Origin of the sequence: Agromyces sp. NPDC058104 (assembly GCF_042884835.1) — a bacterium.
GTDB lineage: Bacteria > Actinomycetota > Actinomycetes > Actinomycetales > Microbacteriaceae > Agromyces.
In genome coordinates, this window is the sequence record NZ_JBHVTD010000003.1 from 346,486 (window position 1) to 574,292 (window position 227,807).

Annotated in this window: 203 protein-coding genes, 9 tRNA genes and 1 riboswitch (2 of these 213 only partly in view); of the genes, 68 read left to right on the forward strand and 144 right to left on the reverse strand. The window is 71.5% G+C overall.

Features of this window, described 5'->3' with window-relative positions:
• On the reverse strand, positions 1 to 408 hold the beginning of the coding sequence (locus tag ACFVTH_RS15515; RefSeq protein WP_387092745.1) for an Rne/Rng family ribonuclease. 2,190 nt of this gene lie to the left of the window's left edge; only the first 408 of its 2,598 coding nucleotides appear in the window; it begins with the start codon at positions 406 to 408; the stop codon falls past the left edge of the window.
• 271 nt (positions 409 to 679) lie between these two features.
• On the opposite strand from ACFVTH_RS15515, the gene ACFVTH_RS15520 reads away from it, so the two are divergent.
• Positions 680 to 1,306 (forward strand): vitamin K epoxide reductase family protein, encoded by a 627-nt coding sequence (locus tag ACFVTH_RS15520; protein ID WP_387092748.1) that lies wholly within the window; start codon positions 680 to 682, stop codon positions 1,304 to 1,306.
• Positions 1,307 to 1,366: 60 nt separating this feature from the next.
• On the opposite strand, the gene ndk is transcribed toward ACFVTH_RS15520, so the two are convergent.
• From ndk to ACFVTH_RS15545, 5 genes are all read right to left on the reverse strand, one after another.
• A complete protein-coding gene (ndk, locus tag ACFVTH_RS15525) occupies positions 1,367 to 1,789 on the reverse strand; it encodes a nucleoside-diphosphate kinase (RefSeq protein WP_386902211.1) in 423 nt (140 codons plus the stop codon).
• Positions 1,786 to 2,229, reverse strand: a complete 444-nt coding sequence (locus tag ACFVTH_RS15530; RefSeq protein ID WP_387092751.1) for a DUF4233 domain-containing protein — start codon at positions 2,227 to 2,229, stop codon at positions 1,786 to 1,788. The genes ndk and ACFVTH_RS15530 overlap by 4 nt, the downstream gene beginning before the upstream one ends.
• Positions 2,226 to 3,599, reverse strand: coding sequence for a bifunctional folylpolyglutamate synthase/dihydrofolate synthase (locus ACFVTH_RS15535; protein ID WP_387092754.1), 1,374 nt, complete (start codon positions 3,597 to 3,599; stop codon positions 2,226 to 2,228). The genes ACFVTH_RS15530 and ACFVTH_RS15535 overlap by 4 nt, the downstream gene beginning before the upstream one ends.
• Positions 3,596 to 6,907 (reverse strand): isoleucine--tRNA ligase, encoded by a 3,312-nt coding sequence (ileS, locus tag ACFVTH_RS15540; RefSeq protein ID WP_387092757.1) that lies wholly within the window; start codon positions 6,905 to 6,907, stop codon positions 3,596 to 3,598. The genes ACFVTH_RS15535 and ileS overlap by 4 nt, the downstream gene beginning before the upstream one ends.
• Positions 6,908 to 7,126: 219 nt before the next feature.
• Positions 7,127 to 7,528, reverse strand: coding sequence for a GntR family transcriptional regulator (locus tag ACFVTH_RS15545; protein WP_387092760.1), 402 nt, complete (start codon positions 7,526 to 7,528; stop codon positions 7,127 to 7,129).
• Between the two features lie 123 nt (positions 7,529 to 7,651).
• On the opposite strand from ACFVTH_RS15545, the gene ACFVTH_RS15550 reads away from it, so the two are divergent.
• The 7 genes from ACFVTH_RS15550 (at position 7,652) to ACFVTH_RS15580 (ending at position 16,309) form a co-directional block, all read left to right on the forward strand.
• Positions 7,652 to 9,310 carry an ABC transporter substrate-binding protein gene (locus ACFVTH_RS15550; protein ID WP_387092763.1) on the forward strand — a complete coding sequence of 553 codons (1,659 nt, stop codon included), beginning with the start codon at positions 7,652 to 7,654 and terminating at the stop codon, positions 9,308 to 9,310.
• 10 nt (positions 9,311 to 9,320) lie between these two features.
• Complete coding sequence (locus ACFVTH_RS15555; protein ID WP_387092766.1) at positions 9,321 to 10,316, forward strand: ABC transporter permease; 996 nt, start codon at positions 9,321 to 9,323, stop codon at positions 10,314 to 10,316.
• Entirely contained in the window at positions 10,313 to 11,188 is an 876-nt protein-coding gene (locus ACFVTH_RS15560; RefSeq protein WP_387092769.1) for an ABC transporter permease, read from the forward strand. Before ACFVTH_RS15555 ends, ACFVTH_RS15560 begins: the two co-directional genes overlap by 4 nt.
• Positions 11,185 to 12,894: a nickel ABC transporter ATP-binding protein NikE gene (gene nikE, locus ACFVTH_RS15565; protein WP_387092772.1), complete on the forward strand. Its 1,710-nt coding sequence runs from the start codon at positions 11,185 to 11,187 to the stop codon at positions 12,892 to 12,894. Before ACFVTH_RS15560 ends, nikE begins: the two co-directional genes overlap by 4 nt.
• A 156-nt stretch (positions 12,895 to 13,050) precedes the next feature.
• Positions 13,051 to 15,630 carry a valine--tRNA ligase gene (valS, locus tag ACFVTH_RS15570; RefSeq protein WP_387092774.1) on the forward strand — a complete coding sequence of 860 codons (2,580 nt, stop codon included), beginning with the start codon at positions 13,051 to 13,053 and terminating at the stop codon, positions 15,628 to 15,630.
• 8 nt (positions 15,631 to 15,638) lie between these two features.
• Complete coding sequence (locus ACFVTH_RS15575) at positions 15,639 to 16,085, forward strand: GNAT family N-acetyltransferase (protein ID WP_387092777.1); 447 nt, start codon at positions 15,639 to 15,641, stop codon at positions 16,083 to 16,085.
• Positions 16,085 to 16,309 carry a hypothetical protein gene (locus ACFVTH_RS15580; protein ID WP_387092779.1) on the forward strand — a complete coding sequence of 75 codons (225 nt, stop codon included), beginning with the start codon at positions 16,085 to 16,087 and terminating at the stop codon, positions 16,307 to 16,309. Before ACFVTH_RS15575 ends, ACFVTH_RS15580 begins: the two co-directional genes overlap by 1 nt.
• Positions 16,310 to 16,330: 21 nt before the next feature.
• Here the strand turns inward: ACFVTH_RS15580 and ACFVTH_RS15585 are convergent, their stop codons facing one another.
• Positions 16,331 to 17,149 (reverse strand): methyltransferase domain-containing protein, encoded by an 819-nt coding sequence (locus ACFVTH_RS15585; RefSeq protein ID WP_387092782.1) that lies wholly within the window; start codon positions 17,147 to 17,149, stop codon positions 16,331 to 16,333.
• A 59-nt stretch (positions 17,150 to 17,208) separates the two neighbouring features.
• On the opposite strand from ACFVTH_RS15585, the gene ACFVTH_RS15590 reads away from it, so the two are divergent.
• Positions 17,209 to 19,338, forward strand: coding sequence for a M3 family metallopeptidase (locus ACFVTH_RS15590; RefSeq protein WP_387092785.1), 2,130 nt, complete (start codon positions 17,209 to 17,211; stop codon positions 19,336 to 19,338).
• Positions 19,339 to 19,462: 124 nt separating this feature from the next.
• On the opposite strand, the gene ACFVTH_RS15595 is transcribed toward ACFVTH_RS15590, so the two are convergent.
• The 5 genes from ACFVTH_RS15595 to sufB are packed head-to-tail and all read right to left on the reverse strand — an operon-like array spanning position 19,463 to position 23,579.
• Positions 19,463 to 19,792 (reverse strand): metal-sulfur cluster assembly factor, encoded by a 330-nt coding sequence (locus ACFVTH_RS15595; RefSeq protein ID WP_157424200.1) that lies wholly within the window; start codon positions 19,790 to 19,792, stop codon positions 19,463 to 19,465.
• Between the two features lie 20 nt (positions 19,793 to 19,812).
• Positions 19,813 to 20,598 carry a Fe-S cluster assembly ATPase SufC gene (sufC, locus tag ACFVTH_RS15600; protein ID WP_387092788.1) on the reverse strand — a complete coding sequence of 262 codons (786 nt, stop codon included), beginning with the start codon at positions 20,596 to 20,598 and terminating at the stop codon, positions 19,813 to 19,815.
• Between the two features lie 50 nt (positions 20,599 to 20,648).
• Positions 20,649 to 20,975 carry a non-heme iron oxygenase ferredoxin subunit gene (locus ACFVTH_RS15605; RefSeq protein ID WP_387092791.1) on the reverse strand — a complete coding sequence of 109 codons (327 nt, stop codon included), beginning with the start codon at positions 20,973 to 20,975 and terminating at the stop codon, positions 20,649 to 20,651.
• A 1-nt stretch (position 20,976) separates the two neighbouring features.
• Entirely contained in the window at positions 20,977 to 22,146 is a 1,170-nt protein-coding gene (gene sufD / locus ACFVTH_RS15610; protein WP_387092794.1) for a Fe-S cluster assembly protein SufD, read from the reverse strand.
• A 14-nt stretch (positions 22,147 to 22,160) separates the two neighbouring features.
• Positions 22,161 to 23,579, reverse strand: coding sequence for a Fe-S cluster assembly protein SufB (gene sufB, locus ACFVTH_RS15615; RefSeq protein WP_387092797.1), 1,419 nt, complete (start codon positions 23,577 to 23,579; stop codon positions 22,161 to 22,163).
• 250 nt (positions 23,580 to 23,829) lie between these two features.
• Between sufB and ACFVTH_RS15620 the strand changes: the two genes are divergently transcribed.
• Complete coding sequence (locus ACFVTH_RS15620) at positions 23,830 to 24,732, forward strand: heme A synthase (protein WP_387092799.1); 903 nt, start codon at positions 23,830 to 23,832, stop codon at positions 24,730 to 24,732.
• A 335-nt stretch (positions 24,733 to 25,067) separates the two neighbouring features.
• Here ACFVTH_RS15620 and ACFVTH_RS15625 read toward each other — a convergent pair whose 3' ends face one another.
• Entirely contained in the window at positions 25,068 to 25,988 is a 921-nt protein-coding gene (locus tag ACFVTH_RS15625) for a heme o synthase (protein WP_387092802.1), read from the reverse strand.
• A gap of 317 nt (positions 25,989 to 26,305) precedes the next feature.
• Here ACFVTH_RS15625 and tkt point away from each other — a divergent pair, with 317 nt between their 5' ends.
• Genes tkt through pgl form a run of 6 tightly spaced genes read left to right on the forward strand, consistent with a single transcriptional unit; the run spans position 26,306 to position 34,415 of the window.
• On the forward strand, positions 26,306 to 28,399 hold the full coding sequence (gene tkt, locus ACFVTH_RS15630; protein WP_387092806.1) for a transketolase: 2,094 nt from the start codon (positions 26,306 to 26,308) through the stop codon (positions 28,397 to 28,399).
• Positions 28,400 to 28,423: 24 nt separating this feature from the next.
• On the forward strand, positions 28,424 to 29,533 hold the full coding sequence (gene tal / locus ACFVTH_RS15635) for a transaldolase (protein WP_387092808.1): 1,110 nt from the start codon (positions 28,424 to 28,426) through the stop codon (positions 29,531 to 29,533).
• The gene (locus tag ACFVTH_RS15640; protein WP_387092811.1) at positions 29,530 to 31,134 is read left to right on the forward strand and encodes a glucose-6-phosphate isomerase; all 1,605 of its coding nucleotides are present in this window, start codon (positions 29,530 to 29,532) and stop codon (positions 31,132 to 31,134) included. Before tal ends, ACFVTH_RS15640 begins: the two co-directional genes overlap by 4 nt.
• A 19-nt stretch (positions 31,135 to 31,153) precedes the next feature.
• The gene (gene zwf / locus ACFVTH_RS15645) at positions 31,154 to 32,695 is read left to right on the forward strand and encodes a glucose-6-phosphate dehydrogenase (protein WP_387092814.1); all 1,542 of its coding nucleotides are present in this window, start codon (positions 31,154 to 31,156) and stop codon (positions 32,693 to 32,695) included.
• A complete protein-coding gene (locus tag ACFVTH_RS15650) occupies positions 32,692 to 33,648 on the forward strand; it encodes a glucose-6-phosphate dehydrogenase assembly protein OpcA (RefSeq protein ID WP_387092817.1) in 957 nt (318 codons plus the stop codon). Before zwf ends, ACFVTH_RS15650 begins: the two co-directional genes overlap by 4 nt.
• Positions 33,645 to 34,415 carry a 6-phosphogluconolactonase gene (gene pgl, locus ACFVTH_RS15655; protein ID WP_387092820.1) on the forward strand — a complete coding sequence of 257 codons (771 nt, stop codon included), beginning with the start codon at positions 33,645 to 33,647 and terminating at the stop codon, positions 34,413 to 34,415. Before ACFVTH_RS15650 ends, pgl begins: the two co-directional genes overlap by 4 nt.
• 83 nt (positions 34,416 to 34,498) lie before the next feature.
• Here the strand turns inward: pgl and ACFVTH_RS15660 are convergent, their stop codons facing one another.
• From ACFVTH_RS15660 to coaE, 12 genes are all read right to left on the reverse strand, one after another.
• Positions 34,499 to 34,864 (reverse strand): RNA polymerase-binding protein RbpA, encoded by a 366-nt coding sequence (locus ACFVTH_RS15660; RefSeq protein WP_386941071.1) that lies wholly within the window; start codon positions 34,862 to 34,864, stop codon positions 34,499 to 34,501.
• A gap of 12 nt (positions 34,865 to 34,876) precedes the next feature.
• Positions 34,877 to 35,128 (reverse strand): preprotein translocase subunit SecG, encoded by a 252-nt coding sequence (secG, locus tag ACFVTH_RS15665; RefSeq protein WP_386941070.1) that lies wholly within the window; start codon positions 35,126 to 35,128, stop codon positions 34,877 to 34,879.
• A gap of 116 nt (positions 35,129 to 35,244) precedes the next feature.
• Positions 35,245 to 36,033 (reverse strand): triose-phosphate isomerase, encoded by a 789-nt coding sequence (gene tpiA, locus ACFVTH_RS15670; RefSeq protein WP_387092823.1) that lies wholly within the window; start codon positions 36,031 to 36,033, stop codon positions 35,245 to 35,247.
• On the reverse strand, positions 36,024 to 37,238 hold the full coding sequence (locus ACFVTH_RS15675; protein WP_387092825.1) for a phosphoglycerate kinase: 1,215 nt from the start codon (positions 37,236 to 37,238) through the stop codon (positions 36,024 to 36,026). The genes tpiA and ACFVTH_RS15675 overlap by 10 nt, the downstream gene beginning before the upstream one ends.
• An 11-nt stretch (positions 37,239 to 37,249) precedes the next feature.
• A complete protein-coding gene (gap, locus tag ACFVTH_RS15680; protein WP_387092828.1) occupies positions 37,250 to 38,254 on the reverse strand; it encodes a type I glyceraldehyde-3-phosphate dehydrogenase in 1,005 nt (334 codons plus the stop codon).
• Positions 38,255 to 38,350: 96 nt separating this feature from the next.
• The gene (locus ACFVTH_RS15685; protein ID WP_387092831.1) at positions 38,351 to 38,977 is read right to left on the reverse strand and encodes a superoxide dismutase; all 627 of its coding nucleotides are present in this window, start codon (positions 38,975 to 38,977) and stop codon (positions 38,351 to 38,353) included.
• 271 nt (positions 38,978 to 39,248) lie between these two features.
• On the reverse strand, positions 39,249 to 40,229 hold the full coding sequence (gene whiA / locus ACFVTH_RS15690; RefSeq protein ID WP_386941065.1) for a DNA-binding protein WhiA: 981 nt from the start codon (positions 40,227 to 40,229) through the stop codon (positions 39,249 to 39,251).
• 34 nt (positions 40,230 to 40,263) lie between these two features.
• Positions 40,264 to 41,160, reverse strand: coding sequence for an RNase adapter RapZ (rapZ, locus tag ACFVTH_RS15695; RefSeq protein ID WP_387092834.1), 897 nt, complete (start codon positions 41,158 to 41,160; stop codon positions 40,264 to 40,266).
• Between the two features lie 14 nt (positions 41,161 to 41,174).
• A complete protein-coding gene (gene uvrC / locus ACFVTH_RS15700) occupies positions 41,175 to 43,139 on the reverse strand; it encodes an excinuclease ABC subunit UvrC (protein ID WP_387092837.1) in 1,965 nt (654 codons plus the stop codon).
• A 4-nt stretch (positions 43,140 to 43,143) separates the two neighbouring features.
• Complete coding sequence (gene uvrA / locus ACFVTH_RS15705; RefSeq protein ID WP_387092839.1) at positions 43,144 to 46,035, reverse strand: excinuclease ABC subunit UvrA; 2,892 nt, start codon at positions 46,033 to 46,035, stop codon at positions 43,144 to 43,146.
• A 119-nt stretch (positions 46,036 to 46,154) separates the two neighbouring features.
• Positions 46,155 to 48,221, reverse strand: coding sequence for an excinuclease ABC subunit UvrB (uvrB, locus tag ACFVTH_RS15710; RefSeq protein WP_386941061.1), 2,067 nt, complete (start codon positions 48,219 to 48,221; stop codon positions 46,155 to 46,157).
• Positions 48,222 to 48,344: 123 nt separating this feature from the next.
• The gene (gene coaE, locus ACFVTH_RS15715; RefSeq protein WP_387092842.1) at positions 48,345 to 48,959 is read right to left on the reverse strand and encodes a dephospho-CoA kinase; all 615 of its coding nucleotides are present in this window, start codon (positions 48,957 to 48,959) and stop codon (positions 48,345 to 48,347) included.
• Between the two features lie 49 nt (positions 48,960 to 49,008).
• Here coaE and ACFVTH_RS15720 point away from each other — a divergent pair, with 49 nt between their 5' ends.
• Entirely contained in the window at positions 49,009 to 49,617 is a 609-nt protein-coding gene (locus tag ACFVTH_RS15720) for a DUF4126 domain-containing protein (protein ID WP_387092845.1), read from the forward strand.
• A gap of 53 nt (positions 49,618 to 49,670) precedes the next feature.
• On the opposite strand, the gene rpsA is transcribed toward ACFVTH_RS15720, so the two are convergent.
• The 4 genes from rpsA to ACFVTH_RS15740 all read right to left on the reverse strand — a co-directional run bounded on the left by rpsA (position 49,671) and on the right by ACFVTH_RS15740 (position 56,454).
• The gene (gene rpsA / locus ACFVTH_RS15725; protein ID WP_244853900.1) at positions 49,671 to 51,122 is read right to left on the reverse strand and encodes a 30S ribosomal protein S1; all 1,452 of its coding nucleotides are present in this window, start codon (positions 51,120 to 51,122) and stop codon (positions 49,671 to 49,673) included.
• Between the two features lie 179 nt (positions 51,123 to 51,301).
• Positions 51,302 to 52,975 carry a DUF885 domain-containing protein gene (locus ACFVTH_RS15730; RefSeq protein ID WP_387092848.1) on the reverse strand — a complete coding sequence of 558 codons (1,674 nt, stop codon included), beginning with the start codon at positions 52,973 to 52,975 and terminating at the stop codon, positions 51,302 to 51,304.
• 53 nt (positions 52,976 to 53,028) lie between these two features.
• Entirely contained in the window at positions 53,029 to 55,725 is a 2,697-nt protein-coding gene (gene polA, locus ACFVTH_RS15735; protein WP_387092851.1) for a DNA polymerase I, read from the reverse strand.
• A 120-nt stretch (positions 55,726 to 55,845) separates the two neighbouring features.
• Positions 55,846 to 56,454 (reverse strand): ANTAR domain-containing response regulator, encoded by a 609-nt coding sequence (locus tag ACFVTH_RS15740; protein WP_022888030.1) that lies wholly within the window; start codon positions 56,452 to 56,454, stop codon positions 55,846 to 55,848.
• A 36-nt stretch (positions 56,455 to 56,490) separates the two neighbouring features.
• Here ACFVTH_RS15740 and ACFVTH_RS15745 point away from each other — a divergent pair.
• Positions 56,491 to 56,573: transfer RNA gene (locus tag ACFVTH_RS15745), tRNA-Leu, on the forward strand.
• A 22-nt stretch (positions 56,574 to 56,595) separates the two neighbouring features.
• Here the strand turns inward: ACFVTH_RS15745 and ACFVTH_RS15750 are convergent.
• The 32 genes from ACFVTH_RS15750 to pyrR all read right to left on the reverse strand — a co-directional run bounded on the left by ACFVTH_RS15750 (position 56,596) and on the right by pyrR (position 93,343).
• Entirely contained in the window at positions 56,596 to 57,012 is a 417-nt protein-coding gene (locus tag ACFVTH_RS15750) for an SRPBCC family protein (RefSeq protein WP_387092854.1), read from the reverse strand.
• 132 nt (positions 57,013 to 57,144) lie between these two features.
• Entirely contained in the window at positions 57,145 to 58,560 is a 1,416-nt protein-coding gene (pyk, locus tag ACFVTH_RS15755; RefSeq protein ID WP_387092855.1) for a pyruvate kinase, read from the reverse strand.
• A 76-nt stretch (positions 58,561 to 58,636) separates the two neighbouring features.
• Positions 58,637 to 60,094: a glutamate synthase subunit beta gene (locus ACFVTH_RS15760; RefSeq protein ID WP_387092858.1), complete on the reverse strand. Its 1,458-nt coding sequence runs from the start codon at positions 60,092 to 60,094 to the stop codon at positions 58,637 to 58,639.
• A gap of 297 nt (positions 60,095 to 60,391) precedes the next feature.
• On the reverse strand, positions 60,392 to 64,915 hold the full coding sequence (gene gltB, locus ACFVTH_RS15765) for a glutamate synthase large subunit (RefSeq protein WP_387092861.1): 4,524 nt from the start codon (positions 64,913 to 64,915) through the stop codon (positions 60,392 to 60,394).
• 164 nt (positions 64,916 to 65,079) lie between these two features.
• Entirely contained in the window at positions 65,080 to 66,090 is a 1,011-nt protein-coding gene (gene lgt, locus ACFVTH_RS15770) for a prolipoprotein diacylglyceryl transferase (protein ID WP_387092863.1), read from the reverse strand.
• 59 nt (positions 66,091 to 66,149) lie between these two features.
• The gene (gene trpA, locus ACFVTH_RS15775) at positions 66,150 to 66,944 is read right to left on the reverse strand and encodes a tryptophan synthase subunit alpha (RefSeq protein WP_387092866.1); all 795 of its coding nucleotides are present in this window, start codon (positions 66,942 to 66,944) and stop codon (positions 66,150 to 66,152) included.
• Positions 66,941 to 68,149 (reverse strand): tryptophan synthase subunit beta, encoded by a 1,209-nt coding sequence (trpB, locus tag ACFVTH_RS15780; protein WP_386941049.1) that lies wholly within the window; start codon positions 68,147 to 68,149, stop codon positions 66,941 to 66,943. The genes trpA and trpB overlap by 4 nt, the downstream gene beginning before the upstream one ends.
• Before the next feature lies 1 nt (position 68,150).
• Positions 68,151 to 68,921 (reverse strand): indole-3-glycerol phosphate synthase TrpC, encoded by a 771-nt coding sequence (gene trpC / locus ACFVTH_RS15785; protein WP_387092869.1) that lies wholly within the window; start codon positions 68,919 to 68,921, stop codon positions 68,151 to 68,153.
• Positions 68,922 to 69,152, reverse strand: a complete 231-nt coding sequence (locus ACFVTH_RS15790; protein WP_387092871.1) for a DUF6704 family protein — start codon at positions 69,150 to 69,152, stop codon at positions 68,922 to 68,924.
• Between the two features lie 34 nt (positions 69,153 to 69,186).
• Entirely contained in the window at positions 69,187 to 69,855 is a 669-nt protein-coding gene (locus tag ACFVTH_RS15795) for a Trp biosynthesis-associated membrane protein (RefSeq protein ID WP_387092874.1), read from the reverse strand.
• Positions 69,852 to 71,378: an anthranilate synthase component I gene (locus ACFVTH_RS15800; RefSeq protein WP_387092876.1), complete on the reverse strand. Its 1,527-nt coding sequence runs from the start codon at positions 71,376 to 71,378 to the stop codon at positions 69,852 to 69,854. The genes ACFVTH_RS15795 and ACFVTH_RS15800 overlap by 4 nt, the downstream gene beginning before the upstream one ends.
• 61 nt (positions 71,379 to 71,439) lie before the next feature.
• On the reverse strand, positions 71,440 to 71,811 hold the full coding sequence (gene hisI / locus ACFVTH_RS15805) for a phosphoribosyl-AMP cyclohydrolase (protein ID WP_387092878.1): 372 nt from the start codon (positions 71,809 to 71,811) through the stop codon (positions 71,440 to 71,442).
• Positions 71,808 to 72,569 carry an imidazole glycerol phosphate synthase subunit HisF gene (hisF, locus tag ACFVTH_RS15810; RefSeq protein ID WP_387092881.1) on the reverse strand — a complete coding sequence of 254 codons (762 nt, stop codon included), beginning with the start codon at positions 72,567 to 72,569 and terminating at the stop codon, positions 71,808 to 71,810. Before hisF ends, hisI begins: the two co-directional genes overlap by 4 nt.
• 10 nt (positions 72,570 to 72,579) lie before the next feature.
• Positions 72,580 to 73,422 (reverse strand): ATP phosphoribosyltransferase, encoded by an 843-nt coding sequence (gene hisG, locus ACFVTH_RS15815; protein ID WP_387092884.1) that lies wholly within the window; start codon positions 73,420 to 73,422, stop codon positions 72,580 to 72,582.
• A 44-nt stretch (positions 73,423 to 73,466) separates the two neighbouring features.
• Positions 73,467 to 73,730, reverse strand: coding sequence for a phosphoribosyl-ATP diphosphatase (locus ACFVTH_RS15820; RefSeq protein WP_157424159.1), 264 nt, complete (start codon positions 73,728 to 73,730; stop codon positions 73,467 to 73,469).
• Positions 73,731 to 73,740: 10 nt separating this feature from the next.
• Complete coding sequence (gene rpe / locus ACFVTH_RS15825; protein WP_387092887.1) at positions 73,741 to 74,409, reverse strand: ribulose-phosphate 3-epimerase; 669 nt, start codon at positions 74,407 to 74,409, stop codon at positions 73,741 to 73,743.
• Positions 74,410 to 74,457: 48 nt separating this feature from the next.
• On the reverse strand, positions 74,458 to 75,819 hold the full coding sequence (locus ACFVTH_RS15830; protein WP_387093655.1) for an RsmB/NOP family class I SAM-dependent RNA methyltransferase: 1,362 nt from the start codon (positions 75,817 to 75,819) through the stop codon (positions 74,458 to 74,460).
• Between the two features lie 91 nt (positions 75,820 to 75,910).
• Positions 75,911 to 76,849, reverse strand: a complete 939-nt coding sequence (gene fmt, locus ACFVTH_RS15835; protein ID WP_387092889.1) for a methionyl-tRNA formyltransferase — start codon at positions 76,847 to 76,849, stop codon at positions 75,911 to 75,913.
• A gap of 23 nt (positions 76,850 to 76,872) precedes the next feature.
• Positions 76,873 to 77,502, reverse strand: coding sequence for a response regulator (locus tag ACFVTH_RS15840; RefSeq protein ID WP_387092892.1), 630 nt, complete (start codon positions 77,500 to 77,502; stop codon positions 76,873 to 76,875).
• 8 nt (positions 77,503 to 77,510) lie between these two features.
• Entirely contained in the window at positions 77,511 to 78,785 is a 1,275-nt protein-coding gene (locus tag ACFVTH_RS15845; protein ID WP_387092895.1) for a sensor histidine kinase, read from the reverse strand.
• Positions 78,786 to 78,887: 102 nt separating this feature from the next.
• On the reverse strand, positions 78,888 to 80,843 hold the full coding sequence (locus tag ACFVTH_RS15850; RefSeq protein WP_387092898.1) for a primosomal protein N': 1,956 nt from the start codon (positions 80,841 to 80,843) through the stop codon (positions 78,888 to 78,890).
• Position 80,844: 1 nt separating this feature from the next.
• Positions 80,845 to 82,038 (reverse strand): methionine adenosyltransferase, encoded by a 1,194-nt coding sequence (gene metK / locus ACFVTH_RS15855; RefSeq protein ID WP_387092900.1) that lies wholly within the window; start codon positions 82,036 to 82,038, stop codon positions 80,845 to 80,847.
• Positions 82,035 to 83,288, reverse strand: a complete 1,254-nt coding sequence (gene coaBC, locus ACFVTH_RS15860; protein WP_387092903.1) for a bifunctional phosphopantothenoylcysteine decarboxylase/phosphopantothenate--cysteine ligase CoaBC — start codon at positions 83,286 to 83,288, stop codon at positions 82,035 to 82,037. Before coaBC ends, metK begins: the two co-directional genes overlap by 4 nt.
• Before the next feature lie 13 nt (positions 83,289 to 83,301).
• Positions 83,302 to 83,559 (reverse strand): DNA-directed RNA polymerase subunit omega, encoded by a 258-nt coding sequence (gene rpoZ, locus ACFVTH_RS15865; RefSeq protein WP_376945441.1) that lies wholly within the window; start codon positions 83,557 to 83,559, stop codon positions 83,302 to 83,304.
• 74 nt (positions 83,560 to 83,633) lie between these two features.
• Entirely contained in the window at positions 83,634 to 84,554 is a 921-nt protein-coding gene (gene gmk / locus ACFVTH_RS15870; RefSeq protein WP_387092906.1) for a guanylate kinase, read from the reverse strand.
• Positions 84,547 to 85,428 carry an orotidine-5'-phosphate decarboxylase gene (gene pyrF / locus ACFVTH_RS15875; RefSeq protein ID WP_387092909.1) on the reverse strand — a complete coding sequence of 294 codons (882 nt, stop codon included), beginning with the start codon at positions 85,426 to 85,428 and terminating at the stop codon, positions 84,547 to 84,549. Before pyrF ends, gmk begins: the two co-directional genes overlap by 8 nt.
• On the reverse strand, positions 85,425 to 88,715 hold the full coding sequence (gene carB / locus ACFVTH_RS15880) for a carbamoyl-phosphate synthase large subunit (RefSeq protein WP_387092911.1): 3,291 nt from the start codon (positions 88,713 to 88,715) through the stop codon (positions 85,425 to 85,427). The genes pyrF and carB overlap by 4 nt, the downstream gene beginning before the upstream one ends.
• Positions 88,715 to 89,851: a glutamine-hydrolyzing carbamoyl-phosphate synthase small subunit gene (carA, locus tag ACFVTH_RS15885; RefSeq protein ID WP_387093658.1), complete on the reverse strand. Its 1,137-nt coding sequence runs from the start codon at positions 89,849 to 89,851 to the stop codon at positions 88,715 to 88,717. Before carA ends, carB begins: the two co-directional genes overlap by 1 nt.
• 94 nt (positions 89,852 to 89,945) lie before the next feature.
• Positions 89,946 to 90,503 (reverse strand): hypothetical protein, encoded by a 558-nt coding sequence (locus ACFVTH_RS15890; RefSeq protein ID WP_387092914.1) that lies wholly within the window; start codon positions 90,501 to 90,503, stop codon positions 89,946 to 89,948.
• Entirely contained in the window at positions 90,496 to 91,839 is a 1,344-nt protein-coding gene (locus ACFVTH_RS15895) for a dihydroorotase (RefSeq protein ID WP_387092917.1), read from the reverse strand. The genes ACFVTH_RS15890 and ACFVTH_RS15895 overlap by 8 nt, the downstream gene beginning before the upstream one ends.
• Positions 91,839 to 92,789, reverse strand: a complete 951-nt coding sequence (locus ACFVTH_RS15900) for an aspartate carbamoyltransferase catalytic subunit (protein WP_387092920.1) — start codon at positions 92,787 to 92,789, stop codon at positions 91,839 to 91,841. Before ACFVTH_RS15900 ends, ACFVTH_RS15895 begins: the two co-directional genes overlap by 1 nt.
• Positions 92,786 to 93,343 carry a bifunctional pyr operon transcriptional regulator/uracil phosphoribosyltransferase PyrR gene (pyrR, locus tag ACFVTH_RS15905; RefSeq protein WP_387092923.1) on the reverse strand — a complete coding sequence of 186 codons (558 nt, stop codon included), beginning with the start codon at positions 93,341 to 93,343 and terminating at the stop codon, positions 92,786 to 92,788. Before pyrR ends, ACFVTH_RS15900 begins: the two co-directional genes overlap by 4 nt.
• A gap of 154 nt (positions 93,344 to 93,497) precedes the next feature.
• Between pyrR and ACFVTH_RS15910 the strand changes: the two genes are divergently transcribed.
• Positions 93,498 to 94,109, forward strand: coding sequence for a hypothetical protein (locus tag ACFVTH_RS15910; protein ID WP_387092926.1), 612 nt, complete (start codon positions 93,498 to 93,500; stop codon positions 94,107 to 94,109).
• A 60-nt stretch (positions 94,110 to 94,169) separates the two neighbouring features.
• On the opposite strand, the gene ACFVTH_RS15915 is transcribed toward ACFVTH_RS15910, so the two are convergent.
• Complete coding sequence (locus ACFVTH_RS15915) at positions 94,170 to 94,685, reverse strand: DoxX family membrane protein (RefSeq protein WP_387092929.1); 516 nt, start codon at positions 94,683 to 94,685, stop codon at positions 94,170 to 94,172.
• A gap of 204 nt (positions 94,686 to 94,889) precedes the next feature.
• Here ACFVTH_RS15915 and ACFVTH_RS15920 point away from each other — a divergent pair, with 204 nt between their 5' ends.
• Positions 94,890 to 96,194, forward strand: coding sequence for a nucleotide disphospho-sugar-binding domain-containing protein (locus ACFVTH_RS15920; RefSeq protein WP_387092932.1), 1,305 nt, complete (start codon positions 94,890 to 94,892; stop codon positions 96,192 to 96,194).
• Between the two features lie 34 nt (positions 96,195 to 96,228).
• Here the strand turns inward: ACFVTH_RS15920 and nusB are convergent, their stop codons facing one another.
• Entirely contained in the window at positions 96,229 to 96,642 is a 414-nt protein-coding gene (nusB, locus tag ACFVTH_RS15925) for a transcription antitermination factor NusB (RefSeq protein WP_022887995.1), read from the reverse strand.
• Positions 96,642 to 97,205, reverse strand: coding sequence for an elongation factor P (gene efp, locus ACFVTH_RS15930; protein ID WP_157424144.1), 564 nt, complete (start codon positions 97,203 to 97,205; stop codon positions 96,642 to 96,644). The genes nusB and efp overlap by 1 nt, the downstream gene beginning before the upstream one ends.
• A gap of 394 nt (positions 97,206 to 97,599) precedes the next feature.
• On the opposite strand from efp, the gene ACFVTH_RS15935 reads away from it, so the two are divergent.
• The gene (locus ACFVTH_RS15935) at positions 97,600 to 97,809 is read left to right on the forward strand and encodes a luciferase family protein (protein WP_387092934.1); all 210 of its coding nucleotides are present in this window, start codon (positions 97,600 to 97,602) and stop codon (positions 97,807 to 97,809) included.
• Positions 97,810 to 97,832: 23 nt separating this feature from the next.
• On the opposite strand, the gene aroQ is transcribed toward ACFVTH_RS15935, so the two are convergent.
• From aroQ to ACFVTH_RS15990, 11 genes are all read right to left on the reverse strand, one after another.
• Positions 97,833 to 98,288, reverse strand: a complete 456-nt coding sequence (aroQ, locus tag ACFVTH_RS15940; RefSeq protein ID WP_387092937.1) for a type II 3-dehydroquinate dehydratase — start codon at positions 98,286 to 98,288, stop codon at positions 97,833 to 97,835.
• Positions 98,285 to 99,370: a 3-dehydroquinate synthase gene (aroB, locus tag ACFVTH_RS15945; protein ID WP_387092940.1), complete on the reverse strand. Its 1,086-nt coding sequence runs from the start codon at positions 99,368 to 99,370 to the stop codon at positions 98,285 to 98,287. Before aroB ends, aroQ begins: the two co-directional genes overlap by 4 nt.
• Positions 99,367 to 99,885, reverse strand: a complete 519-nt coding sequence (locus tag ACFVTH_RS15950) for a shikimate kinase (protein ID WP_387092943.1) — start codon at positions 99,883 to 99,885, stop codon at positions 99,367 to 99,369. The genes aroB and ACFVTH_RS15950 overlap by 4 nt, the downstream gene beginning before the upstream one ends.
• Positions 99,878 to 101,095 (reverse strand): chorismate synthase, encoded by a 1,218-nt coding sequence (gene aroC, locus ACFVTH_RS15955; protein ID WP_387092946.1) that lies wholly within the window; start codon positions 101,093 to 101,095, stop codon positions 99,878 to 99,880. Before aroC ends, ACFVTH_RS15950 begins: the two co-directional genes overlap by 8 nt.
• 21 nt (positions 101,096 to 101,116) lie before the next feature.
• Entirely contained in the window at positions 101,117 to 102,031 is a 915-nt protein-coding gene (locus ACFVTH_RS15960) for a shikimate dehydrogenase (RefSeq protein WP_387092949.1), read from the reverse strand.
• Positions 102,024 to 103,784 carry an endolytic transglycosylase MltG gene (gene mltG, locus ACFVTH_RS15965; RefSeq protein WP_387092951.1) on the reverse strand — a complete coding sequence of 587 codons (1,761 nt, stop codon included), beginning with the start codon at positions 103,782 to 103,784 and terminating at the stop codon, positions 102,024 to 102,026. Before mltG ends, ACFVTH_RS15960 begins: the two co-directional genes overlap by 8 nt.
• Positions 103,781 to 104,263, reverse strand: coding sequence for a Holliday junction resolvase RuvX (ruvX, locus tag ACFVTH_RS15970; RefSeq protein WP_386941009.1), 483 nt, complete (start codon positions 104,261 to 104,263; stop codon positions 103,781 to 103,783). Before ruvX ends, mltG begins: the two co-directional genes overlap by 4 nt.
• Positions 104,264 to 104,270: 7 nt before the next feature.
• Complete coding sequence (gene alaS / locus ACFVTH_RS15975) at positions 104,271 to 106,928, reverse strand: alanine--tRNA ligase (RefSeq protein WP_387092954.1); 2,658 nt, start codon at positions 106,926 to 106,928, stop codon at positions 104,271 to 104,273.
• A gap of 56 nt (positions 106,929 to 106,984) precedes the next feature.
• Positions 106,985 to 107,185, reverse strand: coding sequence for a hypothetical protein (locus tag ACFVTH_RS15980; RefSeq protein WP_386941006.1), 201 nt, complete (start codon positions 107,183 to 107,185; stop codon positions 106,985 to 106,987).
• Between the two features lie 142 nt (positions 107,186 to 107,327).
• Positions 107,328 to 107,951 (reverse strand): 30S ribosomal protein S4, encoded by a 624-nt coding sequence (rpsD, locus tag ACFVTH_RS15985; protein WP_022887983.1) that lies wholly within the window; start codon positions 107,949 to 107,951, stop codon positions 107,328 to 107,330.
• 187 nt (positions 107,952 to 108,138) lie between these two features.
• On the reverse strand, positions 108,139 to 109,569 hold the full coding sequence (locus ACFVTH_RS15990) for a replication-associated recombination protein A (RefSeq protein ID WP_387092957.1): 1,431 nt from the start codon (positions 109,567 to 109,569) through the stop codon (positions 108,139 to 108,141).
• Positions 109,570 to 109,692: 123 nt separating this feature from the next.
• Here ACFVTH_RS15990 and ACFVTH_RS15995 point away from each other — a divergent pair, with 123 nt between their 5' ends.
• From ACFVTH_RS15995 to ACFVTH_RS16005, 3 genes are all read left to right on the forward strand, one after another.
• On the forward strand, positions 109,693 to 110,472 hold the full coding sequence (locus ACFVTH_RS15995; RefSeq protein ID WP_387092960.1) for a peptidylprolyl isomerase: 780 nt from the start codon (positions 109,693 to 109,695) through the stop codon (positions 110,470 to 110,472).
• Between the two features lie 239 nt (positions 110,473 to 110,711).
• Positions 110,712 to 111,944, forward strand: a complete 1,233-nt coding sequence (locus ACFVTH_RS16000; RefSeq protein WP_386941000.1) for a DUF349 domain-containing protein — start codon at positions 110,712 to 110,714, stop codon at positions 111,942 to 111,944.
• 97 nt (positions 111,945 to 112,041) lie between these two features.
• The gene (locus ACFVTH_RS16005; RefSeq protein WP_387092963.1) at positions 112,042 to 112,632 is read left to right on the forward strand and encodes a hypothetical protein; all 591 of its coding nucleotides are present in this window, start codon (positions 112,042 to 112,044) and stop codon (positions 112,630 to 112,632) included.
• On the opposite strand, the gene ACFVTH_RS16010 is transcribed toward ACFVTH_RS16005, so the two are convergent.
• From ACFVTH_RS16010 to pdxS, 12 genes are all read right to left on the reverse strand, one after another.
• A complete protein-coding gene (locus ACFVTH_RS16010) occupies positions 112,611 to 114,863 on the reverse strand; it encodes a bifunctional (p)ppGpp synthetase/guanosine-3',5'-bis(diphosphate) 3'-pyrophosphohydrolase (RefSeq protein ID WP_157424133.1) in 2,253 nt (750 codons plus the stop codon). The genes ACFVTH_RS16005 and ACFVTH_RS16010 overlap by 22 nt on opposite strands.
• Positions 114,864 to 114,938: 75 nt before the next feature.
• Entirely contained in the window at positions 114,939 to 115,958 is a 1,020-nt protein-coding gene (gene secF, locus ACFVTH_RS16015) for a protein translocase subunit SecF (RefSeq protein ID WP_387092966.1), read from the reverse strand.
• The gene (gene secD / locus ACFVTH_RS16020) at positions 115,958 to 117,697 is read right to left on the reverse strand and encodes a protein translocase subunit SecD (RefSeq protein WP_387092969.1); all 1,740 of its coding nucleotides are present in this window, start codon (positions 117,695 to 117,697) and stop codon (positions 115,958 to 115,960) included. Before secD ends, secF begins: the two co-directional genes overlap by 1 nt.
• 63 nt (positions 117,698 to 117,760) lie before the next feature.
• On the reverse strand, positions 117,761 to 118,153 hold the full coding sequence (gene yajC, locus ACFVTH_RS16025) for a preprotein translocase subunit YajC (RefSeq protein WP_387092971.1): 393 nt from the start codon (positions 118,151 to 118,153) through the stop codon (positions 117,761 to 117,763).
• 70 nt (positions 118,154 to 118,223) lie between these two features.
• On the reverse strand, positions 118,224 to 119,264 hold the full coding sequence (gene ruvB, locus ACFVTH_RS16030) for a Holliday junction branch migration DNA helicase RuvB (protein WP_387092974.1): 1,041 nt from the start codon (positions 119,262 to 119,264) through the stop codon (positions 118,224 to 118,226).
• Entirely contained in the window at positions 119,261 to 119,881 is a 621-nt protein-coding gene (ruvA, locus tag ACFVTH_RS16035) for a Holliday junction branch migration protein RuvA (protein ID WP_387092977.1), read from the reverse strand. Before ruvA ends, ruvB begins: the two co-directional genes overlap by 4 nt.
• Positions 119,878 to 120,507 (reverse strand): crossover junction endodeoxyribonuclease RuvC, encoded by a 630-nt coding sequence (ruvC, locus tag ACFVTH_RS16040; protein ID WP_387092980.1) that lies wholly within the window; start codon positions 120,505 to 120,507, stop codon positions 119,878 to 119,880. The genes ruvA and ruvC overlap by 4 nt, the downstream gene beginning before the upstream one ends.
• Before the next feature lie 10 nt (positions 120,508 to 120,517).
• On the reverse strand, positions 120,518 to 121,273 hold the full coding sequence (locus ACFVTH_RS16045; protein WP_376945508.1) for a YebC/PmpR family DNA-binding transcriptional regulator: 756 nt from the start codon (positions 121,271 to 121,273) through the stop codon (positions 120,518 to 120,520).
• A gap of 106 nt (positions 121,274 to 121,379) precedes the next feature.
• Positions 121,380 to 121,919: a DUF1697 domain-containing protein gene (locus ACFVTH_RS16050; RefSeq protein ID WP_387092983.1), complete on the reverse strand. Its 540-nt coding sequence runs from the start codon at positions 121,917 to 121,919 to the stop codon at positions 121,380 to 121,382.
• A 41-nt stretch (positions 121,920 to 121,960) separates the two neighbouring features.
• Complete coding sequence (locus ACFVTH_RS16055; RefSeq protein ID WP_387092986.1) at positions 121,961 to 122,674, reverse strand: hemerythrin domain-containing protein; 714 nt, start codon at positions 122,672 to 122,674, stop codon at positions 121,961 to 121,963.
• A gap of 102 nt (positions 122,675 to 122,776) precedes the next feature.
• Entirely contained in the window at positions 122,777 to 123,418 is a 642-nt protein-coding gene (gene pdxT / locus ACFVTH_RS16060) for a pyridoxal 5'-phosphate synthase glutaminase subunit PdxT (protein ID WP_387092988.1), read from the reverse strand.
• Positions 123,415 to 124,305 (reverse strand): pyridoxal 5'-phosphate synthase lyase subunit PdxS, encoded by an 891-nt coding sequence (pdxS, locus tag ACFVTH_RS16065; protein ID WP_387092990.1) that lies wholly within the window; start codon positions 124,303 to 124,305, stop codon positions 123,415 to 123,417. Before pdxS ends, pdxT begins: the two co-directional genes overlap by 4 nt.
• A 111-nt stretch (positions 124,306 to 124,416) precedes the next feature.
• On the opposite strand from pdxS, the gene ACFVTH_RS16070 reads away from it, so the two are divergent.
• Positions 124,417 to 125,757 (forward strand): aminotransferase class I/II-fold pyridoxal phosphate-dependent enzyme, encoded by a 1,341-nt coding sequence (locus tag ACFVTH_RS16070; protein ID WP_387092992.1) that lies wholly within the window; start codon positions 124,417 to 124,419, stop codon positions 125,755 to 125,757.
• Positions 125,754 to 126,605, forward strand: coding sequence for a pyridoxal kinase PdxY (gene pdxY / locus ACFVTH_RS16075; RefSeq protein WP_387092995.1), 852 nt, complete (start codon positions 125,754 to 125,756; stop codon positions 126,603 to 126,605). Before ACFVTH_RS16070 ends, pdxY begins: the two co-directional genes overlap by 4 nt.
• A 67-nt stretch (positions 126,606 to 126,672) precedes the next feature.
• Here the strand turns inward: pdxY and ACFVTH_RS16080 are convergent, their stop codons facing one another.
• Positions 126,673 to 127,257 carry an HIT family protein gene (locus ACFVTH_RS16080; RefSeq protein WP_387092998.1) on the reverse strand — a complete coding sequence of 195 codons (585 nt, stop codon included), beginning with the start codon at positions 127,255 to 127,257 and terminating at the stop codon, positions 126,673 to 126,675.
• Positions 127,254 to 129,188 carry a threonine--tRNA ligase gene (gene thrS, locus ACFVTH_RS16085; RefSeq protein ID WP_387093661.1) on the reverse strand — a complete coding sequence of 645 codons (1,935 nt, stop codon included), beginning with the start codon at positions 129,186 to 129,188 and terminating at the stop codon, positions 127,254 to 127,256. Before thrS ends, ACFVTH_RS16080 begins: the two co-directional genes overlap by 4 nt.
• 342 nt (positions 129,189 to 129,530) lie before the next feature.
• Here thrS and ACFVTH_RS16090 point away from each other — a divergent pair, with 342 nt between their 5' ends.
• Positions 129,531 to 130,124 carry a hypothetical protein gene (locus ACFVTH_RS16090; protein WP_387093000.1) on the forward strand — a complete coding sequence of 198 codons (594 nt, stop codon included), beginning with the start codon at positions 129,531 to 129,533 and terminating at the stop codon, positions 130,122 to 130,124.
• Positions 130,125 to 130,192: 68 nt separating this feature from the next.
• Here ACFVTH_RS16090 and ACFVTH_RS16095 read toward each other — a convergent pair.
• From ACFVTH_RS16095 to ACFVTH_RS16105, 3 genes are all read right to left on the reverse strand, one after another.
• Positions 130,193 to 130,267: transfer RNA gene (locus tag ACFVTH_RS16095), tRNA-Val, on the reverse strand.
• Between the two features lie 25 nt (positions 130,268 to 130,292).
• A tRNA-Cys gene (locus tag ACFVTH_RS16100) sits at positions 130,293 to 130,366 on the reverse strand.
• Positions 130,367 to 130,423: 57 nt separating this feature from the next.
• Positions 130,424 to 130,495 (reverse strand) — tRNA-Gly (locus ACFVTH_RS16105).
• A gap of 239 nt (positions 130,496 to 130,734) precedes the next feature.
• On the opposite strand from ACFVTH_RS16105, the gene ACFVTH_RS16110 reads away from it, so the two are divergent.
• Positions 130,735 to 130,807, forward strand: a tRNA-Val gene (locus ACFVTH_RS16110).
• 110 nt (positions 130,808 to 130,917) lie between these two features.
• Here the strand turns inward: ACFVTH_RS16110 and ACFVTH_RS16115 are convergent.
• The 3 genes from ACFVTH_RS16115 to zapE all read right to left on the reverse strand — a co-directional run bounded on the left by ACFVTH_RS16115 (position 130,918) and on the right by zapE (position 134,086).
• The gene (locus ACFVTH_RS16115; protein ID WP_387093003.1) at positions 130,918 to 131,496 is read right to left on the reverse strand and encodes a type II toxin-antitoxin system PemK/MazF family toxin; all 579 of its coding nucleotides are present in this window, start codon (positions 131,494 to 131,496) and stop codon (positions 130,918 to 130,920) included.
• A 43-nt stretch (positions 131,497 to 131,539) separates the two neighbouring features.
• The gene (locus ACFVTH_RS16120) at positions 131,540 to 132,802 is read right to left on the reverse strand and encodes an ammonium transporter (RefSeq protein ID WP_387093006.1); all 1,263 of its coding nucleotides are present in this window, start codon (positions 132,800 to 132,802) and stop codon (positions 131,540 to 131,542) included.
• A gap of 228 nt (positions 132,803 to 133,030) precedes the next feature.
• Positions 133,031 to 134,086 carry a cell division protein ZapE gene (gene zapE, locus ACFVTH_RS16125; protein ID WP_387093008.1) on the reverse strand — a complete coding sequence of 352 codons (1,056 nt, stop codon included), beginning with the start codon at positions 134,084 to 134,086 and terminating at the stop codon, positions 133,031 to 133,033.
• A 141-nt stretch (positions 134,087 to 134,227) separates the two neighbouring features.
• Here zapE and ACFVTH_RS16130 point away from each other — a divergent pair, with 141 nt between their 5' ends.
• Positions 134,228 to 135,127 carry a sulfurtransferase gene (locus tag ACFVTH_RS16130; RefSeq protein ID WP_387093011.1) on the forward strand — a complete coding sequence of 300 codons (900 nt, stop codon included), beginning with the start codon at positions 134,228 to 134,230 and terminating at the stop codon, positions 135,125 to 135,127.
• Between the two features lie 69 nt (positions 135,128 to 135,196).
• The gene (locus ACFVTH_RS16135) at positions 135,197 to 135,637 is read left to right on the forward strand and encodes a SufE family protein (protein ID WP_387093014.1); all 441 of its coding nucleotides are present in this window, start codon (positions 135,197 to 135,199) and stop codon (positions 135,635 to 135,637) included.
• 26 nt (positions 135,638 to 135,663) lie between these two features.
• Here the strand turns inward: ACFVTH_RS16135 and ACFVTH_RS16140 are convergent, their stop codons facing one another.
• The gene (locus tag ACFVTH_RS16140) at positions 135,664 to 136,887 is read right to left on the reverse strand and encodes an alpha/beta hydrolase family protein (RefSeq protein ID WP_387093017.1); all 1,224 of its coding nucleotides are present in this window, start codon (positions 136,885 to 136,887) and stop codon (positions 135,664 to 135,666) included.
• Positions 136,888 to 136,974: 87 nt separating this feature from the next.
• Between ACFVTH_RS16140 and ACFVTH_RS16145 the strand changes: the two genes are divergently transcribed.
• From ACFVTH_RS16145 to ACFVTH_RS16160, 4 genes are all read left to right on the forward strand, one after another.
• Entirely contained in the window at positions 136,975 to 137,565 is a 591-nt protein-coding gene (locus tag ACFVTH_RS16145) for a DUF3000 domain-containing protein (protein ID WP_386940962.1), read from the forward strand.
• A complete protein-coding gene (locus ACFVTH_RS16150; protein WP_387093020.1) occupies positions 137,558 to 138,754 on the forward strand; it encodes an HRDC domain-containing protein in 1,197 nt (398 codons plus the stop codon). The genes ACFVTH_RS16145 and ACFVTH_RS16150 overlap by 8 nt, the downstream gene beginning before the upstream one ends.
• A 76-nt stretch (positions 138,755 to 138,830) precedes the next feature.
• Entirely contained in the window at positions 138,831 to 140,039 is a 1,209-nt protein-coding gene (locus ACFVTH_RS16155) for a thiolase family protein (protein ID WP_157424114.1), read from the forward strand.
• The gene (locus tag ACFVTH_RS16160; RefSeq protein ID WP_387093023.1) at positions 140,036 to 142,177 is read left to right on the forward strand and encodes a 3-hydroxyacyl-CoA dehydrogenase NAD-binding domain-containing protein; all 2,142 of its coding nucleotides are present in this window, start codon (positions 140,036 to 140,038) and stop codon (positions 142,175 to 142,177) included. Before ACFVTH_RS16155 ends, ACFVTH_RS16160 begins: the two co-directional genes overlap by 4 nt.
• A gap of 234 nt (positions 142,178 to 142,411) precedes the next feature.
• On the opposite strand, the gene dxs is transcribed toward ACFVTH_RS16160, so the two are convergent.
• The 5 genes from dxs to dut form a co-directional block, all read right to left on the reverse strand.
• Positions 142,412 to 144,361, reverse strand: coding sequence for a 1-deoxy-D-xylulose-5-phosphate synthase (dxs, locus tag ACFVTH_RS16165; RefSeq protein ID WP_387093026.1), 1,950 nt, complete (start codon positions 144,359 to 144,361; stop codon positions 142,412 to 142,414).
• Between the two features lie 133 nt (positions 144,362 to 144,494).
• Positions 144,495 to 147,326, reverse strand: coding sequence for an aconitate hydratase (locus tag ACFVTH_RS16170; protein ID WP_387093664.1), 2,832 nt, complete (start codon positions 147,324 to 147,326; stop codon positions 144,495 to 144,497).
• Between the two features lie 153 nt (positions 147,327 to 147,479).
• Positions 147,480 to 148,265, reverse strand: a complete 786-nt coding sequence (locus ACFVTH_RS16175) for a DUF3159 domain-containing protein (protein WP_387093028.1) — start codon at positions 148,263 to 148,265, stop codon at positions 147,480 to 147,482.
• A gap of 2 nt (positions 148,266 to 148,267) precedes the next feature.
• Entirely contained in the window at positions 148,268 to 148,888 is a 621-nt protein-coding gene (locus ACFVTH_RS16180; RefSeq protein WP_386940948.1) for a DUF3710 domain-containing protein, read from the reverse strand.
• Positions 148,885 to 149,343 (reverse strand): dUTP diphosphatase, encoded by a 459-nt coding sequence (dut, locus tag ACFVTH_RS16185; protein WP_387093031.1) that lies wholly within the window; start codon positions 149,341 to 149,343, stop codon positions 148,885 to 148,887. The genes ACFVTH_RS16180 and dut overlap by 4 nt, the downstream gene beginning before the upstream one ends.
• 96 nt (positions 149,344 to 149,439) lie before the next feature.
• Here dut and ACFVTH_RS16190 point away from each other — a divergent pair, with 96 nt between their 5' ends.
• Positions 149,440 to 149,904: a DUF3093 domain-containing protein gene (locus tag ACFVTH_RS16190; RefSeq protein ID WP_387093033.1), complete on the forward strand. Its 465-nt coding sequence runs from the start codon at positions 149,440 to 149,442 to the stop codon at positions 149,902 to 149,904.
• Here the strand turns inward: ACFVTH_RS16190 and ACFVTH_RS16195 are convergent.
• Positions 149,901 to 150,194: a DUF4193 domain-containing protein gene (locus tag ACFVTH_RS16195; RefSeq protein ID WP_026378289.1), complete on the reverse strand. Its 294-nt coding sequence runs from the start codon at positions 150,192 to 150,194 to the stop codon at positions 149,901 to 149,903. The genes ACFVTH_RS16190 and ACFVTH_RS16195 overlap by 4 nt on opposite strands.
• Before the next feature lie 48 nt (positions 150,195 to 150,242).
• Positions 150,243 to 150,521 carry a hypothetical protein gene (locus ACFVTH_RS16200; RefSeq protein ID WP_387093682.1) on the reverse strand — a complete coding sequence of 93 codons (279 nt, stop codon included), beginning with the start codon at positions 150,519 to 150,521 and terminating at the stop codon, positions 150,243 to 150,245.
• On the opposite strand from ACFVTH_RS16200, the gene sepH reads away from it, so the two are divergent.
• Entirely contained in the window at positions 150,429 to 151,478 is a 1,050-nt protein-coding gene (gene sepH / locus ACFVTH_RS16205) for a septation protein SepH (protein ID WP_387093667.1), read from the forward strand. The genes ACFVTH_RS16200 and sepH overlap by 93 nt on opposite strands.
• A 205-nt stretch (positions 151,479 to 151,683) precedes the next feature.
• The gene (locus ACFVTH_RS16210; protein ID WP_387093036.1) at positions 151,684 to 151,977 is read left to right on the forward strand and encodes a hypothetical protein; all 294 of its coding nucleotides are present in this window, start codon (positions 151,684 to 151,686) and stop codon (positions 151,975 to 151,977) included.
• On the opposite strand, the gene ACFVTH_RS16215 is transcribed toward ACFVTH_RS16210, so the two are convergent.
• From ACFVTH_RS16215 to ACFVTH_RS16250, 8 genes are all read right to left on the reverse strand, one after another.
• A complete protein-coding gene (locus ACFVTH_RS16215; RefSeq protein WP_387093670.1) occupies positions 151,974 to 153,158 on the reverse strand; it encodes a benzoate/H(+) symporter BenE family transporter in 1,185 nt (394 codons plus the stop codon). The two genes, ACFVTH_RS16210 and ACFVTH_RS16215, sit on opposite strands and share 4 nt — an antisense overlap.
• 51 nt (positions 153,159 to 153,209) lie before the next feature.
• Positions 153,210 to 154,487 carry an ATP-dependent Clp protease ATP-binding subunit ClpX gene (clpX, locus tag ACFVTH_RS16220; protein ID WP_386940940.1) on the reverse strand — a complete coding sequence of 426 codons (1,278 nt, stop codon included), beginning with the start codon at positions 154,485 to 154,487 and terminating at the stop codon, positions 153,210 to 153,212.
• A 113-nt stretch (positions 154,488 to 154,600) separates the two neighbouring features.
• Positions 154,601 to 155,359, reverse strand: coding sequence for an AAA family ATPase (locus tag ACFVTH_RS16225; RefSeq protein WP_387093038.1), 759 nt, complete (start codon positions 155,357 to 155,359; stop codon positions 154,601 to 154,603).
• A 9-nt stretch (positions 155,360 to 155,368) separates the two neighbouring features.
• The gene (locus tag ACFVTH_RS16230; protein ID WP_387093041.1) at positions 155,369 to 156,037 is read right to left on the reverse strand and encodes an ATP-dependent Clp protease proteolytic subunit; all 669 of its coding nucleotides are present in this window, start codon (positions 156,035 to 156,037) and stop codon (positions 155,369 to 155,371) included.
• A gap of 26 nt (positions 156,038 to 156,063) precedes the next feature.
• Positions 156,064 to 156,648 carry an ATP-dependent Clp protease proteolytic subunit gene (locus ACFVTH_RS16235; RefSeq protein WP_387093043.1) on the reverse strand — a complete coding sequence of 195 codons (585 nt, stop codon included), beginning with the start codon at positions 156,646 to 156,648 and terminating at the stop codon, positions 156,064 to 156,066.
• A 73-nt stretch (positions 156,649 to 156,721) separates the two neighbouring features.
• Complete coding sequence (locus ACFVTH_RS16240) at positions 156,722 to 157,213, reverse strand: tetratricopeptide repeat protein (RefSeq protein WP_387093046.1); 492 nt, start codon at positions 157,211 to 157,213, stop codon at positions 156,722 to 156,724.
• A 93-nt stretch (positions 157,214 to 157,306) separates the two neighbouring features.
• Positions 157,307 to 158,764, reverse strand: a complete 1,458-nt coding sequence (tig, locus tag ACFVTH_RS16245; protein WP_387093049.1) for a trigger factor — start codon at positions 158,762 to 158,764, stop codon at positions 157,307 to 157,309.
• Between the two features lie 49 nt (positions 158,765 to 158,813).
• Positions 158,814 to 158,887, reverse strand: a tRNA-Pro gene (locus ACFVTH_RS16250).
• Between the two features lie 181 nt (positions 158,888 to 159,068).
• Here ACFVTH_RS16250 and ACFVTH_RS16255 point away from each other — a divergent pair.
• The 3 genes from ACFVTH_RS16255 to ACFVTH_RS16265 all read left to right on the forward strand — a co-directional run bounded on the left by ACFVTH_RS16255 (position 159,069) and on the right by ACFVTH_RS16265 (position 163,776).
• On the forward strand, positions 159,069 to 162,851 hold the full coding sequence (locus ACFVTH_RS16255; RefSeq protein ID WP_387093052.1) for an SCO7613 C-terminal domain-containing membrane protein: 3,783 nt from the start codon (positions 159,069 to 159,071) through the stop codon (positions 162,849 to 162,851).
• Positions 162,852 to 162,958: 107 nt separating this feature from the next.
• Positions 162,959 to 163,029: transfer RNA gene (locus ACFVTH_RS16260), tRNA-Gly, on the forward strand.
• Between the two features lie 393 nt (positions 163,030 to 163,422).
• Entirely contained in the window at positions 163,423 to 163,776 is a 354-nt protein-coding gene (locus tag ACFVTH_RS16265; protein ID WP_387093055.1) for a hypothetical protein, read from the forward strand.
• A 37-nt stretch (positions 163,777 to 163,813) separates the two neighbouring features.
• On the opposite strand, the gene ACFVTH_RS16270 is transcribed toward ACFVTH_RS16265, so the two are convergent.
• Both ACFVTH_RS16270 and ACFVTH_RS16275 read right to left on the reverse strand, forming a co-directional pair.
• Positions 163,814 to 164,344, reverse strand: coding sequence for a hypothetical protein (locus ACFVTH_RS16270; RefSeq protein WP_387093058.1), 531 nt, complete (start codon positions 164,342 to 164,344; stop codon positions 163,814 to 163,816).
• 418 nt (positions 164,345 to 164,762) lie between these two features.
• A complete protein-coding gene (locus ACFVTH_RS16275; protein ID WP_387093061.1) occupies positions 164,763 to 165,158 on the reverse strand; it encodes an SHOCT domain-containing protein in 396 nt (131 codons plus the stop codon).
• Positions 165,159 to 165,328: 170 nt separating this feature from the next.
• Between ACFVTH_RS16275 and ACFVTH_RS16280 the strand changes: the two genes are divergently transcribed.
• The 3 genes from ACFVTH_RS16280 to ACFVTH_RS16290 are packed head-to-tail and all read left to right on the forward strand — an operon-like array spanning position 165,329 to position 167,555.
• The gene (locus tag ACFVTH_RS16280) at positions 165,329 to 165,817 is read left to right on the forward strand and encodes a Dps family protein (protein ID WP_387093064.1); all 489 of its coding nucleotides are present in this window, start codon (positions 165,329 to 165,331) and stop codon (positions 165,815 to 165,817) included.
• A gap of 45 nt (positions 165,818 to 165,862) precedes the next feature.
• Positions 165,863 to 166,804 carry an alpha/beta fold hydrolase gene (locus ACFVTH_RS16285; protein WP_387093067.1) on the forward strand — a complete coding sequence of 314 codons (942 nt, stop codon included), beginning with the start codon at positions 165,863 to 165,865 and terminating at the stop codon, positions 166,802 to 166,804.
• A 52-nt stretch (positions 166,805 to 166,856) separates the two neighbouring features.
• Positions 166,857 to 167,555, forward strand: a complete 699-nt coding sequence (locus ACFVTH_RS16290; RefSeq protein ID WP_387093070.1) for a hypothetical protein — start codon at positions 166,857 to 166,859, stop codon at positions 167,553 to 167,555.
• Positions 167,556 to 167,595: 40 nt separating this feature from the next.
• On the opposite strand, the gene ACFVTH_RS16295 is transcribed toward ACFVTH_RS16290, so the two are convergent.
• The 8 genes from ACFVTH_RS16295 to ACFVTH_RS16330 form a co-directional block, all read right to left on the reverse strand.
• The gene (locus ACFVTH_RS16295) at positions 167,596 to 168,255 is read right to left on the reverse strand and encodes a response regulator (RefSeq protein ID WP_387093073.1); all 660 of its coding nucleotides are present in this window, start codon (positions 168,253 to 168,255) and stop codon (positions 167,596 to 167,598) included.
• A gap of 47 nt (positions 168,256 to 168,302) precedes the next feature.
• On the reverse strand, positions 168,303 to 169,763 hold the full coding sequence (locus ACFVTH_RS16300; protein ID WP_387093076.1) for a sensor histidine kinase: 1,461 nt from the start codon (positions 169,761 to 169,763) through the stop codon (positions 168,303 to 168,305).
• Positions 169,753 to 171,285 carry a multicopper oxidase family protein gene (locus tag ACFVTH_RS16305; RefSeq protein ID WP_387093078.1) on the reverse strand — a complete coding sequence of 511 codons (1,533 nt, stop codon included), beginning with the start codon at positions 171,283 to 171,285 and terminating at the stop codon, positions 169,753 to 169,755. Before ACFVTH_RS16305 ends, ACFVTH_RS16300 begins: the two co-directional genes overlap by 11 nt.
• A 79-nt stretch (positions 171,286 to 171,364) precedes the next feature.
• The gene (locus ACFVTH_RS16310) at positions 171,365 to 172,912 is read right to left on the reverse strand and encodes an amidohydrolase (protein WP_387093081.1); all 1,548 of its coding nucleotides are present in this window, start codon (positions 172,910 to 172,912) and stop codon (positions 171,365 to 171,367) included.
• On the reverse strand, positions 172,891 to 173,901 hold the full coding sequence (locus tag ACFVTH_RS16315; protein ID WP_387093084.1) for an Fpg/Nei family DNA glycosylase: 1,011 nt from the start codon (positions 173,899 to 173,901) through the stop codon (positions 172,891 to 172,893). Before ACFVTH_RS16315 ends, ACFVTH_RS16310 begins: the two co-directional genes overlap by 22 nt.
• Before the next feature lie 4 nt (positions 173,902 to 173,905).
• Positions 173,906 to 174,421: a ribose-5-phosphate isomerase gene (locus tag ACFVTH_RS16320; RefSeq protein WP_387093087.1), complete on the reverse strand. Its 516-nt coding sequence runs from the start codon at positions 174,419 to 174,421 to the stop codon at positions 173,906 to 173,908.
• A 9-nt stretch (positions 174,422 to 174,430) separates the two neighbouring features.
• Positions 174,431 to 175,432: a DUF2332 family protein gene (locus ACFVTH_RS16325; RefSeq protein ID WP_387093090.1), complete on the reverse strand. Its 1,002-nt coding sequence runs from the start codon at positions 175,430 to 175,432 to the stop codon at positions 174,431 to 174,433.
• Positions 175,433 to 175,486: 54 nt separating this feature from the next.
• Positions 175,487 to 176,407, reverse strand: coding sequence for a LuxR C-terminal-related transcriptional regulator (locus ACFVTH_RS16330; protein WP_387093093.1), 921 nt, complete (start codon positions 176,405 to 176,407; stop codon positions 175,487 to 175,489).
• A gap of 185 nt (positions 176,408 to 176,592) precedes the next feature.
• Here ACFVTH_RS16330 and pepN (ACFVTH_RS16335) point away from each other — a divergent pair, with 185 nt between their 5' ends.
• The 9 genes from pepN (ACFVTH_RS16335) to ACFVTH_RS16375 all read left to right on the forward strand — a co-directional run bounded on the left by pepN (ACFVTH_RS16335) (position 176,593) and on the right by ACFVTH_RS16375 (position 189,061).
• Complete coding sequence (gene pepN, locus ACFVTH_RS16335) at positions 176,593 to 179,163, forward strand: aminopeptidase N (protein WP_387093096.1); 2,571 nt, start codon at positions 176,593 to 176,595, stop codon at positions 179,161 to 179,163.
• A 117-nt stretch (positions 179,164 to 179,280) separates the two neighbouring features.
• Entirely contained in the window at positions 179,281 to 180,192 is a 912-nt protein-coding gene (locus tag ACFVTH_RS16340) for an ABC transporter ATP-binding protein (RefSeq protein ID WP_387093099.1), read from the forward strand.
• The gene (locus ACFVTH_RS16345) at positions 180,189 to 181,055 is read left to right on the forward strand and encodes an ABC transporter permease (RefSeq protein ID WP_387093101.1); all 867 of its coding nucleotides are present in this window, start codon (positions 180,189 to 180,191) and stop codon (positions 181,053 to 181,055) included. The genes ACFVTH_RS16340 and ACFVTH_RS16345 overlap by 4 nt, the downstream gene beginning before the upstream one ends.
• A gap of 10 nt (positions 181,056 to 181,065) precedes the next feature.
• Entirely contained in the window at positions 181,066 to 182,421 is a 1,356-nt protein-coding gene (locus tag ACFVTH_RS16350) for a sensor histidine kinase (protein ID WP_387093104.1), read from the forward strand.
• Positions 182,418 to 183,164, forward strand: coding sequence for a response regulator (locus tag ACFVTH_RS16355; RefSeq protein WP_387093107.1), 747 nt, complete (start codon positions 182,418 to 182,420; stop codon positions 183,162 to 183,164). Before ACFVTH_RS16350 ends, ACFVTH_RS16355 begins: the two co-directional genes overlap by 4 nt.
• A gap of 46 nt (positions 183,165 to 183,210) precedes the next feature.
• Positions 183,211 to 185,826, forward strand: coding sequence for an aminopeptidase N (gene pepN / locus ACFVTH_RS16360; RefSeq protein WP_387093110.1), 2,616 nt, complete (start codon positions 183,211 to 183,213; stop codon positions 185,824 to 185,826).
• Between the two features lie 11 nt (positions 185,827 to 185,837).
• A complete protein-coding gene (locus ACFVTH_RS16365) occupies positions 185,838 to 186,968 on the forward strand; it encodes a mechanosensitive ion channel family protein (RefSeq protein ID WP_387093112.1) in 1,131 nt (376 codons plus the stop codon).
• Entirely contained in the window at positions 186,965 to 187,351 is a 387-nt protein-coding gene (locus tag ACFVTH_RS16370; protein ID WP_387093115.1) for a globin, read from the forward strand. Before ACFVTH_RS16365 ends, ACFVTH_RS16370 begins: the two co-directional genes overlap by 4 nt.
• A 39-nt stretch (positions 187,352 to 187,390) precedes the next feature.
• The gene (locus tag ACFVTH_RS16375) at positions 187,391 to 189,061 is read left to right on the forward strand and encodes an FAD-binding dehydrogenase (RefSeq protein WP_387093118.1); all 1,671 of its coding nucleotides are present in this window, start codon (positions 187,391 to 187,393) and stop codon (positions 189,059 to 189,061) included.
• 84 nt (positions 189,062 to 189,145) lie between these two features.
• On the opposite strand, the gene ACFVTH_RS16380 is transcribed toward ACFVTH_RS16375, so the two are convergent.
• Entirely contained in the window at positions 189,146 to 189,826 is a 681-nt protein-coding gene (locus tag ACFVTH_RS16380) for a hypothetical protein (protein ID WP_387093121.1), read from the reverse strand.
• A gap of 91 nt (positions 189,827 to 189,917) precedes the next feature.
• On the opposite strand from ACFVTH_RS16380, the gene ACFVTH_RS16385 reads away from it, so the two are divergent.
• From ACFVTH_RS16385 to ACFVTH_RS16395, 3 genes are all read left to right on the forward strand, one after another.
• Positions 189,918 to 190,793, forward strand: a complete 876-nt coding sequence (locus ACFVTH_RS16385) for an acyl-CoA thioesterase (protein ID WP_387093124.1) — start codon at positions 189,918 to 189,920, stop codon at positions 190,791 to 190,793.
• Between the two features lie 99 nt (positions 190,794 to 190,892).
• Complete coding sequence (locus tag ACFVTH_RS16390) at positions 190,893 to 191,378, forward strand: Rieske (2Fe-2S) protein (RefSeq protein WP_387093127.1); 486 nt, start codon at positions 190,893 to 190,895, stop codon at positions 191,376 to 191,378.
• Between the two features lie 15 nt (positions 191,379 to 191,393).
• On the forward strand, positions 191,394 to 191,903 hold the full coding sequence (locus ACFVTH_RS16395; RefSeq protein ID WP_387093130.1) for a hypothetical protein: 510 nt from the start codon (positions 191,394 to 191,396) through the stop codon (positions 191,901 to 191,903).
• A gap of 78 nt (positions 191,904 to 191,981) precedes the next feature.
• Here the strand turns inward: ACFVTH_RS16395 and ACFVTH_RS16400 are convergent, their stop codons facing one another.
• From ACFVTH_RS16400 to ACFVTH_RS16415, 4 genes are all read right to left on the reverse strand, one after another.
• The gene (locus tag ACFVTH_RS16400) at positions 191,982 to 192,461 is read right to left on the reverse strand and encodes an acyl-CoA thioesterase (RefSeq protein WP_387093133.1); all 480 of its coding nucleotides are present in this window, start codon (positions 192,459 to 192,461) and stop codon (positions 191,982 to 191,984) included.
• Between the two features lies 1 nt (position 192,462).
• Complete coding sequence (gene ettA, locus ACFVTH_RS16405) at positions 192,463 to 194,145, reverse strand: energy-dependent translational throttle protein EttA (protein WP_387093136.1); 1,683 nt, start codon at positions 194,143 to 194,145, stop codon at positions 192,463 to 192,465.
• Between the two features lie 53 nt (positions 194,146 to 194,198).
• On the reverse strand, positions 194,199 to 194,684 hold the full coding sequence (locus ACFVTH_RS16410; protein WP_387093139.1) for a DUF6993 domain-containing protein: 486 nt from the start codon (positions 194,682 to 194,684) through the stop codon (positions 194,199 to 194,201).
• A gap of 84 nt (positions 194,685 to 194,768) precedes the next feature.
• Entirely contained in the window at positions 194,769 to 195,314 is a 546-nt protein-coding gene (locus ACFVTH_RS16415) for a single-stranded DNA-binding protein (protein ID WP_387093142.1), read from the reverse strand.
• A 234-nt stretch (positions 195,315 to 195,548) separates the two neighbouring features.
• On the opposite strand from ACFVTH_RS16415, the gene ACFVTH_RS16420 reads away from it, so the two are divergent.
• From ACFVTH_RS16420 to ACFVTH_RS16430, 3 genes are all read left to right on the forward strand, one after another.
• A complete protein-coding gene (locus ACFVTH_RS16420) occupies positions 195,549 to 196,556 on the forward strand; it encodes an aldo/keto reductase (RefSeq protein WP_387093145.1) in 1,008 nt (335 codons plus the stop codon).
• 70 nt (positions 196,557 to 196,626) lie between these two features.
• A complete protein-coding gene (locus tag ACFVTH_RS16425) occupies positions 196,627 to 196,881 on the forward strand; it encodes a hypothetical protein (RefSeq protein WP_387093148.1) in 255 nt (84 codons plus the stop codon).
• A 77-nt stretch (positions 196,882 to 196,958) separates the two neighbouring features.
• Positions 196,959 to 197,642: a hypothetical protein gene (locus ACFVTH_RS16430; protein WP_387093151.1), complete on the forward strand. Its 684-nt coding sequence runs from the start codon at positions 196,959 to 196,961 to the stop codon at positions 197,640 to 197,642.
• Between the two features lie 6 nt (positions 197,643 to 197,648).
• Here ACFVTH_RS16430 and nadE read toward each other — a convergent pair whose 3' ends face one another.
• Positions 197,649 to 198,470, reverse strand: coding sequence for an ammonia-dependent NAD(+) synthetase (gene nadE / locus ACFVTH_RS16435; RefSeq protein ID WP_387093154.1), 822 nt, complete (start codon positions 198,468 to 198,470; stop codon positions 197,649 to 197,651).
• 133 nt (positions 198,471 to 198,603) lie between these two features.
• On the opposite strand from nadE, the gene ACFVTH_RS16440 reads away from it, so the two are divergent.
• From ACFVTH_RS16440 to ACFVTH_RS16465, 6 genes are all read left to right on the forward strand, one after another.
• On the forward strand, positions 198,604 to 199,821 hold the full coding sequence (locus ACFVTH_RS16440) for a cation:proton antiporter (protein ID WP_387093157.1): 1,218 nt from the start codon (positions 198,604 to 198,606) through the stop codon (positions 199,819 to 199,821).
• Between the two features lie 30 nt (positions 199,822 to 199,851).
• Positions 199,852 to 199,924: transfer RNA gene (locus ACFVTH_RS16445), tRNA-Arg, on the forward strand.
• 42 nt (positions 199,925 to 199,966) lie between these two features.
• Complete coding sequence (orn, locus tag ACFVTH_RS16450; RefSeq protein WP_386940873.1) at positions 199,967 to 200,593, forward strand: oligoribonuclease; 627 nt, start codon at positions 199,967 to 199,969, stop codon at positions 200,591 to 200,593.
• 44 nt (positions 200,594 to 200,637) lie between these two features.
• Positions 200,638 to 200,713 (forward strand) — tRNA-His (locus ACFVTH_RS16455).
• A gap of 100 nt (positions 200,714 to 200,813) precedes the next feature.
• Positions 200,814 to 201,161: a metallopeptidase family protein gene (locus tag ACFVTH_RS16460; protein ID WP_387093159.1), complete on the forward strand. Its 348-nt coding sequence runs from the start codon at positions 200,814 to 200,816 to the stop codon at positions 201,159 to 201,161.
• Positions 201,162 to 201,186: 25 nt separating this feature from the next.
• Positions 201,187 to 202,443 carry a hypothetical protein gene (locus ACFVTH_RS16465; RefSeq protein WP_387093162.1) on the forward strand — a complete coding sequence of 419 codons (1,257 nt, stop codon included), beginning with the start codon at positions 201,187 to 201,189 and terminating at the stop codon, positions 202,441 to 202,443.
• Positions 202,444 to 202,452: 9 nt separating this feature from the next.
• Here ACFVTH_RS16465 and ACFVTH_RS16470 read toward each other — a convergent pair whose 3' ends face one another.
• The 16 genes from ACFVTH_RS16470 to ACFVTH_RS16545 all read right to left on the reverse strand — a co-directional run bounded on the left by ACFVTH_RS16470 (position 202,453) and on the right by ACFVTH_RS16545 (position 219,775).
• A complete protein-coding gene (locus tag ACFVTH_RS16470) occupies positions 202,453 to 202,710 on the reverse strand; it encodes a hypothetical protein (RefSeq protein WP_386940867.1) in 258 nt (85 codons plus the stop codon).
• A gap of 55 nt (positions 202,711 to 202,765) precedes the next feature.
• Entirely contained in the window at positions 202,766 to 203,350 is a 585-nt protein-coding gene (locus ACFVTH_RS16475; RefSeq protein WP_387093165.1) for an ATP-binding protein, read from the reverse strand.
• Complete coding sequence (locus tag ACFVTH_RS16480; RefSeq protein ID WP_387093168.1) at positions 203,347 to 204,144, reverse strand: energy-coupling factor transporter transmembrane component T family protein; 798 nt, start codon at positions 204,142 to 204,144, stop codon at positions 203,347 to 203,349. Before ACFVTH_RS16480 ends, ACFVTH_RS16475 begins: the two co-directional genes overlap by 4 nt.
• A complete protein-coding gene (locus tag ACFVTH_RS16485; RefSeq protein ID WP_387093171.1) occupies positions 204,141 to 205,679 on the reverse strand; it encodes an ABC transporter ATP-binding protein in 1,539 nt (512 codons plus the stop codon). The genes ACFVTH_RS16480 and ACFVTH_RS16485 overlap by 4 nt, the downstream gene beginning before the upstream one ends.
• Positions 205,680 to 205,681: 2 nt before the next feature.
• Positions 205,682 to 206,317, reverse strand: a complete 636-nt coding sequence (locus ACFVTH_RS16490; RefSeq protein ID WP_387093174.1) for an ECF transporter S component — start codon at positions 206,315 to 206,317, stop codon at positions 205,682 to 205,684.
• A gap of 38 nt (positions 206,318 to 206,355) precedes the next feature.
• Positions 206,356 to 206,465, reverse strand: a riboswitch (TPP riboswitch).
• A 34-nt stretch (positions 206,466 to 206,499) separates the two neighbouring features.
• On the reverse strand, positions 206,500 to 206,835 hold the full coding sequence (locus tag ACFVTH_RS16495; protein ID WP_387093177.1) for a hypothetical protein: 336 nt from the start codon (positions 206,833 to 206,835) through the stop codon (positions 206,500 to 206,502).
• Positions 206,836 to 206,844: 9 nt separating this feature from the next.
• A complete protein-coding gene (locus tag ACFVTH_RS16500) occupies positions 206,845 to 208,194 on the reverse strand; it encodes a DNA polymerase IV (protein WP_387093180.1) in 1,350 nt (449 codons plus the stop codon).
• Between the two features lie 127 nt (positions 208,195 to 208,321).
• Positions 208,322 to 208,951, reverse strand: a complete 630-nt coding sequence (locus ACFVTH_RS16505; RefSeq protein WP_387093183.1) for a hypothetical protein — start codon at positions 208,949 to 208,951, stop codon at positions 208,322 to 208,324.
• A 109-nt stretch (positions 208,952 to 209,060) separates the two neighbouring features.
• The gene (gene gatB, locus ACFVTH_RS16510) at positions 209,061 to 210,581 is read right to left on the reverse strand and encodes an Asp-tRNA(Asn)/Glu-tRNA(Gln) amidotransferase subunit GatB (protein ID WP_387093186.1); all 1,521 of its coding nucleotides are present in this window, start codon (positions 210,579 to 210,581) and stop codon (positions 209,061 to 209,063) included.
• On the reverse strand, positions 210,581 to 212,116 hold the full coding sequence (gatA, locus tag ACFVTH_RS16515; RefSeq protein WP_387093189.1) for an Asp-tRNA(Asn)/Glu-tRNA(Gln) amidotransferase subunit GatA: 1,536 nt from the start codon (positions 212,114 to 212,116) through the stop codon (positions 210,581 to 210,583). Before gatA ends, gatB begins: the two co-directional genes overlap by 1 nt.
• Positions 212,113 to 212,412 (reverse strand): Asp-tRNA(Asn)/Glu-tRNA(Gln) amidotransferase subunit GatC, encoded by a 300-nt coding sequence (gatC, locus tag ACFVTH_RS16520; protein WP_022887882.1) that lies wholly within the window; start codon positions 212,410 to 212,412, stop codon positions 212,113 to 212,115. Before gatC ends, gatA begins: the two co-directional genes overlap by 4 nt.
• Before the next feature lie 36 nt (positions 212,413 to 212,448).
• Positions 212,449 to 214,221, reverse strand: a complete 1,773-nt coding sequence (locus tag ACFVTH_RS16525) for an alkaline phosphatase family protein (protein ID WP_387093192.1) — start codon at positions 214,219 to 214,221, stop codon at positions 212,449 to 212,451.
• A gap of 38 nt (positions 214,222 to 214,259) precedes the next feature.
• A complete protein-coding gene (ligA, locus tag ACFVTH_RS16530; RefSeq protein WP_387093194.1) occupies positions 214,260 to 216,608 on the reverse strand; it encodes an NAD-dependent DNA ligase LigA in 2,349 nt (782 codons plus the stop codon).
• Between the two features lie 47 nt (positions 216,609 to 216,655).
• Positions 216,656 to 217,780: a tRNA 2-thiouridine(34) synthase MnmA gene (gene mnmA, locus ACFVTH_RS16535; RefSeq protein ID WP_387093197.1), complete on the reverse strand. Its 1,125-nt coding sequence runs from the start codon at positions 217,778 to 217,780 to the stop codon at positions 216,656 to 216,658.
• Between the two features lie 43 nt (positions 217,781 to 217,823).
• Entirely contained in the window at positions 217,824 to 218,351 is a 528-nt protein-coding gene (locus tag ACFVTH_RS16540; RefSeq protein ID WP_387093200.1) for a DUF1269 domain-containing protein, read from the reverse strand.
• Between the two features lie 170 nt (positions 218,352 to 218,521).
• Positions 218,522 to 219,775 (reverse strand): cysteine desulfurase family protein, encoded by a 1,254-nt coding sequence (locus ACFVTH_RS16545; RefSeq protein WP_387093202.1) that lies wholly within the window; start codon positions 219,773 to 219,775, stop codon positions 218,522 to 218,524.
• 98 nt (positions 219,776 to 219,873) lie between these two features.
• Here ACFVTH_RS16545 and glgX point away from each other — a divergent pair, with 98 nt between their 5' ends.
• Together glgX and ybaK are read left to right on the forward strand one after the other, a co-directional pair.
• Positions 219,874 to 221,964 (forward strand): glycogen debranching protein GlgX, encoded by a 2,091-nt coding sequence (glgX, locus tag ACFVTH_RS16550; RefSeq protein WP_387093205.1) that lies wholly within the window; start codon positions 219,874 to 219,876, stop codon positions 221,962 to 221,964.
• Positions 221,964 to 222,464 (forward strand): Cys-tRNA(Pro) deacylase, encoded by a 501-nt coding sequence (gene ybaK / locus ACFVTH_RS16555; RefSeq protein WP_387093208.1) that lies wholly within the window; start codon positions 221,964 to 221,966, stop codon positions 222,462 to 222,464. The genes glgX and ybaK overlap by 1 nt, the downstream gene beginning before the upstream one ends.
• Positions 222,465 to 222,482: 18 nt before the next feature.
• On the opposite strand, the gene glgP is transcribed toward ybaK, so the two are convergent.
• Positions 222,483 to 225,065 (reverse strand): alpha-glucan family phosphorylase, encoded by a 2,583-nt coding sequence (gene glgP, locus ACFVTH_RS16560; protein WP_387093211.1) that lies wholly within the window; start codon positions 225,063 to 225,065, stop codon positions 222,483 to 222,485.
• A gap of 86 nt (positions 225,066 to 225,151) precedes the next feature.
• On the opposite strand from glgP, the gene ACFVTH_RS16565 reads away from it, so the two are divergent.
• Positions 225,152 to 227,173, forward strand: a complete 2,022-nt coding sequence (locus ACFVTH_RS16565; protein ID WP_387093213.1) for an alpha-1,4-glucan--maltose-1-phosphate maltosyltransferase — start codon at positions 225,152 to 225,154, stop codon at positions 227,171 to 227,173.
• A protein-coding gene (gene glgB / locus ACFVTH_RS16570) for a 1,4-alpha-glucan branching protein GlgB (RefSeq protein WP_387093216.1) crosses the window boundary here: on the forward strand, positions 227,166 to 227,807 show its 5' portion. Its footprint extends 1,557 nt past the window's final position; 642 of the gene's 2,199 nt are visible here — the first part of the coding sequence; the start codon lies at positions 227,166 to 227,168; its stop codon lies off the right edge, out of view. Before ACFVTH_RS16565 ends, glgB begins: the two co-directional genes overlap by 8 nt.

Below are 227,807 nucleotides of genomic sequence, written 5' to 3' on the forward strand. Positions count from 1 at the left end.
GGCGCGGTCGTCGCGCTCGGGCACCGCGAACACGGGCGGCGCGTGGAAGATCAGGGAGGTCGTCGTGAGCGCGGTCGGGATCGGCGAGATCGCCGGCTCGGCCGGAGCCTCGGCCTCGACCTTGGCCTCGGCCTCGGCCTGCTCGGCGTCGACCTCGGCGGTCTCGGTCGCGTCGGCCGGCGGCGTCGTCTCGTCGACGGATGCCTCGGGCCGCGCAGCGGGCGCCGCGCCGCCCGGTTCGGGCTCGGCCACGGGCTGAGCGCCCGCTGCCTCGTCGGCGGGCGTCACCGCGTCGGGAACGGGCTGCGCCGCCTTGCCGCGGCCCCTGCGGGAGCCGAACAGGCCGCCGCGTCGCTTCGCGCCCCTCGAATCGGGTTCGTTCGTGTTCTTCTCGTTGCCTTCCACCATCTCTGGTGCACTCCTACGCCGGTCCCGACGGCCGCGCCGTCGTTCCGTTACTCATCTGGAGCGGTTCCACCGTGTGCGGAACCGCCGAACCTTCACTGCTGCGATCGGCGGGTGCCTGGATCGCCACGTCTTGCGGGTGTCTCCCGCCCACTCGGATGCGGTGCATCCTCAAAGCCTTCGTTGGCGCCGCGCCGGGCGCGGCCCGGGCGACTCCCTCGATTATCGCATGGTCTCACAGCGCAGTGGGGAACCGGCGTGCCATAATCCGAGCATGCCCGACTCCCCTCGCGGATCCCGACCAGTCGCGTCGGCGATCTTCCTCATCATCGCGGGGGCGCTCGGCCTCCTCGCCGCGTTCGAGCTCTCGCTCGAGAAGGTCCTCACCCTGATGGACCCGACGCACGTGCCGAACTGCAACGTGGGCGTGCTCGTCGGCTGCAGCACGAACCTCGCCTCGTGGCAGGGCTCGGTGTTCGGCTTCCCGAACCCGTTCGTCGGACTCATGGCGTGGCCGGTCGTGATCACGATCGGCGTGGCGATCCTCGCGGGTGCGACCTTCTCGCGCTGGTTCTGGATCGGCTTCAACGTCGGCGTGGCGGGCGCGCTGGTCTTCGTCGGCTGGCTGATCTACCAGAGCATCTACGTGCTCGACGTGCTCTGCCCCTGGTGCATGCTGACGTGGGCGGTCACGATCCCGACCTTCTGGGTGGTGACGCTCCACAACCTGCGCTCCGGAAGCATTCCCGCCTCGGCACGCGTCCGCCGGCTCGCGGCGGGCTGGTTCGCGTGGATCCCGCTCATCACGCTCGTCTGCTACGGCGTCGTCATCCTGCTCGCGCAGCTGCAGATGAACGCCATCCCCCGCGTCATGCTCGACCTGCAGGGCCTCTTCGGCTGAGCCCGGATCGCGAACGCCCCGGCCGGGATCCCGGCCGGGGCGTTCTGCGTTCGGGGTAGCTCAGGCGAACCAGAGTGCGAGCTCGCGCTCGGCCGACTCGACCGAGTCGGAGCCGTGCACCAGGTTCTGCTGCACCTTGAGGCCCCAGTCGCGACCGAAGTCGCCGCGAATGGTGCCGGGAGCGGCGGTCGTCGGGTCGGTGGTGCCGGCGAGCACGCGGAACCCCTCGATGACACGATTGCCCGCGACGCGCATGGCGACGACCGGCCCGGACTGCATGAACTCGACGAGCGGCTCGTAGAAGGGCTTGCCCTCGTGCTCGGCGTAGTGCTTCGCGAGGAGTTCGCGGTCGGCCTGCACGAGACGGATGTCGACGAGCGAGTAGCCCTTCGCCTCGATGCGTCGGAGGATCTCGCCGGTGAGGTTGCGGGCGACCCCGTCGGGCTTCACGATCACGAGGGTCTCTTCGATCGCAGTGCTCATTGCTGTTCCTTTCCTGACGCGGCGAAGGCCGCGCGCTGTCGGTCGATTCGGCTGCCGACGACCATGCAGTACCACCACATGCCGCCGAACAGGGCCCCGACGACGAACATCGCCGGGTTGAGGAAGCCGGACGCGACGATGAGCGCCTGCAGGATCCAGCCGAGCACGTAGGCCCACTCGAATCGCAGCAGGCCCATCGTCGCGATCAGGCCGAGGATGATGACGCCGCCCGCGGCGAGGGCGACCCACGACGGCAGCGCCTGGTCGGAACCGCCCTGCGCGAGACCCCAGATCACGAGTGCGGCGAGGAAGACGACGATGGTCTCGAAGGCGAGGACGATCGAGGCGAGGCTCCGCCGGATCGACCGGGGGGCCGCTGCCGGCGCCGCCGTCTCGGGCTCGGGCACGGGTTCTCCGCCGCCCTGCAACGCGTCGCTCATGCCGCGCCCCACTCCCGGTCGTCGGCGATCGCCATGGCCTCGCCCACGAGGACGATGGAACCGGTCACGAGCACCGCGCGCCTCGGCGCCTCGGCGGCCCAGGTGCGGGCCTCCTCGAGCGCGTCGTCGAGCCGCTCGACCACGAGCGTGCGCTTCATGCCCACGCGCTCGGTGACGATCGCCTCGAGCGCGGCGGCGGGCAGGGCCCGCTCGGTGTCGGGCGCGGTGACGAGCATCGGCCCGTCGAGCTCGGCGAGCGTGTCGACGATGCCGGCCGCGTCCTTGTCGTCGACGACGCCGACCACGATCGCCCACTCGTCGAAGTCGAAGAACTCGCCGAGCGCGGTCACGAGGGCGCGGGCGCCGTGCGGGTTGTGGGCGGCGTCGACGAGGATCGTCGGCTCGATGCCGACGAGCTGCAGCCGGCCGGGCGAGGTCGCCTCGGCGAGGCCCCGCTCGACGACCTCGTCGGCGAGGCGGACGGAGCCGCCCCCGATGAAGGCCTCGACCGCCGCGATCGCGACGGCGGCGTTCTCGGCCTGGTGCGCCCCGAAGAGCGGCAGGAAGATCTCGCGGTACTCCCCCGCGAGCCCGCGGATCGAGACGAGCTGCCCGCCCACGGCGACCTTGCGCTCGAGCACGGCGAAGGCGTCGTCCTCGACGGCGAGCGTCGACTCGGTGAGCTCGGCGGCCTCCTCGAGCACCGCGAGCGCCGCATCGGGCTGGCGCGCCGACACGACCGCAGCGGCCGGCTTGATGATTCCCGACTTGGTGCGCGCGATCGCCTCCACGGTCGAGCCGAGACGCGCCTGGTGGTCGAGCGCGATCGGGGTGAAGACGGCGACCTGCCCGTCGGCGACGTTCGTGGAGTCCCACTCGCCGCCCATGCCGACCTCGAGCACGACGACGTCGACGGGGGCGTCGGCGAAGCACGCGAACGCGAGCACGGTCAGCACCTCGAAGAAGGTGAGCGGCGACTCGCCGGCCTGCTCGAGCTCGGCGTCGACGATCGCGATGAACGGGAGGATCTCCTCCCAGTTGCGGGCGACCGCCTCGTCGGTGACCGACTCGCCGTCGATGCGGATGCGCTCGGTGAACCGGACGAGGTGCGGGCTCGTGAGGAGCCCCGTGCGCAGGCCGGAGGCGCGCAGCAGGCTCTCGATCATGCGACTCGTCGAGGTCTTGCCGTTCGTGCCGGTGAGGTGGATCACCGGCGCGGCGCGGTGCGGGTCGCCGAGCAGCTCGACGGCGCGACGGGTGGGCTCGAGACGCGGGCGCGGCGCCCCCTCGCCCACGCGGGCGATGAGCGAGGCGTAGACGGCGTCGGCCGCGTCGGCGGCCTCGGCGTCGTGGTCGTGGGCGTCGCTCATGCGCGCTCCAATCCGATCAGGAGTCGTGAATCGTCGCCGACGGGCTTCGCCTCGGCGGACTCGGCTGCGGCCGGCGACGCGACGACGTCGAGCGTCGTCGCGAGCGTCTCGCCCGCGATGAGGGCGCGGTGCGTCTCGGCGGCGGCCGCTCCGGCCGGGTCGAGCGCCAGGTTGAGCACGATGCGGTCGCCGACCTCGAGGCCGGCCGCCTTGCGCGCCTCCTGCACCGCGCGGACGACGTCGCGCGCGAGGCCCTCGGCCTCGAGCTCGGGGGTCGTCGCGGTGTCGAGCAGCACGAATCCGCCGTCCGCCAGCAGCGCGAGCGCGTTCTCGCCGTCGCCCGATGCGCCGGCCTCGAGCACGAGCTCGTACTCGCCCGCCTCGAGTGCGATGCCGCCCGCGACGACCGCGTCGCCCGTGACCGACCAGTCACCGCTGCGCGCGCCCTGGATCGCCTGCTGCACCTGCTTGCCGAGGCGCGGGCCCGCGGCACGTGCGTTCACGGTGAGGCGCTTGGTCACGCCGTAGCGCTCGGCGCTGTGCTCGTCGAGCGCGACGAGCTCGACCTGCTTGACGTTGAGCTCGTCGCGGAGGATCGCCTCGAACGGGGCGAGCGCGGAGGCATCCGCGCTCACGACCGTGAGCTTCGCGAGCGGCAGGCGCACCCGGCGACCCGACTGCTTGCGGAGCGACAGCGCCGAGGAGCCGATCTCGCGGACGGCGTCCATCGCGGCGACGAGGGCGGGGTCGGCCGGGAACTCGGCGGCGTCGGGCCAGTCGGTCAGGTGCACGCTCCGGCCGCCGGTGAGCCCGCGCCAGACCTTCTCGCTGACGAGCGGCAGCAGCGGTGCGGCGAGACGGGTGAGCGTCTCGAGCACGGTGTAGAGGGTGTCGAACGCCTCCCGGCCCGAGCCGTCCTCGGCGACCCCGCCCCAGAACCGGTCGCGCGAGCGGCGCACGTACCAGTTCGTGAGCACGTCGCCGAAGTCGCGCAGCTTCTGCGCCGCGAGCGGCGAGTCGAAGTCGTCGAGGTCGGCGGTGACCGCCTCGACGAGGTCGCGCAGCTTCGCGAGCAGGTAGCGGTCGAGCACGTCGGTCGAGGTCGTCGAGCGGGATGCCTCGTAGCCGCCCTCCTTCGCCGTGTTGGCGTAGAGGGAGAAGAAGTACCAGGTGCTCCACAGCGGCAGCATGAGCTGGCGCACGCCCTCGCGGATGCCCTCCTCGGTGACGACGAGGTTGCCGCCGCGCAGCACCGAGCTCGACATGAGGAACCAGCGCATCGCGTCGGAGCCGTCGCGCTCGAACACCTCGGACACGTCGGGGTAGTTGCGCAGCGACTTCGACATCTTCTGCCCGTCGCTGCCGAGCACGATGCCGTGGCTCACGACGTTCGAGAACGCACGCCGGTCGAACAGCGCCGTCGAGAGCACGTGCATGACGTAGAACCAGCCGCGCGTCTGCCCGATGTACTCGACGATGAAGTCGGCCGGGTTGTGCGAGTCGAACCACTCGCGGTTCTCGAACGGGTAGTGCACCTGGGCGAAGGGCATCGAGCCCGAGTCGAACCAGACGTCGAAGATGTCGGGGATGCGGCGCATCGTCGAACGGCCCGTGGGGTCGTCGGGGTTCGGCCGCGTGAGGTCGTCGATGTACGGCCGGTGCAGGTCGGGCTCGCCCGACGGGCCGACGGGCAGTCGGCCGAAGTCGCGCTCGAGCTCCTCGAGCGAGCCGTACACGTCGATGCGGGGGTGCTCGGGGTCGTCGCTCTTCCACACCGGGATGGGCGAGCCCCAGTAGCGGTTGCGGCTGATCGACCAGTCGCGGGCGCCGGCGACCCACTTGCCGAACTGGCCGTCCTTGACGTTGTCGGGCACCCAGTTGATGTCCTGGTTGAGCTCGCCCATGCGGCCCTTGAACTCGGGCACCTTGATGAACCAGCTCGAGACGGCGCGGTAGATGAGCGGGTTGCGGCAGCGCCAGCAGTGCGGGTACGAGTGCTCGTAGCTCGCCTGGCGGAGGAGCCGGCCCTCGGCCTTGAGGATCTGCGTGAGCGGCTTGTTCGCGTCGCTCCAGAGCAGCCCCGCGACATCCGTGACCGCCGGGAGGAACCGGCCGCCCTCGTCGAGCGAGATCACCACCGGGATGCCGGCGGCTTCGCCGACCTTCTGGTCCTCCTCGCCGTAGGCGGGCGCCTGGTGCACGATGCCGGTGCCGTCTTCGGTGGTGACGTAGTCGGCGACGAGGATGCGCCAGGCGTTCTCGAGCCCGTACGCCTCGACGTCGGCGTAGTAGTCGAAGAGGCGGTCGTAGGTGACGCCGTCGAGCTCGGCGCCGCGCACCGTGCGCGACACCGCGGCGCGCGCCTCGTCGGCGGAGTCGTAGCCGAGCTCCTTCGCGTAGTTGCCGACGAGGTCGATCGCGAGCAGGTACTCGGCGCCGAGCACCTCGGTGTCGCTCGCGACGCCCTCGGCGCCCTCGCGGAGCACCGTGGCGTCGGGGGTGCCGTTCGGCCCGCCCGGGACGACCGCGTACTCGATCTCGGGGCCGACGGCGAGCGCGAAGTTCGTCGGGAGGGTCCACGGCGTCGTCGTCCAGGCGAGCGCGCGCACGGCGGTGAGCCCGAGCGACTCGGCCTTCGCGCCCGTGAGCGGGAAGGTGACCGTGACCGTCTGGTCCTGGCGCATCTTGTAGACGTCGTCGTCCATGCGAAGCTCGTGGTTCGAGAGCGGCGTCTGGTCGCGCCAGCAGTATGGCAGGACGCGGTAGCCCTCGTAGGCGAGGCCCTTGTCGTACAGCGTCTTGAACGCCCAGATCACGCTCTCCATGAAGGTGACGTCGAGCGTCTTGTAGTCGTGCTCGAAGTCGACCCAGCGCGCCTGGCGCGTGACGTACTCCTCCCACTCCTTCGTGTAGCGGAGCACCGACTCGCGGGCGGCCTGGTTGAAGGCCGCGATGCCCATCTCCTCGATCTGGCTCTTGTCGGTGATGCCGAGCTGCCGCTCGGCCTCGAGCTCGGCCGGCAGGCCGTGCGTGTCCCAGCCGAAGCGGCGGTGCACCTGGTGGCCGCGCATGGTCTGGTAGCGCGGGAACAGGTCCTTCGCGTAGCCGGTGAGGAGGTGCCCGTAGTGCGGCAGGCCGTTCGCGAACGGGGGCCCGTCGTAGAAGACCCACTCGGGGGCGCCCTCGCGCTGGTCGATCGAGGCCTGGAAGGTCTCGTCGTTCAGCCAGAACTCGAGGACCTCGCGCTCGACGGCGGGGAAGTCGGGTGAGGGGGCGACACCGTGGTCGTCTGGGGTACGGGGGTACACGCTCGCTCCTTGTGGGACGGATGCTCTCACGAGGACGCCGGCCGCTCGATCGAGCCTCCGCCGCGGTACCACCTCGCTTGCCCTCCTGCTCGAAGGGCCCCTCATTGCCGGCTGTGACGGGCCGCCCCGTCCGGTTCTACTGGCGATCGGATGCCACGTGGCCGCCGTTCGCGTTCTTCCGAAGACTCCCCGGTGATGGCCGGATCGATGTCGTTGCCGTCAAGAATACCGTGTCGGCGCTGGGCGGACGACGCCGGCGGGGCTCGGCGCCGAGCGGTACGCCTCGCGGATGAGCTCGAGCAGCGCGGCCTCGGGCAGGCCGTGCCCCTTCGCCTCGTCGACGAGGTCGTGGATGGCGCCGGCGAGCGCGGCGTGGCCGCCGATGCGGACCGCGACGACCGCGCCGCGCCCCCGGTGGAGCTCGATGAGGTGCTCGTCGCGCAGGCGATGGTAGGCGCGGAGCACCGTGTGGACGTTCACCCCGAGGTCGGCGGCGAGCTCGCGGGCGGCCGGCAGGCGCTCGCCGCCGGAGAGCCGCCCGTCGATGATCGAGGCGCGGAGCCCGGCCGCGAGCTGCTCGGCGAGCGGTCTCGGAAGAGTCGGATCGAGGCGGATGAGCACTCTCAAAATCTATTGTTCTATGGCTAATAGAACAACTTGCTTGTCGCAGCCCTCGGCCGGTGTCAGGATGAGTCCGGCCGACGTCGTCCGACCAACTCCCCCACGCCTCCTGCAAGGATTCCGATGCGCACTGCCCCGCCCACCGCCCGCCGATCACGCACGGTCGGCCTCCTCGCCCTCGCGCTCGCGGGCGGCGTCCTGCTCGCCGGCTGCCAGGCCGGCGAGGCGCCCGTCTCCGACGAGCCGGTCGCGGGCGGGACCCTGCGCTACGCGAGCGGCGACGCCGAGCCGAGCTGCCTCGACCCCCACGTCGGCGGCAACTACCCGCAGGCGCTGCTCGCGAGCCAGTTCCTCGAGTCGCTCGTCTCCCGCGACGAGTCGGGCGAGATCATCCCGTGGCTCGCCGAGTCGTGGGAGTCCTCCGACGACGGGCTCGCGTGGGAGTTCACGCTCCGCGACGACGTCGAGTTCACCGACGGCACGCCGTTCGACGCCGAGGCCGTCAAGGTGAACATGGAGCACCTGAAGGACCCCGCGACGCAGTCCTCGACCGGCTACCTCGCCCTCGGCAAGGTCGACCGCGTCGAGGTCGTCGCACCCGACGTGGCGCGCTTCGTGCTCACCGCACCCGACAGCGCCCTCCTCGAGTCGCTCTCGCAGCCCTGGCTCGCGATCGAGTCGCCCGCCGGCCTCGCCCGCGGCATGGAGGAGAACTGCCAGGCGCCGATCGGCACCGGCGCGTTCGTCGTCGACGGCTGGGTCAAGCAGGAGCGGGTCTCGCTCGTGCGCAACGACGACTACGTCTCGCCGCCCGCCGACGCCGCGCACGAGGGCCCCGCCCACCTCGAGGCGATCGACTGGCGCTTCGTGCCCGATGCGGCGTCGCGCTACGCCGCGCTGCAGGGCGGCCAGGTCGACGTGATCGACAACCCGCAGCCCGACACCATCGCCGCCGCCGACGAGAGCGGCGCGTTCGAGTGGATCGACGCGCCGCGGCCGGGCGCCTCGAACCGCATCGAGCTGAACTCGTCCCAGGCGCCGTTCGATGACGAGCGCGTGCGCGAGGCGTTCCTCGCCGCGGTCGACGTCAACGACGGCATCGACGCGCTCTACTTCGGCACCGCGGGGCGCTCGTACTCGGCGCTCTCCTCGGTCGAGGCGCTCGCGTACTCGGAGCCCGAGCTCTTCGCGACCGACCTCGATCGCGCGAACGAGCTGCTCGACGAGGCCGGGTGGACCGAGCGCGACGACGACGGCACCCGCATGAAGGACGGCGCCCGCCTCGTCCTGCGCTTCCCGGTCAGCACGAACCAGTCGGTGCCGGCCGAGCAGTCGCTCTTCGAGCAGGTGCAGGCCACCGCCAAGGAGGCGGGCTTCGACGTGCAGATCTCGCTCCTCGACCTCTCGAGCTGGTACGGGGCGCTGTTCGCCCACGAGTACGAGATCGTGAGCGCCCCCTACACGAAGGTCGGCCCCGACGTGCTGCGGATCCTGTACCACTCCGACAGCATCACGCCGGCGCCGAGCGGCTACTTCGCGAACCTCGCCCAGGTCAACGACCCCGAGATCGATGCGCTGCTCACGGCCGCCGCCTCGACGAGCGACCCAACCGAGCGCGCCGAGCAGTACGAGGAGGCGCAGCGGCTGATCCTCGGCGGGCACTACCTGCTGCCGCTCTACGACCAGCAGAACAGCTTCCTGCTCAGCCCGAAGGTGCAGGGCGCCCGTGCGCTGCCCACCGTGTCGACGCCGAGCTTCGCCGACGCTTGGCTCGCCGAGTGAGGCCCCGCCCGTGACCGGCCGCACGGCCGGCACGGGCGTCGCGGCGCCCGGACGCACGCGCCGGGCCCTGGCGGGCCGGCACCTCGCGCTGCTCCTCGGTGGTGCGCTCTTCGTGCTCTGGGCGGTGGCGACGCTCACCTTCTTCGCGATCCGCCTCATCCCGGGCGACCCCGCGCAGGCGATCCTCGGCGGGCCGGGGTCGCAGGCGTCGCAGGAGGCGCTCGACCAGGTGCGCAGCGACTACGGGCTCGACCAGCCCCTCGTCGTGCAGTACTTCGCGATGCTCGGCCGACTGCTCACCGGCGACCTCGGCACCTCGTACACGCTCAAGGTGCCCGTCGCCGAGCTCCTCGGCGCGCAGATCGGAGGCACGCTCCTCCTGGCCGTGTGCTCGCTCGCCGCGGCCTGGGTACTCGCCCTCGGCCTCTCGCTCTGGTCGACCGGGCGCGGTCGCATCGCCTCCGCGCTGGGCCAGGGCATCGAGCTCGTCGCCGCCGCCCTCCCCCACTTCTGGCTCGCGGCGGTGCTGATCGCCGTCTTCAGCACGGGCCTCGGCTGGTTCCCGCCCGTCGCGACCGGCACGCCGACCGGGCTCGTGCTCCCCGTGACGACGCTCGCGATCCCGCTCGCGGGGTTCCTCGCCCAGGTCATGCGCGAGAGCCTCATCGACGCCATGCGGCAGCCGTTCGTCGTGTCGGCGCGAGCGCGCGGCGAGAGCGCCCTCGGCATCCGGTTCCGCCATACGGTCCGCCACGCGGCGCTGCCCGGCATCAGCCTGTCGGGCTGGGCGCTGGGGTGGCTCCTCTCCGGCGCGGTCGTCGTGGAGACGATCTTCGCGATGCCGGGGCTCGGGCGCACGCTGCTGCAGGCCGTCACGCTCCGCGACATCCCCGTCGTCACCGGCGTCGTGCTCCTCGTCGCCGTCGTCTACGTCCTCATGACCGTGCTGACCGACCTCGTCGCCCGCGTCGCCGATCCGCGCCTCGCACAGGAGGACGACCGATGAGCGAGCTCGAGCTCCGTCAGACGACGGTCGACGCCGAGGCGGTCCACGACCGCGAGGCTCCGCGGCGTGGCCGGCCTCGGGTCGGCACGCTCGTCGCCGGCGCCTTCGTCGTCTTCCTCCTCGTCGCCGCGGCAGTCCCCTCGCTCGTCGCGACGCAGGACCCGAACGCGATCTCGGCGGCCGAGGCGTTCCAGCCGCCGTCGGCCGCGCACTGGTTCGGCACCGACGAGTCGGGCCGCGACGTGTACAGCCGCATCATCGCCGGCACGGGCACCTCACTCCTCATCGGCGTCACGGCGACGGCCATCGGACTCGCCATCGGCCTGCTGCTCGGAGTCCTCGCGAGCTTCGGCGGCCGGGTCTTCGACTTCGGGGTCGGCCGGCTCGTGGAGGTGCTGTTCGCGTTCCCCGGCCTGCTGCTCGCGCTGCTCGTCATCGTCGTCGTGGGCCCCGGCCCGGTGACCGCGACGATCGCCGTCGGCCTCTCGACGGCGCCGGGCTACGCCCGCATCATCCGCGGCCAGCTCGTCGCGATCCGCTCGTCGCAGTACGTCGAGGCGGCGCGCGTGCTCGGGCGACCGCCCCGTCGCATCCTCACCGCTCACCTGCTGCCGAACGCCCTCCTGCCGCTCGTGGTGCTCGCGACCCTCGGCATCGGCCAGGCGATCGTGTGGGCGGCGGCGCTCAGCTACCTCGGGCTCGGCGCGCAGCCGCCCGCCGCAGAATGGGGCGCGATGCTCTCGGCGGGGCGCACCTACCTCCAGACGGCGTGGTGGATGACGGTGTTCCCCGGCCTCGCGATCGTCGGCACGACCATCGCGACGACGGTGCTCGGCCGTGCGCTCGCCCGACGCGAGCGGGGCGCGCGATGACGGCGAACGGCACGGCACCCGTGCTCGAGCTCGAAGAGCTCCGGGTCGCCTTCGGGCGCGACGAGGTCGTGCGCGGGGTCTCGCTCGCGATCGCCGCGGGCGAGTGCGTCGCGATCGTCGGCGAGTCGGGGTCGGGCAAGTCGGTCACGGCGCGCAGCCTCCTCGGCATGGCGGGCGACGGCGCGCGCGTCGAGGCGCAGACGCTCCGGCTCGCGGGACGCGATCTCCGCGGCGCCGGCGAACGCGAGTGGCGCGAGGTGCGCGGCCGCCAGGCCGGGCTCGTCCTGCAGGACGCGCTCGTCGCGCTCGATCCGCTGCGACCGATCGGTCGCGAGATCGGCGACGCGCTGCGCATCCACGATCGGATGCCCCGCGCAGAACGCCGCACGCGCACCCTCGAGGTCCTCGCGGACGTCGGCATGCCCGACCCGACCGCCGCCGTGCGCCGCCGCTCGGGCGAGCTCTCGGGCGGCCTCCGACAGCGCGCGCTCATCGCCTCGGCGCTCGCGCTCGACCCGCCGCTCCTCATCGCCGACGAGCCGACCACGGCACTCGACGCGACGGTCCAGGCGCGCGTGCTCGAGCTGCTCGCCGAGATCCGCGGCCGCGGCACCGCGATCCTGCTGATCAGCCACGACCTCGCCGTCGTGTCGCGGCTCGCCGATCGCGTGCTGGTGATGCGCGAGGGCCGGGTGGTCGAGCAGGGCCCGGTCGACGAGGTGCTCGGTGCACCCCGCGAACCGTACACGCGCGCCCTCATCGCCGCGGTGCCCGCAGACGTGCCGCGCGGGGCCCCGCTGAGCAGGCCCGAGGGCGAGGCCGCGCCCGTGCGCACCCCGCCGATTGCGCTCGCCGCGCCGCCCGCGCACGACGCGGCGCGGGCCCGGGCACCTCGGCCGGTCCCGCTCCTCGCGCTCGACGGCGTCGTGAAGACCTTCCCCGTGCGCGGCGCTGGGCGCTTCACCGCGGTCGACGACGTCTCGCTCGACGTGCACGCCGGCGAGACCGTCGGCCTCGTCGGCGAGTCGGGGTCGGGCAAGACGACCGTGGCCAGGCTCGCCCTCGCGCTCACCGCCCCCGACCGCGGCGTCGTCACGGTCGACGGCGAGCCGTGGTCGGCGCTCGACGAGCGGGCGCGACGACCCCGCCGTCCCGGCATCGGCGCGATCTACCAGGACGCGCTGAGTTCCTTCGATCCCCGTTGGACGGTCGGTCGTATCCTCGCGGACGCCGCCGGCAGCGCCGCGGGCGGCGCGGGCGGCGCGAGCGGCGCGGACGCGGAGCACCCGGGCCGTGCGACCGTCGCCCGTCGCGTCGCCGAACTCCTCGACCAGGTCGGCCTCGCCGCCGCCGTCGCCGGCCGCGAGCCGCTCACCCTCTCGGGCGGGCAGCGGCAGCGCGTGGCGATCGCCCGCGCCCTCGCCGCCTCCCCCGAGCTCCTGATCTGCGACGAACCGGTCTCGGCGCTCGACGTCACGATCCAGGCGCAGATCCTCGACCTGCTCGACGAGCTCCAGCGCGAGCGCGGCCTGGCCATGCTCTTCATCTCGCACGACCTCGGCGTGGTGCGGCACATGGCCGACCGGGTCGCCGTCATGCAGGCGGGCCGGATCGTCGAGACCGGGCCCGCCGAGCAGGTGTTCGCCGCACCCGCCCACGCCTACACCGCCCGGCTCGTCGCGGACGCCCCGCGCCTCGTGCGCTGACCCGCAGAACCACCGCGGTTCCGCCCTGGCTGCGACCGCCGCCGCGCCGCGCACCGGCCTGCGCGGGCGATTCCCGGCCGCCCTCCGCTAGGCTTGAGCGTCACATTCAGGCACCTCATCACGGACTCGGTGCCGCAGATATCGAACCGGAGCATCATGACCGACACCGCGCGCATCCCCGACAAGCCCGCTCTCGAAGGCCTCGAATCCGTCTGGGGAGGCGCGTGGGAGCGCGAGGGCACCTACCGGTTCGACCGTGACTCGGCGACGCGCGAGTGCATCTACTCGATCGACACCCCGCCGCCGACGGCCTCGGGCTCGCTCCACATCGGCCACGTGTTCTCGTACACCCACACCGACGTCGTCGCCCGCTTCCAGCGCATGCGCGGCAAGCACGTCTTCTACCCGATGGGCTGGGACGACAACGGCCTGCCCACCGAGCGACGCGTCCAGAACTACTACGGCGTGCGCTGCGACCCGACGCTCCCCTACACCGAGGGCTTCGTGCCGCCGTTCGAGGGCGGCGACGGCAAGTCGACGAAGGCGGCCGACCAGGTGCCGATCTCGCGCCGCAACTTCATCGAGCTCTGCGAGCGCCTCACCGTCGAGGACGAGCAGCAGTTCGAGGCGCTCTGGCGCATGCTCGGCCTCTCGGTCGACTGGACCCAGAGCTACCGCACCATCGCCGACGAGGCGCTCTTCACCTCGCAGCTCGCCTTCATCCGCAACGTCGAGCGCGGCGAGGCGTACCAGGCGCTCGCGCCGACGCTGTGGGACGTCACCTTCCGCACCGCGGTCGCCCAGGCCGAGCTCGAGGACCGCGACCAGCCCGGCCACTACCACCGCGTCGCGTTCCACAAGGCCGACGGCGGCACGATCGAGATCGAGACGAGCCGCCCCGAGCTGCTTCCCGCGTGCGTGGCCCTCGTCGCCCACCCCGACGACGAGCGTTACCAGCCCCTCTTCGGCACGACGGTGACGACCCCCGTCTTCGGCGTCGAGGTGCCCGTCGTCGCGCACCACCTCGCCCAGAAGGACAAGGGCACCGGCATCGCCATGATCTGCACCTTCGGCGACGTGACCGACGTCGTCTGGTGGCGCGAGCTCGACCTGCCGAACCGCGCCATCATCGGCTTCGACGGTCGCGTGATCGCCGAGGCGCCCGAGGCGATCACCTCCGAGGCCGGCCGCGCCGCCTACGCGGAGCTCGCGGGCAAGACGACCTTCTCGGCCAAGCAGGCCGTCGTGCAGCAGCTGCGCGACTCGGGCGAGCTGCTCGCCGACCCGAAGTCGATCACGCACCCCGTGAAGTTCTTCGAGAAGGGCGACAAGCCGCTCGAGATCGTCTCGACCCGCCAGTGGTACATCACGAACGGCGCCCGCGACGAGGCGCTGCGCGAGCGCCTCCTCGCGCACGGTCGCGAGATGGACTGGCACCCCGACTTCATGCGGGTGCGCTACGAGAACTGGGTCGGCGGCCTGTCGGGCGATTGGCTCGTCTCCCGCCAGCGCTTCTTCGGCGTTCCGATCCCCGTCTGGTACCCGCTCGACGCGCAGGGCGACCCCGTGTTCGACCAGCCGATCGTCGCCACGCAGGAGCTGCTGCCCGTCGACCCGTCGTCGGCGCCCGCCCCCGGCTACGACGAGTCGCAGCGCGGCCAGGCCGGCGGCTTCATCGGCGAGCACGACGTCATGGACACCTGGGCGACCTCGTCGCTCACCCCGCAGCTCGCCGGCGGCTGGGAGCGCGACCCCGAGCTCTGGAACCTCGTGTTCCCGTACTCGCTGCGCCCGCAGGGCCAGGACATCATCCGCACCTGGCTCTTCTCGACGACGCTGCGCGCCGAGCTCGAGCACGGCGTCGCACCGTGGGCGAACGCCTCGATCTCGGGCTTCATCGTCGACCCCGATCGCAAGAAGATGTCGAAGTCGAAGGGCAACGTGGTGACGCCGTCCGGCCTGCTCGAGCAGCACGGCTCCGACGCGGTGCGCTACTGGGCGGCCTCGTCCCGGCTCGGCACCGACGCGGCCTTCGACCCGCAGAACCCGACGCAGGTGAAGATCGGCCGTCGCCTCGCGATCAAGGTCCTCAACGCGGCGAAGTTCATCCTCGGATTCGACGGCTCCGCCGATGCCGCCGTCACCGTGCCCGTCGACCGCAGCATGCTGGCCGAGCTCGCCACGGTCGTCGAGCGCGCCACCCGCGCGCTCGAGGGCTACGACCACGCCCGTGCGCTCGAGCTCTCCGAGACCTTCTTCTGGACCTTCTGCGACGACTACCTCGAGCTCGTCAAGGAGCGCGCCTACGGCGAGGCCAGCCCCGAGCAGGCCTCGGCGGTCGCTGCGCTGAAGACGGCGCTCGGCGTGATGCTGCGGCTCTTCGCGCCGGTGATCCCGTTCGCGACCGAAGAGGCCTGGCGCTGGTCGCACGAGGGCTCGGTGCACCGCGCCGCGTGGCCGACCGCCGACGAGCTCGCCGCACGCGGTGACGCCGACGGCGAACTCCTCGAGATCGCGAGCCTCGCCCTCACCGGCATCCGCCGTGCGAAGACCGACGCGAAGGCCTCGCAGAAGACCCCGGTCGCCCAGGCGGCGATCCACGCCTCGGCGGCGACGATCGCCCTGCTCGAGTCCGTGGCATCCGACCTGCGCGCCGTGGGGCGCATCACCGAGCTCGTCTTCGCCGAGGCGGAGGAGTTCGCAGTCAGCGACGTCGTCTTCGAGGCGGCCGAATAGGGGGAACCATGACCAACGAGATCCGGCTCGCCGGTGACGACGACTTCTTCGGCTGGCTGCCGTTGTTCGAGGCGTACTGCACGTTCTACGAGACCGAGCTCGACGACGCCAAGGCGCTCATCGTGTGGAACTGGCTGCGCGACGAGCACAACCCGCTGCAGGCGGCGCTCGCCGTCGACGAGGAGGGCACGCCCGTCGGGCTCGCCCACTTCCGACAGGTGCCCGAGACGCTGAGCGCGACCTTCGGCATGTACCTCGACGACCTCTACGTCGTCGACGCGCACCGGGGCACGGGCACCGGCAAGGCCCTCATCGAGTTCGTGCACGCTCGAGCCGCCGAGGTCGGGCACGGCGGCGTCGCGTGGATCACCGCCGACGACAACGCCACGGCCCAGCAGCTCTACGACCGCATCGCCAAGCGCACCAGCTGGGTGACGTACGAGATGGACGCCTGATGCGGCTCGGCACCCGCTGGGCGTTCGGCACCGAGCCGCCCGTCTCGGTGCCGATCGAGCTGCGCCCGCGCATCGCCGCGGCGGAGGCGGCCTTCGAGGGCGACGGCAGCGACCGCCACTGGACGCTGACCTGGCTCGAGGGGCGCCCCATCGCCGAGCTCGACGACGGCACCGTCGTGAGCGAGGTCATCGTCGACGTCCGCGACGACGACGAGGACTGGTGACCTGCACGCACGATCTCGGCGTCAGGCGCGCGCGAGGATCTCGCTGTGCGGCATGAGGAACCAGCCGTCGTCGTCGGCGGCCCAGTCGCGCCACGCCTGGGCGATCGAGCGCAACTCGTCGGGGTGCGAGTGGCCCGACTCGATCGCATGCGCGGCGAACTGCGACTCGGTGGCGCGCTCGGCCCATGAGCCGCCCCACCACTCGCGTTCGAGGGTCGAGGAGAAGACCCAGGTCGTGCCGCTCGCGGTGATCTCGCCGAAGCCGGCCTCGCGCGCCCAGTGCTTGAGGTGGCGGCCGGCGTGCGGGTCGCCGCCGTTCCACTCGTGCACGTCGTGGTAGAGCTCGAGCCATCGGGTGAGCCCCGCCGACGCCGGGCTCCAGATCACGCCGCCGTAGTCGACGTCGCGCACCGCGAGCAGGCCGCCGGGCTTCAGCACGCGACGGAACTCGCGCAGCGCGTCGACCGGGCGGGCTAGGTGCTGCAGCACCTGGTGCGCGTGCACGACGTCGTAGCTGTCGTCGGCCGCCTCGATCGCGTAGGCGTCGCCGACGCCGAACTCGACGTTGTGCACGCCCTCGCTCTCGGCGAGGCCCGTCGCCTGGGCGACGACCTCGGCCGAGGCGTCGATCCCCCACACGCGGCCCGGGCGGACCCGCCGGGCGAGGTCGATCGTGATGGTGCCCGGCCCGCTGCCGACGTCGAGGACCGCGGCGCCGGCCTGCAGGTGCGGCGCGAGGTAGGCGGCGGAGTTCTCGACCGTCCGCCAGGCATGGATGCGCAGCACGCTCGCATGGTGGCCGTGGGTGTAGGTGTCGCGGGCGGGAGTTTCACTGGCCATGTGCCGAGCCTACGCGCGGGAGGCCCTGCGGCGCTCGTCGCCCGTCATAGGGTGATCGAATGAGCGACTCGACGCGCAATCCGCTGCTGGAACCGAGCCCACTGCCGTTCCGGCTCCCCCTGTTCGAACTCCTCGCCCCCGAGCACTTCCGCGAGGCGCTGACGCTCGGGATCGCCGAGCAGGAGGCCGAACTCGCGGAGATCGCCGAGAATCCCGAGGCGCCGACCTACGCGAACACGATCGTCGCGCTCGAACGGTCGGGCGTCCTCCTGCGCCGTGCGCTCCCCGTGTTCGAGAACCGCAGCGCGGCCGACGCCGACGATGCGATCGACGCGCTCGAGGCCGAGTTCGCCCCGAAGCTCGCCGCCCTCCGCGATGCCGTCCTCCTCGACCAACGGCTCTTCGCCCGCCTCGAGGCGCTCGTCACCGCCCTGGACGCGGGCGAGCTCGACCTCGGCGCCGACGGCGAGGGCGACGACGGTGCCGACGACGCGGAACCCGCCGCCGCGCCCGCCGCCGACCGCATTGCCGCGCGCGAGTACCTCCTGCGCCGCCGCCACCGTACCGCGGTGCTCGCCGGCGCCCGGCTCCCGGCCGACGGCCGAGCGCGACTCTCCGAGCTCAACGAGCGCATCGCCGCGCTCACGACCGCGTTCCAGCGCGAACTGCTGGCCGACGGCAACACCCGCGCGCTGCACCTCCGCGACGCCGACGAGCTCGCCGGGCTCGACGAGGAGCGCCGCGCCACCGCCCGCGCCGCCGCCGAGGCGCGCGGCCTCGAGGGCTGGGTGATCCCGCTGGTGCTGCCGACCCAGCAGCCCGCACTCGCCGCGCTCGACTCCGCGGAGGTGCGCGATCGGCTCCTCACCGCCGCACGAGGACGCGGCACCTCCGGCGGTGCCCACGACACCCGCGAGATCCTGCTCGAGCTCGTGCGGGTCCGCGCCGAGCGCGCGGCGCTGCTCGGCCATGCCGACCACGCCGGCGCGGTCACCGCCGACGAGACCGCCGGCTCCCCCCGCGCCGTCGCCGCGCTCATCGGCGAGCTGGCGCCGCGCGCGATGGCGAACGCCCGCCGCGAAGCCGCCGACCTCGCCGAGCTCGCGGAGCGCGACGGAGACCGGCCGCTCGAGGCGTCCGACTGGATGCACCTCGCCGAGCGGGAGCGCGCAGAACGCCACTCGGTCGACCTCGGCGCGATGCGCCCCTACCTCGAGGCCGACCGGGTGCTCCGCGACGGCGTCTTCCACGCCGCCACGCTGCTCTACGGGCTGCGCTTCGAGGAACGGCGCGACCTCGTCGCGCATCACCCCGACGCCCGCGTCTACGAGGTCTCCGAGCACGACGGCGCGCCCGTCGGGCTGTACCTGCTCGATCTCTACGCGCGCGACTCGAAGCGGGGCGGCGCCTGGATGAGCTCCCTCGTCGACCAGTCCGATCTCACGGGCGAGCTCCCGGTCGTCGTCAATCACCTCAACGTGCCGAAACCCCCGGCGGGCGAGCCGACGCTGCTCAGCTTCGACGAGACCGAGACGCTCTTCCACGAGTTCGGCCACGCGCTGCACGGTCTCCTCGCACGCGTCGAGTTCCCGAGCGCGGCCGGCACCAACGTGTTCCGCGACTTCGTCGAGCTGCCGAGCCAGGTCAACGAGCTCTGGGCGCTGCGGCCCGAGATCCTCGGCCGCTACGCCGTGCATCACGAGACCGGCGCACCCATCCCCGCCGGGCTCGTCGAGCGACTCATCGCCTCGCGCACCTTCGGCGAGGGTTTCGCGACCACCGAGTACCTCGCCGCGGCCGCACTCGACCAGGCGTGGCACCGGCTCGACGTCGACGCGGCATCCGCCCTCGGCGTCGACGCCGTCGCGGACTTCGAGCAGCGCGCGCTCGATGCGGCGGGCCTCGCCGATCCGCGCATCCCGCCGCGCTACTCGAGCGGCTACTTCGCGCACGTCTTCGCCGGAGGCTACGACGCGGGCTACTACTCGTACGTCTGGAGCGAGGTGCCCGGCGCCGACATCATGGCCTGGTTCGAGGCGAACGGCGGTGCGCGACGCGAGCTCGGCGAGCGGTTCCGCGCCGAGATCCTCGAGCCGGGCGGCTCGCGCGATCCGCGCGAGTCCATCCGCCGACTGCTCGGGCGCGAGCCAGTGATCGACGCGCTGCTCGCACGCCGCGGGCTCGCCTGAGTCGGGGCAGGGCCGGCTCCGGCCGACCCCGGCGGGGCTCCGGTTCGCTCAGACGGCGGATGCCCCGTGCAGGCGTGCTGCACGGGGCATCCGTTCCGTCGCGGTTCGACGGTTCGGCGTCGCCTCAGATGGCGAAGCCGAGCGCCCGCATCATGTCGCGGCCGTCGTCGGTGATGCGCTCGGGGCCCCACGGCGGCATCCACACCCAGTTGATGCGGAACGCCTCGACGGTGCCGTCGAGCGCCTCGGCCGTCTGCTCCTCGATGACGTCGGTCAGCGGACAGCCGGCACTCGTGAGGGTCATGTGGATGACGAGCGCGTCGTTCTCGTCGTCCCAGCCGAGGTCGTAGATGAGGCCGAGGTCGACGATGTTCACCCCGAGCTCGGGGTCCATCACGTCCTTCAGCGCTTCTTCGACCTGCTCGTAGCGCTCGGGTGCGAGTGAGGAGACCATGGTGGGAGTCTACCCGCGCCCTACTCGGCCGCGGCCGGCTCGACCGCGGCCGACTCGGCGACCTGGTAGCGGTCGTAGCCCTCTTCCTCGAGACGGTCGGCGAGCTCGGGGCCGCCCTGCTCGGCGATGCGACCGGCGACGAAGACGTGCACGAAGTCGGGCTTGATGTAGCGGAGGATGCGCGTGTAGTGCGTGATCAGCAGCACGCCGAGGCCGGTGCTGGCCTTGGCACGGTTGACGCCCTCGGAGACGATCTTCAGCGCGTCGACGTCGAGACCCGAGTCGGTCTCGTCGAGCACCGCGAACTTCGGCTTCAGCAGCTCGAGCTGGAGGATCTCGTTGCGCTTCTTCTCGCCGCCCGAGAAGCCCTCGTTGACGTTGCGCTCGGCGAACGCCTTGTCCATCTTGAGGTTCGCCATCGACTCGCGGACGTCCTTCACCCACGTGCGCACCGACGGCGCCTCGCCGTCGATCGCGGTCTTCGCGGTGCGGAGGAAGTTCGTGACGGTGACGCCGGGGATCTCGACCGGGTACTGCATCGCGAGGAAGAGGCCCGCGCGAGCGCGCTCGTCGACCGACATCTCGAGGACGTCCTCGCCGTCGAGGAGGATCTCGCCCTCGACGACGGTGTACTTCGGGTGACCGGCGATCGTGTAGGCGAGGGTCGACTTGCCCGACCCGTTCGGGCCCATGATCGCGTGGATCTCGCCCTCGTTGATCGTGAGGTCGACGCCGCGGAGGATCTCGCGGGTGCCCTGTTCGGTCTCGACGTTGACGTGCAGGTTCTTGATCTCGAGCACTGACATGTTCTGGGGTATCTCTTTCGGTTGCCGGCCGCGGGCCGGAGAAGCGTGGGTCAGACGGTCAGCGTGACCGCGGGGTCGATGTGGACGTCGCCGCCCTGGATCTCGACCTGGTAGACGGGGACCGGCTCGTACGCCGGGAGGGTGAGGGGCTTGCCGGTCTTCAGCGAGAACTGCGAGCCGTGCGCCCAGCACTCGAGCGTGTCCTCCTCGACGAACCCCTCGGAGAGCGAGATGTCGCCGTGGGTGCAGGTGTCGCCGATCGCGAAGACGTCGCCGGCCGCATCCTTCACGACGGCGATGGGCACGCCCTCGAGCACGAATCGGGACGCCTGGTTCTCGACGAGCTCGTCGAGCGCGCAGACACGAACGGATGCCACGTCAGGCCCCCTGCAGTTCGGACTCGAGCGCCGTGGTGAGGCGCTCCTCCAGCTCGGGCGAACCGATCTTCTGCACGATCTCGGTGAGGAAGCCGCGGACGACGAGACGGCGCGCCTCGTCTTCGCGGATGCCGCGGGCCATGAGGTAGAAGAGCTGCTCGTCGTCGAAGCGACCGGTCGCGCTCGCGTGTCCGGCGCCCTCGATGTCGCCGGTCTCGATCTCGAGGTTCGGCACCGAGTCGGCGCGGGTGCCGTCGGTGAGCACGAGGTTGCGGTTCTGCTCGTAGCTGTCGGTGCCGGTGGCCTTCTGGCCGATCAGCACGTCGCCGACCCAGACCGTGCGCGCGCCCGAGCCCTGCAGCGCACCCTTGTAGGTCACGCGGCTCTTGGTGTGCGGGGCGTCGTGGTGCACGTAGACCTGCTGCTCGAGGTGCTGCCCCGCGTCGGCGAAGTAGAGGCCGAGCGCCTCGATGTCGGCGCCCTGCTCGGCGAGGTGCGTCGACGGGTTCACCCGCACGACCTTGCCGCCGAGGGAGACCACGATGTGCTTCAGGAACGAGTCGCGGCCGAGGCGGGCGAACTGGCTCGAGAGGTGCACCGCCTCGTCGTCCCATTCCTGCAGCGAGACGACGGTCAGGGATGCCCCGTCGCCGACGATGATCTCGACGTTCTCGCTGAGCCGGGCCGAGCCCGCCCCGGCGAGCACGATGAGCGCGCGGCTGTTGGGAGCCGCCTCGATCACGGTGTGTGCAGCGCGCGGCGCGTCGCCGAGGCCCGAGCGGGTCACGAACACGGTCTTCTGGTCTTCGCCGGTGACGGAGACGAGGAGCGCCTCGCCGAAGCTCGACCACGCGTTCGCGCTCGCGCGCTCCTCGGGGATTCCGGCGGAGCCGATGCGGGCGTCGTCGCGCGAGAGGTACGAAGTGGAGACCCCGGGGGCATCCGTCGTCTCGATCGGGAGGCGGGCGCCGTCGAGCTCGCCGCTCGTCAGGTCGGCGAAGGTCGCGACGGGCGAGAGCTTCCACTCGTGCTCGCGGCCGGTGACGGGCTCGAAGTCGGCGACGTTCGTCGAGCGGAAGCGCTCGGAGCGCGTCTGCACGGGCACGAAGGCGCCGTCGGAGTGCGCGACGAGGCCGTGCTGCTCGGCCGTGGGCATGGCTGTGCTGGTCATCTGGGCGGTCACTACTAGCCCACCGATCCTTCCATGCCCATCTCGATGAGCTTGTTGAGTTCCATCGCGTATTCCATCGGGAGCTCGCGCGCGATCGGCTCGATGAAGCCGCGCACGATCATCGACATGGCCTCGGTCTCGTCGATGCCGCGGCTCATCAGGTAGAAGAGCTGCTCCTCGCTGACCTTCGAGACCGTGGCCTCGTGACCGAGCTTGACGTCGTCGACCCGGATGTCGATCGCGGGGTACGTGTCGGAGCGGGAGATCGTGTCGACCAGCAGCGCGTCGCAGACGACGCTGTTCGCCGAGTGGTGCGCGTTCGCGTCGACGCGGACCTCGCCGCGGTAGCCGGCGCGTCCGCCGCCGCGGGCGATCGACTTCGAGACGATCGACGACTGCGTGTACGGCGCCATGTGGATCATCTTCGCGCCCGCGTCCTGGTGCTGGCCGGGGCCGGCGAAGGCGACCGAGAGGGTCTCGCCCTTGGCGTGCTCGCCCATGAGGAAGATCGACGGGTACTTCATCGTGACCTTCGAGCCGATGTTGCCGTCGACCCACTCCATGGTGGCGCCCTCGGCGGCCGTGGCGCGCTTCGTGACGAGGTTGTAGACGTTGTTCGACCAGTTCTGGATCGTCGTGTACCGAACGCGGGCGTTCTTCTTCACGATGATCTCGACGACGGCCGAGTGCAGCGAGTCGCTCTTGTAGATCGGCGCCGTGCAGCCCTCGATGTAGTGCACGTACGAGCCCTCGTCGGCGATGATGAGCGTGCGCTCGAACTGGCCCATGTTCTCGGTGTTGATGCGGAAGTACGCCTGCAGCGGGATCTCGACGTGCACGCCCTTCGGGACGTAGACGAACGAGCCGCCCGACCAGACCGCCGTGTTGAGCGCGGCGAACTTGTTGTCGCCCGCCGGGATCACGGTGCCGAAGTACTCCTCGAAGAACTCGGGGTGCTCCTTCAGCGCGGTGTCGGTGTCCATGAAGATGACGCCCTGGCGCTCGAGCTCTTCGTTGATCTGGTGGTAGACCACCTCGGACTCGTACTGGGCCGCCACGCCGGCGACGAGGCGCTGGCGCTCGGCCTCGGGGATGCCGAGCCGCTCGTAGGTGTTCTTGATGTCGTCGGGCAGGTCCTCCCAGGTCTGGGCCTGCTTCTCGGTCGAGCGGACGAAGTACTTGATGTTGTCGAAGTCGATCTCCGACAGATCGGCGCCCCACGTCGGCATGGGCTTGCGCTCGAAGAGCTGCAGGCCGCGCTGGCGGCGCTGGAGCATCCATTCGGGCTCGTCCTTCAGCCGCGAGATGTCGGCCACCACCTCAGCCGACAGGCCGCGTCGGGCCGAGGCCCCCGCGACGTCGGAGTCGGCCCAGCCGAACTCGTAGTTGCCGAGCCCTTCGAGCTCGGGGCGGTCGATCAGTACGTCCGTCATACTCTTCCTCTTCTCCTCCCGTGCAACCGGCTATCAGTCCGGCTCATCCCCCGCGCCTGGTCGAGGATCTCGGTGAGGGGGTGTGATGTGCGGGTGGCTCCAGTGCGAACCTAAGATGGCTGGTGCCCGCTTGCCGCGCGAACGCGCGTCGCAGCAGGTGCGCCAACCACTCAAGTCTATAGGGTCGCAGTGACACCCGGGCCGGACTCCCAGCCCCGTCTCAGAGCGATCCGGATCAGGAACGACCCGCGTGCCCCGCTCTCTCCGCTTCTTCGCCTGGGCCTCCTTCGTCGCGCAGGTGACGATCATCGCGACCGGCGGCGCGGTGCGCCTCACCGGTTCGGGCCTCGGATGCCCCACCTGGCCCACCTGCACGCCCGAGTCGCTCGTGCCGACGGAGGAGCTCACCTACCACTCCCTCATCGAGTTCGGGAACCGGCTCATGACGGGCGTCGTGGGCATCATCGCGCTCATCGTCTTCCTGCTCGTGTGGCGCATCCGGCGCGAGCGCCGCGACCTCTTCGTGCTCTCGTTCATCGTCGGCCTCGGCATCGTCGCGCAGGCGATCGTCGGCGGCATCACCGTCTGGACGGGCCTGAACCCGTTCATCGTCGGCTTCCACTACGTGTCCTCGCTCGCGCTGGTCTGCGTGACGGCCGCGTTCCTCGGCCGGCTGGACGAGCCTGCCGGCCCCCGCGAACGGGCGGTGCCCGGCTGGTACGCGGGCCTCACGCACGCCACGAGCGCAGTGCTGCTCATCTCGATCGTCTTCGGCGTGCTCACCACCGGATCGGGCCCGCACTCGGGCGACGCCGAGGCCGGCCGCAACGGCTTCGACTCCGAGATCCTCGAGCACGTGCACGCCTGGCCCGGCTACGCGCTCCTCGTCATGACGATCGTGCTCGTGATCGCGGCGTGGCGCGGCGGGCTGCCGACCCTGCGGTGGTCGATCGCTCTGCTCGTCGTCGAGCTCGTGCAGGTCGCGGTCGGCCTCTACCAGGCGCGCAACGGCCTGCCCGTGCTCGCGGTCGGCGTGCACATGGTGCTCGCGGCGCTCACTGCGGCGGCGATGACGCTCGTGATCCTGCGCCTGAAGCGCCCCGTCGCGGCGCCGGCCTCGGTGCAGACGCCGGTCGAGGCCACGGCAGCCTGACCCGGCGCGCCGCTGCGGTGGAGCCGACGCTCGAGTGCCCTCATCCCGCCAGTGTGACGGGCTCCGCGCGCGGGACCCGGCTCGGGGCACCCATGCCGAGAACTCGAGTCGCTGCCGCGGGGTGGGAAGGACAGACCGCGCCCGCCAGCGCTTCGGAGATCACTGGAGACTCGGCCGGGGTTCGGGGTGTTCGCCCGAAGTTGCGCTGATCTCCGAAACTGTGGCGCGCGCAACAGGCCGCGCAGCTCCACCGCACCACCGCATGCACGCGCGGCACGGCGACCCGCTGGGGCGCTCGACGCGCGCGCCGCGGGGCCCGGCCCCGGCGCGCCTCCCTAGAAGGGCAGCAGCGGGTCGATGCCGACGGCGAGGAACAGCAGCGAGAGGTACGCGATCGAGCCGTGGAAGACCCGCATCGGCGAGACCTGCTCGTGCCGGATCGCCAGGTTGTAGAGGCGGTGCGTCTCGTACACGAACCAGACGCCCGTGACGACCGCGACCGTCGAGTAGACCAGCCCCATGTCGGCGATCGGGATGAGCAGCAGCGAGCACGCGACGGTCGCCCACGCGTAGAGGATGACCTGCAGTCCGACCTGGGCGCGGCCGCGCACGACCGCGAGCATCGGCACGCCGGCCGCGGCGTAGTCGTCCTTGTACTTCATCGAGAGCGGCCAGTAGTGCGGCGGCGTCCAGAGGAAGATGATGAGGAACAGGATGAACGGCGGCCAGCTGAGGTCGCCGGTGACCGCGGCCCAGCCGATGAGCACCGGCATGCAGCCGGCGACGCCGCCCCACACGATGTTCTGGGCGGTGCGGCGCTTGAGGATGAGGCTGTAGAAGACGACGTAGAGCAGGATCGCGCCGAGCGAGAGGGCGGCGGCGAGCCAGTTGGTGAACACGCCGAGCCACACGATGGATGCCACGCCGAGCCCGTAGGCGAAGACGAGCGCCTCGCGTTCGCTGAGCTCGCCGGTCACGAGCGGGCGCCCCTGGGTGCGCTTCATCACCCGGTCGATGTCGCGGTCGATGTAGCAGTTGAACGCGCCGGCCGATCCCGCGCTCATGGCGCCGCCGATGAGGGTCGCGATCATGAGCCAGAGGCTCGGCAGCCCCTGCTGCGCGAGGATCATGGTGGGGGCGGTGACGACGAGCAGCAGCTCGATCACGCGCGGCTTGGTGAGCGCGAGGTAGGCGGCGAGCTTGCGCCGAACGGTCATCGCCGGTCGGGCTTCACGGGTTTCTACGGCTGCCTGCATCGTTCCTCTTCTAGAGTGCGCGCGCCAACCATCGCCGGACCCCGCGCCGCCTCCCCTCGATTCTAGGCCATCGGGCGGGATGCCCCGACGTGGGCATACCGGGCCTCACAAAGGGCATGGGCGAGTGTGAGTCATACCCCGTCATCGCGGGTCATGAACTCCATATACTGAGGATTGCGCGCTTGACGTCGCGATCCTCGATTCCCCCACCGGCATCCACCAGGACCGCACGCCCGGCGATACCGCGCCGCAACGTCCTCGGCGGGTCGGGGCCGATCGGTTCCCGTCGCCGTCACGAACGGAAGGAACTGCACCTCGTGGCAACTCTGCACTGGGATCCCATCGACGATCGCGCGGTGGACACCGCACGGGTGCTCGCGGCTGACGCCGTCGAGAAGGTCGGCAACGGCCACCCCGGAACGGCGATGAGCCTCGCCCCGGCCGCCTATCTCCTCTTCCAGAAGGTGATGCGCCGCGACCCCGCCGACCACGCCTGGCTCGGCCGCGACCGCTTCATCCTCTCGGCCGGCCACTCGTCGCTCACCCAGTACGTGCAGCTCTACCTCGCCGGCGACGGACTCGAGCTCTCCGACCTCGAGTCGCTGCGCACGTGGGGCTCCAAGACCCCCGGCCACCCCGAGTACGGCCACACCGACGGCGTCGAGATCACGACCGGCCCGCTCGGCCAGGGTCTCGCCTCCGCGGTCGGCTTCGCCTACGCGGCCCGCTACGAGCGCGGCCTCTTCGACCCCGAGGCCCCCGCGGGCGAGAGCCCCTTCGACCACTTCGTCTACGTCATCGCGGGCGACGGCGACCTGCAGGAGGGCGTGACCAGCGAGGCGTCGAGCCTCGCAGGCCACCAGCAGCTCGGCAACCTCGTCGTCATCTACGACTCGAACCAGATCTCCATCGAGGACGACACCAACATCGCCTTCACGGAGGACGTGGCGAAGCGCTACGAGTCCTACGGCTGGCACGTGCAGACCGTCGACTGGAAGAAGACGGGCGAGTACGTCGAGGACGTCGCCGAGCTGAACGAGGCGATCGAGGCGGCCAAGGGCGAGCAGTCCAAGCCCTCGATCATCATCCTCAAGACCATCATCGGCTGGCCCAGCCCCGGCAAGCAGAACTCGGGCAAGATCCACGGTTCGGCCCTCGGCGCGGCCGAGCTCGCCGCGACGAAGGAGGTGCTCGGCTTCGACCCCGAGCAGCACTTCGTCGTCGCCGACGACGTGATCGCCCACACCCGCGCGGCCAGTGAGCGCGGTGCGGCCGCGCACGCCGAGTGGCAGCTCGCCTTCGACGCCTGGGCGGCGGCGAACCCCGAGCGCAAGGCGCTCCTCGACCGCCTCGAGGCGGGCGAGCTGCCGGCCGACGTCGAGCAGGCCCTGCCCGTCTTCGAAGGCGGCACCGAGCTGTCCACCCGCGCGGCCTCCGGCAAGGTCATCAACGCCCTCGCGGGGGTGCTCCCCGAGCTCTGGGGCGGATCGGCCGACCTCGCCGAGTCGAACCTCACGACGATCAACGGCGCGCCGTCGTTCATCCCGGCCGAGTGGTCCACGCACGAGTTCTCGGGCAACCCCTACGGCCGGGTGCTCCACTTCGGCATCCGCGAGCACGCCATGGGTGCGATCGTCAACGGCATCGTGCTGCACGGGCCGACCCGCGCGTTCGGCGGCACCTTCCTCATCTTCAGCGACTACATGCGGCCCGCGGTCCGCCTCGCAGCCCTCATGAAGGTGCCCTCGATCTTCGTCTGGACGCACGACTCCGTCGCGCTCGGCGAGGACGGCCCGACGCACCAGCCGGTCGAGCAGCTCGCGACGCTCCGCGCCATCCCCGGGCTCGCGGTCGTGCGCCCCGCCGACGCGAACGAGGTCGCCTACGCCTGGCTCGAGATCCTGAAGCAGCAGGATGCCCCGGCGGGCATCGCGCTGACCCGCCAGAACATCCCGGTGTTCGAGCGGGGCGACGGCGAGGCATCCGGCGACACCCTCGCGAGCGCCGCGAACGTCGCGAAGGGCGCCTACGTGCTCGCCGAGGCCGCCTCGGGCACGCCCGACGTGATCCTCATCGCGACCGGCTCGGAGGTGCAGCTCGCGCTCGCAGCCCGCGAGACGCTCGCCGCCGAGGGCATCGGCGCGCGCGTCGTGTCGGCGCCGAGCCTCGAGTGGTTCGAGGCGCAGCCGGCCGAGTACCGCGCGCAGGTGCTGCCCGCCGCGGTCACCGCACGCGTCTCGGTCGAGGCCGGGCTCGCGCTGTCGTGGCACCGCTACCTCGGCGACCGCGGCCGTGCCGTCTCGATCGAGCACTTCGGCGCGTCCGCCGACTACAAGACCCTGTTCCGCGAGTTCGGCATCACGGCCGAGGCCGTCGTCGCCGCCGCGAAGGAATCGCTCGCGTCGGCCTGACGCGCGCACGAAGGAGACATCCCAATGACCACCTCCCCCACCGCCGCCCTCTCCGAGGCCGGCGTCAGCATCTGGCTCGACGACCTCTCGCGCGCGCGCATCGCGTCGGGCGACCTCGCCCGCCTCATCGCCGAGCGCGACGTCGTCGGCGTCACCACCAACCCGACGATCTTCGCCGGCGCGCTCGCCAAGGGCGACGGCTACGCCGAGCAGGTCGCCGAGCTCGCCGCGGCGGGCGCCGACGTCGACACCGCGGTCTTCGAGATCACGACCGACGACGTGCGCGCGGCCGCCGACGTGTTCCGCCCGGTCTACGACCGCTCGAACGGCTACGACGGCCGCGTCTCGATCGAGGTCGCCCCCGGACTCGCCCGCGACACCGACGGCACGATCGCCGAGGCGAAGGCGCTCTGGGCGAAGGTCGACCGCCCGAACGCGATGATCAAGATCCCCGCGACCGTCGAGGGCCTCGACGCGATCACGGCGGCGATCGGCGCGGGCATCAGCGTCAACGTCACGCTCATCTTCAGCCTCGACCGCTACCGCCAGGTCATCGACGCCTACCTCGCCGGCCTCGAGCAGGCGAAGGCGGCCGGCCTCGACCTCTCGACGATCCACTCGGTCGCCTCGTTCTTCGTGTCGCGCGTCGACACCGAGATCGACAAGCGACTGACCGCGATCGGCACCGACGCGGCGCTCGCACTGAAGAGCAAGGCCGGCGTCGCGAACGCGCGCCTCGCGTACGAGCTCTTCGAGCAGCAGTTCGCGAGCGAGCGGGCCGCGGCGCTCCTCGCCGCCGGCGCGAACAAGCAGCGCCCGCTGTGGGCCTCGACCGGAGTGAAGGACCCGGCCCTGCCCGACACCCTCTACGTGACCGAACTCGTCGCGCAGGGCGTCGTGAACACGATGCCCGAGAAGACGCTCGAGGCGACCGCCGACCACGGCGTCATCACCGGCGACACCGTGACCGGCGCGTACGCGGAGGCGGGCGAGGTGCTCGACGCCCTCGCCGCCGCCGGCGTCGACTACGACGACGTCACGCTCCTCCTCGAGAACGAGGGCGTCGACAAGTTCATCGTGTCGTGGGGCGAGCTGCTCGACAGCGTCCGCACCGCACTGGAGGCCGCACGATGAGCTTCCGCATCTCGGTCGGCGGCGCGGCGGCCGACGCCGTGCGCCGCGCGGTCCCCGCGCTGGTCGCCGACCTCGTCGCGAGCGGCATCACCGCGCAGGACCCGGCGCTCTGGGGCGCCGCCGCGGAGGACGAGGCATCGAAGCGCCTCGGCTGGACCGAGGCCGTCGCGATCTCGCGCCCCCTCGTCGCCGAGATCGAGGCCCTCCGAGTCGAACTCGAGTCGGCCGGCGTCGACCACATCGTGCTCGGCGGCATGGGCGGCTCCTCGCTCGCGCCCGAGGTCATCACCCGCACGGCGCGGGTCGACCTCACCGTGCTCGACTCGACCGAGCCCGGCCAGGTGCGTGCGGCACTCGCCGACCGCCTCGCGACGACCGCGCTCGTGATCTCCTCGAAGTCGGGCTCGACGGTCGAGACCGACAGTCAGCGCCGGGCGTACGAGCAGGCGTTCCGCGACGCGGGCATCGACCCGGTCTCGCGCATCGTCATCGTCACCGACCCCGGTTCGCCGCTCGACGAGTCCGCCCGTGCCGCGGGCTACCGAGTCTTCAACGCCGACCCGAACGTCGGCGGCCGGTACTCCGCGCTCACCGCGTTCGGCCTCGTGCCGTCGGGCCTCGCCGGCGTCGACATCTCGGAGATCCTCGACGAGGCCGAGACGATCGAGCTCTCGCTCGCGATCGACACCGCCGAGAACTCGGGCCTCGTGCTGGGCGCCGCGATCGCCGCGACCGCGCCGCTCCGCGACAAGCTCGGCATCGTCGCCGACGGCACCCACATCGTGGGCTTCCCCGACTGGGCCGAGCAGCTCATCGCGGAGTCGACCGGCAAGGAGGGCACCGGCCTCCTCCCGGTCGTGCTCGAGACGACCGCGCCCGAACTCGGCGCCGACCTGCCCGACCTGCAGATCGTCCGCCTCGTCGACGACGCGGGCGACGAGATCTTCCGCGACGACGACTCGGGCGACATCCTCGTCTCGGGCACCCTGGGCGCGCAGCTGCTCGTCTGGGAGTACGCGACCGCGGTCGCGGGGCGCCTCCTCGGCATCAACCCCTTCGACCAGCCCGACGTCGAGTCGGCGAAGATCGCCGCGCGCGGCCTGCTCGACGCCCGCCCCGCACCCCAGCCCGCCGCGTTCGTAGCCGACGGCATCGAGGTCCGCGGCACACCCGAGGTCATCGGCGCCTCGAGCGACCTGGAGTCGGCGATCGAGGTGCTGCTCGAGGAGCTGCCCGCGAACGGGTACCTCTCGATCCAGGCCTACGTCGACCGGGTCGCCCACCCCGAGCTCGCGCAGCTGCGCGATCTCCTCGCGGCGCGCGCCGGACGACCCGTCACCTTCGGCTGGGGCCCCCGCTTCCTCCACTCGACCGGACAGTTCCACAAGGGCGGCCCCGCCGTCGGCGCGTTCCTCCAGATCACGCAGGCGCCCGGCGCCGACCTGGCCATCCCCGAGCGGCCGTTCAGCTTCGGCGAGCTCATCGCCGCCCAGGCCTCCGGCGATGCGAGCGTCCTCGCCGAGCACGGTCGTCCCGTGCTCACGCTGACGCTCACCGACCCGGCCGCGAACATCCCGGCGCTCGTCGACGCCGTCGGCTGAACCGACGAAAGGACCCGAATTGACTTCGGCAGAGATCTCGGCGCAGCACAACCCGCTCCGGTCACCGAAGGACTATCGCCTCAATCGCATCGCGGGGCCCTCGAGCCTCATCATCTTCGGCGTCACGGGCGACCTGTCGCGCAAGAAGCTGATGCCCGCGGTCTACGATCTCGCGAACCGGGGGCTGCTGCCCCCGGGCTTCGCGCTCGTGGGCTTCGCGCGCCGCGACTGGGCCGATCAGGACTTCGCGCAGGTCGTGCACGACTCGGTGAAGCAGTACGCGCGCACCGAGTTCCGCGAGGACGTCTGGCAGCAGCTCGCCCGCGGCATCCGATTCGTCACCGGCACCTTCGACGACGACGACGCGTTCGACCGCCTGCGCGCCGTCGTCGAGGACCTCGACGCGCAGCGCGGCACGATGGGCAACCACGCGTTCTACCTGTCGATCCCCCCGAAGTCGTTCCCGCTCGTCACCGAGCAGCTCAAGCGCTCGGGGCTCACCGAGCAGCGCGACGGGCAGTGGCGACGCGTCGTGATCGAGAAGCCGTTCGGGTCCGACCTCCAGACGGCCCGCGAGCTCAACGACGTCGTGGCGAGCGTGTTCCCGCCCGACTCGGTGTTCCGCATCGATCACTACCTCGGCAAAGAGACCGTGCAGAACATCCTCGCGCTGCGCTTCGCCAACCAGCTGTACGAGCCCATCTGGAACGCGAACTACGTCGACCACGTGCAGATCACGATGGCCGAGGACATCGGCGTCGGCGGCCGTGCCGGCTACTACGACGGCATCGGCGCGGCGCGCGACGTGATCCAGAACCACCTGCTGCAGCTGCTCGCCCTCACCGCCATGGAGGAGCCGATCTCCTTCGACGCGTCGGACCTGCGCGCCGAGAAGGAGAAGATCCTCGCGGCGGTCCGCCTTCCCGACGACCTCGCCACGGGCACCGCGCGCGGGCAGTACGCGGGCGGCTGGCAGGGCGGCGAGAAGGTCATCGGCTTCCTCGACGAGGACGGCATGAACCCCGACTCGACGACCGAGACCTACGCGGCGATGAAGCTCCTCATCGGCACCCGCCGCTGGGCCGGCGTGCCGTTCTACCTCCGTGCGGGCAAGCGGCTCGGGCGCCGGGTCACCGAGATCGCGGTGGTCTTCAAGCGCGCGCCGCAGCAAGTCTTCGCCGACAGCCAAACGTCTGAGCTCGGCCAGAACGCGCTCGTGATCCGCGTGCAGCCCGATGAGGGCGTCACGATCCGGTTCGGTTCGAAGGTGCCGGGCGCGGGCATGCAGGTGCGCGACGTCACGATGGACTTCGGCTACGGTCATGCCTTCACCGAGGCGAGCCCCGAGGCCTACGAGCGACTCATCCTCGACGTGCTGCTCGGCGATCCGCCGCTCTTCCCCCGGCAGGAGGAGGTCGAGCTCAGCTGGAAGATCCTCGACCCGATCGAGGAGTTCTGGGCGACGCAGGGCCAGCCCGAGCAGTACCGCCCCGGCACCTGGGGCCCGAGCTCGGCCGACGAGCTCCTCGCGCGAGACGGACGGAGCTGGAGGCGCCCATGATCGTCGAACTTCCCGACACGACCACGAGCCAGGTCTCGAAGACCCTCGTGAAGATCCGCGAGGACGGCGGCGTCGTCGCCCTCGGCCGCGTGCTCACCCTCGTCATCGCCACCTCCCCCGGCCAGGAGGAGGAGGCCATCGAGGCGGCGAACGACGCGTCGCGCGAGCACCCGATGCGCGTCATCGTGGTCTCGACCGAACCGGGCACCGAGTCCACGGCCGTCGCGCCGCGCCTCGACGCCGAGATCAGGGTGGGCGGCGACGCCGGCGCGAGCGAGGTCATCGTGCTCCGCGCGAGCGGCGACGCCGCGCGCGACGAGGAGAGCCTCGTCATGGGCCTGCTCCTCCCCGATGCACCGGTCGTCACCTGGTGGCCCGGCGCCGCGCCGGCGGTGCCCGGGCGTTCGCCGCTCGGCCGCATCGCGCAGCGACGCATCACCGACGCCTCGGCGCAGCCCGATCCGCAGGCGGCGCTGCACGCCCTCGCCGGCAGCTACACCCCCGGCGACGCGGACTTCGCCTGGACGCGGCTCACGCTGTGGCGCGCCCAGCTCGCCGCCGTGCTCGACCAGCCGCCGTACGAGCCCATCACGAACGTGCACGTGAGCGGCGCGATCGACTCGCCGTCCACGACGCTCCTCGGCGCGTGGCTCCGCCTGCAGCTGCGCTGCGCGACCGGCGTCGAGCTCACCTCCGTCGATGACGGGTCGCACGGCATCCACGGCGTCCGCCTCGAGCGCGCGAGCGGCGTCATCGAGCTCGTCCGCGACGTGCCGGGCATCGCGACGCTCCGCCAGCCCGACCAGCCTCTGCACGACGTCGCGCTCCCCCGTCGCAGCCTCCGCGACTGCCTCGCCGACGAGCTGCGCCGCCTCGACCCCGACGAGCTGTACGGTGAAGTGATCGCGAAGGGGCTGGCGCTCCTCGACGGAGCCCAGGAGGTCACTGCGTGACGAACGAACGGCGGGTGCTCGTGCACCCCGACAAGGCCACGCTGGCTGGGGCGGTCGCCGCCCGATTCATCACGAAGACGCTCGACCTGCTCGACGCGCAGCCGATCGTGCACATCGTCCTGACGGGCGGCTCGATGGGCTCGGCGGTGCTCGAGGCGGTCGCCTCCTCCCCCGCGCGGATGTCGCTCGACTGGTCGCGCGTGCACTTCTGGTGGGGCGACGAGCGCTGGGTCCCCGCCGGTGACGCCGACCGCAACGACCGGCAGTCGCACGAGGCCCTGCTCGACGATCTCGACCTGCCCGCCGAGAACCTGCACCCGTTCCCGGCCTCCGACTCGGGCCTGACCCTCGACGAGGCGGCGGCGGCCTACGCGGCGGAGCTCGCCGAGCACGCCGCTGAGGGGCTCGAACACCCCGTCTTCGACATCACCTTCCTCGGCGTCGGCCCCGACGGGCACATCGCCTCGCTGTTCCCGCACCGCTCGGGAATCGCGGTCACCGACCAGACCGTCATCGCGGTCCGCGAGTCGCCGAAGCCACCGCCCGAGCGACTGAGCCTCACCCGCCCGGTGATCAACAGCTCGCAGCGGGTGTGGATGGTGCTCGCCGGCGCCGACAAGGCCTCCGCGCTGGGCCTCGCCCTCGCCGGTGCCAGCCGCGACGAGGTGCCCGTCGCCGGCATCAAGGGGCGTCGCCGCACCGTGTTCTTCGTCGACGGCGATGCCGCGGCCGAAGTGCCCGAGGCGCTCATCGCGCGCGACTACTGACTCGATCCGCCATCGGCGGAACGACGAGAGCGGGGCGGGCCTTTCGGCCCGCCCCGCTCTCGTTCCGGTCGAATGACCGGTGATCAGTCCTTCGGCGCCTGCCCGCGCCGCGCGCGGAGCTGCGTCAGCGCGTCGTCGAGGAGCTGTGCGGCCTCGTCTTCGGTGCGGCGCTCCTTCACGTAGGCGAGGTGCGTCTTGTAGGGCTCGAGCTTCGACACCGACGGCGGGTTCTCGCGGTCGCGGCCGGCGGGGAGGCCGGTCGACGGGCTGTCGATGACCGCGGGGATCTCCTCGTCGGGGAGGCTCGCGGCGAAATAGCGCACCGTCTCGTTGCCCTGGGCGTCCCAGTAGCTGATGGCGACGCGATCGGCGTGGAAGCCGCGGTCCTGCTCGCCCATGGGGCCTGCGCCGACGCGGGAGCCGCGAATGGCGCTGTTACCTGATGCCATCTCGGCTCCTCGTCAGATTCCGGTGTCGAACTTGGTGATCAGCCCGAGCACCACGATGCAGGTGACCCAGATGAGCCCGAGGATCACCGTGATGCGGTTCAGATTGCGCTCGGCCACGCCGGAGGCGCCGAGGCTCGAGGTGACGCCGCCGCCGAACATGTCGGACAGACCGCCACCACGGCCCTTGTGCAGCAGGATGAGCAGCGTCAGCAGGAGGCTCGTGAGACCGAGCAGCACCTGCAGGACGACCTGGAGAATCTCCACGGTGAACCTTTCCGGGCACGACGCAGGGGGTCGATGCCGCCAATCAGACTATCAGCACAGCCGAGTTTAGCCGGGTGACACCTCGGGGCGGGGCGTCGCGCCCCGCCCCGAGAAGGTCACGCTCCGACGTGCTTCTTGAAGCGGACGATGCTCGAGAACTCGTCGATGTCGAGGCTCGCACCGCCGACGAGCGCTCCGTCGACGTTCGGCTCGCGGAGGAAGGAGGCGATGTTCGCCGCCTTCACCGAGCCGCCGTAGAGGATGCGCGTCGCGGCTGCGACCTCGTCGCCCGCGATCTCCGCGAGGACGGCACGGAGTGCTGCGGCCACCTGCTCGGCCTGGGCCGGCGTCGCCGCCTGGCCGGAGCCGATCGCCCACACGGGCTCGTACGCGACGACGAGCCCCTTGGAGGCGTCGACACCCTCGAGCGCGGCGCGCAGCTGGGCGACGGGCACCGCGCTCGCGCCGTGCTGCTCGAGGTCCTCCGCGGTCTCGCCGACGCACAGCACCGGAACGAGACCGTGGCGGTGCGCTGCGACCACCTTCGCGTTGACGTCGGCGTCGGTCTCGGCGTGCAGCGTGCGACGCTCGGAGTGCCCGATGATCACGTAGCCGCAGTCGAGCTGCTTCAGGAACGCACCCGAGATCTCGCCCGTGTAGGCGCCCGAGTCGTGCTTCGAGAGATCCTGCGCACCGTAGCCGATCGGCAGCGAGTCGGCCGCGACGAGCGTCTGGACGCTGCGGAGGTCGGTGAACGGCGGGAACACCGCGACCTCGGCGTCGGCGAAGTCGTGCTTCGCGTCGGACAGCGCCCAGGCGAGCTTCTGCACGAACGCGATCGACTGCAGGTGGTCGAGGTTCATCTTCCAGTTGCCCGCGATGAACGGGGTGCGCTTCACTGCCATCCGAGGACCTCCAGTCCGGGGAGCTTCTTTCCTTCGAGGAACTCGAGGCTCGCGCCCCCGCCCGTCGAGATGTGTCCGAATCGATCGTCGGCGAATCCGAGCTGGCGCACGGCCGCAGCCGAGTCGCCGCCGCCGACGACGCTGAGGCCGTCGACCTCGGTGAGCGCCTCCGCGACCGCGCGGGTTCCTGCGGCGAACGGGGCGAGTTCGAAGACGCCCATCGGCCCGTTCCAGAACACGGTCTTCGAGTCGCGCACGTGCGCGGCGAAGGCCGCCGCCGTGTCGGGCCCGATGTCGAGTCCGAGGCCGGATGCCCCGAACGGCGTGTCCTCGATCGCATCCGCCGGGGCGACCACGTGCTCGGCGTCCGCCGAGAAGGCCGCCGCCACGACGACGTCGCTCGGCAGGACGAGCTCGACGCCCCGCTCCTCGGCCTCGGCGAGGTAGCCCTTCACCGTGTCGATCTGGTCGGCCTCGAGCAGGCTCGAGGCGACCTTGTGCCCCTGGGCCGCGAGGAAGGTGAAGAGCATGCCGCCGCCGATGAGGAGACGGTCGACGCGCGGCAGCAGGTGGGCGATGACGCCGAGCTTGTCGGACACCTTCGAGCCGCCGAGCACGACCGTGTAGGGGCGCTCGGGGTTCTCGGTGAGGCGGTCGAGCACGTCGAGCTCGGCCGCGATGAGGAGGCCGGCCGCGCTCGGGCGCAGCTCGGCGAGCTCGTAGACGCTCGCCTGCTTGCGGTGCACGACGCCGAAGCCGTCGGAGACGACCGCATCGGCGAACGCGGCGAGCTCGCCTGCGAAGGCGGTGCGCTCCGCCTCGTCCTTCGAGGTCTCCCCCGGGTTGAACCGCAGGTTCTCGAGCACGAGCACCTCGCCGTCGGCGAGGGCGGCGGCCTTGGCCGTGGCATCCGCACCGACGGTGTCGGTCGCGAAGGTGACGGGCGCCTCGAGCAGCTCGCCGAGTCGCGCCGCGACGGGGGCGAGGCTGTACCTCGGATCGGGCGCGCCCTCGGGGCGCCCGAGGTGGGAGACCACGATCACGCGGGCGCCCTGGCCGAGGAGGGCCTGGATGGTGGGGACCGACGCCCGCACGCGGCCGTCGTCCGTGATGACCCCGTCCCGCAGGGGGACATTGAGGTCGCAACGGACGACGACGCGCTTGCCGGCGAGCGGACCGAGTGAATCGATCGTTCGCAGGGTCATTCAGTGCTCTTTCAGAGACGGTCGGCGACGTACTCGGTCAGGTCGACGAGACGGTTGGAGTAGCCCCACTCGTTGTCGTACCAGCTCGAGAGCTTCACCTGATCGCCGATGACGCGGACGAGGCCGGCGTCGAAGATCGACGAGTGCGGGTCGGAGACGATGTCGCTGGAGACGATCTCGTCTTCGGTGTACTTGAGGATGCCCTTCAGGGGCCCCTCGGCGGCTGCCTTGTAGGCGGCCTTGACCTCGTCGACCGTGACCGGTCGCGAGGAAGTCACGGTCAGGTCGGTGATCGACCCGGTGGGGACCGGCACGCGGAGCGCGAAGCCGTCGAGCTTGCCGACGAGCTCGGGCAGCACGAGGCCGATGGCCTTGGCCGCACCGGTCGACGTCGGCACGATGTTGAGCGCGGCGGCACGGGCGCGACGGAGGTCGCGGTGGGGGCCGTCCTGCAGGTTCTGGTCGGCCGTGTAGGCGTGCACCGTGGTCATGAGGCCCCGCTCGATGCCGAAGGCGTCGTTGAACACCTTCGCCAGCGGCGCCAGGCAGTTCGTCGTGCACGAGGCGTTCGAGATGATGTGGTGGCGGTCGGGGTCGTAGTCCTGCTCGTTGACGCCGATCACGAACGTCGCGTCCTCGTCGGTGGCGGGTGCCGAGATCAGCACCTTCTTCGCACCGGCCTCGAGGTGCTTTCGCGCATCGGCGGCCTTCGTGAAGAAGCCCGTGGACTCGATGACGATGTCGACGCCGAGCTCGCCCCAGGGCAGGTTCGCGGGGTCGCGCTCCGAGAAGGCCTTGATCGCGGTGCCGTCGACGATGATGTGGTCGTCGTCGTAGTCGACCGTCGCGTCGAGCCGGCCCGTGATCGAGTCGTACTTCAGGAGGTGCGCGAGGGTCTTGTTGTCGGTGAGGTCGTTCACCGCGACGATCTCGAGGTCGGCCCCCTGGGCGAGCGCCGCGCGGAAGTAGTTGCGGCCGATGCGGCCGAATCCGTTGATACCGATCTTCACTGACACAGATGTCTCCTGGATGACGTGGCGCGCACAGCGCCGTTGCACGGGTGGACTGATCGGACGGCGGTGTCCCCGGACGAGTCCGAGGACACCATCCGTTTACGACAGTAGCAGCAGCCCTGAGGTCTTCTCACCAGCTGCGGTGAAGCGCTGCTGGACGTTCTCCCAGTTCACGATCGACCAGAACGCCTTGACGTAATCGGCCCGGACGTTCTTGTAGTCGAGGTAGTACGCGTGCTCCCAGACGTCGAGCATGAGGAGCGGCACGAGGCCTGCCGGCAGGTTGCCCTGCTGGTCGAAGAACTGCACGATGATCGGGCGCTGGCCGAGCGAGTCCCACGCGAGCACCGCCCAGCCCGAGCCCTGCACGCCGAGGGCCGTGGCCGTGAAGTGGGCCTGGAACTTGTCGAACGAGCCGAAGTGGTCGTCGATCGCCGCGGCGAGCTCGCCGGTCGGCTTGTCGCCGCCCTCGGGCGAGAGGTTCGTCCAGAAGATCGAGTGGTTGACGTGACCGCCGAGGTTGAAGGCGAGGTCCTTCTCGAGCTTGTTCACGTTCGCGAGATTGCCCGAGTCGCGCGCCTCGGCGAGCTGCGCGAGGGCGGTGTTCGCGCCGGTCACGTACGCCTGGTGGTGCTTCGAGTGGTGCAGCTCCATGATCGTGCCGCTGATCGCCGGCTCGAGCGCCGCGTAGTCGTAGGCGAGATCGGGGAGGGTGTAGTCAGCCATTGCTTCTCCTTGTCAGGTGCGCCGGGGCACCCGGGCGTCTCCCCGGATCTCCGCGGCGGCATTTCCGAGTCTATGCCCGTGCGGCCGAGCCGCGCCGGGGCGCCGTCGGGATGGCGTCGTCGTATGACGGGCGGACGCCCCGGCGCAGGACGGACGCCCGGGGCGCAGGACGGATGCCCGGAGGTACGACGGACGCCCGGAGCGGGAGGCATCTCCTGCTCCGGGTTCCGGGGCGACCGCGCAGCGGCTCGGGGAACGGACGGCCGCCCGCTCAGACCTCGTCGAGATCGGCGGGGAGGCTCGCCTCGGTTCCCGGCACCCCGAGGTCGGCGGCGCGCTTGTCGGCCATCGCGAGCAGGCGCCGGATGCGGCCGGCGACCGCGTCCTTCGTCATGGGCGGGTCGGCGTGGTGGCCGAGCTCGTCGAGACTCGCCTCGCGGTGGGCGAGGCGCAGCTCGCCCGCGTACTTCAGGTGGTCGGGGATGTCGTCGCCGAGGAGCTCCATCGCACGCTCGACACGGGCGCAGGCCGCGACCGCCGCCTGCGCGGAGCGACGGAGGTTCGCATCGTCGAAGTTGACGAGGCGGTTCGCGGTGGCACGCACCTCACGACGCTGGCGCAGTTCCTCCCAGTTGCGCACCGTCGTGCTCGCCCCCATGGCGGCGAGCATGGCGCTGATCGCCTCGCCGTCGCGGATGACCACCCGGTGGACGCCGCGCACCTCGCGGGCCTTCGCGGCGATGCCGAGGCGGCCGGCGGCGCCGACGAGGGCCATCGCGGTCTCATTGCCGGGGCAGGTCACCTCGAGCGCCGCGGAGCGGCCGGGATCGGTGAGGCTCCCCTGCGCGAGGAATGCGCCGCGCCAGATCGCCGCGACCTCGTCGCGCGAGCCCGTGGTCAGCTTGTTCGGAAGGCCCCGGACCGGGCGGCGACGCGCGTCGAGGAGGCCGGTCTGGCGGGCGAGGGTCTCGCCGCCCTCGAGGATGCGCACGAGGTAGTTGTTCGTGCGTCGCACGCCGGTCGGCGACACGACCGAGACATCGGGTCGGACTCCGTAGATCTCGCCGAGATCGCGCGTCACCCGACGCGCGACGTTCTTGGAGTCGAGCTCGGCCTCGATCGCGATGCGATTCGAGATGATGTGGAGCCCACCTGCGAACCGCAGCACCGAGGCGAGCTCGGCGATGCGCACGCTCGTCTTGGAGACCTCGACCCGGGCGAGCTCTTCTTTCACATCAGCGGTCAATGCCACCTCGTCATCCAATCTGTGTTGCGGGGACCCGGCGTCATTCGCGACCGAGGTCGCGATGCTTGACGCTCACGACGACGCCGGGCATCTTCGAGACACGCTCGGCGAGTTCTCGGACCATGGCCACCGAGCGGTGCTTGCCGCCCGTGCAGCCGATCGCGATCGTCGCGTGTCGCTTGTTCTCTCGCTGGTAGCCGGCCAGCACGGGTTCGAGCGCGCGAGCATACGCGTCGAGGAACTCCATCGCCCCGGGCTGGCCGAGCACGAACTCGCTCACGGCGGCGTCTTCGCCGGTGAGGTGTCGGAGCTCGGGGTTCCAGAACGGGTTTGGCAGGAACCTGGCGTCGGCGATCAGGTCGGCGTCGGTCGGCGCACCGTACTTGAAGCCGAAGCTCTGCATCGTGACCCTGAGGCCCGCGTGGTCGGCGCCCGCGAAGGTCTCGGTCACGAGGTTGGCGAGCTGGTGGATGTTGAGGTCGGAGGTGTCGACCACGATGTCGCTCGCCTCGCGGAGGGTCGCGAGCCGCGCCCGCTCGGCCCCGATGCCGTCGAGCAGCGTGCCGTTGCCCTGCAACGGGTGCGGGCGCCGCACCGACTCGAACCGGCGCACCAGCACCGCGTCGTTCGCGTCGAGGAAGACCACACGGACGTTCACGCCCGCGCGAAGGGCCTGGATGATGTCCTGCAGCTCGGAGAAGAAGTCGCGCCCGCGGATGTCGACGACCGCGGCGATGCGCGGCAGCGAGGTACCGGCGCGCTCGACCAGCTCGACGAGCGGACGCAGCATCTGCGGCGGCAGGTTGTCGACGACGTACCAGCCCAGGTCCTCGAGTGCGTTGCCCACCGTCGATCGCCCGGCACCGCTCATCCCCGTGACGATGAGCATCTCCTGCTCCTCGGGCTCCCCCGCCGTCATCCCGACCCCCTTCTGCATACCGACATCCCAGCCTATCGGGGCACGGGGGCCTCGTCGGCGTGCAGTCGGGCGTGCACCGTCGCGGCGAGCGTCGGCCCGACGCCCTTCACCTCGGCGATCGCGGTCTCGTCGGCGGCCCGCAGGCGGGCGACGGAGCCGAAGTGCCGCAGCAGCTCCTTCACCCGGGACGGGCCGAGTCCGGGGATCTCGGACAGCACCGAGCCGATGTCGCGCTTGCGGCGCTGCCGCTGATGCGTGATCGCGAAGCGGTGCGCCTCATCGCGGACGCGCTGGAAGAGGAAGAGCGCGTCGCTGTTGCGCGGGAGGATCACCGGGAAGTCGGCCTCCGGGGTCCAGATCTCCTCGAGGCGCTTCGCGATGCCGCAGAGGTAGATGCCCTCGACGCCGGATTCGCGGAGCGCCCGCGCCGCCGCGGCGACCTGCGGCTGTCCGCCGTCGACGACGAGGAGGTTCGGCCGGTAGGCGAACTTCTTGCGGCGCTCGGACACCTCGGGCGCGTCGGAGGCCTCCGCCTCGGACGATTCGCCGTCGTCGGCCCCGGCGTCGGCCCCTGCGGTCGCCGCCTCGGCGTCGGCGGGCGCCGCGAGGTACGCGAGCCGGCGGGTCAGCACCTGATGGATGGAGTCGGTGTCGTCGGTCGAGCTCGGGATCGTGAACCTGCGGTACTCGTCTTTGCGCGCGAGGCCGTCTTCGAAGACCACCATCGACGCGACGATGTTCGTGCCGCTCAGGTGCGAGACGTCGTAGCACTCGATGCGGAGCGGGGCATCCGCCATACCGAGCGCCTCCTGGATGTCCTCCAGGGCGCGGGACCTCGTCGTGAAGTCGGCACTGCGCCGCGTCTTGTAGAGCATGAGCGTCTGCTTGGCGTTCTGCGTCGCCGTCTGGAGGAGCGAGGCCTTGTCGCCACGCTGCGCGACCTTCAGCCGCACCTTGCGACCCGCCTGCTCGCCGAGCCACGCCTCGAGGGCGACGGCGTCGTCGGGGAGCTCGGGGACGACGACCTCGCCCGGCGGGCGGAGCCCGTCGCCGTACGCGTTCTGCACGACGGAGTCGACCAGTTCGCCGAGCGGGACGTCGAGCTCCTTGTCGACCGTCCACGAGTGGATGCCGCGCACGCGCCCGCCGCGCACGATGAAGAGCTGGACGGCCGCCGACAGCTCGTCGTGGTCGATGCCGAAGACGTCGAGGTCGACCGAGTCGCCGAGCACCATCGCGCTCTTCTCGAAGAACGCGTTCGCCGCGACGAGACGGTCGCGGTACCGGGCCGCGGCCTCGTACTCCTGGGCCGCGGCGGCTGACCGCATGCGCTGCTCGAGCTCACCAAGGATACGGCGATCCTGGTTCTGCATGAACGCGACGAATCGCTCGACGTTCTCGCGGTGCTCGGCGATCGTGACCTTGCCCGAGCAGGGCCCGAAGCAACGCCCGATCTGCCCGGCGAAGCAGGGCTTGCCGCTCGCCATCGCCCGCCGGTAGTCGCTGTCTTTGCAGGTGCGGATGGGGAACAGCTTGAGCAGGATCTCGAGCGTCTCGTTGATCGCCCACACCTTCGGGTACGGACCGAAGTAGCGCGCGCCGCGCAGCTTGCGATTGCGCGTGACGAACGCCCGTGGCGCCTCGTCGGCGAGCGTCACGGCCAGGTACGGGTAGGACTTGTCGTCCTTGAACCGCACGTTGAACGGCGGGTGGAACTCGTTGATCCACGTGATCTCGAGCTGGAGGGCCTCGACCTCGCTGCCGACCACCGTCCACTCGACCGAGGCGGCGCTCGTCACCATGCGCCGGGTTCGCTCGTGGAGGCTGCGGAGCGGGGCGAAGTAGTTCGAGAGCCGCGCCCGCAGGTTCTTCGCCTTGCCGACGTAGAGCACGCGCCGCTCGGCGTCGCGGAAGCGGTACACCCCGGGTTCGGTCGGGATCTCGCCCGACTTCGGCCGGTACGGGACGCTCCGGTCGTACGACGCTGCGCTGCTCATCGCCTCAGCTGGCGACGTCGGCGCGGTCGGCCGCGGCGTCGAAGATCTCGCGGAGGAAGTACCCGGTGTGGCTCTCGGACACCGAGGCCACCTGCTCGGGAGTGCCGGTCGCGACGATCTGGCCGCCGCCCGACCCGCCCTCGGGGCCGAGGTCGATGATCCAGTCGGCCGACTTGATCACGTCGAGCGAGTGCTCGATCACGATCACCGAGTTGCCCTTGTCGACGAGCTTGCCGAGCACCTTCAGGAGCTTCTGCACATCTTCGAAGTGGAGGCCGGTCGTCGGCTCGTCGAGCACGTAGACGCTGCGGCCGTTCGAGCGGCGCTGCAGTTCGGTCGCGAGCTTCACGCGCTGCGCCTCGCCGCCCGAGAGGGTGGTCGCGCTCTGACCGAGCTGCACGTAGCCGAGACCGACGTCGACCAGGGTCTTCAGGTAGCGATGGATCGCCGAGATCGGCTCGAAGAACTCGGCCGCCTCGCTGATCGGCATCTCGAGCACCTCGGCGATGTTCTTGCCCTTGTAGTGCACCTGGAGGGTCTCGCGGTTGTAGCGCTGGCCCCCGCAGACCTCGCACGCGACGTAGACGTCGGGCAGGAAGTTCATCTCGATCTTGATCGTGCCGTCGCCCGAGCACGCCTCGCAGCGGCCGCCCTTGACGTTGAAGCTGAACCGGCCCGGCAGGTAGCCGCGCGCCTTGGCCTCGTTCGTCTCGGAGAAGAGCGTGCGGATGCGGTCGAACACGCCCGTGTAGGTCGCGGGGTTCGACCGCGGCGTGCGGCCGATCGGCGCCTGGTCGACGTGGACGACCTTGTCGAGGTGCTCGAGCCCGGTCACGCGGCGGTGCTTGCCCGGTACCTTGCGGGCACCGTTCAGCCGGTTGGCGAGCACCCGGTAGAGGATGTCGTTGACGAGCGAGGACTTGCCCGAGCCGCTGACGCCCGTGACGGCCGTCAGCACGCCGAGCGGGAACTCGACGTCGACGCCGCGGAGGTTGTTCGCCTCGGCGCCCTGCACCGAGATCATGCGCTCGCGATCGATCGCCCGACGGCGAGCCGGGACGGCGATCTCACGACGGCCCGAGAGGTAGTCGCCGGTAAGCGAACGCGTGTTCTTCAGGAGATCGGCGTAGCTGCCCGAGTGCACGACGGTGCCGCCGTTGACCCCCGCGCCCGGCCCGATGTCGACGATCCAGTCGGCCGTGCGGATGGTGTCTTCGTCGTGCTCGACGACGATGAGCGTGTTGCCCAGGTCGCGGAGCGCGATCAGCGTGTCGATCAACCGGCGGTTGTCGCGCTGATGCAGGCCGATGCTGGGCTCGTCGAGCACGTAGAGCACCCCGGTGAGGCCCGAGCCGATCTGCGTCGCGAGACGGATGCGCTGCGCCTCGCCGCCCGAGAGCGTGCCTGCCGCGCGGGCCAGGTCGAGGTAGCTGAGGCCGACCCTGATGAGGAAGTCGAGCCGGAGCTTGATCTCGCGCAGCACCTGCGCCCCGATCTTCTGCTCGCGCTCGGTGAGCTCGAGGCGGTCCATGAATGCGCGGGCGTCGGTCAGGCTCAGCAGGCCGACGTCGGCGATGCTGTGGTCGTGGATGAGCACCGAGAGCACCTCGGGCTTCAGCCGCTTGCCGTCGCAGACCGGGCACGGCACCTCGCGCAGGTACTCGGACCACCGGGCTCGCTGCACGTCGGTCTCGGCCTGCAGGTACTGGCGCTCGATGTACGGCACGACGCCCTCGAAGCCCGAGCTGTAGCTCATCTCGCGGCCGTAGCGGTTGCGCCAGCGCACCTTGACCTCGAAGTTGTCGCCGCGGAGCACGGCGTTTCGAGCACCCTCGTCGAGCTGCTCCCACGGGGTGTCGAGCGAGAAGCCGAGATCGCGGGCGAGGCCGTCGAGCAGCTTCTCGTAGTAGTTGTAGAGGCTCTTGCCCTGCGAGGTCCACGGGAGGATGACGCCCTCGGCGATGCTCAGCTCGGGATCGCCGAGCAGCAACGCCTCGTCGACCGACATGCGGGTGCCGAGGCCCGAGCACTCGGGGCAGGCGCCGAACGGCGCGTTGAACGAGAACGTGCGCGGCTCGATCTCGGTGAGCTGGATGGGGTGCTGGTTCGGGCAGGAGAGCTTCTCGGAGAAGGTGGCCCACGCCTCGGGGCCCTCCTCGTCGACGTAGTTGACCTGGACGAGCCCGTCGGTCAGCCGCAGCGCGGTCTCGAGCGAGTCGGTGAGCCGACCGAGCACGTCGGGCCCGGCGACGAGGCGGTCGACGACGACGGAGATGTCGTGCTTGACCTGCTTCTTCAGCTTCGGCGGCTCGTCGAGCCGGATGACCTCGCCGTCGACCACGGCGCGCGAGTAGCCCTGCGCCGCGAGCTCGCGGAAGAGGTCGACGAACTCGCCCTTCTTCTTCGAGACGACCGGGCTCAGCACCTGGAACCGAGTGCCGGCCTCGAGCTCCATCAGCCGGTCGGCGATCTGCTGCACGGTCTGCCGCTGGATCTTCTCGCCGCAGACGGGGCAGTGCGGCACGCCGATGCGCGCCCACAGCAGTCGCATGTAGTCGTAGATCTCGGTGATGGTGCCGACCGTCGAGCGCGGGTTGCGGTTCGTCGACTTCTGGTCGATCGAGACGGCGGGGCTCAGCCCCTCGATGAAGTCGACGTCGGGTCGATCGACCTGCCCGAGGAACTGCCGCGCGTAGGCCGAGAGCGATTCGACGTAGCGGCGCTGCCCTTCGGCGAAGATCGTGTCGAAGGCGAGCGACGACTTGCCCGACCCCGAGAGCCCCGTGAACACCACCATCGCGTCGCGAGGAATCTCGACGTCGACGTTGTGCAGGTTGTGCACGCGGGCTCCGCGGACACTCAGGCGCGAATGGGCATCGAGACGTGAAACTGGCACCCTACGAGTCTAAGGAGGACCACCGACACGGACGGCTCGGCGGCACGCGCTCTGAGCGAACATATGTTCGATCGACGCGAACACGCGGGCGGTGGAGCGCCGCCGGGCGCCCCCGGGTGCTACCCGAGGTGCCCCGCCTTCTCCATCTGGCGGAGCTCGCGCTTGAGCTCGGACACCTCGTCGCGGAGCCGCGCGGCCAACTCGAACTTCAGCTCGCCCGCCGCCTCGAGCATCTGCTCGTTGAGATCGCGGATGAGCTCCTCGAGGTCGTTCGCGCCCTCGGCGGCGATGCCCTCGCGACGGAGGTTCGGCACCGGCGACTTCTTGCGACCGTCGCGGCCGGCGAGGAGCGCCGCGGTGTCGGCCTCCTCGCGCGCGAGGACCTCGGTGATGTCGGCGATGCGCTTGCGGAGCGGCTGGGGATCGATGCCGTTCGCCCGGTTGTACTCGAGCTGCATCTCGCGTCGGCGCGTCGTCTCCTCGATGGCCTGGTTCATCGAGTCGGTGAGCACGTCGGCGTACATGTGCACCTCGCCCGAGACGTTTCGCGCCGCACGGCCGATCGTCTGGATGAGCGAGGTCGCCGAACGCAGGAACCCCTCTTTGTCGGCATCGAGGATCGCGACGAGCGAGACCTCTGGCAGGTCGAGTCCCTCTCGGAGCAGGTTGATGCCGACGAGCACGTCGTAGACGCCCGCGCGCAGCTCGGTGAGGAGCTCGACGCGGCGGAGGGTGTCGACGTCGGAGTGCAGGTAGCGCACGCGGACTCCGGCCTCGGTGAGGAAGTCGGTGAGCTCCTCGGCCATCTTCTTCGTGAGCGTGGTGACGAGCACGCGCTCGTCGCGCTCGGCGCGCGTGCGGATCTCCTCCAGCAGGTCGTCGATCTGGCCCTTCGACGGCTTCACCACGATCTGCGGGTCGACGAGGCCGGTGGGGCGGATGATCTGCTCGACGACGCCGTCGGCGACGCCCATCTCGTACCGGCCCGGGGTGGCCGAGAGGTAGACGGTCTGCCCGACGCGGTTCTTGAACTCGTTCCACTTGAGCGGGCGGTTGTCGAGCGCGCTCGGCAGCCGGAAGCCGTGTTCGACGAGGGTGCGCTTGCGCGACGAGTCGCCCTCGTACATCGCGCCGATCTGCGGCACGGTGACGTGCGACTCGTCGATCACGACGAGGAAGTCGTCGGCGAAGTAGTCGAGCAGACAGTGCGGCGCCTCGCCGGGCTCGCGCCCGTCGATGTGCCGCGAGTAGTTCTCGATGCCGGAGCAGAAGCCGATCTGCTCCATCATCTCGAGGTCGAAGGTGGTGCGCATGCGCAGTCGCTGCGCCTCGAGCAGCTTGCCCTCGCGCTCGAGCTCTGCGAGCCGTTCGTCGAGCTCGGTGCGGATCGTGCCGATCGCCCGCTGCATCACCTCGGTGGACGCGACGTAGTGGGAGCCGGGGAACACCGGCACCGCGTCGAGCTTCGCGACGACCTGCCCGGTGAGCGGGTGCAGGCTGTAGAGCGCCTCGATCTCGTCGCCGAACATCTCGATCCGGATCGCCAGTTCTTCGTAGATCGGGATGATCTCGATCGTGTCGCCGCGCACGCGGAAGTTGCCACGCGAGAAGTCGACGTCGTTTCGCTGGTACTGCATCGAGACGAACTTGCGGATGAGCCAGTCGCGGTCGACCCGCTGCCCCACCTGCAACGGCATCATCGCGCCGAGGTACTCCTCGGGAGTGCCGAGGCCGTAGATGCACGAGACCGTCGAGACGACGACGACGTCGCGCCGGCTGAGCAGCGAGTTCGTCGTCGAGTGGCGCAGGCGCTCGACCTCGGCGTTGATCGACGAGTCCTTCTCGATGAAGGTGTCGGTCTGCGGCACGTAGGCCTCGGGCTGGTAGTAGTCGTAGTACGACACGAAGTACTCGACCGCGTTGTTGGGCAGGAGTTCGCGGAACTCGGTGGCGAGCTGCGCCGCGAGGGTCTTGTTGTGCGCGAGCACGAGCGTCGGCCGCTGCACCTGCTCGATGAGCCAGGCGGTGGTCGCCGACTTGCCCGTGCCGGTCGCGCCGAGCAGCACCACGTCGGTCTCGCCGGCGTTGATGCGACCGGCCAGCTCGGCGATCGCCTGCGGCTGATCACCGCTCGGACGGTACTCGCTGACGACCTCGAACGGACGAACTGAACGCGTGGCCTGCATCCTGCAAGTCTAGGTTCGCCCACCGACACGGCGGCCGGCGTTCGCCCGCGGCGCACGCGCCCGCCACGGGGCACGCCGACGCGTGGCGCTCACCGGCGCGCCGTCGACGCGGACGACGTGCCGTCAGGCGCGGGCGGCCCGGCGCGAGACGATGTCGGCCCAGAGGGCGTCGGTCTGACTCATCGTGTGGGCGAGGGTGCCGTCGGTGTCGATCACGACGTCGGCGATCTCGAGTCGACGCGTGTTGTCGACCTGGGCGTCGACGCGCGCCTCCGCCTGGTTGAAGTCGAGGCCGCGCTCCTCGACGAGGCGCTTCACCTGGGTCTTGCGCGGCGCGTTCGTCACGACGATGAGGTCGAAGGGGTGATCGACGGATGCCTCGACGAGCAGCGGCACGTCGTACACGACCACTGCGTCGGGGTTCTCGGCCTCGGCCTTCGCGATCAGCCTGCCCGAGAGCTCGCGGACGGCGGGATGCACGATCGCGTTGAGACGGGCGCGGGCCGCGTCGTCGGCGAAGACGAGCTCGCCGAGCCTCACCCGGTCGAGCGAGCCGTCGGCGCGCAGCACGCCGTCGCCGAACTCGGCGACGATCGCGGCCAGCCCGGGGGTGCCGGGCTCGACGACTCGACGCGCGAGCTCATCCGCGTCGAGGTGCACGGCGCCGTGCTCGTAGAGACGCCGCGCGACGGTGGACTTTCCTGAGGCGATGCCGCCCGTGAGGCCGATCAGATACACGTGACCACTCTAATCGTGCGACACTCGACACGTTCGAAGAGGAGGCGGCATGCTCGAACTGCTGACCGGCACGGGGCTCGCACTCGCCGCCGGCCTGAACGCGTGGATCCCCCTCGTGATCCTCGGGGCGCTCGACCGGTTCACCGGGCTCGTGGAGCTGCCGCCCGCCTGGGCCTGGCTCGCGAACGAATGGGTGCTGCTCATCCTCGTCGTGCTGCTCGTCGTCGAGTTCGTCGCCGACAAGATCCCGGGCCTCGACTCGGTGAACGACCTCGTGCAGACGGTCGTGCGCCCGACCGCGGGCGGGCTCGCCTTCGCCTCCGGCATCGGCTCCGAGACGGTGGCCGTCACCGACCCCGAGGCCTTCTTCACCTCGTCGCAGTGGGTGCCGCTCGCCGTCGGCGTGGGGCTCGCACTGCTCGTGCACCTCGGCAAGGCGGCCGCGCGGCCCGTCATCAACACGGCCACGGCCGGCGTCGGCGCCCCCGTCGCGAGCGCCGTCGAGGATGCCGGAAGCTTCGCCCTCGCCTTCGCCGCGATCCTCGCCCCGGTGCTCGTCGTGCTCGGCGCGGTGCTCCTCACGATCGCCGTCGTCCTCCTGGTGCGACGCCGCCGCACGCAGCGCGGGCGGAGCGCGGAGCATCCCTCGACACCCTGAAACGCCGGAAGGCCGGCCCCCGAGGGGACCGGCCTTCCGTCTCGCGAATGCGATCAGTTGTTGCTCGAGAGCTTCTCGCGCAGCGCCGCGAGCGACGCGTCGTCGGCAAGGGTGCCCGCGCCGGCCGAGTCGCTCGAGTACGAGGCACCGCCGGCCGAGAACGAGTCGTCGGCAGCCTGGGCGGCGAGCGAAGCAGCGACCTGCTTCTTGTGCGCCTCCCAGCGAGCCTGAGCGGCAGCGTAGTCCTGCTCCCACTTCTCGCGCTGGGCCTCGAAGCCCTCGCGCCACTCGTTGGTCTCGGGGTCGAAGCCCTCGGGGTACTTGTAGTTGCCCTGCTCGTCGTACTCGGTGAGCATGCCGTAGAGCGCCGGGTCGAACTCGGTGCCCTCGGGGTCGACACCCTCGTTCGCCTGCTTCAGCGAGAGCGAGATGCGGCGACGCTCGAGGTCGATGTCGATGACCTTGACGAAGACCTCTTCGCCGACCGACACGACCTGCTCGGCGAGCTCGACGTGCTTGCCCGACAGCTCGGAGATGTGGACGAGGCCCTCGATGCCGTCGGCGACGCGGACGAACGCACCGAACGGAACGAGCTTCGTGACCTTACCCGGGGCGACCTGGCCGATCGCGTGGGTACGGGCGAAGACCTGCCACGGGTCCTCCTGCGTCGCCTTGAGCGACAGCGAGACGCGCTCGCGGTCGAGCTCGACGGAGAGCACCTCGACGGTGACCTCCTGGCCGACCTCGACGACCTCGCTGGCGTGCTCGATGTGCTTCCACGAGAGCTCGGAGACGTGGACGAGACCGTCGACGCCACCGAGGTCGACGAACGCACCGAAGTTGACGATCGACGAGATGACGCCCTTGCGGATCTGGCCCGGGTGGAGGTTCGCGAGGAACGTCGAACGCGACTCGGACTGCGTCTGCTCGAGGAGCGCGCGGCGCGAGAGCACGACGTTGTTGCGGTTCTTGTCGAGCTCGAGGATCTTCGCCTCGATCTCCTGGCCGAGGTACGGCGTGAGGTCGCGCACGCGGCGGAGCTCGATGAGCGACGCCGGGAGGAAGCCGCGGAGGCCGATGTCGACGATCAGGCCGCCCTTGACGACCTCGATGACCGAACCGGTCACGACGCCGTCGGCTTCCTTGATCTTCTCCACGTCGCCCCATGCGCGCTCGTACTGAGCACGCTTCTTCGACAGGATGAGGCGGCCTTCCTTGTCCTCCTTCTGGAGAACGAGTGCCTCGACGGTGTCGCCGACGCCGACGACCTCGCTGGGGTCGACGTCGTGCTTGATCGAAAGCTCGCGCGAGGGGATGACGCCCTCGGTCTTGTAGCCGACGTCGAGGAGGACCTCGTCGCGGTCGATCTTCACGACGGTGCCCTCGATGAGGTCGCCGTCGTTGAAGAACTTCAGAGTCTTCTCGACCGCGGCGAGGAAATCGTCAGCAGATCCGATGTCGTTGATCGCGACCTGCTTGGGCGCCTTGGTCGTTGCGGTTGTCATGTAGTGAATGCTCCGTAAAGGACAATATCGAGCCCATCGCGCGGTAGAGCGTAAGTTGGTTCCGCGATGGGCATGCGGACAGGGATGTCACAAGAGTGACGTTCGATCCTAACGGATTCACGCGGCCCGCGGCAACCGGGCCGTCGGGCCGCGCTCCCGCGCCGCTGCGCTCCGTCCGCTCAGCCGAGGAGCGCCGAGCGCAGGGTGTCGAGACCGACGCCGCCGAGCGCGAGCGCGTCGTGATGGAAGTCGCGGATGTCGAACGCCGCCCGCTCGCGCCGCGCGACCTCGTCGCGGAGCTGCTCCCAGATGCGCTGGCCGACCTTGTACGACGGCGCCTGCCCGGGCCAGCCGAGGTAGCGGTTCACCTCGAATCGCACGAAGCCCTCGTTCATGTTCACGTTCCGCGAGAGGAACTCGTGGGCGTACTCCCCCGTCCACGCGCCCTGGCCGTCGGGGCGCTGCTTGCCGAGGTGCACGCCGATGTCGAGCACGACCCGGGCGGCGCGCATCCGCTGGCCGTCGAGCATGCCGAGGCGGTCGGCGGGGTCGTCGAGGTAGCCGAGGCCCTGCATGAGCCGCTCGGCGTAGAGCGCCCAGCCCTCGGCGTGCCCCGAGGTGCCGGCGAGCTGCCGGCGCCACGTGTTCAGCTGCCCGCGGTTCACGACCGCCTGGCCGATCTGGAGGTGATGGCCAGGAACGCCCTCGTGATAGACGGTGGTGAGTTCGCGCCACGTGTCGAACTCCGTCACGCCCTCGGGGACCGACCACCACATGCGACCCGGCCGCGAGAAGTCGTCGCTCGGCCCCGTGTAGTAGATGCCGCCCTCCTGCGTCGGGGCGATCATGCACTCCAGGGCGCGGATCTCGTCGGGGATGACGAACTGGGTGCCCGCGAGCTCCGCCACCGCGCGGTCGCTCGTCTCCTGCATCCAGCGCTGGAGCGCGTCGGTGCCGTGGAGCTTGCGCGCGGGGTCGGCGTCGAGGAACGCGATCGCCTCGGCGACGGATGCCCCGGGCACGATCTCGTTCGCGATCGACTCCTGCTCGTCGACCATGCGGGCGAGCTCTTCGATGCCCCACTCGTAGGTCTCGTCGAGGTCGATCACGGCGCCGAGGAAGCGCCGGGACTCGAGGGCGTAGACGTCTCGGCCGACGGCGTCGGCGTCGCCGGCGACGGGGGCGAGCTCGGTCTCGAGGAACTCGGCCAGCCGCCCGTAGGCCTCGCTCGCGGTGCCCGCGCCCGACTCGAGGTCGCGCCGGAGCGACTCGGGGAGCTCGGACTCCCCCGCCCTCGCCTCCGCGGCGAAGGTCGTGAAGAACCCGTCGGCCTTCGCGATGCGGCGTGCCTGTGCGGCGACCTCGCGCACCTGGCGGACGGCGGGGACGGTTCCCGCCGCGATGCCGGCGCGGAGCGTCTCGATGTAGCCGTCGAGCGCGCCGGGCACGGCGCCGAGGCGGGCGGCGACGCGCGACCAGTCGTCGACCTCAGCGGTCGGCATGAGGTCGAACACGTCGCGGATCTCCTGCGCGGGGCTCGCGATCACGTTGAGGTCGCGCAGGTGGAGACCTGCGTCGTGGCGCTCGAGCGCGAGTGCGAGCTCGGACCCGAGGTCGGCGACCGTGATCCGGTCGACGTCGTCGGCCGGCGTCGCGGCGCGCAGCGCCGCCGCGGTCTCGCGGATCGCGGCGATGTGCTGCTCGTGGCCGGCCGGCGAGTAGTCGGCGAGCCGGTCGTCGTGGCTCGTGCGGCCGATGTAGGTGCCGATGCTCGGGTCGAGGGCGACGAGGGTGTCGACCCAGCCCTCCGCGATTCGGTCGACGTCGGACGGGATGCGCTCACTCGATGCCATCCTTCGAACCTAGGACAGCCGAGACATCCCTGTCGACGTCGAGGATCTCTCGATCAGTGCCCCGCGTCCTCCCAGTTCGCGCCGCGCCCGACCTGGACGTCGAGCGGGACGAGGAGCTCGGCCGCGTTCGCCATCTTGTCGCGCACGAGCGCCTCGAGCGCCTCGCTCTCACCGGCCGCGACCTCGAAGATGAGCTCGTCGTGCACGGTCATGAGCATGCGGCTCGCGAGCCCCTGTTCGGCGATCTCGCGCTCGACGCTCACCATCGCGATCTTCATGATGTCGGCCGCGGAGCCCTGGATGGGCGAGTTGAGCGCAGCGCGCTCGGCGTTCTCGCGGTGCACGCGGTTGGGGCTGTTCAGGTCGGGGAACGGGCGACGTCGGCCGAAGATCGTCTCGGTGTAGCCGTCGATCTTCGCCTGCTCGACGACGCCCCGCAGGTAGTCGCGCACCGCGCCGAAGCGCTCGAAGTACTCCTTCATGAGCTGGGTCGCCTCGGCGCGGTCGATACGGAGCTGCTTCGAGAGGCCGAACGCGCTGAGACCGTAGGCGAGGCCGTACGACATCGCCTTCACCTTGGTGCGCATGAGCGGGGTCACGTCGGCGGGGTCGACCGAGAACACGCGGGCGCCGACGAACCGGTGCAGGTCCTCCCCTGCGTTGAACGCCTCGATGAGCCCCGGGTCGCCCGAGAGGTGCGCCATGATCCGCATCTCGATCTGCGAGTAGTCGGCGGTGAGCAGCTCGGCGAAGTCGGAGCCGTGGCGGAACGCCTTGCGGATCCGGCGGCCGTCCTCGGTGCGGATCGGGATGTTCTGGAGGTTCGGGTCGTTCGACGACATGCGCCCGGTGGCCGCGCCGATCTGGCCGTACGTCGTGTGGATGCGGCCGTCGGCGGCGATCGACTTGTCGAGCGACTCGACGATCTGGCGCAGCTTGGTCGCGTCGCGGTGCTCGAGGAGGTACCCGAGGAACGGGTGCGGGTTCGACTCCTGCAGGTCGGCGAGCGCGTTCGCGTCGGTCGTGTAGCCGGTCTTCGTCGCTCGCGTCTTCGGCATCGCGAGCTGGTCGAACAGCACCTCCTGCAGCTGCTTGGGCGAACCGAGGTTCACCTCGCGGCCGATCTCGGCGAAGGCGAGCTGGGCGAGGCCGGCCGCACGGTCGCCGAGCTCGCCCGACAGCGCCGCCAGCTCGGCGTGGTCGACGGCGACGCCGCGCAGCTGCATCGCGGCGAGCACCGGCACGAGCGGCATCTCGACCTCGGCGAGGAGCTTGCGCGAGGCCTCGGGCAGCGCGCGGAGCACCACCGGGGCGACGCGAAGGGTGAACCAGGCGTACTCGGGAGCGCCGGCATCGGCGCCCTCCTCGGGCACGAGCTGCGAGGGATCGGCCTGCGGGACGGTTTCGCCGAGATAGCGCTCGACGAGGTCGGCGAGGCTCTTCTCGGCGAGGATCGGGCGTGCGAGCCAGCCCGCGACGAGCGTGTCGAGCACGAGCCCGTCGATCTCGAGACCCGAACGCTCGAGCGCTTCGAGCTGCGGCTTCGCGTCGGTCATGATCTTGGGCGAATCGCTCGCGAGCCAGGCCTCGAACGGCGCGTAGTCGCTGCGACCGGCCTGCCACGGCAGGCGCACCGTCTCGGCGGCGGTGGCGATGCCCGCGCCGATCACCCGCCCGTCGACCACCTCGAGGCTCAGCCCGAGACCGGCAGGCTCGGCGGCCACCGCCTTCGCGAGCCAGGCCTCCAGCTCTTCGTCGAGCAGCAGCCTCGGCGTCGGGATGGGCGGGGCGGCCTGCTCGGGCGCGACGGCCGCCGCCGGGGCGCTCGCCCCGTTGCCGCTGCCGTTGCCGTTCGTCTCGCCCGAGGCGAGCTTGCGGAGCCGCTCGAACAGCGTGCGGAACTCGAGCCGCTCGAACACGGGGCGGACGGCCTCGATGTCGATCGGCTTCGCCGCGAGCTCGTCGATGCCGAGATCGAGCTCGACGTCGGTGACCAGCCGGTTGAGCCGGCGGTTGCGGATCGCGTTCTCGCGCTGGTCGCGCAGGTTCTGCCCGACGACGCCCTTGATCTCGTCGGCGTGCTCCAGGATGCCGTCGAGGTCGCCGTAGAGGCCGAGCCACTTCACCGCGGTCTTCTCGCCGACCTTCGTGATGCCGATGAGGTTGTCGCTCGTCTCGCCGACGAGGGCCGCGATGTCGGGGTACTGCTCGGGGCGCACGCCGTAGCGCTCGAGCACGGCCTCGGTGTCGTAGCGCTTGAGCTGCGACACGCCCTGGGTGTTCGGGTACAGGAGCGTGACGTCGTCGTTGACGAGCTGGATGGTGTCGCGGTCGCCCGAGACGAGCAGCACGCGGTAGCCCTCGGCGCTGCCGCGCGCGGCGAGCGTCGCGAGGATGTCGTCGGCCTCGAAGTCCTCTTTCTCGAGGGTGCGCACGCCCATCGCCTTCAGCGCGTCTTGCAGCAGGGGCACCTGGCCCTTGAACTCGACCGGCGTCTCGCCGCGGGTGCCCTTGTACTCGGGGTACTCGCGGGTGCGGAACGAGTGCCGCGAGATGTCGAACGCCACCGCGAGGTGCGTGGGCTTCTCGTTCTGCAGCAGCAGGAGCAGCATCGACAGGAAGCCGTGGATGGCGTTCGTGTGCTGCCCGTCGCGAGTGGTGAAGCTGTCGACCGGGAGGGCGTAGAAGGCTCGGAAGGCCAGCGAGTGGCCATCGACGACGAGGAGGGTGGGCTTGTCTGCGTCCGTCACCGCACCAGCCTACAAGCGGCCGCCGACACTCCCCGACGCGCCTGGCGCCCCTCGAATGCGAACGACGGATGCCTCGACGACACGTGTCGTCGAGGCATCCGTCGTTCGGGGCTCGAGGCCCTACTTCTTGGCGGCGAGCTGCTCGATGATCGCCTGGGAGACGTCCTTCATGGTGAGGCGGCGATCCATCGACGCCTTCTGGATCCACCGGAAGGCCTCGGGCTCGGAGAGGCCCATCTTCTCGTTCAGGAGGCCCTTCGCCCGGTCGACGAGCTTGCGGGTCTCGAAGCGCTCGACGAGGTCGCCGACCTCGGCCTCGAGCGCGATGATCTGGGCGTGCCGGGCCAGCGCGATCTCGATCGCGGGCAGCAGGTCGTTCGGCGTGAACGGCTTCACGACGTAGGCCAGGGCCCCGGCCTCGCTGGCGCGCTCGACGAGCTCCTTCTGGCTGAACGCCGTGAGGAGGACGACCGGGGCGATGTGGCCCTTCGAGAGCCGCTCTGCGGCGGAGATGCCGTCGAGCTGGGGCATCTTGACGTCCATGATGACGAGATCGGGTCGGAGCTCGGTCGCGAGCGCCACGGCCGTCTCGCCGTCACCCGCCTCGCCGACGACCTCGAAGCCGTTGTCGCGCAGGATCTCGACGATGTCGAGGCGGATGAGCGACTCATCCTCCGCCACGACCACGCGGCGCGGAGCTGCCGGCTGAGTTGATTCGGTGTCTGTCACGCAGGAAAGCCTACGGTATTCTGGGCGAGGCCTCAGGCCGGTGTGGCGGAATGGCAGACGCGGAGCACTCAAAATGCTTTGCCCGAAAGGGCGTGTGGGTTCGACCCCCACCACCGGCACCGACTCGATCGACTGCCCCGATCATGCCTCGTCGGAGGCGGCGAGGTGCACGTTCCGCCGCTCGATGAGGCGTCTGACATACGGCCCGAGCACCGGTTCGACCATGCGGCCGAGCGGCCCGAGGGGCGCCGCGAAGGCGACCTCGTCGATCATGACCGTCTCGCCCGCCGCGCCCGGCTCGAAACGGTGCACGTGCCGGAACCACCGGAACGGGCCGCGCACCTGCTCGTCGACGAAGCGGTGCGGGCGGTCGGACTCGGTGATCCGGCTCGTCATGCGCCAGCGCAGGCCGAAGTGGCGGGCCCGCCACGTGACCTCCTCGCCGAGGCCGATCGCCCCCGACGTCACGCCCCCGACCGCCCGTTCGTCCGTGTGGGCCAGGGAGGCGACGTGCAGGTCGATGGAGCGCGACCGGTCGAACGCGGCCTCACGGGGCATCGCCAGGACCGTCCTGCATTCGAATCGCACGACCACCCCAGCAGTGTCGCAGGCCGAGGCATCCGCCGCTGCCCGAACGGACGGGAACGACGAAGGAGCCGGCCCTCGCGGGCCGGCTCCTTCGCGGATGCGCTAGAGCACCTCGCCGACGACGTGCACGCGCACGTCGTTCGTGGTGCCCGGGATTCCGGGAGGGGAACCCGAGATGATGACGACCTTCTCGCCGTTGACGGCCTTGCCGGTCTTCGCGAGCGCCTCGTCGACCTGCCCGACCATCTGGTCGGTGTGGGTGACGCGCGAGACGACGAACGACTCGACGCCCCAGTTGAGCGCCATGCGGCGACGGATGGCGGGGTCGGGCGTGAAGGCGAGGATGGGGATCTTCGAGCGCAGACGCGTCATGCGGCGCACCGTCTCGCCCGACTCGGTGAAGACGCAGAGGTACTTCGCCTCGACGAAGTCGGCGACCTCGACGGCGGCCGCGGTGATCGCGCCCGACTGCGTCCGGGGCTTCGTGCCGAGCGGCGCGATGCGGTCGAGACCGTGCTGCTCGGTCGACTCGACGATGCGCGCCATGGTCTGCACGGTGATGACCGGATACTCGCCGACGCTCGTCTCGCCCGAGAGCATGACGGCGTCGGCGCCGTCGAGCACCGCGTTGGCGACGTCGGAGGTCTCGGCGCGCGTCGGGACGGGGCTGTGGATCATCGACTCGAGCATCTGGGTCGCGACGATGACGGGCTTGGCGAGACGGCGGGCGATCTCGACCGCGCGCTTCTGCACGATCGGCACGGCCTCGAGCGGCAGCTCGACGCCGAGGTCGCCACGGGCGACCATGACGGCGTCGAAGGCCTCGGTGATCTCCTCGAGGGCGTCGACGGCCTGCGGCTTCTCGACCTTGGCGACCACCGGCACGCGGCGGCCGACCTCGTCCATGATCTCGTGCACGCGGGTGATGTCGGCCGCGTTCCGCACGAACGAGAGCGCGATGAGGTCGGCGCCGAGCTCGAGGCCCCAGCGGAGGTCGGCCTCGTCCTTCTCGGAGAGCGCGGGCACGTTGACCGCGACGCCGGGCAGGTTGATGCCCTTGTTGTTCGAGACGGGGCCGGCGACGACGACCTTGGTCGTGACGACCGTGCCGTCGGTCTCGACGACCTCGACGCGCACCTTGCCGTCGTCGATGAGGAGGAAGTCGCCAGGCTTGACGTCCTGCGGGAGGCCCTTGAAGGTCGTGCCGACGATCTCCTTCGTGCCGAGGATGTCTTCTGTGGTGATCTTGAAGATGTCGCCCTCGGCGAGCTCGTGCGGGCCGTCGGCGAACTTGCCGAGGCGGATCTTCGGGCCCTGCAGGTCGACGAGCACGGCGACCGCGCGGCCCGAGTCGCTCGCGGCCTTGCGCACGTTCTGGTAGACGCCCTCGTGGACGTCGTACGTGCCGTGGCTGAGGTTCATTCGTGCGACGTCGACGCCCGCATCGATGATCGCCCGGATCTGCTCGTAGCTCGACGTCGCCGGCCCGAGGGTGGCGACGATCTTCGCTCGTCTCATGTGTATGTGCTCCCGGTGTTCCGCGCCGAAGCGCTGGTGTTGGTACGAAAGACGCGCCGCCGGCGGCGCGCCGGGTTCAGATGGCGAACGCGCGCGCGTTCGCCGGGATCGGGCTCGGCAGCGAGGTCTCGCCTTCAAGGTACCGGTCGACGGCTGCGGCCGCAGCCCGGCCCTCCGCGATCGCCCAGACGATGAGCGACTGCCCGCGTCCGGCGTCGCCGGCGACGAACACGCCGGGCTGCGCGGTCGCGTAGGCCGCGTCGCGCTCGAGGTTGCCCCGGTCGGTGACCGTCAGCGCGAGCTGCTCGTCGAGCTCGCGGCTCTCGGGCCCGGTGAAGCCGAGCGCCAGCAGCACGAGGTCGGCGGGTATCTCGCGCTCCGTGCCCGCCTTCGGCACGCGTCGGCCGTCGAGGTACTCGGTCTCGGCGACCCGGATGGCCCGGAGCTCGCCCGAGTCGTTCGCGACGAACTCGACCGTCGAGACGAGGTACTCGCGGCGGCCGCCCTCCTCGTGGGCGCTCTGCACCTCGAACAGCGTCGGATGCATCGGCCAGGGCTGGTGCTCGGGGCGCGACTCCCCCGGCTGCTTGCCGATCGCGAGGTTCGTCACCGACAGCGCGCCCTGGCGGTGCGCCGTGCCGATGCAGTCGGCCCCGGTGTCGCCGCCGCCGAGGACGACGACGTGCTTGCCCTCGGCCGAGATCTGGTCGAAGACCTCGTCGCCCGCGACGTGGCGGTTCGACTGCACGAGGTACTCCATCGCGAAGTGCACGCCCGGCAGGTCGCGCCCCGGGATCGGCAGGTCGCGCGGAACCATCGCGCCGGTCGCGACCACGACGGCGTCGTAGCGCTCGCGCAGCTGGTCCCAGGTGATGTCGACGCCGATGTTCATGCCGGCCCGGAAGCGGGTGCCCTCGGCGGTCATCTGCGCGAGACGCTGCTCGAGGTGCCTCTTCTCCATCTTGAAGTCGGGGATGCCGTAGCGCAGCAGGCCGCCGATGCGGTCGTCGCGCTCGAACACCGCGACCGTGTGGCCGGCGCGGGTCAGCTGCTGCGCCGCCGCGAGGCCGGCGGGCCCGGAGCCGACGACGGCGACCGTCTTGCCGGTGAGGCGCCCGGGCGGCTGCGGCTGCACCCATCCGCTGCCGAACGCCTGGTCGATGATCGAGACCTCGACCTGCTTGATCGTGACGGCCGGCTGGTTGATGCCGAGCACGCACGCCGATTCGCACGGCGCGGGGCACAGCCGCCCCGTGAACTCGGGGAAGTTGTTCGTCGCGTGCAGGCGCTCGATCGCCGCCCGGCCCTCGCCCCGGTACATGAGGTCGTTCCACTCGGGGATGAGGTTGCCGAGCGGGCAGCCCTGGTGGCAGAACGGGATGCCGCAGTCCATGCAACGGCCGGCCTGCCTGCGCAGCTGCGCGGGGTCGCCCTGCTCGTAGACCTCCTTGAAGTCCATGATCCGGACCGGCACGGGCCGCCGCTTCGGCAGCTCGCGCTCGGTGACCTTCAGAAAGCCCTTGGGGTCAGCCATTCGTCACCTCCATGATGTTCGTCGATACTGCGCGAGACCGGACCGTCGTCCTGTCAGCCATTGGTGACCTCCAGGATGTTCATCGGTACCGCGCGAGACCAGACCGTCGTCCTGTCAGCCATTGGTGACCTCCAGGATGTTCATCGGTACCGCGCGAGACCAGACCGTCGTCCTGTCAGCCATTGGTGACCTCCAGGATGTTCATCGGTACCGCGCGCGACCAGACCTTCGTCCTGTCAGCCATTGGTGACCTCCAGGATGTTCATCGGTACCGCGCGCGACCAGACCTTCGTCCTGTCAGCCATTGGTGACCTCCAGGATGCGCGACCAGACGACGTCGCCGTCGGGGTCGAGCCCCTCGTCGACCGCGCTCTGGCGGGTGCGGAGCACGGCCGCGTAGTCGCGCGGCAGGACCTTGGTGAAGCGGTCGAGCCCGGCGTCGCCGTCGGCGAGCAGCGCGGCGGCGACCGCGGAGTCGGTCTCGGCGACGTGCTGCTCGAGCAGGTCGCGGACGATCTCGCGATCGGCGCTGCCGAGCGGGAGGAGCTCGAGCTCGCCGCTCGTGAGCGACTCGCGGTTGACGCGCTCCTCGCGGAGGCCGAGCACGTACGCGGTGCCGCCCGACATGCCGGCGCCCAGGTTGCGACCGGTCTCGCCGAGGATCACCGCGAGGCCGCCCGTCATGTACTCGAGCGCGTGGTCGCCGACGCCCTCGACGACGGCGGTGGCACCGGAGTTGCGCACCAGGAAGCGCTCGCCCACGATGCCGCGGATGAACATGCTGCCGCGGGTGGCGCCGTAGCCGATGACGTTGCCCGCAATGACGTTGCGCTCGGCGACGAAGCCGCTGTCGCGCGACGGCCGGACGACGATGCGCCCGCCCGAGAGCCCCTTGCCGACGTAGTCGTTCGAGTCGCCCTCGAGCCGCAGCGTGATGCCGCTCGGCATGAAGGCGCCGAGCGACTGGCCGGCCGAGCCCGTCAGGGTCACGTCGATCGAGCCGGCCGGGAGGCCCTGTTCGCCGTGGCGGACGGTGACCTCGTGGCCGAGCATGGTGCCGACCGCGCGCTCGGTGTTCTTGATCGGCAGCGCGATCTCGATCGCACCGCCCTCGTCGAGCACGATGCCGCTGCGACGGATGAGCTCGTTGTCGAAGTGCTCGTCGAGCTCGTGGTCCTGCTCGCGGGCGTTGCGTCGCGGCTCGGACTCCGAGAAGTCGGGGCCGACGAGCACCGGGGTCAGGTCGAGGCCCGAGGCCTTCCAGTGGTCGAGCGCGCGGTCGACGTCGAGCAGTTCGCGGCGCCCGATGATCTCGTCGAGCGAGCGGTAGCCGAGCTCGGCGAGGTACTCGCGCACCTCCTGGGCGATGAACTCGAAGAAGTTCACGACGAACTCGGGCTTGCCCGTGAAGCGCTTGCGCAGTTCGGGGTTCTGCGTCGCCACGCCGACCGGGCAGGTGTCGAGGTGGCAGACGCGCATCATGACGCAACCCTCGACGACGAGCGGCGCGGTCGCGAAGCCGAACTCCTCGGCCCCGAGCAGCGCACCGATGACCACGTCGCGGCCGGTCTTCAGCTGCCCGTCGACCTGCACCACGACGCGGTCGCGCATGCCGTTCAGCATGAGCGTCTGCTGCGTCTCGGCGAGGCCGAGCTCCCACGGGGTGCCCGCGTGCTTCAGCGAGTTCAGGGGGCTCGCACCGGTGCCGCCGTCGTGCCCCGAGACGAGGATCACGTCGGAGAGCGCCTTCGCGACACCCGCGGCGACCGCGCCGATGCCCGACTGGCTGACGAGCTTCACGTGGATGCGCGCCTTCGGGTTCGCCCGCTTGAGGTCGAAGATCAGCTGCTTGAGGTCTTCGATGGAGTAGATGTCGTGGTGCGGCGGCGGCGAGATGAGGCCGACGCCCGCGGTCGCGTGACGGGTGCGCGCGACCCACGGGTACACCTTGGTCGGCGGCAGCTGGCCGCCCTCGCCCGGCTTGGCGCCCTGCGCGAGCTTGATCTGGATGTCGTCGGCGTGCGTGAGGTACATGCTCGTCACACCGAAGCGGCCCGAGGCGACCTGCTTGATCGCGCTGCGGCGCTCGGGGTCGAGGAGACGATCGAGGTCCTCGCCGCCCTCGCCGGTGTTCGACTTCGCGCCGAGCCGGTTCATGGCGATCGCGAGGGTCTCGTGCGCCTCCTTCGAGATCGAGCCGTAGCTCATCGCACCGGTGGAGAAGCGCTTGACGATGGACGCCACCGACTCGACCTCGTCGATCGGCACCGCCGGACGCGTGCCCGTGCGCAGCGCGAACATGCCGCGGAGCGTCGCGAGCTCCTCAGCCTGCGAGTCGACGAGCGAGGTGTACTCGCGGAACACGTCGTAGCGCCGGTTGCGCGTCGAGTGCTGCAGGCGGAACACCGTCTCGGGGTTGAACAGGTGCGGCGAGCCGTCGCGGCGCCACTGGTACTCGCCGCCGGTCGCGAGACGCTCGTGCGCGCGCACCGCCGCGTCCTGCGGGTAGGCCCTGGAATGCCGGTCGAGGTTCTCGGCGGCGATGACGTCGAGGCCGACGCCGCCGAGCTTCGACGTCGTGCCGGTGAAGTACTCCTCGATGAACTCCTGCGAGAGGCCGACCGCCTCGAACGCCTGGGCCCCTGCGTACGACGAGATCGTCGAGACGCCCATCTTCGACATGATCTTGAGGACGCCCTTGCCGAGCGCCTTGATCACGTTGTGGACCGCGTCCTCGGGGGTGATCCCGCTGATGACGCCGGCGCGCACCAGGTCCTCGCAGCTCTCCATGGCGAGGTAGGGGTTGACCGCGGAGGCGCCGTAGCCGACGAGCAGGGCGATGTGATGCACCTCGCGCACGTCGCCCGCCTCGACGACGAGTCCGACCTTCATGCGGTTCTCGGAGCGGATGAGGTGGTGGTGCACGGCCGAGAGCATGAGGAGCGACGGGATCGGCGCGAGGTCCTTGTTCGAGTCGCGGTCGGAGAGCACGATGAACTTCGCACCCTGCTCGATGGCCTCGTCGACCTCGCCGCACATCGCGGCGATGCGGTCGCGCAGCGCGTCGGGGCCCTCGTCGAAGCGGTAGAGGCCGCGGACGGTCACCGTCGTGCGCCGGCCCGGCATGGGATCGATGTGCACGATCTTCGCGAGCTCGTCGTTGTCGATCACCGGGAAGGTGAGCGAGACCTGGCGCGCGTGCTCGGGACCCGCGTCGAGCAGGTTGCGCTCGGGCCCGAGCGAGGTGCCGAGCGAGGTGACGACCGCCTCGCGGATCGAGTCGAGCGGCGGGTTCGTGACCTGCGCGAACTGCTGCGTGAAGTAGTCGAAGAGCAGCCGCGGGCGCTTGGACAGCACGGCGATCGGGGTGTCGGAGCCCATGGCGCCGAGCGGCTCCTGCCCGGTGCGCGCCATCGGCGCGAGCAGGATCTTCACCTCTTCCTCGGTGTAGCCGAAGGTGCGCTGGCGGCGGTTGACCGAGGCCGGCGGGTGCACGATGTGCTCGCGTTCGGGCAGGTCGGCGAGCCGGATCCGGCCCTCCTCGAGCCACTCGCCCCACGGCGCGGACGACTCGAGCTGCGACTTGATCTCGTCGTCCTCGATGAGTCGCCCGGCCTCGGTGTCGACGAGGAACATGCGGCCCGGCTGCAGCCGGCCCTTGCGGACGATGCGGGACTGCTCGAGGTCGAGCACGCCGATCTCGCTCGCGAGCACCACCAGCCCGTCGTCGGTGACGACGTACCGCCCGGGGCGGAGGCCGTTGCGGTCGAGCGTCGCGCCGACGAGCGAGCCGTCGGTGAAGACGATGGCCGCCGGGCCGTCCCACGGCTCCATGAGCATGGAGTGGTACTCGTAGAACGCGCGTCGCTCGGGGCTCAGCTCGGCCTGGTTCTCCCACGCCTCGGGCACCATCATCATGATGGCGTGCGGGAGGCTGCGACCCGCGAGCGTGAGCAGCTCGACGACCTCGTCGAATGAGGCCGAGTCGCTCGCCCCGGGGGTCACGATCGGGAGGATCGGGCCGAGGTCGCCGAGCAGCTCGGACTCGAGCTGGGACTGGCGGGCCCGCATCCAGTTGCGGTTGCCCTGGATCGTGTTGATCTCCCCGTTGTGCGCGATCATGCGGAACGGCTGCGCCAGCGGCCACGACGGGAAGGTGTTCGTCGAGTACCGCGAGTGCACGAGGGCGAGCTTCGAGGCGAAGCGCTCGTCGGAGAGGTCGGGGTAGAACGGCTCGAGCTGGAGCGTCGTGACCATGCCCTTGTAGACCATCGTGCGGCACGACAGCGAGGCGAAGTACAGCTCGAGCTCGCGCTCCGCGCGCTTGCGGAACCGGAAGGCGAGCACGTCGAGGGCGATGCCCTCGAGCCGCGCACCGCTGGAGTTCGTCGCGCTCGACTGCAGGAACAGCTGCTGCACCGCCGGCATGGCGGCGCGCGCGAGCGTGCCGAGTTCCTCGGGCCTGACGGGCACCTCGCGCCAGCCGAGCACCTCGAGGCCCTCGGATGCCGCGAGCTCGCCGAGCTGCCGCTTGACCGAGCTGCGCGTGGTCGGGTCGACGGGCAGGAATGCGTTGCCCACGATGTAGGACCCGGCCGCCGGCAGCGGGAAGGTGGCCACCGCACGCAGGAACTCGTCGGGGATCTGGGTCACGATGCCCGCGCCGTCGCCCGTGCCCGCGTCGGAGCCGACGGCTCCGCGGTGCTCGAGGTGGCGCAGGGCGTCGAGCGCCGCGGTGATGATGTCGTGCCCCGCGGTGCCGCGGAGCGTGGCGACCATCGCCAGCCCGCAGGCGTCTTTCTCGTCGGCGGGGTCGTACATGCCTTGCGCGGCGGGGACTGATCCGAACCGCGAGAAGGGTTGGCTGAGCGACACAGGGACCGTCCTCATCAACTAGTGGGAAGCGGGGACGCCATCGGCCCTACACGGGGATGTCCGACGCATGGTGCGGCGCCGGTTCGGAGAACGTGGTGTGGGGCGGCTGCCTAAGAGGTGGAACGGCTCGGGCTTGTGGCCGCCGTCTCGCCCAGGGATTCGTTCTCGCCCTCGACGCCGTCGTCGAGAGAGTCTGAGTCGGACTCGATTTCGTCTGAGTCTACCTCAGCGTCGGGGCCCTTCCATTCACGTCCGGGCACGTACGGGCTCGGCTCGGTTCCGGTGTGCCGACGGCGCTGCACGAGGAGGATGACGATACCGAGGACGACGGCGGCGAACGACGCCCAGACGTTGACGCGGATGCCGAGGAACATCTCGCTCGGGTCGACGCGGATCGACTCGAAGAACGAGCGGCCGAGGCCGTACCAGATCAGGTAGACGGCGAAGGCCTTGCCCCAGCGCAGGTTGATCCGGCGCTCGAGGAGCACGATGAGCGCCGCGCCCGCGAGGTTCCAGACCAGCTCGTAGAGGAAGGTCGGGTGGAAGAGCGTGCCCTCCGCGAGTCCCTGCGGCCAGGCCGCGTTGTCGACCTCGATCTCGAGGCCCCACGGCAGGTCGGTGGGTGCGCCGAACAGCTCGTGGTTGAACCAGTTGCCGAGCCGGCCGATCGCCTGCGCGACGAGGAGTCCGGGCGCGAGCGCATCGGCGAACGAGAGGAACCGGATGCCGGTGAAGCGGCAGCCGATGAGGACACCGATCGCGCCGCCGATGAGGGCGCCGTAGATCGCGTTGCCGCCCTCCCAGATGTTCCAGACGGCGCCGGGCTGGAACGGGTTCCAGACGTTCGCGCCCTCGTAGAAGTAGTCGTCGGGGTGCGTCAGCACGTGGTAGAGGCGCGCGCCGATGATGCCGAGCGGCACCGCCCAGAGCGCGATGTCGAGCACGATGCCGGGCTCGGCGCCGCGCTTGGTCAGGCGGCGGGAGGTGATCACGACGGCGAGGATGATGCCGACGAGGATGCAGAGCGCGTAGGTGTTGATGTTGAGCTGCAACCCGAACAGGTTGATCTCCCAAGCCTGCCACTCGTAGTCGGGACTCGGAATGCTGAGCGGTGCAATCACTCGGGCTGCTGCCTTTCCTCGGGAGAAACGTCGGCCGCGTGGGCCTCAGTCAGCGTACTTCACTCGGCGCGCGTGCCGCGCGCGAGCTCCGCGGCGAGCTCGCCCGCCGCCCGGACCCCGCCGTCGGCGAGGGCCTTCACGAGCGCCGACCCCACGATCGCGCCCTCGGCGTAGTCGAGCACCTCGCGCACCTGCGCGGCCGTCGAGATGCCGAGCCCGACGCAGCTCGCCGGGGCGCCGGCCTGCTGGAGCCGGGCGACGAGGGTGCGGGCGGCCTCGTCGACATCGCTGCGGGCGCCCGTGATGCCCATCGTCGACACGGCGTACACGAACCCGCGGCTCGCCTCGACGGCCTGCGCGATGCGCGCGTCGCTCGAGGTCGGAGCGGCGAGGAAGACGCGGTCGAGCCCGGCGCGCTCGGAGGCGGCGATCCACTCGGCGCCCTCGTCGGGGATGAGGTCGGGGGTGATGAGCCCCGCTCCCCCTGCGGCGGCCAGGTCGGCGGCGAAGCGCTCGACGCCGTACTGCACCACGGGGTTCCAGTAGGTCATGATCAGCACCGGGGCATCCACCCGCTCGGTGACGCGGCGCACCGCCTCGAAGCCGTCGGCGAGGCGGAAGCCGTTCGCGAGCGCCTGCTGCGTGGCGGCCTGGATGACCGGGCCGTCCATGACGGGATCGGAGTACGGGAGCCCCAGCTCGAGCACGTCGACGCCGTTCTCGACGAGCGCGACCGCGGCATCGACGCTCTCGTCGAGGGTCGGGAAGCCCACGGGCAGGTAGCCGATGAGCGCACCGGATGCCTCGGCGTTGCGCCGCGCGATGACCGGGCCGACCGTGTTGCGAGCGGTCATGCGCCGGCCTCCTCGTCGTACAGCTCGAAGTACCGGGCTGCGGTGTCCATGTCCTTGTCGCCGCGACCCGAGAGGTTCACGAGGATCGTGGCGTCGGGGCCGAGCTCGCGGCCGAGCTCGAGCGTGCCGGCGAGTGCGTGCGACGACTCGATGGCCGGGATGATGCCCTCGGTGCGGGTGAGCAGGCGCAGCGCCTGCATGGCGGCGTCGTCGGTGACCGGGCGGTACTGCGCCCGGCCGATCGCGGAGAGCCACGAGTGCTCGGGGCCGACGCCCGGGTAGTCGAGCCCGGCCGAGATCGAGTGCGACTCGATCGTCTGGCCGTCGTCGTCCTGCAGCATGTAGCTGCGAGCGCCGTGGAGCACGCCGGGGCGGCCCTTCGTGATGGTCGCCGCGTGACGAGGCGTGTCGACGCCCTCGCCGCCGGCCTCGAAGCCGTAGAGCCCGACGCCCTCGTCGTCGAGGAAGGCGTGGAAGATGCCGATCGCGTTCGATCCGCCGCCGACGCACGCCGTCACGGCGGTCGGGAGCGCGCCGGTGAGGTCGAGCACCTGCTGGCGCGCCTCTTCGCCGATGATCTTCTGGAAGTCGCGCACCATCTCGGGGAACGGGTGCGGACCGGCGACCGTGCCGAAGATGTAGTTGGTCGTCGCGACGTTCGTGACCCAGTCGCGCATCGCCTCGTTGATCGCGTCCTTCAGGGTGCGCGAGCCGGCCGTGACGGCGATGACCTCGGCCCCGAGCAGCCGCATGCGCGCCACGTTCAGCGCCTGCCGCTCGGTGTCGACCTCGCCCATGTAGATCGTGCAGTCGAGGCCGAAGAGCGCCGCCGCCGTCGCGGTCGCGACGCCGTGCTGGCCCGCGCCCGTCTCGGCGATGACGCGCTGCTTGCCGATGCGCTTCGTGAGCAGCGCCTGGCCGAGCACGTTGTTGATCTTGTGCGACCCCGTGTGGTTGAGGTCTTCGCGCTTCAGGATGACGCGGGCGCCGCCCGCGTGCTTCGCGAAACGCGGCACCTCGGTGATGATCGACGGACGCCCCGTGTAGCTGCGACCGAGTTCGGCGAGCTCGGCGCCGAAGGCCGGGTCGAGCTTCGCGAGATCGTACGCCTCGCCGAGCTCGTCGAGGGCGGCGACGAGGGATTCGGGCACGAAGCGCCCGCCGAAGTCGCCGAAGTACGGACCGGTCTGCGCGCGAAGCGCCATGTCACACCGCCAGGAAAGCTGAGAGGTTGGCAATCGGGTCGCCCGTGACGAGGGCCTCGCCGACGAGCACGACGTCGGCACCCGACGCCCGGTAGTGCGCGACGTCGGCGGGCGAGAGCACCGCCGACTCGGCCACCTTGATCGCACCCTCGGGGAAGCGATCGGCGAGGCGGCCGAAGAGGTCGCGGTCGAGCTCGAAGCTCGAGAGGTCGCGGGCGTTCACGCCGATCAGGCGTGCGCCGAGCGCGGCCGCCCGGTCGAGCTCCTCGGCCGAGTGCGTCTCGACGAGCGGCGTCATGCCGAGCGAGACGATGAGGTCGAAGAGCTCGCGGAGCGTCGCGTCGTCGAGCGCGGCGACGATGAGGAGCACGAGGTCGGCGCCTGCGGCGCGCGCCTCGAACACCTGGTACGGCGTCGCGATGAAGTCCTTGCGCAGCACCGGCAGCGCGACCGCGGCGCGCACGGACTCGAGGTCGGCGAGCGAGCCGCCGAACTTGCGCCCCTCGGTGAGCACGCTGATCGCGCTCGCGCCGCCGAGCTCGTAGCTGCGGGCGAGAGCCGCCGGGTCGGCGATCGTCGCGAGCGGGCCGCGAGAGGGGCTCGAGCGCTTGATCTCGGCGATCACCTTGACGTGCGCGGCGGGGCGCAGCGCCTCGAGGGCGTCGAGCGCCGCCGGGCGGGCGAGCGCCGCGGCCTCGACGTCGGCGAGCGGACGGCTCTCACGGCGTGCGACCGCATCGGCGACCGCGTTCGCCGTCAGTTCGGCCAGCACCTAGTGCGCCTTTTCAGCGACCTTCGAGCCGCCGACGCCGTAGCCGGCACGGGCGAGCACCCAGCCGACGAGCAGGCCGACGACGAGGAGACCGGCCGACGCCCAGACGAGCCACTGCGCATCGAAGAAGAAGGCGACCGTGCCGACCACGAACGCGACGAGCATGATGGTGACGGCGGTCCACGCCGCGGGCGAGTGTCCGTGGCCGGGGTCTGCGGTCTCGATGCTCATGTTGCTCCTTCGTGCGGGGGTATCGCCCGCCAGTCTAGCGGTTCGGTTCGGGGTGGTTCGTGTCATCGGTCGGGTCGTCGCCGCGGCTCAGCTCGTCCCAGTCGTCGATCGCGCGATCGGACGCCGCACGCTCGGGCGCGTCGACGGAGCCGCCAGGCGCCGCACCGTCGCCGTCCGCGCGTTCGAGGCCGCTGCGGTACCGGCGGGTCGAGGCGGGCCAGCGCGTGCCCGTGACGAGCACGACGAGGCCCGCAGCGACGACGAGAACGCCGGCGACGATCGCGACGATCGGCCAGGCGGTCGCGACCGCGGTGCCGACGAGCTCGGCCGTGGGCTCGCGGCCGGCGACGCCGGTCGCCTCGGTCACCGAGGGCGACACGGCGCCGACGGGGTCGCCGAGCGAGAGGGATGCGGCGAGGACGAGACATCCGCCGAGCACCACCTCGAGCAGGCCGAGGACGACCCTGATGCCCGGGCCGGCCAGTGCGAGCGCCGCGGCGAGGGCGAGCCCGGCGAGCGAGAGCGCGGCGATCGCCGGCGAGGCGACGCTGCCAGGCACCGCGATCACCTCGGCGGTGACGTGCGCGCCCGCCCCGCTCGCGAGGACGAGCTCGAACCAGGTCTGGCTCCAGGCGAGCAGTCCGAGCCCCGCACCGAGGATCGTGAGGACGATGGCGGGCAGCTTCATGCGTGCACGGCTCACGAGCGGGCCCTCCGCATGGCGTTCGCGACGGCGACGGCGCGCAACGGCGCCGCGGCCTTGTTGCGCGACTCCTCGAACTCGCTCACGGGGTCGGAGTCGGCGACGAGCCCGGCCCCGGCCTGCACCCGGGCGACGCCGCCCGAGATCGTGGCGGTGCGGATGGCGATGGCGAGATCGGCATCGCCGCCGAAGCCGAAGTAGCCGACCACTCCCCCGTAGAGCCCGCGCTGGGCGGGCTCGAGCTCGTCGATGATCTCGAGCGCCCGGGGTTTCGGCGCGCCGGAGAGCGTGCCGGCCGGGAAGGTCGCCCGGAACACCTCGATGGCGTTGGCACCGGGCACGAGGTCGCCCTCGACCGAGGAGACGAGGTGCATGATGTGGCTGAAGCGCTCGACCCGCATGAACTCGGTCACCTCGACCGAGCCGGCCTCGCACACCTTCGCGAGGTCGTTGCGGGCGAGGTCGACCAGCATGAGGTGCTCGGCCTGCTCCTTCGGGTCGGCGACGAGCTCCGACTCGAGGTCGGCGTCCTCCTCGGGGGTCGCGCCCCGCGGCTTCGAGCCGGCGATGGGATGGGTGAACACGCGCCCGTCCTGCACCTTGACGAGCGCCTCGGGCGAGGAGCCGACGATCCAGTACGGCTCGCCGTCGGCGTCGTCGAGGTGCACGAAGTACATATACGGGCTCGGGTTGAGGCTGCGCAGCACCCGGTAGACGTCGATCGCGGGCGCCGTCGCCTCGTGCTCGAAGCGCTGCGAGATGACGACCTGGAACACGTCGCCGTCGCGGATGAAGTCCTTCGAGCGCTCGACCGCCGCGAGGAAGTCGGCCTCCTCGGTGCGGTGGGTCGCCTCGGCACGACGGCCGAGGTCGATCTCGGCGAGCCACGCCTCCGCCGGTTCGGCGAGCCCGCGCTGCATGCGGTCGAGGCGCTCCTGCGCCTCGCGCCAGAGCTCGTCGGAGGTGGCGTCGGCGTCGTTGAGGGCGGAGGCGATGAGCTGCACCGTGCCGGTGCGGTGATCGATCACGACGAGCTCGGCGACGAACGAGAACGCCTGGCCCGGCATCGACGACTCGGCCGGCGGCCGGTTCGGCAGGTGTTCGATCTGGCGCACGGCCTCCCAGCCGATGAAGCCGACGAGGCCGCCGGTGAGCGGCGGCGCGCCGGGGACGTCCTCGGTCTGCCAGCGCTCGAACAGCGCCTCGAGCGCCGCGAGAGGGGGCAGCGCGGATGCCTCGCCGAGCGCCCGCTCGGCCGAGAGCCCGTAGTCCTGCCAGACGACGGCGTCGTCGTGCTCGGTGAGCACGCCGTACGACGAGACCCCGACGAACGAGTAGCGCGACCAGATGCCGCCCTGCTCGGCCGACTCGAGGAGGAAGGTGCCCGGGCGCCCCTGGGCGAGCTTGCGATAGATGCCGACGGGGGTCTCGCCGTCGGCGAAGAGCTCGCGGACGACGGGGACGACCCGTCGACCGGCCAGGAGCGCGCTGAACTCCTCGAACGTCGTCGTGGCGGCGGTCATCATGTCTCCTCGTCGCGTCGTCGGTGGGCGGTCGGCTCGTGCATGCGGTCGGCGTGCCGGGTCAGTCGACGGGCGGGCTGCCCGCGACGACCTCGATCGGGTCGCCGTCGAAGCAGGTGCGGGTGCCGGTGTGGCACGCGGCGCCGATCTGCTCGACCTTCACCAGCAGGGTATCGGCGTCGCAGTCGAGCGCGGCCTCGCGCACGTACTGGGCGTGCCCCGAGGTGTCACCCTTGCGCCAGTACTCCTGGCGCGAGCGCGACCAGAACGTGACGCGGCCCTCCGTCAGGGTGCGGCGCAGCGCCTCCCGGTCCATCCAACCGAGCATGAGCATCTCGCCCGTGTCCCATTGCTGGATGACCGCCGGAAGAAGCCCCTGCTCGTTGAAGACGGCGCGGTCGAGCGCCTGCTCGGCCGTCGAGAACCCGCTCATCGCACGACCCTCCCGTCGTCGGCGAGGGCTCGCTTGACCTCGCCGATCGTCACCTCGCCGTTGTGGAAGACGCTCGCCGCGAGCACCGCGTCGGCGCCGGCGGCGATCGCCGGTGCGAAGTCGGCGACCTGGCCCGCGCCGCCCGAGGCGATCACCGGCACGGACGAGAGCTCGTGCATGAGACCCGTGAGCTCGAGGTCGAACCCGGCCTTCGTGCCGTCGGCGTCGATCGAGTTCACGAGCAGCTCGCCCGCGCCGAGTTCGATCGCACGTCGCGCCCAGGCGAGCGCGTCGAGCTCGGTCTCGGTGCGCCCGCCGTGGGTCGTCACGACGAAGCCGGACTCGGTGCGACCCGAGCGCTTCACGTCGAGCGAGAGCACGCAGACCTGCGCGCCGAAGCGGTCGGCGATCTCGGCGATGAGCTCTGGGCGCGCGATCGCGGCGCTGTTCACCCCGATCTTGTCGGCGCCGTGGCCCAGCAGGCGCGCGACGTCGTCGGTGGAGCGCACCCCTCCGCCGACCGTCAGCGGGATGAAGACCTGCTCGGCGACCCGCTGCACCATGTCGTAGGTCGTCGAACGGTCGTCGACGGTCGCCGTCACGTCGAGGAAGGTGAGCTCGTCGGCGCCCTGCGCCGCGTAGCGGGCCGCGAGCTCGACGGGGTCGCCGGCGTCGCGGAGGTTCTGGAAGTTGACCCCCTTGACGACGCGGCCGGCGGCCACGTCCAGGCACGGGATGACACGCACTGCGAGGCTCATGCGCGGAGCCTCACAACCGGGCGGCGTGGATCGCGGACACGAGGATCGCCCGTGCGCCGATCGCGTAGAGCTCGTCCATCACGTGGTTCATGTCGACCCGCGGGATCATGACCCGCACGGCCACCCACTCGGGGTCGTGCAGCGGCGAGACCGTCGGCGACTCGAACCCGGGGGCCGCGGCGGTCGCACGCTCGAGGTGCTCGACGGGCACGTCGTAGTCGAGCAGCACGTACTGGCGCGCGACGAGCACGCCCTGGAGGCGCCGCAGCAGGGTCGCCGCGCCGGGCTTGTCGACGCCCGAGCCGATCAGCACGGCGGTCGAGTCGAGGATGACCGGGCCGAAGATCTCGAGCCCCGCCGCGCGCAGCGTGGCACCGGTCGACACGACGTCGGCGACGGCGTCGGCGACGCCGAGCCGCACGGCCGACTCGACGGCGCCGTCGAGCTTCACGAGCTTCGCCGGGGTGACGCCCTGCCGCTCGAGGAAGGCGCCGACGAGACCCGGGTAGCTCGTCGCGACGCGCACGCCCTCGAGGTCGGCGAGCTCGGAGAACGCCTCGGCGGGCCCGGCGAAGCGGAAGGTCGAGTCGCCGAAGCCGAGCGGGGCGATCTCGGCGGCCTCGGAACCGGAGTCGAGCAGCAGGTCGCGACCCGTGATGCCGACATCGAGCGCGCCGGAGCCCACGTAGGTGGCGATGTCACGGGGGCGGAGGTAGAAGAACTCGACCCCGTTGCGCGGGTCGGCGGTGTGCAGGTCGCGCGGGTCGCGGCGACCGGTGTACCCGGCCTCCCACAGCATCTGCGCGGCGGTCTCGGACAGCGAGCCCTTGTTGGGCACGGCGATTCTGAGCATTTCGGTACTTTCGTGTCGACGGTTCTGATCGGCCATGGGCGTGATCAGAGATGTCGGTACACGTCAGCCGGCGAGAGCCCCTTCGCGAGCATGAGCACCTGCAGGTGGTACAGCAGCTGCGAGATCTCTTCAGCGGTCTCGGCGTCGCTCTGGTACTCGGCGGCCATCCAGACCTCGGCCGCCTCCTCGACGATCTTCTTGCCGATGGCGTGCACGCCGGCGTCGAGCTCGCGCACGGTGCCGGAACCCTCAGGACGGGTGCGGGCCTTGTCGCTCAGCTCGACGAAGAGTTCGTCGAAGGTCTTCACGCTCTCTAGGCTACCCGTGCGCGTGGGGGTGCGCGGACGCGGCCGCCCGCAGCGCCGCGATCTGCTGCTCGGGGACGCCCCGGAACACGGCCGATCCGGCGACGAAGGTATCGGCGCCGGCCTCGGCCGCGATGCTGATCGTGTCGACCGTGACCCCGCCGTCGACCTGCAGCCACACGTCGAGCCCCGCCGAGCGCACCGCGTCGGCGACGCGCCGCAGCTTCGGCATGGTCTCGGGCATGAACGACTGCCCGCCGAAGCCCGGCTCGACCGTCATCACGAGCACCTGGTCGAACTCGTGCAGCACCTCGAGGAACGGCTCGGCGTCGGTGCCCGGCTTCAGCGCGATGCCCGCGCGGGAGCCGATCTCGCGCAACCGCCGGGCGAGCGCCACGGGGTCGGCGGCGGCTTCGACATGGAACGTCACACTCTCGGCGCCGAGCTCGGCGTATCCGGGCGCCCAGCGGTCGGGGTCGTCGATCATGAGGTGCACGTCGAGCGGGATCGGGCTCGTCGCCCGGATGCGCTCGACCATCTGCGGCCCGAAGGTGAGGTTCGGCACGAAGTGGTTGTCCATGACGTCGACGTGCACGAGGTCGGCCGTCGCGATGCGGGCGAGCTCGTGCTCGATGTTCGCGAAGTCGGCGGCGAGGATGCTCGGGTTGATGCGCGTCGTCATGGCTCGAAGCCTATCGAGCGCGGATGCCGCGGGGCTTCCCTGCCGCGATCAGGCCGTGCGACGCACGAGGGCGATGAACATCGCATCGGTGCCGTGGCGGTGCGGCCAGAGCTGCACCGTCTCGGGCGGGCCCGCGAGGTCGAGCGGTTCGCGCCCCACCGACTGCACGACGGCCCGCGTGTCGAGCTGCTCGAGCTCGCCCTCCCAGCGGCGGAGCGCTGCCGCGAGGGTGCCGTGCGTCTCGGCCGTGTGCGGCGAGCACGTGACGTACGCGAGCACGCCGCCCGGTGCGAGCAGCCGCACCGCCTGGTCGAACAGCTCGCCCTGGAGCTGCGTGAGCTCGGGCACGTCGGCGGGCTGCTTGCGCCAGCGCGCCTCCGGCCGCCTGCGGAGGGCACCGAGCCCGGTGCACGGCGCGTCGAGCAGGATGCGGTCGAATCCGCCCGCCGAGCCCAGCGCCGAGGCATCCGTCTCGCGACCGTCGCCGACGGCGACCTCCACCTCGAGCGGGACACCGGCGATCGCCCGGCGCACGAGCTCGGCGCGGGCGGGGACGAGTTCGTTCGCCACGAGGGTCGCGTCGTTCGCGAGCGCCTCGGCGGCCAGCACCGCGGTCTTGCCGCCCGGGCCGGCGCAGAGGTCGAGCCACCGCTCGCCGGGCACGACGGCCGAGGCGCGCGACAGCGCGAGCGCAGCGAGCTGGGATCCCTCGTCCTGCACGCGGACGCGACCCTCGTGCGCGGCGACGAGCGCGATCGGGTTCGGCGCGGTGGCCCCGATGGGCGAGAAGCGATTCGGCTCGCCGAGCTCCTCGGGCGACTCGTCGCCGAGCCCGGGCAGCACCGCGAGGTTCACGCGCGGTGCGACGTTGTCGGCGTCGAGGAGCGCCTCGAGCTCCTCGGCGCGCCCCTCCTTGACGAGTGCCGAGCGGAACGCCCGGACGACCCACTCGGGGTGCGAGGCGAGCACCGCGAGCCGGGCGTCGTCGTTCGGCAGCTCGGCGGCGAGCTCCTCGCGCCACGACTCGAGGCTCGACCTGGAGACCGTGCGGAGCACGCCGTTCACGAACCCGCTCGCGGCGGGGGCGATGCGCTTCGCGAGCACGACCTGCTCGTTGACCGCGGCGTGCGTCGGCACCCGGGTGGAGAGCAGCTGGTGCACGCCGAGCCGGAGGATGTCGAGCACCGGCGGATCGATGCGGTCGGCGGGGCGCCCTGCGGCCAGTTCGATGACCGCGTCGTAGAAGCCCTGCATGCGCAGCGTGCCGTAGGTCAGCTCGGTCGCGAGCGCCGCGTCGGCCTCGCCGAGCTTCGACCGCTCGATGCGCTTGGGCAGCAGGAGGTTCGCGTACGCCTCGTCGGTGCGCACCGCCTCGAGCACCTCGTAGGCGACGATCCGGGGCGGCGACACGCGCACCTGGCGGGGTCGACGGGCGTCGCGGTCGCGGTCGGGGCGTCGGGCGGGGCGTTGCTGCTGCACCCGTCAACTGTACGCGGGGCGGCTAGCCGAGCGTGCGGACGAGCTCGCCGAGGCCGCGGCCCCAGTCCGCGGCGGCCATCGCGCCCTTGCCAGCGGGCTGCACGCGGACGAGCTCGATCGGCGCGTCGGCGGTGCCGACGAGCACGCGACGACGCTCGGGGCGGAGTTCGCCGGGAGCGAGCGGCTCGGCCTGGTCCGCATCCTCGACGGCGCGCGCCTCGAGCACCTTCAGCCGCTCGCCGCCGACGGTCGTCCACGCACCCGGCTCCGGGGTGGTGCCGCGGTACCGCGCGAGCACCGCACGCGCGTCGAGGCGCCAGTCCAGCCGGCCGTCGTCGATCGTCAGCTTCGGCGCGAGACTCGGCTCGCCCGACTGCGGCTCCGCATGGGCCGTGCCGTCCGCGAGGCCGTCGACCACCTCGGCGAGGAGCCCGGCGCCGCGCTCCGCGAGGAGCTCGAGGGCGGCGCCCGCCGTCAGCCCTCCGTCGTTCGGCCAGCTGCGCGCCGCGAAGACGTCGCCGGCGTCGAGCTCGGGCACGAGCTGGAACACGGATGACCCAAGCTCGGCGTCGTCCGCGATGATCGCGTGCTGCACGGGCGCGGCACCACGCCAGGCCGGCAGCACCGAGAAATGCAGGTTGATCCAGCCGAGTCGCGGCAGTGAGAGCAGCGGTTCGCGCACGAGCCCGCCGTACGCGACGATCACGCCGAGGTCAGGGCGGAGCGCCTCGATCCCCGCCGTGGCCTCGTCGCCCAGTCGGGCCGCCTTGACGACCGGCAGCCCGTGCGCCTTCGCCGCGGCGGCGACCGGCGACGGCGTCATCACCCGCTTGCGCCCGAGCGGCGCATCGGGGCGCGTCACGACGCCGACCACCTCGTGCCGTCCGTCGCGGACGAGCCGTTCGAGGCTCGGGACGGCGGGAGCGGGCGTTCCGGCGAAGACGAGGCGTAGGGAGTTCACCCGCCCATTCTCCCGGATACGGGTCAGCCGAGCAGTCCGTGCTCCCACGCGTGCGCCACGATCTGCAGGCGTGAAGCGAGGCCGAGCTTGGCGAGCACCGACGAAACGTGGCTCTTCACGGTGGTCTCGGAGATGAACGCTTCCGCCGCGATTTCGGCATTCGAACGCCCCCGCGCCGCGAGCAGGTAGACGTCCCGTTCCCGCCGCGAAAGTGCCGCGATCGAAGCGTCGTCGCGCGGGCGATCGGGAATGTCGCGCACGAGGCTGCCCGGCTCGGCCGGAGCGACTACCGTGCCGCCGTCGTGCACCGTGCGAATCGCCGCGAGCAGCAACTCGGGTGTCCCATCCTTCATGAGGAACCCGCGTGCGCCGGCGCGCAACGCCCGCTGCACCGCGATCTCCCCACGGTGCGTCGTCAGCACGATGACCCGCGGTCGGTCGACACCCTCGCCGAGGAGTGCCTCAGTCGCCGAGACGCCGTCCAGCCCGGGCATGCGCACGTCCATCAGCAGCACGTCGGGCCGTGCGTCGTCGACGAGGCCGCGCACCTCGTCGCCCCGATGCACGGCACCGACGAACTCGAGATCGGATTGCGAGCCGACGAGCATGCCGATGCCCGAGCAGAAGAGCCGTTCGTCGTCGGCGATCGCCACCCGCACGTTCACGCCTCGGCCTCGCTGCTCGTCGCCGCGTCGGCCTCGGGCGACGCGTGGCCGCCCTCCGACGCCCCTCCGGCACGCACGGCGGGCAGGAACCCGGCGACGACGAAGCCTCGTTCGTCATCGGCGTCGACGCCGAGCCATCCGCCCGCGAGCCTCGCCCGTTCGCGCATGCCGACGGTGCCGCGCCCCTGCACACCCCCGTCGCGCTCGGCCCGTCGCGGCGACACGATCTCGAAGCCTGTGCCGTCGCGGCGACGGTCGAGCACCACCGTCGTCGACGCGGTGCGGCCGCCGTGCCGGACGGCATTCGTCAGACTCTCCTGGATGATCCGGTACAGCGCGCGCGACTGCGGGGATGCGAGTTCGAACGCCTCGCCACGCTCCTCGACTTCTACGTCGAGCCCGGCCGAACGAGCGCCGGCGACGAGTTCGTCGAGCCGGTCGATGCCCGGGCTCTCGAACTCCCCCGCGTCGTCGAGCCCGTCGAGCAGCCGTCGCACCTCGACGAGCGCTCCTCGTCCGCGTTCGGCGATCGCGTCGAGCGCATCGTTCGCCGCTCCCCGCTCGTCTCCCGCGTAGCGGGCGCCGTCGGCCTGCGCGACGATCCCCGCGAGCGAGTGCGCGACCACGTCGTGGATCTCCCGTGCGAAGCGCTCGTGCTCGAGTGCGGCGGCGAGTTCGAGCTCTGCCTCGCGCAGTTCGGCCGCCTGCCGGGCGGCCGCGAGGCGCTCGGCGTACCGGGTTCGCACCGTCCCGAGCGCCCACCCGATCGCCCACGCCGCCGCCATCACGAGGGCAGTCGCGATCGCGAAAGGATTCAGCAGGGTGTACAGCGCCGCCGCCCAGAAATCGGCGGCCGGGATGAGGAACCCCTCCTGCATTCCGGCGAGCACCAGCCAGATGTCGACGAGCACGACGACGACCACGGCATAGGCGGCGGCCCAGATGCGGCGGCGATGCGCCGAAGCGACGGCCACGCCCACGATCGGGACCGCCAGCAGCGCCGCCCAGACGGAACCCTCGAGGCGCATCACCGGCACGAACGTCATCATCGCGAGCGTCGTCACCGCGATCAACGAGGCGGCTCGTGGAAATCGCCCTGCGAGCCCGATCGCCGTGCCGAACCCGGCGAACACCGCCCACTCGGGCGGCGGCATCATCGCTGGCGACTGACCACGCCCCGCCTCGGCGATGCACCACAGCACGAAGTACACGATGCCGCCGGCGGGGAAGGCGAGTTGCAGGAGCAGGCTCATGAGTCGGTCGCGGGTCATGTCGTCACGCTAACGAGGTCGGACGCTCCGATCGAGGCTCCGCGCGGACTCCCCGTCGCGAGGAGGACGGATTCCCTCCTCAGGAAGGAGACGCCTCCAGGCCTACGGCACCTCGGGGTCGTCGAAGCGCACGCGCAGCACGCGCGGACGCTGCGGTCGCCGCCCGGCGACCGGACGCCGCCGTTCGGTGGCGACCCGGATCATCTCCGCCCGCAACGCGCGCGCCACCGCGGCGCCCGCGCCGTAGTCGAACCGCACGATCGCCCGCTCGAGCTCGTCGTCGGCGGGCGTCGGCCCGAGCACGTCGACCCCGGGCGCCACCGCCGTCGCCGCGTCGATGGCGCGTTCGACCCCCGCGTGCGGCGCCGTGACGCTCGCGACGCGCACCGCGGGAGGGAACCGCAGCGCGCGGCGGGCCGCAAGCTCGGTGCCCGCCCACTCGAGCTGCCGCCAACCTGCGAGCGCCTGCGCGAGCGCGCCCGCCACGCCGACGAGGAACACCGGCGCACCCGGTGCGGCCAGCGCCGCGGCATTCGACCACCACCGGAGGCAGTCCTCGGCGACGCGCAGGGACTCGCGCAGCAGCATCCGCTCGCCGTCGAGGAGCAGCACCGCCCGGTAGCCGCCCTCCGCGACGGGCTCCGCACCGCGGGTCGCGACGACGAGCGCCGGCTCGGCGCCGACCCGCAGCACCGGGCGCTCGCCGTCGGAGAGGATCACCCGTGCCCGCGGGAACGCCCGGCCGAGCTCTTCGGCGGTGCGGCTCGCGCCGACCGTCACGGCGCGCAGCTTCGTCGACTCGCACACGGGGCACTGCCAACTCGCGGCACTCGTGCCGCAGAGCGTGCAGCGAGGCGCGCCGCCGGCGCGCGGCACCGCGAGCACACCGCCGCAGGCGGCGCAGCGGGCGGGTTCGCGGCAGCGATCGCACGAGAGCATCGGCGTGTGCCCGGGGCGGGCCACCTGCACGAGGACCGGGCCGGCCCGGACCGCCTCCTGCGCCTGGCGCCATGCTGCCGACGGGATGCGCGCCGAGCCCGGCTCGGGCGTCGCCTGCTGCTCGGTCGGGATGACGCGCGGACGCGTATGACGGTGCGCCGCGACCGATCGCACCCAGCCGATCTCGACGAGTCGCTCGACCTCGACGCTGCGGGTGTGCCCGAGGAGGAGGAGGGCGGCGCCCGACTGCTCCTGGCGGATCAGCGCGACGTCGCGCGGGTGCACGCCGGGGCTCAGCGGCTCGTTCATGAGTGCGTCGCCGTCGTCCCACAGCGCGATGAGGCCGAGCCTCGCCGCCGGCGCGTAGACGGTCGACCGGTTGCCGACGATGATGCGGGCGTGGTCGCCGTGGGCGTCGAGGAACGCCCGGAATCGTGCGCCGCCCGTCTGCCGCGCATCGGTGCGCAGCACCCGGCGGGGGTCCACGATCTCGGCGAGGGCCGCCTGCAGCTGCTCCTGGTCTCGGTAGTCGGGCACGACGAGGAGGCTCGAGCGGTCGGCGGCGAGCGTCGCCGCGGCCGCCTCGGCGAGGGTGACCGCCCAAGCGCCGACCCACTCCCCCGACGGCAGCCTCACCGGACGCGGGTCGGCGGCGAGGGCCATCCGTTCGCCGCCCGCGATGCCGGCCTCGACGACGCCGGCCTCGTAGCCCGTGACGGCGGTGGCCGGCGGCAGCTCGCCCGGGTCGGGCTCGGCCCCCCGCCAGGCCCGTTCGACGCGCACGTAGCGGCTCGGGATCGCGAGCCGCAGCACGTCGCTCGCGTTGCCCGCGGCCCGGTCGGCGACTGCGCGTGCGAGCGCCCACACCTCGGGCGTGAGCAGGGGCACCTCCGAGACGACGAGGTCGAGCTCGGCGAGACGGCCCTCGTACTCGCTCGACTCGGCGAGCTCGACGAGCCAGCCGTCGGCGATGCGCCCGCCCGAGCGCAGCGGGACCCGCACTCGGACGCCCGGCCTCGCCTCGTCGACGAGCCGGTCGGGCACGCGGTAGTCGAAGAGCTGGTCGAGTTGCGGCAGCGGCGAGTCGACGAGCACCCTGGCGACCGGGCCGGCCGTCACCTCAGAGCCCGGCGGCGGAGCGGAGCTCGGCGACGCGGTCGAGGCGCTCCCAGGTGAAGTCGGGGAGCTCGCGTCCGAAGTGGCCGTAGGCGGCGGTCTGCGCGTAGATCGGGCGGAGCAGGTCGAGGTCGCGGATGATCGCCGCGGGGCGGAGGTCGAACACCTCGCGGATCGCGCCGATGATCTGCTCGTCGGGCAGCGTGCCGGTGCCGAACGTCTCGACGTAGAGCCCGACCGGTGAGGCCTTGCCGATGGCATAGGCGACCTGCAGCTCGAGCCGGTCGGCGAGGCCGGCCGCGACGGCGTTCTTCGCGACCCAGCGCATCGCGTACGCGGCCGAGCGGTCGACCTTCGACGGGTCCTTGCCGCTGAACGCCCCGCCGCCGTGACGGCTCGCCCCGCCGTAGGTGTCGATGATGATCTTGCGGCCCGTGAGGCCCGCGTCGCCCTGGGGGCCGCCGATCTCGAAGCGACCGGTCGGGTTGATGAGCACCGACAGCTCGGGGCGCGCGAGCTCGACCGTGTCGAGCACCGGGCGGATGACGAGCTCTTCGACCTCGGCGCGGAGCTGCTCGTTCGAGACCGCTGGCGAGTGCTGCGTCGAGAGCACGACCGTCTCGATCGTCTTCGGCGTCTGCCCGTCGTAGCCGACGGTGACCTGGGTCTTGCCGTCGGGGCGCAGGTAGTCGAGCTCGCCGGCCTTGCGCACGTGCGCGAGGCGCTCGGCGAGGCGGTGCGCGAGCCAGATCGGCACGGGCATGAGCGCGGGCGTCTCGCGCGTGGCGTAGCCGAACATGATGCCCTGGTCGCCCGCGCCCTGGCGGTCGAGCTCGTCGTCGCTCGCGCGCTCGCGCGCCTCGAACGCGTGGTCGACGCCCTGGGCGATGTCGGGCGACTGGCCGCCGATCGACACCGAGACGCCGCACGAGCGGCCGTCGAACCACACGTCGGAGGAGTCGTAGCCGATCGAGGTGACGCGCTCGCGGACGATCGCCGGGATCTCGACGTAGCCCGAGGTCGTGACCTCGCCGGCGACGTGCACGAGTCCCGTCGTCACGAGGGTCTCGACCGCCACCCGGCTGTTCGGGTCGACGGCGAGCAGCGCGTCGAGGATCGAGTCCGAGATCTGGTCGCAGATCTTGTCGGGGTGGCCTTCGGTCACGGACTCGGAGGTGAAGAGGCGGAGGGCGCTCATACGGGGTCGGCTTCTTTCGTGGTGCGGTCTTCTGCGGTGTGCGCGAGCTTCGAGACAACCACGTCGAGGATGGCACCGGCCACCGACCGTTTCGTTCCGTGAAGCCGTGTGACGATCTCGTCGTCGCCGCCGAGGATGACGACGGAGTTCTCGTCGCTCGCGAAGCCCTCGTTCCAGCCGACCCGGTTCACGACGAGCACATCGGCGCCCTTGGCGCGGCGCTTGGCCCGCCCGAGCTCGAGCAGGCGCCCGTCGTCGGGCTCGGTCTCTGCGGCGAAGCCGACGAGCAGGGTGCCGTCGTGGGGCGCGTGCCCGAGACCGGCGAGGATGTCGGGGTTGCGGACGAGCTCGATCGTCATCCCGTCGCCGGAGCCGTCCTTCTTGATCTTCTGCTCGCTGACGTTCGCGGGCCGGTAGTCGGCGACGGCTGCGGCCATGACGACCGCGTCGGCGCCGCGAGCGGCCTCGGTGACGGCGGCCTGCAGCTCGAGCGCGCTCGACACGCGACGGAGGTCGCAGCCCGCGGGATCGGCGATCTCGAGGTTCGCGGCGACGAGGGTGACCTCGGCGCCGCGGGCATGGGCGGCCTCGGCGATCGCGACGCCCTGCTTGCCGCTGGAGCGGTTGCCGAGGAAGCGCACGGGGTCGAGCGGCTCGCGCGTGCCGCCGGCGGTCACGACGATGCGGCGACCCGCGAGGTCGCGGCCGGCCGTCTCGGCGGATGCCGCGACCGCGAGTGCGGCCTCGACGATGACGTCGGGCTCCTCCATGCGACCAGGGCCGCTGTCGGCGCCCGTCAGCTGGCCGACGGCGGGGCCGACGACGGTGACGCCGCGGCCCTCGAGCGTCGCGATGTTCGCCTGCGTCGCCGGGTGCCGCCACATCTCGGTGTGCATCGCGGGGGCGATGACGACGGGCGCCTCGCTCGCGAGCACGCTGTTGCCGAGCAGGTCGTCGGCGAGGCCTGCCGCGAGCTTCGCGATCGTGTTCGCCGTCGCCGGGGCGATGACGATGAGGTCGGCGGCCTGGCCCATCGCGACGTGGCGCACCTCGGCGACGCCCTCGTACAGCTCGGTGTGCACCGGGTTGCGCGAGATCGCCTCGAGGGTCGGCCTGCCGACGAAGCGCAGCGCCCCCTCGGTGGGGATGACGTGCACGTCGTGGCCGGCGAGGACGAGGGCTCGGACGACGCCGACGGCCTTGTACGCCGCGATGCCGCCGGTGATGCCGACGACGATGTTGAGGGTCACGCGGCCCCCGGGGTCACTCGCCCAGCGGGCGGAGCCGGAGCTTGTCCTCGTTGATCTCGTGCATGGCCACCGACAGCGGCTTGTCGTCGATCGACGAGTCGACGAGCGGGCCGACGTTGTCGAACAGGCTGCCCTCGTGCAGGTCGGCGTAGTAGTCGTTGATCTGGCGGGCGCGCTTCGAGGCGAAGATGACCAGCTGGTACTTCGAGTCGACCTTCGAGAGCAGGTCGTCGATGGGCGGGTCGATGATGCCGGACAGCTTCTCAGCCATGGAAGGACTCCTTGTTTCGTGGTGCGCGCCGAGCGCGCGAAAGCTCGTGGCGAGGGTGCCCGAACCGCGACGGCTCAACGACGACCCTTGCGAGGTCTCATCAAGTCTACGACCTTCTGGGCGGCCTCGCCGACTTCGTGGTTCACGACCTGGTGGTCGAACTCGTCGACCGCGGCCAGTTCGACCTTGGCGGTCTCGAGCCGGCGCTGCTGCTCGGCGGCCGTCTCGGTGCCCCGCCCGACGAGCCGGCGGACCAGTTCGTCCCACGTGGGCGGGAGCAGGAAGACCAGCGTCGCGTCGGGCATCGCACGGCGCACCGAGCGGGCGCCCTGGATGTCGATCTCGAGCAGCACGCTCTGGCCCGCGGCGATCGCGTCCTCGACGGGGCCGCGCGGGGTGCCGTAGCGGGAGGCGTTGTGGACGGTCGCCCACTCGAGCAGCTCGCCCGCCTCGATCATCCGGTCGAACTCGGCGTCGTCGACGAAGAAGTAGCTCTCGCCCTCGACCTCGCCGGGTCGCGGTGCCCGCGTCGTCGCCGAGACCGAGAGCTTCACGTCGGGGTGGTGCTGGCGGATGTGGTTCGCGACCGTGCCCTTGCCGACGGCCGTCGGACCGGCGAGCACGACGAGCCGGTCGCCCGTGCCGCCGTGCGCGGCGACCCATTCGGCGAGGAACTCGCGGAGGCGCCGGCGCTGCAGACGGCCGAGGCCGCCGAGGCGCTTCGAGGTCGAGATCTCGAGCTCCTGCATGATGCGGGTCGACTTCGTCGCGCCGATGGCGGGGATCGAGGTGAGGAACTCGGTGACGCGCAGGCGACCCTCGACGCCCTCGGGCTCCTCGAACGCGACGCGCAGCACGTCGAGCGGGCTGCGACGGCCCGAGGCCACCTCGGCCTTCACGCTCGCTCGGGCGCGCCGCGCGGCGACGGCGGCACGCGACGCGGCGACGCGGTCGACGTCGGGCGGGGTCGATGCGGCGGGCCGGGACTCAGACATCGACGCTCCCGACCTCGTCGACGCGACGGGCGACGGCATCGGCGAGGCCGTCGGGTCCTGCGGCGAGCAGCGACCGCGACTCGCTCACGATGACGCCCGAGCTGTACGCGCCGTAGATCGACCGGAGCTCGCGAAGCTCGCCGCCCTGGTGGCCGAAGCCCGGCGCGAGCACCGGCAGGCCCGGGCGGGGCGGCTCGCCGTCGCGGTCGAGGCCTGCTGCGCGAAGGTCGACCGTCGCGCCGATGACGACGCCGACGGAGCCGAGGGAGCGCGCGGAGGCATCCGCCCGACCCTGGTTCCACGCGACGACGCCCGCAGTGATCGCACCCGCGACGGTCGAGCCTGCGCGGCTCGACTGCTGCAGGACGGCGCGCTGCACGGCGGCGGCCTCGGGGTTCGAGGTCGCCGCGAGCACGAAGAGCCCCTTGCCCGCGCGCTCGGCCGCCACCATGACCTGCTCGACGGAGCCAAGCCCTTGGTAGGCGCTGATCGTCATGGCGTCGGCCTCGAGGGAGGAGCCGGGCCGGAGCCACGCCTCTCCGTAGGCGTCGACGCTCGAGCCGATGTCGCCGCGCTTCGCGTCGGCGATCACGAGGAGGCCGGCGTCGCGGGCCTCGGCGAGCACGCGCTCGAGCGCCGCATAGCCGGCGGCCCCGTGCCGCTCGAAGAACGCCACCTGCGGCTTGACGATGCCGGCGCGGCCGGCCGCCGCGTCGACGGTGCGCAGCCCGAACTCGCGCACGCCGGCGGCGGAGTCGTCGTAGCCCCACGAGGCGAGCAGCGACGCGTGCGGGTCGATCCCGACGCAGAGCCGGCCGTACGCGGCGAAGACGGCCTCGAGCCGTTCGCCGAACGGCAGGGGTTCGTCGCTCACGCCGACACCTCCCGCTTGGCCTGGTAGTCCTGCAGGCTCGTGACCTCGAAGCCGTCGCCGTTCACGTCGAGCGACGCGACGGCGGCCGACAGCTCGGCGATCGTCGTGAAGAGCGGGATGTCGGCGGCGACCGCGGCGGCGCGGATCTCGTAGCCGTCGGCGCGCGCCGAGCGGCCGCTCGGGGTGTTCACCACGATGTCGACCTCGCCGCGGTTGATGAGCTCGACCACCGAGGTGGCGTCGTCGTTCGGCTTCTCGCTGAACTTCGTCACCTCGCGGGCGCCGATGCCGTTGCGGCGCAGCACCTCGGCGGTGCCCTCGGTCGCCGTGATCTCGTAGCCGAGCTGCTGCAGGCGCAGCACAGGGAGGATGATCGCGCGCTTGTCGCGGTCGGAGACCGAGACGAAGACCGTGCCGGTCTCGGGCATGCCGCCGTACGCGGCGAGCTGGCTCTTCGCGAACGCCCGCGGGAAGTCGCGGTCGATGCCCATGACCTCGCCGGTCGAGCGCATCTCGGGGCCGAGCACGGAGTCGACCATGATGCCCTCGCGGGTGCGGAAGCGGTGGAACGGCAGCACGGCCTCCTTCACCGCGACGGGCGCGTCGAGCGGCACGCGCGAGCCGTCGGCGGCGGGAAGCAGACCCTCGGCGATGAGCTCGGCGACGGTCGCGCCCACCATGATGCGGCTGGCGGCCTTCGCGAGCGGGATGCCGAGCGCCTTCGAGACGAACGGCACCGTGCGGCTGGCGCGCGGGTTCGCCTCGAGCACGTAGAGCACGCCGGCCCCGATCGCGAACTGCACGTTGAGGAGGCCGCGGACGCCGATGCCCTCGGCGATGGCGCGCGTCGCCTCGCGCACGCGGTCGACCTCGGCGCGGCCGAGCGTCACGGGCGGGAGGGTGCAGCTCGAGTCGCCCGAGTGGACGCCGGCCTCCTCGATGTGCTCCATGACACCGCCGATGTAGAGGTCGGTGCCGTCGTAGAGGGCGTCGACGTCGATCTCGATCGCGTCGTCGAGGAAGCGGTCGACGAGCAGCGGGTGGCTCGGGCCGACGATGCCCTGGCCCTCGATACGCGCGAAGTAGTCGGCGAGCGAGGTGGTGTCGTAGATGATCTCCATGCCGCGGCCGCCGAGCACGTAGCTGGGGCGCACGAGCACCGGGTACCCGATGCCCTCGGCGACCTGCACGGCGCCGGCGAGGTCGATCGCGGTGCCGTTGCGCGGCGCGAGCAGCCCCGCGTTCTCGAGGATGCCGGCGAAGAGGCCGCGCTCCTCGGCGAGGTCGATCGCCTCGGGCGTGGTGCCGAGGATCGGCACGCCCGCCGCTTCGAGGCCCTTGGCGAGCCCGAGGGCGGTCTGCCCGCCGAGCTGCACCACGACGCCCACGAGCTCGCCCGACTGGGACTCGGCGTGGATCACCTCGAGGACGTCCTCGAGGGTGAGCGGCTCGAAGTAGAGGCGGTCGCTCGTGTCGTAGTCGGTCGAGACCGTCTCGGGGTTGCAGTTGATCATGATCGTCTCGAACCCGGCGGCCGAGAGTGCGAACGACGCGTGCACGCACGAGTAGTCGAACTCGACGCCCTGGCCGATGCGGTTCGGGCCCGAGCCGAGGATGACGACCTTGCGGCGGTCGCTCGGGGCGACCTCGGTCTCGTGGTCGTAGCTCGAGTAGTGGTACGGCGTGAGGGCGGGGAACTCCCCCGCGCAGGTGTCGACGGTCTTGTACACCGGGCGGATGCCGAGGATGTGACGCACCTCGCGGGCGTCGGCCTCGCTCCCGAAGCCGCGGAGCTCGGCGATCTGCGCGTCGGAGAAGCCGTGGTCCTTGGCGAGCAGCAGGGTGTCGTGGTCGAGCGCCTCGGCGGCGGCGACGTGCGAGGCGACCTCGTTGATCAGCACGATCTGGTCGAGGAACCAGGGGTCGATCTTCGTCGACTCGAAGGCCTGCTCGATCGTCGCGCCCTTGCGGAGCGCCTGCTGCACGAGCACGATGCGGCCGTCGGTCGGCACCTTCGCCTGCTCGAGGAGCTCCTCGACCGAGCGCGACTCCTCGCCCCAGTGGAACGACGAGCCCCGCTTCTCGAGCGAACGCAGCGCCTTCTGCAGCGCGGTCGCGTAGTTGCGGCCGATCGCCATGGCCTCGCCGACCGACTTCATGGTCGTCGTGAGGGTCGGGTCGGCGGCGGGGAACTTCTCGAACGCGAAGCGGGGCACCTTGACGACGACGTAGTCGAGCGTCGGCTCGAAGCTCGCCGGGGTCACCCGCGTGATGTCGTTCGGGATCTCGTCGAGGCGGTAGCCGATCGCGAGCTTGGCGGCGATCTTCGCGATCGGGAAGCCCGTCGCCTTCGAGGCGAGCGCGCTCGAACGGGAGACGCGCGGGTTCATCTCGATGACGATGATGCGGCCGTCGGCCGGGTCGATCGCGAACTGGATGTTGCAGCCGCCGGTGTCGACGCCGACCGCGCGGATGATGTCGATGCCGATGTCGCGGAGCTTCTGGAACTCGCGGTCGGTCAGGGTGAGCGCCGGCGCGACGGTGATCGAGTCGCCGGTGTGCACGCCGACCGGGTCGACGTTCTCGATCGAGCACACGACCACGGTGTTGTCGTGGGTGTCGCGCATGAGCTCGAGCTCGTACTCCTTCCAGCCGAGGATGGACTCCTCGAGGAGGACCTCGGTGGTCGGCGAGTCGTGGAGGCCTGCGCCGGCGATGCGGCGGAGCTCGGCCTCGTCGTAGGCGAAGCCCGAGCCCAGGCCGCCCATCGTGAACGAGGGGCGCACCACGAGCGGGTAGCCGAGGTCCTCGGCCGCGGCGAGCACCTCGTCCATCGTGTGGGCGATGTGCGAGCGGGCGACATCGGCGCCGCACTCGACGACCAGCTCCTTGAAGAGCTGGCGGTCCTCGCCCTTGCGGATCGCGTCGACCTTCGCGCCGATGAGCTCGACGCCGTGCTTGGCGAGGATGCCCGCCTCCTCGAGTGCGATCGCCGCGTTGAGCGCCGTCTGCCCGCCGAGGGTCGGCAGCACCGCGTCGGGGCGCTCCTTCTCGATGATCTTCTCGATGATCTCGGGCGTGATCGGCTCGATGTAGGTCGCGTCCGCGAAGTCGGGGTCGGTCATGATCGTGGCCGGGTTCGGGTTCACGAGGATGACGCGAACGCCCTCGGCGCGGAGCACCCGGCAGGCCTGGGTGCCCGAGTAGTCGAACTCGGCCGCCTGGCCGATGACGATCGGCCCTGAGCCGATGACGAGGACGGAGTTGATGTCGTCGCGCTTGGGCATTAGTTGCCGGCCTCCTGGGTCGGGGTGGACTTCGTCGCGATGACCATGTCGCGGAACCGGTCGAAGAGGTAGTTGGCGTCGTGCGGGCCGGCCGCCGACTCGGGGTGGTACTGCACGCTGAACGCGGGGATGTCGAGGCAGTTCAGTCCCTCGACGACGTTGTCGTTGAGGCCGACGTGGCTGACCTCGACGCGGCCGAAGCCCTCGCTCGACTCGCTGACCCGGTCGGTCGGCGCGTCGACCGCGAAGCCGTGGTTGTGCGCGGTGATCTCGACGCGGCCGGTCGCGCGGTCGAGCACCGGCTGGTTGATGCCGCGGTGGCCGAACGGCAGCTTGTAGGTGCCGAAGCCGAGGGCGCGACCGAGCAGCTGGTTGCCGAAGCAGATGCCGAAGTACGGCACGCCGGCGCGGAGCGCCGTGCGGAGGATCTCGACGTGCTGGTCGGATGCCGCGGGGTCGCCCGGTCCGTTCGAGAAGAACAGCGCGTCGGGATGCAGCGCGAGCACCTCCTCGGCGGTCGTCGTCTGCGGGAGCACGTGCACGTCGAAGCCGCGCTCGGCGAGGTAGTTCAGCGTCGAGGTCTTCACCCCGAGGTCGAGCACGGCGACGGAGCCGACCCGCTCACCCGTCGCGGGCAGCGAGTAGGGCTCGACCGTCGAGACGGCGCCCGAGAGGTTCTGCCCGGCCATCTGCGCGCCCGACTGCACGACGGCGAGCTGCTCGCCCGCGCTCAGTGCGGCGTCGTCGCCCGAGAAGATGCCGGCCCGCATGGAGCCCGCAGAGCGGAGGTGGCGGGTGAGGGCACGGGTGTCGATGCCCGAGATGCCGACGACGCCCGAGGCGACGAGGTCGTCGTCGAGGCTGCGCTGGGCGCGGAAGTTCGAGACCACGCGGGAGGGGTCGCGCACGATGAAGCCGGCCACCCAGATGCGGTTCGACTCCTCGTCGGCGTCGTTCATGCCCGTGTTGCCGATGTGCGGCGCCGTCATCATGACGATCTGGCCGGCGTACGACGGGTCGGTGAGGGTCTCCTGGTAGCCGGTCATGCCGGTCGCGAAGACGGCCTCGCCGACCGTGCGACCGCGGGCGCCGTAGGCGCGCCCCTCGTAGCGCGTGCCGTCCTCCAGCACGAGCACGGCGGGCTCTCCCGTGCGCCCGAAGGCGGTCGTCGTCGCGGCGGTCGCCTCGGCGGTCTCGGGCGTGCCGGTCGGCTCGCCCGCGTTGGTGGTCTCAGTCATCCGAGGCCTCGCTCTCGTGTTGTTCCGGCCGCGGTGCGGCGGGCGCCGCGGCGATGTCTTCGATGGCCCGGAGGATTCGGGCCTGGTCGCCCGGATACCGGGCTCGGAGGTAGCTGTCGACCCGGGGCTCGACGCCCTCGGTCTCATCGTCCGTCGCGGCGATCCAGCTGAGGGCGATGAGCCCCTCGGGCTCGACGCCGCGGTCGATCGCGTAGCTCGCGGTCGCGGCTCCGACGACCCGGTCGGCTGGGATGAAGCTCACCGGCTCGCCGGCGATGCGGAGGGCGACGCCCTCGGGCATCACCTCGACGCGCCCGGCGCCTCGGAACGCGAGGCCCTGGACGGCGAGCCGTTCGAGCGGCTCACCGGCCGGCGTGGTCGCGACGTAGAGCACCTCGGCCTCGAGCTCGGCCTCGCCGCGCACGGCGGGCACCGGGTAGGCCGACAGCACCGAGTCGCGCGCCGCGCGCCGGCGCCACGAACGCACCATGAGCCAGGCGATCACCGCGAGCACGGCGACCGCGACGAGTGCGCCGATCCACTTATCCATGCGCACCCCCGTTCGCGACGGCCGCGAGCTCGGCGATCTCCTCGGCGGGGCGCACGCGCCCGTCGAGCGCCGTGGCGTAGCCCGCGTGGAAGGTCGCGACGACCCGCCCGGGCAGGGTGCGGCCGAGGTAGGGCGAGTTGGTGCTGCGTCCGGCGAGCCGATCGAGGTCGAACACCGCGGAGGCGTTCGGGTCGTAGAGCGTCAGCTCGGGCGCCGCGCCGACGGCGACGGACTCGCCCTGACCCCGCAGTCGGCCGATCCTCGCGGGCGCCTGCGAGAGCACCCGTGCGACGTCGTTCCAGTCGAGCAGGCCGTTCTCGACGACGGCGGCATGCACCACGGAGAGCGCCGACTCGAGGCCCACCATGCCGTTCGCCGCGGCATCCCACTCGCTCTCCTTCGCCTCGACCGGGTGCGGTGCGTGGTCGGTGGCGACGATGTCGATGGTGCCGTCGGCGAGCGCCGCGCGCAGCGCGAGCGTGTCCTCCGTGCGGCGCAGCGGCGGGTTGACCTTGAACCGCGGGTCGTAGCCCCTGATCAGGTCTTCGGTGAGCAGCAGGTGGTGCGGGGTGACCTCGGCGGTGACGTCGATGCCGCGGGCCTTCGCCCAGCGGATCACCTCGACGGAGCCCGCCGTCGAGACGTGGCACACGTGCAGCCGGCTGCCGACGTGCTCGGCGAGCAGCACGTCGCGCGCGATGATCGACTCCTCGGCGACCGCGGGCCATCCGGCGAGGCCGAGCTCGCCCGAGAGCGCGCCCTCGTTCATCTGCGCGCCCTCGGTGAGCCGCGGCTCCTGGGCGTGCTGGGCGATGACGCCGTCGAAGGCCTTCACGTACTCGAGCGCGCGGCGCATGAGCAGCGGGTCCGAGACGCAGAAGCCGTCGTCGCTGAAGACCCGCACGTTCGCGCGCGAGCGCGCCATCGCGCCGAGCTCGGCGAGCTCGGCGCCCTTGAGGCCCACGGTGACCGCGCCGATCGGCTGCACGGTGGCGAAGCCGGCGGAGCTGCCGAGGCTCGCCTCCTGCTCGACGACGCCGGCGGTGTCGGCCACGGGGAAGGTGTTCGCCATCGCGAAGACCGCGGTGAATCCGCCCGCGGCCGCGGCCTGCGTGCCGGTCAGCACCGTCTCGCTCTGCTCGTAGCCGGGCTCGCGGAGGTGGGTGTGCAGGTCGACGAGGCCGGGCAGCGCGATGAGGCCGTCGGCGTCGTGCACCGTGGCGCCCGCGGCGCCCGGGATGCTGCCGACCTCGGCGATGACGCCGCCGTCGATGAGGATGTCGGCGCGCTCGCCGCTCGGGAGGGTCGCACCGGTGATGAGGTGACGCATCGACATCAGCTCTCACCCCGTTCGCCCGACAGCAGCATGTAGAGGGCGGCCATTCTCACTGATACTCCGTTCGCGACCTGTTCTCGCACCGTGGACCGCGGCGAATCCGCCGCACGGGCCGAGATCTCGAGCCCGCGGTTCATGGGCCCGGGGTGCATGACCATCGTAGTCGGGGGCAGGCGGTCGAACCTGGCGTCGTCGAGGCCCCAGGTGCGGGCGTACTCGCGGCTGTTCGGGAAGAAGGCCGCGTGCATGCGCTCCGCCTGGATGCGGAGCATCATGACGACGTCGGGGCCGCCGGCGAGCGCCGCGTCGAGGTCGTAGCCGACCGCGGCGGGCCAGGCGCCGGTCGCGACCGGGACGAGGGTCGGCGGTGCCACGAGCTCGACCTCGGCGCCGAGGGTCGAGAGCAGCCACACGTTCGACCTGGCCACGCGGGAGTGCAGGATGTCGCCGACGATGACGACGCGCGCCCCGTCGAGACCCCGCCCCCGCGAGGACGCCCCGTGCAGTCGCCGACGGATCGTGAAGGCATCGAGCAGGGCCTGGGTGGGGTGCTCGTGCGTGCCGTCGCCCGCGTTGACGACGCCCGCGTCGATCCAGCCGCTCGTCGCGAGCGTGAGCGGAGCGCCGGAGGCGTGGTGCCGGATGACGACGCCGTCGGCGCCCATCGCCTGCAGGGTCTGGGCCGTGTCCTTCAGGCTCTCGCCCTTCGAGACGCTCGAACCCTTCGCGCTGAAGTTGATGACGTCGGCGCTCAGGCGCTTCGCGGCGGCCTCGAACGAGATGCGGGTCCGGGTCGAGTCCTCGAAGAAGAGGTTCACGACGGTCTTGCCGCGGAGCGTCGGGAGCTTCTTGACCTCGCGCTCCTGCACGGCGGCCATGTCCTCCGCGATGTCGAGCAGCGCGACGGCCGCGTCGCGGCCCAGCTCGCGGGTGCCGAGGAGGTGCTTCATCGTGCGCCTCCCTCGGACGGGGCGTCCTCGATGGAGACGGCGTCGTCGTCGTCGATCTCCTCGAGCCGCACGTTGATGCGTTCGCGCGTCGAGCTCGGGAGGTTCTTGCCGACGAAGTCGGCCCGGATCGGGAACTCCCGGTGGCCGCGGTCGACGAGCACCGCGAGGCGCACGGCGCGGGCTCGACCGAGGTCGGCGAGCGCGTCGAACGCGGCGCGGATGGTGCGACCCGAGTACAGGACGTCGTCGACGAGCACGACGGTCTTGCCGTCGATGCCGCCAGCCGGCAGCTCGGTCGGCGACGGCGTGCGCATTCGGGTGTGCGCGAGGTCGTCGCGGTACATCGTGACGTCGAGCGCCCCCGCGAGCGCGGCGGGCGCATCGGGCTCGATGCGGGCGATGGTCTCGGCGATCCGGCGGGCGAGGATCACGCCGCGCGTCGGGATGCCGAGGAGGACGAGATCGTCCGATCCGCGATTGGACTCGAGGATCTCGTGCGAGATGCGGGTCAACGCCCGCTGGATGTCAGCCTGATTGAGCACAGCACGTGCCATGGACCGACTCCCTTCTCCGCCTCACAGGACGGCCTTAAAGGTTGCCAACTCGGACGAGTCTACCAGCGGCCCCGGACCCGGCGGGGCGCCCGCATCACGGGAGGTCGCCTCCCGCGCGTCGCGCACCGGCCCTTCTCGCGGGTACGGTTCGTGCATGCGCACGATCCCCTCCCGGCCCTGGGCCGTCGTCTCGGCGTTCGCCGCCGCCGCGTGGGCGTTCTTCCTGCTGCCGCCGCAGCAGGCGGTCTGGTCGGGCGCGGGCTCCCCCGCCTGGCTCAGGACCCTCGACGGCTCCCCCGTGTACGACGGCCTGCGCGGCGGGTTGCACGCCGCCGGCCTCCGCGACGACTACCTGGTGTTCGGTTCGGCCGCCGCGCTGTCGTTCGTGCTGATCTGGTTCGCGACCGGCCCGTCGTTCGCGCAGCTCGGCTGGAGCGGCCGGGTGCTCGGTTGGATCGTGCTCGCGAGCGCCCCGATCACGGTGCTCTCCTACGCCAACCACCCGATCGACGCCCCGCTGCACGCCCTCTGGGGCGCCGAGGCGTTCGCGCTCCTCCTCATCGGCGTGTGGGCGCTGATCGTCGCCGCGGTCGCGCCGCGCGGCCGCGTGCCGCTCTGGGAGCGCCTGCTGCTCACCGCCACCCTGCCCGTGATCGTCGTCGCGACGGTCGTGCTCGGCTACTGGCCGCACGGCAGCCTCGTCGGGCTCGGCCTCGTGGCCGCGGCCTTCGCGGCATGGGGCCGGCGGGCCGACGAGGTCGCCTGACACGACGGATGCCCCGGGCCCGGCGTTCGAACGACGCCGGGCCCGGGGCATCCGCCGGTCTCAGCGACGGCCGATCGGGCGGGTGAGCGCCTTGGCCGCGATGACCATCGCGGCGGCGACGAGCACGACGTCCTTGAGGATGTACTGCGCGGTCAGCGTGGGACCTGCGCTCGTGAAGAGCTCGCCGGTGAAGAACACGAGCGGCGAGAAGATGCCGACGAAGGTGCCGGCGAGGGCCAGGAGGCCGATGCGCAGCAGGAAGCCCGTGACGAAGGCGAGCCCGACGAAGACCTCGAGCGAGGCGGTGAGCGCCATCGCCGCGTAGCCGTCGACGAGGCCGAACGAGAGCGAGTTCCAGGTGCGCATGACGAGGTCCTCGACGGGGCTCGCCCCGGGGAGGAACTTCAGCGCGCCGAACACGAGGAAGACGAGGCCGAGCGAGACGCGGAGCGCCGGGACGGCGATGCGGGCGAGGAAGCGCTGGACGACGGCCTGCGCGGCGTTGGCACGTTCGAGGACGGAGTCGAGACCCGTCGCGGTCGAGACGCGTCCGGTGCCGAGTGCGGTGCTGGACATGGTGATGCCTTTCTGACGGAGTGATGAGGGAGTGGCAGCCGGATGCGGCAGCACATCCATCACATCGGCGCGGCGTCCCGTGGTCGCCATGGCGACCGCTGAATCCTGCTCGTGGCCTCCCCCGAACGCCCCCTCAGGGACACCACCGCCGGACCCCCCGAGTGCGGGGCGCGCCGCCGAGGCGCCCCGTGGTGCAATGACGGCATGGCCGAGGTGATGCTCGCGGTGACGCCGTTCCACGGTCACGTGGCGCCGATGGCGGTCGTGGCGGGGGCCTTCGCGGCCGCCGGCCACCGCGTGCGCGTCTACACGGGCGCCGCCCATGCCGCGGCGTTCGAGGCCGCCGGCGCCGAGGTCGTGCGCTGGCGGGAGGCCCCCGACTTCGACGAGCACGAGCTCGCGGCGACCTTCCCCGAGCTCGGCTCGGGCACGGGCCTCGCCCAGTTGATGCGCAACATCGAGCAGCTGTTCATCCGCACCGGCGCCGCCCAGTGCCGCGATCTCCTCGCCGCGTACGAGGCGCGTCCCTGGGATGTGCTCGTCGCCGAGTCGACGAGCCTCGGCGCGGCGTTCGCCGCGGATCGCACGGCGACGCCCTGGGTCACCGTGTGCCTCACCCCGCTCACGCTCCTCGACCCGGGGACCCCGCCGCCCGGGTTCGGCATCCCGCCGGCCCGCGGCGTGCTCGGGCGCGCTCGCGACCGCCTGCTGATCGGCGTGCTGCGCGTGCTGACGCGCCGGCTCCAGCGGGCGCACGAGTCGGAGCGCGCCCTCGCGGGACTCCCGCCCGACGGCCGCACCTTCGACGAAGCGTGCTACTCCCCCGAACTCGTCTGCGCCAGCGGCATCGCCGAGCTCGACGTGCCGCGCCCCGACAGCGGGCGCGTCCGATACGTGGGCGCGCTCTCGGCGCCACCGCCGGATGCCTCGCCGACGCGCCCCACGCGAGCGCTCCCAGAGTGGTGGCCCGAGCTGCTCGCCCACGAGCGGCCGGTGGTGCACGTCACCCAGGGCACGCAGCACCTCGCGCCCCGCGATCTCGTCGCCCCGTCATTCGGCGCGCTCGGAAGGCAGGAGGTGCTGCTCGTCGCGACGACGGGCCGGGCCGACGCACCCGGCTTCCCGTTCCCCGCTCCGCCCAACGCGCGCATCGCGGGGTTCGTGCCGCACGCCGAGCTGCTGCCGCACGTCGACGTCATGATCACGAACGGCGGCTGGGGCGGCATCCTCGCGGCGCTGTCCGCGGGCGTGCCGCTCATCGTCGCGGGCGGCGACGCCGACAAGCCCGAGGCGGCCGCGCGGGTCGGACGGTCGGGTGCCGGCATCGATCTCCGCACCGGCCGGCCGTCGCCGCGGGCCGTGCTGCGCGCGTACCGCACGATCGCCGCCGACCCCGCCTACACGGCGAACGCCCGGCGGCTCGCGCGGCTCCTGCGCGACCACGACGGCCCGCGCGAGGTCGTCGAGCTCACGACCGCGCTCATGACGAACGCGGCCGACCCCGCGTGAGCAGGGTCGGCCGCGTCGGACGTGGTCGAGCCGGTCAGGCCTTCGCGTGCGAGATCGCCGCGAGCAGGCCGTTCACGAAGCCGGCGGAGTCGTCGGTCGACAGCACGGTCGCCGCCTCCACGGCCTCGGAGATCGCGACGGGATCGGGCACCTCGTCGTTGTAGACGATCTCCCACACGCCGATGCGCAGCAGGGCGCGGTCGACCGCGGGCATCCGTTCGAGCGTCCACCCGCGGGAGTTCGTCTCGATGAGCTCGTCGATCTCGGCGCGGTGGTCGACGATGCCGTCGACGATCTCGCGCGCGTACAGCCACGACGCGGCGCGCTCGGGCTCGTTCGCCGCCTTCTGCGCCTCGACGACCAGCATCTGCTCGACGGGCACCTGGCGCATGTCGGCCGAGTACAGCATGTCGAGCGCGCGCTTGCGCGCCTTGGTACGGGCGCTCACTAGTCGTTCACGCGGCCGAGGTAGTCGCCCGTGCGGGTGTCGACCTTGACCTTGGTGCCCGTCTCGAGGAAGAGCGGCACCTGGATCTCGTAGCCGGTCTCGACGGTGGCGGGCTTGGTGCCGCCGGTCGAGCGGTCGCCCTGGAGGCCGGGCTCGGTGTACGTGATCTCGAGCACGACCGAGGCCGGCAGGTCGATGTACAGCGGGTTGCCGTTGTTCAGGGCGATGGTGACGGCCTGGTTCTCGAGCATGAAGTTCGCGGCGTCGCCGACGACGGTCGACGAGACGGTGATCTGGTCGTAGTCGGTCGCGTCCATGAAGACGAAGCCGTCGCCGTCGTTGTACAGGTAGGTGAAGTCGCGGCGGTCGACGTTCTCGATCTCGATCTTCGCGCCGGCGTTGTAGGTGCGGTCGACGGTCTTGCCGCTGACGACGTTCTTCAGCTTGGTGCGCACGAACGCACCGCCCTTGCCGGGCTTGACGTGCTGGAACTCGATGACGCTCCAGAGCTGGCCGTCGATCGAGAGGACGACGCCGTTCTTGATGTCAGCGGTGCTTGCCATGCGAATACGATCCATTCAGTTGCGAAGAGGCTCGGCCGGAGTCGGCCAGAGAAAGTTCAGTCGATCGAGTGTAGTCGCTGCGCTCCGGGCGCGCCAATGCAGCCGGATGCCCCGCGCCGCCGCCGGCCGCGATGCCCTACCCTGTCGTGGTGATCGACACCCCGCGCCCCGGCACCCGCCCGACCGTCTCGACCGAGGGGCCGCAGTGCCAGCTCGACCAGCGGGCGAGCCCCGAGCTGTGGGGTCGGCTGGTGGCGGGCGTCTTCGGCCTCGACGGGGTCGTCGAGGGCCACAGTCAGGTCTCGCCCACGTCGTCCCGTGCGGTCTTCCTCGTCGGGCAGGAGCTCGGCGTGCGCCCGAGACCTCGCTCTTCCCCGACGGGCGGCTCGAGCCCGTGCACCTGCACGGCGTCGACGACACCAGCGTGCACCTCGTGCTGCCGGCCGAACGCGGCGCCCGTCTCACCGAGCTCGGCTGGGCCGAGCCCCACCAGTACGAGGACTTCGGCACCGAGTTCATGGTCTACGGCCCGCGCGACCCAGACGAGCTCGAGGTCGTCGTGTCGATCGTCGAGGAGAGCCTGGCGTACGCCCGCGGCGCCTGAACGCGCGCGGCGCGCCGGCGGCCTCAGCCCTCGGCTCGCCCCGTGACGACGTCGAGGAGCAGCCGCACCGCCGTCGCGTAGCCGGCGACGCCCTCGCCCGCGACGTGCACCACCGCGACGTCCGCGACATACGAGTGGTGACGGAACGGCTCGCGCTGCGAGACGTCGGAGATGTGCACCTCGGCGACGGGCAGGTCGACGCCCGCGAGGGCATCGCGCAGCACGACCGAGGTGTGGGTCAGTCCGCCCGGGTTGATGACGATGCCCGCGCAGTCGAGTCGCGCCGCGTGGATCGCGTCGAGGAGCACGCCCTCGTGGTTGGACTGCACGGCCCGCACCTCGAAGCCGCGCGCGGCTGCGGTGTCCGCGACGATGCGCTCGACGTCGTGGAGCGTCTGCGAGCCGTAGATCTCGGGCTCCCGGGTGCCGAGCAGGTTCAGGTTCGGGCCGTTGACGAGCAGCAGCCGTCGCTCGGTCACGAGCCGATCTCCTGGTACGCGGCGAAGAGCAGCGATTGGTCGGGCGCCTGCATGACCGTCGGCTTCGCGAGGTCGTCGAGCACGATGAACCGCAGCTGGCCGGCCCGCGACTTCTTGTCGCGCTGCATGGTCGCGAGGAGGGTGTTCCAGCGACCGGCGGGGTAACTCGTCGGCAGGCTCAGGAGGTCGAGCACCCGGCGGTGCCGGTCGGCCACCTCGTCGGAGAGGCGCCCCGAGAGCCGGCCCAGCTCGGCGGCGAACATCATGCCGACGGCGACCGCCGCACCGTGCCGCCACTGGTACCGCTCGGCGTGCTCGACGGCGTGGCCGAGGGTGTGCCCGTAGTTGAGGATCTCGCGGAGCCCCTGCTCGGTGAGGTCCTCGGACACGACGTCGGCCTTCATCTGGATCGCGAGCTCGACGACGCGGCGGAACTCGGGCGTCGCGGGATCGGTCGCGACCTCGGGGTCGGCCTCGACGATGTCGAGGATCTCGGGGTAGCGGATGAACCCGGCCTTTACGATCTCGGCGAAGCCGGCGAGGATCTCGTTCTTCGGCAGGGTGTCGAGCAGGTCGAGGTCGCAGAGCACGGCGGCCGGCGGGTGGAAGACCCCCACGAGGTTCTTGCCCTCGTTCGTGTTGATGCCCGTCTTGCCGCCGACCGCGGCGTCGACCATGCCGAGCACCGTCGTCGGCACCTGCACGACGCGGACCCCGCGCAGCCAGGTGGCCGCCACGAACCCGGCGAGGTCGGTGATCGCTCCCCCGCCGAAGCCGACGATGGCGTCGCTGCGGGTGAAGTCGGCCTGGCCGAGCACCTGCCAGCAGAACGCAGCGACCTCGATGCGCTTGCCCGCCTCGGCGTCGGGCACCTCGGCGAGCAGCACCTCGAAGCGGTCGGAGAGCGCCTCGCGCAGCGCCGCGGCGCGGGCGCCGAGGGTCGCGGGATGCACGACCAGCACCTTCTTCACCGCGCCGCCGAGTGCGTCGCCGAGCTCGGCGAGGACGCCGCGCCCGACGACCACGTCGTAGCCCGACTCGCCGCCGACCCGGATCGCCGTGCGCTCGTCGTCTGCCGTCATCGTTCTCCTCCGAAGTGCCCGGTGATGTCGTCGACGATCCGCCCGACCGAGCGCCGGGAGGTGTCGATGGCGAGGTCGGCGACGGCCGCGTAGAGCGGGCGCCGGGCCTCCAGGATGGCCGTCCAGCGGTCGAGGCCGCCGTCGGCGATGAGCGGGCGGTTGCCGCCCGCGAGCCGCGGGGCGACGGCCTCGCGCGAGACCTGCAGCCACACGACCGCGAGCCGGGCGAGGTCGTCTCGGGTGTCCTCGTGCAGCACGGCGCCGCCGCCGAGCGAGACGACGGCCTCCTCGCGGAGCGCCTCGGCGACGACCTCGCGCTCGATGACGCGGAAGTACTCCTCGCCCTCGCGGGCGAAGATCTCGTCGATCGCGCCGTAGCGCTCGGCGATGCGCGCGTCGGTGTCGATGAACGGCGCCCCGGCGGTCGCGGCGAGCCGCTGGCCGACGCGCGACTTGCCGGCCCCCATCGGGCCGACGAGCACGATGGGAAGCCCGAGACGGGTGTCGTCAGACACCGGCGTCGACCACGCCCTCCGCCCCGGCGGTGCGCAGGCTCTCGGGGATGGCGGCGAGGTAGGCCTCGAGGTTGCGCCGGGTCTCGGCGACCGAGTCGCCGCCGAACTTCTCGAGCACGGAGTTGGCCAGCACGAGCGCGACCATCGCCTCGGCGACGACGCCCGCCGCGGGGACGGCGCACACGTCGGAGCGCTGGTGGTGCGCGGCCGCCGGATCGCCGGTCGTGACGTCGATCGTCGGCAGCGCGTGCGGCACGGTCGCGATGGGCTTCATGCCGGCGCGGACGCGCAGCACCGTGCCGGTCGACATGCCACCCTCGGTGCCGCCCGCGCGATCGCTGGCACGCACGATGCGGCCGTCGGCGGCGTGCAGCTCGTCGTGCGCGACCGAGCCGCGGCGACGGGTCGTCTCGAAGCCGTCGCCGACCTCGACGCCCTTGATCGCCTGGATGCCCATGAGCGCGGCGGCGAGCTGCGCGTCGAGACGGCGGTCCCAGTGCACGTGCGAACCGAGGCCCGGGGGCACGCCGTACGCGAGCACCTCGACGACGCCGCCGAGGGTGTCGCCCGACTTGTGGGCGTCGTCGACCTCGGCGACCATGCGGGCGCTCGTCTCGGCGTCGAAGCACCGGAGCGGATCGGCGTCGACCGCGTCGACGTCGGAGGGCAACGGCAGGGCGGCGCCCTCGGGCACGCGAACCGGGCCGATCGAGAGCGTGTGGGCGATCGTCAGGATGCCGAGCTCGGCGAGGAACGACTTCGCCACGGCGCCGAGCGCGACCCGCGCCGCCGTCTCCCGGGCGCTCGCCCGTTCGAGCACCGGGCGCGCCTCGTCGAAGCCGTACTTCTGCATGCCGACGAGGTCGGCGTGGCCCGGACGGGGCCGGGTGAGCGGGGCGCCGCGCCCGCGGCCGAGGCGCTCGGCGTCGATCGGTTCGGGGCTCATGACCTCCTGCCACTTCGGCCACTCGGTGTTGCCGACGCGCACGGCGATCGGGCTGCCGAGGCTCAGGCCGTGGCGGACCCCGCCCGAGATCGCCAGTTCGTCCTGTTCGAACTTCATGCGCGCGCCACGGCCGTAGCCGAGCTTGCGGCGCGCCAGATCGGCGCGGATCGAATCGAGCGAGACGGGGATACCGGCGGGAAGACCCTCGAGGATCGCGACGAGCTCAGGCCCGTGCGACTCTCCGGCAGTGAGCCAACGGAGCATGCCTCCTATCCTTCCACAGCGTCAGGCGACCGACTCGCGCATGACGGCGAGCACGTCATCCTCGTCGGGCAGCTCCGAGAAGGGGTCGCCGTTCACGAAGATGCGGATCTGCAGCAGCGCCTGGTGCAGCAGCATTCCGAGGCCGTGCACGACCGTGCCGTCGGCGTCGAGCCAGGACCGGCCGAGGGCGCTCGGCCATGGGTCGTAGGCGACGTCGAGGAGGGGGGCGTGCGCCACGAGCGCGGCCGAGGGCGCGACGCCGAGATCGACGCCGCCGGGGACGGTGCTGATGACGAGGTCGGCGGCGGCTTCGTGGCGGCGACCCTCGGGCGCCACTGCGGCGTCGGCGTCGGCGTCGGCGTCGGCGTCGGCGAGCGAGGCGATCGGATGCTCCGTGACGACGAGTCCGGCGCGATGCCCGAGCGCTTCGAGCTCGGCGGCGGCGCCGGGCCTGCGCACGAGGACCCGCACCTCCTCGGCCCCGAGTTCGGCCATCGCGACGAGGGCCGACGCGGCGGTCGCCCCGGCGCCGATGAGCGCGCCGCGACGGATCGTCGTGATCTCGGCCTCCGCGAGCGTGCGCACGATGCCGCCGACATCGGTGTTGAAGCCGAGGCGGCGCCCGCCGTCGAGGAGCACGGTGTTCGCGGCACCGGTCAGCGCGGCGAGCTCGTCGACCTCGTCGAGCAGGGGCAGCACGTCCTGCTTGAGCGGCATCGTCAGCGAGAGGCCCCGCCACCCGGCATCCAGCCCGTCGACGAACGCCGGGAGGCGGTCCCCGGTCATCTCGATCGCGGAGTACCTCCAGTCGAGGCCGAGCCGCGCGTACGCGGCGCGGTGCAGCGACGGGCTCTTGGAGTGCGAGATGGGCGAGCCGAGCACCGCGAGGCGGGCCGACGGCGCGGCCCCCGGCATCGCGGACGGCGACTCAGCCATACTCGGGGTGCTCCTCCATCCAGGCGAGCCACTTCGCGACCGCGGCGTCGTGCTCCTCGACGGTCGACGAGAAGATCGTCTCGCCCGTGTCGAGGTTCCAGGTGACGAAGAACAGCCACGGGCCGTCGGCGGGGTGCAGCGCCGCGTCGATCGCGAGGTCGCCCGGGTTCGAGATGGGCCCGACCGGCAGCCCCGGGTGCACGTAGGTGTTGTAGCGGTTCGACGCGTCGGCGCGCTCGGCGTCGGTCGTCGTCACGAGATGCGTGTTGCCGGTGCCGTAGGCGACGGTCGCGTCGGACTGCAGCAGCCCGCTCTCCCACTTCGCCGGGTCGAGCCGGTTGAGGAACACCCGCGACACCTTGTAGAAGTCGTCCTTGAGACCGGCCTCGCGCTGGACGAGGGCCGCGAGCACGATCGTCTTCCACCGGTCCTCGGGAGCGACCCCCGCTTCGTCGAGCGCCTGGAACTGGCGGTCGACGAGGGTCTGCAGGACGGCGTGCGCGTCGAGGTTCGGGTCAAGCGTGTACGTCGCCGGGAACAGGAAGCCCTCGAGGCTCGTCGCCTCGGGCGGGAGGCCGTAGCTCGCGGGCGGCTCGGCCGCGGCCGCCTGCAACTCCTCGAGCGGGATGCCCGTGCCCTCCGAGATGGGCGTGAGGGCATCGACGGTCGCGGTGCCCTCGGGGATGACGAAGGTGTTCTCGAGCTTGTTCGCCGGGTCGAGGAGCGCATCGAGCGCGGCCTGCGCACTCATCTGCTCGGCGAGCTGATAGGCACCCGGGTAGAACACGGGCGAGGGGTCCGCCTCGGCCACCGCCTCGATGAAGGCGTCGGTCGAGGCCACGACGTCGGCGTCGACGAGGTTCGACGCGATCGACTCCCCGGTGTCGCCCTCGTGGATCATGAAGACGAGCTCGCCGGTGCCGGCGCCCTCGTAGTCGGCGGCGGGTTGGAACCGCTCGATCACGGCGTTGATCGGCCCCTGCAGGAAGAAGAAGGCGCCGGCGCCGAGGGCCGCGACGACGAGCAGGCCGATGAGGCAGCCCCATGCGCCGCGACGGCGCGGCTTCTCGTCGGGGTGCTGGTCGTAGGGGTCGGATGCCGCGGCCCGGCGCTCGGCGCGCGAGGGCTTGCGCCGCCCGAGCTCGTCCGCCATCGGGTCGACCGACTGGTGCGGGTCGCCGAGGAGGTCGGCGAACGGGGATGCGGACGTCGGCTGCGGAGGTTCCGACCCCGGCTCGGCGGCCGGACGCGGCACGATGGGCGGGGCCTCGCCGGCGAGATGCGCGTCGAAGGCGGAGCGCGGCTGCGCCGGCGCCGGGGCAGCCGGCGCCGGATGCTGCGCACCGGCGAGCTCCTCGAACGACGGCCCCGTCTGCGGCCGCCGCAAGGGCTGCAACTGCTGCAGCGGCTCCTGCTGCGGCTGCACCGGCGCGGCCGGATGCGGGGAGGGAGACGTGCCGGCCGCAGCCGCGGCCGCAGCGCTCTCGGCCTCGGCTTGCGCGGCGGCGCGCTGCTCGGCCTCACGGATCTCGCGGCGCGTCATGGGCTGCGCAGCAGCGGGAGCGGGACTCGCCCCGGTCGACGGAGCGTGACCGCGGGCCGGGGTCGCCCCGGTCGACGGTGCGGGAGCCGGAGTCGCCCCGGTCGACGGCGCGGGGATCGACCCCGTCGTCGGTGCGTCGGTGCCGAGCAACGCCCGCCAGTCGGCGGCGAGGGCGTCGGCGTCGGAGCGCTCTGGGGGGAGCTGGGTCACAAGGGTGAGGGCCCTTCGTCGAGGTCGAGCACGCGCCCGGGTGCGTGGCCGGCGGCCCGCTCGGCGTCGATCGCGTGTTGCAGAATGATAACGGCTGCGACTTGGTCGACGATGGGACGCTGCTTCTTCGAGGACTTGCCGCTCGCGCGCAGCGCCTGCTGGGCGCTGACGGTCGAGAGTCGCTCGTCGACGAGCCGCACCGGCAGGCCGCCACCCGAACGGCCGAGGCGCTCGGCGAACTCGAGCGCGTCATCGGTCGAGGGCGTCGACCCGCCCGAGAGCGAGAGCGGCAGCCCGACGACGAACTCGATCGCCTCGTACTCCCCCGCGAGCTCGACGATGCGACGCACGTCGGCGTCGCCGTCGGCCGCGCGGGCGACCGTCTCGATCGGCACGGCGAGCAGCCCGCCCGCATCGCACCGCGAGACGCCGATGCGCGCGCGACCGACGTCGATGCCGAGCCTCGCTCCGGAGCGCATGGCGCGACTACCCGCCGAGACCGCGGCGCACGGCCTCGAGCGCGGCGGGGATCGCCGCGACGTCGGTGCCGCCGCCCTGGGCGAGGTCGGGCTTGCCGCCGCCGCCGCCGCCCAGCACGCCGGCCGCGGTCTTCGCCAGGGCCCCGGCGTTCGCGCCGTGGTCGCGCGCCGCGGGCGAGGTCGCCACGATCGCGAGCGGCTTGCCGCCGACCTCGCCGGCGAGTGCCACGACGCTCGCCGCGTCGCCCAGCTGGCCGCGAACGGAGAGGGCGAGCGACCGCAGTTCGTCGCCTGAGCCGAGCTGCCCCACCGACTCGGCCACGAGAAGCACCTCGCCGACCCGACCGGCCTTCGACGCGAGGGCGGGCACGCGGTCGTTCAGTGCCTTCGCCTCGAAGGCCTGGATCTTCTTCTCGGCGCTCTTCAGGTTCGCGACGAGTTCGCCGACGCGGTCGACGAGCTGCTCGGGGCGGGTCTTCAGCGAGGAGGTGAGCTCGTTCACGAGCGCACGCTCGGCGGCGAAGCGGCGGAACGCCTCGAGGCCGACGAGCGACTCGACACGACGGTTCGACGCGCCCACGGAGGATTCTCCGACGATGTTGATCATGCCGATCTCGGCGCTCGTCGACACGTGCGTGCCGGCGCAGAGCTCGCGCGACCAGGGGCCGCCGATGTCGACGACGCGCACGACGTCGCCGTACTTCTCGCCGAAGAGCGCCATCGCGCCGAGCGACTTCGCCTCGTCGAGCGGCATCTCGCGGGTGACGACCTGGAGGTTGTCGCGTACCGCGCTGTTCGAGATCTCCTCGAGCTCGCTGCGGGTCTCGGCCGACAGCGCCGAGTTCCAGCCGTAGTCGAGGCGCAGGTAGCCGGCCTTGTTGAACGAGCCGGACTGGTGGGCGTTCGGGCCGAGCACCTGGCGCAGCGCGGCGTGCACGATGTGCGTGCCCGAATGCGCCTGGGTCGCCCCGCGGCGGTAGTCCTCGTCGACGAGGCTCGTCGCCCGCTCGCCCACGCCGACCTCGCCCGAGGTCACCTTGACCGTGTGGCTGATGAGCCCCTTCACGGGCTTCTGCACGTCGAGCACCTCGAGCTCGAAGCCGTCGCCAACGATGCGCCCCTGGTCGGGCGCCTGTCCGCCGGATTCGGCGTAGAGCGCGGTCTCGGCGAGGATGACCTCGGCCGTCTGACCGGCGACCGCACGCTGCGCGGGCCGGCCGTCGACGAGGAGGCCGAGCACGCTCGACTCGGTCGCGAGCTCGGTGTACCCGGTGAAGACGGTCTCGCCCTTCGCGCGGAAGTCGGCGTACACCGAGAGGTCGGCGAGCACCTTCTTCTTCGACTTCGCGTCGGCCTTCGCCCGGGTGCGCTGCGCGGTCATGAGCTCGTCGAACGCGGTGCGGTCCACGGCGAGGCCCGCCTCCTCCGCCATCTCGAGCGTCAGCTCGATCGGGAAGCCGTAGGTGTCGTGCAGCAGGAACGCCGTGTCGCCCGCGAGCTCCTCGCGCCCGGCGTCCTTCGTCTTCGCGACCGCGAGGTCGAGGATGGAGGTGCCGGCCGAGAGCGTGCGGAGGAAGGTCTCCTCCTCGCCGAGTGCGAGCTGCTCGATGTGCGCGTAGTCGCGCGCGACCTCGGGGTACGCCGCCTTCATCGCGTCGCGCGACGCCGCGAACAGCTCGCGGAACGTCGGACCCTCCACGCCGAGCAGGCGCATCGCGCGGATGCTGCGACGGAGGAGCCTGCGGAGGATGTACCCGCGGCCCTCGTTCGACGGGCTCACCCCGTCGCTCATGAGCATGAGCGCGGAGCGGACGTGGTCGGCGATGACGCGCATGCGCACGTCGTCCTCGTGGTCGGCGCCGTAGCGGCGGCCCGAGATCTCGGCGGCGCGGTCGAGCACCGGGCGCACCTGGTCGATCTCGTACATGTTGTCGACGCCCTGCTTGAGGAACGCGACGCGCTCGAGGCCCATGCCGGTGTCGATGTTCTTCTTCGGCAGCTCCTTCACGACCGTGAAGTCGGTCTTCGACTTCACGTCGGTGATGAGGTACTGCATGAACACGAGGTTCCAGATCTCGACGTAGCGGTCGTCGTCGGTCGCAGGGCCGCCGTCGATGCCGTAGGCGGGGCCGCGGTCGAAGAAGATCTCGGAGCAGGGGCCCGCGGGGCCCGGCTGCCCGGTGTGCCAGTAGTTCGTCTCCTTGCCGAGCCGTTGGATGCGCTCGTCGGGCAGGCCCGCGACGCGCTTCCAGATCTCGATCGCCTCATCGTCGTCCTCGTAGACGGTGACCCAGAGGTCGTCGGGCGCGAAGCCGTAGCCGCCGGCCGACTCGGCCGAGGTCAGCAGCTCCCACGCCATCGAGATGGCGCCCTCCTTGAAGTAGTCGCCGAAGGAGAAGTTGCCGTTCATCTGGAAGAACGTGCCGTGGCGCGGCGTCTTGCCGACCTCTTCGATGTCGTTGGTGCGGATGCACTTCTGCACGCTCGTGGCCCGCGGGTACGGGGCGGGCACGATGCCGGTGAGGTACGGCACGAAGGGCACCATGCCGGCCACGGTGAAGAGCAGCGTCGGGTCGTCGGAGACGAGCGAGGCCGAGGGGACGACGGTGTGACCGCGGTCGGCGAAGAAGTCGAGCCAACGCTGGCGGATGTCGGCAGTCTGCATGGTTCCGTTCTGGGGTCGAGCCCGGTGCGACCGGGCCGGAGGTGAAGGGTGAGGGCTCAGCGAGCGGCCGAGGCGTCGCCGTCGGCGCGCAGTTCGGCGTCGCGGGCGTGATAGCCCTCGGCGATGGCGTTGCCGAACTCGCGCGCCTTCGCGTCGATCGACGAGAAGAAGTCGCGACCCTGCTTGGTCTGGTTGACCTGGTGCGCGACCACGAAACCGGCCGCGACGCCGACGGTGAACCACAGAATGCTCTTCACGTGTGCTCCCTCTTCGATCTCTCACCGGCGCGATGGCGCCCGGCACGCCTCGAATCAGTCTAGTGGCGAGGTGACGGCCCTCGCCCGGAGACGCAACAGGGGCCGCGGGAAACCCCGCGACCCCTGTTCGAGACGACTCGCGTCAGCGAGCGGCGTAGTACTCGACGACGAGCTGGACGTCGCAGGTCACGGGGACCTCGGCGCGCTTCGGGCGACGCACGAGACGCGCCTGGAGCTTGTCGAGCTCGACCTCGAGGTAGCCCGGAACCTTGGGGAGCACGTCGACGTGACCGCCGGCCGCGGCGACCTGGAAGGGCTCGGTGCCCTCGCTGCGCGACTTGACGTGCACGAGCTGGCCCGGCTTCACGCGGAACGAGGGGCGGTCGACGAGCTGGCCGTCGACGAGGATGTGGCGGTGCACGACGAACTGGCGGGCCTGCGTGATGGTGCGGGCGAAGCCGGCGCGGAGCACGAGGGCGTCGAGACGCATCTCGAGCAGCTCGACGAGGTTCTCACCGGTCTGGCCGGCGGTGCGCTTGGCCTCGACGTAGGCGATCTTCAGCTGCTTCTCGCGGATGCCGTACTGGGCGCGGAGACGCTGCTTCTCGCGCAGACGCACGGCGTAGTCGCTGTCCTGCTTGCGCTTGGTGCGGCCGTGCTCACCGGGAGCGTAGGGGCGCTTCTCCATGTAGCGGGCGGCCTTCGGGGTGAGGGCGACGCCGAGCGCGCGGGAGAGGCGGGTCTTGCTGCGTGACTGGTTCGACACGAATGTCCTTTCGGAAGAATCTCAAGTGAATCGCCGGCGCGATCGTGCGCCGGAAATCTGTGTCAGAGGGATTCGCCAGGGGTGGATCGGCTACAGATCGCACCCGCTCGCCGGTGACCCTCTCGCAGCCGCGCTCGAGGATCTGGCTTCAGGCCAGCGTCAATCGTACCACGACGGGCATGGCCGCTCAGCGGCCGCCCCGGACGATCCGGCGGAGCTTCGCGAGCCTCGCCGAGACCTCGCGCTCGTTGCCGTGCTCGGTGGGCTCGTAGTAGACCGCCCCGCGGAGCGTGTCGGGCAGGTACTCCTGGGCGACCACGCCGATCGCGTCGTCGTGGGGGTAGCGGTAGCCCTTGCCGTGCCCGAGCCGCTTCGCGCCGGGGTAGTGCGCGTCGCGGAGGTGCTTCGGCACGCGCCCCGCCTTGCCGGCGCGCACGTCGGCGATGGCCTTGTCGATGCCGAGGTACGCCGCGTTCGACTTCGGTGCGGTCGCGAGGTGCACGACGGCCTGGGCGAGCGGGATGCGCCCCTCGGGCATGCCGATGAACTGCACGGCGTCGGCCGCGGCCACGGCCACGCCGAGCGCCTGCGGGTCGGCGAGCCCGATGTCCTCCGACGCGAGCACGATGATGCGACGGGCGATGAAGCGCGGGTCCTCGCCGGCCTCGATCATGCGCGCGAGGTAGTGCAGGGCGGCGTCGACGTCGCTGCCGCGCACCGACTTGATGAAAGCGCTGATGACGTCGTAGTGCTCGTCGCCGTTGCGGTCGTACCTGAGCAGCGCGCGGTCGACCGCCCGCGCGACGATGTCGGCGGTGATGAGGGGTGGCGCGGATGCCCCGGCGTCGCCGTCGGACTCCGGCTCCCCCGCTTCGTCGTCGCCCGAGGCGTCACCGTCTGGCGCGGCGTCGGCGGCCCCGTCGGCCGGCTCGACCGGCATCGCCGCAGCCGAGACCGCTGCGGCCTCGAGCGCGGTCAGCGCACGCCGCGCATCGCCCGAGGCGAGGCGAACGATCGCCGCCCGCGCCTCGGGATCGAGCGTCACCCTGCCCGCGAGGCCCCGGGCGTCGGCGACGGCACGGTCGACGAGCACACCGAGGTCGTCGTCGCTCAGCAGCTCGAGCGTGAGGAGGAGTGAACGCGACAGCAGCGGTGAGATCACCGAGAACGACGGGTTCTCGGTCGTCGCGGCGACCAGGATCACCCAGCCGTTCTCGACCCCGGGCAGCAACGCGTCCTGCTGGGCCTTCGTGAAGCGGTGGATCTCGTCGAGGAAGAGCACCGTGGAGAGCCCGTACAGATCGCGGCTGGCGCGGGCCTCCTCCATCACCTGACGCACGTCGCGCACGCCGGCGGTCACGGCGGAGAGCTCAACGAACTTGCGGCCCGACGAGCGCGCGATCGCCTGGGCCAGTGTCGTCTTACCTGTGCCGGGCGGCCCCCAGAGGATCACCGACACCGACCCGGACTCACCCGATCGGTCGCCCGCGAGGGCGACGAGCGGCGAGCCCGGGGTCAGCAGGTGACGCTGCCCGGCGACCTCGTCGAGACTCGTCGGACGCATGCGCACCGCGAGCGGCGTCGCGCCCGAGCGCAGCCCCGGACCGGATTCCACCATGGATTCAAGCGTAGTCGCGGCATCCGACACCGATTCTCCGTGGAGCGCTCCCGGTGCGGCGATTGGTGCGGTCACGCGGGCTTAAGTAGAGTCGGCTCGCAGGATTCCGGAGAAGGAGCAGGCGTGGCATCGAACGACCGACAGGCGCGCGAAGAGCGCGCGCGCCTGCGCACCTACCAGGCACGGCAAGAGGTCCACGCCGGCAAGCAGCGGCGACGCAGTCGCGACAACCTGATCGCGGTCCTCGCGCTGGTGGTCGTGCTGGCCCTCGCGGTCGGCGCGCAGCTGTTCTTCTTCAGCGGCGGCCCCGGCGCCCCCGAGCCGACTGCGAGCGAGACCCCGTCGCCCACCGAGGCGGCGGGCGAGAACGACGGCGAGGTGCCGAGCCCAGACCTCGCCGAGGGGCGCACCTGGACGGGCACGCTGACCCTCAACGACATCCCGCTCGGCATCGAGCTCGACGGCGCCGCAGCGCCGCAGGCGGTCTCGAGCGAGATCAGCCTGATCCAGTCGGGCTTCTACGACGGCGTGGCCTGCCACCGCCTCACCAAGGACACGATCTGGGTGCTGCAGTGCGGCGACCCCGACGGCGACGGCTCGGGCGGCCCCGGCTACAGCTACGGCCCCATCGAGAACGCCCCGGCCGACGGCGTCTACCCGGCGGGCACGATCGCCATGGCCCGTGTGCCCAACGACGCCAGCAGCCAGGGCAGCCAGTTCTTCATCGTCTACGAGGACACGACGCTCCCGGCCGACAGCGCGGGCGGCTACACCGTCATCGGCACCGTCACGAGCGGGCTCGACGAGCTGCGGGCGGGCATCACCGACGCCGGCGCCGAGGGCGGCGTCAGCGACGGCGCACCCGCCGTGCCCACGACGATCACCGGCTTCACGATCGAGTGATCACGGCACCGCCGCCGGGCGGTGCAATAGGCTGGACAGCACACGCCGCCGATGGCGGCACCCGACCTACGACGCGGCGGCGCAGCCCGCGACCGCCGCCAATTAGGCTGGACCGCAAGATCGCCGCCGATGGCGGCACCCGACCTACGACGCGGCGGCGCAGCCCGTGACCGCCGCCAATAGGCTTGACCGCAACATCGCCGCCGCCCGCGGCGTCCGACCTACGACAGGGTGAGGCCGTGACCGAATCAGATCAGCAACCGTGGGGCCGCGTCGACGAGACGGGCACCGTCTTCGTTCGCACGAGCGACGGCGAGCGGGAGGTCGGTCAGTACCCCGACGCAACCCCTGAAGAGGCACTCGCCTACTTCGAGCGCAAGTACGCCGACCTCGCGGGCCAGGTCGGCCTGCTCGAGCAGCGCGTGCGCCGCGGCGCCCCCGCGGCCGACGTCGCGAAGGCCGTCTCGACGCTCACCGAGTCGGTCGCCGGCGCGCACGCGGTCGGCGACCTCGAGTCGCTCTCCCGCCGCCTCGAGGCGCTGTCGGGCACCACGAAGGAGCTCACCGAGCAGCAGCAGGCCGAGGCGAAGGCGGCGCTCGCCGGCGCCATCGCCGAGCGCACCGCCATCGTCGAGCAGGCCGAGGCGCTCGCCGCGCAGGACCCGGCGAAGACGCAGTGGAAGCAGGCGACCGCCGAGCTCGACGCCCTCTTCGCGAGCTGGCAGCGCCACCAGCAGGACGGCCCCCGCCTGCCGAAGAACGAGGCGAACGAGCTGTGGAAGCGGTTCCGCGCCGCGCGCTCGACGATCGAGCAGCACCGCAAGGCGTTCTTCGCCGAGCTCGACGCCGCACACCGCGACGTACGCACCCGCAAGCAGCGCCTCATCGAGCGCGCCGAGGCGCTCGCCCCGCGCGGCGCCGACGCGGTCGGCGACTACCGCAGCCTCCTCGATGAGTGGAAGCAGGCCGGCCGTGCCGGCAAGAAGCTCGACGACCAGCTGTGGGCGAAGTTCAAGGCCGCCGGCGACGTGCTCTTCAACGCGAAGGCCGAGATCGACGCGAAGGACGACGAAGAGTACCGGGCCAACCTCGAGGAGAAGCTCGCGCTGCTCACGGAGGCCGAGGCGCTCCTGACCGAGACCGACGCCAAGAAGGCGCGCTCCGAGCTGAACCGCGTCCAGCGCAAGTGGGACGAGATCGGCAAGGTGCCCCGCGACCAGGTGCGCGCGGTCGAGGACCGGCTCCGCAAGGTCGAGAACCACGTCCGCTCCCTCGAGGACGAGCGCTGGCAGCGCGAGGACCCGGAGAAGAAGGCGCGCTCCGAGGGCATGCTCGGCCAGCTCAACGACGCGATCGAGAAACTCGAGGCCGAGGTCGCGGCCGCCGAGGCCGCCGGCGACGCGAAGGCCGCCGCCGCCGCGCGCGAGGCCCTCGACGCCCGTCGTGCCTGGCTCAAGGCCGTCGGCGGCTGACCCGCCGACTGCTCCGAACCGCTCCGAGGGAGGCGGGATTCTCCACAGGATCCCGCCTCCTTCGTCATTCGCCCATCGGATGCTCCAGCATGGGCGCATGGCACGACTCCCCCGGGTGCTCGGCACCGACGACCTTCCGCTCGCCGAGCTCTGCGCCGCACGCATCGACGGCGAGCTGTTCGTGATCGACGAGGGCTGGGCTCCCGTCGACGAACCCGATCTTCCGGCCTTCCGCGCCGAAGCGGTGGCGCTCCGCGTGCCGCGCCGTCTCATCATCGAGCGGCTCTCGGCGGCGTGGGTGCACGGCGCGATCGACGCACCGCCCCGAACTGCGCAGTTCTGCGTCCCGCTGCACGAACGCGTGGCGGTGGTCACCGGTCCGGGCACCTGCGTGCGCGAAGTCGTCATCGACGCCGGCGACGTGCTCGCACTCGGGAGTGCGCGCTGCACCACGCCGGCGCGCACCGCGGTCGACGTCCTGCGCGACCCGGGGCTCGACGACGGAGTCGCCGAGCTCGCCGTCGCGCGACTCGTCGAGGCGCACGCGGGCGTTGCCGAACTGGTGCGGGCGCGGATCGCGACGGCGCACCGGCTGCCGCACCTCGCGCTGGCCCGCAGGCGATTCGCACGGGCAGAGGGGGTCGACCGTGTCGGAGCACTCCCGGGTCAGCCGTCGCTGACGCGGTAGACGTCGTAGACGGCGTCGATCCGGCGAACCGCGTTGAGCACGCGGTCGAGGTGCGTCGTGTCGCCCATCTCGAAGACGAAACGGCTGAGCGCGAGGCGGTCGGTCGAGGTCGAGACGTTCGCCGAGAGGATGTTGACGTGGTGCTCGGAGAGCACGCGCGTCACGTCCGAGAGGAGTCCGGCCCGGTCGAGCGCCTCGATCTGGATCTGCACGAGGAACACGCTCTTCGAGCTCGGCGCCCACTCGACGTCGATCATGCGCTCGGGTTCGCGGAGGAGCGACTGGACGTTGTGGCAGTTCGCCTGGTGCACCGACACGCCGGCGCCACGGGTCACGAAGCCGACGATCTCGTCGCCGGGTACCGGGGTGCAGCAGCGTGCGAGCTTCACGAGGATGTCGGGCGCTCCGCGCACGAGCACCCCCGACTCGGCGTGCCGGGGCAACGGGCGGGTGCGCACCGGCAGCGGCAGGTCGGGCTCGTCGACGTCGTCGACGTCGCGCACGAGCGCGACCACCTTCTCGAGCACGGATTGCGTCGAGACATGCCCCTCGCCGACCGCGGCGTAGAGCGAGGACACATCGTCGTAGCGCAGCAGCGCCGCGACCTCGGCGAACGACTCCTGGCTCATGAGCTTCTGCAGCGGCAGGTTCTGCTTGCGCATCGCGCGGGCGATCGAGTCGCGCCCCTGCTCGATCGCCTCGTCGCGGCGTTCCTTCGTGAACCACTGGCGGATCTTGTTGCGCGCGCGGGGGCTCTTGACGAAGTTGAGCCAGTCCTTGCTCGGGCCCGAGTCGGGGTTCTTCGAAGTGAAGACCTCGACGACGTCGCCGCTCGACAACTCGCTCTCGAGCGGCACGAGCCGGCCGTTCACCTTGGCGCCCATCGTGCGATGGCCGACCTCGGTGTGAACGGCATAGGCGAAGTCGACCGGCGTCGCACCGGCGGGCAGCCCGATGACCCGTCCCTTCGGCGTGAAGACGTAGACCTCCTTCGCGCCGATCTCGAAGCGGAGGGAGTCGAGGAACTCGCCCGGGTCGGCGGTCTCGGCCTGCCAGTCGGAGATGTGGGCGAGCCAGGCCATGTCGGTCTCGCTCTGCATCGCCGGGCCGCCCGACGACTTGCCGGTCGTCTGCTCCTTGTACTTCCAGTGTGCGGCGACACCGTACTCGGCCCGCTGGTGCATGTCATGCGTGCGGATCTGGAGCTCGACGGCGCGGCCCTTCGGCCCGAGGACGGTCGTGTGCAGCGACTGGTAGAGGTTGAACTTCGGCGTGGCGATGTAGTCCTTGAAGCGGCCGGGCAGCGGCGTCCACCTGGCGTGGATCGCGCCGAGCACGGCGTAGCAGTCGCGGACCGAGTTGACGAGCACGCGGATGCCGACGAGGTCGTAGATCTCGTCGAAGTCGCGGCCCCTGACGATCATCTTCTGGTAGATCGAGTAGTACTGCTTCGGCCGGCCGACGACCTTGCCGCGGATCTTCGCCGCCTTGAGGTCGTCGTTGACCAGGTCGATGACGTTCTGGACGAACTCCTCGCGCTGCGGGGTGCGCTGCTTGACGAGGCTCTCGATCTCGGCGTAGAGCTTCGGATAGAGCACCGCGAAGGAGAGGTCCTCGAGCTCCCACTTGATCGCCTGGATGCCGAGCCGATGCGCGAGCGGCGCGTAGATCTCGAGCGTCTCAGTCGCCTTCCGGCTCGCCGACGCGGCGGGCACGAAGCCCCAGGTGCGCGCGTTGTGCAGGCGGTCGGCGAGCTTGATGATGAGCACCCGGATGTCCTTCGACATCGCGACGATCATCTTGCGGACGGTCTCGGCCTGGGTCGAGTCGCCGTACTTGACCTTGTCGAGCTTCGTGACGCCGTCGACGAGCATCGCGATCTCGTCGCCGAAGTCGGCCCGCACCTCATCGAGGGTGTACGCGGTGTCTTCGACCGTGTCGTGCAGCAGGGCGGCGGCGACCGTCTTCGAGCCGATGCCGAGGTCGGCGAGGATCTGCGCGACCGCGATCGGATGCGTGATGTACGGCTCGCCGCTCTTGCGCTTCTGGCCCTCGTGCGCACGGTCCGCGACCGTGTAGGCACGCTCGACGAGCGCGAGGTCGGCCTTCGGGTGATGCATCCGCACCGTCCGCAGCAGCGTGTCGACCGCACCCGATGGCTGGGCCTTCGAGAAGATCCGCGGCACCAGGCGGCGCAGCGAAGCGGTTGAGTTGACCCCGGTCTCCGTCACGCCTCACCTCCAGAACTCAATTATCACCGCTCCGGAGGGTGAGGCGTGCACGGCGAAGCACGCCGGGGGCGAACGTCATGCGGTCGGCAGGGCCTCAGCCGAGGTCGAGGCGCCGCCGGCGCGCTCACGCTCCTTCAGGACCTTGAGGTCGTGGCGATGGATCGCGGGCTCCCGTTCGCGCAGCTGCGAATACAGCGGCGCGGCGAGGAACACGGTCGACCACGTGCCCACGAGGATGCCGATGAGCAGTGCCAGCGAGATGTCGCGGAGCGTGTCGGCACCGAGCACCCCGGCGCCGATGAAGAGGATCGCCGCGACCGGCAGGGCCGCGACCACGCTGGTGTTGATGGACCGGACGAGGGTCTGGTTCACCGCGAGGTTCACCGACTCCGCGAACGTCCGACGGGACTGCTCGCCGTCCTCGGCGGTGTTCTCGCGGATCTTGTCGAAGACCACGACGGTGTCGTACAGCGAGTAGCTGAGGATCGTGAGGATACCGATCATCGCGGCGGGGCTGATCTCAAAGCCGACGGCGGCGTAGATGCCGGTGGTGACCACGAGGTCGACCATGAGCGCGATGATCGCGGCGGCCGACATCTTCCAGGTGCGGAAGTAGAGCGCCATGATGACGGCGGCGAGCAGCACGAAGGCGATCAGGCCGACCACGGCCTGGCGGGTGACGTCGGCACCCCAGCTCGGGCCGATGAACGAGCTCGTCACCTCGGACTCGGGCACGTCGTACGCCTCGGCGAGTGCCGAGGTCACCTCGTGCGACTCGTCCTGCGAGAGCTGGTCGGTCTGCACGCGCACGCCGGTGCCGCCGACGATGGTGACCTTCGTGGTCGCCTCGGGCACCACCGACTCGACGGCCTCGATCGCGGGCTCGGCGGTGGCGTTCTCGACGTCGGAGATCTGGAACTGCGATCCGCCGCGGAACTCGATGCTGAAGTTCACCCCGGTGAAGAGGGGAACGACCACCGAGAGCAGCACGAACACGCCGATGATCGCGTACCACTTCTTGCGGCCGCCGACGAAGTTGAACGAGCGCTTGCCGGTGTAGAGGTCATTGCCGAAGGTGGTCAGACGGTTCGCCATCAGGACTCCTTCCCTTCGTTCGAGGTATCGCCGGCACCGACCGCCGCGGCCTTGCGCTCGGCGATCGTCTGACGCCGCTGCGCCTCCTTGGCGCTCGAGGCCGCCTTCTTGCCCGCCACCTCGGCGGTGGGCTTGCGGAACTCGGCACGGCCGCGGTAGACGGCACCGAGCGCGTTCGGGTCGAGACCCGACCAGGGGTTGCCGCTGGAGAAGAACCGTGTCTGCGCGAGCAGTTGTAGCATCGGGTGGGTGAACAGGATCACGACGATGACGTCGATGATCGTGGTGATTCCGAGCGTGTAGGCGAAGCCCTTGACGCTGCCGACCGCGAGGATGAACAGCACGATCGCGGCGAGGAGGTTGACGCCCTTCGAGGCGAGGATCGTGCGGAACGCTCGCTTCCATCCGGCCTCGACGGCGCCGACCAGCGGCCGGCCGTCTCGGAGTTCGTCTCGGACTCGCTCGAAGTACACGATGAACGAGTCGGCGGTGAAGCCGATCGCCACGATGAGGCCGGCGATGCCCGCGAGCGAGAGTCGGTAGCCCTCGCGCCACGACAGGATCGTGATCGTGAGGTACGTGATGATCGCCGCGATGACGAGCGAGGCGATCGTCACCGAACCGAGCGCCCGGTACTGGAACAGCGTGTAGATCACGACCAGGATGAGGCCGATGAGGCCGGCGAGCAGGCCCGACTGGAGCTGCGAGGTGCCGAGCGTCGGCGAGATGGTCTCGGTCGACTGCACCGTGAAGCTGATGGGGAGCGCGCCGAACTTCAGCTGGTCGGCGAGGGCCTTCGAGCTCTCCTGCGTGAAGTTGCCGGTGATCTGCGGGCGCCCGTCGGTGATCGCCCCGTTCATGGCGGGGGCGGTGAGCACCGCGCCGTCGAGCACGAACGCGAACTGATCGCGGGGCGTCTGGCCCTGGAGGCCGAACAGTCGGGTCGAGACCTTCGCGAAGTCCTCGGTGCCCTCGTCGTCGAAGACGATGTTGACGGCCCACTGGCCCGTGGAGGCGCCGGTCTGGGTCTGGACCATGCCGTTGGTGGCGTCGACGATGTTCTCGCCGCTCGCCTCGACCGGGCCCAGGAGGTACTTCGCCGTGCGGCTCACGTCGCAGGTGACGAGCGGCTCGTCGGCCGGGGCGACCTCGGTGGTCTCGTCCATCTGCGCGCAGTCGTACGAGTCGAACTCGGCCTGGAGCGCCGGCGTGACCCATGCCGGGTCGCTGCCGTCGGTCGGCACCGCGGTCGGCGTCGACTCGAGCTCCTCTTCGGGTGCGTCGCTCGGCGACGGGCTCGCACTCGGCTCGATCGTCTGGTTCGTGGCCGCATCGGCGAGCAGGACCGCCCGCAGCTCGAGCTTCGCCGACTGCTCGATGCGCGCGCGGGTCTGGTCGTCGAGCTCACCGGGAATCCGGACGACGACGTTGTCGCCCTCGGTGTTGATCTCGGCCTCGGCCACGCCGGAGGCGTCGACGCGCTGGCGGATGATCGCCACCGCCTGGTCGAGCTGCTCCTGCGAGACGTCGGCGCCCGACTCGACCTTCGGCGCGAGGATGATCTGCGTGCCGCCCTCGAGGTCGAGGGCGAGCTTCGGGGTCCAGGAGCCTTCGCCCCAGATCACCCCCGCCGCGTTGATACCGAACAGGAGCGCGATGATGACACCCAGCCAGGTGAGGGAACGCCATGCCTTGCGGACGGGCGTCGGCCGGGATGACCGCTTCGATGGTGCAGCCACGTGTTCTGCTTTCTCTGCAGGAGCCCGCGCAGCATCGCGCGGGCCGAGCCTCGGGGGTGAGTCTTAGTCGTCCGACTTCTTGGTGTCGGGCGTCTCGTCGGTGGTCGGGGCGTCGTCGGCGGCGTCGGAGACGCGCTCACCGAACTCGGGCTCGCCCTCGACGGCCGTCGGCGCCTCGTCGGAGCCCTCGACGGGCTCGACCACGCGCGCGATCGTCTGACGGTGCACGGTCAGGATCGTGCCGGGCGAGGTCTCGAGGAGCACCTGGTTCTCCTCCTCGTCCATCGAGAGGATGGTGCCGAAGACGCCGAAGTTGGTCATGACCTTCGCGCCCACCTGGACCTTCGACTGCAGTTCACGAGCCTCGGCCTGACGCTTGCGCGAGTTGCGGAACATGAAGAAGATCAGCACCGCGAGCACGGCGAGCATGATGAGAGTGAACGGGTCGAACGTCATGAGGGAGAAGTACCTTCCGGTGTGCGCGGGCGCACGAAGTCAGTGGCGTTGAGGGACGAGCCTCAATGGATTATAGGTCATCGATCGGAAGCGCCGCTGCCGCGTCGGGAGCGGCCTCGGCGAGACCGAAATGCCGCCACGCTGCGGGCGTCGCGACCCGCCCGCGCGGGGTGCGCGTGACGAGTCCGATGCGCACGAGGAAGGGTTCGACGACCGCCTCGATCGTCTCGGCCTCCTCGCCGACGGAGACGGCGAGCGTGTTGAGCCCGACCGGGCCGCCGCCGAACCGGGTGAGGATCGTCTCCATCACGGCCCGGTCGAGCCGGTCGAGGCCGAGCGCGTCGACGTCGTAGAGCTCGAGCGCCGCGCGCACGGCATCGAGGTCGGCGCGGCCGGAATGCACGAGCGCGTAGTCGCGCACGCGTCGCAGCAGCCGGTTGGCGATGCGCGGAGTGCCGCGGCAGCGGCCCGCGATCTCGGCCAGTGCGGCCCGGTCGGTGTCGAGGCCGAGCATCGCCGCCGCCCGCACGAGCACTTGCTCGAGCTCGGACTCGGCGTAGAACTCGAGGTGGGCGGTGAAGCCGAAGCGATCGCGCAGCGGGTTGGGCAGCAGACCCGCGCGCGTCGTCGCGCCGACGAGGGTGAAGGGCGCGAGATCGAGCGGCACCGAGGTCGCGCCGGCGCCCTTGCCGACCATGATGTCGATGCGGAAGTCCTCCATGGCGAGATACAGCATCTCCTCCGCTGAGCGCGCCATGCGGTGGATCTCGTCGATGAAGAGCACCTCGCCGGGCACGAGCGAGGAGAGGATCGCGGCGAGATCGCCCGCGTGCTGGATCGCCGGCCCGCTCGACATGCGAAGCGGACGCCCGCCCTCGTGGGCGACGATCATCGCGAGCGTGGTCTTGCCGAGGCCGGGCGGGCCGGCCAGCAGGATGTGGTCGGGCGTGCGCTGCTGGATGGCGGCCGCGGTCAGAAGGAGCTGCAGCTGGCCGCGCACGCGCGTCTGCCCCACGAACTCTCCGAGGCTGCGGGGGCGCAGCGCACCTTCGAACGCGAGCTCGGCCTCGGAGGCGAGTTCGGGGTCGGTCAGGTCGTCGGCGCCGTTCACCGGCCCCTCCCGCCCTGCTGGGCGGGCCCGAGCCGGGCCAGCGTCAGGCGCAGCATCGTCGGCACGGAGGCCGACTCGACCTCGCTCGCCCCGGCGAGCGTCTCGTCGAGCGCCTCGGCGGCGACCCGCTCGGTCCACCCGAGACCCGTGAGCGCCGCGAGCACGCTGTCGGCGACGCCGCCCGAGGCGATGGGCGTCGCGGTGCTGCGCGCCGCCGGCGGCGCGAGCTTGCCGGTGAGGGACACGGTGATGAGCTTCGCCGTCTTCGGGCCGATGCCGCTGACCTTGCGGAACACGGCGTCGTCCTCGGTGTGCACGGCCTCGGCGACCTGCTCGGGCGAGAGCGACGACAGCACGCCGAGCGCCGACTTGGGGCCGACCCCGGTGACCCCGATCAGGAGCTCGAAGACCTCGAGCTCGTCGCGGGTCGCGAAGCCGAAGATCGTGAGCGAGTCTTCACGCACGATCAGCGAGGTGTGCACCGCGAGCTCGTGGCCCTCACGGCTCGCGAGCACGAGCGCCGGGGTGGTGTTGACCTGGAAGCCGACGCCGCCGACGTCGATGACGAGCGAACTGCCGGCTGCGGCGAGGACGCGCCCGCGGAGGGAGGAGATCACTCCTTCAGCCTACGGGCCGCCCCCGACACCGCCGCGGAGCGCTCCGCGGCGAGCCATGCGCGTTGCGCCGGCGTCAGCCCCGAGGCATCCGTCGACGGTGCCGCGCCGGACGCCCCACTGACCGCGGCCTCGCGGATCGCGGCCCCGGCGACCCCGCCGGTGCGCCATGCGTGGCAGATCGCGAGCGCCAGCGCGTCAGCGGCGTCGGCGGGCTTCGGCACCGACTCGAGCCCGAGGATGCGAGCGACCATCGCGCCGACCTGCTTCTTGTCGGCGCGACCGTACCCGGTGATGGCGGCCTTCACCTCGGAGGGCGTGTGCAGCGCGACCGGCAGCTCGCGTCGAGCGGCGACGAGCATCGCGACGCCCGAGATCTGCGCCGTGCCCATGATCGTCGACACGTCCGAGCGCGCGAACACGCGCTCGAGGGCGACCGCCTGCGGGCGGTGCTCGTCGAAGATCGCCTCGAGCCCGTCGGCGATCCTGGCGAGCCGCCGCTCGATCGGCGCATCGGTCGGCGATCGCAGCACGACGACGTCGACGAGCTTCGCCGTGCGGTTCGGCGAGACGTCGACGACGCCGACGCCGCAGCGGGTGAGCCCGGGGTCGATGCCGAGCACCCGCACGGCGATCGGCCTACTCCGCCTCGAGCTCGGCCTGCACCTCGGGGGTGAGGTCGAAGTTGCTGTAGACGTTCTGCACGTCGTCGCTGTCTTCGAGGGCGTCGATGAGGCGGAACACCTTGCGCGCCGTCTCGGCGTCGATCTCGACCTTGAGGTTCGGCACGAACTCGATGTCGGCCGACTCGTAGTCGAGGCCGGCCTCTTGGAGCGCCTTGCGGACTTCGACCATGTCGGAGGGGTCGGTGATGACCTCGAAGCCCTGGGCGTGCGGCTCGATCTCCTCGGCGCCGGCCTCGAGCGCCGCCATCATGACGTCGTCTTCGGTGGTGCCCTCGCCCGAGACGACGATGACGCCCTTGCGGGTGAAGTTGTAGGCCACCGAGCCCGGGTCGGCGAGCGTGCCGCCGTTGCGGTTCAGGCCCGTGCGCACCTCGGCGGCCGCGCGGTTCTTGTTGTCGGTCAGCACCTCGACCATGAGGGCGACGCCCGAGGGGCCGTACGCCTCGTAGGTGATGCTCAGGTACTCGACGGCCTCGCCGCCGATGCCGGCGCCGCGCTTGATCGCGCGATCGATGTTGTCGTTCGGCACCGAGGTCTTCTTGGCCTTCTGCACCGCGTCGTACAGCGTCGGGTTGCCGTTCAGGTCGGCACCGCCGAGCTTGGCCGCGACCTCGATGTTCTTGATGAGCTTCGCGAACGACTTCGCGCGGCGCGCGTCGATGACGGCCTTCTTGTGCTTGGTCGTCGCCCACTTGGAATGCCCGGACATGACTCTCCTGTATCCGCTTCTCGACGGGTCCGCCCGCCGAGAGCCCATTCTAGACGAGCGCGGCGCGCGCGCTCGGGTGGCGGCGGGATGTCTCGCGCCCCGGCCGCTAGCCGAGCACCTTGTGCAGCGTGCGCAGGTTGCGGTTCGTGGTGGTCGGCTTGTAGCGCGCCTTCGCGAGGAGCTTCGCGAACGGCGTGTCGACCGTCGTGCCCTTGACCGGATTCCAGTACACGACGCCGTCGCCGCGCACCACCGGGTCGACCGACGCGTCGAGCCCGAGCTCCCCTGCTGCGGCGACGAGCTCGTCGAGCACCTCGCTCGACGAGCCGAAGATCACCCACGGCTGACGTGACCCGTCGTCGGCGTCGAACGGGAACGCGGCGACCGCGCGCTCGAGCTCGCGGCGGGTGACGAGCACGATCCACGCCTCGTAGCCGAACCGCTCGCCGAGCGCCCGCTCGATGCGCGACTTCAGCGCCGGCGCGTCGGCCGTGCGGTCGTCGCTCGCGAACACGACGTTGCCGCTCGCGAGCACCGTGCGCACGCCGTCGAGGCCGAGCTCCCGGAAGAGCGCGGCGAGCTCGGCGGAGCGCACGGTGATGCCGCCCACGTTGACCCCGCGCAGCAGGGCGATCCACTCGGTCATGAGCGGAGCGTAGCGCGGCCCGGCGACACGCGGGCCAGGATTCAGACGAGGGCCGGCATCCCCTCGGGGAAGAGGGCGCGATGCCAGGCGGTGTACTTCCGGCGCATGAGCAGCGCCCAGAGCAGCCGGACCGGCGCAGGCAGGTTCGCGCGGAGCCACTCCTCACGCTCGCCCTCGGGCACCGCGTCGATCATGAGCCCGAGCTGCACCGGCATCGCCTCCTTCGGCAGCGCCCCTCGGCCGTGCTCGCCGAGCTCCTCCCACTCGGCCTGGCTGAGCACGCGTGCCGCGACGGGCACGATGTCGGCCTCCTCGCGTCCGAGGTGCACGCCGAGCGTCGTGCCGACGTCGTCGAGCGCTGCCGCCAGCCGCTCCCCCGTCGCCGGGTCGGCCGTCGTCCGCCACTCGGCGAGGAGCCCGTCGGCGACGTCGAGCAGCTCGGACACCCGCGCATGCTGGGCCTTCATCACGTCGACGTGCATCGCACAGCCGGGCTCGCGCCGTTCGAGACGGTCCCAGAGCAGCTCGTCCTCGCCCTCGTGGTGCACATGCAGGCCCCGGTCGACGAGCTCGACGGCGTTGCCGACGGTCGTCGCGCGTTCGAGGTCGCCCGCGGGCACGGCCCGCACGAGTCGCGGCAGCTCGCGGTACCCCCAGCGGAAGATGCGGTGGATGATGAAGATGTCGCTGGTGTCGCATCCGGTCTCGTCGACGACGCGGTCGTCGCCGCCGGTGCTCGGCAGTCGTCTGGTCATCCCGCGACGGTAGGTCCGCCGCGTGGCGGCGGAATCGGTGCTCGCACTGAGCGGGCGCCCCCACTTCGCGGGGCGGAGGGGCCGCCCCGGACCGGGCCCCGCTCAGGCGCGGGCGCGCACCTTCGAGAGGAAGTACTGGTGGAACCGGTGCTCGCCCGTGATCTCGGGGTGGAAGCTCGTGCCGAGCAGGTTGCCCTGCTCGACGGCGACGACGCGGCCGTCGGCGAGTCGCGCGAGCGGCGTCGCGGCGGGGCCGACCGATTCGACCACCGGCCCGCGGATGAACACGGCGCGCACCGGCACGACGCCGAACGCGGGCACCTCGAGCTCGGTCTCGAACGACTGGTTCTGCGAGCCGAAGGCGTTGCGTCGCACGACGACGTCGAGACCGCCGAGCGACTGCTGCCCGTCGATCGCGTCAAGCAGCGTGTCGGCGAGCATGATCAGGCCGGCGCAGGTGCCGTACACCGGGAGGCCGTCGGCGATCGCCTGGCGCAGCGGGCCCGCGAGGCCGAAGGTGCGTGAGAGCTTGTCGATCACGCTCGACTCGCCGCCGGGGATCACCAGCCCGTCGACGGCGGCGAGCTCCTCGGGCCGGCGCACGAGCGAGACGTCCGCGCCGAGCGAGGCGAGCACCCGGGCGTGCTCGCGGAAGTCGCCCTGGAGGGCGAGCACGCCGACGCGGGGGCCGGCCGCGGCCGACTCCCCCGCGCCGACGGACTCCTCGCGGAGTGTCGTCGTCACCAGCCGCGCTCGGCGAGCCGGTGCGGTGCCGCGAGGTCGGCGACGTTGATGCCGACCATGGCCTCGCCGAGGCCGCGCGAGACATCGGCGATGACCGAGGGGTCGTCGTAGAAGGTGGTCGCCTTGACGACGGCCGCGGCGCGCGCCTCGGGGTTGCCCGACTTGAAGATGCCCGAGCCCACGAACACGCCGTCGGCGCCGAGCTGCATCATCATCGCGGCGTCCGCCGGAGTGGCCACGCCGCCCGCGACGAAGAGCACGACGGGGAGCTTGCCGGTCTCGGCGACCTCGAGCACGAGCTCGTACGGGGCCTGCAGCTCCTTCGCGGCGACGTAGAGCTCGTCGCGCGTCATCGACTTCAGGTGGTTGATCTCGGACGAGATCTTGCGGATGTGCTTCGTCGCCTCGGAGACGTCGCCGGTGCCGGCCTCGCCCTTCGAGCGGATCATCGCCGCGCCCTCGTTGATGCGGCGGAGGGCCTCGCCGAGGTTCGTGGCACCGCAGACGAAGGGCGTGTTGAAGCCCCACTTGTCGATGTGGTTGACGTAGTCGGCGGGCGAGAGCACCTCGGACTCGTCGATGTAGTCGACGTCGAGCGCCTCGAGCACCTGCGCCTCGACGAAGTGGCCGATGCGGGCCTTCGCCATGACGGGGATCGAGACCTCGGCCTTGATCGCGTCGATGAGGTCGGGATCGCTCATGCGGGCGACGCCGCCCTGCGAGCGGATGTCGGCCGGAACGCGCTCGAGCGCCATGACGGCGACGGCGCCGGCGTCCTCGGCGATGCGAGCCTGCTCGGGGGTGACGACGTCCATGATGACGCCGCCCTTCAGCATCTCGGCGAGGCCGCGCTTCACGCGGTTGGAGCCCGTCTCGGATACGGTCACAGGGGAATCCTTTCGGCGGTGCGCTGGGACGTGCGCGCAACTTGCAGACAAAGGGAGAGTTTGTCCTAGGCCAAAAGATAGCATGGCCTGAGACATGGAGAAGGGCGAACTGTGATCACCGACATCGAGGGGCGCTCGGCGGCCGAGATCGCCGAGAGCCTGCGCACCCTCATCGAGCGCGGCGAGCTGCGCCCCGGCGACGCGCTGCCCCCCGTCCGTGCGCTCGCCGAGCAGCTCGGCGTCAACCGCAACACCGCCGTCTCGGCGTACCGGCAGCTGACCAACGCCGGCGTCGTCGTCACACTGGGCCGCGGCGGCACCCGCGTCGCCGGCGCCGCGCCCGTCGCTCAGGAGGGCTTCGCCGCCGACACGGCGCTCAGGGACCTCGGCACCGGGAACCCCGACGCCGCGTTCATCCCCGACCCGTCCGGCGTCCTGCCCGGGATCGCCCGGCGGCCCGTGCTCTACGGCGAGCCCGTCATCGACCCCGATCTCGAACGCTCGGCGCTCGCATGGATGGGCGCCGACCTGCCCGACGGCACGGCCCTGCGGCTCACGGTGACGAGCGGAGCAGCCGACGCCGTCGAACGCCTGCTCGCCCAGGCGCTCACCCGTGACGACGCCGTCGCCCTGGAGGACCCGTGCTTCCTCACGAGCATCCACACGGTGCGCGTCGCGGGCTACCGCCCGGTACCCGTGCCTGTCGACGAGGAGGGCATGACCGTCGAGGGACTCCGGGCCGCACTCGAGCAGGGCGTGCGCGCCGTGATCTGCACCCCGCGCGCCCAGAACCCGACGGGCGCGAGCCTCACGGCCCGCCGGGCCGCGGCACTGCGGGCCGTGCTCGCGGAGCACCCCTACGTGCTCGTCATCGAGGACGACCACTACTCGCTCCTCTCGCAGCAGCCGCATCACACGCTCATCAGCGCCGACCACCGGCGCTGGGCGCTCGTCCGCTCCGTCTCGAAGTTCCTCGGGCCCGACATGTGCCTCGCGGTGACGGCCTCCGACCCCGAGACCGCCGACCGTCTCGCGATGCGCCTCACGCCCGGCACGACCTGGGTGAGCCACCTGCTGCAGCGCCTCGTGCACGCCCTCGCGACCGACCCCGACGTCGCCGCGCGCATCCGCGCGGCGGGCGAGCACTACGCGGCGCGCAACGCCGCCTTCGCCGCGCTGCTCACCGCAGAGGGCCTGCCCACCACCCCCGGCGACGGACTCAACGTCTGGGTCCCGCTCGCCGCACCCGCACGCTCGGTCTCCGAGCAGCTCATGCGACGCGGCTGGCTCGTGCGACCGGGCGACGAGTTCGCACTCGGCGACCACGGGGCATCCGAGCGCCTGCGCCTCACCGTGCACGAGCTCGACGACGACGAGCAACGGCGGCTGGCCGCCGACCTCGGCGCCTCGGTGCGCGCCGTGCGCGAGCGAAGTGCGATGATCGACCGGTGAAGATTCTCTCCATCCAGTCGGCGGTGGCGTACGGCCACGTCGGCAACTCCGCCGCCGTCTTCCCCCTGCAGCGCATCGGCGTCGAGGTGCTGCCCGTGTACACGGTCAACTTCTCGAACCACACGGGCTACGGCGCGTGGCGCGGGCCGCTCATCGCCCCCGACGACGTGCGCGAGGTCATCGCCGGCATCGAGGACCGCGGAGTCCTCGGGCAGATCGACGTGGTGCTCTCGGGCTACCAGGGCGGCGAGGGCATCGCCGACGTGATCCTCGAGGCCGTCGCGAAGGTGAAGGCCGCGAACCCGAGCTCGATCTACGCGTGCGACCCGGTCATGGGCAATGCGAAGTCCGGATGCTTCGTGGCCCCCGCCATTCCCGTCCTGCTGCGCGAGCGCGTGGTGCCCGCCGCCGACCTCATCACGCCGAACCAGTTCGAGCTCGGCTACCTGACCGGCACCGAGCCCGACACGCTCGAGTCGACGCTCGCCTCGGTCGACCTCGCCCGCGCCGGCGGCCCGGGCACGGTGCTCGTCACGAGCGTCGAACGCCCCGACCGCGAGGACGGCACGATCGAGATGCTCGCCGTCGACGAGCGCGGCGCCTGGATCGTGCAGACCCCGCGCCTGCCGATGAAGGCGAACGGCTCCGGGGATGTCACGGCCGCCCTCTTCACCGCGCACTACCGTCGCACCGGCGACGCGGCCGAGGCGCTCGCGCGCACCACCTCGAGCGTGTTCGACCTGCTCACCCGCACCCACGAGTCGGGCGAGCGCGAGCTGCAGCTCGTCGAGTCGCAGGAGTTCTACGCCCACCCCCGCATGCAGTTCGAGGTGCGCCAGGTGCGCTGACCGCGCCCCCGCCGACGACGAAGGGGGCGTCGCGAGATCGGATCTCGCGGCGCCCCCTTCGTGCGAACTACTCGCCCGACGCGGGCCAGGCCTCGGCGATCTCCTGGCGCACCTCGCCGAGCAGGCGCGGCAGCGCCTTCGTGCCGGCGATGATCGGGAAGAAGTTCGAGTCGAGCGCCCACCGCGGCACGATGTGCTGGTGCAGGTGCTCGGCGATGCCGGCTCCCGCGATGCGGCCCTGGTTCATGCCGATGTTGAAGCCGTCGCAGTGCGAGACCTCCTTCACGACCCGCATCGCGATCTGCGTGAGCAGGCCGATCTCGGCGACCTCCTCGGGGCTCGCCTCGTCGTACGTCGCGATGTGGCGGTACGGGCAGACGAGCAGGTGCCCGCTGTTGTACGGGTAGAGGTTCAGCAGCACGTAGGCGTGCTCGCCCCGCGCGACGATGAGGGACTGCTCGTCGCTCATCTCTGGGGCGCGGCAGAACGGGCACGAGTGCTCGTCGGGCTGCTGGCCGTGCTGGATGTAGACGAGCCGGTGCGGGGTCCAGAGGCGCTGGAACGCGTCGGGCACCCCGGCGAGGTCGGCCGAGGAATCCGTCGGGACGCCCTCGAACTCGCCGGCCCCGTAGCTCGCCCCGTCGCCGCTCATACGAACAGGTCGTCCCGGGTGTTGACCTGGAGGCGTTCGGCGATCGCGCCGCGCACCTTCTCGATCGCCGACTGGATCGGCACGCCGTTCTCCTGCGTGCCGTCGCGGAACCGGAAGCTGACGGTCTCGGCCGAGCGGTCGTTCTCCCCCGCGATGAGCTGGAACGGCACCTTCTGCGTGGTGTGCGTGCGGATCTTCTTCTGCATGCGGTCGTCGCTCACGTCGAGGTCGGCGCGGACGCCGAAGCCCTTCAGCTGCTCGATGATCGCACCGAGGTACGGCGCGTACTCGTCGGCGACCGGGATGCCGACCACCTGCACGGGGGCGAGCCACACCGGGAACGCGCCCGCGTAGTGCTCGAGCAGGATCGCGAAGAACCGCTCGATCGAGCCGAACAGCGCGCGGTGGATCATGATCGGGCGCTTCTTCTGCCCGTCGCGGTCGGTGAACTCGAGTTCGAAGCGCTCGGGCAGGTTGGGGTCGACCTGCACGGTCGACAGCTGCCAGGTGCGTCCGATCGCGTCGCGGGTCTTGAGGTCGATCTTCGGGCCGTAGAACGCCGCCTCGCCGGGCATCTCGGTGAGCTTCAGCCCGCTCGCACGAGCGACGTTGCGCAGCGCGTTCGTGGAGTACTCCCAGAACTCGTCGGAGCCGATCCACTTGTCCTTCTCGTCGTCGCGCATCGAGAGCTCGAGCTCGAAGTCGTCGAGGCCGAAGTCGCGCAGCATCGAGATGACGAAGTCGATGACCTTGGTCGCCTCCTCCTCGAGCTGCTCGGGGGTGACGAAGAGGTGCGAGTCGTCCTGGGTGAAGCCGCGCACCCGGGTGAGGCCGTGAAGCGCGCCCGAGAGCTCGTTGCGGTACACGGTGCCGTTCTCGGCGAGCCGCATCGGCAGGTCGCGGTAGCTGCGCCCGCGCTCCTTGTAGATGAGGATGTGCATCGGGCAGTTCATGGGCTTCAGGTAGTAGTCCTGGCCCTGCTTGGTGATGTTGCCCTCGGCGTCGCGCTCCTCGTCCATCACGATGGGCGGGAACATGCCCTCCTTGTAGGTGACGAGGTGGTTCGAGGTGAGGAACAGGTCCTCCTTCGAGATGTGCGGCGTGTACACGTAGGTGTAGCCGCCCTCGATGTGCCGGCGACGGGCGTGCTGCTCCATCTCCATGCGGACGACGCCGCCCCGGGGGTGCCAGACCGAGAGGCCCGAGCCGATCTCCTCGGGGAAGCTGAACAGGTCGAGGTCGCGGCCGAGCTTGCGGTGGTCGCGCTTCGCGGCCTCCTCCAGACGGTGCTGGTAGGCGCGCAGCTCGTCCTTCGTGGGCCAGGCGGTGCCGTAGATGCGCTGCAGCTGCGGGTTCTTCTCGGACCCCCGCCAGTACGCGGCCGCGATGCGGGTGAGCGACCAGCCGTTGCCGATCATGCGCGTGTTGGGCAGGTGCGGGCCCCGGCAGAGGTCCTTCCAGACCGTCTCCCCGGTCTTCGGGTCGACGTTGTCGTAGATCGTGAGTTCGCCGCCGCCGACCTCGACGCTTTCGTTGTCGTCCCCCGTCGAGGCCGAGCCCTTGAGCCCGATGAGCTCGAGCTTGTACGGCTCGCTCGCGAGCTCCGCACGGGCCTCGTCGTCGGTCACGACACGGCGCATGAAGCGCTGACCGGCGCGGATGATCCGCGCCATCTCCTTGTCGAGCGCCTTGAGGTCGTCGGGGGTGAACGGCGCCGCGACGTCGAAGTCGTAGTAGAAGCCGTCGGTGACGGGCGGGCCGATGCCGAGCTTCGCCTCGGGGTTGATCGACTGCACGGCCTGCGCGAGCACGTGCGCCGCCGAGTGCCGCAGGATGTTCAGCCCGTCGGGCGAGTCGATGGTGACGGGCTCGACGACGTCGGCGTCCGTCACCGTCGTCGCGAGGTCCTTGAGCTCGCCGTTGACGCGCATCGCGACAACGGAACGGTCGGTGAAGAGCTCGAAGCCGTCAGCCACCTGGATCCACTCCTTGGAATTCTCGAAACGAACCCTTCAACTGTAGTCGTGCGCGAGCACCGCCCGTCGCCGGTGCCGAGCCGGCCGGATCGACGTCCGGGCGCCGCGGCCCACCCGAACGGGGGTGTACCCCATCAACCCCGATTCGGGGGACAATCCCTGTGGACCGGTCGCTGGCCGGACCACCGGGTTCCGGTGAAAGCGAAAGCCGGTCACCGGGATCCGGCCCATCTCCTCCGCAGTTCCTCGGTGCTGCCCCTGAGACGGCCCGACACCCGAAGTTCTAGAGTTTCGCTCATGTATGAGTCATCCGAAGAACTGGGCTCCCGCACCGAGTTCGACGAGCGCGTCGTCGAACTCGCCGACTTCGAGCCCGACGTCCGCCTCGAGGAGTGGATCGAGAAGTACCGGATCGGCGAGCTCGCGCTCGGGCCGATCTTCTGGGCCCCGATCGACTTCCTCTCGCCCGTGCACACCGTCGGCAAGGGCAGAACCAACCTCACCCTCATCCGCCCGACGATCATGCAGACCGACGCCGTCACGCCCTACGCCGGCTTCGACCGGCGCGAGTCGCCCACGCGCAATCCCGCCGTCTCGATCCATTTCGAGCCCGCCGCCTACGGCATCACCGGCGTGGGAACCTACGTGTGCACCTTCACCGTCGAGTCGGGCGCCCCGGTGACGCTCGCCGCGAGCGGCTACGCCGCCTCCGGCACGGTCGTCGGGGCCGGGCCCAGGAGCGTGAACGGGAAGCAGACCGTGAGCCTCACCCTGAAGAACCTCCCCGCGTACGGAGGCTGGGCCGCGATCGAGCAGACCGCGGGCGACTCGTGGGCGTGGTACTCGACCCGCATCGCCTATCCCCCGCTCGTCTTCGAGCAGTTCGGATGACGACGCGGTGGAACGAACCGCACGCGTCGGGAAACGAGAAAAGCCCCGGCTGATGCCGGGGCTTTCCGTGGTGGGCGATACTGGGATCGAACCAGTGACCTCTTCCGTGTCAGGGAAGCGCGCTACCGCTGCGCCAATCGCCCAGAATCGAGTGCGAGGCTCTCGATCTGGAGGTGGATACGGGATTCGAACCCGTGTATACGGCTTTGCAGGCCGCTGCCTCGCCTCTCGGCCAATCCACCGCGTATGGGTTCTCCACCAAAAGAACAGGAGTCAAGCATGTGCTTGATCCTGATCAGAGCGGATGACGAGATTCGAACTCGCGACCCTCACCTTGGCAAGGTGATGCGCTACCACTGCGCCACATCCGCGTTGCTTTCGCATTTCTGCGTGCAGAGAAGACTTTATACACACTTCGGGCGATTCACAAACCGAGCGACCGCCGAACGCCGTTCCGGCCGGTCAACGGGCGATTCCGACGTCGATTCCCGGGCGTGTCGAGCCTTCGCGGACAGCCGAGCACCCCTCAGCTGGCGCTCGATGTGCAAACGTCCCCGATCGTCGGCTAGTATCGAGTCCGCGGTCACCGAGAGGTTCCGCGAATCCCTCAGGGCGATTGGCGCAGCTGGTAGCGCGCTTCCTTCACACGGAAGAGGTCGTCGGTTCGAGCCCGGCATCGCCCACTGAGACCAGAACGCCCCCGACCGAGGTCGGGGGCGTTCTGCGTTCCCGGCGGATGCGGCGCCACGACCTCGGAGATCGCCACGATTCCGGTGCCGACGGCTGAGCGGCCTCAGCGCCACCCGTAGCGCTGCGAAAGGGCCCCGGCCACGAGGTCGAAGCGGCGCTCGTCGAGCGACGCGGCCTCGCGGCGCATGCCGCCGGGGCGAACCCGGAACACGCGGTCGGTCTTCGCCCAGCTGGGGCGCCCCGAGGCATCCCATGGGCCCTCGCCGAGCGCGACGTAGTCGCGGTCGCCGTCGTGCGCCTTGCTTGTGAGCTGCACCGCCAGGTAGTCGCCGGCCTTGGAGGCGGCCACGATGACGACCGGGCGGTCCTTGCCGCGCCCGTCGCGCTCCTCGTAGGGCACCCAGGTCCAGACGACCTCCCCCGGGTCGGGGTCGCCGTCGGGAGTCGGTGCGTAGCTCAGCTCGACGCCCCGCAGCCGGTCGGGGTCGACCTCGATCGTCGCGTCGTCGCCGAACCGCCCCGGCGAGGGCTCGCCATCGGCGAACGGCGCGCGCCGCGAGGCATCCGCCCCCGAAGCCGAGGCGCCGGCCGGCGGGCCCGCCGACGGGCGGGTGGAGGCGGGAGAGACGATCGCCCGCAGGACGCGCCCGAGGGCGGTGAGGAAGCGGCTGGTGTATGACACACCGGGCACACTACCCCACCGCCCTCGGGCGGCCGGGGACCGATCAGACGGTCTCGAGCTTGTAGGCGTCCTCGCCGTGCACGACGGTGTCGATGCCGGCGATCTCGTCCTCGTTCTTGACCCGGAAGCCCATGGTCTTCTGGATGAGCGTGCCGATCCCGTAGGTCAGCGCGAACGAGTACGCGAGCACCGAGACTGCGGCGATCGCCTGCACCGCGAGCTGCGTGAAGTCGCCGCTGTAGATGAGGCCGGTGCCGTTCGCGAAGAAGCCGAGGTAGAGCGTGCCGATGAGGCCGCCGACGAGGTGGATGCCCACGACGTCGAGCGAGTCGTCGAAGCCGAACTTGAACTTGAGGTCGATCGCGAGGGCGCACACGGCGCCGGCGACGAGACCGAGCACGATCGCCCAGACGGGCGTCAGCGAGGCGCAGGCCGGGGTGATGGCCACGAGGCCCGCCACGGCGCCCGATGCGGCGCCCACCGAGGTCGGCTTGCCGTCCTTGATCTTCTCGACGAGGAGCCAGGCGAGCAGCGCGGCGGCCGGGGCGGCGATGGTGTTCACGAACGCGAGGGCCGCGGTGCCGTCGGCGGCGAGTTCGGAGCCCGCGTTGAAGCCGAACCACCCGAACCACAGGAGGCCCGCGCCCAGCAGCACGAACGGCGGGTTGTGGGGCACGTGGGCGCCCTTCGAGAAGCCGACCCGCTTGCCGAGCACGAGCGCGAGCGCGAGGGCCGCTGCGCCCGCGTTGATGTGCACCGCCGTGCCGCCCGCGAAGTCGATCGCGCCGACGCCGAAGAGCTCCTGCATGCCGTAGGTGATCCAGCCGCCGTAAGCGAAGCTGCCGTCGTCGGCGAGGCCGAAGTTGAAGACCCAGCTCGCGACCGGGAAGTAGACGATCGTCGCCCAGATGCCGGCGAAGACCATCCAGGCGCCGAACTTCGCGCGGTCCGCGATCGCACCCGAGATGAGCGCGACCGTGAGGATGGCGAAGGTGGCCTGGAAGGCGACGAAGGCGAGCGGCGGGTACGCGGCGCCCTCCGGCGTCTCGAGGAGGCTCTCGAGGCCGATCGCCGACCAGTCGATCGACCAGGGCGCGACGAGGCCCTCGGAGCCGGGGAACGCGACGGCGTAGCCGAAGAGGACCCAGAGCACGCCGATGAGGCCCATCGCACCGAAGCTCATCATCATCATGCTGATGACGCTCTTCGCCTTGACGAGGCCGCCGTAGAAGAACGCGAGCCCTGGGGTCATCAGCAGCACCAGGGCTGCGGCGATCAACAGGAACGCGGTGTTGCCTTGATCCATCTCTCGAACCTCTCTCGGATTGCAGGGCGGGGGACCCTGTGCGCCCAAGTTTCACGAGGGGACGTTTCGAGAGGGATCGTGCGATGTTTCCGGCCCGTTACGGGTCGCGGCGTCGTGTGAACAGCGCGTTTCGGGATGCTGCCGAAACGCGAGGAGAACGCCGTGCGCGGGCTGCGACCCGGCGTCGCAGCGCGCGGCGCGCGTCGCGCGGCGTGCGGCGTGCACCGCTCAGTCGTGCGGAGGAAGCTCGCCCGAGGTCAGCGCGATCATGCGCGAGATCGCGCGCAGGTACTTCTTGCGGTAGCCGCCCGACATCATGTCGCCGCCGAAGACCCGGTCGAGTGCCAGCCCGCTCGTGATGATCGGCACCTCGGCGTCGTAGGCGCGGTCGATGAAGGCGACGAGCCGGAGGGCCGCGTTCTGGTCGGTGAGCTCGTGCACCCCCTGCAACGCGATGGTGTCGAGCCCCTGCACGAGCTTCACGTACTTCGACGGATGCACGGTCGCGAGGTGCGCGATGAGCTCGTCGAAGGTGTCGAGCGAGACGCGGTGGTCGCGTTCGGCGAGCGCTCCCGCGGTGCGCGCGACCTCGTCGTCGGTCGCGAGGGCGACCGCGTGCCCCTCGGTGTCGCGACGGCGGTAGTCGAGGCCGTCGATCCGCAGGGTCTCGAAGTTCGAGGAGAGCGCGTGGATCTCGCGGAGGAAGTCGGCCGCGGCGAACCGTCCCTCGCCGAGCGCGTTGGGCGGCGTGTTGGAGGTCGCCGCCACTCGGGTGCCGCTCGCCATGAGCTCGCCGAGGAACCTGGTCATGAGCATCGTGTCGCCCGGATCGTCGAGCTCGAACTCGTCGATGCAGATGAGCTTCGCCCCTCGCAGGAGGTCGATCGCCGGCTGGTACCCCAGGGCGCCGACGAGCGCGGTGTACTCGATGAACGTGCCGAAGTACTTCGGTCCGTGCGCGACGTGCCAGAGCGCCGCGAGCAGGTGGGTCTTGCCGACGCCGAAGCCGCCGTCGAGGTAGACGCCGGGCAGCTCGATGCGGGCGGGGCGCTTCCGCGAGAAGAAGCCGCCCGGTCGCTGGGCCGCGCGCCACGCTCCCGCGAACTGGTTGAGGCGCTCGAGGGCGGCCTGCTGCGACGGGAAGTCGGGGTCGGGCCGGTACGACTCGAACGAGGCGTGCTCGAACTGCGGCGGCGGCACGAGCTCGGAGGCGATCTCGGCGCCCGAGATGGCCGGATTGCGGTCGACGAGCCGGATGGGGACGTGGCTGGAGGCCGAGGTCATGCTGGTGAGCTCCCGTATTGCACCGGATGACGGGTGCCGTGACTGCGCCCCGCGGGCCGCGTAGATTCGAGTGTGGACAGGTCATCAGCCTAGTCCGCTCCCCCGCACACCCCGCCGACCAGGCGATCCCAGGAGGTCCCCATGCCCGCCGAGTTCGACTCCGCCGCGAAGTTCGCCGAGTACGCCCACCCCGAGCGGCTCGTGTCCACCGCCTGGCTCGCCGAGCACCTCGGCGACCCCGGACTCGTCGTGGTCGAGTCCGACGAGGACGTGCTCCTCTACGAGACCGGCCACATCCCGGGCGCCGTGAAGATCGACTGGCACCTCGACCTCAACGACCCGGTCGTGCGCGACTACGTCGACGACGAGCAGTTCGCGGCGCTGCTCGGCTCGAAGGGCATCTCCCGCGACTCGACGATCGTCGTCTACGGCGACAAGAGCAACTGGTGGGCGGCGTACGCGCTGTGGGTCTTCACCCTCTTCGGCCACGAGGACGTCCGGCTCCTCGACGGCGGCCGAGACCTCTGGATCGCCGAGGGTCGCGAGATCACGACGGATGCACCGGCGGTGACCCCCGTCGACTACCCCGTCGTCGCGCGCGACGACCGCCGGGTGCGTGCCTTCAAGGAGGACGTGCTCGCCCACCTCGGCAGCCCCCTCATCGACGTCCGCTCCCCCGAGGAGTACAGCGGCGAGCGCACGACGGCGCCGGCCTACCCCGAGGAGGGCGCCCTGCGCGCGGGCCACATCCCGACCGCGGCATCCGTGCCGTGGGCCCGCGCCGCCGCCGGCGACGGCACCTTCAAGGGCCGGGCCGAGCTCGATGCGATCTACCGCGACGAGGTCGGGCTCGCCGACGGCGACGACATCGTCGCCTACTGCCGCATCGGCGAGCGCTCGAGCCACACCTGGTTCGTGCTGACGCACCTGCTCGGCTTCGACCGGGTCCGCAACTACGACGGATCCTGGACCGAGTGGGGCAGCGCGGTGCGCGTGCCGATCGTGACCGGCACCGAGCGCGGCGAGGTGCCCGGGCGCTGACCCCGGGGAGCCGCCCCGCGCTCGCCCCTCGCGGCCATGCGCGTCCGCGGCCGTGGGAGGATTGAGGCGATGGAACAGACCACGCTGCCCGAACGCCTCGCCGAGACCCGCGACGACTTCCTCGCCCTCGGCGTGCGCGACCGGCTCCAACTGCTGCTCGAGTTCTCGAACGAGCTGCCCGAGCTTCCCGAGCGCTACGCCGAGCACCCCGACCTGCTCGAGCGGGTCGAGGAGTGCCAGTCGCCCGTGTTCATCTTCGTCGAGGTCGACGGCGGCATCGTGCACCTCTACGCCACGGCGCCCGCCGAGTCGCCGACGACGCGCGGCTTCGCGTCCATCCTCGTGCAGGGCCTCGCGGGGCTCACCGTGCAGCAGGTGCTCGACATCCCCGCCGACTACCCGCAGTCCCTCGGGCTCGGCGAGGCGGTCTCGCCGCTGCGCGTGCGCGGCATGACGGGCATGCTGGCGCGCACGAAGCGGCAGCTGCGCGAGCGCGTCGCCGCCGGCTGACCGCGCCCGCGGCGCACGGCGCCGCCTCAGCCGACGATCTCGACCGCAGCACCGTCCTGGTCGTCGGCCGTCCGCGCGGCGAGCCAGCCGGTGATGAGCCCGTTCCACCGCTCGGGATCGTGGTTCCAGAGCTTGGTGTGACGCGCACCGGTGAACTCCTCGAACCGGACGAGGTCGGGCCTTGCCGCCGCGAGCCGGCGCGAGCCGTCGATGGGAACGAATCCGTCGTCGACGCTGTGCATCAGCAGGATGGGGACCGAGAGCTCGCTCGCGCGGGCGACGGGATCGAGCTCCTCGAGCGAGATCGGCGCCGCGAGCCCGGTGAGGCCTCCCCCGTACGGCGCGCCGAGGACCCGTGCGACGACGTCGCCGAGTCCGCGCGGCAGACCGAGCGCGCCGCCCTGGAAGCGGAGGATGTCGACCCAGTCGATGGCGGGCGACTCGAGGACGACGCCGAGGAGGTGCTCACGGACCTCGGCCGATCGCAGCACCGCCTGCAGCGAGATCATGCCGCCCATCGACCAGCCCATGAGCACGATCTCGCGCGCCCCGTGCTCGAGCGCGAAGTGCACGGCGGCGACCACGTCGGCCCATTCCGTGCCGCCGAGCCCGTAGCGGCGATCGGTGCTCTCCGGCGCCTCGCCGTCGTTGCGGTAGGAGATGAGGAGGCTGTCCCACCCGGCGGCGCGAATCGCCTCCACCGCTCGGAGGCCCTCGTGGCGCTTGGCGCCGCGCCCGTGCACCTGGACGACCCAACGATCGCTCGGCGGCTCTGCCGGGATCCGCCACGCGGGCGCCGGGCCGAGCGGCGTCTCGACGACCACGTCCTCGTAGGGCGCGTCGAGCTCCCACGGGCCGAGGTGGAACGCCGCGTTGATGCGGCCGCGCGTCGCCCGCTCGGGGCGCCCGAAGTCGGTCGAGACGAGCGCCCGGCGCACCCGGCCGTCGCGCTCCTCGAGCACGTCGCCGAGCCTGGCGTGCCCCGAGTCGTGCTCGAACCAGAGTCCGTAGCGGCCGCGCATGCGGGCCTCCTCGTTGGCGGCGAGCGTGATCTCGCCTGCTGCTGCGTCCACGCCGAGGATCCGGAGGTCCTGTTCCCGCCGGGTCGGCGGAGTCACCACCTTCCGGGCGAAGACGACGGCGAGCACCGCGGCCGCCGCGCCGGTCACGAGGGCGATCACCCCGGCGAGCAGGGCTGCGGCGCCGACCGCCGTCCGTATCGCCCCGCCCCGTTCTCCGCGCTGCGTCATCGGCATCCTTCCCGTCAACCGTCCCGTGTGCGTTGCGATGCGGCGTGCCGCCGTCACCGGCTCCGGTCGAGACTCTAGTCTGCACTCGTGCCCGACCACCCGTCCTCGCTTCCCGCCGAGTTCGAGGCCGCACTCGCCTCGATCCGAGCCGCCGTCCCGCGCGCCGAGCTCGCGGTCTCGGAGATCCCGGCGCCGGGCGGACTCGCGCCGCACGCGACCGCCCTCTCCGCCGATGTGTCGCCCACGCGCCACGGCGACGACTCCGAGCTCGGCACCGGCCGGTTCATCCTGCTCTACGACCCCAGCGAGCCCGAGGCGTGGGGCGGCCGCTTCCGCGTGGTGTGCTTCGCGCAGGCGCCGCTCGAGACCGACATCGGCCTCGACCCGTTCCTGGCCGAGGTCGCCTGGTCGTGGCTGATCGACGCGCTCGACGCTCGCGGGGCGCACTACATCGCCGCCTCGGGCACGGCGACCAAGATCCTCTCGACCGGGTTCGGCGAACTGGCGGCCCAGGGCGACGGCGCCCAGATCGAGTTGCGGGCGTCCTGGACCCCCCTCGATGCCGAGATCAAGGCCCATGTGGAAGGCTGGAGCGAGTTGCTGTGCATGCTCGCAGGGCTTCCGCCCCGTTCCGAAGGGGTGACCGCACTGCCCCGACGGAGGTCGAATCGTGGATGACTACCGGGTGATCGAGACGCCCGCGGAGTTCGACGACGCCGTGAAGCGCCTCCTCGACGGCGATGGACCGATCGCGGTCGACGCCGAGCGGGCGAGCGGCTTCCGCTACTCGCAGCGCGCCTATCTCATCCAGATGTACCGGCGCGGCTCGGGGGTCTTCCTCTTCGACCCGCCGCAGATCCCCGACTTCTCCGCGTTGCAGGACGGCATCCACTCCGAGGAGTGGGTGCTGCACGCGGCCAGCCAGGACCTGGCCTGCCTGCGCGAGGTGGGGCTCGACCCCGATCGGATCTTCGACACCGAGCTCGCGGCACGCCTGCTCGGCATGCCGCGCGTCGGCCTCGCCTCGGTCGTCGAGGAGCTGCTCGACATCAGGCTCGCGAAGGAGCACTCGGCGGCGGACTGGTCGACCCGGCCGCTGCCGCAGTCGTGGCTGAAGTACGCGGCCCTCGACGTCGAACTGCTCGTCGACGTGCGCGACCGGCTCGTCGACCGGCTCGCGGAGGCCGGCAAGACCGAGCTCGGCGGGCAGGAGTTCGACGCCGTGCTGCACCGCGCGGCGAAACCGGCCGCGGCCGAGCCCTGGCGCCGGCTCTCCGGCATCCACGCGATGCGCAACGGGCGGAACCTCGCGGTCGCCCGCGAGCTCTGGCTCTCCCGCGACGAGCTCGCGTCCTCCACCGACGTGGCCCCGGGCCGGCTCGTGCCCGACGCCTCGATCGTCGCGGTGGCGAAGTCCCTGCCCTCGACGCGCCGCGCGCTCGCCGACCTGCGCGAGTTCACCGGGCGCCAGAGCCGCAGCGAGCTCGACCGCTGGTGGACGGCCGTCGAGCGCGGGCTCACGACGACCGAGCTCCCCGCCGTCCGGGTGCCGAACGATGCCCCGCCGCCCCCGCGGGCCTGGGCGGGGCGCAACCCCGAAGCCGACGCGCGCCTGAAGACCGCCAAGGCTGCCGTGGCCGAGGTCGCCGAGTCGCTCGAGATGCCGGTCGAGAACCTCCTCACGCCCGACTTCCTGCGCCGCGTGGCGTGGGCTCCCCCGCAGCCCGCCGATGCCGAATCGATCGGCGCCGCGCTCGCGGACCTCGGCGCCCGCCCGTGGCAGGTTGCCGCAACCGCACTGATTATCGCTGCTGCGTTTGTGGAGGCATCACAAGCCCTGCTCGACGCCACCTCCGACGATTCGTAGGAACCGTCAAGCGATTCAACGCGCCCGCAACGCCCTTCGTAGGATCGAGGCATCCTGATCGAAAGTGAGCTGCAGCGTGGCTGATCAAGCTGAAGTCGTGTTCGTCGACGGGGTCCGCACCCCGTTCGGCAAGGCCGGCGACAAGGGCATGTACTGGAACACCCGAGCCGACGACCTCGTCGTGAAGGCGATCGTCGGACTCCTCGAACGCAACCCGAACGTGCCGAAGGACCGCATCGACGAGGTCGCCATCGCCGCGACCACCCAGACCGGCGACCAGGGCCTCACCCTCGGTCGCACCGCCGCGATCCTCGCCGGACTGCCGAAGACGGTTCCCGGCTTCTCGATCGACCGCATGTGCGCCGGCGCGATGACCGCGACCGCGATGCTCGCCGGCTCGATCGGCTACGGCATGTACGACCTCGCCATCGCGGGCGGCGTCGAGCACATGGGCCACCACCCGATGGGCTCGGGCGTCGACCCCAACCCCCGCTTCCTGAGCGAGCGCCTCGTCGGCGAGGACGCCCTCGTGATGGGCGCGACCGCCGAGCGCATCCACGACCGCTTCCCGCAGCTCACGAAGGAGCGGAGCGACCGCTTCGCCCTCGCGAGCCAGCAGAAGACCGCCGCGGCCTACGCGGCGGGTAAGATCCAGCAGGACCTCGTGCCCGTCGCCATCCGCACGGAGGAGGGCTGGGGCCTCGCGACGCGCGACGAGGTCATGCGCCCCGAGACGACCCTCGAGGGCCTCGCCGGGCTGAAGACCCCCTTCCGTCCCCACGGCCGCATCACCGCGGGCAACGCATCGGGCCTGAACGACGGCGCGACCGCCGCGCTGCTCGCCTCGGGCGCGACCGCGAAGGAGCTCGGCCTCGCCCCGAAGATGAAGCTCGTGAGCTACGCCTTCGCCGGCGTCGACCCCGAGATCATGGGCATCGGCCCGATCCCCGCCACCGAGAAGGCGCTGCGCAAGGCCGGCCTCACGATCGACGACATCGACCTCTTCGAGATGAACGAGGCGTTCGCCGTGCAGGTGCTCTCGTTCATGGACCACTACGGCATCGACGACGACGACCCGCGCGTGAACCCGTGGGGCGGCGCGATCGCCGTCGGCCACCCCCTCGCCTCCTCGGGCGTCCGCCTCATGAACCAGCTCGCGAGCCAGTTCGCCGAGCGCCCCGAACTGCAGTACGGCATCACCAGCATGTGCGTCGGCCTCGGCCAGGGCGGCACGATGATCTGGGAGAACCCGAACTTCGACAAGAAGGCGAAGAAGCGCGCATGACCGACTACTCGACCATCGACTTCGCCTCGCTCGTCGCCCTCGCCGGCGACGACGAGGTCGTGACCCGCTCCTACGTCCGCGACGTGCCGATCTCCGGCGGCCGCACGCTGGCGCTCGTGACGCTCGACAACGGCCGCGACCACACCCGACCGAACACGCTCGGTGCGGCGACGCTGCTCGAGTACGCGGCGAAGCTCGACGAGCTGAAGGCGCGCGCTGCGGCCGGAGAGATCCACGCGGTCGCCGTCACGGGCAAGCCGTTCATCCTGGCCGCGGGCGCCGACCTGTCGAAGGTCGCCGAGATCCCCGACAAGGAGACGGCGAAGAAGTTCGTGCAGCTCGGCCACTACGCCCTCGCGAAGCTCGGCGAGGTCGGCGTGCCGTCGTTCACGTTCTACAACGGGCTCGCGCTCGGCGGCGGCCTCGAGATCGGCCTCCACGCCGACTACCGCACGGTGGATGCCTCGGCGCCGGCCCTCGCGCTCCCCGAGGTCTTCCTCGGACTCATCCCCGGTTGGGGCGGCGCGACCATCCTGCCGAACCTCATCGGGATCGAGAACGCGCTCAAGGTCGTCATCGAGAACCCGCTGAAGCAGAACCGCACGCTCAAGGGCCAGGACGCCTTCGAGCTCGGCATCGCCGACGCGATCTTCCCCGCGGTGAACTACCTCGAGGACTCGATCCGGTGGGCCGACGACGTCATCTCGGGCCGGATCAAGGTCAAGCGCCCGAACGAGCCCGGCAAGATGGAGCGGCTCGTGAAGTGGGACGCCGCGATCGGCATCGCGACGAAGATGCTGAAGAGCCGCATCGGCTCGGTGCCGCAGTCGCCGTACGCCGCGCTCGAACTCATGAAGGCCGCGAAGAGCGGCACCCGCGCCGAGGGCTTCCAGCGCGAGGACGAGGTGCTCGCCGACCTCATCGCCGGCGACCAGCTGCAGGCCTCGATCTACGCGTTCAACCTCGTGCAGAAGCGCACGAAGCGCCCCGCCGGCGCCCCCGACAAGGCCCTCGCGAAGAAGGTCACGAAGGTCGGCGTGCTCGGCGCCGGGTACATGGCGAGCCAGCTCGCGCTGCTCTTCGTGCGCCGCCTGCGGGTGCCCGTCGTGATCACCGACATCGATCAGGAGCGCGTCGACAAGGGCGTGGCCTACATCGCCGGCGAGATCGACGCCCTGCTCGGCAAGGGCCGCATCTCGCCCGACGAGGCGAACCGGCTGAAGGCGCTCGTCACCGGCACCACCGACAAGGCCGACTTCGCCGACTGCGACTGGGTCATCGAGGCCGTGTTCGAAGAGCTCGAGATCAAGCAGAACGTGTTCGCGGAGATCGAGCAGCACATCTCCCCCGAGGCCGTGCTCGCGACGAACACCTCCTCGCTCTCGGTCGAGCAGATCGGCGCGAAGCTGGCCCACCCCGAGCGGCTCGTCGGCTTCCACTTCTTCACCCCCGTCGCGGTCATGCCGCTCATCGAGGTCGTGAAGACGCCGCACACCGACGAGGCGACGCTCTCGACCGCGATGGTCGCCGCGAAGAACCTGAAGAAGAACGCCGTCATCACGGCCGACACCCCGGGCTTCGTCGTCAACCGCCTGCTCGCCGTGCTGCTCGGCGAGGCCATGCGCGCCGTCGACGAGGGCACCTCCTTCGAGACGGTCGACCAGGCGATCGCCCCGCTCGGCCTGCCGATGGCGCCGTCGGTGCTGCTCGACCTCGTCGGGCTCAAGGTCGGCGCGCACGTGCTCGACACGCACCACGCGGCGTTCCCCGACCGGTTCTACCGCAGCGAGAACCTGCACAAGCTCGCCGAGTACGGCAAGCTCCTCGAGAAGGACGACAAGGGCAAGGTCAAGGGCTTCGACAAGGGCGCCCTGAAGATCGTCGCCGGCGGCAAGAACCCGCGCTCGGCCGACGAGATCCTCGTGTCGCTGCAGGACGGCCTGGCCCGTGAGGTCAAGCTCATGCTCGACGGCGAGGTCGTCGCAGCGCCCGAGGACATCGACCTCTGCATGGTGCTCGGCGCCGGATTCCCGTTCCAGATGGGCGGCGTCACGCCGTACCTCGACCGGGTCGGCGCCTCCGAGCGCGTCTTCGGCGACACCTTCCACCACCCGCCCGTGAAGGGCGTCGGCGCCTAGGCGACGCACGACCGCACGCGAACGCGGCCTCCGGCTCCTGCCGGGGGCCGCGTTCGCGTGAGGTGGATGCCGCGAGGTCGGTGTTCGACGGACGGCTGGCTTCCTGCGGGGCGGACGCCCTCGAGCCCTGCCGTGGTGACGGGCGAGCCCGGGGCATCCGAGATGCCCGCCCGATGCGCGCCGTCGCGATCGCGCCACACGGGGGGGCATCGCGCCGGCCGGCGGCGTGCGCGGCTAGACCCGGGGTTGCGGGCTCGTGTCGGTCGGCACGGCCGCTTCGGCGCCGGCCGGCCGGGCGTGCGGCAGCTTCGAGCCGAGGACCATGGCCGTCACGTCGCGCGCGATGTGCTGCGGCGTGAGCCCGACGCGCTCGAGGATGTCGGCGCGTGAGCCGTGCTCGAGGAACTCGTCGGGCAGGCCGAGCTCGGTGACGGCCGTGTCGACCCCTGCCTCGCGCAGGTCCTGGCGGATGCGGGTGCCGATTCCACCGACCCGGATGCCGTCCTCGAGGCTCACGACGATGCGGTACTCGGCCGAGAGGTCGATCACGCTGCGCGGCACGGGGACGACCCAGCGCGGGTCGACGACGGTCGCGCCGATGCCCTGCGCCTCGAGGCGCTCGGCCACCGCGAGCCCGATTCCGGCCATCGGCCCGACCGTCACGAGCAGCACGTCCTTGCGCTCCGACTCGGCGAGCACGTCGACGCCGTCGTCGGTGCGGCGGACGGCGTCGTAGTCGACGCCGACGGTGCCCTTCGGGAAGCGCAGCACCGTCGGCGCGTCATCGACGGCCACGGCCTCGCCGAGCTCCTCGGCCAGGCGGACGGCGTCGCGCGGTGCCGCGATGCGGATGCCGGGCACGACCTGGAGGATCGAGAGGTCCCACACGCCGTGATGGCTCGGGCCGTCGGGGCCCGTGACGCCGGCGCGGTCGAGCACGAAGGTGACGCCGGCCTTGTGCAGCGCGACGTCCATCAGCACCTGGTCGAACGCGCGGTTGATGAACGTGGCGTACACGGCGACGACCGGGTGCAGCCCACCGAAAGCGAGGCCCGCGGCCGCCGTCGCCGCGTGCTGCTCGGCGATGCCGACGTCGAACACCCGGTTGGGGAAGCGCTCGGCCATGCGGTGGAGCCCGGTCGGCCGGAGCATCGCCGCGGTGATGCCCACGAGACGCTCGTTCTGCTCGGCCTGACGCACGAGCTCGTCGGCGAAGGCGCTCGTCCACGACGGCCCGGCGGATGCCTCGAGCGACTCCCCCGTCTCGGGGTCGATCTGGCCGACGGCGTGGAACTGGTCGGCGACGTCACGGCGGGCGGGCTCGTAGCCGCGGCCCTTCTCGGTGATCGTGTGCACGATGACGGGGGCGCCGTAGGCCTTCGCCTGGCGCAGCGCCTCCTCCATCGCGTGCTCGTCGTGCCCGTCGACCGGGCCGATGTACTTGATGTCGAGGTTCGAGTAGAGCGCCTCGTTGCCGGTGAATCGGCTGAGGAAGCCGTGGAGGCCGCCGCGCACGCCGCGGTAGAACGCGCGGGCGGGCCCGCCGAGCTTGTCGAACGCGCGGCGGCTCGAGAGGTGCAGGTTGCGGTAACCCTGCTTCGTGCGCACGGTATTGAGGAAGCGGGCCATGCCGCCGATCGTCGGCGCGTAGGAACGGCCGTTGTCGTTGACCACCACGATGAGCTTGCGGGTGTTGTCGTCGGAGATGTTGTTGAGCGCTTCCCACGTCATGCCGCCGGTGAGCGCGCCGTCGCCGACGACCGCGATGACGTGGCGGTCGTCCTGGCCCGTCATCTCGAACGCCTTCGAGATGCCGTCGGCCCAGGAGAGCGAGCTCGAGGCGTGCGAGCTCTCGACGATGTCGTGCTCGGACTCGGACCGCTGCGGGTAGCCGGCGAGGCCGCCGGTGCGTCGCAGCGACGAGAGGTCGGTACGGCCGGTGAGCAGCTTGTGCACGTAGGACTGGTGCCCGGTGTCGAACACGATCGCGTCGCGCGGCGACTCGAACACCCGATGGATCGCGATCGTCATCTCGACGACGCCGAGGTTCGGGCCCAGGTGGCCGCCCGTCTTCGAGACGGACTCGACGAGGTACTCGCGGATCTCGCGCGCGAGCTGCTCGAGCTGCTCCTGGCTCAGCGCATCGAGGTCGCGCGGGCCAGAGATCGTCGAGAGCAGGGTCATGCGTGGTGCCTCCGGGGTGACGCGGCGATGCCGCCGAACGGAACGAGTCTACGCCGGGCAGGCTGTGAGCCCGGGCAGACGAGGGGGCGATCGGCGGAATCGCCGATCGCCCCCTCGTCGAAAGCGTGTCGCGTCAGACCAGGCTGCGCAGCACGTACTGCAGGATGCCGCCGTTGCGGTAGTAGTCGGCCTCGCCCGGCGTGTCGATGCGGACCACCGCGTCGAACTCGACGGGCTGCTTGCCCTCGGCCGAGAACTCGCTCGGCACCGCGGTCACGCGGACCGTCTTCGGAGTGACGCCCTCGTTCAGCTGCTCGAGGCCCGAGATCGAGACGATCTCGGTGCCGTCGAGGCCGAGCGACTCCCAGCTCTGGCCGGCCGGGAACTGCAGCGGGACCACGCCCATGCCGATGAGGTTCGAGCGGTGGATCCGCTCGAAGCTCTCGGTGATGACCGCCTTGACGCCGAGGAGGCTCGTGCCCTTGGCCGCCCAGTCGCGCGACGAACCCGAGCCGTACTCCTTGCCGCCGAAGATGACGAGCGGGGTGCCCTGCGCCTGGTAGTTCTGGCTCGCGTCGTAGATGTACGACTGCGGGCCGCCCTCCTGCGTGAAGTCGCGGGTGTACCCGCCCTCGACGACCTGGCCGTCGTTGACGGCCGAGACGAGGAGGTTCTTCAGGCGGATGTTGGCGAAGGTGCCGCGGATCATGATCTCGTGGTTGCCGCGACGCGAGCCGTAGGAGTTGAAGTCCTTGCGCTCGACGCCGTGCTCGGTCAGGTACTGCGCCGCCGGGGTGCCCGCCTTGATGTTGCCGGCGGGGCTGATGTGGTCGGTCGTCACCGAGTCGCCGAGCGTCGCGAGCACTCGGGCGCCCGAGATGTCGGCGACGGGCGTGAGCTCCATCGACATGCCGTCGAAGTACGGCGCCTTGCGCACGTACGTCGAGTCGGCGTCCCACTCGAAGACCGGGCCGGTCGGGGTCGGCAGCGTCTTCCAGCGCTCGTCGCCCTCGAACACGGTGGCGTACTGCTTGATGAACTGCTCGCGCGAGATCGACGAGTCGATGATCTCCTGAACCTCTTCGGGCGCGGGCCAGATGTCCTTCAGGAAGACGTCGTTGCCGTCGCCGTCGGTGCCGAGCGGGTCGGTCTCGAAGTCGAAGTTCATCGAGCCGGCCAGCGCGTACGCCACGACGAGCGGCGGCGACGCCAGGTAGTTCATCTTCACGTCGGGGCTGATGCGGCCCTCGAAGTTGCGGTTGCCGGAGAGGACCGCGGTGACCGCGAGGTCGTTCTCGTTGATCGCGGCGGAGACCTCTTCGATCAGCGGGCCGGAGTTGCCGATGCAGATCGTGCAGCCGTAGCCGACGGTGTAGAAGCCGAGTCCCTCGAGCGACTTGTCGAGTCCGGACTTCTCGTAGTAGTCGGTGACGACCTTCGAGCCCGGGCCGAGGGTGGTCTTCACCCAGGGCTTGGACTTGAGGCCCTTCTCGAGCGCCTTGCGGGCGAGCACGCCGGCCGCGATCATGACCGACGGGTTCGAGGTGTTCGTGCACGAGGTGATCGCCGCGAGCGCGACCGAACCGTGGTTCAGCGTGAACGAGGGGCCGCCCGCAACGGTCACCGGGGTCGGCTTCGAGACCGTCTTCGGTGCGTGCGAGTGGTGGTGGTGCTCGTGGTGGTTCGACTCGTCCTCGGGGGTGAACCCGGGCGGGTCGGAGGCGGGGAACGACTCGGAGATCGTCAGGTCGACGAGGTCGTGGTCGACGTCGGCGTAGTTCGTGAGGTCGACCTCGAACTGCTCCTTCGAGCGCGAGAGCAGGATGCGGTCCTGGGGACGCTTCGGACCGGCGATCGACGGGACGACCGTCGAGAGGTCGAGCTCCATGTACTCGCTGAAGTCGGGCTCGTTGTCGGCATCGTGCCAGAGCTTCTGCACCTTCGCGTACTGCTCGACGAGCGCGATCGCGGCCTCGTCGCGGCCGGTGAGGCGCAGGTAGTCGAGGGTGACGTCGTCGATGGGGAACATCGCGGCGGTCGAGCCGAACTCGGGGCTCATGTTGCCGATGGTGGCGCGGTTCGCGAGCGGCACCGAGGCGACGCCGGCGCCGTAGAACTCGACGAACTTGCCGACGACGCCGTGCTGGCGGAGCATGTCGGTGATCGTGAGGACGACGTCGGTCGCCGTCACGCCGGCGGGGATCTCGCCCGTGAGCTTGAAGCCGACGACGCGCGGGATGAGCATGGAGACGGGCTGACCGAGCATGGCCGCCTCGGCCTCGATGCCGCCGACGCCCCAGCCGAGCACGCCGAGGCCGTTGACCATGGTCGTGTGCGAGTCGGTGCCGACGCAGGTGTCGGGGTAGGCGCGCAGGACGCCGTCGACCTCGCGGTCGTAGACGACCTTGGCCAGGTGCTCGATGTTGACCTGGTGCACGATGCCGGTGCCCGGGGGCACGACCTTGAAGTCGTTGAAGGCGGTCTGGCCCCAGCGGAGGAACTGGTAGCGCTCGCCGTTGCGCTCGTACTCGATCTCGACGTTGCGCTCGAGGGCGTTCTCGGTGCCGAAGAGGTCGGCGATGACGGAGTGGTCGATGACCATCTCGGCGGGCGAGAGCGGGTTGATCTTGTTCGGGTCGCCGCCCAGCGCGGTGACCGCCTCGCGCATGGTCGCGAGGTCGACGATGCAGGGCACGCCGGTGAAGTCCTGCATCACGACGCGCGCGGGCGAGAACTGGATCTCGGTGTCGGGCTCGGCCTGCGGGTCCCACGAGCCGAGCGCCTCGATCTGCTCCTTGGTGACGTTCGCGCCGTCCTCGGTGCGGAGCAGGTTCTCGAGCAGCACCTTCAGGCTGAACGGGAGCTTCTCGTGGCCCGGCACGGTGTCGAGCCGGAAGATCTCGTAGGACTCATCACCGACGCGGAGCGTGTCCTTCGCCCCGAAACTGTTCACTGCAGACACGATGTCCTCTCCTTCGCGGATGCCGGCGACGACGCGCACGACATTCCATCTTCTCCGTCAGACATGGGGCGGTACCAGCAAGGGTAACCTAAGCCGATCGCCAGCCGACAGGCCTCGCACTGCGTGCGAATTTATCTTGACGTCGAGATAACTCTATCACTCGCCGGAGCGCGCCGACGACGGATAGACGGCGCGCACCACCAGCCAGGAGAAGACGAGCACGAGCGCGTAGAGCGGAACCCCCATCAGCAGCCGGAAGGCGCCGAGCGCCTCGACGTTGCCCGCGAAGTAGAAGGGCAGCTGCACGGCGAGACGCGCGACGAAGAGCCCGATCCAGACGAGCGTCAGGAACTGCATCGCACGGTACTTGCGGCGGTCGTTGCGCCACGCCACCCCATCGCCCATGAGGAAGCCGACGATGAGCCCGATCGCGGGCCACTTCACGAAGAGCGAGACCAGCAGGGCGAGGGCGTACGCGGCGTTCGTGAAGAAGCCGAGCACGTAGTTGTCCTCCGCACGGCCGGTCCACAGCGCGAGCGCCGCCGAGGCGAGCACGCCGATCAGCCCGGCGATCGCCTGCGTCGGCTGGCCCTTGGTCGCGACGCGGACGACCGTGAAGACGACGGCGAGCCCGACCGATGCGATGAGCGCGGGCACGAGGGCGGTCTGCGGATCCTGTCCCGCGAAGCTCGTGAGCGAGCTGTACACGACGAGGAAGACGAGGCCGGGCAGCAGCGCCTCGAGGATGCCGCGGACGCCGCCGACCGCGACCAGCAGATCTCGTCCGCTCAGCTTCTCGTCGCGCGCCAGCGCACCCAGTCCGCTCTTCTCCGCGGCGGCCGCGAAGGCGCGACCGAACTCGCCGGCTTCGGTTCGGGATTCGTCCGAGGCATCCTGCCCGTCGTCGGGTTCGGGGTGCTCGGCGCCCGTCGGGTGCGTCATGCCTACGCGGTCGGGGCGCCGGTCGACGACGCCGGCATCCGCAGCGGGATGAGGTCACGGGGCGGCATCGGCGTCGCTCCGCGCACCACCACGATCGAACGGAAGAGGTCCTCGACCTGCGCCGCGGCGGCGGGATCGACCGCGGCCTGGCCGGCGATCACGCCGCGCAGGAACCATCGGGGACCGTCGACGCCGATGAAGCGCGCGAGACGCATCTGGCCCTGCTGGCCCTCGCCGGCCGCGACCGGGATCTGCGCGAGCAACTCGGGACCGAAGGTGCCCTCCCGCACCGTCGTCGTGCCGCCCTGGCGCGCGATCTGCTCGGCGATCTGCGCACGGATCTCGTGCCAGAGACCGCTCGAGCGCGGTGCGGCGAACGGCTGCACCTGCAGCGTCGAGTTCGCGTAGTCGAGGCCGATCGCGACGACCCGCTTCGTGCCCTCCTCGACCTCGAGGCGGAGGTGCAGGCCCTCGCGCGGCAGCACCTTCACGCCGCCCAGGTCGACGTACGGGCGGACGGGATTGGCCTCCGACTCGTCGAACGGGCCGGCGCTGGCGCGATCGTCGGGTGCGGACTTGGGCTGGTCGACGACCGCGCCGTCGGTGTTCTCGATGTCGCTCACGCGTTCACTCCTGACTTGTGCTCCCCGAATCCCGTGGAGCCGAATCCACCCTCGCCGCGCAGACTGCTCGGGAGTTGCTCGACCTCGACGAAGCGCGCCCGACTCACGGGCATGACGACGACCTGGGCGATGCGGTCGCCGGCCTCGATCGAGTACGCGTCGCGCGCGTCGGTGTTGAGCAGTGCGACCTTGATCTCGCCCCGATAGCCGGCATCGACCGTGCCCGGCGCGTTCACGATCGTGATGCCGTGCTTGAACGCGAGACCCGAGCGCGGCACGACGAAGGCCACGTAGCCCTCGGGCAGCGCGATCGAGACGCCCGTGCCGACGGTGGCGCGCTCCCCCGGCTGGAGGACGACGGACTCCGCGGCATGGAGGTCGGCCCCGGCGTCGCCCTTGTGGGCGTAGCTCGGGATGCGTTCGGCGGTGATCAGCACATCGACGGAATCGGTCACCGTTCGAGGGTAGTGCAGAAGTCCGTGCGCGCACGCCGCACGGCCACCGACCCCGCCCGATCACCGGGCGGCGCAGAAGTCTGGTCTGATAGGACCATGCCCGAATACCACGAGAGACTCTGGCCGACGCCGTGGATCTACATCGCCAGCCTGCTGCTCATCCCCGCGAGCATCCTCGTACTTGCTCCCGTCTCGCTGCCCGCCGGCATCGCCACGGGAGTCATCCTCTATGTCGCGGCGGTGGGCGCACTGACCCTCACCGCCCCGACCCTCGAGGTCCGCAGCGGGCGATTCCGTGCCGGACGGGCCGAGATCTCCGTCGAGCAGCTCGGCGAGGCGGTCGCCGCCGACGAGGCCGCGGCGCGCATCGAACGCGGTACCGGGCTCGATGCCCGAGCGTTCCTCGTCATCCGGGGCTGGGTGCGCCCGGTCGTGCGGGTGCCGATCATCGACCCCGCCGACCCGACGCCCTACTGGCTCGTGTCGAGCCGCCGACCCAAAGAACTGGCCGCCGCGATCAACGGATCACGACGGCCTGAAGGTGAGGAGCGCAGCGCCTAGGACGCGCACTCCAGGCAGATCGGCCCGAGCTTCGTCTCGTGGTCGATCTGCGAACGGTGCTTCACCAGGAAGCAGTTCACGCAGGTGAACTCGTCGGCCTGGGGCGGAAGCACGACGACATCGAGCTCGACGTCGGAGAGGTCTGCACCGGAGAGGTCGAATCCTCCGGGGTTGTCGGCATCGTCGACATCCACCACTCCCGACATCTTGTCGGGGACGCGTTCCTTGAGGGCCTCGATCGACTCCGAGTCGTCTTCGGTCTTCCGCGGGGCGTCGTAATCCGTTGCCATTCCCATCCATTTCCTCATGCGCCGAAGATTCGGCGGCCATAGTCTGCATCAAAACGGGAACGTAAGCAAACCCTCGTGCACGCCCGTTCCGGATGCAACGTGCTCAACTTCCGGCGCGCCCGCGCTATTCCCGCGAGCACCGTCGGCGACGTGGCATCCTTGGGCGGAGACGAAAGCACGGAAGGGCTTGTCGCGATGCAGGAACTCAAGGTAATCGGAGTCGAGAACGGCGCGTTGCTCGCTGCCTCCGACGATGGCGCGCGCTTCCGGATCGAGATCGACGAGGTGCTCCAGTCGCGGATCCGGCAGGCTCAGCCCGAACAGCACACCGGGCCGAAACCCTCGCCCCGCGAGATCCAGACGCACATTCGTGCAGGCATGTCGGCCGAGGAGGTCGCGCAGGTCACCGGTGCGTCGGTCGACTACATCCGGCGTTTCGAGGGGCCCGTGCTCGCCGAACGCGACCACGTCGTCACCTCGGCGCTCGCCGTTCCCGTCAACCTCGGCGTCGAGGCCGACCCCGCCGACGAGCCCGCGACCTTCGGCGGCGTGATCCGAGACCGGCTCGCGAAGCTCGGCGCACAGGGCGAGCGCTGGGCGAGCTGGAAGGACGAGGAGCGCGGCTGGATCGTCAAGCTCGAGTTCACCGCCGACACGATCGACCACGACGCCCGCTGGACCTTCGAGCCGCGCAAGCAGTCGCTGCAGCCCCTGAACTCCGAGGCGATCACGCTGTCGCAGCAGGGCGAGCTCAAGGGCGGGCTCATCCCCCGGCTCCGCGCCGTCGGGCCCGACTCCGACGAGTCGAGGTTCGACAGCGGCGCGTTCACCTTCGACGAGATCGATCATGGCGACAACGACACGGCGCCCCACCTCGAGCCGCTCCCCTACGCGCGCACCTCGCAGACCTCGAGCCCCGCGGTGGCGCGCGCGGCCATCAAGCGGGCCGACGAGCCGAAGCAGTCGCTCGGCGAGACGGCCGACCTCCTCGAAGCGCTGCGGCGTCGACGGGGCGAGCGCGAGTCGGCGAATGTCGAGCAGGAGTCACCGCGACCCGCCCCCACCCCGACCCCCTCGCCCGTGGCGCCCGCGGCGTCCGTCGAGTCGCTGCCCGAGCCCGCCGCCGACGAGCAGCCCGGCGCCGGCGCGCGCAGCCTGTGGGGCAAGGTCTCCTCGCCCGCGAACGGCGGCGGTGCAGCACGAGGCCAGAAGAAGGGGCGTGCATCGATGCCCAGCTGGGACGAGATCGTCTTCGGCGCCCGCACCGACGACGACCTGGCCTGATCCAGACCCGACCGACGGCCCCGGCAGCGATGCGCTGCCGGGGCCGTCGCACGTTCAGGCGCGGCTCGCGGGTGCGCCGCGACTCGCGGGCCCTCGGTCGGTGGCGTGCACGCGCCGTCCGCCCCCGCCCGACCCGGTCGCCGCATCGTCGGCGATGCTAGAATTCGAACACATGTTCGAATGACTGGCCCGATCGGAGGTGCCCGTGCCCCAGCTGGAGGAGCCCGTCGAGCTGTGGACCGACGACGCGGGCACGCCGCTGCGCCTGGTCTGGCGAGCCCGGCGATTCCGGGTCAGCGACACCCCGACCGCCCTCGTCGGCACGTGCGGGTGGTGGCGGCCGTTCGCCGAGCACGACGTCTCCCCCGGCCGCGCACCGCTCGAGATCTCGGGGTGGCGATTCCAGGCGAGCGCCGACGACGGTGAGACCCATGTCTTCGACGTCGAGCACGAACCGGGCGACGACGCGAGATGGCGCATCGTGCGCCTCTTCGACTAGTCGTCGACGACGTCTTCCGTCGGCGCGTCGGCACGCCGGGTCGCCTCGCGCGCCGGCACGACCGGATCCGCGGCGCTCCGCGGCCGCAGCCACAGCATGAGCACCCCGCCCACGATGAGCCCCCAGAACGCCGAGCCGATGCCGGCGACGGCAACGCCCGATGCGGTCACGAGGAAGGTGCCGATCGCGGTGATGCGCTGCCCGGGCGCCTCGAGCGCGGTGGTGAGCGCCGTGACGAGGGCGCCGAGCAGCGCGAGCCCGGCGACCGCGGTGATGATGATCGGCGGCGATGCGTGCACGATCGCGGCCGCGAGACCGGCCCCCACGCCGAGCAGCAGGTAGACGACACCCGAGGAGACGGTCGCGATCCAGCGTCGCCGCGGATCGGGCGCCGCCTCTGGGCTCGCCATGATCGCAGCGGTGATCGCGGCGAGGTTGATCGCGTGCCCGCCGGCCAGTGCGGCCGCCATCGAGGCGGCCCCCGACGTCATCAGGACCGGCCGCGGCCGGAGCCGGTACCCGAACGTCGACATGACGGCGAACCCGGGAACGTTCTGCCCGGCCATCGTGACGATGAACAGCGGCAGGCCGAGGCTCACGATGACGAGAGGATCGAACACGGGAGCCACGAACTCGAGGCGCGGGACGACCGCGTCGTTGCCGAGCACCGCCGGCCCCGCGATGACCGCGATGCCGACGACGGCCACGAGCATGGCCGCGGGCACCGCCCAGCGCGGCGCGAGCCTGGCGAGCAGCAGCCACACGAGCACCATCGGGATCGCGATCGCCGGCTGCTCGATCGCCGCGGTCACCGGGGCGATGCAGATCGGGAAGAGGATGCCGGCGAGCATCGCGCTCGCGATGGGCTTCGGGATGCTCGTGATCGCCCGGCCGAGCGCAGGCCAGAGCCCCGCGAGCACGATGAGGACACCGCAGACGAGGAAGGCGCCGGTCGCCGCGGCGAAGTCCTGGGTCGTGCTCGCCGCGGCGACGAGCAGCGCCGCCCCCGGCGTCGACCAGGCGAACGACACGGGCACGCGCATGAGGACCGGCAGCACGATGCAGGTGATGCCGGTGGCCAGGCACAGCGCGAACAGGCCCGACGCGGCCTGCGCGTCGGTGGCGCCGACGGCGACCAGCCCTGCGATGACGAGCGCGAACGAACTGGCGAACCCCGTGATGGCGGCGATGACGCCCGCGACGACGGTGTGGAAGATGGGCGGCGCTCTCGCCTAGGCCGACTTCTCGGCGCGGCGCGGCTTGTGGGGAACGATCGTCGGGGCCGCGTTGTCGAGTACCGCGGCGCGCGTCACGACCACGCGGGCCACGCCCGTCGAGGACGGCACCTCGAACATGATCGGCCCGAGCACCTCCTCCATGATCGCCCTGAGGCCGCGGGCACCCGTCTGGCGGAGCACCGCGAGGTCGGCGATCGCCTCGAGGGCGGCCTGCTCGAAGTCGAGCTCGACGCCGTCGAGCTCGAACATGCGCTGGTACTGCTTGACGAGGGCGTTCTTCGGCTCGGTGAGGATCTCCATCAGGGCCTCCTGGTCGAGCGGCGTCACCGTCGCGACGACCGGGAGCCGGCCGATGAACTCGGGGATGAGTCCGAACTTGTGCAGGTCTTCCGGGAGGACCTCGCTGAAGATGTCGGCCTCGTCCTCCTTGTTGTGGAGCGGCGCACCGAAGCCGATGCCGCGCTTGCCCGCGCGCGAGGAGATGATGTCCTCCAGCCCGGCGAACGCGCCGGCGACGATGAACAGGACGTTCGTCGTGTCGATCTGGATGAACTCCTGGTGGGGATGCTTGCGCCCGCCCTGCGGCGGCACCGAGGCGACGGTGCCCTCGAGGATCTTCAGCAGCGCCTGCTGCACGCCCTCGCCCGAGACGTCGCGCGTGATCGACGGGTTCTCGGCCTTGCGGGCGATCTTGTCGACCTCGTCGATGTAGATGATGCCGGTCTCGGCCCGCTTGACGTCGTAGTCGGCGGCCTGGATGAGCTTCAGCAGGATGTTCTCGACGTCCTCGCCGACGTACCCCGCCTCGGTCAGCGCGGTCGCGTCGGCGACCGCGAAGGGGACGTTGAGCTGCTTCGCGAGGGTCTGGGCGAGGTAGGTCTTGCCGCAGCCGGTCGGGCCGATCAGCAGGATGTTCGACTTCGCGATCTCGACGTCGTCGTGGGCGCGGTCGGCGGTCGTCAGCGTCGCCTTCGCGCGCACGCGCTTGTAGTGGTTGTAGACCGCGACCGCGAGTGCCTTCTTCGCAGCCTCCTGGCCGATCACGTACTCCTCGAGGAAGGCGAAGATCTCCTTCGGCTTCGGCAGCTCGAACTCGCCGGCCTCGGTCTCGCCAGCCTCGGCGAGACGCTCCTCGATGATCTCGTTGCAGAGTTCGACGCACTCGTCGCAGATGTAGACGCCGGGTCCGGCGATGAGCTGCTGGACCTGCTTCTGGCTCTTTCCGCAGAAGGAGCACTTCAGCAGATCGGCGCTCTCTCCGATGCGTGCCATCGAAACCCTCCCTGTCGACGAGTCTGTTCCGAGCCTAGCCCGAGTTCCGGCGGTTGCGGCGTAGCCCGAGCGATTCGACACGCCAGCGGGTTCGCCCGCCGCGAACCGCCGACTCAGTCGATGAGATGACGCAGATATCGGCGCGGGTCGTCGAGGTACGAGCGCCAATGCGCCACGAGCTCGAGGTCCTCCCAGCTGGTCTCGCGGATGCCCCACTCGCCCAGCTCGAGGATCGTCGCGCCGGGCACGGAGGCGAGGATTGGCGAGTGGGTCGCGCAGATGACCTGCGTGCCCCGGGCGACCATGCGATCGAGGCCGGCGATCCAGCCGAGGATCGAGGAGAACGACAGCGCGGCCTCGGGCTCGTCGAGGCAGACGAGCCCGGCCACGAACTGCGGGTGGTTGAGCTTGTTGTCGAGCAGGTCGTTGAAGGATTCGCCGTGGCTCAACGAGTGGAGGTGGCGATCGGGGCTGTCTGGCAGATCCTCGAGGTAACTGTAGTAACCGTGCATCGTCTCGGCCCGGAGGAAGAAGCCCCACCGCGGCGCCCACGGGCTGCGCTCGATGCGCAGCCACTCGCCGAGCGGCGACTCACTCGGTCTGGTCGATCGCCCCCCGTTGTTGCTGCCGCCCTCGGGCGGGAGTCCGTACGCGGTCGCGATGCCCTCGAGCAGTGTCGACTTCCCGCTGCCGTTCTCGCCCACGAGGAAGGTGAGGCCGGGCATGAAGTCGAGGCCGCGGTCATCGATGAGCTGCGCGACCGCCGGCACCGTCGCGGGCCACACCCCGCGGTCGACGGGCGCGTCCGCATACAGCGAAACGCGGCGGATGGCCCGGCTGTCGTCCAGCCGATCATCCGCCGCGTTCGTCACGCTGCGAGGCTACCGGGTGATCGCCGGCAGGCTCTTGCGCGAGGTGAGCACCTGGTCGATGAGGCCGTACTCGAGCGCCTCGGCCGCCGAGAGGATCTTGTCGCGGTCGATGTCGGTGTTGACCTGCTCGGGCGTGCGGTTCGAGTGGCGCGAGAGCGTCTCCTCGAGCCATCCGCGCATGCGCAGGATCTCGGCCGCCTGGATCTCGATGTCGCTCGCCTGGCCGTGCCCCGCCTCGCCCATGGCGGGCTGGTGGATGAGCACGCGCGCGTTCGGCAGCGCAAGGCGCTTGCCGGGGGTGCCCGCAGCCGCGATCACCGCGGCGGCGGAGGCCGCCTGGCCGAGCACGACGGTCTGGATCTGCGGACGGATGTACTGCATCGTGTCGTAGATCGCGGTCATCGCCGTGAAGGAGCCGCCGGGCGAGTTGATGTAGAGGATGATGTCGCGGTCGGGGTCCATCGACTCGAGCACCAGGAGCTGGGCCATGATGTCGTCGGCCGAGGCGTCGTCGACCTGCACGCCGAGGAAGATGATGCGGTCCTCGAAGAGCTTGGCGTACGGGTCCTGGCGCTTGTAGCCGTAGGCGGTGCGCTCCTCGAAGCTCGGCAGGATGTAGCGCGAGCCCGGCGCCTGCACGCCGTTGAAGGCGGTGCCACCGAAAGCAGGGATGTTCATTCGCTCGTTCTCTCTTCTCTCGATGCCTACGCCTGGGTTCCGCCGCCGCCGGCGACGTCGAGCGCCGACTCGCGGATGTGGTCGACGAAGCCGTACTCGAGGGCCTCCTGGGCGTTGAACCAGCGGTCGCGGTCGCCGTCGGCGTTGATCTGCTCGACCGACTTGCCGGTCTGCGCCGCGGTGATCTCGGCGAGTCGCCGCTTCATGTCGAGGATGAGCTGCGCCTGCGTCTGGATGTCGCTCGCAGTGCCGCCGAAGCCGCCGTGTGGCTGGTGCAGCAGCACGCGCGCGTTCGGCGTGATGTACCGCTTGCCCTTCGTGCCGGCGGTGAGGAGGAGCTGCCCCATGGAGGCCGCCATGCCGATGCCGACGGTGACGATGTCGTTCGGCACGAACTGCATCGTGTCGTAGATCGCCATGCCGGCCGTGATCGAGCCACCGGGCGAGTTGATGTAGAGGTAAATATCCTTCTTGGGGTCCTCTGCGGCGAGCAGCAGCAGCTTCGCCGCGATCTCATTGGCGTTGTCGTCGCGCACCTCGGAGCCAAGCCAGATGATGCGGTCCTTCAGCAGTCGATCGAAAACACCGGTGCCTGGTGTCGGTTCGGCCATGTGTCGCTCCGTTTCGGTTGTCGCGTTGAATCGAATCTATCCGGTGCAACGCGCGCGAACGGGGCTGTTCGCCCTAGGCGGATGCCGCGAGCTCCGCCGCGTAGGCGGCGAGCGACACGCGATACCGCGGCAGGTGCGGTGCGAGGGCCGCGAGGGCGTCGGATGCCGCGCGGCGGGCGTCGCCCGCATCGACCCTCGCGAGCGCGCGGAACGCGACGACGGCGTCGCGCAGCTCGCCCGCCTCGGGCTCGATCTCATCGAGGAGCGCGATCGACTCGAGTGGCCGCCCGAGGTTGCGGATCGTGGAGGCGAGCTGGATGTGGGCCTGCACCCGCTCGGAGCCGGTCAGGCCGCCGTCGATCGCTCGCCGGTAGAGCGGCTCGGCCTCCGCCTCGAGCCCGGCGGAGTCGCGGGCACCGGCCCGTTCGAAGAGTGCGAGCGGGTCGTCGTCTCCCCGTTCGCCGGCCAGTGCGTCGATGCGCTCGATGACGGCGAGGTCGCCGAGCTCGTCGGCCGCAGCCCACACCTCGTCGACTCGACGCTGCCACTCGCTCGCCTCGGTCATCCGGTCCACTCCCTCTTCCGTCGTGATCGCGCCTGGTGGAGACGGCGAAAGGGCCGAGCGGGAACGCTCGACCCTTTCGCGCGACGATGCGGATTACTCCGCGTCGGCCTTCTTCGGCGCGCGCTTGCGAGCCGGCTTCTTCTCCTCCGCGGGGGCCTCGGCGGCCTCCTCGGCCGGCGCCTCGGCGGCGGCCTTCTTCGGAGCGCGCTTCTTCGCGGCGGGCTTCTTCTCCTCGGCGGGCGCCTCGGCGGCCTCGTCGGCGGCCTCGTCGTCGCCGACGGCGGTGAACTCGGAGAGGTCGACGGGGTTGCCCGCGGCATCCGACACCTTCGCCTTGCCGAGCGCGATCGCGAGCGCCTTGTTGCGCGCGACCTCGCCGACCATGGCGGGGATCTGGCCCTGCTGGCTCAGGATCTGCACGAACTCGTTCGGGTCCATGCCGTACTGGGCCGCACCCTGCACGAGGTACTGGGTGAGCTCCTCCTGGCTGACCTGGACCTTCTCGGCCTCGGCGATCGCGTCGAGCAGGATCTGCGTCTTGAACGCCTTCTCGCTCGACTCGGCGACCTCGGCGCGGTGCACGTCGTCCTCGAGCCGGCCCTCGCCCTCGAGGTGACGGTGCACCTCGTCGTCGATGACGCCCTGGGCGACGGGCACGTCGGCGAGCTCGAGGAGCTTCTCGACGAGGAGGTCGCGCGCCTGGTTGCCCTGGCCGAAGACCTTGTTGCGGCCGGCCTGCTCCTTGAGCGACGCGGTCAGCTCGGCGAGGGTGTCGAACTCGCTCGCGATCTGCGCGAAGTCGTCGTCGGCCTCGGGGAGCTCGCGCTCCTTGACCGCGCCGACGGTCACGCTGATCTCGGCGGTCTCGCCCTCGTGGTCGCCGCCGAGCAGCTTCGAGGCGAACGTCGTGGACTCGCCGGCCGAGAGCGTGTCGAGCGCCTCGTCGATGCCCTCGAGCAGCTCGCCGGAGCCGAGCTCGTAGGAGATCCCGCTCGCGGTGTCGACCTCGGTGCCGTCGATCGTCGCGACGAGGTCGAGGGTCACGAAGTCGCCCGACTTGGCGGGGCGGTCGACCGTGATGAGCGTGCCGAAACGGCTGCGCAGGCGGTCGAGCTCCTCGGTGACCTCGTCGTCGCCGACCTCGACCGTGTCGACGGTCAGCTCGAGACCGTCGTACGCGGGGATCTCGATCTCGGGGCGCACGTCGACCTCGATGGCGAGCAGCAGGTCGCCCGAGAAGTCCTTCTCGCTGGGCCACTCGACGATGTCGGCCTCGGGGCGGCCCATCGGGCGCAGCTCGTGCTCGGCGACGGCGGCGCGGTAGAAGCCGTCGAGGCCCTCGTTGACCGCGTGCTCGAGCACGGCGGCCTTGCCGACGCGCTGGTCGATGATGGGCGGCGGCACCTTGCCCTTGCGGAAGCCGGGCACGTTGACCTGCTCGGCGATGTGCTCGTACGCGTGGGCGATGCTGGGCTTCAGCTCGTCGGGCGTCACCGAGATGGTGAGCTTGGCGCGAGTGGGGCTCAGCTTCTCAACCGAAGTGGTCGGCATGGGGAAGATCTCCTGTTGTGTGGAAGTTCGTGTCGAGTCGAGCAACTCGTCGGGGCGACAGGATTCGAACCTGCGACTTCCCGCTCCCAAAGCGGGCGCTCTACCAAGCTGAGCTACGCCCCGAGTCGCCGACTCAACTCGTCGATTCACCCGCGCGGGCATGCCGAAACACACGTCAGGCGGGTGGACCCCCGAAAGTCTACTGCACTCGCGACGCCCGTCGCTGATCGCCCCGGGGCGCGGTTCGCGGCGCGTCTGTGGATCGATCGCGCGATCCGGGGTGCTCGACTGGCAGAGTGTCGCCATGACCGACCGACCGACCGCCGCTGCCAACGGCGTGCTCCGCTGGCCCGCCGATCCCGCGTTCTTCGTCGACACGACGCGCTGCCCCGCCTGCTTCGCGCTGCTGCCCGCTCCCCGCTGCGCCGCGTGCGGGCTCGACCTCAGCGTGCCCGCCTCCGTCGAGCTGCTCGAGGTCGGCACCCGCCTCCACGCGGAGAGCGTGTCGAGGGCCGCGCTCATCGCCGGCATGCGTGCGGCGCAAGCGGCGCCGAAGGTCTCGGTCGCGACGCAGCCGTCGGCCTCACAGGAGGGCACCACGACACCGTCGATCGACGCCCCGACGACGGATGTCCCCGCAGCCTCGGTATCGGCGACGGTCGCCGCGGTCGCGGCGACTCCGCCGGCCGTGCCGGCGCCCGCGGCGCCCGCGATGTCGGCACCGCAGCCCGCGTCGCCGACCTCGGCCGCCGCGCCGCCCGTCGAGCCGGCGGCATCCGTGGCGCCGGCCGCCACGGACGATCACCGCCCGCGCCGTTCGGGCGTCCAGGTGTTCCTGCTCGGACTCGGCGTCGTGCTGCTCTCGATCACCGCGATCGTCTTCCTCTTCTACGCCTACCTCGTGACGACCCTCGAGGTGCGGTCGATCATCACCGCCGCCCTGAGCGTCGTGGTGCTCGGCATCGCCTGGCTCCTCCGGGCGCGACGGCTGCCCGGGACGGCCGAGGGCGTCGCGGTCGTCGCGGTCGTGCTGCTGCTGCTCGACGTCTGGATCGTGCGTGCCAACGGGCTGTTCGGCACCGACGCGCTCGACGTCGTCGCGTACACGGGCGGCGCGCTCCTCGTCGTGGCGGCGCTGCTCGTCCTCGCCCGCCTCCTGACGGGCATCCGCACGACCGGCGTCGCCGGCGCCGCACTCCTGCCGATCGCGACCTACCTCCTCGCGACGCAGTTCGCCCCCGACAGCGACGTGTCGACCGGGGTGTGGGCCGGTTCGCTCGCCGTGGCCGCGCTCGGCGCCGCCGCGCTCGCCCTGCCGCCGCTCGTCGAGCGGACGATCCTGCTCGCCGCCGGGTTCGCGGGCGGCGGGCTCGCGACGCTCACCGCGGCCTGGGCGATCCCCGAGCTGGCCTGGCATCCGCTCTGGGGCTTCCTCGGCGCCGCTGCGGTCTGGTTCCTCCTCGTCGTCGCGCTCGGCGCACGCGCCGGCTCGGTCGCCCCGGCGTGGCGTCTCGTGGCGGCCTCGGCGTTCGGCCTGAGCACCGCGCTGGCCCCCGCGGTGGCGATCGCCGTCGAGGTCGAGCCGGGGACGGCCATCTGGCTGGCTCCGGCCGTCACCGGGGCGGTGCTCTGCCTCTTCGCCGTCCTCCTCCGCCGTCGGGGCGTTCGGCCCGGCGCCGAGCTGGGCGCCTTCCTCGGCGCCGCGCTCGTGGCGGCGGGCTCGGCGCTGCCCGGCGCGCTCGTCGGGCTCGCCGCGATCGGCGCCCGCTTCATCGCCGGCGTGCCCGCACCCGGGGTCGGCCGCGGCGGCGCGCTCGCCCTCGACGCCGCGACCGAACTCGGCGCGGTGCTCCTTCCGGTCGTCGTCGCCCTCGGCAGTGCCGCGACCCTCGCGATCCTCGGCCGGCTCCGCCGATTCCTCGCGGTGCCGGTGGGTGCGGCACTCGCGGCACTCGTCGTGACCGGTGCCGCAGCCGACGCACCCTGGCTCGCCGCGACGATCTGGGTCGCCGTCGCGCTCGGCGCGCTCGCCTGGGCGGGCTTCGCCCCCCGCACCCCCGCGGTGCTCGCGGTGCTCGTGATCGCGGGCGTCTCGTCCGCGATCCTCGCCGTGACCTTCGGCTTCACCGCGCCCGACGTCTGGCCGCTGACGAGCGCAGCCGCGCTCGTCGCCGTCATCGGCGGACGAGTGCTGGCAGGCCGGATCTGGGGCACCCGGGCGACCCCGGTGGGCCTCGCGCACGTCGTCGCCGCCGCTCTGCTCGCGATCACCGTGCTCGCCTCTGTCGTGTGGTGGCTCGAGTCGCGCGGCATCCGGTTCGACGAGCCGGGCGCAGCCCCCTGGCTGGTGCTCGGCGTCGGCTCGGCGGTGCTCCTCGGCGTCGCCGGCCTCGCACCGGTCGGGTCGAGGGGCGACCGGATCGCCTTCGCCGTGCCGGTGCTCGGCAGCGCCGTCGGCGCGTCGGGCGAGTTCGTCGTCGATGCACCGGGCGCCGAGTGGTCGTGGCTGCCGGCGACGCTGCTCGCGGCCGCCTCGGTGCCCTGGCTCCGACGTTCGGCGCCGTCGGGGATCCGCATCGCCATCGCCGCCGTCGCGCCGCTCGCCCTCGGCGCGGCGAGCGGGCTGCTCGCGCTCGAGCTCGCCGGCGACGACGCCGTGGCCTACACCGTGGCCGCAGCAGCCCTCGCGGGCTCCGGACTCGCGCATCTCGTCACGCGCGGCCGCGGTGACGCGGCCATGATCGGCTGGTCGGCGGCGGTCGCACTCCTCGGACTCGTCGCGATCACGTGGGCGTTCGCGGGAGCCGGCGAACCGTGGCTGGTGTTCGCGATCCTCGCCCCGGTCCCGATCGTGCTCGCCGCGCTCGCGGGCGACCCGATCGCCGGCGAGAGCCCCCAGCGGCACGTCGCCTGGCTGACCGCCGCCCTGGCGGTCGCGGCCGTCTGGAGCCGGATGCTCGGCGACGGGGTCGAGGTCGTGGAGGCGTACACGCTGCCGCTGGCCGCAGCGCTGATCCTCTGCGGCCTCCTCATCACCTGGCGACGCGCGCCGGCCGGCACGACCGCGCGCGGCCGCACGGCGCTGTTCGCCGTCGCCGCGGGCGTGGCGGTGCTGCCGAGCATCGGGTCGGCGGCCGACTCCGAGCTGCGAACGCTCGTGCTCGTCTCCGCGGGCGCCGTCGTCGCCCTCGCCGCGGGGTTCCTCCCGCGGTCGCGGCGCGGCGTGCCCGTGCGCCTGATCGCCGCAGTCACCGGCTGGACCGCCGTCACGGGCCCCGCGCTCGTGCGCGGCCTCTCGGTCGCCCGCACGGGGGACGGCGTGCTCCCGCCCGAGTTCTGGCCCCTCATCGCACTGGCGTGCGGCGTGGTCGTCACCGTGGTGTGGGCGCGGACGGGCTCCCGCCCCGAGCAGCTCGCCGAGGTGGGGCTTGCGGCGTCGCTCGCCGTCTCCTCGCTTCCGACCCTGCTCGCGATCGTCTCGGGCGACGAATCGTCGCTGCGCGCGGCCGTGCTCTTCACCGTCGTGGGCGCAGCACACGTCGCCGGGGCCGCGACCCGGGCCAGACCGTTCGCGGGCCCGGTCTTCGCCTGGACGACCCGGGGCATCCTCGTGCTCGGCGGTGTGCTCGCGCTCGTGAGCGCCACCGTCGACCCCTTCGACCTGATCACCGTCCCCATCGGCCTCGCGTTCGTCGCAGCAGGCACCGTCGCGATGCGCCGCTCCCCCGAGCTCGGCAGTTGGCCCGCGCTCGGCGTCGGGCTCGCGATCCTGCTCGTGCCGCCGCTGCTCGCCGACTTCCTCGATCCCGAGCTGTGGCGCAACGTCGCTCTCGGCGTCGTCGCCCTCGCGACCCTGCTCGCCGGAGTGGTCCGACGCCTCCAGGCGCCGTTCGTCCTGGGCGGCGGGGTGCTGCTCGTGCATGCGATCGTGCAGCTGTGGCCGGCGATCACCTGGCTCTCCGAGGCCGTCTGGTGGTGGCTGTGGCTCGGCATCGCCGGGGTCCTGCTCGTGGTGCTCGCGGCGACGTACGAGCGCCAGCTGCGGCTCGCGCGCAGCACCATCAGCTCGATCGGCGCGCTGCGCTAGCGATTCGGCCGGGTGCGGCCGGCCTCGGGCCGGCCCGCCGGGCGCCGACGTGCACGATTGGGCCGACGGCGTGTACTACGATGATCCAGTGCCCGCGAGCGGGTCACGGGGATGTAGCTCAATGGTAGAGCCTCAGTCTTCCAAACTGATTACGCGGGTTCGATTCCCGTCATCCCCTCCGATCCCGAAACCCCCGGTCAGCCGGGGGTTTCGTCGTATCTGGGTACCTAGCCGCCGAGCCCGGCGCTGGCCTCCCGTGCCAGCTGCGTGCCATTAGCGGTCGAGTTCGCACCCGGCAGAGCCGCTCTCAGCGGCACGTCGATGCCAGGCCGAAATACGCCCGAACGGCCCGGATGACGTTGGCATCGTTCGCGTAGCCGACCGTCTGTGCGATCTCGCTCCAACTGGTACCTGCGACGCGCATGCGCCATGCCCGCGATGCGCGGTCGCCGTGGTCCGCGCGGAGAATGTGCCGGTCAGCTGTCATTTACCTGTCTCTCCTCGTCGCCAGGGTACTCCGCCAGAGCACGCTTGAGAACGTCTGGGCGATCGATTCGCATAGGCTCAGGCCATGCCGCGGGGTGAAGAGCAATGGCTGGAGCGGAGCATCGCCGACCGCAAGATCCTGATCACCGCAATGGAGGAGGGTTACGTTGCCGAATTGCTGCCCGAGTCCTTTGTTATCACCTCGACCAGCCGCCAGCGAGATTTCCCTACCCTCGACCTTCCGACCGCTCGCGACGCGCTTCAACGACTGATCGAACGAGGTCTGGTGGGCACCTACATGCTCAACTCTGAAGATGAGTACTTGGGCGATGCCGCGATCGCGTCCGTTCGGAGCGTCGCGGTTTGGACTGACCCGGGAAGCGGTGGCCTATGTCTCTTCCTGACAGAACTGGGCGAGCAAGCGGTCGGCATCGAATAGCCACTTCTCGACGGTCGACTCGTTCGACCAGCGCGGCCTAGTTGGTCTCCCACCTGAACCCAAGATTCAGCCGGTGCCAGGATTCCTGGCTGGACCGATCGACGATGCGCGTGGCGCTCTCGACAGTCGGGCGGAGGATGTCGGCAGTCTCGTCGTCGAGCGTGTCGAACCAGGCGAGGAAGCATCGGCCCGCTTCGCCTGCAAGCCGGTTAACGTCCCAGAGTGGCCGGTCTGCCCGCGGATCGGTGAGGTGAGTGAGCTGCTTGTTGATCGCCGTGCGAATCTCGGGTTCGAGAAAGCCAGGGCGATCCCATGCCGCCGCGAGCTGCTTCGCACGTAGGTCGTCGGAGCGCGTTGCGCCCGCGCCGAGGAATTCGTCGAGCACCCGGACGTGCACGAGAAATGATTCGAGAAGCGCTGTGAGAGTGCCGAGCGGCAAGTTCGATTCCGCGCCAAGTCCCCAGCCGTCGAGCAGCGCCGAGTAGCAATAGTCCAGAACGCCCAACTCGTACGTGAGCTCGCGTCGTACGAGTTCGCGATCCGGTACACGGTCGTGTGGGGTCTCCATTCCGACATCCTGCATCGTGCTGGCGCGAACTCGTGGTAGCTGTCGGGAGCGGCGCCAGGGTTCTGAATCCCGGATTCTGACCGAACCCAACCCATACGACGAGACGCCGAGCGAGCGATTCGAGCACGCCTGCATCCATTCGGGAGGGGTAGGGGGCGTGCCAGCGCGTGCCAAAGCCGTGCCATAAGCGCGTGTCACGACGTTGCGCGAGACTGCACGACGTTGCGATGGAAATCGGGGCTGGCCAGCAACTTGCCCGACCTGCCGCGCCACTCCCCTACACCCGAATCCGGACTTCCAAACTGATTACGCGGGTTCGATTCCCGTCATCCCCTCCGAAACCGCAGAAACGGCCCGCGACGATGTCGCGGGCCGTTTCGCGTCTGCGGGGCGGCGAGCTCCGGCCGCCGCCCGCCCATCAGAACTTGTTGCCGAGTGCCTTGCTCTTCAGCGCGTCGAACTCGCCCTGCGTGATGGTGCCGGCGTCGAGCAGCGCCTTGGCCTTCGCGATCTCGTCGGTGGGGCTCGCGAACGAGACCGACCGGATGTAGTCCTCGCTGTACTCCTCGTATTCCTGCTGCTTGCGCGCCGCCCGATCGGCCATGCCGCTGCCGCGCGCGATCAGGTAGACGAGCGCGGTGACGAACGGCACGAACACGAGGAAGATCAGCCAGACGGCCTTCAGCCAGCCGTTCAGCGAGTGGTCGCGGAACACGTCGATGATGATGTAGATCAGCGCGAACAGGTACGCGACGTACGCGAACGCCCAGAACAGGAACCAGAACCAGTCCCAGAGAGTGTTGAGGAAGAACATGTGCGCAGACCCCTCTCGATCGGAATGAGCACAAACTATCGGTTTGCCGCGGCCACGGGGAAGAATGACGCGCGAAGTCAAGCCCGGGTGAGCCTTGCCTGCCCTTCCTTGAAATACGCGGGTATCTGCGTAGCGTTGAACACGACATCACTCCAGGGAAGGTGGACACGATGACCGACATCCAGACCGCACCGAAGACCGGATCGAACGCCGACGTCGCCGCGGGCGTCGCCCAGTACCTCACCCCCGTCGTCCACGAGCTCGTGGCCCTCGCCGTCAACGGCAAGCAGGCCCACTGGCACGTTCGCGGGGCGAACTTCATCGCCGTGCACGAGCTGCTCGACGACGTCGTCGCACATGCGCAGGACTGGTCGGACCTCGCGGCCGAACGCGTCGTCGCCCTGGGCCTGCCGATCGACGGCCGCCTCGGCACCGTCGCCGCCAAGAGCGGCGCGAAGGACCCGAAGCTCGGCTTCCTGCCCTACGACGAGGCGATCGCCGACGTCGTCACCCAGATCGACCTCGCGACCGAGAAGGTCAATGCGGCGATCGAGGGGCTCGGCGAACTCGACCCGGCGAGCCAGGACGTCGTCATCGAGATCCGGCGCGGTCTCGACAAGGACCGCTGGTTCCTCTTCTCGCACATCGCCGTCAAGTAGGCGATTCGATGGCGGGCTGACCGGGCCCGGGTGCAGAATGCCGTTATGACGGCGGAAGCATCCGGGCCCGAGCCGTCTCCGCGTGCCGAGCACGCCGAGGCGGCATCGAACCGGCATCGGGAGCGCAAGACGCCCCGGCGCCCGCAGTCGTCGCTCGCGGAGCACTGGACGACCATCGACGGACTCGACGTGTTCTACCGCGAGTCGCCGTCGCCGCCTCCTGGCGCCCCCGTCGTCATGCACGTGCACGGGTTCGGGCTGTCGGGCCACTACCTGCTGCCCACGGCCGAGCTCCTCGCCGACGACTTCCACACGCTCGTGCCAGACCTGCCGGGGTTCGGTCGGAGCGCTCGCCGTTCCCGCTCCGAACTGACCCTGACCTCGCTCGCCGAGGCGGCGGCGCGGTTCCTCGACGACCGCGGCATCGAGAAGGCCACCCTCCTCGGCAATTCGATGGGATGCCCCGTCATCTGCGAGTTCGGCCATCACTTCCCCGACCGCCTCGAGCGCGCCGTGCTCGTGTCGCCCGCCGGAGGCCTGCACAACCAGCCGCTCGTGCGGGCGATGGCGCAGCTCGCGCGCGACGGCGGGCGGGAGCCCACCCGAATGGTGCGGGTCGCGGCACCCGACTACCTGAAGTTCGGGGTCGCGAGCACCGTCAAGATGTTCGGCGCGCTGACCCGGTATCCGACCCTGGAGCGGCTCCTCTCGCTGCCCGTGCCCATCCTGGCGGTGATCGGCGACCGCGATCCGCTCATGCCCGATCCGAGCCGGGTGCACGAGGTCGTCGCCCACGTCGACACCGACGTGACCGTCGTCGTGATGGAGGGGGCGGCGCACGCGATCAACTTCAGCCACCCCGGCGAGCTCGCGCACATCGTCCGGCAGTTCATGGCCGACGAGGCGATCACCGACGATCCCGACGCCCCCGGCGAGTCGAAGGTGACCGAGCTCCATCGCGGCCGACGCGGACCGCAGCAGGCCTGAACGCGCGACGTCCGCCATGGCGGGTCGCGCGGCGCGGGTGCAGAATGCGGGTATGACGGCGGATGCCCCGGGGACCGCGTCGTCCGACGGCGAGGAGGCCGTACCGCTCGGCGATGCGCAGAAGTCGTTGCGCGCCCAGATGCTCGCGACCGAGCACTGGAGCCTGCTCGCCTCGCGGTCGACGACGCAGAGCGAGGTACTCACGCGCATCGCGATCTTCCTCACCCTGGTGTCGGCCGGGCTCGTCACGCTCGGAGTGCTCGGCAACGCGACCGGGTTCCGGGGCTGGTTCGGGGTCGCGGCACTCGGCATCCTCGCGCTGCTCGTGCTGCTCGGTGCGATCACGCAGCTCCGGGTGTTCAACTCGGCGACCGAGGATCTCGCGTACGTGCTCGCGATGAATCGGTTGCGGGGCGCCTACCTCGATCTCGACCCCGGCCTCGAGCCCTACTTCCTGATGGGCACGAGCGACGACGAGACGGGCATCGGCACGACGTACTATCCGTTCGCCGTGCGCGACCGCTCGCAGGTGTTCGCGAGCTCGGCGATGGTCATGCTCGTCGTGAACACGGCGCTCATCGGCCTCTTCGTCGGCGTCGTGGTCGCCGCCCTCGGCGCCCCGCTCGGCTGGTCGATCGCCGCAGGGGTCGTCGTCTCGCTCGCGCAGTTCGTGCTCTGGATGCTGAAGGGGTACCGCAGCTACCGGCAGGTCGTCGGCGCGCACGTGCCGCTCCGCCGGGCTGCGGGCTGACGGGCCCGATCACGCCGTCGCCGGCGCTCGCGAGCTGCGATCAGCGCTGCAGCCAGGTGAGCACCGCGAGCACGCGCCGGTGATCGGTGCCCGAGTCCTCGAGTGCGAGCTTCTGGAAGATCGACGTCACGTTCTTCTCGACCGCGCCGACGCCGATGAAGAGCTGCTTCGCGATGCCGGCGTTCGTGCGCCCCTCGGCCATGAGCTCCATGACCTCGCGTTCGCGCGGGGTGAGCGAGGCGAGCGGATCGCTGCGCCGCGACAGCAGCTCGCGCACGACCTGCGGGTCGAGCACGGTGCCGCCCTCGCTCACGCGCTCCACCGCGTCCTCGAGCTCGTCGAGCGAGGCGACCCGGTCCTTCAGCAGGTAGCCCATGCCGCCTTCGCCCGAGGAGAGGAGCTCATGGGCGTAGGTGCCCTCGACGTACTGGCTGAGCAGCAGCACCCCGAGCTTCGGCCGGCGACGGCGGAGCTCGATCGCCGCCCGAACGCCCTCGTCGCGGAACGTCGGCGGCATGCGCACGTCGAGCACCGCCAGGTCGGGTTCGGTCTCGTCGATCGCGGCGAGCAGCGAGTCGGCCTCGCCGTAGGCTGCGACCGTCTCGAAGCCCGCCTCGTCGAAGAGGCGGACGAGGCCCTCGCGCAGGAGCACCGAGTCCTCGGCGAGCACGATGCGGAGGGGGCGGTCCTGGTCGGTCATGGCCCCACACTATCGAGGGGCGGGACCGGGCGCGGACGCCTACGGCGCTACTCGACCGCCGGCGTCTCCTCGGACGCCGACGCGCCCTGCGCAGGCGCCTCGGCGGGGGCGACCGGGACGTACGGGATGTGCGCCCCGACGCTCGTCGGCCCGCCGAGCGGGCTGTCGACCACGAAGAGTCCCTGGAGGCCCTGCACCCGGTCGGCGAGCCCGGCGAGCCCGTGCCCGGGCATGGCCGACGCCCCGCCGCGTCCGTTGTCGGTCACCCAGAGATCGAGCCAGTGCCCCGTCTCACCCGTGTCGCGCGTCGAGACGACGAGACGCACCCCGGTGGCCTCGGCGTGCTTCGCCGCGTTCGTGAGCAGCTCGGCGACGACGAAGTAGGCGTTGCGCTCGATCGGCGCCGGCAGCGAGGCATCCGGCAGTGCGATCTCGACCTCGACGGGCACCGGGCTGCGCGCCGCGAGCGAGCGCAGGCCGACCGCGAGCCCGCGATCCTGCAGGATGGGCGGGGCGAATCCCCGCGAGAGCGCACGCAGCTCGTCGAGGGTCTCACGGGCCTGGTCGCGGGCCTCGCCGAGCAGTTCACGGGCCGACGCGGGGTCGCGGTCGAGCTTGCGCTCGATCGCGGCGAGGTCCATCTGCAGGCGCACGAGGCGCTGCTGGGGGCCGTCGTGGATGTCGCGCTCGAGGCGTCGGAGCGAGGCGTCCTCGGCCTGGACCGCGGCGCCGCGCGAGGCGGCGAGCTGCGCGACCTCGCGCTCGAGCGCCTCGGAGCGCCAGGCGCCGAGCATGCCCCGCGCGATGACGTCGTGCAGCAGCGTGAGCCCGCGGAACACGAGCGGCAGCGTCGCGAGGAAGACGAGCCCCACGACGAACTCGAAGATCGTCTCGGCTGCCCGCGGATCGACGTCCCACCCGTTGCCGGGGAAGAGGAACTCGAGCACCCACTCGACCGGCCAGGCGTCGCGACCCGACTCGGGGATGTAGCGCTGCCAGATCCAGCCGGTCGTGCCGCCGAGCGCGACGGCGGTCCAGGTGATCGTGAGGCTCCAGCTGATGACGCTCACGATCGGGTTCACGACCATGCCGTGCAGCAGGTAGAGCCAGTAGTGGCCGTCGACGAACGGCGCGAACGTCGCACGCCAGAAGCCCTGCTCGCGATCGCCGCGGCCCCATGCGGGCTGGACGGTCTCGGGTCGCCCCGCCCAGCGCAGCCGCACGAGCTCGAGCGTGCCGAATCCGCGTGCCATGTACAGCGAGGCGACGACGATGAAGATGCCGAACACGAGGGCGATGAGGCCGAGACCGGTGAAGAACGTCGTCGACAGCAGCACGAGCGCGATGATCGCGATCGGCATCGTGAGGAAGAGGAAGCCGAACTCGCGCGGCACCGTCGCCCACATCGACCAGTAGCCGCGGCGGCGCGTCGGCGGGGTCGTTTCGGCGGCGGTCGGCACCGCGGTCGGCGCGGCAGCGGGTCGGGGGTTCGTCATCTCAGTGCTCATGGTGGGTTCCTCCAGTCATCGTGGCAGATTGACCGGGCTCGACGACGGCGAACTGCCCCATCATCCCCTGGTCCTCGTGCCACAGCAGGTGGCAGTGGTACATGTACGGCGTGTCGGTGTCGGTGTAGTCCTCGAACCGCATGAGCAGTTCGACCTCCGTCTCGGGCTCCGTGAAGATCGTGTCCTTCCAGCCGGCGAGCTCGGCCGGCGGCGCCTCGCCGTCGATCGACGCGATGCGGAACTGCACGTCGTGGACGTGGAAGCTGTGCGGCAGCTGCGTCGTGTTCGCGACGACCCAGCGTTCGAGGCTGCCGACGGTGACGGTCTCGTCGACGCGCCCCATGTCCATCGCCTCGCCGTTGATCTCGAAGCTGTCGCCGAGCTCGAAGCGCCGCGTCGTGGCGACCTGCGTCTCGTCGAAGTCGGCGATCGTGCTGAGCCGCGCCGGCGGCTCGGGCGCAGGTTCGAGGGTCTCGGCTGCGCGCACCTCGAGCACGTCGAACGCGTCGCTTCCGCCGTTCGTCGCGGCGACCGGGCCGACGAGCCCGGCGATCCCGGGCGTCATCCTCGACTGCAGCACGAGCCGCTCGCCGGGGGTCACCCGCAGCAGCACCTCGGCGCGTTCGCCCGGCGAGAGGCGCACGTGGTCGAGGTCGACGGAGGCCTCGAGGAGTCCCCCGTCGGTCGCGACGAGCCGGACGGGCCGCCCGTCGCTCCAGGTGAAGGCGTAGGTGCGGGCGGTCGAGGCGTTCAGCAGTCGCAGCCGCACGAGCTCGTCGCCGACCTCGAGGTACGGGCTGCGCGTGCCGTTCACGAGGAGCTCGTCGCCGAGCCCGCCGGCGTAGCCCCGCTGCTTCCCCTCCAGGGCGCCGGTCTCGGAGAATCCTGTGTCCTGCACGATCACCGGGATGTCGTCGACGCCGTACTCGGCCGGCAGCCCGAGGGAGCGCTCGTGCTCGTCGTGCAGGAGGAACATTCCCGCGAGCCCGCGGGCGACGTGGTCCTCGGTCTCGCCGTGGGGGTGCGGGTGGTACCAGAGCGTCGCCGCCCGCTGGTCGACGTCCCACTCGGGCGACCACGAGGCATCCGGCTCGACCATCTGGTGGGGGCCGCCGTCCATCTCGGGCGGCAGGTGCATGCCGTGCCAGTGCACCGTCGTCGGCTCGTCGAGCGAGTTCGTCACGTCGACGCGCACGTGCTCGCCCCGCTCGGCGACGATCGTCGGGCCGAGGTACGAGCCGTTGAAGCCCCACGTGTCGCTCGGTTGACCCGGTTCGAACTCGGTGACGCCGGCCTGGGCGTCGAGGGCGAAGACGCGCGTTCCGTCGGCGTCGACGTTCGACTCGGCGAGCGGCGGGATCGCGAGCGGGCGGTCGAAGTCGACCTCTCCGACGGTCGAGACCGGGCCGGGCGTGACGATGCCGCACCCGGCGAAGGCCACGGCGACCAGGCCGCCGGCGGCGACGGCCGCGATGGCGCTGCCGAGCGTGGCAGCGGGGCGGCGGAGACGTGTTCGAAGCATGACTCCAGCCTCGCGACCGGCGCCGAGGCGCCCCACCCGGCGGGCGCCCGGATCGCGGCGGGGGTTTTCCCCCGTGGGACTACAGCGTCGAGTGCGTGAACGCGCCCGCGACGAGCGTCGCGGCGACCGGCATCGTGCGCAGTTCGCCGGCCGGGACCGCGAACGGGTCGAGCTCGATCACCGCGAGGTCGGCGGTGGCGCCCGTGCGCACCTCGTGGCCGGCGCGGTTCGTCGAGGCGGCGAGTGCTGCCCGCGCCTCGATCGACTGCTCGGGATGCCACGGCTCGCGACCGTCGCGAGCGCGGCCCACGGCGGCGGCGATCGCGACCCACGGGTCGAGCGGCGCGACCGGCGCGTCGGAGCCCAGGGCGAGCTCGACCCCGGCGGCGGCGAGCCCGGCGAGCATGAACGCCCGATCCGTGCGGCCGGGCCAGTACCGGTCCGCCACGTCGCGGTCGTCCATCGCGTGCTCGGGCTGCACGCCCGCGACGATGCCGAGCCGGGCGAACCGGGCGACGTCGTCGTGGCGCAGCAGCTGGGCGTGCTCGATCGACCCCGTGCAGCCCACCGCCTCGAAGGCGTCGAGCACCCGTGCGTTCGCGCGGTCGCCGATCGCGTGCACCGCGGGCGTGATGCCGTGCTCGTGCGCGCGTCGCAAGTGGGGCACGAGCTCCTCGTAGGGCACCGTCGAGAGGCCGTGCGGGTGCTCGTGCGCGCCGAGGCCCGGATACGGGTCGAAGCACCAGGCCGTGCGGGTGTTCAACGAGCCGTCGGTGATGACCTTGGCGCCGCCGACCGTGACGAGGCCGCCCGTGCCCTCGACCTCGTCGCCGGTGCGGAGACCGAGCTCGATCGCCCGCTCGAGGTGCTGGGGGTAGATGCCGAAGGCGACCCGCAGCGGGAACCCTCCGGCGGCACGACGGGCCCAGTCGTCGCGGTTCCAGCGCATCTCGTAGTCGACGACGCCGACGACGCCGCGCTCCGCGGCCCGGCGGGCCGCCTCCGCGACCCAGCCGTCGAGGAGCTCGTCGGCGACGTCGTCGAGCTCACGGACGAGCGCGAAGCACGCGTCCTCGCGGAGGATGCCGTCGTCGGGCAGCTGCACTCCGTGCCGGCGCGCGGCGGCCGAGTTGAGCCAGCACGCGTGGAGATCGGCGGCGACGAGCACGACGGGCGTCTCGCCCGCGACCGCGTCGAGCAGCGCGGACGAGGGCGCGTCGGCCCAGAGTCCGTCGCGGTAGCCGAACCCGGCGACCTCGGTCGCGCCGGCCGCGACGGCTGCCGCGACCAGCGCCGCGACCTCCGCCGCGCTCGCGGCGGCGGAGAGCTCGAGGCGGCGCGACACCATCGCCCACTGCGAGACGTGCACGTGACGGTCGTGGAGGCCGGGGACGACGAAGCGCCCGTCGAGCTCGACGCGACGGGCGCCCCCCACGTCGGCGGCTGCGGCGGCGGCTGCACCCGGGACTTCGGCGTCCTGCCGGCTCCCGGCCGGCCGGATCGCGGCGACGCGACCGCCGGCGAGGTGCAGGTCGACGGGCGCGTCGACACCGGGCAGCCGGGCCCCCGCGAGCAGCAGCGGCTCCGCCGCCTGCGACGCCGGGCTCAGGCCTGGCACGACGGGCACCAGTAGAGCTTGCGGGCGCCCATCTCCTCCAGCACGATGTTCGTGCCGCAGACCCGGCACGGCAGGCCCTCGCGCTTGTAGACCCAGTGCCGGTCGTCGCGGCTCGCCATGGCCGCGCGATACGCCTCGGGGTCGAGGTCGTCCATCGTCATCATCTGCCCGGTCTCGACGCCGATGCGCAACAGCTTCGCCCAGTCGCGCCAGAGCTCGCGCACGAGCTCCTCGGGCACCTTCTTGCCCGGGGTGTGCGGGTTCAGCCGGGCTCGGAACAGCAGCTCGGCCCGGTAGACGTTGCCGATGCCGGCGACGACGTTCTGGTCCATGAGGAGCAGGCCGATGGGGGTGGGCTTGCGCCGGACCACGCTCGTGAAGCGCTCCTCGGCGTCGGGCCCGGGATCGAGCAGCGGGTCGGGGCCGAGCTTCGCGACCGTCTGCTCGACCTGCACGGGGTCGAGCACCTCGCATGCGGTCGGTCCGCGGAGGTCGGCGCAGATCGTGTCGGTGAGCAGGCGCACCCGCACCTGCCCGATCGGCTCGGGCGGGAAGGTGTCGAAGGCCTCAGCCCCCTTGTCCTTCTCGGACTCCGCCATGCGCAGCCGGGTCTTGCGGGGTGCGCCGATCGAGTGCAGCGAGTTCTCGCCCGCCCCGTCGAACACGACCTCGTCGGGGTTCGGGGCGTCGAGGAACGTTCCGCGCTGGTTGGTCTGGCCCATCCGCCCGTTCGCGGAGGCGATCGTGGCATCCATCAGGATCTCGCCCGCGAAGTCCCACGCCCCGTACATGCCGAGGTGGACGCGCAGCCACACGTCGCCCTCGAAGCCGAGGAACATCTGCTTGCCCACGGCGCGGGCATCGGTCATGCGCCGGCCGTCGATCTCGGCGGCGCCCACGGCGAAGCGGCCCTGCGGGCTCGACGCGTGCACGACGTGCCCGACGAAGTTGCGCTCGAACTGGCGTGTGATCCGGTGGACGGAGTGGCCTTCGGGCACCCTGCTACTCCGCCGGTGCCTCGGCGTGCGGCGCGACGTCGACGCCCTTGCCGGCGATGTCGCCCGTCGTCTCGTACTCGGCGAGCTGGGCGATGCGGCGGACGTGCCGCTCGTCGCCCGAGAACGGCTCGGCGATGAACGCGTCGATGTAGCGGATCGCCTCTTCGACCGTGTGCTGGCGGGCGCCGATCGAGATCACGTTCGCGTCGTTGTGCTCGCGGGCGAGGATGGCGGTGTCCATGCTCCAGACGAGCGCGGCGCGGATGCCGTCGACCTTGTTGGCGGCGATCTGCTCGCCGTTGCCCGAGCCGCCGAACACGACGCCGAGCGCCTTCGTGCCGGCCGCCTGGTCGCGGGCGACACCGAGCGCCGCGTTGATGCAGAAGGCGGGGTAGTCGTCGAGCGCGTCGTACTCGACCGGACCGTGGTCGATCACCTCGTGGCCGGCGTTCGAGAGGTGGGCCTGCAGGGTCCGGCTGAATTCGAGGCCGGCGTGGTCGGTCGCGATGTGGATGCGCATACAGCGATTCTAGGGATTCGGCACCCGGGTGAGGGCTCGCCCGTGCGGTTGCGCCCAGGCCCGCTGCACGCCGTCGAGCGCGAGCACGAAGTCGCTCGACTCGTTCGGCACGTCGTCGCGTGCGGCGATGCCCGGAACGACCCCCCGGCCCTCCGCCGAGAGCCAGTGCCCGGGCAGCTCGCGGACGGTCTCGGCGAAGCGCGCTCGGGCCGCCTCGTCGAGGTAGGCGATGACGGCGGTGTGCAGCACGACGAGCGTCGCGTCCCTGGGCGCCTCCGCGGCGAGCGCGGCGAGACGTTCGTTGAGGTCTCCCGCGACGAGGCGCGGCGGGTCGGATGCCACGATCGCCGCCGCCGCCCGCAGGCGCGCGCGCCGGTCGTGGTGCTCGGGCCAGATGAGCGCGTCGAGCCAGTCGAGGTCATCGGCGTCCGTCACGTCGAGCGGGTTGAGGTCGATGCCGGCGCGCCAGGCGACCTCGGGCAGGCGCGACGGCACCGCGACGACCCCGTCGCCGCCCGCGTCGCGCACCTCGCAGTCGAGCACGACCGTGCTCGGCCCGCCGGCGGGGTCGAGCCGTCCGTGCCCCGAGTAGCGGTAGCCGTACCGATCGGGGTAGAGGCAGAGCCCCGCGGACGCGCCGACCTCGAGCAGCGCGAGCGGCCCCGGGATCTCGGCGAGCACCGGCAGGTGCAGTGCGCAGCGCCCGGCCTCGTTCGTCTGGGTGGAGTGGGTCTCCGCGGTCCCGCGCACCTCGGGCCAATGCGATCGCAGCCAGTCGGCGAACGTCTCGTACGTCCCGGGTTCGACGCCGTGGAACCGGGCCGCGGAGAAGACGAGGTTCGGCTGGCGCTTGGCGGGCGGCAGCTCGTCGATCAGCGCGACCGTCGCGGGGTCGGCTGCGACGCCGAGCGCCCAGGCGTCGTACGTCGCCGACATGCCGCGCGCCTCGACCTCGGCGAACGCGCGGTAGCGGTCCGCGGTCGGTGCGTGCTCGTCGACGGTGATGCGCATGGGGTCAGGCTACGCCGCACGCTCGGCCCGTGGCATCCGCCCCGGTCGCGACGCTCACCCCCAGCCGTGCTCGCGCGCGTGCCAGCCGAGCTGCACCCGGCTCGTCACCCCCGCGCGTGCCATCAGCCCGCTGATGCGCCGCTGCACGGTGCGCGCCGAGGTCTCGAGCTGCGTCGCGATCGCCGCATCGGTGAAGCCCGCGAGCAGCAGCTGCATGATGCGGTGGTCGTCGGCGTCGAGCGCCTCGTTCGTCGTGCCGTACGGGCGCGAGCTCGCCCAGACGGCGTCGAAGAGGCCCTGCGCGAGCTGCGCCGGGCCGCCGCGGAGGACGAGGCTCGGGTCGACGCCGGTGCCGCGACCGGCGACGGGCAGCATGGCGAGGCGGCTGTCGACGACGATGAGCTTCAGGGGGATCTGCCCGGTGGTGCGGACGTCGACGCCCGAGCCGAGCGACTGCTCGACGTTGCGCACCGCGTCGGGCTCGACGAGGAAGTCGCGGTCGATCACCGCTCGCGCCCTGACGCCCCGCGCGAGCGCGGCGGCCTCCTCGGTGTTGCCGTCGCCGACGACCTGCGGGCGCCCGGTGACGAAGATGTCGATCCGCTCACGGGCCGAGTGCTGGAGCTGGAGGAACCGGCGGCCGACGGCGTCGGGCCCCTCGAGCACCTCGATGAGCTCGCGCTCGCTGCTGCCGAGCGCGCTCGACCGGTAGGTGCCGACGAGTTCGGCGAGCGCGAGCTCCGCCTCGTTGAGCCGGGCGCGCTGTTCGGCGAGCTGCGCGGCGAGGGCGAGATCCGGCGGGGTCACCGCGAAGCGATGACCCTCCCCCGGCACCGCGAGGCCGCGCTCGACGAGACCGTCGGCGGCGACGCGCACCCGGCCGGGGGGCAGGGCGAGCGCGTCGGCGAGCTCGAGCAGGTGGGCGCCGGGGCGCGACATGAGGGCGCGGTAGACGGACTCCTCGTCGGCGGTCACGCCGAGATACTCCAAGGCCATGGTTCCCCCGGGTGCGTGGTGGATGCTCACTGCATTCTCACGCATGGAAGCCGGGCGCATCGACCCCGTCGAGCACGATTCCCACCTGCACGAGGCAGGCAGGGCTAGGCTGGAACGCGTTGCCTGCGGCCACGAGCCGCGTCGATACTTGCGAAGGAGCGCACGTGCCCGGAGAGAATCTCACCCGACTCGAAGCCGAGGAGCGCGCCGCGCTCGTGACGGTGCACGACTACGACGTCGTGCTCGACGTCACGGTCGGCCCCGAGGTCTTCACGACCACCACGACCGTGCGTTTCGACGCGGCGACGCCGGGGGCGTCGACGTTCATCGACGCGATCACCGCGAAGGTGCACTCGGTCACCCTCAACGGCGTCTCGCTCGACCCGGCCGAGGTGAGCGACGGCGTGCGCATCCAGCTGCCGAACCTCGAAGCCGAGAACGTGCTCGTCGTCGAGGCCGACGGCCGCTACATGAACACCGGCGAAGGCCTGCACCGCTTCGTCGACCCCGCCGACGGCGAGGTCTACCTCTACACCCAGTTCGAGGTGCCCGACTCGCGCCGCATGTTCGCGGTGTTCGAGCAGCCCGACCTCAAGGCCGCCTTCCGGTTCACCGTCACGGCCCCGTCGCACTGGCAGGTCGTCTCGAACCAGCCGACGCCCGAGCCGCAGCTGCTCCCCTCGACCCGCCGCGCCGACGACGTGTCGAAGGCGACCTGGGCGTTCGAGCCCACCCCGCGCATCTCGAGCTACATCACGGCGCTCGTCGCGGGCCCGTACGACGTCGTGCGCGACGAGCTCACGAGCGCCGACGGCCGCACCATCCCGCTCGGCGTCTTCAGCCGCAAGAGCCTGTCGCAGTACCTCGACGCCGACTACATCTTCGAGAAGACGAAGCAGGGCTTCGAGTACTTCGAGGACAAGTTCGACGTGCCGTACCCGTTCGACAAGTACGACCAGCTCTTCGTGCCCGAGTACAACGCGGGCGCGATGGAGAACGCCGGCTGCGTGACCTTCACCGAGACGTACGTCTTCCGCTCGAAGGTGACCGACGCGATCAAGGAGCGCCGCGTCGTCACGATCCTGCACGAACTCGCGCACATGTGGTTCGGCGACCTCGTCACCATGAAGTGGTGGAACGACCTCTGGCTGAACGAGTCGTTCGCCGAGTGGGCGTCCACCATCGCGACCGCCGAGGCCACCGAGTGGAAGCACGCCTGGACCACCTTCAACTCGATGGAGAAAGCGTGGGCGTACCGGCAGGACCAGCTGCCCTCGACGCACCCCATCTCCGCCGAGATCCGCGACCTCGAGGACGTGCTCGTCAACTTCGACGGCATCACGTACGCCAAGGGCGGCTCGGTCCTCAAGCAGCTCGCCGCGTGGGTGGGCATCGAGGCGTTCTTCACCGGCGTCTCGGCGTACTTCAAGAAGCACGCCTGGGGAAACACGACCCTCGCCGACCTGCTCGCCGAGCTCGAGACGGCCTCGGGCCGCGACCTGTCGGGCTGGGCGGGCCAGTGGCTCGAGACCGCGGGCGTCAACACCCTCCGCCCCGAGATCGCCACGGATGCCTCCGGCGCGATCACCTCGTTCGCCGTCCTGCAGTCGGCCCACCCCGACTACCCGACCATCCGCGCGCACCGCCTCGCGATCGGCTTCTACAACCTGAAGGACGGCAAGCTCGTCCGCGAGCACCGCGTCGAGCTCGACGTCGACGGCGAGCGCACCGACGTCGCCGAGCTGGTCGGCCTCGCACGCCCCGACCTCGTGCTCCTCAACGACGACGACCTCGCGTACGCGAAGATCCGCCTCGACGAGCCGTCGCTCGAGGTCGCGATCGCGAACCTCTCGAAGATCGAGGACCCGCTGGCCCGCGCCCTCGTCTGGTCGAGCGTCTGGGATGCCACGCGCGACGCCGAGACGAGCGCGAGCGAGTACCTCGACCTCGTGCTGGGCAACGTCGCGAGCGAGACCGAGTCGACGACGCTCCGCATCATCCTCGCCAACGCGCAGCTCGCCGCGAGCTCGTACGTCGCCCCCGGGCACCGTGCCGACGCGCGCCGGGCGCTCGCCGACGGCTTCTGGCAGCTCGCGCAGCAGGCCGAGGCCGGCAGCGACGCGCAGTTCCAGTTCGTGAAGGCGTTCGCCGCGATCGCCGAGGCCGGCACGAAGGTCGACGCGCTCGCCGGGCTCTTCGACGGCTCCATCGCGCTCGAAGGGCTCGACATCGACACCGACCTCGGCTGGGAGCTGCTCATCGCGCTCGTCGCCGCGGGCCGCGCCGGCGACGCCGAGATCGACGCGCGCCTCGAGACCGACAAGACCGCGACCGGCCAGGAGTCGGCGGCGCACGCCCGCGCCGCGATGCCGACCGCCGAGGGCAAGCAGCGCGCCTGGGCGTCGATCGTCGAGTCCGACACGGCGACGAACTCGGTCGTGCGCACGACCGCGGCGGGCTTCGTGCGCGCCGACGAGCAGGCGCTGCTCGCGCCGTTCGTCGAACGCTACTTCGGCATGCTCGGCGAGGTCTGGAAGACCCGCAGCTACGCGATCGCCGAGAAGCTCGTCGAGCTGCTCTACCCGGCCACGCTCGCGAACCGCGCCCTCGTCGACGCCAGCCACGCCTGGCTCGACGCGAACCAGGACGCCCCGCCGGCGCTGCGCCGTCTCGTGATCGAGAACGTCGCGGGCGTCGAGCGCGCCCTCGCCGCGCAGGCCCGCGACGCGCAGTAGTCGCACCGCGGCCTCATCGGGGCGGCGGCGAGTGGTACCCCGGTACCACTCGCCGCCGCCCCGAACCATTCCCACGGCGGACGCGCCGGAGGCGGTGTCATCCGTAACGTCGAAGACATGATCACCGCAACCGCGCTCACCAAGCGCTACGGCCAGAAGACGGCCGTCAACGACATCACGTTCAGCGTGCGCCCCGGTCAGGTGACCGGGTTCCTCGGCCCGAACGGCGCCGGCAAGTCGACCACGATGCGCATGATCGTCGGCCTCGACCGCCCGAGCGAGGGCACGGTCACCGTCGGGGGCAAGCCGTACGCCGAGCACCGCGCCCCGCTGCACGAGGTCGGCGCGCTCCTCGACGCGAAGGCCGTGCACACCGGCCGCACCGCCGAGAACCACCTTCTCGCCATGGCCGCGACGCACGGCATCGGCAAGCGCCGCGTGCGCGAGGTCATCGAGCTCACCGGGCTCGAGTCGGTCGCCCGCAAGCGCGTCGGCGGCTTCTCGCTCGGCATGGGCCAGCGGCTCGGCATCGCCGCGGCCATGCTCGGCGATCCCGCGACCCTCATCCTCGACGAGCCGGTCAACGGCCTCGACCCCGAGGGCGTGCTCTGGGTGCGCCAGTTCGTGCGCCACCTCGCGAGCGAGGGCCGCACCGTGTTCCTCTCCTCGCACCTCATGAGCGAGATGGCGCAGACCGCCGACCACCTCATCGTGCTCGGCCGCGGCGAGATCATCGCCGACGCGCCGGTCGCCGACATCGTCGCGGGCGGCACCCGGCTCCGGGTGCGCGTGCGCTCGCCGCACGCCTCGCAGCTGGCGGAGCTCCTGGCCGCCCCCGAGGTAGCCGTGATCCGCTCCGAGGCGGGCCTGCTCGAGGTGACGGGCGTCGAGGCGTCCGGCATCGGCGACCTCGCCGCGGCGAACGGGCTCGCGATCCACGAGCTCACCCCCCTCAACGCATCGCTCGAAGAGGCCTACATGGCCCTGACCGCCGACGCGGTCGAATACCGTACGGAGGCCGTCCGATGACCACCATCGCTCCCGCACAGGCGCACCCCTCGCAGGGCTCGCGCATCGCCCCGACCACGCGGCTGAGCTTCGGCGGCGTGCTGCGCTCCGAGTGGGTGAAGCTCCGCAGCCTCCGCTCGACGGTGTGGTCGTACCTCATCGTCATCGCGATCTCGCTCGGCATGGCCGCGCTGATGTCGTTCTCGATGGCGTACGGCTTCGACGGCACGATGGACGGCTCGACGATGCCGGCCGCCGACCAGACGACGATGGTCCTGCAGTCCGCCGTCTTCGGCGTCTACTTCGGCCAGCTCGTCGTCGGCGTGCTCGGAGTGCTCGTCATCAGCGGCGAGTACACGACGGGCATGATCCGCTCGACGCTCACCGCGGTGCCGAAGCGGCTCCCGGCCCTCGCCGGAAAGGGCGTCGTGCTCTTCGTCGCCACCTTCGTCGTCGGCCTCGTCGCGAACCTCCTCGCCTTCCTCACCTCCTCGATCGTCTTCGCGGGCGTCGACGTCTCGGCGAACCTGTTCGAGGGCGACGTGCTGCTCGCCCTCGCCGGCGGCGCGCTCTACCTCGCGCTCGTGTCGGTCTTCGCCCTCGGCGTCGGCACCATGCTCCGCTCGAGCGCCGGCGGCATCGCCGCGGTGCTGGGCCTGCTGCTCCTCGTCCCGACGATCCTGCAGCTCATCCCGGCCGAGTGGGCGACCGACATGATCCCGTACCTGCTCTCGAACGCGGGCATGACGATGTTCACCGCCATCGGCGCGGACCCGGCGACGATCGTCGGCCCGAACGCGTGGCAGAGCCTCCTGGTCGTGCTGGCCTGGGTGGGGGTCTCCCTCGTCGGCGCATCCGTGCTCCTCAAGCGGCGGGACGCGTAGAGTCCTGCCTATGACGGAAGCACCGTTCTCCCCCGGCCGCCCGGCTTCGGCGGTCGGGGGAGAACTGCGTCTGCCGAAGCCTCCCGGGGTGATCAGGCAGTTCTGGGCGAGGCATCCGCGACTCGCCGACGCGCTGATCGCCGCCGCGTACCTCGTGCCGACCTTCATCGGCACCATCGTGATGGCGACCGACGACCCGCCCCAGCCGCTCTGGACCACGATCGTGCAGCTCGTGGGCATCGCGATCGCGGCCGCCGCGCTGCTGCTGTTCCGGCGGTCGAGGCCGTGGCTCGTCACCGTGGTGGCGTGGCTCGTCTGCCTCCTCGTCTACCCGTTCGGCGCGAGCGACGTCTACCCGATCCTCTTCGCGCTGTACGGGCTCGGCGTCTACCGCTCGACGAAGTCGGCCTGGATCGGCTTCGCCGGCTCGGTCGCCGTCTCGACGGCGGCGGCCTACCTCGCGTACTGGCTCTCGTCGATCGGCGTGCTGCAGAGCCCCGAGCTGCTCGGCGGCCCGGGGGCCGCGTCGACCCAGTACGCGGTCGTCATGCTCGTCGCGACCCTGATCGGCGTGACCGTCGGCAACCGCCGCCGCTACCTCGACGCGCTCATCGCCCGCGCGCACGACCTCGCCCGGGAGCGCGACCAGCAGGCCCAGCTCGCCGCGATCGCCGAGCGCGGCCGCATCGCCCGCGAGCTCCACGACATCGTCTCGCACGGCCTCACCGTCATGGTGACGCTCGCCGACGGCTCCGCGGCGACCGTCGCGCGCGACCCCGAGCGCGCCGCCGAGGTGATGCGGAGCGTCGCCGAGACCGGCCGCGACGCGCTCGGCGAGATGCGTCGGATGCTCGGGGTGCTCACCGGGCCCGACGCCGAGCCGGCCGAGCTCGCGCCGCAGCCCGGCCTCGGCGCGCTGCCCGACCTCGTCCAGGGGTTCCGCGACACGGGCATGCCGGTGACGCTCATCACCGTGGGCGTGCCGTCGGACGACACGGCCTCGGGCCTCGCCGTCTACCGGATCGTGCAGGAGGGGCTCACGAACGCCCTCCGCCACGGCGAGCGCGCGCACCAGGTCGACGTGCGCGTCGAGCACGGCCCCGACGGGGTCGAGATCACGGTCGACGACGACGCACCGCACGGCGGCGGAGCCGATGCCGCGACGCACGGCGCCGGGCGCGGAATCGCCGGGCTCCGCGAGCGCGCGGCCCTGTACGGCGGCACCCTCGAGGCGGGGCCGCGACCGGGTCGCGGGTGGCGGCTGCACGCGGTGCTCCGCCATCCCGACGGCTCGCAGCTCCCCCGCCGCGCGGCGACCGACGCGGGAGGCTCCCCCGACGACACGACGAAGGACGACGACGCATGACCGACGCCCCGACCGACTTCCCACCCTCCGCCGGATCCCCCGTCGCCCCGATCCGTGTGGCCCTCGTCGACGACCAGGCGCTCGTGCGCACCGGGTTCCGGCTCGTGCTCGACGCCGAGCCCGGCATCGAGGTCGTCGGCGAGGCGGCCGACGGCGGTGCCGCGCTCGAGCTCGTCGCATCGACGCAGGTCGACGTGCTGCTGATGGACGTGCGGATGCCCGGCATGGACGGCATCGCCGCGACCGCGGAGGTGAGCGCGAGGCATCCCGCGACGCGCATCATCGTGCTCACGACCTTCGACCTCGACGAGTACGCGTTCGCGGCGATCCGCTCGGGGGCGAGCGGATTCCTGCTCAAGGACGTGCGTCCGCAGGAGCTCGTCACCGCTATCCGCACCGTGCACGCGGGCGAGGCGGCGCTCTCTCCGCGGGTGACGAGGCGCATGCTCGAGCTCTTCGCCGAAGACCTTCCCGCGGGCTCCGAGGGCCGGGCACCGGCGACCGAGGCGCCCGGGCCGCTCGACGCGCTCACCGCCCGCGAGCGCGAGATCCTGCAGGCGATCGCCGAGGGGCTCAACAACACCGAGCTCGCCGAGCGCTTCTTCCTCTCCGAGTCGACCGTGAAGACCCACGTCGGCCGGGTGCTGCAGAAGCTCGGCGCGCGCGACCGGGTCCAGCTCGTCATCCTCGCGTACGAGCACGGCGTGCTCGAGCCGCCGAACGGGCACCGCCCGGCTCGCTAGGCTTGCCGGGCACCGTCGCTACGAGTCATCACCGAAGGGATCGTCCATGCCTGCTGCCAACCTCACCCGCGTCGAAGCCGAGGAGCGCGCCGCGATCGTCGGCTCCCCGGGCTACGAGGTCGTGCTCGACCTCACGGGCGACGGCGAGACGTTCCGCAGCGAGACGACCGTGCGCTTCACGGGCGTCGAGGGCGCGTCGACCTTCATCGAGGCCTGCACCGCGCAGGTGCACGAGGTCGTGCTCAACGGGCGCTCCCTCGACCCGGCAGAGGTGAGCGACGGCACCCGCATCCGCCTCGACGGTCTCGAAGCCTCGAACGTGCTGCGGGTCGTCGCCGATGCGAAGTACACGAACAGCGGCGAGGGGCTGCACCGCTTCGTCGACCCCGTGGACGGCGAGACGTACCTCTACACCGAGTTCGCCGTCGCCGAGGCGAACCGGGTCTACGCGGTCTTCGACCAGCCCGACCTCAAGGCGGGCGTGCGCTTCACGATCACCGCCCCCGCGCACTGGAGCGTGCTGTCGAACGCCCCGTCGCCCGAGCCGGTCGCCGCCCCCGACTCCGCGGCCCCCGGCACGGCCGACCCGGCTTCGACTGCGGCGGCCGTCTGGGCCTTCGAGACGGGCCCGGTCATCTCGAGCTACATCGTCGCGATCATCGCCGGCCCCTACGCGAGCTGGCGCGGCACCGCCGCGAGCATCGACGGCCGCGAGGTGCCGCTCGGGCTCTTCACCCGCGCCTCGCTCGCCGAGTACGCCGACCCCGAGATGATGTTCTCGACCGTGCAGGCGGGCCTCGCCTTCTACGAGAACGCCTTCGGTGTGCCCTACCCGTACGGCAAGTACGACCAGATCTTCGTGCCCGAGTACAACTGGGGCGCCATGGAGAACGTCGGCGCGGTCACCTTCAACGAGTCGTACCTGTTCCGTTCGCGCGTCTCCGACGCCCGCCGTGAGCAGCGCGCGATCGTCGTGCTGCACGAGCTCAGCCACATGTGGTTCGGCAACTCGGTGACGATGAAGTGGTGGAACGACCTGTGGCTCAACGAGTCGTTCGCGACCTGGGCCTCGACCCTGGCGACCTCGCAGGTCACGGAGTTCACCGGTGTCTGGGCGACCTTCGCGAGCGACGAGAAGACGCACGCCGCCGAACAGGACCAGCTGCCGTCGACCCACCCCATCGTCGCCGAGATCCGCGACCTCGAGGACGTCGAGGTGAACTTCGACGCGATCACCTACGACAAGGGTGCCTCGGTGCTGAAGCAGCTCGTCGCCTGGGTCGGGCTCGAGGCGTTCCAGCGCGGCGTCGGCGCCTACCTCGCCGCCCACGCCGGCGGCAACGCGACGCTCCGCGACCTGCTCGACGAGCTCGAGCGGGCCAGCGGGCGCGAGCTCACGCGATGGTCGCAGCTCTGGCTCGAGACGGCGGGCGTCAACACGCTGCGCGCCGTCGTCGAACAGTCTGAGCCCACGGCGACCGGCTCGGGCACGATCACGGCCGCGCTCGTCGAGCAGACGGCGGCCCCGTCGCATCCGACCCTGCGCCCGCACCGCCTCGCGATCGGCGGCTACTCGCTCGGCGACGGCGGGCTGACCCGCACCTTCCGCGTCGAGCTCGACGTCGACGGCGCGCGCACCGAGCTGCCCGAACTCGTCGGGCGCACCGTGCCCGACCTCCTCCTCGTGAACGACGACGACCTCACGTACGCCAAGGTGCGCCTCGACGCGCACTCCTTCGAGACGGCGGTGCACCACCTCGCCGAGCTCGCCGACCCCGTGGCGCGCGCCGTGGTGCTCGGCTCCGCCTGGGACGCCGTGCGCGACGCCGAACTGCCCGCCGCCGCATTCGTGCGCCTCGTACTCGCCTCGATCGGCCATGAGACCCAGTCGTCGGCGCGGTCGCTCGCGCTCGGCCGGCTCGAGCTCGCCCTCGGCCGATACCTCGCCGACGAGCACCGCGAGCGACTCTCCGCCGAGGCGGGCGACGCGATCTGGGCGCTCGCCGAGCTCGCGCCGGCAGGGTCCGACGCGCAGCTGCAGTTCGTGAAGGCCTTCACCCGGCTCGCGACGACCGCCGCGCACGGCGACGTGCTCGGCAGCCTCCTCGAGGGCACGATCGCGCTCGACGGGCTCGAGATCGACCTCGACCTCCGCTGGGAGCTCGTGATCGCCCGTGCCGCGCTCGGCGCGGGCGACGACGAGGAGCTCGCCGCGGCGCTCGCCGCCGACGACACCGCGAAGGGCCGCCAGCTCGCCGAGACGGCGCGTGCCGCGCGGCCTGACCAGGCGGTGAAGGATGCCGCGTGGCGGCGCGCCATGACCGACACGACGCTGTCGAACGACCTCGCCCGCGCGATCGCCGAGGGCTGGCGCCGCACGAACGCGCCCGAGCTGCTCGCCGGCGCCGCCCGCGAGTACCTCGAGGCGATGCCAGGGGTCTGGGAGGGGCGCTCCTACAACATGGCCGCCATCCTCTCCACCCGGCTCTTCCCGACCCCGCTCGTCGACGCCGGGCTCGCCGAGCTCACGCGGGCGTGGCTCGCCGAGCACCCCGAGCCCGCGTCGATGCACCGGATCGTCTCGGAGCACCTCGCCGAGCTCGACCGGGCGCTCGCCGCGCGCGCCCGCGATGCCAGCGAGCTCTCGGGTGAGGCTCAGTAGACTTGCCAACCATGTTCGGTTTTGCAGAGCCCTCCCCCGAAGAGGCGGAGAACAACCCGGTGAGCGGTGATTTCTGGGCCGGCATCGCGCAGTTCTGGGCCGACAACTGGGACGTCATGCTCGGCAAGCTGATCTCCATCGTGATGATCATCGTGATCGCCCTGCTGATCCGCTGGGTGCTGCACTTCGTCATCGAGCGGGTCGTCAAGCAGATCGTCACCGGCGTCAAGAAGAAGCAGGACGTCACCGACACCCAGGCCCTGCAGGCGTCGCCGCTCGCGGCGGTGCGCGTCGTGCAACGCACCCGCACGCTCGGCACGGTGCTCACGAACATCGTCAACGTGACGCTCTTCATCGTCGTCGTGCTCCTCATCGTCACGACGATCAACGAGCAGATCCTCGGCTCATTCGCACTGTTGACCGCGGCCGTCGGCGCGGGCCTCGGCTTCGGCGCGCAGAACATCGTGAAGGACGCCCTGAACGGCATCTTCATGGTCGTGGAGGACCAGCTCGGCGTCGGCGACGTCGTCGACCTCGGCCCCGCGACGGGCATCGTCGAGGAGGTGCGCATCCGCATCACGACGGTGCGCGACGTCAACGGCACGCTCTGGTTCGTGCGCAACGGCGAGATCCTGCGCGTCGGCAACATGTCGCAGGGCTGGGCGCGCGTCATCATCGACCTCGCCGTGCCGTACGACGCCGACGTCGAGTCGGTGGAGGCCGAGCTGCTCCGCACCGCGACCGAGATGGCGCACTCCAGCAAGTGGCGTTCGCGCGTGCTCGAGAAGCCGGAGGTCTGGGGTCTCGAGTCGATCTCCGCCGATGCGATGGTGCTGCGGGTCGTCATGAAGGTGCGGTCCTCCGCGAAGGACGACGTCGCCCGCGAGCTCCGGATGCGCCTGAAGCGCACCCTCGACGACATGGACCTGAAGCTGCCGAGCCTCGCGAGCGTCGTGCTCACCGGCTTCGACGGCGCCACCCGGGTGAAGGGGGCGAAGCCGCCGCGCACCGCGCCGAACTCGGTCGTGCCGGGGCAAGCCGTGAAGAAGCCGAAGAACCGGGCACCCCGCCTGCCGCGCACCACCGGTGGCGCCGGTACGACGCCCACGCCGCCGAGCTCGCCCGACGGAGGCACCGCATGACCGAGATCCAGTCGTTCTACGAGCAGGTCGGCGGCCGGCCGACCTTCGAGAAGCTCGTCGACGAGTTCTACCGCGGCGTCGCCGACGACCCGGTGCTGAAGCCGATGTACCCCGAGGAGGACCTCGGGCCCGCGGCCCGGCGCCTCCTGCTCTTCCTCGAGCAGTACTGGGGCGGTCCGACGACGTACGGCGAGGAGCGGGGCCACCCGCGCCTGCGACTGCGCCACCAGCCGTTCAAGGTCAACCCCGATGCCCGCGACCGCTGGCTCGCCCACATGCGCACCGCGGTCGATTCGCTCGAGCTCCCGCCGCTCGCCGAGGAGACATTGTGGGATTATCTCCAGCGAGCCGCTTTCGCGATGGTGAACACCTTCGACGACTGACGACCCATCGCCACCACCCGAAGCGACGAAGGAGTCCCTGTGGCAGTAGCAGCATCCACCCCCGATGCGATCATCGTCGGCGCCGGTCTCGCGGGCCTCGTCGCGGCATCCGAGCTCGTCGACGCCGGCCGCCGTGTCGTGATCGTCGACCAGGAGCCCGCGGCGAGCCTCGGCGGCCAGGCCCATTGGTCGTTCGGCGGCCTGTTCCTCGTCGACTCGCCCGAACAGCGGCGCATGGGCGTGAAGGACTCGCTCGAGCTCGCCCGGCAGGACTGGGAGGGCACCGCGGCCTTCGACCGCGACGAGGACGAGTGGGGGCGACGCTGGGCCGAGGCGTACCTCGAGTTCGCCGCGGGCGAGAAGCGGGCGTGGCTGCGCGAGAAGGGGGTGCGGTTCTTCCCGGTCGTGGGGTGGGCCGAGCGGGGCGCAGGGCAGGCGATCAGCCACGGCAACTCCGTGCCGCGGTTCCACATCACCTGGGGCACCGGCCCGGGCGTGCTCGCGCCGTTCATCGCGCGGGTGACGGCGGGTGAGGCCGCCGGCCTCGTCGAGTTCCGGCATCGCCACAGGGTCGACGAGCTCATCGTCGAGGGCGGAGCGGTCGTGGGCGTCCGCGGCGCCGTGCTGGCCCCCGACGACGCCGCGCGCGGCGAGGCCTCGAACCGCGATGTCGTCGGCGACTTCGAGCTGCGCGCGCCCGCCGTGGTCGTCTCGTCCGGCGGCATCGGCGGCAACCACGAGCTCGTGCGCGCGGCGTGGCCGGCCCGACTCGGCGAACCGCCCGCCGAGATGCTGTCGGGCGTTCCGGCGCACGTCGACGGACGCATGCTCGGCATCGCCGAGGCATCCGGTGCGCGCCTCGTGAACGGCGACCGCATGTGGCACTACACCGAGGGCATCACCAACTGGGACCCGGTGTGGCCGCTGCACGGCATCCGCATCCTGCCGGGGCCGTCGTCGCTCTGGTTCGACGCCGAGGGGCGCCGGCTGCCGCCGCCGCTCTTCCCCGGGTTCGACACCCTCGGCACTCTCGAGCACCTCGCGGCGACCGGCCACGGGTACTCGTGGTTCGTGCTCACGCAGAAGGTCATCGAGAAGGAGTTCGCGCTCTCGGGCAGCGAGCAGAACCCCGACCTCACCGGCAAGGACCTGAAGCTGCTCGCCCAGCGCGTGCGGCCCGGCGCACCCGCACCGGTCGAGGCGTTCAAGCAGCACGGCGTCGACTTCATCGTCGCCGACACCCTCGACGAGCTCCTCGAGCGGATGCGCGGCCTCTCCCCCGACGTCGAGCTCGACACCGCGAACATCGAGCGCGAGGTGCACGCCCGCGACCGCGAGATCGAGAACGAGTTCACGAAGGACCTGCAGATCACCGCGCTGCGCGGCGCGCGCCGGTATCGCGGCGACAAGCTCATCCGGGTCGCGACGCCGCACCGCTTCCTCGACCCCGAGGCCGGGCCGCTCATCGCCGTGAAGCTGCACATCCTCACGCGCAAGAGCCTCGGCGGCATCCAGACCGACCTCGACTCGCGGGCGCTCGGCGCCGACGGCGCGCCCGTCCCCGGGCTCTACGCGGCGGGCGAGGCCGCGGGCTTCGGCGGCGGCGGCGTGCACGGGTACCGGGCGCTCGAGGGCACCTTCCTCGGCGGATGCCTCTTCAGCGGCCGTGCGGCCGGGCGGGCGATCGCCGCGGCGGCAGCCGGCGAGTAGCCGCGGAGCCCACCGAGGCCCGGACCGCCGGGCCTCGGTGCGGCTCGGCGGACGGCGGCCGGCGGGCCGCGGGCGGCGGGCCGGCTAGGCCTTGAGCGTCCAGGGCTTGCGCCGCACGAGCACGTGGCCGCGACGCGACGAGAGCCTCGTCCACGGGCCGGTCTCGAACAGCTGCACCGGGTCGTCGCCCAGGAACCCCAGGCTGAAGGCGGCGAAGGCCGCCCCGGTCGGCACGTACTCGACGCCGTCGACGCCACGGCCCCACACCTCGGAGCGCACGCGCTGCACGAGCTGCTCGCCCGTGCCCGCGGGGATCGCCTCGGCGACCTCGTCGATGCCGGCACGTGCGGCGGCCTCGAGCACCGCGGGATCCGCTTCGCCGAGCGGGCGCCAGCCGCCGCGCGGCGGCGAGATGCCCGCCCACGTGACGGTGTTCACCTCGGGCGGTCGCGACATCGAGATCGGCCGCGACTCGTCGCCCTCGCCGAGCTCGCCGCGCGCTCGCACGATGCGCTCGACGAGCGAGCGCATCGGCACGACGGAGTCGAACTCCTCGGTGTCGGCGAGGGCGAAGGTGCGGAGGCCGAGCACGGTCGGGCTCTCGTCGAGGATGCCGCGCGGATAGAGGATCGCGGTGTAGACGGCGAGGATTCCGGAGCCGGCGATGAGACGCACCGACCCGTCTTCGACGCGGGCGGCCCGTTGCAGGTACGTGTGCAGGTCGCCGAGCGACAGGCTGTCGGCGAGCGTGAGTCGTTGAACCATCTCCTGTCTAAACTACCAAGTGAGCGGGGCTGTTCCGGCTGGCCCGCGTTCCACGGCGCCGGCGGCGGCCGCCCACCGACACGGAGGAACGATGAACGGACCCATCGACGGCCTGTTGAGCACCTTGAACCTCACCGACACCGGTGCCCGCACCACGGAGGACATCTTCACCGGCCCGTCGCAGTGGATGCCGCTGGGCCGGGTCTTCGGCGGCCAGGTGCTCGCCCAGTCGATCGTCGCGGCGCTGCACACCGTTCCCGAGGATCGCACGATCCACTCGATGCACGGGTACTTCCTGCGTCCGGGCGATGTCGCGCACCCGATCACGTTCTCCGTCGACCGCATCCACGACGGGCGCTCGTTCTCGACGCGCCGCACGCAGGCCTACCAGCACGGCGAGCCGATCCTCTCCCTCATCGCGTCGTTCCAGACACACGACGACGGCGTCGAGCACCAGCTCGACATGCCCGACGGTCTGCCCGACCCCGAGTCGCTCCCGTCGACCGCCGATGTGCTCGGCGAGTTCGATCACGACGTCGCACGGTACTGGTCGAACGAACGGGCCTTCGACGTGCGCCACGTGCCGTCGCCGATCTACCTCCGCGTCGACGGCGAGCGCGCGCCGCACCAGGCCGTGTGGATGAAGGCCTTCGGCCGCCTCCCCGACGACCCGAAGCAGCACCGCGCGGCCCTCGCCTACGCGAGCGACTACTCGATCCTCGAGCCGGTGCTGCGCGCGCACGGCATCGCCTGGGCGACCCCGGGGCTCAAGGTGGCGAGCCTCGACCACGCCATGTGGTGGCACCGCGACGCCCGCGTCGACGAGTGGCTGCTCTACGTGCAGGAATCCCCGTCGGCGAGCGGCGGCAGGGGCCTCTCGCTCGGCCGCATCTACACCCGCGACGGCGTGCTCGTCGCGAGCGTCGCCCAGGAGGGCATGGTCCGGGTGCCTGCGCCGCGCGACTGACCGAACGCCGGGCAATCCGGCCGCGGACGGGCTCGGTGCCGCACAATAGGGACAGGTGGGGCGTACCACTGCGCCCTCGGCGGACGAAGGAGTGCGGCGATGACGGAACCCAGCGATCTCACGCGACGTGCGGTGCTCACCATCGGCTCGGTCGGCGCGGTCGGCAGCGCCCTCGCGCTCGCGGGGTGCGCCGCGGACGAGCCGGACGGCAGCGCGAGCCCGAGCGTCGAGCCGACGCTCGAGGACGAGCCGACCGCGACGAGCGGCACCGAACCTGATGCGCCGGCCCTGGGCGACGACGTCGGCGCCCTCGCCGACGTGCCGGTCGGCGGCAGCATCGACGCGACCATCGACGGCGAGCCTGCACTCATCGCGCAGCCGACCGCCGGGGAGGTGGTCGCGTTCAGCGCGATCTGCACCCACCAGCAGTGCGTCGTCGCGGCTGCCGGCGAGGAGTTCCACTGCCCGTGCCACGGCTCGATCTACGAGGCCGCGACCGGTGAGGTGGTGCAGGGCCCCGCGATCGACCCGCTGACGCCCATCGCCGTCGCCGTGTCGGGCGACCGGATCGTCACCGCGTCCTAGGCCCGGGCGATCGAGATGGAGTACAGCTTCGCGGGTCTCCCCCTCCACGTGCTGCTCGTGCACGCGGTCATCGTGCTCACGCCGCTCGTCGGGCTGATCCTCGTCGTGCTCGCCGCCTGGCCCGCGGCGCGGCGCGTGCTGTGGCTGCCGGCGCTGATCGGTGCGGCGCTGCTCCTCCCCCTCGGCCTGGTCACCGTCGAGGCCGGGAAGTGGCTCGAGGCTCGGGTGCCCGAGGCGCCGCTCATCCAGCAGCACACCGGCATGGGCGAGGAGCTCACGCCGTGGCTGATCGGCCTGCTCGTCGTGGCGGTGCTGATCGCGGGATGGGCCCTCGTCGAACGCGCGGACGCACGGCGTTCGAGCGGCCCGACGTCGCGCGGCGCGCGCATCGGGGTCGCGATCGTGCTGGTCGTCGCGTCGCTCGTGGTGGCGGTCGGCTCGACGTGGACGCTGGTGCGCATCGGCGAGGCCGGCAGCCGTGCGGTCTGGGAGGGGTCGTTCAGCGAGGATCCGCTCGAGCGCTGAGCCGACCGGACCTCCGGGCTCGGCCGTCGTACGATGCGCACCCGCCGCGGGCGCCCGGCGCCGACTGCGGCGACGAGTTCAGCGTCGACGGAAGGTGATCGGGTCCTCCAGGTACGGAGCCCACGCCTCGCGCTCCTCGTCGGTCATGCGCCGCGGCCGCTCGCTCGCCGCGTCGACGAGCACGATGGTCGTCACCGCCCGCGTGTAGCGGACGCGCGGCTCAGCCCCGACGGGCGAGAAGACCTCGTAGCAGACATCGAGGCTCGCCCCGCCCATGTGCCCGATCCAGAGCTCGACGTCGAGCGGCAGCCGCTGGTACGGGATCGGCTCGAGGTACTCGATCTCCTGGCGGGCGATGAGCGTGATCGTCGTCGACCCGGGGGTCGCGTCGATGACGGCCGTCGAGGCGCCGACCGCGTGCTCGGCGGTGCCGTGCTCATCGACCCAGAACGCCTGGATGCGAGCCTCCTCGAGGAGGCTCAGCATCCGGGCGTTGTTCACGTGGCCGTAGGCGTCGAGGTCGCTCCACCGCAACGGCGTGGGCACGTGCAGGCGCATGTCAGTCCCGCGTCAGCTTGCGGTACGTCGAGCGGTGGGGCTTCGCGGCGTCGGCGCCGAGGCGCTCGACCTTGTTCGCCTCGTAGGCCTCGAAGTTGCCCTCGAACCAGTGCCAGTTCGACGGGTTCTCGTCGGTGCCCTCGTAGGCGAGGATGTGCGTGGCGATGCGGTCGAGGAACCACCGGTCGTGGGTGATGACGACGGCGCAGCCGGGGAACTCGAGGAGTGCGTTCTCGAGGCTCGAGAGCGTCTCGACGTCGAGGTCGTTGGTCGGCTCGTCGAGCAGCAGCAGGTTGCCGCCCTGCTTGAGGGTGAGCGCGAGGTTCAGCCGGTTGCGCTCACCGCCCGAGAGGATGCCGGCGCGCTTCTGCTGGTCGGGCCCCTTGAAGCCGAAGGTCGAGACGTACGCGCGACTCGGGACCTCAACCTTGCCGACCTGGATGTAGTCGAGCCCGTCGGAGACGACCTCCCAGAGCGACTTGTTGGGGTCGATGCCGCCGCGGGTCTGGTCGACGTAGGAGATCTGCACGGTCTCGCCGATCTTCACCGAGCCGCCGTCGGCCGGCTCGAGTCCGACGATCGTCTTGAAGAGCGTGGTCTTGCCGACGCCGTTCGGGCCGATGATGCCGACGATGCCGTTGCGGGGCAGCGAGAAGCTCAGCCCGTCGATGAGGACGCGGTCGCCGAAGCCCTTCTTGAGGTTCTTGACCTCGAGCACGATGTCGCCGAGGCGGGGACCGGCCGGGATCTGGATCTCCTCGAAGTCGAGCTTCCGCGTGCGCTCCGCCTCCGAGGCCATCTCCTCGTAGCGGGCGAGGCGCGCCTTCGACTTCGCCTGGCGGCCCTTCGCGTTCGAGCGGACCCACTCGAGCTCTTCCTTCAGGCGCTTCGCGAGCTTCGCGTCCTTCTTGCCCTGGACGGTGAGTCGCTCCTGCTTCTTCTCGAGGTAGGTCGAGTAGTTGCCCTCGTAGGGGTACAGGCGACCGCGATCGACCTCGCAGATCCACTCGGCGACGTGGTCGAGGAAGTACCGGTCGTGCGTGACGGCGAGCACGGCGCCGGGGTACTTGGCGAGGTGCTGCTCGAGCCAGAGCACGCTCTCGGCGTCGAGGTGGTTGGTGGGCTCGTCGAGGAGCAGCAGGTCGGGCTTCTGGAGCAGCAGCTTGCAGAGGGCGACCCGGCGCTTCTCACCGCCCGAGAGCACCGAGACCTGCTCGTCGCCCGGCGGGCAGCGGAGCGCGTCCATCGCCTGCTCGAGCTGGGAGTCGAGATCCCAGGCATCGGCCGCGTCGATCTCCTCCTGGAGGGTGCCCATCTCGGCGAGCAGCGCGTCGAAGTCGGCATCGGGCTCGGCCATGAGCAGCGAGATCTCGTTGAACCGGTCGAGCTTGGCCTTGATGGGGCCGACGCCCTCCTGCACGTTCTCGAGCACGGTCTTCGACTCGTCGAGCTCGGGCTCCTGCATGAGGATGCCCACCGAGTAACCGGGCGTGAGCTTGGCCTCGCCGTTCGACGGCTGGTCGAGGCCGGCCATGATCTTCAGGATCGTGGACTTTCCGGCGCCGTTCGGGCCGACGACGCCGATCTTCGCTCCGGGCAGGAACGCCATGGTCACGTCGTCGAGGATGACCTTGTCGCCCACCGCCTTGCGCGCGCGAACCATCGAGTAAATGTAATCAGCCAAGATCTTCCCTCAAACCCCATGCGGTAGCGGCCGAACGCGGCCCGCCGTGTCGCCTACCAGTCTATGGGGCGAGTCTCGCCGACGAGACAGTCGCCGGTTCCGAGCGCCGGGCGCACCGCCCCGTGGACCCCGCCCGACTTGGGGCCGTACTGGCCGACGAGGCATTCGTCCTGGAACAGGACCGCGAACTGCACCGAGTCGGCATCGAGGTCGACCGTCGTGCGATCGGCCGTGACCTCCATCGCCGCCTTGTCGAAGCCGGCGGCGACGAGCGCGTCGATGAAGTCGCGGCCCCCCGCCTCGGCGTTCGCCGCCACGACGGCGTTGTTCACCGAGTTGAAGAAGGCCAGGTTCTCGGACGCCGACAGCTCGGGGCGGAACGTGGGCGGCGCGGTCGGCGTGGGGGTCGCCGTGCCGGTCGCCGACGGCGCCGCCGAGGGCGACGGATCGCCGCCGAAGAGGCTGCACCCGGAGAGCCCGAGCGTGAGCGCCGCTGCGGCGAGCGCGAGCGCCGCCGTGGTCCCGTTCCGCCGTGCCATGCTTCCCCTCACCGCGGTGTCGACCGCCCGAGCCGAGTCTATGCGGTCGACCGCGCTCGGCACCGGGCGGCCGCGGCCGTCGGGTCAGTCGTGTCCGGCGGCCGCGACGCCGTCGAGGGCGGATGCCTCGTCGTCGCCGTCGCCCGTCATCGAGGCCTCGAGCAGCGACCAGTCGGTCGCGCCGTCGTCGACGCCGGGGTTGCCGTCGGTCTCTGCCCCGGCCTCCGCCCCGGACGTAGCGGCGCCGTCGCCCTCGGTCGGCTCGGGCCTGGGAGCCTGCACCCGCGCGTAGGTGCTGACGCACCAGGCGAGGTCGTGGCCGATGGCGTCGGCCTCGATCTCGACCGAGGTGCCCGACTTCGTCGCGGTCTCCCATGCTCGCTGGCGGAGCCGGCCCTGGACGATGACGCGCTCGCCCTTGCGGATGGACAGGCTCGCGTTGCGGGCAAGCTGACGGAACGCCGAGACGCCGTACCAGTTGGTCTCGCCGTCGGCCCACTCGCCCTTGGCGCGGTCGAAGAAGCGCCGGGTCGACGCGACGCGGAACGACGTGATGACGAGCCCGTCGCCCGTGACGTGCTGGTGGGGATCGGTGCCGACGACGCCGGTCACCGTGATGGTGTCGCTCATGTGTACTCCTCGGTCTGGCGCCGCCGCGGATCGGCGACTCGTGGCTCCGGGACGGCCTCGTGCCGGACACCGCCCCGGAACCACGTGCCCCCATGCTCGGCGCGGGCAGCGTGGCATCCGGACCGCCGTCGCCCATCTGTGCACTCGGAGCGATGCCGCCGTGCTGTCGAGGAGAGGTGACGTCCCGCGGCGGCGTCGGCACGACCGGCGACCGCGGCGACCTAGAGTGGCGGGATGCCGTACAACGCCTCCCCCGACCGCTACGACCGCATGCGATACGACCGGGTGGGCCGGAGCGGCCTGAAGCTGCCCGCGCTCTCGCTCGGGCTGTGGCACAACTTCGGCCACGATCGCCCCTTCGAGACGCAGCGCGCGATCGTTCGGCGCGCCTTCGACCTCGGTATCACGCACTTCGACCTCGCGAACAACTACGGGCCGCCACCCGGATCCGCCGAGGAGAACTTCGGCCGGATGCTGTCCGGAGACCTGGCGCCGTACCGCGACGAGCTGATCGTGTCGTCGAAGGCCGGATACGAGATGTGGCCCGGCCCCTACGGCGAGTGGGGATCGCGCAAGTCGGTCCTCGCCTCGCTCGACCGGAGCCTCGGACGCCTCGGCCTCGACTACGTCGACGTCTTCTACTCGCACCGCCCCGATCCCGAGACGCCGGTCGAGGAGACGATGGGCGCGCTCGCGACGGCCGTCAGGCAGGGCAAGGCGCTCTACGTCGGCATCTCGAACTACGGACCCGACGAGACCCGGGCCGCCGCTTCGGCGCTCGCCACGGAGGGCGTGCCCCTGTGCATCCACCAGCCTCGCTACTCGATGTTCGACCGTGGCATCGAGGACGGGCTGTTCCCCGCACTCGAGGAGGCGGGCGCCGCGAGCATCGTGTTCTCGCCGCTCGCGCAGGGCCTGCTGACCGACCGCTACCTCTCGGGCGAGGTGCCCGCCGGATCGCGCGCGGCGACGAGCCGGTTCCTGCCCGCGGAGCGGATCAGCCCCGCGTACCTCGAGCGGGCCCGCGCGCTCGACGCGATCGCGCGCGAGCGGGGGCAGTCGCTCGCCCAGCTCGCGCTCGCGTGGGTGCTGCGCCAGCCGCTCGTCGCGAGCGCCCTCGTCGGCGCATCGAGCGTCGCCCAGCTCGAGCAGAACGTCGCGGCGCTCGACGCGGCCCCGCTCACGGACGAGGAGATCGCCCGGATCGAGCCCTACGCGGCGCACGGCACCGCCCTCGGCTGACGATGTCGGTGGCCGCGCCTAGTCTCCGAGGACAACCCGCAGGGCCGGCTGCGACGTCGAGAGGAGCACCATGACGACCATCGCGCCGCAGCCGCGCATCCGAGAGCCGTTCCCCATCGAGATCCCCGGGCTCGCGTTCACGCCCGCCGCGCCGGGCCTCTGGCGGGTGGCGAGGGCCGACGGCGCGGTACTCGGCCACGTCGAGCACCGCGGGGTCGGCGACGACGGGCGGTTCGCGGTGAGGCGACTCACCGCAGGCACGCTGCGCGCGACCGAGCTCGGCGAGTTCTGGTCGGCGCGAGAAGCGGCCGAGCTCTTCAGGTGAGCCGGCGTCCTGGCGCGATTCGGGGCGCGCCGTCGGGGGTCGATCGCGCACGCGCCACGCGGGGGTAACCTGCGGCCATGCAGTGGTGGAACGACCTCATCTCCTGGCTCACCTCGAGCGAATCGCAGTCGACGGTGTTCACCGCGATCGTGCTCTTCGTCGCGGTCTTCGCCGCCGGGCTGCTCGCAGCCTGGATCTCGAGCGCCGCGGTCAAGCGCGTCGTCGCGCAGCGCGATCGCGAGGCCAAGACGGCCGCGATCGCCGCCCTCGTCGACGCGGCGACCGAGGCCTCGGTGTGGAACTCGCTCACGCCGCAGGAGCAGGTGCTCGCCGACCGGGCGGTCGGCCAGGCCGACATCCTCGTCCGGCTCCTGCCGATCCGCGGCTCCGACATCGCTGCGAACTGGGCCGCCCACCAGCTGCACGAGCTGAAGCGGGCGTCGGCGACCTTCGGCTACCAGCTCGACCCCGCGGTGGTCGAGTTCCGGGACCGCCTCCTCGAGTGGCAGCGACACCCGTCGCGCACGAAGCGCCAGTTCCAGAACGACCTCGCGCGGTGGCGCACCCAGCGCGACGAGACGCCCGAGCAGTCGACCATCGACGAGCAGGAGGCCTGGGTCGCCCAGCAGCACCACGACCGCTACCGCGACGCCGTGACCCTCACCGACACCGCAGGAGCCGCGACCGCGCCCACGCCGACGATCGCGGCGGAGGGCACCGGCTCCACGGCGAGCGTGCCGTCGGCGGACGTGCCCCGCTGATCGGCGCTACCGCCACCACTCGTCGAACATCGACACCGGCACGGTGCGCTTGTGGCGGGTCTGCATGAATCGCGCCTCGAGCTTCTCGGCGACCTCCTCGTCGATCGCCTCGCCCTCGAGATAGGCGTCGATGTCGGCGTAGCGCAGGCCGAGGTTCGCTTCGTCGGACTGGCCGGGCTGGCCGTCGAGCAGGTCGGCGGTCGGGACCTTGAGGAAGAGCCGTTCGGGCGCACCGAGCGACTCGAGCAGCGCCCTCCCCTGCCGCTTCGTGAGACCCGAGAGCGGCAGCACGTCGGCACCGCCGTCGCCGAACTTCGTGAAGAAGCCGGTGATCGCCTCGGCCGCATGATCCGTGCCGACGACGAGCAGGCCGCCCTCGCCCGCGATCGCGTACTGCGCGACCATGCGCAGCCTCGCCTTCACGTTGCCCTTGCCGAAGTCGCTGATGGGCTCGCCCAGCGCGGTCTCGAAGTCGTCCGCCACCCCGTCGACGCCACCCCTGATGTTGAAGACGACCGTCTCCTGCGGGTCGATGAAGGTCAGGGCGAGCTGGGCGTCGTCCTCGTCGCGCTGCACCCCGTAGGGCAGCCGGACCGCGACGAACCGCGCCTCGACCCCCTCCGCGACGAGTTCGTCGACGGCGATCCGGCAGAGTCGCCCGGCGAGCGTCGAGTCCTGACCGCCGCTGATGCCGAGGACGAGCCCCTTCGAACGGGTGGCCCGCAGGTAGTCCTTCAGGAACTCGATGCGGGAGCGCACCTCGGCTGACGGGTCGATGGTCGGGCTGACGTTGAGCTCGGCGATGATTCGCGCCTGCAGGTCTCGCATGTCCCGACGATACCGCCGTCGTGTTTCGAGGAGGAAACGGGCGGGCCGGTTCGGCGGCGGCGCCGCGCCGCAGGGCGCCTTCCCCGGGGCTCCGTTAGCATCGCGGCAGGGAAGCTGCCCTGGGGGAGGTCACATGGAAGTCTCGATCGGCACCATGGTGCTCGTGCCGGCGATCGCGGTCGTCGCGCCGCTGCTCGTGCGCGGGCTCGGTCGCTGGGTGGCGATCCCGCTCGTCGTGTTCGAGATCGTGCTGGGCCTGCTGCTCGGTCCGTCGGTGCTCGGCTGGATCGTGCCCGACGACTTCATGGGCCTGATCGCCGAGTTCGGCCTCGCCATGCTCTTCTTCCTCGCCGGCAATGAGATCGACTTCCGGGCCATCCGGGGCCGCCCGCTCAACCGGGCCGCGATCGGCTGGATCATCTCCCTCGCCGCCGGCGTCGGCATCGCCGCGCTCTTCGCCCCCGATCTCCCCGCCGCGGCCTTCATCGGCATCGCGCTCACCTCGACGGCGCTCGGCACGATCATGCCCGTGCTGCGCGACTCGGGCGATCTCGCCTCGCCGTTCGGCATCTCGGTGCTCGCCCTCGGCGCCGTCGGGGAGTTCGGCCCGCTGCTGGCGATCTCGCTGTTCCTGAGCGGGCGTTCGCCGCTCGTCGCGGCCATCGTGCTGCTCGGCTTCGCCGTCGTCGCCGGCGTCGCCATCTGGCTCGCCGCCAAGGGCGTCGGGCGGCGGATGCACCAGGTGATCACCGCGACACTGCACACGAGCGGCCAGTTCGCGGTGCGGCTCGTGATCTTCGTGCTGCTCGCGCTCGTCGCCCTCAGCATCGTGCTCGACCTCGACATGCTCCTCGGCGCGTTCACCGCCGGCGTGCTCTATCGGCTGCTCCTCGTCGGCGCGCCCAAGCACGACGCGGAGGCCATCGAATCCAAACTCGAGGGGGTCGGCTACGGGTTCCTCGTCCCGATCTTCTTCATCAACACGGGCGTCACCTTCGACCTCGAGGCGCTGTTCGCCGATGGACGGACGCTCGCGATGCTCCCGGTCTTCGTCGTGCTGCTCCTGGCGATCCGAGGGCTCCCGTCGCTCCTGGCCGCACCGGCAGGATCCGGCCCCCGCGATCTCGCCGCGACCGCGCTGTTCGGCGCGACCGGGCTGCCGATCATCGTCGCCGTGACGGCGATCGGCGTCGACGCCGGCGACCTCGCGAGCGGCACGGCCGCTGCCCTCGTCGGCGCCGGGATGCTCTCGGTCCTGCTGTTCCCCCTCATCGCGCTCGCGCTGCGCAAGCGCGGCGGTTCCCGACAGCGCACGCGCACCGACGACGTGCATGTGCCGACCGAGGGGTGAGCTGCCGCGCCCGGTATGCTTGCCAGGACCGCCCCCGTAGCTCAGCGGATAGAGCAGGAGCCTTCTAATCTCTTGGTCGCAGGTTCAATTCCTGCCGGGGGCACCGCGCGGCGGGCGTGTCGGCGCTGCCCGGTAGACTCGCCGCATGGCTTCTTCGAGCGACCGACTGGTCTGGATCGACTGCGAGATGACCGGGCTCGACCTCGAGGTCGATGAGCTCGTCGAGATCGCGGTCGTCATCACCGACTACGACCTCAACCCCGTCGATGCCGGCCTCAGCATCGTGATCAAGCCCGATGCGAGTGCGCTCGAGTCGATGGGCGAGTTCGTCCGTCGCATGCACACCGAGTCGGGCCTCATCGAAGAGATCCCCAACGGGGTCAGCCTCGCCGACGCCGAGTACCAGGTGCTCGAGTACGTGCTCCAGCACGTTCCCGACGAGCAGAAGGCGCCGCTCGCCGGCAATTCGATCGGCACCGACCGGGCGTTCCTCACGAAGTTCATGCCGAGGCTCGACGCGCATCTGCACTACCGCAACGTCGACGTCTCCTCGATCAAAGAGCTGGCCAAGCGGTGGTTCCCGCGCGCGTACTTCAACGCGCCGGCGAAGAACGGCGGGCACCGCGCGCTCGCCGACATCCTCGAGTCGATCCGCGAGCTGCACTACTACCGACGTGCGATCTTCGTCGCCGACCCTGGGCCCGCGAGCCACGAACTCCAGGCGCTCGCCGCCGAGGTGGTCGCCGAGTTCGAGCAGAAGCAGAAGGTGTAGTACGCTCTTCTAGTTGCCTGATCGCCACGGCGGTCCGACACATGGTGGGTATAGCTCAGTTGGTAGAGCGCCTGGTTGTGGTCCAGGAGGTCGCGGGTTCAAGCCCCGTTACTCACCCCAAGTCCGCGAAGCGCGGGTCCCGAACGGGCCCGCGCTTCGCGTTTCTGCAGATCCGACGCATGACCGACCGCAACGACGCACGCATCGACGGAGGAGAATCATGGAGCTCGACGCCGAAGCCTTCGAAGCGCTCGTCGTCGACGAGCTCGACCTGCTGCCCGACGACATGGTCGACGGACTCGAGAACGTGGTCTTCGTCGTCGAGGATCGCCCCGAGGACGGCTCGCTCGACCTCCTCGGCCTCTACGACGGCTTCGCTCTGACCGAACGCGACCGCTACGGCTTCGGAGAGATGCCCGACCGCATCATCCTCTATCGCGAGTCGCTGCTCGCGATCTGCGAGAACGAAGACGAGCTGCGCGACGAGATCCACGTGACGCTCGTGCACGAGATCGCCCACTTCTACGGAATCGACGACGACCGGCTGCACGAGCTGGGCTGGGCGTGATTCGCGCACCGTTACGCTGATTCTCATGAGTCTCTCCCCCGGCCGGATCGTCGGTATCGCCCTGGGCGCCGTCGCGATCCTCGCCATCGGCGTCTACGGACCGGCGATGCTGCTCGGCCCGCTTCCCGAGGCCACCGTTCGCGTGGACGCCGCCTCCGCGACCGCCGGCGAGCCCGCCGCCCCCATCGTCCTCCCCGACGCCGGTGCGAGCGCACTCGCGATCGTCGGCGAGGACGGCTCGGCCGAGACCCTCGCCGTCGGCGGCAACCCCGAGCCCGTCCCGATCGGCGGAGCCGCGAAGCTCGTCGCAGTGCTCGCGACCCTCGACTCACTGCCCCTCCCGGCGAACGGGCCCGGCCCCTCGATCACGATCGGACCCGAGGACTACACGAACTACCTCGACCACGAGAAGGAGGGCAACCGCACGCTGCAGGTCTCGCCCGGCGACTCCTGGTCGGAGCGCGACGTCGTTCGTGCCACGCTGCTCGCCTCGAGCAACAACCACGCCGACACCCTCGTCCGCTGGGCGTTCGGCAGCCCCGAGGCGTACGTCGACGAGGCGAACGCGTGGCTCGAGGCCAACGGGTTCGAGGCGACCCGGGTCGCCGACGCGACCGGGCTCTCAGGCGACAACGTGGGCACGGCCGAGGAGCTCGCGCGCCTCGGCGCGCTCGTGTACGCCGACCCGGCGCTCACGGCGATGGTCACCGCGCCCGAGGCCTCGGATCCGACCGCACGCAACGTGCCCGACGTCATCGACCGCCTCCGCGAGGAGGGGGTGCGCGCACTCTCGCGCAGCTATACCGACCAGGCCGGCGTCTGCTTCATCTTCAGCACGGTGCTGCCGGCCGCCGACGGCGGCGAGCCCGTCCGCATCTCCGGGGCGATGACGACCATGCCCGACTACGAGACGCTCGACCCGGCCGTCGCCGAGGCGGTCGCCTCGGTCGCCGCCGCCTCCCAGCCGGTCGCGGTGATCGCGGAGGGCGGCGAGTACGGCACCGTCACCACGGCCTGGGGCGACACCGCGTCGCTGATCGCGCGCACCGGCCGCACCGATGCCGCGTGGGGCAGCGATCCGGGCGAGGCATCCGTGCTCGTTGAACCGTTCACGACCGCACCCGCCGGACGCGCCGTGGGAAGCGTGACGGTGCCGACGGCGAACGGCGACATCGGCAGCGAGCTCGAGCTCTCCGCCGACATCGACGACCCGGGGCCGCTGTGGCGCCTCGTCAATCCGGCACCGCTCATCGCGGCGTTCTTCGGGGCGCAGGCGAACTGAGCGCGGGGCTCAGTCGTTCTCGTCGTCGGACTCGACGGGGTCGGAGTCGTCGGCGTCGAAGCGGAACCTCACCCGCAGGTCGCCACCCACCTGCCGTTCGTCGACGGCGTCGTACCAGAACAGGGATTCGAGGCCGTCGACGGCCGCCACCATGCCGATGCGGCGCTCGGCCTTGCCGCCCACCAGGGCACGGTGGTCGAACTCGCCCTCGAGCGGTCCGTCGATGAACTCTGCGACGTACTGGGCCCCGACCGAATCTGCACTCATGTGTCCACCGTAGCCCTCGGCGGGCGTTCTGCACCCGAAGCTCGGAGCGAATCGGTCAGTCGACGGCGGGCAGCGAGACGACGAGATCGGCCGATCGCAGCGGGTCGACGCGTCGGACGTAGCGTCGCCACTCCGTCTCCCAGAGCTCCCAATAGGGGTCGAATCTCCCCGCGTCACGCGCGAGCGCACGCTGCCTGCGGGTGTCGTCGGCTGCGCGCAGCCAGACTCGGACGACGCCCGGGCGTCGCGCGACCGCCTCGAACGCTCCGCAGCCCTCGACCAGGAGCGGCGCGACGGGCGGAAGCACGACCGCGTCGGCCCGACGATCCGCCGCCCAGTCCCAGCGCCGCCACCCGCCCGGAACGCCGCGGGCGTGGGGGGCGAGCAGGGTGCGATCGAGCGAGCCCGCGGCGGCCGCCAGGCCGTGCCAGCCGGGGTAGACCTCGTCGAGCCGCACGATCCGGGCGCGCCCGCCCGCCCATTCCGCGATGATCGCATCCGCGAAGGTGCTCTTGCCCGATCCGCTCGGGCCGTCGATCGCCACGATCGCGCCGGCGCCGGCATGGGCCGCGGTCGATCGCCGTACCGCGGCCTGCACGAGCCGCACCGCCCCGGTGCGGCGGTGCGCTCCGTCGCTCACGACCACACCGCGTGGAACGTCCCTGCCCAGACCGCCGCAGCGATCGAGACGGCGGCGATCGCGATGGCGAGCAGGACGAGCACGAGATCGGGCCAACCGACCCTCGACTCGCGCGCCCAGGTGCGCGGCGCCTCGCTGCCGAACCCGCGCGCCTCCATCGCGGTGGCGAGCTTCGACCCGCGTCGGATCGCGAGCACGAGGAGTGCGAAGGCCATCGTCGCGAATCGCCGCAACGCCCCCCGGTCGCCGATGCCGCGGGCTCGGCGGCTGAGCGACATCGCCTGCCAGTCCTCGATGAAGAGCCCGACGAGCCGGGCGCCCGCCAGGGCCCCCAGCACGAATCGGCTCGGCAGGCGCCACACCTGGGCGAGGCCGTCGGCGAGTTCGGTGGGGTCGACGTGCATGAACAGCAGCACCGCGGGCAGGCCGATCGCGAGCACGCGCACGGTGACGGCGATGGCGAGCTCGATCGAACCGTCGGTGATGCGGGCGAGCCAGAAGCTCCAGTACTCCTCGCCCGAGGGCTCCCCGTAGAGCAGCATGCTCATGCCGGCGATCGGCGCGGCGACGAGCACCGGCCAGGCGCGGCGGAGCAGCGTCGGGGGCGCGACCCCGGCGAGGGCGAAGAGCACGAGCTGGATCCCGAGCGCGGTCGCCGCGCTGACCCAGTCGACGGTGAGCAGGAGCGGCGTGGTGAGCAGCATCGCGGCGGCCAGGCGGCTCACGGGGTTCACGCGGTCGATGAAACGCAGGCGCGTGGCATCCTGCTGCGCCGCGAGCGAGACGGTGCTCATGCGAACTCCCTCGCCGTCGACGGCGCGAGGGCGATCCGCTCATCGCCGAGCGCGGCGATGAACGCGGCGTCATGGGTCACCGACACGAGCGCGAGGCCGTCGGCGACGAGCTCGCGCAGGTGCGCGGTGAGCTCGATCCAGGTCGAGCGGTCCTGCCCGAAGGTCGGTTCGTCGAGGATGAGCACCGACGGGCGTGCCGCGAGCACCGCCGCGACGGAGAGCCGCCGCTTCTCGCCGCCCGACAGGGTGAAGGGATTCGCGCGGGCGAGATGATCGAGCCGGAGCCGTCCGAGGAGCTCGTCGACCCGGTCGGTGATCGCCGCCTCCTCGAGCCGAAGCGCGCGGAGTCCGACGGCGAGCTCGCCCTCGACCGTCGATGCGACGAACTGGTGCTCCGGCTCCTGGAAGACCGTCCCGATGCGGGTGAGCAGCTCGCGCGAGCGCCAGCCGATCGGTTCGCGCTTCAGCCCGCCGGCGAGGGCGTCGGATGCCTCGACGCGACCTTCGAGCGGTCGGAGCAGACCGCCCAGGGTGAGCGCGAGCGTCGACTTGCCGACGCCGTTCGGGCCGGTGATCACCGTGCTCGCCGACGCCGCGATCTCGAGGTCGAGCCCCCGCTGCACGAGCGCCCCCGCGCGCCGGCCGATGGCGAGTCCGCGTGCGGTGAGCGCCGGCCCGCGATCGACGGGGCCCTGAGGTGCGATCATCGACCCGGACCCGGCGAACCCGGCCGATCCGACCCCGGCGCGGTCGACCGCTCCGGCGCCCGGCAGCGGCGCACCGGGCACCCACACTCCCGCGTCGAGGAGCGCGTGGCGCTGCTCGGCGAGCACCTCGCCCGGCACCCCGTCGGCGAGGAGCCGCCCGTCGCGGCCGAGCACGACGACGCGATCGACGAGCTCGAGCCACACGTCGACGCGGTGCTCGACGACGACGAGCGTCGCGCCCGTGCGGTCGAGCACCCGTCCCACCGCGTCGCGCACCTCGCGCACCCCGTCGGGGTCGAGGTTCGCCGTCGGCTCGTCGAGCAGGAGGAGCCCAGGACGCATCGCGATCGCCCCCGCGAGGGCGAGCCGCTGCTTCTGGCCGCCCGAGAGCGCCGAACTCGGGTGATCGAGCGGGAGGTCGAGCCCGACGTCCGCGAGCGCTGCGCGCACGCGGGGCCAGATCTCGTCGCGCGGCACCCCGAGGTTCTCGCAGCCGAAGGCGACGTCGTCGCCGACACGAGCGAGGATCACCTGCGAGTCCGGGTCCTGGAGGACGAGTTCGGCCCGCCCCCTGGCCGCCGACGGGGCGGCCCCGTCGACCGTGAGCTCGCCGTACTCCTCGCCCTCGTCATCGCCGCCGTGCACGCCGGCGAGGGCGTGCAGCAGGGTCGACTTCCCGGCGCCGGAGGGACCGAGGAGGAGCACCCGCTCCCCCGGGTGGATGTGGAGGTCGAGATGCTCGAGTGCGGGGCGGAGCCGGGAGGCGTGACGCCATCCCCACCCGCGCGCCTCGATGGCGGCCGGTGCCGACGCCGACGGACGTGGCACGCTCACACCCGCTGGGTGACGTCCTGGCCGGCGGCGAAGCGGCTGAGCGCGCCGGTCGCCGCGAGGGCGCGCACGATCACCCAGCCCACGAGGCCCGCGAGCACCGCCCCGGAGACCACGACGGTGCCGAAGTACAGCGCGAGGAACTCGGCCGACTTCTGCAGGTTGCCCGAGGTGAAGAGCTCGAGCGTCCATGCGGCGGCGCCTGCGGCTGCACCGGCGAGCATCGCCTGCGTCAGGCCGAATCGGCGGTACAGGAAGAGGGCGAAGACGAGTTCGGCGCCGAGACCCTGCGCGAGGCCCGAGTAGATCGTCTCGATGCCCCACTGGTTGCCGACCAGTGCGGAGACCATGGCCGCGACGAGCTCGACGAAGAGCGCCGCGCCGGGCTTGCGGATGATGAGGCCGCCGAGCACGCCGCCGATGAGCCAGATGCCGACGGCGATGCCGCCGAGCCCCGGCGTCACCGCGTCGGCGGCGACGAACCAGGTGTAGCCGATGTTGTTCCAGAACAGGAACAGGAGGCCCGTCGCGACGGCGATGACGGCCGCCACGACGATGTCGACGACGCGCCAGCGGAAGTTGCGCTTCGGCGCGGCTTCACGTGCGGTCGGAGTGATGGGTGCGGAGGTGTGCACTGTCGTGCCCTTTCGATTCGTGGAAAGAGGCACGGGATATTGAGATCGGTTGCCCTCCCTGCGCTGGCATGACCCAGATCAGGTTCGACGGTCGAAGGTTGAGAACCTTCCTCTCAGCCCGGCTCACCGGACTCCCGTGTTCGCTGACGAGTATACGCCCGGCGGACGGGTGCGTGGTCGGGTCAGTGCTTGAGCGCCCGGATGACCCAGCGCAGCGCCTTGCCGGTGACCCAGACGAGCGGCGTGGCCACGAGGATGAGCCCGATCAGGTTCGGCTCGAAACGCACCTCTCCGCCGCCGCGACCGACGTATGCGCCGAGCGGAATGGACAGGCCCCCGCCACCCCCGCCGCCGGCCTGGTCGCCGCTGCCGTCGCTGCCGCTGCCGGCGCCGAAGCCGTAGTAGCCCAACGCCACGGGTACGACCTTGGTGCCGTCGAGGTCGACCGGATCGCCGTACGAGGTCTTCACGCCGACGCCGGCGACGGTCTCTGCCAGTTCGAGTACGAGATCAGCCATGTCGCCACGCTACCCGCCGAACTGGGTTCGATCCACCCCTGCGCGACCTTCGGCGGCCTCCGACTGCTCCGACCGCTCGGCGGCGAGCCGCGCGCGCGCCTCGGGGTCGGCGGCCTTGCGCCGCATCGACTCGACCCGGGCCGCGGCTTCGCCCGCTCGCACAAGCGCGGCCGGGCGAACCGCACCGCGACCGAACCGCGCCGTCACCTCGTCGACCGCGCGCTCGGCCTCGCGCCACTCCTCATCAGGGTCCCACAGCATCGCCCCGCCGCCCGAGGGACGCAGATGCTCGGCGCGTACGCCGATCAGCCGGATGCGCGCACCGTCGCCGAGCAGCTCGGGCAGCGCCGACTGCGCCTCGTCGTAGATGCGGCGCGCCACGTCGGTCGGCTCGCCGAGCGTGCGCGAACGCGTGACCGTGCGGAAGTCGCCGTAGCGGAGCTTCAGGACGACCGTGCGACCGACCAGCCCGGCGCGCCGCAGGCGAACGGCGACGTCGTCGGACAACCGCAGCAGCTCGCGACGGATCTGCTCGGGGTCGGTGAGGTCGTGCCCGAACGTCACCTCGTGCCCGATGCTCTTCTCGGACCGGGCCGTCTCGACGTCGCGGGGGTCGATGCCGTTCGCGAGCCGGGTCAGCCGGCCGGCGAGGGCGGGACCGACCGCGCGCTCGAGCGCATCAGCCGGCATCGCCGCGACGTCGCCGACCGTGCGCAGCCCGAGCCGCGTCAGCGACTCCTCGGTCACCCGCCCGACGCCCCACAGCGCCGAGACCGGCAGCGGGTGCAGGAACGACACCGTGTCGGCCGCCGGCACCACCAGGAGACCGTCGGGCTTGGCCCGGCTCGACGCGACCTTCGCCACGTACTTGGACGCGGCCACCCCGATCGAGCAGGTCAGCCCGGTCTCGTCGTGCACGCGCCGACGGATCGTCCAGGCGATCTCGGCGGGCCGCCCGTGGAGGCGGCGCGCACCCGAGACGTCGAGGAAGGCCTCGTCGATCGACAGCGGCTCGACGAGCGGCGTGATCGACTCGAAGATGCGCATGACCTCCTTCGAGTACCGCGAGTAGCTCGCGTAGTCGCCGCGGAGCACGACCGCGTTCGGACAACGCTGCAGGGCGATCGACATCGGCATCGCCGAGTTCACCCCGTAGCGGCGGGCCTCGTAGCTCGCGGCCGACACGACGCCCCGCCCGGCGGCACCGCCGACGAGCACCGGCCTGCCGCGCAGCTCGGGTCGCTTGAGGAGCTCGACCGAGACGAAGAACGCGTCCATGTCGACGTGCAGGATCGGGGTCGCAGAGTCGTCGACGGGGCCCGTCGTCACCTGCCGCGACGAGCCGTCCTGCTTGCTCATGATCCGACCCTAACCGAGCCCGCCGACACCCGGCTTCGACGGCCGCCCCGTGAGCGGCGCGCCCGGGCGAAGGCCGCCCCGTGCGCGAGCGGCCCTCGTGCGCCGTCGCCGGGATGCTCGCCGACGGCTAGAACCCGAAGTCGCCCCCGCCGCCGAAGTCGCCGCCGCCGAAGTCGCCGAATCCGCCGAAGTCGCCGCCCGAGTCCGCACCCGCATCGGCGGAGGCGTCCGCAGAGCCCGCGTCGGCGGAGCCGTCGGCGCCCGCCTCGGCACCGCCGGCCTCGAACGCCGAGGGGTCGGGCAGCAGCGCCTGCGCGACGGCGGAGCCGATGACGACCCCCGCGACGGTGCCGAGCAGCGAGCTGCCGAACATCTGGCCGAACGAGGGGCCGGCCTGGCCCGCGCGTGCGCCGGAGGCATCCGCCCCGCGGAACGCCCGCTCCATGCTGCCGGGCTCGCGGAGCTCGGCGCGCGTGGCCGCCCGCGCGAGCGCCGACGGCTCGTCCGACACGAGGCGCGCCCCAGGGGGAGCCTGATCGGCGAGCGAACGGTACACGGCGGCCCGCTGCTCGGGCGTGAGCTTCGCGAAGGCCTCGGCGTGCACCTGCTCGATCGACTCGGGCGGTGCGGTGCGCAGCAGGTAGCGGTAGCGCTCGAGCGCGAGCTCGTCGTCGCTGAGTCGCTGCGCCGGTGCGGGCGGCACCTGGCGCGGTGCGGGCTGCTCGGGTGATCCGAAGAGTCGATCGAAGAATCCCATGGTGTCCTCGCTGATCGTGAAGGGGAGTTCGATTCTCGCGGTCCTCCCCCGGAAACGCCTGAGAGCCGGGCCGACGCGAACGTCGTGCCCGGCCCTCGGTCGGCGGACGCTACTCGGCGGCGGCCGCCCGCTCGAGCACGAGCTCGCGCACGCGTGCGGCATCGGCCTTGCCCTGCATCGCCTTCATCACGGCGCCGATGACGGCACCGGCGGCCTGGACCTTGCCGTCGCGGATCTTCGCGAGCACATCGGGCTGCGAGGCGAGCGCCTGGTCGATCGCGGCGATGAGCGCCCCGTCGTCGGAGACGACCGCGAGCCCCCGGGCGTCGACGATCTCCTGCGGCGAGCCCTCGCCCGCGACGACGCCCTCGAGCACCTGGCGCGCGAGGCGGTCGGTGAGCGTGCCCGCATCGACGAGCGCCGCGAGTTCGGCGACCTGCGCCGGCGTGGCGAGCTCGGCGACGTCGCGCTCCGAGGCGTTCGCGAGCCGGGTGAGCTCGCCCGTCCACCACTTGCGGGCGGAGGCGGGCGAGGCACCCGCGGCGACGGTCTCGGCGACCTCGTTCACGAGGCCGCTGTTCGCGACGTCCTGGAACTCGAGGTCGGTGAAGCCCCACTCGGCCTTCAGCCGGCGGCGACGGGCGGCCGGCGGCTCGGGCAGCGCCGAACGCAGCTCCTCGATCAGCTCGGCCGACGGCGCCACGGGCACGAGGTCGGGCTCGGGGAAGTAGCGGTAGTCGTCGGCGTCGGACTTCGGACGGCCCGGGCTCGTGGTGCCGGTGTCCTCGTGCCAGTGGCGCGTCTCCTGCGTGATCGTGCCGCCCTTGGCGAGGATCGCCGCCTGCCGCTGGATCTCGTACCGCACCGCGCGCTCGATCGAACGGAACGAGTTCACGTTCTTCGTCTCGGTGCGGGTGCCGAGCTTCTCCTGGCCTCGGGGCCGCAGCGACACGTTCGCGTCGCAGCGGAGGTTGCCGCGCTCCATGCGCGCCTCGGAGATGCCGAGCGCGAGGGCGATGTCGCGGATCGTCGCGACGTAGGCCTTCGCGAGCGCCGGGGCGTCCGCCTCGGCGCCGAAGATCGGTCGCGTGACGATCTCGACGAGGGGCACGCCCGCGCGGTTGTAGTCGACGAGCGAGTACTCGGCACCCTGGATGCGACCCGTCGCGCCGCCGACGTGCGTCAGCTTGCCGGCGTCCTCCTCCATGTGGGCGCGTTCGATCGGGATCATGAACGTCTTCCCGCCCTCGATCTCGACCTCGAGCTCGCCGTCGAAGGCGATCGGCTCGTCGTACTGCGAGATCTGGTAGTTCTTCGCGAGGTCGGGGTAGAAGTAGTTCTTGCGCGCGAAGCGGCTCGACTCGGCGATCGAGCAGCCGAGCGCGAGCCCGAGCGAGATCGACTTGCGCACGGCGTCGCCGTTCACGACCGGCAGCGAACCCGGCAGGCCGAGGCACACCGGCGAGACGAGCGTGTTCGGCTCGGCGCCGTGGAACGCGGAATTCGCGGGGTTCGGCGCCGACGAGAACATCTTCGTCGTGGTGTTCAGCTCGACGTGCACCTCGAGTCCGATCACCGGCTCGAAGAGCTCGAGGGCCTTGTCGAAGTCCATCAGTTCAGCGCGGGCCATCAGAGTGCGCCTTCCTCGGTCGCGGAGAGCTCATGAGCGGACAGGTCGGGGGCCTTGCCGAGGAGCGGGCCGCCCCACTCGGCGACGAGCAGCTGCTCGAGCGCGCCGCCGACGTTGTACAGGCGGGCGTCCTCGCGCGCCGGCGCGAGGAACTGGATGCCCACGGGCAGGCCGTCCTCGGGGGCGAGGCCGGTCGGCACCGAGATGCCGGGCACGCCAGCGAGGTTCGCCGGGATGGTCGCGATGTCGTTGAGGTACATCGAGACCGGGTCGGCCAGCTTCTCGCCGAACTTGAAGGCCGTGGTCGGCGCGGTCGGCGAGGCGAGCACGTCGACCTTCTCGAAGGCGGCGTCGAAGTCGCGCTGCACGAGCGTGCGCACCTTCTGGGCGCTGCCGTAGTACGCGTCGTAGTAGCCCGCGGAGAGGGCGTAGGTGCCGAGGATGATGCGGCGCTTCACCTCGGGACCGAAGCCCGCCTCTCGGGTCGCGGCCATGACCTGCTCGACCGTGCCGGCGCCGTCGGGCGTGACCCGCAGGCCGAACCGCACCGAGTCGAACTTCGCGAGGTTCGACGAGGCCTCGGCCGGGAGGATCAGGTAGTACGCGGCGATCGAGTACTCGAAGTGCGGGGCGCTGACCTCGACGATCTCGGCGCCGCCTCGCTCGAGGAGCTCGAGCGCCTCGTGGAAGCGCTGGCGCACGCCGGGCTGGAAGCCCTCGCCGTCGAGCTCCTTGATGACGCCGATGCGGAGGCCCGAGACATCCGCGCGCCTCGCGGCATCGGCCATCGACGGCCAGGTCATCGGCAGCGAGGTCGAGTCGAGCGGGTCGTGCCCGGCGATGACGTCGTGCAGCAGCGCCGCGTCGAGCACGGTGCGGGTGACGGGGCCGATCTGGTCGAGGCTCGACGCCAGCGCGATCGAGCCGTAGCGGCTCACGCCGCCGTAGGTCGGCTTCACGCCGACGGTGCCGGTGACGTGCGCGGGCTGGCGGATCGAGCCGCCCGTGTCGCTGCCGAGCGCGAGCGGCGCCTCGAACGCGGCGACCGACGCGGCCGAGCCACCGCCCGAGCCGCCGGGGATGCGGTCGAGGTCCCACGGGTTGTGGGTCGGGCCGTAGGCCGAGTGCTCGGTCGAGGAGCCCATCGCGAACTCGTCCATGTTGGTCTTGCCGAGCGGGACGAGCCCCGCCTCGCGGACCTTCGTGACCGGGGTCGCGTCGTAGGGCGGGATCCACCCCTCGAGGATGCGGGAGCCCGAGGTCGAGGGCATGCCCTTCGTGACGAGCACGTCCTTGATGGCGATCGGCACGCCGGCGAGCGGGCCGAGGGCCTCGCCCGCTGCGCGACGGCGGTCGATCTCGGCGGCCGTCTCGACCGCGCGCTCGCCCTCGACGTGCAGGAAGGCGTGCACCGCGCCGTCGACGGCGGCGATGCGGTCGAGGTGCGCGCGCGTCGCCTCGACCGAGGAGACGTCGCCCGCGGCGAGCTTCTCGCCGAGCTCGGCGGCGGACAGGCGGATCAGTTCGTCGCTCACTGCTCTTCTCCCAGGATCGCGGTGACCACGAAGCGCGAGCCGTCGGACTCGGGGGCGCCCGAGAGCGCCTCTTCAGCGGTCAGCGTGTTGCCGACGACGTCGTCGCGGTACACGTTCTGCATCGGGATCGGGTGGCTCGTCGGCGGCACGTCGGGCGTGGCCACCTCGCTCACCTTCTCGACCGCGTGCATGATCTGGGCGAGTTCGGTCGTCAAGTGCCCGATCTCTTCGTCGGTGAGCGCGATACGTGCGAGGTTCGCGAGATGCGCGACCTGCTCCGCACTGATTTCGGACATGCTGCTCCGTCGTCTCGTGGTGGGAATCCAACGATTCTATCGGGGTGCGCCGAAGAGGCCGTGCCCGTGCCGCTCGAGCGCATCGAGCGCGCCGGCGTAGGTCTCGGGCACCGGCTCGTCGGGCGCGAACTTCGCCATCAGGAGGCCCAGCAGGCCCCGGGCGGGCGGGCTGAGCGGGCGGTCGGGATGCTGCTTGCCTGGGTGGTCGGCGGCCTCGGGATTCGGCGGCACGTACTGGGGCGTCGGCGACGGCCACGTCGAGGGATGTCTCGGGGCGTCGGCGTTCAGCACCGCGTCGAGGCGCCGGGCCCCGTGATCGCGATCGGTCAGCTCGCGGAGGCCGTGCTCGTGCGCGAGCGTCGCGATGAGCGCGGCGTGGTGGTACTCGTCGTTCACGACCGTGCCGGCCCTGGTGTGCGCCGACACGGCGATCGCCGGCACCCGAACGCCCAGCCGGTCGAAGGCGAACCCCATCTCGCCCTGCTCGTCGTCGCCGTTCGCGCCGGGCGGGGTCGCCCCGGGCGGCGGGACGTGGTCGTAGGTGCCGCCGTGCTCGTCGAAGGTGATGAGGAGCAGGGTGTTGAGCGCGTTCGATCCGGTCGGCGAGGCGCCGTTCTTCACGGCCTCGTAGACCCGGTGCACGAGTGCGTCGCCCGCGCGCACGTCGGAGACGGCGCTGTCGACGATGAGCTCGCCGTCGGCCTCGCCCTCGCGGAGGCGCCCGACCGGCGGGTGGAAGTCGTTGTGGTCGTAGACCATGCGGGGCTCGATGAACGCGTAGACGGGCAGGGTGCCGTCGGCCGCATCGCGCTCGAAGTCGGCCATCGTCGCGAAGTGCTCGGTGCGCCAGTACTTCTCGAGCACCGGGGCGTGCAGGAAGCCCGTGAACGAGATGAGCTGCAGCTCGTCGAAGTAGACGCGCCAGGAGAGCCCCGCCTCCTCGAGGCGGTTGAAGATCGTCGGCGCCGCGGGCGCGTCGAGCCACTTGCGGTAGCCGCCGCTCTCGACGTTCGTCACGAATCCGTGCGAGGTCGAGGCGTGGAAGAACGAGCGGTTGCAGAACGTCTGCGACGGCACCGCGCAGTGCCAATGGTCGAACACCGCGAACTCGCGTGCGAGCGTCGAGAGCACGGGCAGCATCTCGGGCGCGAAGCCGCCCATGATCTGCCGCACCTCGTGGTCGCTCGGCTCGGCGCCGCGGCGGAGGGCGGTGAGATGCGAGCGGTAGTCGCGCACGAAGCCGCTCATCGCCGGCGCCGACGGGTCGTCCGGCGCGTTGAACGGGGCGGTCATCCTCCCGACCCCGCGGCCCTCGTTCGATGCCGGATCGATGACGTCGAAGAGCTGGGTGTTCACGTGCGGGTACTCTTCGCCGGGATCGGGGTCGGGACGCCCCATGATCGCGTCGGTCGGCCCGTCGTAGACGTGCGCCGCGACGCGGGTGCCGTCGCGGTCGTCGTTGGCGAAGTCGCCGAACGCGAGCCCGGCGAAGTCCGCGCCATCGGGTGGGGCATCGGGGGTGTAGAGGCGGCCGAGCAGGTTGTCGAACGAGCGGTTCTCGCCCATGAGCACCACCCAGTGGGCGATCGGGCCGCCGGATGCCCCGGGGCTCGCGCTCGGCGGGGGGCTCCCGGCGCCGGCGACCGCGGACGTGATGGCCGCACCCGCGGCACCGCCCACGACCGCCCCGGCCGCCGCCGCGCCCCCGAGCTTCAGGAAGTCCCGTCGCGTCGCGGCGACCTCCGCTGCCCCGCCCGGACCCGCGCCCTCGCCCTCCTGCGCGCCGGATTCGCCCGGTTCGTTCGTCATGTCCCCCGCTCTCCGGCGCCGCCCCCGGGCGCCCGCGTTCAGTCGAGTGCCACGGGCCCCTCGCTCACCAGCACGGCGAACTGCGCCGCGTCGAGCACCCGGATGCCGAGCTCCTCGGCCTTCGCGAGCTTCGACCCGGCCCCCGGGCCCGCGGCGACGAAGTCGGTCTTCTTCGAGACGCTCGACGCCGCCTTGCCCCCGGCGGCGATGATCGCCTCCTGGGCGCCCTCACGGGTGAAGCCCTCGAGGCTGCCGGTCGCGACGACGGTGAGCCCGGTGAGCACTCCCCCGGCCGCGGCGGCCGCTCCGGGGCCCGGGTGACCGGGCGTCGCCCACTGCACGCCCGCCGCCGTCCACCGGTCGACGATCTCGACGTGCCAGTCGACGCCGAACCAGTCGATCAGCGAGTCGGCGATGATGCCGCCCACCCCGTCGACCTCGGCGAGCTCGTCGCGCGACGCCGCGCGAATGGCGTCGAGCGAGCCGAACCAGTCGGCGAGCGCGCGCGCCGCGACGGGCCCGACGTGGCGGATGTTGAGCGAGACGATGAGACGCCAGAGCGGCTTGGTCTTCGCCTTCTCGAGCTCGGCGAGGAGCTTCGTGGCCGCCTCGGACGGACCCACGTCGCGGAAGTCCTTCTTCACGCCCGCCGCGCGGCGCTCGGACGGCGTCAGCTGCTCGGTGCCCGGCGGGTAGGTGATGCGCACCTTCTGGAAGGGCGCACGCCTCACCGGCTCGCCGCTCGTCTCGTCGAACTTCGGCTCGCCCGTCTCGGCGTCGCGGACGACGACCTCGATCGGCACGAGCTCATCGAGGGTGAGGTCGAAGAGCCTCGCCTCGGTCGCGAGCGGCGGCTCGGCGGGCACCGACGGCTGGGTGAGCGCCGCGGCGGTGACCTCGCCGAGCGCCTCGATGTCGAGCCCTCCGCGCGAGCCGATGTGCTCGACGCGGCCCCGGACCTGCGCTGGGCAGGACTTCGCGTTCGGGCAGCGCAGGTCGATGTCGCCCTCTTTCATGGCCCGCAGCGGCGTGCCGCACTCGGGGCAGCGCTCGGGCATGTGCCACTCGACCTCGCTGCCGTCGCGCAGCTGCTCGACCGCGCCGAGGATCTCGGGGATCACGTCGCCCGCCTTGCGGAGCACGACCGTGTCGCCGATGAGCACGCCCTTGGCGCGCACCACCTGCTGGTTGTGCAGCGTCGCCTGACGCACGGTCGAGCCGGCGACCTTCACGGGCTCCATCACCGCGTAGGGCGTCGCACGGCCGGTGCGGCCGACGCCGACGACGATGTCGAGGAGCTTCGTGTGCACCTCCTCGGGCGGGTACTTGTAGGCGATCGCCCAGCGCGGCGCCCGGCTCGTCGCCCCGAGCTCGGCGTGGAGCTCGAGTTCGTCGATCTTCACCACGATGCCGTCGATCTCGTGCTCGACGTCGTGGCGGTGCTCGCCCCGGTCGACGATGTAGTCGGCGACCTCGTCGACCGACGGGAACACGCGGGAGTGCGGCGAGACCGGAAGCCCCCACGAGGCGAGCAGCCCGTAGATCTCGGACTGCGCCTGGACCTCGGGGGACGCCCACGCACCGATGCCGTGCAGGTAGAGCGAGAGCCGGCCGAGCCGTTCGCGCATGAGCTCGAGCTCGAACCCGCTCTTCTTCTCACGTCGCTGGCGCAGGCTGCCTGCCGCCGTGTTTCGGGCGTTCGCGAACTCGGGGTAGCGCGTCGGCACGGCGTCGGCGGGTCGACCCTTCGCGAGCCAGTCGGCCTCGAACGCCGCCTGCAGCGCGTGCTGGCGCTCGTTCAGCGCCTCGAAGTCGACGGTGCGGAGGAAGACCTCGCCGCGCACCTCGAAGAAAGGCGGAAACCCGGAGCCCTCGAGCCGTCGAGGGATCACGGGGATCAGGTCGATGTTCTCGGTGATGTCTTCGCCGACCCGGCCGTCGCCGCGGGTCGTCGCCGTCTCGAGCACGCCGTCGCGGTAGGCGAGGCTGATGGCGAGGCCGTCGATCTTGAGCTCGGAGAGCCAGTGCACGGGGCGCCCGGCCGCGGCCTGCGCCTTCGCGGCCCATTCGCGGAACTCGTCGATCGAGAACACGTTGTCGAGGCTCAGCATGCGCTCGGCGTGCTCGTGCTCGGGGAAGCCGGCCGAGACGATCGCGGCGCCCACCTGCTGGGTCGGGCTGTCCTGCCCTGCGAGCTCGGGGAAGGCGCGCTCGAGCGCCTCGAGCCGGTGGAACGCGAGGTCGTACTCGGCGTCGGAGAGCGGGGAGTCGCCGTCGCCGTAGTAGGCGAGACGGGCGCCCTCGATGCGCGTCGTGAGCGCGTCGGCTTCGGCACGAGCCGCGGCGAAATCGGTCGGAAGTTCGTTCTCGGCGGGGGTCTCGCTCACATCGCCATCATAGGAGGCGCCCCCGACAGCGGGGTGGAGCGACGGCGCTACGCCTCGACCGGCACCGCGCTGACCGTGCGGTCGATGGTGAACTGGCCGAGCACGCGCGTGCCGACGTAGATCACCGCGGTCTGGCCCGGCGCGACGCCATCGAGCGGCTGCACCGGGGTGACGGCGAGCTCGCCGCCCTCGAGTACGGCCGAGGCGGGCACCGGGTCGGCGTGCGCCCTGATCTGCACCTCGCAGTCGAACGGCTCGCCGTCGGCGGTCACCAGGCCGGATGCCACGGGGCCGAGGCCGGCCCAGGAGTAGCGCGACCCGGCGATGAGCCCGATCGCGAGCGCCTCCTTCGGGCCGACGACGACCGTGTTCTCCTTCGGGCGCACCTCGAGCACGAATCGCGGCTTGCCGTCGGCGGCCGGGGTGCCGAGGCGCATGCCGCGGCGCTGGCCGACGGTGAACGCGTGGGCGCCCTCGTGCGAGCCGACGACGGCGCCCGAGCGGTCGACGATGTCGCCCGTCTCGGTGCCGACGCGCTCGGCGAGCCAGCCCTTCGTGTCGCCGTCGGGGATGAAGCAGATGTCGTAGGAGTCGGGCTTCTGCGCGACGCTGAGCCCGCGCTCCGCCGCCTCCGCGCGCACGAGCTGCTTCGAGGCCGTGTCGCCGAGCGGGAAGTAGGCGTGGGCGAGCTGCTCGGCGGTGAGCACGCCGAGCACGTAGGACTGGTCCTTCGACTCGGCGTTCGCGCGGTGCAGCTCGAGCGCGCCGGAGTCGCCGGTGACGACCTTCGCGTAGTGGCCGGTCGCGACGGCGTCGAAGCCGAGCGCGAGCGCCTTCTCGAGGAGGGCGGCGAACTTGATGCGCTCGTTGCAGCGCATGCACGGGTTCGGGGTGCGCCCCGCCGAGTACTCGGCGATGAAGTCGTCGACGACGTCGGCCTTGAACCGCTCGGAGAAGTCCCACACGTAGTACGGGATGCCGAGCACGTTCGCGGCGCGCTGCGCGTCCATCGAGTCCTCGATGGTGCAGCAGCCGCGGCTGCCGGTGCGGAGGGTGCCGGGCATGCGGCTGAGCGCGAGATGCACGCCGACGACCTCGTGCCCGGCCTCCACGGCGCGCGCAGCGGCGACGGCGCTGTCGACGCCGCCGCTCATCGCTGCGAGAACCTTCACCCCTCCAGTGTAGGCAGGCCGCCTGAACGGATGCCCCGCGGCCTCACTCGTACGCTTCGTCGACCTCGTCGTCGAGCTCGTCGCGGTCGACCGCGAGGTCCTTCCTCGTCACCTTCGCGGCGCTCGCGAGCAGCGTCGCGACCTCGTCGGCGTCCGCCGGGTCGACGACCACGACGATCCCGGCGCTGCCGGCGTCGAGGGTCTCGCTGATCGCCGCGAGGTCCTTCGAGGGCGACTTGCGGGCGAGGTGGCCGGCGATCGCGCCGATGCCCGCTCCCGACCCGCCGGCGACCACGAGCGCGCCGCCGAGCGCGACGGCGGGGAACAGCGCCACCGCGAGTCCCGTCGCGAGCCCGACCCCGAGGCCCGTCCGGGCGCTGTGGTGGCCGCTGAGCTCGCGTTCGACGACGGTGAGCTCGCCGCCCAGCCCACGGCGGATGAGTGCCGCGTCGAACGACTCGTGCTTGTGCTCGGAGTCCTTGAAGTGCGCTGCGACCTCGGCGAAGTCGGTCTTCGCCGTCGCCTCGTCGTCGTACTGCGCTGCGATCGCCGCAACCTGCTGATCGGTCATTCCACGCCCCCCGGTTCTCGCCGGCGGCCTCGGTGTCGCCGGACTGCATGCGAGTGTCAGCCGCAGCCTAGGACGGGCGCGACACCGCGTGCATCACCCGATTCGGGTGACGGCGACGGCGACGGCGACGGCGACGGCGACGGCGACGGCGGAGCCGGCTCGGGCGGGGCTCAGCGGTCGAACGAGGTCGCCCTCGCCGCGAGCCCGGCCTTCGCGGCCTGCGCGTGCGCCGCGGGCAGCGCCGCGAGGAACGCGTCGACGTCGGCGTCGGTGGAGGTGTGCCCGATGGTGATCCGCAGCGCGCCGCGGGCGTCGGCCTCGCTCCGCCCCATCGCCATGAGCACGTGCGAGGGCTCTGGCACGCCGGCCTGGCAGGCCGATCCGGTCGAGACGGCGACGCCGGCCGCGTCGAGGAGGAAGAGGAGCGAGTCGCCCTCGCACCCCGGGAAGGAGAAGTGCGCGTTGCCCGGCAGCCGGACGGACGCCCCCGGGCCGTGGGCTCCCGACAGGCGCGCCTCGGGCACCGCGGCCGCGACCCCGGCGACGAGCCGGTCGCGCAGCGCCGACATCCTCGCGGCATCGTCGCCAAGCCGTGAGGCGACCGCTGTCGCCGCCGCCGCGAACGACGCCGCGGCCGCGACGTCCTGCGTGCCCGAGCGCACCTTGCGCTGCTGCCCGCCGCCGTGGATCAGCGGCTCGACCGCGGCCGAGCGGTCGAGCACGAGCGCGCCGATGCCGGCGGGCCCGCCGATCTTGTGCGCCGAGACGCTGAGCGCGACGAGGCCCGCCCCGCGCGGCGCCGCGGTCGACCGGCGGAGGCCGTGGAAGTCGACGGGCACCTGCCCGTAGGCCGCGATCGCGTCGACGTGCAGCGGCACGCCGGCTTCCGCGGTCAGGCGAGCGACCTCCTCGACGGGCTGGATCGTGCCGACCTCGTTGTTCGCCCAGAGCATCGTGACGAGTGCGACGGACGCCGCATCGCGGGCGAGCTCGTCGGCGAGCACGTCGAGCCGGAGTCGGCCCGTCTCGTCGATCGGGAGCTCGACGACCTCGGCGCCCTCGTGCTCGGCGAGCCACTCGACGGCGTCGATCGTGGCGTGGTGCTCGCCGGCCGGGACGAGGATGCGGCGGCGCGCGACGCCGGTCGCGCCGGCTCGGGCGGGCTCCACCGCGCTGCGCTGCCACCACAGGCCCTTGATCGCGAGGTTGACCGCCTCGGTGCCGTTGCCCGTGAAGACGACCTCGATGCCGTCGGCGCCGAGGGTCGCGGCGACCTGCTCGCGCGACTCCTCGAGCACCCGCTTCGCCTGCTGGCCCGCGCTGTGGATGGACGCGGGGTTGCCCACCACCGCGAGCGCCGCGGTGAGCGCCGCGACGGCCTCGGGCAGCATCGGCGTGGTCGCCGCGTGGTCGAGGTAGACCATGCACCCTCCCGAGAGCTCCGACGAACAGGCGGGATGCTCCGGCGCGCCGCCTGCACGCGCTTGCAGGCCGATCGCCCGCAAGAACTACTGTAGAACGCATGCCAGCGCCCGACGCCCTCGACGCCCTCGGCGTCCGCGCCGGCGCCGACGGCGGGCGGATCCGCGTGTGGTCGGAGCATGCGAGCGCGATCGACCTCGTCGTGTTCGACCCCGACGACCTCGACTGGGCGGTCGAGCGCACGCCGCTCTCGCGCGACGCGCACGGCGTGTGGTCGGGCGAGTCGGCGCGGCTCGTGCCCGGCGCCCACTACGGACTCCGGGTCGACGGCCCCGCCGACTTCGACCACGCGTTCAACCCCGTGCACACGCTGCTCGATCCCTACGCCCGCGGGCTCGCCCGCGCCGACGACGGCTCGTGGCGCGGCGTCGTGCTGGGCCCGCTCGAGGAGTCGGGCTTCGACTGGGGCGGGGTGCAGAAGCCCCGCGTGCCGCTCGACCGCACCGTCGTCTACGAGACGCACGTGCGCGGCTTCTCCAAGCTCAACGAGGCCGTGCCCGAGGCGTTGCGCGGCACCTACGCCGGGCTCGCCCACGACGCCTCGCTGGAGTACCTCACCGGCCTCGGGGTGACGACCGTCGAGCTGCTGCCCGTGCATGCCTTCGTCTCGGAGCAGCGGCTCGTGCGCCAGGGGCGGGTGAACGCCTGGGGCTACAACACGCTCGCGTTCTTCGCCCCGCACGCGCCGTACGCGAGCGCCGCGGCGCAGGCCGAGGGCGCGCACGCCGTGCGGCGCGAGTTCGCCGGCATGGTGCGACGCCTGCACGAGGCGGGCCTCGAGGTCGTGCTCGACGTCGTCTACAACCACACCGCCGAGGAGGGCAGGCGCGGGCCGACGTACAGCTTCCGCGGCATCGACAACGCGAGCTACTACCGGCACGACGCGCACGGGCACTACGTCGACACGACCGGCTGCGGCAACACCCTCGACTTCGGACATGAGGCACCGGTGCGGCTCGTGCTCGACTCGATGCGCTGCTTCGCCGAGGAGCTGCAGGTCGACGGGTTCCGCCTCGACCTCGGCGTGACCCTCGGGCGCGACGATCACGGCGCGTACTCCCCCGATCATCCGCTGCTACAGCGCATGCTCGCCGATCCGGTGCTCGGGTCGTCGAAGCTCATCGTCGAACCGTGGGACGTGGGCCCGGGCGGCTGGCAAACCGGCAACTTCCCTGGGGGGTTCAGCGAGTGGAACGACCGCTACCGCGACCGCATGCGCGACTTCTGGCTCGGCGACCTGCGCCGCGAGCGCGAGACGGGCTCGGCCGGCAGCGGCATCGGCCGCTTCGCCACCCGCCTCGCCGGTTCGTCGAACACGTTCTCGCAGGAGCGGGGCCCGCTCGCGAGCCTGAACTTCGTGACCGCCCACGACGGCTTCACCCTCGCCGATCTCACCGCGTTCGACGTCAAGCACAACCTCGGCAACGGGGAGCAGAACCGCGACGGCACCGACAACAACAACTCGTACAACCACGGCGTCGAGGGCGAGGCGCAGGATCCCGCGATCCGAGCGGCGCGCCGTCGCAGCATCCGGAACCTGCTCGGCACCCTGCTGCTCTCGGCCGGAGTGCCCATGCTCACCGCGGGCGACGAGTTCGGCCGCACCCAGCGCGGCAACAACAACGCGTACTGCCACGACTCCCCGCTCACCTGGCTGGCGTGGGCCGCGGAGGACCGCCCTCGCTTCGCCGACGAGCTGCTCGCCACGACGCGGCACCTGCTGCGGCTCCGCGCCGAGAATCCGGCGCTGCGCCCGATCCGGTTCGGCCGCAGCGGCGAACGCATCCCGAGCGCGTCGCAGATGGACTGGTTCAACGCCGACGGCGAGACCATGGACGCCGACGACTGGAACTCCCCCGCCGAGCGGACCCTCCAGTACCTGGCCGCGTCGACCCCCGAGACGGAGGCGCCCAATCGCATCCTCCTCGTCGTGCACGCGCGCGAGACCGAGGCCGAGGTCGTGCTGCCCGCCGCGCCGGGCCTCACCGGGTACACGCTGCTCTGGGACTCGGCCGAGGAGTCTCCGGCGGGCGGGCGCGGCGCCGAACCGGCCGCGCCGCACGGTCCCGGCGAGCGCGTGGCGATCACCGGGCCGTCGATGCGGCTGTTCCGCGCCGAGGGCGGCGCGTGATGGCCAGGCGCACGGATGCCTCCGCCGCCGGCACGCCCGCGACCCTCGCCCTCGCCCGCGCCGGCGTCGCGTTCACGGCGCTCGCCTACGAGCACGACCCGCGTGCCCAGGCGTACGGGCTCGAGGCCGCCGAGAAGCTCGGCCTCGACCCCGACCGGGTGTTCAAGACCCTGCTGGCACAGATCGACGGCGAGCTCGCCGTCGGCATCGTGCCCGTCGCCCGGCAGCTCGACCTCAAGGCGCTCGCAGCGGCGCTCGGCGGCAAGCGCGCCGAGATGGCCGACCCGCGCCTCGCCGAGCGCAAGACCGGCTACGTCGTCGGCGGCATCAGCCCCATCGGGCAGAAGACCCCGCTGCCGACGGTGCTCGACGAGTCGGCGATCCTGTGCGAGACGATCTACGTGTCCGGAGGCCGCCGCGGTCTCGACCTCGAACTCGCACCCGACGACCTCATCGCCGTCACCGACGGCCACTACGCGCCGATCGCCCGCGACCGCTGAGCCGACTCGACGCCGGACTCAGCCGGCGACGGCGACGAGGCCGAGCTCGGACGGGTCCGCGAGCAACGGGTGCGCGGGCACGACGCGCACCGTGTAACCGAAGGAGCCGGCCCGATCGAGGGTCACGGTGCCCTCCCAGCTGCCGCCGCCGGTCGATGCGAGCGGCGTCCGCTCGGGATCGGCGAGGTCGTCGGCGGCCGTGCTGCGCCCCGAGACGAGCTGGACGGCGACGTCCGCGGCGTCGAGCCCGCCGAGCGCGACCTCGGCGCGCACGTGCAGCTCGTCGCCGACCGCGGGCTGGTCGAGGCCGCCCGATTCGACGTGCAGCACCGCGACCTGCGGCCAGGCGGCCCGCACCTTCGCCGCCCACGCCGCGAAGCCCCGCGCCGCCCGTGCGTCGTCGGCGCGCATGGTGCCGAACCGCGCGGCCGCGGGCCGGTAGAGGCGATCGACGTACTCGCGCACCATGCGGTCGGCCCCGAGCTCGGGAACGAGCCGGGCGAGGGTGGTACGGAGCATCCGCACCCACTCGGCCGGGACCCGGTCGGCGTCGCGCTCGAAGTACCCGGTCTGGGCCGGATCGGCCGCGGCCGGCCGATCGTAGAACGCGGGCACGATGCGGTGCTCGAGGAGGTCGTAGAGCGCCGCCGCCTCGCGGGCGTCGCGTTCACCCGCGTCGCCGGCCGAATCGGCCGACGGGATGACCCAGCCGAAGTCGTCCGCGGCGAACTCTGCCCACCAGCCGTCGAGGATCGAGAGGTTGAGCGCGGCGTTCATCGCCGCCTTCATGCCGGAGGTGCCGCACGCCTCGAGGGGGCGCAGCGGGTTGTTGAGCCAGACGTCGCAGCCCGGGTACAGGGTCTCCGCCATGGCCATGTCATAGTCGGGCAGGAAGACGATGCGCTCGCGGAGCCCGGGTCGCGCCGCGAACTGGACGAGCTGCTGGATGAGCCGCTTGCCCTCGTCGTCGGCGGGGTGCGACTTGCCGGCGATCACGAACTGGACCGGCCGCTCGGGGTCGGTGAGGATCGCCGTCAGGCGCTCGGGATCCTGGAGCATCAGGGTGAGCCGCTTGTACGTCGGCACCCGCCGGGCGAAGCCGACGGTGAGCACCTCGGGGTCGAGGGCGCCCGTGATCCAGTCGGGTGCGGATGCCCCGGGGTGCTGCTCGACGAAGCCCGCGGCGAGCCGGCGGCGGGCGTCGTCGACGAGACGGGTGCGCATCTCGCGCTTGACCGCCCAGAGCTGGGCGTCGGCGAGTGCCGGGCTCAGCCAGTCGGCGTGCTCGCTGTCGTCGGTGCCGAGGGTGCGCTCGGCGAGCGCGACGAGCGCAGGGTCGGTCCACGTCGGCGCGTGGACGCCGTTGGTGATCGAGGTGATCGGCACCTCGTCGGCGTCGAAGCCCGGCCACAACGCGCCGAACATCCGCCGGCTCACAGCGCCGTGGAGCTCGGAGACCCCGTTGGCGTGCCCGGCGAGGCGGAGCCCCATCATGGCCATGTTGAAGGCGCTCGTCACCGGGTCGGAGCCGGGCTCGACGCCGAGCGCGAGCGCGTCGGCCGGGTCGACGCCCGGCAGCAGCTCGGCCGTGACGTAGCGTTCGACGAGGGCGCGGTCGAACCGGTCGATCCCCGCGGGAACGGGCGTGTGCGTCGTGAACACCGTGCCGGAGCGCACGAGCTGGAGCGCCTCGTCGAAGGCGAGGCCCTCGCCGATATAACTCGAGATGCGCTCGAGGCCGAGGAACCCGGCGTGCCCCTCGTTCATGTGGAACACCTCGGGGTCGGGCGAGCCGGTGAGCTCGGACCACGCGCGGATCGCCCGCACGCCGCCGATCCCGAGCAGCAGCTCCTGCAGCAGCCGGTGCTCGCTGCCGCCGCCGTAGAGCCGATCGGTGACGCCGCGCAGCTCGTCGGCGTTCGGGGGGACGTCGGTGTCGAGGAGCAGCAGCGTCACCCGGCCGACGGCGGCCTTCCACACGCGCGCCGCCAGCAGCGCCCCGCCGGGCAGCGCGATCGAGATCTGCACCGGACTGCCGTCGGGGAGGCGGAGGACGCTCAGCGGCAGTCCGTCGGGATCCTGCACTGGGTACCGTTCCTGCTGCCAACCGTCCGACGAGATCGACTGCGAGAAGTAGCCGGCCTTGTAGAAGATCCCGACGGCGACGATCGGCACCCCGAGGTCGGAGGCCGCCTTCAGGTGATCGCCGGCGAGGATGCCGAGTCCGCCCGAGTACTGCGGCAGCGCGGCGGCGATGCCGTATTCGGGCGAGAAGTAGGCGACGAGCCGTGGCGTCTCGCCGCCGAGCCCCTGGTACCAGCGCGGCTCGGCGAGGTAGGCTCGCAGGCCGTCGCGCTCGGCGTCCGCCCAGGCGACGTACTCGTCGTCGCCCGCGAGGGCGTCGAGCCGGGCAGGATCGACCTCGCCGAGGAAGGTCACGGGATCGCGCTCGGAACGCGCCCACCCGTCGGGGTCGATGTGCGCGAAGAGCCGTCTCGTCGGCTCGTGCCAGGCCCAACGGAGGTTCGCCGCGAGCTCCTCGAGGGCGCCGAGGCGGGCGGGGACGACGGCACGGACGGTGAACTTCCGGATCGACTTCACTCCCTCAGACTAGGAGGCGACCGTGTCGAACGTGTGAACAGCGTGCTGCGGGGTTCAATCGCCGGGCGACGCGCTACGGTCGGAACGTGAGCATCGCTTCCCCTCTCGCCGGCCGCATCCCCGTGACCCGGATCACCCCGGCCGTGCCCGATCCCCGCTGGCGTCCGAAGGCGTTCGACGGCGAGGTGGTGCCGTTCCGGGCGACGGTGTTCCGCGAGGGCCACGATCGCGTCGGGGCGATGCTCGTCCTCACCTCCCCATCGGGTGCGGTGCGGCGCGAGCGGATGGCGCCGATGGCGCCCGGCACCGATCGGTGGGAGGCGCTCGTGCGGCTCGACGAGCTCGGCGAGTGGCACTGGCACGTGACGGGCTTCGACGACGAGATCGCGACCTGGCGTCACGACGCCGCCGTGAAGATCGACGCGGGCGTCGACGCCCTCCTGATGTTCGAGATCGGCGCGCGGCTCCTCGACCGCGCCGCCGCCGAGACCGTACGGCCGAAGGCCGTGCGCGCCCGGCTCGCGGCGCTCGCCGGGCGCCTGCGCGACCCCGGGGCATCCGTCGCCGACCGCCGGCCGCTCGTCGACGACCCGCTGCTCGCCGAGTTCGACGCCCGCCCGCTCGCGCGGCTCTCGAGCGACTCGGCCGAGCACGCGATCGTGGTCGAGCGCCGGCGCGCCGGGGTCGGCGCCTGGTACGAGTTCTTCCCCCGCTCGGAGGGCGCCCGCCGCCTGAAGGACGGCTCCTGGAAGTCGGGCACCTTCCGCTCGGCGCAGCAACGTCTCGACGCGGTCGCCGCGATGGGGTTCGACGTCGTCTACCTGCCGCCGATCCACCCCATCGGCGTGACGAACCGCAAGGGCCCGAACAACACGCTGACCCCGGGCCCGGGCGACCCCGGCTCGCCGTGGGCGATCGGCGGACCGATGAAGGACGGCAGCGCGGGCGGCCACGACGCCGTGCATCCCGACCTCGGCACCCTCGCCGACTTCCGCGCGTTCGTGCGCCGCGCGAACGGGCTCGGCATCGAGATCGCGCTCGACCTCGCACTGCAGGCCTCGCCCGACCACCCGTGGGTGGCCGAGCACCCCGACTGGTTCACGCAGCTGCCCGACGGCACCATCCGCTACGCGGAGAACCCGCCGAAGAAGTACCAGGACATCTACCCGGTGAACTTCGACGACGACCCGCAGGGCATCTTCGACGAGGTCCTGCGCATCGTCCGCCACTGGATGAAGCAGGGGGTGCGCATCTTCCGCGTCGACAACCCGCACACGAAGCCGCTCGTCTTCTGGGAGCGGCTGATCGCGGCGGTCAACGCCGAGGACCCCGGGGTCGTGTTCCTCGCCGAGGCGTTCACCCGTCCCGCGATGATGCAGGCGCTCGCGATGGCCGGGTTCCAGCAGTCGTACTCGTACTTCACGTGGCGCAACACGAAGGAGGAGCTCGAGGAGTTCCTCACCTCCGTCTCGCAGGAGACGGCCGACTTCATGCGCCCGAACCTGTTCGTGAACACCCCCGACATCCTCACCGAGTACCTGCAGTTCGGCGGCCCGGCCGCCTTCACCGTGCGGGCGACGATCGCGGCGACCGCGGCGCCCCTGTGGGGCGTCTACTCGGGGTTCGAGCTGTTCGAGTCGGTCGCGCGCCCCGGCGCCGAGGAGGCGATCGACAACGAGAAGTACGAGTACAAGCCCCGCGACTTCGCCGCCGCCGAGGCCGCCGGCCGCTCGCTCGCGCTCTACCTCGGCATCCTGAACCGCATCCGCGACGAGCATCCCGCGCTCGGCCAGCTCCGCAACCTGCGGTTCCACGCGAGCGACGACGACTCGGTGCTGGTGTACTCGAAGCACCTCGACGGACGATTCACGCCCGACGGCGTCGACGACACCGTCATCGTCGTCGCGAACGTCGATCCGCACTCGGTCCGCGAGACCACGGTGCACCTCGATCTCACGGCGATCGGGCTCGACGACGGCGCGGCCTTCGAGGTCGACGACCTCGTCACGGGCGCCACCTGGACGTGGGGCGCCTCCAACTACGTGCGGCTCGACGCCTTCACCAGACCCGCGCACATCCTCCACGTGAGAAGGACCTCGGATGCCTGAACCGATCACCGCGCCCGCCGTCGCCGACGAGCTCCTCGCCGCCGTGGCCGAGGGGCGGCACGCCGACCCCCACTCGGTCCTCGGTCAGCACGGCTTCGCGCGCGGGGGCGAGCCCGGGCCGTTCACCGCGATCCGCACCCGCCGCCCCCTCGCCGACTCGGTCGACGCGGTCCTCGCGGGGGGCGAGGTCCTGGCGCTCGAGCACGTCGGCCATGGCATCTGGGCGGGAGCCGGGGCGTTCGGTCCGAGCGACTACCTGATCCGCGCCCGATACGCCGACGGCGAGGAGTGGCTCGCGGACGACCCGTACCGCTTCGCCCCGACCATCGGCGAGCTCGACCTCCACCTGATCGGCGAGGGCCGTCACGAGGAGCTCTGGCGAGCGCTCGGCGCGGCCCACCGCGAGCACTGGGGCGTCTCGGGCTCGATCAGCGGGACCGCGTTCACGGTCTGGGCGCCGCGCGCCCGCGCCGTGCGGGTCGTCGGCGACTTCAACCGCTGGGACGGCGCCGGGCACGCGATGCGCAGCATGGGCGCGAGCGGCGTCTGGGAACTCTTCATTCCCGAGCTCGAGCCGGGCGCGCGCTACAAGTTCGAGCTCCTCACGGGCGCCGGCGACTGGATCATGAAGGCC

Coding starts and splice junctions, on each gene's coding strand:
- ACFVTH_RS16265 (WP_387093055.1), top strand. CDS start 163,423: ATGCCGCGGGGTGAAGAGCAATGGCTGGAGCGGAGCATCGCCGACCGC.
- ACFVTH_RS16120 (WP_387093006.1), bottom strand. CDS start 132,802: ATGGATCAAGGCAACACCGCGTTCCTGTTGATCGCCGCAGCCCTGGTG.
- ACFVTH_RS15730 (WP_387092848.1), bottom strand. CDS start 52,975: ATGGCATCGAGTGAGCGCATCCCGTCCGACGTCGACCGAATCGCGGAG.
- ACFVTH_RS15910 (WP_387092926.1), top strand. CDS start 93,498: ATGCGCACGATCCCCTCCCGGCCCTGGGCCGTCGTCTCGGCGTTCGCC.
- carB (WP_387092911.1), bottom strand. CDS start 88,715: ATGCCCAAGCGCGACGACATCAACTCCGTCCTCGTCATCGGCTCAGGG.
- nikE (WP_387092772.1), top strand. CDS start 11,185: ATGACGGCGAACGGCACGGCACCCGTGCTCGAGCTCGAAGAGCTCCGG.
- valS (WP_387092774.1), top strand. CDS start 13,051: ATGACCGACACCGCGCGCATCCCCGACAAGCCCGCTCTCGAAGGCCTC.
- tal (WP_387092808.1), top strand. CDS start 28,424: ATGACCACCTCCCCCACCGCCGCCCTCTCCGAGGCCGGCGTCAGCATC.
- ACFVTH_RS15895 (WP_387092917.1), bottom strand. CDS start 91,839: ATGTCGATGCGTCACCTCATCACCGGTGCGACCCTCCCGAGCGGCGAG.
- gltB (WP_387092861.1), bottom strand. CDS start 64,915: ATGTACGACCCCGCCGACGAGAAAGACGCCTGCGGGCTGGCGATGGTC.
- ACFVTH_RS16050 (WP_387092983.1), bottom strand. CDS start 121,919: ATGACCGAGTGGATCGCCCTGCTGCGCGGGGTCAACGTGGGCGGCATC.
- ACFVTH_RS16090 (WP_387093000.1), top strand. CDS start 129,531: ATGTATGAGTCATCCGAAGAACTGGGCTCCCGCACCGAGTTCGACGAG.
- ACFVTH_RS16385 (WP_387093124.1), top strand. CDS start 189,918: ATGAACGGACCCATCGACGGCCTGTTGAGCACCTTGAACCTCACCGAC.
- ACFVTH_RS16540 (WP_387093200.1), bottom strand. CDS start 218,351: ATGACCGATCAGCAGGTTGCGGCGATCGCAGCGCAGTACGACGACGAG.
- ACFVTH_RS16390 (WP_387093127.1), top strand. CDS start 190,893: ATGACGGAACCCAGCGATCTCACGCGACGTGCGGTGCTCACCATCGGC.
- ACFVTH_RS15960 (WP_387092949.1), bottom strand. CDS start 102,031: ATGGCTGAGTCGCCGTCCGCGATGCCGGGGGCCGCGCCGTCGGCCCGC.
- nadE (WP_387093154.1), bottom strand. CDS start 198,470: ATGCGAGACCTGCAGGCGCGAATCATCGCCGAGCTCAACGTCAGCCCG.
- ACFVTH_RS15800 (WP_387092876.1), bottom strand. CDS start 71,378: ATGACCGCCGCCACGACGACGTTCGAGGAGTTCAGCGCGCTCCTGGCC.
- ACFVTH_RS16280 (WP_387093064.1), top strand. CDS start 165,329: ATGACCGACATCCAGACCGCACCGAAGACCGGATCGAACGCCGACGTC.
- ACFVTH_RS15590 (WP_387092785.1), top strand. CDS start 17,209: ATGAGCGACTCGACGCGCAATCCGCTGCTGGAACCGAGCCCACTGCCG.
- zapE (WP_387093008.1), bottom strand. CDS start 134,086: ATGACCTCGGCCTCCAGCCACGTCCCCATCCGGCTCGTCGACCGCAAT.
- ACFVTH_RS16230 (WP_387093041.1), bottom strand. CDS start 156,037: ATGAACATCCCTGCTTTCGGTGGCACCGCCTTCAACGGCGTGCAGGCG.
- metK (WP_387092900.1), bottom strand. CDS start 82,038: ATGAGCGCCCTCCGCCTCTTCACCTCCGAGTCCGTGACCGAAGGCCAC.
- ACFVTH_RS15920 (WP_387092932.1), top strand. CDS start 94,890: ATGGCCGAGGTGATGCTCGCGGTGACGCCGTTCCACGGTCACGTGGCG.
- ACFVTH_RS16465 (WP_387093162.1), top strand. CDS start 201,187: ATGAGTCTCTCCCCCGGCCGGATCGTCGGTATCGCCCTGGGCGCCGTC.
- ACFVTH_RS16055 (WP_387092986.1), bottom strand. CDS start 122,674: ATGACCAGACGACTGCCGAGCACCGGCGGCGACGACCGCGTCGTCGAC.
- ACFVTH_RS15990 (WP_387092957.1), bottom strand. CDS start 109,569: ATGGTGGAATCCGGTCCGGGGCTGCGCTCGGGCGCGACGCCGCTCGCG.
- ACFVTH_RS15550 (WP_387092763.1), top strand. CDS start 7,652: ATGCGCACTGCCCCGCCCACCGCCCGCCGATCACGCACGGTCGGCCTC.
- rpsA (WP_244853900.1), bottom strand. CDS start 51,122: ATGACAACCGCAACGACCAAGGCGCCCAAGCAGGTCGCGATCAACGAC.
- ACFVTH_RS16480 (WP_387093168.1), bottom strand. CDS start 204,144: ATGAGCACCGTCTCGCTCGCGGCGCAGCAGGATGCCACGCGCCTGCGT.
- ACFVTH_RS15580 (WP_387092779.1), top strand. CDS start 16,085: ATGCGGCTCGGCACCCGCTGGGCGTTCGGCACCGAGCCGCCCGTCTCG.
- rpoZ (WP_376945441.1), bottom strand. CDS start 83,559: ATGGCTGAGAAGCTGTCCGGCATCATCGACCCGCCCATCGACGACCTG.
- ACFVTH_RS16440 (WP_387093157.1), top strand. CDS start 198,604: ATGGAAGTCTCGATCGGCACCATGGTGCTCGTGCCGGCGATCGCGGTC.
- ACFVTH_RS16460 (WP_387093159.1), top strand. CDS start 200,814: ATGGAGCTCGACGCCGAAGCCTTCGAAGCGCTCGTCGTCGACGAGCTC.
- ACFVTH_RS16415 (WP_387093142.1), bottom strand. CDS start 195,314: ATGAGCGACACCATCACGGTGACCGGCGTCGTCGGCACCGATCCCCAC.
- ACFVTH_RS16080 (WP_387092998.1), bottom strand. CDS start 127,257: ATGAGCGGCGACGGGGCGAGCTACGGGGCCGGCGAGTTCGAGGGCGTC.
- ACFVTH_RS16525 (WP_387093192.1), bottom strand. CDS start 214,221: ATGACGAACGAACCGGGCGAATCCGGCGCGCAGGAGGGCGAGGGCGCG.
- ACFVTH_RS15760 (WP_387092858.1), bottom strand. CDS start 60,094: ATGGCTGACCCCAAGGGCTTTCTGAAGGTCACCGAGCGCGAGCTGCCG.
- ACFVTH_RS16255 (WP_387093052.1), top strand. CDS start 159,069: ATGACCGACCGACCGACCGCCGCTGCCAACGGCGTGCTCCGCTGGCCC.
- rpe (WP_387092887.1), bottom strand. CDS start 74,409: ATGACGACGCGCATCAACCCGAGCATCCTCGCCGCCGACTTCGCGAAC.
- ACFVTH_RS15720 (WP_387092845.1), top strand. CDS start 49,009: ATGCTCGAACTGCTGACCGGCACGGGGCTCGCACTCGCCGCCGGCCTG.
- ACFVTH_RS15575 (WP_387092777.1), top strand. CDS start 15,639: ATGACCAACGAGATCCGGCTCGCCGGTGACGACGACTTCTTCGGCTGG.
- ACFVTH_RS16235 (WP_387093043.1), bottom strand. CDS start 156,648: ATGGCCGAACCGACACCAGGCACCGGTGTTTTCGATCGACTGCTGAAG.
- ACFVTH_RS16505 (WP_387093183.1), bottom strand. CDS start 208,951: ATGGGATTCTTCGATCGACTCTTCGGATCACCCGAGCAGCCCGCACCG.
- ACFVTH_RS16160 (WP_387093023.1), top strand. CDS start 140,036: ATGACCGACTACTCGACCATCGACTTCGCCTCGCTCGTCGCCCTCGCC.
- glgX (WP_387093205.1), top strand. CDS start 219,874: ATGCCAGCGCCCGACGCCCTCGACGCCCTCGGCGTCCGCGCCGGCGCC.
- ACFVTH_RS16005 (WP_387092963.1), top strand. CDS start 112,042: ATGGCACGACTCCCCCGGGTGCTCGGCACCGACGACCTTCCGCTCGCC.
- orn (WP_386940873.1), top strand. CDS start 199,967: ATGGCTTCTTCGAGCGACCGACTGGTCTGGATCGACTGCGAGATGACC.
- ACFVTH_RS16400 (WP_387093133.1), bottom strand. CDS start 192,461: ATGCGCCTGCACGTGCCCACGCCGTTGCGGTGGAGCGACCTCGACGCC.
- sufC (WP_387092788.1), bottom strand. CDS start 20,598: ATGTCAGTGCTCGAGATCAAGAACCTGCACGTCAACGTCGAGACCGAA.
- ACFVTH_RS16340 (WP_387093099.1), top strand. CDS start 179,281: ATGATCACCGCAACCGCGCTCACCAAGCGCTACGGCCAGAAGACGGCC.
- alaS (WP_387092954.1), bottom strand. CDS start 106,928: ATGCAGACTGCCGACATCCGCCAGCGTTGGCTCGACTTCTTCGCCGAC.
- dxs (WP_387093026.1), bottom strand. CDS start 144,361: ATGACCCTGCTCTCGACGATCTCTGGCCCGCGCGACCTCGATGCGCTG.
- ACFVTH_RS15640 (WP_387092811.1), top strand. CDS start 29,530: ATGAGCTTCCGCATCTCGGTCGGCGGCGCGGCGGCCGACGCCGTGCGC.
- ACFVTH_RS16195 (WP_026378289.1), bottom strand. CDS start 150,194: ATGGCAACGGATTACGACGCCCCGCGGAAGACCGAAGACGACTCGGAG.
- ACFVTH_RS16045 (WP_376945508.1), bottom strand. CDS start 121,273: ATGTCCGGGCATTCCAAGTGGGCGACGACCAAGCACAAGAAGGCCGTC.
- hisG (WP_387092884.1), bottom strand. CDS start 73,422: ATGCTCAGAATCGCCGTGCCCAACAAGGGCTCGCTGTCCGAGACCGCC.
- gatB (WP_387093186.1), bottom strand. CDS start 210,581: ATGGCCCGCGCTGAACTGATGGACTTCGACAAGGCCCTCGAGCTCTTC.
- ACFVTH_RS15790 (WP_387092871.1), bottom strand. CDS start 69,152: ATGAGCATCGAGACCGCAGACCCCGGCCACGGACACTCGCCCGCGGCG.
- clpX (WP_386940940.1), bottom strand. CDS start 154,487: ATGGCACGCATCGGAGAGAGCGCCGATCTGCTGAAGTGCTCCTTCTGC.
- ACFVTH_RS16430 (WP_387093151.1), top strand. CDS start 196,959: ATGCAGTGGTGGAACGACCTCATCTCCTGGCTCACCTCGAGCGAATCG.
- ACFVTH_RS15900 (WP_387092920.1), bottom strand. CDS start 92,789: ATGAAGCACCTCCTCGGCACCCGCGAGCTGGGCCGCGACGCGGCCGTC.
- ACFVTH_RS16495 (WP_387093177.1), bottom strand. CDS start 206,835: ATGGCTGATCTCGTACTCGAACTGGCAGAGACCGTCGCCGGCGTCGGC.
- ACFVTH_RS15650 (WP_387092817.1), top strand. CDS start 32,692: ATGATCGTCGAACTTCCCGACACGACCACGAGCCAGGTCTCGAAGACC.
- ACFVTH_RS15560 (WP_387092769.1), top strand. CDS start 10,313: ATGAGCGAGCTCGAGCTCCGTCAGACGACGGTCGACGCCGAGGCGGTC.
- pyk (WP_387092855.1), bottom strand. CDS start 58,560: ATGAGACGAGCGAAGATCGTCGCCACCCTCGGGCCGGCGACGTCGAGC.
- ACFVTH_RS15915 (WP_387092929.1), bottom strand. CDS start 94,685: ATGTCCAGCACCGCACTCGGCACCGGACGCGTCTCGACCGCGACGGGT.
- ruvX (WP_386941009.1), bottom strand. CDS start 104,263: ATGCGCTCCGGAGCGAGGCTCGGCATCGACGTCGGTCGCGCGCGCATC.
- ACFVTH_RS15595 (WP_157424200.1), bottom strand. CDS start 19,792: ATGGTCTCCTCACTCGCACCCGAGCGCTACGAGCAGGTCGAAGAAGCG.
- ACFVTH_RS16295 (WP_387093073.1), bottom strand. CDS start 168,255: ATGACCGACCAGGACCGCCCCCTCCGCATCGTGCTCGCCGAGGACTCG.
- ACFVTH_RS16285 (WP_387093067.1), top strand. CDS start 165,863: ATGACGGCGGAAGCATCCGGGCCCGAGCCGTCTCCGCGTGCCGAGCAC.
- ACFVTH_RS15520 (WP_387092748.1), top strand. CDS start 680: ATGCCCGACTCCCCTCGCGGATCCCGACCAGTCGCGTCGGCGATCTTC.
- ACFVTH_RS16175 (WP_387093028.1), bottom strand. CDS start 148,265: ATGACGCACCCGACGGGCGCCGAGCACCCCGAACCCGACGACGGGCAG.
- ACFVTH_RS16365 (WP_387093112.1), top strand. CDS start 185,838: ATGTTCGGTTTTGCAGAGCCCTCCCCCGAAGAGGCGGAGAACAACCCG.
- ACFVTH_RS15685 (WP_387092831.1), bottom strand. CDS start 38,977: ATGGCTGACTACACCCTCCCCGATCTCGCCTACGACTACGCGGCGCTC.
- ACFVTH_RS16395 (WP_387093130.1), top strand. CDS start 191,394: ATGGAGTACAGCTTCGCGGGTCTCCCCCTCCACGTGCTGCTCGTGCAC.
- ACFVTH_RS16270 (WP_387093058.1), bottom strand. CDS start 164,344: ATGGAGACCCCACACGACCGTGTACCGGATCGCGAACTCGTACGACGC.
- ybaK (WP_387093208.1), top strand. CDS start 221,964: ATGGCCAGGCGCACGGATGCCTCCGCCGCCGGCACGCCCGCGACCCTC.
- ACFVTH_RS16500 (WP_387093180.1), bottom strand. CDS start 208,194: ATGAGCAAGCAGGACGGCTCGTCGCGGCAGGTGACGACGGGCCCCGTC.
- ACFVTH_RS15750 (WP_387092854.1), bottom strand. CDS start 57,012: ATGCCCCGTGAGGCCGCGTTCGACCGGTCGCGCTCCATCGACCTGCAC.
- ACFVTH_RS16275 (WP_387093061.1), bottom strand. CDS start 165,158: ATGTTCTTCCTCAACACTCTCTGGGACTGGTTCTGGTTCCTGTTCTGG.
- ACFVTH_RS16425 (WP_387093148.1), top strand. CDS start 196,627: ATGACGACCATCGCGCCGCAGCCGCGCATCCGAGAGCCGTTCCCCATC.
- ACFVTH_RS16380 (WP_387093121.1), bottom strand. CDS start 189,826: ATGGTTCAACGACTCACGCTCGCCGACAGCCTGTCGCTCGGCGACCTG.
- hisF (WP_387092881.1), bottom strand. CDS start 72,569: ATGAGCCTCGCAGTGCGTGTCATCCCGTGCCTGGACGTGGCCGCCGGC.
- ACFVTH_RS16190 (WP_387093033.1), top strand. CDS start 149,440: ATGCCCGAATACCACGAGAGACTCTGGCCGACGCCGTGGATCTACATC.
- ACFVTH_RS16370 (WP_387093115.1), top strand. CDS start 186,965: ATGACCGAGATCCAGTCGTTCTACGAGCAGGTCGGCGGCCGGCCGACC.
- trpA (WP_387092866.1), bottom strand. CDS start 66,944: ATGACCGCTCGCAACACGGTCGGCCCGGTCATCGCGCGGCGCAACGCC.
- ACFVTH_RS15535 (WP_387092754.1), bottom strand. CDS start 3,599: ATGAGCGACGCCCACGACCACGACGCCGAGGCCGCCGACGCGGCCGAC.
- efp (WP_157424144.1), bottom strand. CDS start 97,205: ATGGCAAGCACCGCTGACATCAAGAACGGCGTCGTCCTCTCGATCGAC.
- tig (WP_387093049.1), bottom strand. CDS start 158,764: ATGCCGACCACTTCGGTTGAGAAGCTGAGCCCCACTCGCGCCAAGCTC.
- ACFVTH_RS15890 (WP_387092914.1), bottom strand. CDS start 90,503: ATGGATAAGTGGATCGGCGCACTCGTCGCGGTCGCCGTGCTCGCGGTG.
- ACFVTH_RS16320 (WP_387093087.1), bottom strand. CDS start 174,421: ATGCGCATCCACATCGCGACCGACCACGCCGGCCTCGAATTCAGCCGG.
- hisI (WP_387092878.1), bottom strand. CDS start 71,811: ATGAGCGGGTTCTCGACGGCCGAGCAGGCGCTCGACCGCGCCGTCTTC.
- ACFVTH_RS16355 (WP_387093107.1), top strand. CDS start 182,418: ATGACCGACGCCCCGACCGACTTCCCACCCTCCGCCGGATCCCCCGTC.
- aroB (WP_387092940.1), bottom strand. CDS start 99,370: ATGACGGCAGACGACGAGCGCACGGCGATCCGGGTCGGCGGCGAGTCG.
- ACFVTH_RS16300 (WP_387093076.1), bottom strand. CDS start 169,763: ATGAGCACTGAGATGACGAACCCCCGACCCGCTGCCGCGCCGACCGCG.
- rapZ (WP_387092834.1), bottom strand. CDS start 41,160: ATGCAGAAGGGGGTCGGGATGACGGCGGGGGAGCCCGAGGAGCAGGAG.
- sufD (WP_387092794.1), bottom strand. CDS start 22,146: ATGACCAGCACAGCCATGCCCACGGCCGAGCAGCACGGCCTCGTCGCG.
- ACFVTH_RS16140 (WP_387093017.1), bottom strand. CDS start 136,887: ATGACGCAGCGCGGAGAACGGGGCGGGGCGATACGGACGGCGGTCGGC.
- ACFVTH_RS16325 (WP_387093090.1), bottom strand. CDS start 175,432: ATGCGCATCACCGTCGACGAGCACGCACCGACCGCGGACCGCTACCGC.
- ACFVTH_RS16135 (WP_387093014.1), top strand. CDS start 135,197: ATGGAACAGACCACGCTGCCCGAACGCCTCGCCGAGACCCGCGACGAC.
- ACFVTH_RS15660 (WP_386941071.1), bottom strand. CDS start 34,864: ATGGCATCAGGTAACAGCGCCATTCGCGGCTCCCGCGTCGGCGCAGGC.
- ACFVTH_RS15845 (WP_387092895.1), bottom strand. CDS start 78,785: ATGACCCGCGACCGACTCATGAGCCTGCTCCTGCAACTCGCCTTCCCC.
- ACFVTH_RS16130 (WP_387093011.1), top strand. CDS start 134,228: ATGCCCGCCGAGTTCGACTCCGCCGCGAAGTTCGCCGAGTACGCCCAC.
- secF (WP_387092966.1), bottom strand. CDS start 115,958: ATGGCGAACCGTCTGACCACCTTCGGCAATGACCTCTACACCGGCAAG.
- sufB (WP_387092797.1), bottom strand. CDS start 23,579: ATGACGGACGTACTGATCGACCGCCCCGAGCTCGAAGGGCTCGGCAAC.
- gmk (WP_387092906.1), bottom strand. CDS start 84,554: ATGTCTGAGTCCCGGCCCGCCGCATCGACCCCGCCCGACGTCGACCGC.
- ACFVTH_RS16470 (WP_386940867.1), bottom strand. CDS start 202,710: ATGAGTGCAGATTCGGTCGGGGCCCAGTACGTCGCAGAGTTCATCGAC.
- trpB (WP_386941049.1), bottom strand. CDS start 68,149: ATGGCGCTTCGCGCGCAGACCGGTCCGTACTTCGGCGACTTCGGCGGG.
- ACFVTH_RS16420 (WP_387093145.1), top strand. CDS start 195,549: ATGCCGTACAACGCCTCCCCCGACCGCTACGACCGCATGCGATACGAC.
- pyrR (WP_387092923.1), bottom strand. CDS start 93,343: ATGGCACGTGCTGTGCTCAATCAGGCTGACATCCAGCGGGCGTTGACC.
- tpiA (WP_387092823.1), bottom strand. CDS start 36,033: ATGGCAGTGAAGCGCACCCCGTTCATCGCGGGCAACTGGAAGATGAAC.
- yajC (WP_387092971.1), bottom strand. CDS start 118,153: ATGACGTTCGACCCGTTCACTCTCATCATGCTCGCCGTGCTCGCGGTG.
- uvrC (WP_387092837.1), bottom strand. CDS start 43,139: ATGAGCAGCGCAGCGTCGTACGACCGGAGCGTCCCGTACCGGCCGAAG.
- ACFVTH_RS15675 (WP_387092825.1), bottom strand. CDS start 37,238: ATGACCCTGCGAACGATCGATTCACTCGGTCCGCTCGCCGGCAAGCGC.
- ACFVTH_RS16350 (WP_387093104.1), top strand. CDS start 181,066: ATGACGGAAGCACCGTTCTCCCCCGGCCGCCCGGCTTCGGCGGTCGGG.
- thrS (WP_387093661.1), bottom strand. CDS start 129,188: ATGCGCGTCAACGGCGAGCTCAAGGACCTCGCGACGACGGTGACGGAC.
- ACFVTH_RS16240 (WP_387093046.1), bottom strand. CDS start 157,213: ATGACCGAGGCGAGCGAGTGGCAGCGTCGAGTCGACGAGGTGTGGGCT.
- pepN (WP_387093110.1), top strand. CDS start 183,211: ATGCCTGCTGCCAACCTCACCCGCGTCGAAGCCGAGGAGCGCGCCGCG.
- ACFVTH_RS16305 (WP_387093078.1), bottom strand. CDS start 171,285: ATGCTTCGAACACGTCTCCGCCGCCCCGCTGCCACGCTCGGCAGCGCC.
- ACFVTH_RS15625 (WP_387092802.1), bottom strand. CDS start 25,988: ATGCAGGCAGCCGTAGAAACCCGTGAAGCCCGACCGGCGATGACCGTT.
- aroC (WP_387092946.1), bottom strand. CDS start 101,095: ATGCTCCGTTGGCTCACTGCCGGAGAGTCGCACGGGCCTGAGCTCGTC.
- uvrB (WP_386941061.1), bottom strand. CDS start 48,221: ATGCAGGCCACGCGTTCAGTTCGTCCGTTCGAGGTCGTCAGCGAGTAC.
- ACFVTH_RS16410 (WP_387093139.1), bottom strand. CDS start 194,684: ATGGCACGGCGGAACGGGACCACGGCGGCGCTCGCGCTCGCCGCAGCG.
- ACFVTH_RS16545 (WP_387093202.1), bottom strand. CDS start 219,775: ATGGTCTACCTCGACCACGCGGCGACCACGCCGATGCTGCCCGAGGCC.
- ACFVTH_RS15585 (WP_387092782.1), bottom strand. CDS start 17,149: ATGGCCAGTGAAACTCCCGCCCGCGACACCTACACCCACGGCCACCAT.
- ACFVTH_RS16345 (WP_387093101.1), top strand. CDS start 180,189: ATGACCACCATCGCTCCCGCACAGGCGCACCCCTCGCAGGGCTCGCGC.
- gatC (WP_022887882.1), bottom strand. CDS start 212,412: ATGTCCGAAATCAGTGCGGAGCAGGTCGCGCATCTCGCGAACCTCGCA.
- ACFVTH_RS16290 (WP_387093070.1), top strand. CDS start 166,857: ATGACGGCGGATGCCCCGGGGACCGCGTCGTCCGACGGCGAGGAGGCC.
- ACFVTH_RS15530 (WP_387092751.1), bottom strand. CDS start 2,229: ATGAGCGACGCGTTGCAGGGCGGCGGAGAACCCGTGCCCGAGCCCGAG.
- ndk (WP_386902211.1), bottom strand. CDS start 1,789: ATGAGCACTGCGATCGAAGAGACCCTCGTGATCGTGAAGCCCGACGGG.